The sequence below is a fragment of the Chitinophaga oryzae genome (assembly GCF_012516375.2).
Lineage (GTDB): Bacteria > Bacteroidota > Bacteroidia > Chitinophagales > Chitinophagaceae > Chitinophaga > Chitinophaga oryzae.
In genome coordinates this window covers 1,153,205-1,383,890 of record NZ_CP051204.2, presented here as the reverse complement: position 1 = coordinate 1,383,890, position 230,686 = coordinate 1,153,205, and the positions used below count along the sequence as shown (strand labels likewise).

The window sequence follows — 230,686 nt, the reverse complement described above, 5'->3', positions numbered from 1 at the left end:
CACCGTAGACAACAGTGCCGCCTGCGGGGGCGGAAAAGTCCTGTTTAAAAATACCAGTACGTCCGTTACCAACGATCTGCTCCATCTCCCGTATAGCAGTAAATGGATTTACAATGATGGCACTGCTTCCAACAGCCAGGATGGTACTTTTTCCTATCCCGGCCCCGGCACTTTTCAGGTGACACTGGAAACAACCAGCAACTATGGCTGTAAAGACAGTAAAACCCTGCCGGTATCGATTCCTGCGCAACCGCGGCCATCTATCTCGCCAATCCCGGAACTGTGCATTTCCGGCAAGGTGCAACTCCGTGGCGCCGACAACAGCAACCTGCCAGGTACCCGCTGGAAATGGCAACTGGGCAATGGACAGGAGTTCGACGTGCCCATGCCGCCGGACATAGATATCAATACTGCCGGCACCATCCCTGTAACACTAACGATCGCCAATGCTGACGGGTCCTGCCCCGCGGATGCTGGCGCCAATATTGTTGTACATCCGGCTCCCAACCTGCGCCCCACGCCCGCTGAAGCCACTATTTGCAAAGGCGCGTCCCTGCAACTGTCATCCAACACCGATGCAACGACGACCGTCAGCTGGACGCCGTACAATATTTCCGGCGCCACCAGCAAGACTCCCGTGGTAAAGCCAGACCAGGATACCATATACACGGTAAAAGCGGTGAGCGAATTCGGTTGTAAAAACGAGGCAGCGGTGCGGGTCCGGGTAATACCACCTTTTAAAGTATTTGCGCTGGATGCCGGCATTTGTTATGGGAAAAGCGTACAAATGCAGTCAGGCGGAGCTTTCCGATATCAATGGTCACCTTCGGAAGGACTGGACCACCCTGATATAGCCGAACCCGTTGCTGCTCCTTCCCGCACCATCACCTACCGGCTGGTAGGCTTCGATCAGGCCGGATGCTTCACAGATACAGCCTTTGCCAGGGTTGATGTACACCCGGTACCACAGGTAGATGCCGGACAGGACATCGTGGCTTCCACCGGTACACAGATACCCCTCGCTGTCAAAGGAAGCAGCGATATTACTGCTGTTACATGGCAGCCGTCTACCGGTCTGAGTTGCAATGACTGCCTGACACCTGTGGCGACGCTCAGGTCATCCGTCACCTATCGTGTCAGCGTGATGAACCGGTACGGTTGCATCGCCGGGGACGATGTTCATATAACGACCCTTTGCAATGGGGCCAACATCTTCATCCCCAACACATTTTCCCCCAACGGAGATGGAACGAACGATGTTTTCTATATCCGCGGACGCGGCTTGCAGCGTATACGCATTTTCCGGATCTACAACCGCTGGGGACAGGTGATGTTTGAACGTGCCGATCTCTCCACGGATGATGCTTCCACCGGATGGGACGGAAGCTATAAAGGCGTTTTGCTCAATCCCGATGTGTTCATATACTATGCAGAAGTTGTTTGCGATAACGGAGAGTCAACTACTTTGAAAGGAAATATTACACTGATCAGGTAAACGATCCGTCAGCCTCCGGGGCGGCTCCGCTGAAACGTTAGTCCAATGGCTGCCGGACGGGAAAATAAGTCAAAAAAGATTAAATTAATAAATTACATATATAATATTTTTAGTTAATTTGTGGTATGTATCCGTATCCTCTGAAATACCACCAGGTGAAATACCTAAGCATATGGCTGCTTTTGATATTCCTTATGCCGGGCAACCTTCTGTGGGCCCAGCAGGCCGATTTCTCTTACACTGCGGTACCTGCCTCCATGTGCAACCCTGTCACACTTACATTTAAAAATAACAGCACCGGCAATCCCACCGCCTACAGCTGGGACTTTGGTGATGGCAGGACCTCTCACGACGTCAACCCGCAGATCACCTACACGGCGCCCGGTCCCAAAAAGGTGACGCTGGTAGCCACTTTTGCTAACGGCACCAGCACCTACTACCGCACATTCGAAGTAGGCGCCACCCCGCAGGTGGCATTCAGCGCCGATGTGACCAGTAGCTGTAAGCTTTACACCGCTAACTTCACCGATGCCACGCCCAATGCCACGGCCCGTACCTGGGATTTCGGCGATGGCACTGCCCCGGTCACCACCGGCAACGCATTCGTTTCCCACGCCTATACGAAAGCCGGCCAATATGATGTGACCCTGACGGTTACCAACAGCAACGGCTGCCAGTCCATGCTGAAGAAAGCTGCCTACATCACTATCTCCCATCCGGAAATATCCATGGATGCGCCGGTCAGCGGTTGCGTGCCCTATACCGCCGCCCTCAACGCCACTTCCACCAATGATCTCAACGATCCGGTGGCAGAATGGAAATGGAACTTTGGCGATGGCGCCACAGCCAGCACCGCTACCGGCACTACCACACACGCCTATACGCAAACAGGCACCTACCCGGTGACGGTGACCGTCCGCACCAATGGCGGATGCGAGATCAGCAAAACGTTCGATAAACAGGTGCGCACCGGTAATCCGCCGTCAGATGTGAGTTTCACGGCTACCCCCGGCAGCGCCTGTGTAGGCGAGCCGGTACGCCTGCTCGCCAATGCCAGGTACGCTGACAGCTACAGCTGGGACTTCGGCGACGGCACCAAAGAAGAAGTATACGCCAACGACATACGGCATAACTTTGTGGCCAACGGCAGCATCACCATCCATATGAAAGCCGGCAGCAACGGGTGTTACACCCCGGCCGCTCCGGTAACGGTGAACATTACCGGGCCGGTGTCGCAGTTTACCATAGCGCGTGACTGCAATGACAAAAGCAAATTCATCTTCACCAATACCTCCAGCGGCACAACGCCCACTACCACCTACCAGTGGGACTTTGGCGATAATACACCGGTGGTCGGCAGCCAGCATGCCACGCACACATATACAACACCTGACAGGTACACCGTGCGGCTCACGATCAGCGACAACGGCAGCAGCTGCAACCACAGCAGCTTCCAGACCGTATACTATTTCAAAGCCGACTTCTCCGCAGGCGTAAGCTCCATCTGCCGCGGCAGCAAAGCCACCTATGAGGTGCTGAACGTACCGGTAAACCTGGTGGCAGACTACACCTGGCAATTTGGCGACGGCTCCTCCTACACCACCACCGATCAGCACTTCGTGAAAACATGGGCCACTGCCGGTATCTTCACCGACCAGCTGACCATCCGCTATAAAGACGCGGCCTATTGCGACGATATCGTTACCAAAACGGACAATATCAATATCCTGGCGCCCCAGGCGGATTTCAGCACCGCTACGGCCACCTGCGCAGGACAACCGGTGTCCTTCACCAACGCCTCCATGCCTTCGCCCAACATCCCGATTGCAGGCTGGCAGTGGGACTTTGGCAACGGCAAGGTGTCTTCCGCGCAAACACCGCCTGCTACCAGCTATTCCGCTTCCGGCGGATACCCGGTGAAACTGGTGGTCACCGACGCCCGCAACTGTCAGGACTCCGTAACGAAAGAGGTCAATGTCCATCCGACACCTTTCGTAAGGGCGTCTGCCACCCAGCCTAAAATATGCGAAGGCAATACCGTTGCCCTGCATGCCGTATCAGATGCCACCGTGCAGTGGCTCAACGGCGGCAGCCTTAGCTGCGTATATTGCCCGGACCCCGTAGCGTCGCCGGTGACAAACACCCGTTACCTTGTGGAGGCAGCTAACGTACACGGCTGCACGACCAAAGACTCCGTGGATATTGCCGTAGTGCCTAAAGTAAACCTCACCGTCAGCAAAGACACCTTTGCCTGCTATGGTTCTTCCGTGCAGCTTAAAGCCAGCGGCGCCGCTATCTACAACTGGACGCCGGTGACGGGGCTCACCAACAACACCATCGCCAACCCGGTCACTACACCGATCGAAGACATCACCTACCAGGTAACAGGCACCAACGATCCGCTGTGCCCCATGAGCGCCCCCCTGCCGGTAAAAGTGTCTGTGAAACAGGTCCCGAGCGTCAGCGCCGGCAACGACCAGACCGTGATGGCCGGAGATGTGGTACGCCTGATGGCCAACGGCAGCGCCGACATCGTGAAATGGCAATGGTCGCCCGCCGATTACCTCGATAATGCTGCATCACCTTTTACCAATGCCGCCGTCAGAAAATCCATTTCGTACGCAATTACAGGAACTAACCAGTACGGGTGTACGAAAAGTGACGTCATGCGGATCGACCTCGTCTGCAACACCGATCTGATATTTATTCCCAATACTTTCAGTCCCAACGGCGACGGGGTGAACGATCTCTTTTACCTGCGCGGTAAAGGCATCAGCCTGGTGAAATCGTTCCGTATCTTCAACCGCCTCGGACAGGAAGTGTTCCACCGGGAAAACATACAGGTAGAAGATATCAGCGCCGGCTGGAACGGTACGTTCAACGGGCAGCCGCAGGGAGCAGACGTTTACATCTATTTCGTGGAAGCATATTGCGACGCCAATGAATTTTTCCGCCTGAAAGGCAACGTAACATTACTCAGATAATTAAGTGGTTTATATGAAAACGGTATACAAAGTCTTATTGACAGTCATCTGCTTCAGCTGTGGGTTACAGCTCAAAGCGCAGGACATACACCTGTCACAGTTTTATGAAACGCCGATACTGCGCAATCCCGCGCTGATCGGCATTTTCAATGGAGATGTGCGCTTTCAGGCGGTATACCGAAACCAGTGGAACAGTGTGACCATACCTTATCAAACCGGAACTGTCAGCGGCGAAATCAAGTTTCCCGTCGGTAACGGCAACGACTATGTGACAACCGGGCTGCAGCTCACCTATGACCGGGCCGGCACCTCCAAACTACAGTCCACCCAGATCTTCCCGGCGGTCAACTATCACAAGTCGCTCAACGAAGACAAGACAAGTTTTTTGTCCCTCGGTGTCATGGGCGGTTTGGTGCAACGGCAGTTCGACCCCTCCAACATGACATTTAACAACCAGTATACCGGCGGCCGTTTCGATCCGGCTGCCCCTACCGGGGAAGAGGGCAAACTGGCCCTGAAAGGATATAGTTATCTTGATGCCGGCGTGGGCCTAAGCTATAATAGCGTAATCGGGGAAGATGTGGCTTATTTTATCGGCGCAGCGCTGTACCATTTCAACCGGGCCAAGATTTCCTTCTATAACGATAAAAACATTGAACTGGCGCCTAAACTGTCTTTCAATGCAGGTATCACTATTCCGCTCGAGGAGCGTGTAAAGCTGATTGCGCATTACAACCAGCTGCACCAGGGCGGGTATTCAGAGTACATCGGCGGGGCGCTGATTGGTTACGGGCTGATGAACGAGGGGCTGGAATCTACCCGTGCCATTTATGGCGGATTGTTTCTACGCTGGAATGATGCGGTGATCCCGACGGTGAAAATAGATATGGAAAAATTTGAGGTGGCCATGAGCTATGACGCCAATATTTCGCAGTTGAGGACTGCCAGCCAGAGCTTTGGCGGCTTCGAAGTGTCATTGGTTTTCAAGGGTTTTCTTAACAGCCGGAACAGTACCCTGGAGCGTTTAAATTGTCCAAGATTCTAAATCATTGATAAACAATGACTTATTTCACCAAATAAAAATCGTTAAATTTTATGTAAAAATGTAAAAAAACCAACAAAATGGCGTATAGTTTGTTATATTTAGGAGTGAGACATGGAGCTATGGGCGCCGTTATTAACAAACAAAAATTGGGAAATATTTGAATAAAACTTTATTTTTATAATATTATGTGGAAAACCTCTACCCTCATTTTTTTTACTTTCTTCAGCCTCTTATCCCTTGTGGGTAAAGCGCAAAGCGGGTCCCTGCCGAACAATCCGGAGGGGGGTAGGCAAATTGTGAAACTCTATCCCAACCCTGCCACCAATTTTATCAACTTTGAAATTCAACAGCATAATAACGACCGTATATACGATCTTATTGTGTACAATTTTCTCGGAAAGAAAATTGATCAGATAAAAGGCATCAGCAGCCGTACCACTGTCCACCTGGACAACTACTACAATGGTCTTTATATCTTTCAATTACGCGACCAGCGGGGCAACCTGGTGGAATCCGGAAAATTTAACGTAGTAAAATAGCTTTCAGCTATTGACTTTCCCTCGAGCGCACAATTACATTATCCTAAGAAAGCCTATACCGAAAGCTACACTACTTATCCTTACGCGATCTCTACGATCAAAAATTTCAGGTACGTTGTATTCTCTATATTCCTCAAGATGGGGTGGTCCTTTGCCTGTGTCTGAAAGGTAACCTGACGGAGACGTTTTTTGGCGTCCTTTGCTGCCGCATCGATGGTTTCCAGGAACAGTTCCGGGGATACGAGGTTGGTGCAGGAAGCCGTCACCAGGAAACCGCCCTGATTAAGCAGTTTCATGCCCCTGAGGTTAATTTCCTTATACCCTGTTACTGCTTTGCGGATATTTTCGCGGCTTTTGGTGAACGCCGGCGGATCGAGGATGACCACATCAAATTTGCGTTCTTCCCGGGTGTATTGTTTTAACTGGTCGAATGCGTTGACCGCCTGGAACTTGCAAATATCCTGGAGGTTGTTGAGCGCAGCGTTGCGGCGCGCAGTTTCCACGGCATGTTCAGAGATATCCAGTCCCAGCACGCTTTTAGCGCCATAATAGCCGGCATGGCAGGAGAAAGTGCCGGTGTAACAGAAAGCTTCCAGTACATTGGCGTCTTTCACTATCTGGCGGATTTCGCGGCGGTTATCCTGCTGATCGAGGAAATAACCGGTTTTCTGTCCGTTCACGATATCCACATGGAACTTCAGTCCGTTTTCGTTGATGATTACATTGGTATCGAAAGGAGTGCTGAGGAAGCCTTTCTGTTGTTCCATCCCTTCCAGTTCCCTTACCGGCACATCATTCCGTTCATAGATCCCTTTCGGGGAGAAGATACGGTTGAGGGCGTCCACGATGGCAGGTTTCCACTTTTCCATGCCCAACGCCAGAGTTTGCAGCACAAAATAGTCGTTGAACTTATCGATCACCAATGCGGGCAGGTCGTCCGCTTCGCCGAAGACGAGGCGGCAGTTTTCCACATAGCCCAGTTTCTGCCGGTATTCCCAGCATTTGAGCAGGCGGCGGTAGAAGAATTCGGGGTTTATTTCCTCGCTTTTGTCGCGGGTCAGCAGGCGCACCAGTATCTGCGACTGGGGGTTGATATAGCCTCTGCCGAGAAAAGAGCCCTGATGGGTATGTACATCCACGATATCACCCGGAACCACGTCCCCCTTGATTTCGCCCACTTCGTTGCCGAAGATCCAGGGGTGGCCCAGTAATACCCTGTTTTGTATCTGTTTCTTTAAAAAAACTTTGGTCATTGACATTATTTCGAACGGCAAAACTACGCTAAACAATTACGAATTACGAATTACGAATTACGAATTGGGGTAGCCAACCATTCATATTTTAATATTCTAATATAAATAGTTAGTGTAAAACAGCCCTGAATTCGTAATTCGTAATTCGTAATTGATTCTGTCTTTTTGGCGGCCAAACAGCGGTTGGCAAAATAATTGACTAAGCACAATTGCAGATAATCATTACAATTATGACAGAAAAAGACCAAGACATGCAGACAAACGGACAGGCAAACAATGCTGGAGAAAACGAAAAAGGCATGCCTGATTTCAATGCTGAAGAAAATATCAGTGAAACATCTCATATGACTAATGCATTAGAGGTAGAACCGGAAGAGGAACTGATCAAAAAGGACCAGCAACTGAACGAAATGCGGGATAAATACCTCCGTCTGCAGGCTGAGTTTGATAACTTCCGTAAACGCACCGCCAAGGAAAGACTGGAGCTGCTGCAAACCGCAGGTAAAGAAGTTATCATATCTTTGCTGGACGTACTGGATGATTCAGAGCGGGCTGCCAAACAGCTGAGCACTGCCAACGATATCACTTCTCTCAAAGACGGGGTAAACCTGGTATTCAACAAGCTGAAAACCACTATGCAGGCCAAAGGGCTGAAACCTATGGAAAGCCTGCACACCACCTTTGATCCGGACCTGCACGATGCCATTACCGAGATTCCGGCGCCTACGCCAGACCTTCAGGGTAAAGTGGTGGATGTATTACAGGAAGGCTATTACCTGAATGACAAACTGATCCGTCATGCCAAGGTGATAGTGGGTAAATAAGTGACGTGACGATGTGGCATGTACCGCAACGATCGCCTATGCTTGATGTAAAACAATATTTTTTACTGAAAAAAACCGGTGCCCTGCACCGGTTATAAGTGATTTTTATAATGTCTACCAAGAGAGATTATTACGAAATACTGGGTGTTTCCAAGTCCGCCTCCCAGGATGAAATCAAGAAAGCTTACCGGAAGGTGGCCATGCAGTTTCACCCTGACCGCAATCCCAACAATAAGGAGGCGGAAGAAAAGTTCAAAGAAGCAGCCGAAGCCTACGAGGTTTTAAGCGATGCCGACAAACGCGCGCAATATGACCGCTTCGGGCATGCTGGCATGAACGGCGGCCGCAGCGGCGGTTTTGGAGGTGGTGGCATGAACATGGAAGACATCTTCTCCAATTTCGGTGACATTTTCGGTAACGACGATATTTTCGGCAGCTTCTTCGGAGGCGGTGGCCGTGGTGGCGGCGGCGGCCGTCGTGGCCGGGGCACCCGCGGCTCCAACCTGCGTGTGAAAATCCGTCTGACCTACGAAGAAATCGCCAAAGGCGCCAACAAAAAAATCAAAGTAAAGAAATACGTTCCCTGTCAGCACTGTGGCGGCCTGGGCGCGAAAGACAAAAACGCGTTCCAGTCCTGTAACACCTGCGGCGGCTCCGGCCAGGTAAGAAAAGTTACCCAGACCTTCCTCGGCCAGATGCAGACCGTTACCACCTGCCCCACCTGCCACGGCGAAGGCCAGATCATCACCAGCAAATGCGGCCACTGTAAAGGCGAAGGCCGCATGTACGGTGAAGAAATGGTGAGCATCGACATCCCGGCAGGCGTACAGGAAGGCATGCAGCTGAGCATGAGCGGTAAAGGCAATGCCGGCGAAAGAGGCGGCGCACCCGGCGACCTGCTCATTCTCATCGAAGAGGAACCACACCCTGAACTGCAGCGCGATGGCCTCAACGTAGCCTACGACCTCCATATCTCCTTCCCCGATGCCGTATACGGCACCCAGGTGGAAGTACCTACCATCGACGGTAAAGCGAAAATCAAAATACCCGCAGGAACACAAAGCGGTAAAATCTTCCGCCTCAAAGGCAAAGGTTTCCCCTCCGTGAACTCCTATGAAAAAGGTGACCAGCTGATACATGTAAATGTTTGGACACCACAACACGTCAGCGCGGAAGAAAAAGCGATGCTCGACAAACTTCAGACCTCCGACAATTTCAAACCTAATCCGGAAAAATCGGAGAAAGGATTTTTCGAAAAAGTCAGAGACATTTTTAGTTGATTTTCGATTTTTTGATTTTCGAATTCAGATATTTAAAATGCAGCGAAGATCATAGCGAATGATTATAAAAACTCGCTATGGTCTTCGCTGCATTTTAAATATCCAAATCAAAAAATTCGAAAATCCGAAAATATTATGATATGGATTCCAAACTGCAGATGTTCGAGAACCGGCTCACCAAAGTATTCCGGCATATTTCCAAACTGGCAAAACGGCAAAACATCACCTGCTACCGGGTGTATGATGATGATATTCCGGAGTTCCCCTTCAGCATCGAGATGTATGAAGATCATGTGTACATTGCCGAATATCAACGCCGTCACGGGATGGAAGAAGCCGACCACGAAGCCTGGCTCGACACCTGCCTTGAACTGATCAGTAAAGTGCTGAACGTTCCGCCGGCCAATATCTGGGTGAAACAACGGCAACGGAAAGAAAACCGCCAGAGCCAATACGAAAAACTCAGCGGCGAAAGCCATGAAATGACCGTGCACGAAGGCGGCCTGAAGTTCAAGATCAACCTGTCCGATTATCTCGACACCGGCCTTTTCCTCGACCACCGCATCACCCGCAGCATGGTACGCAATGAAGCGAAAGACAAAAAAGTGCTGAACCTCTTCTGCTATACCGGCTCGTTCTCCGTGTACGCTGCCGCCGGCGGCGCCGCGGAAATAACATCTGTGGACCTCTCCAGGACTTACCTTGCCTGGGCCGAAGATAATATGCGGCTCAACGGCTTCGACACCAGCAAACATACTTTTGTGCACGCCGACGTGCTGCAATATCTCGATACCCTTAAACTCAATACCTTCGACCTGGTGATCATGGACCCGCCTACCTTCTCCAACAGCAAGCGGATGAAGGATTTCCTCGACATTCAAAGGGACCATGCTGAACTGCTTAATAAAGTGCTGCTGGCCACCAAAAAAGACGGCGTGGTGTATTTCAGCAATAACTACCGGCGTTTTATACTGGAGGAAGACAAGATCAATGCGGGCAGTATCAGGGATATCACCAATCAAACGCTCCCTTTCGACTTTCAGCAGAAAATGGTGCGTAAATGCTACCGGCTTACCAAATAAGCCCTAGCGTTTCATCTTACGGACCTGCTTCACCATCTTCAGGAACTCCTGCCGATACCCTTCTTTGTCTTTACCGAGGGCCCTTCGGGCGATGTCTGTGACCATATCGGCATCACCGCAGCCACGGTAAGCGGAGTTACGGAGTATCATGCCCAATAAGGCCACAGCAGCGGCAAACCGGCAATCGTCCGGCGCCTTCTCGAAAGCTGTGGCATCAGCTTTCACCCCGGCTTCCAGCGTACACAGGGCAGTGTCCTGCGGATGACGGTAAGCGATGCTGACATTGGCCAGCAGGCTGTCGCCCGCAGGTACGTTGTCACGCGGCACGATCTCATACATGGCCACCGCACAATGCCCGCTCCCTACTATGCCGCCGCCGTGTTTAGCCGGAGCAGCCGTATCTGCTTCATACACTTTGTTCTCATAACCAATAAGCCTATACGATTTTACAATAGCGGGGTTAAACGTTACCGTTGTCTGCACATCGCGCGCCACGGTGAAAAGCGTACTGCCGAATTCGCGCGCAAAGATCTTACTGGCCTCTTCCAGGTCGTCGATATAGGCGAAGTTGCCATTACCCTTGCTGGACAGGGACTGCAGCTTGGAGTCTTTATAATTTTTCATTCCGAAACCCAGGCACGTCAGCAATACCCCGCTTTCTTTTTTTTCCATGATCAGCTCCTCCATTTCGGCGTCGCTGGTAAGCCCTACGTTGAAGTCCCCGTCCGTAGCCAGGATCACGCGGTTGTTACCGTCCGGGATAAACTGCTCCACGGCGATCTGATAGGCCATTTTAATGGCCGCCTCGCCGGCAGTGGCACCGCCGGCCACCAGGTCATCGATGGCATTCAGGATTTTCTCTTTCTGGTCTCCGGCCGTAGCGGGCAGCTTGATACCGGGCGTACCGGCATAGGCCACGATGGCCACCTTGTCTACCGGCCGCAGGTTGTTGACCAGGATACGGAAAGCCGCCTGCATCAGGGGCAGCTTGTTGGGCACGCCCATGGAACCGGAAACATCGACCAGGAAGACAAGGTTGCTGGGCGGCAGGCTGTCTGTTTGCAAGGCTTTTGCCCGCAGCGCTATCTGCAGCAGCTGATGCGCCGGCTCCCAGGGGCAGGTGGTATAGTGGCTGTATATCGCCATGGTCTGGCCTTCCGGTGGCAGCGGATAATTGTAATGGAAGTAGTTCACCATCTCTTCAATCCGGACGGCATCTACCGGCACCGGTTCTTTCAGCCGCAGGAAACGCCGGATATTGCTATAGGCGGCCCTGTCCACATCTACTGCAAATACGGACACGGGCTGCACCTGCGTGCGGGCAAACTTGTTTTCATAAGTGGTCCCGTATGTTTCGTTGTAAAAAGCATGCACTCCCATGCCTACGTTGCCGTAGTTGGGGTTGCTGTTCTGCCGTGTGCGGGCACTGGCTTTTGCCAGGGCAATGGCATCAGGGCCTTTACGTATAGGCGACAATGTTATCAGCAGCCGGTCAGCGGCTTTCACCTTCAGCTGTAACGGGCGATAACCTTCCCGGGTAAACAGCAGTTGAGCGACAGCGGAGGGAATCCCAATTCTGAAAAGCCCGAAGGCGTTGGTCAGCACCCTGGTCGTATCTTCCGCAACGCTGACGCTAACGCCGGCCACAGGACGATGGGTAATACTGTCTTCTACTGCTCCCGACACCCAGATTGTTTGTGCATGTACGCTGCCAGCCCATAACAACAGGAGTAATAGGAATTTTCGCATATGTTAAGGTAAGCATTTTCACGCAAAGCCGTCTCGCAAAGCACGCAGAGGAGCAAAGAGCGCAAAGATTTTTTTTAAGTTAAAATAAGAAAACAAAGGAGCGGAGAACAAATTTGATCTCCGCTCCTTTGTTTTCTTAGCTCGCTTATAATAAAATCTTTGTTTTCTTTGCGGGCCTTTGCGTTTTTGCGAGAAACCCTACGCTTCTTCCACCAGCTGGTAGATTTCCGGCAGATTGCGGCCCAGACCATCGTAATCGAGGCCATAACCCAGCAGGAATTTATTCGGTACAGAAAAGCCCAGATAGTCGATTTTAATAGGATGTACCATCGCTTCCGGCTTGGTCAGCAGGGAAGCCACCAGCAGTTTTTTAGGTTGCTGATGTTCCAGTTGCGGCAGGAACTGGCTCAGTGTTTTACCGGTATCCACAATATCCTCGAGGATCACCACCGTACGGCCGAAGAGGTCTTCATCGAGACCGATGGCCTGCACCACGTTACCGGTAGATTTGGTCCCTTTGTAGGAGGCCAGTTTAATAAAGGATATCTCAGCCGGAATGTTGAGATATTTGAACACATCACCGGCAAACATAAAAGAACCGTTAAGGATCGCGATAAACAGCGGGCGCTCGTCTTTAAGGTCCCTGCTCATGTCTGCAGCCATCTGCTGAATGCGCTGCTGCAGCTCTGTTGCACCGATATAGGGCTGGAATTGCTTGTCATGCACCTGAATAACCGACATAATACTACTTCATTTCCATATTTAACAATGATAAGCAGAAAAGGATCACTGCTTATTTATTCACCAACAGGCGCTGCCCGATTTTGATATCGAACCCCTGCAAATTATTCCATTCCTGTAACTGGGTTACGGACTTATTGTACATTTTAGAGATACCGTACAGGGTTTCTTTGGGCTGTACGTCGTGGTATCTGGCGCCTGTACCGGCAGCTGCCGGGGCGGGTTTATATACCGGGGCCGGCGTAGCCGGGACCGGGGGCGGGGCGGGCCTGTATACCGGTGGCTGCGGAGCCGGAGCCGGTGTGGTCGTTTTAGCGGTGCCATTGGTACCCACTTCCCCTACTTTTTTCAGGTCTTCTACCATATCTACAGGAACGCCTCCCTGTTGCGGGCGGGCGGGCGCAGTTTCAGGCGCGGGAGCGGCGCCACCGGTATTTTTGGCCACTTCTTCCCCGAGCTTTGAAAAATCTTCCGGAGGTTCCTGGTCTTCTTCTTTCAGGATACGGGTGTTTTTCGACAGCGCAGGAGTGCGGGCGGCAAAACCTTCGAGGGAGAGGCGCTGACCGGCAGCAGGTTCTTCACCTTCATGCATTTTATTGCGGCGGCGCAACCATCTCAGGCGGATCCCTTCTGCCTGTGCGATGTCGTGCATGGTTTCGCCGTTGCCTACGCTGTGATATTCTTTATTGCCGCTTTTGGCTTTCTTCTGCAGGAAGATAAACATGTCTTTCCGGGGAGGATTGTCATTGTCGAGGTCATTGAAGCGAACCAGCTTGCTCAAGCGGATATTGTGTTTGCTGGCCAGCTGTATCAGGGAAGTACCGGCTTTCACAAATACCACGCGGCGGCCGTTGATTTCAAATACTCCTTTGGGGTAGTTGCCGGCGGCGGGCTTATTGCCTCCCTGCTGGGGCCGGGTGGCAGGTGTGCGGTTATCCGGACGGCTGTTGTTACCGGCATAAACAGGCGGTTTCTCTTCGTAAGATTCCTGTTCAGGGGCCGCTTTGCCCATGACGATCAGCGAATATTGCTGGAGGTTATAATCTTCAATGATCTTGATCAGCTGTTGCGGATAGGTTTTGTTCGTAGCGTAACCGGCCTGTTTCAGTCCGAAAGCCCAGGACTTATAATCTTCCTGGTCAAACTGGAAGAGGAACGAATAGCGGGGATTGCTGCGCAGGAAATCGGAGTGGTCGCGGTAAGAATCCCGGGCGTTATCGTATACGCGGAAACATTCCTGTGCGGCGTCGTCATCATAGCGGATGGTTTTGCCGGTCCAGGTGTTCTTACATTTGATACCAAAGTGGTTATTGGATTGCAGGCAGAGGGTCCCGTTGCCGGACTGCGTTTCCACAATACCCTGTGCGAGTTTGATGGCTGCGGGCACGCCGGTACGGCGCATTTCCTCCATAGCAATGCTCTTATAAGTGGCGATGTATTGCTGGGTGGTGATCTTCTGTGCCTTCAGCAGAGGCATGCAGCCAATAAGAAAACTGACTACCAACAAAAATTTTCTTACTTGCATGTATTGTCGAATTTAATGGGCATGGTGTGGTGCCGGTTTATTTCTTCCTGATCAGGAGGATACCGTCGCGAATGGTGAGTAATACCTGTTCTGCGCGGTCGTCGGCCAGCACTTTCTCGCAAAATCTGACCATGGCTTTTGCCTGGCTCCCCTGCTCGTTCTCCGGCTGCAGTACCTGTCCATGGTACAAGACATTATCAGCCAGGATAAATCCGCCGGGGCGCAGTTTTTCCCAAACCAGGTCGTAATAGTGCACATAACCGGCTTTGTCAGCATCAATAAACACTAAATCAAACACCTCATCCAGTGACATCATCACTTCGGCTGCCTTACCGATATGCATTTTTATTTTACCGGCATACCCGGATGCCTCAAAATATTGATGGCAAAGAGTTTCCAGTTCTTCGTTGATATCGACGGTATGCAATATCCCGTCATCCGGCAGGCCTGCGGCCAGGCAGATGGCGGAATATCCCGTATAGGTGCCCAGTTCCAGTATCCGGCGGGGCTGCAGCATGCGGCTCACCATCTCCAGGAACTTTCCCTGTACATGGCCACTCAGCATATGCGGCAATTCTACTTTCAGGTGTGTTTCCCGGTTCAATTTGTACAACAGCGGACTTTCTGCGCTGGTGTATTTCTCTGCAAATGCCTCAACTGCCGGTAGGAGCTCCATATATAAAATTTCTGCAAAGCTATGAAAAAACCGGTTGCGGCGACACCTATACACATAACGTTGCCCGGCCGGAATTTATTCTTCCGGCTAACGGGCAGGTATATCCGCGCCTGACGGGCGCGGCCGTCATTAAAAGTTAGGTCTGAGTTTATTCGTGGTATAAAATACACGGAAATACTCCACCACCTCGTCGGCAGTATCGAAAAGCTTCAGCAGGCCGAGGTCCTGCGGGTTAATGTTGCTTTCTTTTTCCATCATCACGGTACGGATCCATTCCAGCAGACCGCTCCAGTATTCGCGGCCTACGAGTACCATCGGGGTTTCTTCCATCTTCTTGGTCTGGATAAGGGTAGCCACTTCAAAAAATTCATCCATGGTGCCAAATCCGCCGGGCATCATCACAAAGCCCTGTGAATATTTGGTGAACATTACTTTGCGGACAAAGAAATAATCGAAATTGAGCCTTTTATCAGGGTCAATAAAGCCGTTGGGATTCTGTTCATGCGGCAAGGTGATATTCGCCCCAACCGATTTACCATTTGCGGCCTGTGCGCCTTTATTGGCCGCTTCCATCACACCGGGGCCGCCGCCGGTAATGATACCAAATCCCTCTTCTGCCAGCCTGCGCGCAATTTCCTGCGCCAGCTCATAATAGCGGTTGCCCTGCTTGGTGCGGGCAGATCCGAATATTGATATACAGGGTCCTATTTTAGCAAGCGATTCAAAGCCTTCCACGAATTCCGCCATGATCTTGAAGATCTGCCAGCTGGAATGCGCTCTTGTTTCTGTCCAGTCTCTTTCCTTGAGGTGTTTTAAACTACCATTCATGCCGTTGCTGTTTTTTTGTAAGAAAATGCTACCCCTGCCTACAGGGCAGGAACACCCTGTAATTTATAGAATTATTGGCTTTTTGGATATAAAGAAATAAAAGCAGGTAACTTAAAAGGAACCCGCTTTACATTTAACACGTTATGAACATGCAGCCATGTCGTTAAAACCTGGCTACAGAAACGTTGCTAAAGTTGGGTGATGCAATATGGTGAATATGTTACCAGCAAAATAAGGCCATCATTGTGGCAATTGTTTTCATAACGTTTGATCTGCATTTAATTTATTAATAATTCATGCAAAATCCTAATCATTTTGGGATTTTGTTATTTAGATATTTAGATATTTGGTTTAGGGTAGCTTAGATATATAAAAAGGGAGAACTATTTCGCCTATACGAAACCGTTGTTATTTGGGTATTTGGTTATTTAGTTATTGGGGATCGGAGGAGCGGTTATTTGAAAAGGGAAAGCGGCTTTGCCTGTGCAAAACCGCTTTCCCCACTCAATAAATATCAAAATATCCAAATGAACAAATAACCAACTGACTACCTGGTCAGTTCTTCTGCAAGGCCGAAAGACAGCGTCATACCGGCTCCGCTGAGAGCGTTCACAATGGTAACATCCTTTTCAGGAGACATTACCAGCTCGGTACCACCGTTGGTCAGTTTGGGATAAATGCCATGCCACTGTTCCTGGATAGTATACGCCGGTGCTTCGAGGAAAGTATGCATGTACTTCAGAATAAGGTCATTGATAAACGCTTTGTCAAATGGTTCGAAGTCCGGACCATATTCATGCGAATCACCAATGGTCAGTTCGCCGGCGCCGTTCTGGGAAATCAGCAGGTGGATGCCCCATTTTACATACTCCGGCATTTCCTGTTCAAAGCGTTGTTTGAGCGGTGTCAGCGCAGCGCAGTCACTGAAAGAAGCATAGTGCGCGAGGGTGAGTCCGGCGCAGAGCGCAGGTCCCAACTGCCAGTTGCCTGGCTGCGGAATGGTGCGCATCATCTGCAGCTTGCATTTGGTAAGAGGCGCCGTTGCATAGGCGGCAGGATATAATGTTTCAAAATCAGCGCCGCTGCAAACATATACCTGGTCTACTTTCCACTTTTCGTCTTTCGTTTCGACATACGGCATGCTGATACCGTTAACGGCTGTATTAAAACGAACGGTCACATTCATTTTCTCCCCGAGGTGGCGCGCAATGGCAGCGCTGGCCTGCCGCGGGTTGACGGTCATCTCCGTCGGGCTCCAGAGCGCCCCCTTCAAACCTTCGGTTTTGATGGCCTTCGTATACTGACCGATATTTTCCGGTGCTATCAGCTGACACTCAAATCCGTTGGCGGGCGCAGCAGCAGCAAATTCCTCCAGCACAGCCAGCTCGTCTTTTTCATACACCAGGTGCAGGGAACCGGTTTCCTGGCATTGCAGGCCGGTAGCCGCCGCCAGTTCTTTCCATACGCTGCGGCTGTGCATGGCACGCTGGTACATTTTACCGGCACGCTGACCGATAGGCCATACCAGTCCGAAGTTGCGGATGGAAGCGCTGATAGCCCTGCTGTTCCTTTCAAATAAAACGACTTTTTTTCCTTTGGACGCCAGTTTATAAGCCATGGCCAGTCCTACGATGCCGGCGCCTACTACCGCTACATCCGCTTGTTGTTGTTGCATGATCGCTGTTGAGCAAGAGTTTATAAAATAGATAACAGTTCATCGAGAGATGCCACCAGGTGGGTATGTGGCCCCTTCTCCAGTTCCTCCCGGCTATAGGCGCCTGTGGTAACGCCCACTACATAACGGCAACCGGCGTTGGTACCTTCTTCCAGGTCAGAAATGGTATCGCCGACCTTCATCACCTCTCCGATACTGCGTACTTCCAGCGTTTCCATGATACGATAGATCATATAGGGATACGGGCGGCCATAAGGCACTTCGTCGCTGGTAGCGACAGCGTCTACAAGCCCCTGCTGCTGCCAGCCGGTCCTCTGCAGGATCACGTTGGTAATGTCGCGGTCAAAGCCCGTGTCCAGCGCCACTTTGATGCCTTTCTGCCGCAGGGCCGCGAATACGGCCGACACCCCCTGTTTCTCCCTTACGGAACTGTCGTTCGCGTAATGCGCTTTCATATCTTCCACAAACCGGGTGTGCAGCTCACCGATAAATTGGTCATCCGCATGCCGCGCGTCGTTCTTCTGTTGCAGTAAATAACGGATCGCATATGGTTTGGCGTATCCCATTACTTCATTAACTTCCTCAAGGGATACATGCACCCCCGCCAGCCGGATGGCCTGTTGCAATACTTTCGCCACATTGGCCTCATCGTGCAGCGTAGTGCCGGCAATATCAAAAACAGCTAATTTAATCTCCATCTCTTTAAAAATTGATGGCACAAAGGTATAAAAGTTGTAAAAATAAGTTTAGCCTTTATAAACAAATTTAACAAGGAGGTAACATGGGGAAGGAATAAAAATACCCGTTCAGCGCTCGCCAAACGGGTATTCAAAGTATGTTCCCGGAGATCAGAACCCTAAACCGGCGCCTACACGGTAGACAAGGTTATTACGGTACGGAGAACGGTTATCCTGGATCACATCATACATGATGGAGATACCGATACCTACCCTGCCGCCTACGCTCTGGGTATAGCCTGCGCCTACCAGCAGGCTGGGTACGCTGTAACTGGTGCTGAAGTTACGTTTCGGGTCTGTATAGTAGATCGTTGACTTCTGTGTGATATAGTTGTACTCCGGCTGGATATGCACAAATACCATAGGAATAGGATATACGCGCCCCCATACGCCGCCGCCGAAGATGGTGTATTTATCCCGCTGTGCAGTATTGCCATAACCATCGTAAGTTTTATACTGGCCATACTGGGCATTCACATTGATGCCCGCAGCAATGTAATCGTTAAAACGGTAACCCACCAGCGGGGAAATATCCACATTCGTATAATCGCCAAAAACCATCCCCAGCGAGCCTCCCAGGATGAGCCGGGAACGATCGAAACCACGGGGTGCGCTGGTGTCTGTTTTGTAATACTGGGCATGCGCCAGCTGGGCGGTCATAAGAAAGCAGATACCTATTAATAAACGTTTCATACCTGGTGTATTATGTTTAAAGTGGTGATAGCATGTTCCCGGCAAAAATAACCATTTACTGTATCTCTTTAGAAAGACGGACAGATAGTAGACCTTTTTGCATTGTTAAATCCTCTGTTGGAATATAAGCCACTGTATACCAGGCCGATTTCATAGGCGCCTCTCCTGCTGTTGGACACTGCGAGGTTGGAGGTGGTCACATCGTAACTGAACTGAAGTTTAATATTACTCAACTGGTATCCTACCATAAACGCCGCAGCATCTTTGGCGCGGTAGTAGATACCGCCGGACACCTGTTTATCGCCATCGCCGGAGAGATTGTAGGCGGCATTCAGCCCTATGACAAACTCACTGACGCCGGCCTGCCGGGAGTAATAAGCGCTGGGGTTGACGATCAGCACATCACTGGTTTTGATGCTTGCATTCAGAAAACCGGTATAACGGCGGGGTACTTTGTTTTCGCCGTCGTAGAAAGTTTCCCGGGGGGTATTGACATGCTGTACAGCAACGCCGGTATTAATATACAGGTTTTCCGTAGGGAAAAAAGCGTAGTTCATCCCTACGTTCAGATCGAAATAATTCACACTGGACTGGGTAAACGGTTCCGCTGTAGGCAACTGCGAGTCGAAGAATTTTCCGTTCCACTGGTCTCCGAAAGTCAGTTTGGTTATATCCACGCGCTTATTGGCGGCGCCGGCCTGAAAGCCCAGCGACAGCAGGCTGCTTTCGCCCAGCAGCTGATGATAGGCGATCGAAGCATACCCTTTGGTGGAAGAAAGGTTTCCGCTGCCCGCCACGTCACGAAGAACAACACCGCCCACGCCCAGCCAACCGTAAATAAGCCGGTCGCTCAGCAGCTGGAAATCACCATATGCCGACATGGTCCGGTAAGGTACCGGAATACTCGTCCATTGGTCGCGGTAATTAGCCCCTACCCGGAAATTTCCGTCAGGGATAAAACCGGTATTGGCGGGGTTGGTGGTTAACGGTGAATTGAAATACTGCGAAAAGTGGAGGTCCTGTGCGGACGCACTGATCGTGAGCAACATTCCAATTACCCACCCCGCGGTGATGTTAACAATCAGCTTCTTCATGACTCATCATCTTAACAAGGTTACATTTCCTGTCTTATTGGCCTTCGTTCCGTCAGTAAACTCGAGGCTTACTACGTAAGCATATGCATCCATGGGCTGCACAGCTCCTTTAAACCGGCCATCCCAGCCTATCCTGGGGTCAGAACTTTCAAAAATCAACTGTCCCCAGCGATTAAATATCTTGAGGTTAAACTTCGTCACACCAAATGACTTCACGTAAAACACATCGTTCATGCCGTCATTATTGGGAGAGAATGCCGTGGGCACATCAAACAACGGTACAACGATAGCCGTTACCTGTTTGCAGACGGTATGCGTACATCCTTCCCTGTTAGCAGCAGTCAGACATACGTTGTAAGTACCGGTCTTCAGGTATTGGTGCTGCGGGTTACGAACAGATGTAGTGTCACCATCGCCGAAGTTCCACAGGTAATGCAGCGGTTCCTGTCCCTGTGTCAGGTTGGTAAAGGTCACCGGCGTATTTTCTGTAGCCTTGGTGGGCATAAAATCAAAGTCTGCCACCGGTGGTTCAGCTACCAACACCGTTTTGGTAATACTGTCTTTTTTGTTGCAGGTGTTTTCATCCAGCACCAGCAGTTTCACTTTCCATCTGCCTGGCACTGCGAATTTATGTATCGGGTAAGGCTCGGTGGATTGTTCGCCGTTATCTTCAAAAGTCCACAGGAAACTTTCCCCGCCCAGGGTGGTATTGTCCAGTTGCAACTCGGTACCTACGCAAACGGTATCCGGCATATTGAATTGCGCGGTAACGTTTACGGCCACACGCAATGGCTTGGTGATCGTTTGCGGTGCGTTACAGAAGTTGGTATCTACCAGGGTCAGACTTACATTATATACGCCCGGTGCAGCGAACTTGTGGTTGTAAGGGAATTTGGACGGCCCCACATACTCCGGTTTGGAACCATCGCCCAGATCGAAGATAAACGAGCTGTCACGGAAGGCCCCTGCCGGTGTGGCATTGCTGGTAAAAACATACGCCAGGGCTTCGCAGGGCGGCTGCCGCTGTGCGTCAAAGTCGAACTTAGCTTCATTATTTCCCAGCTTCACATCAATATAAGCAGTGTCTGTACCGTTACAGCTGGCACGGTCCACTTTTACGAGCATCACCCTGAAAGTGCCTATCTGGTTGAAAGTATGCTTAATGGTATCTTTTCCGTTCACCACGGTCCCATCCGGGAAATGCCACTCCCATCTTTCCGCCGGCAGGCGGGTGGTATCCACGAAAGTGATTTCGCTCGGCACACAGTAGTTTGTTCTGCGGCCAAGGGTTTTAATACCCGCTTTCACCCCGTCGAGATTGAACGCAATTTTTAAAGCGCCATAGTTACAGGCAGGGGGCGGCACACTGGAGTAGGCGCCCGGCGTGGTCGGGTAACGTGGTTTGCTGCCGTTCTGGCTTACGTTACACCATGCACAGAGCCCCTGGTAGATCACACCGTTGCGGTCAAAGCGGCTGGTGCCGCCATCTACGTGTTCATACAGGCCATTACCGCCAAACCAGCTGCCGAACAGCTGTGCGGCAGCATCACGCTGCAATACAAAGAAGTAGAAATCCATCCCGTCGGTAGAGCTCTGGACAGGATTTTTTGCCGGCAGGCCAAAGGTGCCGGAGTTGGGATAATGCAGTGAATTGTTGATACCACCGCCCCAGCCGGACACATATACATTCTCGCAACGGTCCACCAGGAAAGCGGTAGGCGAAATAGAAGGCGTGGAAGCCAGCTGACGCCGCTTGCCAAAAGTAGTGGAATACACAAACGCACTCAGGTCCGGTTGCATCTTCACGATATACTGCAGCGAGTTATCATTGTAGTCGCCGGGATTAAGCAGTTTGACAGGCCATGTGCCTTCGGTGGTTCCCATCGCATATACAAATCCGTTCTTGTCCAGTTGTATACCATACACCTGGTCGGCGGAGGGATCATTGGAACCCAGGAAAGTGCTTTGTAATATCCTGGAACCGTCGTTGGCGATATGGGTGATAAAGCCGTCACACACACCGCCGCGGTAAGTGGAATAAAGAGCGCCGGGGGTAACGGAAAAATTGCTGCTGGCAGTACCGCCGGCCACGTATAAAGTATTGAGTTTATTGAGGGCGATAACGTAAGCGGCATCTTCGGCGGAGCCACCGAGATAGCTGGACCATACCAGTCCCCTGCACATAGGATTGATCTTCATCACTACGCCATCCTGCGAGCCGCCGAAGGAGCCCTGGAAAACGCCCGGCGTTACCGGGAAATCACTGGAACGGGTACAGCTGGCCACATAGATATATCCGGCGTCGTCAATCACTACTTCACTGCGGGCATCGTCACCGTAGTTGCGTAACAGCACCCAGTCGCCGCCCGCGCGGTTTTCGCGCATATTCACGCCGTCATCGGCGCCGCCGGCCACAATGAGGGACCCGATCAGGCCGCTACCTGTAGCGTTCAGTTTGGTGACCACGATATCCCATCCGCCGCGGTTAGTGCCTTCTACTTTGTCGTATGGATAGTTGGCGGAAGTGGTCCTGCCGGAAATAACGAGATTACCCTGGGGGTCCACGAAAAGGCTGTGCGGTTGCTCCTGCCCGTCGCCCCCGAGGTAGGTGGCGTAAATCAGCCGGGTACCATTGGGATTGAATTTGGAGATGGCGATGTCAAAGGTACCGCCGTTGAACGCCGTTTTATAGGCGCCCGGCGTTGCAGGGTAACCTGGATTAAATACAATACCACCGCCATAGAAATTGCCCGCATCGTCATAGGTAGCGGTAAATCCCCAGTTGTCTGCCCGGGAACCGGACACCGTGGAAAACACATATACCGGGTCTATCACCAGCGGGTAAGCGGGGTCATAGTCACCGGAGATTTTAAAACCTACTTTATTACCATTCAGCTTGTAAGATACTTTTACCGACACGCGCTGGTTATTGACATACTGGTAAGCATAAGGCAGTTGTTCGATGACATCGCCCACGGTAGTGTGTATCAGCAGCTGTCCTTTTTTGATCTCCATGCCGGTGGCGCCGTCGTACGCTAACTGCACTTTATCCGGATTGGCGCCTGCTGCTATAATGAGATCATATTTCAGTTGGGAAGCATCGGAGTAAACATGTGCGTCGATACCAGGATACAACGACTTATACATCAGTCCCTGGTAGGATTTCACGTTGGACGCCCATTTGGACCTGTCGTTACCAATCAGGTAGTTATTGAGTGATTCCTGTGGTTTTTCCGGGATGATTTCCGGGTTTTCGTTGGCGCCGACAAAATTAACCTGGTACGCATGTCCTCTTACATCCGGAAATCTGCGCGGCCGTCCTGGTCCGTCATTTGTGGCTGTAGCGGCGGCTTTGGCGGCAGTGCTGTTTTTAGGGACGACCACTGCGCCGGAGTCGGCGGCTTCGCCATGCCCGTGCATGTATTCAAACAGGTCGTGCATATCTTCCTTGCTGTACAGCATGAAAGTGAAGCCTGTTTTTCTCAGCCATATATCGGCGGTACCCACGTCTGACTTATACAGGACCTGAGGGTCCCATTGACCTTTGTTTTCAATAAAGTTCAAGGGAGTGAAATTGGTTGACTGTTGCCCCCGGGCAGTATAACCGGTAAACAACAGGAGGATCATCATTCCAATAAGGCCGCTCGGGAGGGTAAATTTCAACGGGATAAGATTTATTTTAATGCCAAAAAAACCAATATACATCTATAAACGCAGAAGCCCATTAAATTGTTACGGGCGCAGGATATAATACCGCTGTCCGGACGATATGTTCAGGGATTATATCAACTATTCAGACGGTATAAATTAATAAACGTTAAAAACGTCAGGAAATTTTACTCCATTGAGATTTCCCGCGCTGAAGCGCTAAATATTCTTTTAAGCCTTGATTTTCAGGGAGGACGAGATCGGGATCTTCCGACAGTATTTTTTCTGCGCTGGCGCGGGCGGCTTCCAGTACGGCTCTGTCCTGTACGATGTCCGCCAGTTTGAAGTCCAGCACCCCGCTTTGGCGGGTGCCTTCGATATCTCCCGGGCCGCGGAGTTCCATGTCTTTTTCGGAGATGATAAAACCGTTGTTGGTTTGCACCATGACATTGATGCGTTCTTTGGATACCTGTCCCAGTTTGGTGCCTGTCATCAGGATGCAGAATGACTGCTCTGCGCCGCGGCCTACGCGGCCCCGGAGCTGGTGCAACTGTGAAAGGCCGAAGCGTTCCGTACTTTCAATCACCATCACGGAGGCGTTGGGCACGTTAACGCCTACTTCGATAACGGTGGTCGCCACCATGATGTGGGTATCGCCGCTCACGAAGCGTTGCATGTTGGTTTCCCGCATTTCCGCCGGCTGCCGGCCATGCACCATACTGATGTAAAACTGCGGTTCGGGGAAAAATGCTTTCACTTCCTCATAACCTTTCATGAGGTTTTCATAATCCAGCTTTTCACTGTCTTCGATGAGGGGGTATACGATATAAGCCTGCCGGCCTTTTTTGATTTCGTCTTTGATAAAGTTCATCACCTGCGGGCGCTGGAACTCTGTACGGTGAACGGTGGTAATGGGTTTTCTGCCGGGCGGCATTTCATCGATCACGGACACGTCCAGATCGCCGTAAACGGTCATCGCCAGCGTACGCGGTATAGGCGTTGCCGTCATGACAAGGATATGTGGCGGAATGTTGTTTTTTTCCCATAGCCGTGCCCGTTGGGCCACCCCGAAACGGTGCTGCTCGTCTACGATGGCCATGCCGAGGTTCTGAAACACCACTTCTTTTTCCAGCAGGGCGTGGGTGCCTACGAGGAAATGGATGCTGCCGTCGGCAATGCCGGCCAGTATTTGTTTACGGGCCTTGCCTTTGATGCTGCCTGTCAGCAGCGCTATTTTTACCGGCATATGCTGTAGCAATTCAGCCAGTCCCTTATAATGTTGCTGTGCCAAAATTTCCGTCGGCGCCATCAGGCAGGCCTGGAAACCGTTGTCTTTTGCCAGCAGCATGGTCAGCAGGGCTACCATGGTTTTACCGCTGCCTACATCGCCTTGTAACAGGCGGTTCATCTGCCGGCCGTGCACGGTATCCATACGGATTTCCTTCAGTACGCGTTTCTGCGCGCCGGTGAGGTCGAAAGGCAGATGGTTGTTGTAAAATTCATTAAAGGATTCGCCGACCGCGCCAAACACATAACCGTGCGACAGCTTTTGCCGTTTGATTTTGAGGCGGCATATCCTGATCTGCGCGATGAAAAGTTCTTCAAATTTCAGACGGCGCTGCGCCTGGTGCGCTTCCTCTTCGCTGCCAGGCAGGTGTATCTTGAAGTAAGCCATGGACCGGGGCATCAGCCGGTACTGCTGCAGCACTTCCACCGGGATGTTCTCTCGTACTTCCATCGGCGACATCTGTTCGAGCAGCGCTTTTGTCAGTTTTCCGATAGCCTTTGCCGTTAGTCCGCGCGCCTTCAGTTTTTCCGTGGTGGAATACACCGGTTCCAGGTGTTGTTTTCCTGTGGCGATTTCTTCCGTGAGCAGGTCCATTTCAGGATGTGCCAGCTGCGGAACGCCGTTGAATACGGAGATACGGCCAAACACCAGGTAGGACACGTTCTCGCGCAGGGATTTCTGCATCCACTGCCAGCCCTGAAACCATACCAGTTCTATGACGCCGGTTTCGTCTTTGAAGGTGGCTACGAGCCGTTTACCTCTGTTCTCTCCTACCACTTCCATGCGCAGGATACGCCCGCGTATCTGCACAAAATCCTCATAGCCGCTCAGGGAAGCGATCTTATCTATCTTGGTACGGTCTACATACCGGAAGGGAAAATACTGTAACAGATCGCCGAAAGTATGCACGCCGATCTCCTTACGCAGCAGTTCTCCTTTCTGCGGTCCTACGCCCTTGAGATATTCTATCGGGTTGGATAATATGGCAGTGAAAGTTGAAATAATGAACCGGTTTTAGTGAGCCACGAAGATAATTTAAAAAGATTAGCGAAGATAAAAGCTGCTACAGCTTTCATCTTCGCTAATTATATTTTTCAGTTGGTAGGCGGAATTATTCTGCGTCTGCAGTCACCTTTCCTTCAACAAACTGTTTCATCCATTCGGTTGTAACGGATTTAGGTCTTTCGAGGGAGAGACCCAAACCTCTGTCCCAGCAGAGGGAAGCCAGTACGCCCAGTGCGCGGGATACGCCGAACAGCACGGTGTAGAATTCATATTCCACCAGGCCGTAGTGTACCAGCAATGCGCCGGAGTGTGCATCTACGTTAGGCCATGGGTTTTTCACTTTGCCCAGTTCCTGTAAAATTGGCGGTACGGTTTCATATACGGTCCACACAATTTTCACCAGTTCATCGTTAGGCAGGTGCTTTTTAGCAAATTCCATCTGTGCGGTGAAGCGCGGATCTGTTTTACGCAGTACAGCGTGACCATAGCCCGGCACTACTTTACCTTCAGACAGGGTTTTGCGAACATACGCTTCGATCTGCTCTTTGGTAGGCATGCCACCACCAAGTTCTTCGCGCATGGCCAGTATCCACTTGATCACTTCCTGGTTGGCCAGGCCGTGCAGCGGGCCTGCCAGGCCGTTCATACCGGCGGCGAAAGACAGATAGGCGTCGCTGAGGGCGGAGCCTACCAGGTGTGTCGTGTGTGCGCTCACGTTACCACCTTCGTGGTCGGCGTGGATCACCATGTAGAGGCGCATCAGTTCTTTGAAGCCTTCATCGGAATAACCCAGCATATGGGCGAAGTTACCTGCCCAGTCCAGCATGCCGTTGGGCTGGATATGCTGGCCGCCCTTGTATTTGCGGCGATAGATGTAAGCAGCGATACGGGGAAGACGGGCGATGAGGTTCATCGTGTCTTCATACATGTAGCTCCAGTAGTCTTTTTTATTGATACCTTCAGCATAGGCCTTGGCAAATGCAGATTCTGTCTGCAGCGCCATGATACCTACGGTGAACATCGTCATCGGGTGGGTAGTGATAGGCAATGCCTCAATAGCATCAAATACGTGGTTAGGTACATGAGAACGGCGTCCCCACATGCTGGATAAAGTCTGTACATCCGCTTCACCCGGCAGCTCACCAATCAACATCAGGTAAAACAACCCTTCTGGCAACGGTTCAGCACCACCCGGCGCTTTTGGCAGGTGTTCTCTCAGCTCCGGAATGGAATATCCACGAAAACGAATGCCCTCGTTGGCATCCAGCAGGGAAGTCTCCGTTACAATGCCGGTAATACCGCGCATCCCCTGGTAAACCTGCGCCACTGTTACGTCTTCAATTTTTTTTGAGCCGTGGTTCTTTACCAGGTCCTTTACTTCAACGTTAAGTTCATCTGCTTTAACCTTGAATTTTTCTTTTATGTACCCCATTTTACTGCTATTGTTTATAAAATGAAACAAAATCGATCAATTGTCAAAAGTAATGATTTGTTAACGAAGTTACCACCATTTAGCAGTATTTAATGTCAATTTAATAAGCAAAATACCCGTAGCATACAGGGAGAATACCCCTGCATGAAACCATGTAATAATATTACAAATCAATCATTTATAGATAAAAAATAAACCACACGGAATCGACGTTAAAGAAATGTAAATTTTTTCAGAACGAATTGAAAATATTGAAAGCATGCCGCTTAAAATTTCATTTTTATTTATCAGATCGGACAATTTTTGTTTACCCGGCCAGAATGGGCGACCGTTATAAAAAGAGGTTGGAAATAAATGGGCTTTTTTTCACGCCTGATAAAAAAAGACGGCATTTTCAGCGGGATATACAGGGACAGAAAGGCACCCGGCCGGGATGGAAACCGGCGGCTTCCACCGGAAACACCCTTCCATTATGCATTACAAAAGGAAAAACATGAAAAACAACGCAGCCCGGGGCGTCAGCCACGCGAACCGGGCACGGAACGAACAGGGCATCATTTCGGCGCGCGGCGGTACAGGTAGAAGGCCAGTGCACCGAAAAGCACGTTGGGTATCCACACGGCCACGAGGGGGTTCAGGTCTGCCTTGGTGCTGAATACGGTGGTAAACTGCATGAGAATAATGTAGCTGGCGCTGATAACGATACCCACGGCGAGGTGCAGCCCACTGCCTCCTCTCACCTTTTTGGCGGCGATGATTCCCCCGATGAGGGTCAGGATCACCACTGCAGCAGCGGCGGAGGTCCTGCGGTAATACTCTACCCAGTAGGTATTGAGGCCTTCAGAGCCACGGATGGCCTCCCGCCGGATATACCTGCGCAGATCGGGCGTGGTCATAGCTTCCTGCAGGTTTTTCACCTCTATCAGGTCTTTGGGGTCCAGCGCTATTTTGAGGATGGAATCCTGGCGGCTGTACCATTTTTCGTGCAGCCCGTCCATATGCCTTACAGACACATAGTCCAGCCGCCATGCCTTTTTGGTGGAGTCCCAGGAGATGCGGTCAGCCCGCAGCTTGACGGACATCAGCTGCTTATCCACTTTTGACAGGGTGAAATTGCTGCCACTTTTATAGTTGGGATCGTAGGTCCCGAAGGATACGTAGGTAAAACTGTCGATGCGGCTGGAGCGGTCGTACTGCGACTGCTGGCTGTCCGGTGTGCGGATACGCGTATTTTCAAAAGTGGTGCGGATACGGTTGGCGTTGGGCACCACCCAATAGTTGGCCAGCCAGAGGATACCGCCAAAGAGGATCGCGCCTACCCAGTAAGGGCGCAGGAAACGGCGGAAGCTTACGCCGGCGCTCAGGATAGCGATAATCTCCGAGCGGTACGCCATTTTGGAGGTAAAGAAAATAACGGAGATGAATATAAACAGGGGGAACAGCAACGCAGCGATGTGCGGGATAAAACCGAAGTAATAATCCACAATCACATCATGCAGGGATATGTTGTACTTTATGAAATCATCTATTTTCTCTGTAATATCGATCACTACGGAAATGACCAGCAATATCATCAGGGAATAAATAAACGTTCCAATGAGCTTGCGTAAAATGTACCAGTCGATTTTAGTCATGAGCCCAAAGATATTAGTTTATTTTATAGTCTGAACTTTTACAGCCGCGTTTTCAGTTGCTGCACCATTCCCGTTTTCCAGGCAGCAAAAGTACCGGCCAGGATCTGGCGGCGGGCTTCTTTTACCAGCTCCAGGTAAAAAGCGAGGTTGTGAATGCTAGCCAATGTCATGCCTAAAATTTCGCCGGCTACAAACAGGTGGCGCAGGTAGGCCCGGGAGTAGTCACGGGTGGCGAAACATTCGCTGTTGGCGTCGATAGGATTGAAATCGGTCGCCCATTTCTTATTGCGGATGTTGATCACGCCGTTCCAGGTAAAGAGCATGCCGTTACGGCCGTTACGGGTAGGCATCACACAGTCGAACATATCCACGCCGAGAGCGATATTTTCCAGGATATTCCAGGGGGTGCCCACGCCCATGAGATAGCGGGGTTTGTCTTTGGGCAGGATTTCGGTCACCAGTCCGCACATCTCATACATCTCATTTTCCGGTTCCCCTACGCTCAGTCCGCCAATGGCGTTGCCTGCGGCGCCGCGGGAGGCGATATATTCCGCGGAGGCCTTCCGCAGGTCTTTATAGGTGCTGCCCTGCACAATGGGGAACAGCGTCTGTTCGTGGCCGTAAGCGGGCCGGGTATCTTTAAGTCTTTGTATACAGCGGTCCAGCCAGCGGTGCGTCAGGTCCATGGATTTACGGGCGTAACGGTATTCTGACGGGTATGGCGGGCATTCGTCGAACGCCATAATAATATCAGCGCCGATGGTCCGCTGGATGTCCATCACATTTTCCGGGGTAAACAGGTGTTTGGAGCCGTCGATATGGGACTGGAATACCACCCCTTCCTCCTTGATTTTGCGGTTGGCCGCAAGGGAGAACACCTGGTATCCGCCGCTGTCGGTCAGGATGGGGCGCTCCCATCCGTTGAATTTATGCAGGCCGCCGGCCAGTGACAATACTTCCAGTCCCGGGCGCAGGTAAAGATGATAGGTATTGCCCAGAATAATCTGTGCCTGTACATCATCGCGCACCTGTTCCTGGGTAACGGCTTTCACGCTGCCCACTGTGCCTACCGGCATAAAAATCGGCGTTTCTATGGTACCATGGGCGGTGGTAATTTTGCCCGCCCTGGCATTACTGCCACTATCTGTAGATATCAGTTCAAAATTCACGGCTCTTAATTTCAGCGTGCAAAGATCGGATTATTTGGGCATTTTGTTATCTGGTTATTTGACCGTATTGATTTTGGGATTTACGGATTTTGAGATTTACGGATTGGGGATGGGGATTTTGTTTATTGATTTAAAAATTGAAAATATGGTCTACTCCCAAAATCCGTAAATCCCTAAATCTCAAAATCCGTAAATTTTTTTATTATTTTACAGATAATAAAAATATTATATTTTTGCCAGCATTATGCTTGACAATCTGGGTGAAATTGCCTTATACTTTTTCGCTACCGTAGCAGGAATTCAGACGATCTATTACCTGTTTGTCTTTTCCCGGGTAGCTTTTTATCGTCGTAAGTTTGACCTGGACCAGGCGCCTGGCGGCCCTTTTTCCGTGATCATCTGCGCCAAGGATGAAGAACTTAACCTGCAGAAAAACCTGCCGGGCGTATTGCAGCAGCGTTATCATGTGCACCATAAACCGGAATATGAGGTAATAGTGGTCAACGATAACTCTGAAGACGATACCAAATATTATCTCCGCTCCATAGAGCCGGGTTATCCGCATTACCGGCATATTGAAATCAAACAGGCCGCTAAATTCATCCCCGGGAAAAAATATCCGCTGTCTATCGGCCTGAAAGGCGCCCAGTACGACAACGTACTGCTGACCGACGCCGACTGCAAACCGGGCAGTACCTACTGGCTGACACTGATGAGCCAGGGGTTTGAAAACGACAAGGAAATTGTGCTGGGTTACGGCGCCTATCATAAAAAACCGGGATTCCTGAATAAAGTGATCCGGTACGAGACCTTCTTCAGCGCCATGCAACATCTTTCTTTTGCCATGAGCGGCATGCCCTATATGGGGGTGGGCCGCAACCTGGCTTACAAAAGGGAACTGTTTTTCCGGCATAAGGGTTTCACCAGCCACCAGCACCTGGCCAGCGGTGACGATGACCTGTTCGTCAATTCCGCCGCCAACCGTAAAAACGTAGGGGTGGTGATCGACAAGCAGGCCTTTACCTATTCAGAGCCGAAGCTAAGCTGGAAAAGCTGGTTCAGGCAAAAGACCAGGCATATGTCTACCGGCAAACACTACCGGTTCGGACATAAGTTTGTACTGGGCCTGTTTTCCCTGACGCATTTCCTGTTTTATCCGGCCCTGGTCTTCGCGCTGTTTTTCCCGCCGCCTATCCTGTGGTATGTACTGGGTATCTTCGCGGCCAAAGTGCTCATACAGTCCGTTATCACCTACTCGGCCATGCGCCGGCTCGACGAGAGCGATCTTTTCAAGCTCAGCTGGCTGATGGATATTTTCATGGTGCTGTATTACATCATTTTCACACCGGCACTGATGTTCAGGTCTAAAAACAAATGGTAATACCATTTAGGGATTTTCTGATTTACGATTTTTTTGATTTTATTAACTGATAGAAACGGAGCCCGAAGCCTTACCCGCTTGGGGCTTTTTATTTTGAATTTTGTTGGTCTTCGCTTTTTTATCTCTGGAAATCAAAAAATCGTAAATCAGAAAATCCCTAAATGATTTTACTTTTGCGCCATGGAAATTGTTTTAAAGTACTTCAGCGATTTTACGCCTGCACAATTGCAACAGTTGGAAGCCCTGAAAGGATTATATGAGGAATGGAACGGGAAAATCAACGTTATTTCCCGGAAAGACATTGATTCCCTGTATGAGCGGCATGTGCTGCACTCCCTGAGCATAGCGGCCATCGCAGATTTCCAGCCGGGCACCCAGATACTGGACCTGGGTACGGGAGGTGGTTTCCCGGGTATCCCGCTGGCCATCTTTTTCCCGGAAGTACAGTTCCACCTGGTAGACTCCATCGGCAAAAAAATCAAGGTAGTACAGGGCATTTCCGAAGCGCTTGGCCTGAAAAACGTTACCAGCGCGCATACCCGCGCAGAAGAAATTAAAAACCGTAAATTCGATATCGTCGTATCAAGGGCGGTAGCCCCACTGGCCGACCTCTGGCGGTGGAGCAAACCCCTGCTGAAGAAATCGGCCGTGTCCGGCAAGCAGTTCGAAAAGGGGCTGATCTGCCTGAAAGGCGGCGACCTGGCGCAGGAAATCTCCGAAAGCGGCGTGAAACCGCGGCTGCTGGAGCTTTACGAGATTTTTCCGGAAGAAAGCTTCAGGGAAAAATACATCGTGATGGTGAAAAGCTGAGGATAACCGCCATGGATAACGGTTTTGTTGCCCCCTGATATTTTTTTTCCGAAAAATAAAATATCGATTTCCCTGTTTCGTCTCCCTTATTACGATGAAACAGTTGCTCCTCACAAACAGCATGATGGCCCAAGAGCAAAACGACCGCATACAGGCTACGGTAAAGCAGGAACGCAAGCGTTTACTGCACTTCATCCGGCAGCGTGTTAACAACGCGTCGGATGCGGAGGACATATTGCAGGACGTACTGTATCAATTTACCGAATACCTGCGCCTGGGCAGCCAGATAGACTCCATCACCGGATGGCTGTTTGCTGTGACGCGCAACCGTATCACCGACTGGTTCCGCAAGAAAAAAGAAACACCTTTCACCGACTTTACGCACGAAATTGAAGGAGAGGAAGTCCTTTTCCTGCCGGAAATCCTTGCTGATGAAAACTTACAGGCCGACACCCCGCTGACACGGAAAATCATATCGGAAGCTATTACACAAGCTATCGACGAGCTCCCGCCGGAACAGAAACAGGTTTTCCTGCAGCATGAACTGGAAGGGAAGTCCTTTAAAGAAATGAGCGAAGAAACAGGCGTCGGCGTGAATACGCTGCTGTCCAGGAAACGCTACGCAGTACTGTACCTGCGGGAACGGCTGATGGAACTTTACCAGGAACTATTTAATAACTAAATCAAATTATTCAAGATATGCGACCCATCAAAAAAATAGGATTGGCTTTGTTAGGCATCACCTTCTTTGCCCTCGTGATCCTGCTCACCCAAGTGTTGTGGAACAACCTGATACCTGAACTTTTCCACGGCCCCGTTATCTCTTACTGGCAAGCCCTCGGCCTGCTCGTACTGGGTAAGCTGCTGTTTGGCTGGCATGGCAAACCCGGATGGGCCGGCGGCGGCGGCAAATGGGGGCGCCAGCGCAAGGAATGGAAAGAAAAACTGGCGAACATGACACCCGAACAACGGGAGAAAATGCGGCAACGCTTCCGTAACTACTGCGATCCCCGCCGGTTTGACTGGCGCGAAGAAGAATTCACCCAACCGAAAGACAATCCCGGCGAAGGTAACCGGGACAACAAAGAAGTATAACCCACCTAAATCATTCCGCTATGATAGGCATCTTCAAAACCAATATTGGAAGTCACCAGGAAAAACAGGCCATGATACAGGCCATTACCACCAGCTTCGAGGTAGCCAGCTGCCATGTGGACCTCGACGACTGCGATAAGGTGCTCAGGATTGGTAACCTCCAGGTAGCAGAAAATATTATTATCGATTTTGTACAGAAACAAGGTTTTCAGTGTGAAATACTGGAATAATTAAACTTTTACAGGGAGAAATGATCAAATTATCGAGCCGGCTACCTGAAAAGATAATATTAATATTCTTTATATCTGTCATTTTATTGGATAGGTCACAAAACCGGCGTAACTTCAGGGAGAATGCAAATGGCCCGGGTTACAGTTTAGTTTGAAGCGTCCGGTTTTGTGTTTATGCACCCTCTAAATCATTTCCTATGTACCTGAACCAGCATGAGATCCATTCTCAGATAAATAGCAGTTTCGATCATTTTGTTGATTTCGTACAGACATTACCGGATCAACGCTTTACCGCCACGCCTTATGGCAAATGGTCCGCCGGACAACAACTTCAACATCTCATCAAATCGTCCCGGCCGGTAGCTACCGCCATGGGCTATCCGAAAATACTGCTGCGCTACTTCGGCGCCAGCCGGCAGCCCTCCCGCTCTTATTCAACACTGGTGGAAGACTACCGCCAGGTGCTGGCCCACGGCGCCAAGTCTACCCTTACTTATCTGCCCGGCGTTATCTATAGCGCCCAGCGCCCCGTACTCATACAGGCTTTTCTCAAACAAAAGGAAAGACTGCTGGAAAATCTCGGGAAATGGTCTGAAAGCGATCTTGATAAGTATCGCCTGCCACATCCCCTGCTCGGCAAAATCACCATGCGGGAAATGTTGTATTTCACCGCCTATCATACGGAACACCATCTCGAACAGCTGAAATTCCATGAATTACAGCGTCATAACTGGGAAAACCAGTTACAACAACTCATATTTTAACCACCCTGCCTGCCACTTATTTTGACACCCCATCAGGACCGCACCGCCGGCCTGACTTTTTTTTACCCGGATTTTGTAATTTGGGAGATGACCCCGATCGTCATTTCATAACTCCTTGCCCGCTTTTGCAGTACTAACCGAACATCATTCTTGAAAAATCTATCATGACGAAAACAGCATTAGTATTGGGAGGAGGCGGCGCCCGTTGCGCCTTTGCCATAGGAGTGGTCAGATATCTTCAGCAACATTACCCGGACAAGTCATTCGACATCATTTGCGGTACCAGCACCGGCTCACTGATCGCCCTGCTGACAGCTATCGACGACGCAGCACTGGCAGAAAAGATCTTTACCACCAATGTCACACAGGATTTCTTTTCCACCAACCACGCTATCCAGCGGCTGGCCAACAATCAGCTGTCACTGTACAACATTATTCCCCTGCTGCACAAGATCAACGCCATCGTTACGGAAGAACGCTACCGCCAGCTGATGGCCGCTCCCCGCGAACTGTATATCGCCACCAGGAGCCTGCAAACAGGAAGCAACATTTATTTCTCCAACCGGGAGTATAACGGCAACGGTTATACGACAAAAAGACTGAGCGATGTACACATGCTGCGCGACGCCATGGTAGCCTCTTTTATGCAACCGGCATTTATGCCGCCCATAGATATTACCGGGGAAGGCCAACCGCTGCAGCAACTTACAGACGGCGGCGGTCCTTTGTACGCTCCTGTAAAACTTGCCATAGACCGCGGCGCCACGGATATCTACGTTGTATTGCACACGCCGGTAGCACAGGAAGAATACCCTATGCAGTTCAAAAACCTGGTGGACGTACTGGAACGTACCATGGACTGGGGCACCATCAATATGTCCGAAGGAGACATTGCCGTTCCCGTGGTGTACAACCACTCGCTCCGCTACCTGGATGCGATTCAACGCAGACTGCAGGCCGCCGGTGTCCCCCCGGATACCATTCAACAGTGTTTTGATATACCGGAAGCGGCCCCTTTCAGGGGAAAGAAAATACTGAACCTGCACGTGATCAGGCCGGATGCGCCTGTAACGGCCGGGATGGGCGGGCTGGAATTCATTAACCGCGCCATCAGGAACATGATCGCCGACGGGGAAGCGAAAGCCAGAGAAACAATTACGAATTACGAATTACGAATTACAAATTGAGGGCTCCTTTATAGAGCGGGTATTTAGTAACCGTTCCAAAAGGGAGCCCTCAATTCGTAATTCGTAATTCGTAATTTATCCAGCTTTGTTATTGCTTCTGTCGATATCTGCCAAACGCTGACTGGGGTCTATTTCCAGCTCTTTGATGTCAGACAGCGGCAGGTCCAGTTCCACCTCGTAAGTCTCGTTGGTCCAGTACCAAACGGGGTCGACTACACGTTTTACAGCCGGCTGCTCGTTGGGCTTTTCGCCAAACATCAGCGACAGTGGAATATAGTGCATCACCTGGTTACCTTTCTTATCTGTCACCATAAAATCAACGGGCATGGGGAAGAGTCCCACGCGGCGCAGGCGCACCACGGTTTTGCTGCCTTTGCTGTACACGCTGTCAATACCATAGTCAATGTGTTTGGTAGAATTGACAAAGTATTGTTTGTACCAGTCCAGCTGAATACCGCTCTGTTTTTCCATCACACGGATAAAGTCGTTTGCATTCGGATGTTTGAAACGCCATTCGTTGTAATAGCGCAACAGGCCGGCATCGCGGTTGTCTTTACCGATCACGTAGCCCAACTGCTCCAGGAACACAGCGCCTTTGGAATAAGCCGTGAGGCTGTAGCCATAGTTACTGTTGAAGTGGTCTGCATGGGTGGAGGCCGGTTCTTCAAACGGGCTTCTGACGAGCGCGAAATAGCCGTCATAGGAGCCTTCATGCGGATTTTTTCCTTTCAGGGAATCGATGGTACTATGATAGGTAGCATCTTCCGCGAAGGTGGTGAAGCCTTCATCCATCCAGGGATAGAGACTTTCGTTGGTAGCCAGCATGCCCTGGTACCAGCTGTGCATCCATTCATGCAGCGCCAGGTTATAAAGCGCAGTAATGTTACGGTTGCCTTGTATCAGCGTTGCCATCGGGTATTCCATACCGCCGTCGCCGCCCTGGATGAAGGAGTACTGTTGGTAAGGATAAGCGCCGTAATGTTTTTTGATATAATCGTAGGCTACCGGGACCATCTTCGCCAGTTGCGGCCATGATTCGCGGGTAGCGTCGTTTTCTATGTAGAAGAAATGTGCCGTAAAGCCATCCACTTTCTGTGTAATGTGCTTGTAGTCCGGATCTGCGGCCCACACGAAATCGTGTACGTTAGGCGCCACAAAATGCCAGGTCAGATTGTTGCCGGCGGGGCGGTTCACCTTAGCGCCCGGTGTCTCATAGCCGTACCCGATCTGGTTGGGGTTCTGAAGGTAGCCGGTACCGCCCAGCACGTATCTTTTATCGATGGTGATTTTCACATCGTAGTCGCCCCATATGCCATAGAACTCACGCGCGATATAGGGAGTGGGATGCCAGCCTTCATAATCGTATTCGCACATTTTAGGATACCATTGCGACATGGAGAAGTCTACCCCTTCCGCATTATGGCGGCCGCTTCTGCGGATCTGCACGGGCACCTGCGCTTCAAACTCCATGTCGAACACAGCTTTTGAATGAGGCAGGATGGGTTTGTCCAGCGGCACTTCCAGGATCGTTTCCACCACTTTAAAGTCTTGTATTTTACCGTCTCTTTTCAGGGAGATGATTTTCTGGTAGCCGATTTCATCGGGTTTCAGTTTGGAGATGCGGTCCCGTACACGGCTGTCCCAGTCCTGGCGGGGGTTACCGTTTTTGTCTTTTCCCAGCACAATTTTGCCCAGTTCGCGGCTGCGCACGTCCATCATGCTTCCTGGCTGAAATGCGTTCCAGTACAGGTGATAAAAGACTTTCTTCAGCGTGTCCGGGGAGTTGTTGAAATACTCCAGGTGTTGTTTCCCGGTCAGTTTGTTGGCCGGAGCGTCCATCGCCACGTCCATTGTATACTTTACCTTTTGTTGCCAGCGATCTGACTGTGCATTTAGTTGTAACCAGCTGCCCGTCATCATGGTAAGGGCGAGGCAGCTTCCTAATACCCCGTGCTTCATTCAGTTTTAGTTTAGATTCCTGGGCTAAAATAAACAACATTTAGCCATTTGGCTATTTGGTTATTTAATTATTTGGTTGTCGGGCTTAAGAAGATGGGAAAATCGGGGGGGAACTATCAAAATAGCCAACTATCAAAATATCATCCGGCGCCCTGCACGACCACTACGATTTCGCCTTTCACTCCTTTTTCGAGGAAGTAGTCATGTACTTCCCGGAGGGTGCCGCGTTTGTTTTCTTCGAACATTTTGGTGAGTTCGCGGCTAACGCAGCATTGGCGGTCGGGTCCGAGGTACTGGATCAGATCGGCCAGGGTTTTTACCAGCCGCATGGGCGACTCATAAAAAACGAAGGTGCGTTCTTCCGTACTGAGTTGGGTGAAAAGGGTATGACGGCCTTTTTTGAGCGGCAGAAAGCCTTCAAAAATGAAGCGGTTCATGGGAATGCCGCTGTTGACAAGAGCGGGCACAAAAGCGGTGGCGCCGGGCAGGCATTCTACGGGCACACCGGCACGGATACACTCACGGACCAGCAGGAATCCGGGGTCGGAAACGCCGGGGGTGCCTGCGTCGGTGAGCAGGGCCATGGTTTTGCCGGCTTGCAGCTGTTGCAGCAGGTGCTGTACAATCTTGTGTTCGTTATGCTGGTGGTAGGGGGTGACCGGTTTGTTGATCTGGTAGTGTTTGAGGAGCACGCCGGAGGTGCGGGTATCCTCCGCCAGCACCAATTCCGCCTCCTCCAGCACTTTTACGGCCCGGTAGGTAATGTCGGCGAGATTGCCGATAGGAGATGGAATGAGGTATAATTTCATGTCAATTACGAATTACGAATTACGAATTACGAGTTAGGGACTACCGATTTAGCTTCGGGTAATTCGTAATTCGTAATTCGTAATTGGTAATTATTTTATTGTATCTGTACTTCGAAGTATTCCATTACCTGGTTAGCCAACAGTTTCTGGCAGGCACTTTCAGCGATCTGATGTGCTTCTTCCTTGCTGGCGGCTTCAATTTGCAGGGTAATGTGTTTTCCAATCCGTACATCTTGTACCTGGCCCATGCCAAGGTTTTTGAGACCACTCATCACCGCTTTACCTTGCGGGTCCAATAATTCTTTCAGTGGCATCACATTGATATGTGCAGTAAAAGTCATTGTGCTAAAATTTGGCGCAAACCTACTAAAAAAAATTACGAATTACGAATTACGGATTACGAATTAAGGGCTTCCTTACAGAAAGGGTACTAAATAACCGCTCTATAAAAGAATTCTCAATTCGTAATTCGTAAATCCGTAATTCGTAATTCTATGCCGGGGTTACCTTTGGCGGTACCGCCAGCGATAGTATCACATAACAGATAAATATAAACGGAACCGTTGCATAATTCAGGAAGGGCATGCTGACAAGTACCAATACTACCAGCAGGAGCCTTGTCCAGTTGGCTTTCAGGGATTTCTCCTTTACTTTGAGGCTCAGCATGGGGATTTCCGCCACCATCAGGTAACAGAGTACTGCAATGATGCCGTACAGCACCCATATATTCTGCAGCCAGTGGGCCAGGTTATAGGGATTGTAGAGGAGTATCATCGGGAAAGAGGCCACCAGTAAGCCTACGGCCGGCGTGGGCACACCGATGAAGTTTTCAGATTGCCGGGTGTCCAGGTTGAACTTAGCCAGCCGGTAAGCCGCAAAGCAGGGCACCAGCAAGGCCGGCGCTACGTTCACCATCGATACTTCAAAGGCGTCGGGCATCTGGTAATAGGCGCTGCGCAGCAGGCGATACAGCATCATACCGGGCACTACCCCGAAAGTGACAACATCCGCCAGGGAGTCCAGCTCTTTGCCCATGGGCGACTGCACCTTCAGCAGGCGGGCCACCAGTCCGTCAAAGAAATCGAAAATTGCCGCCAGCACCACCAGCGCGGAAGCCCAGTAGACCGGCTCAGGGTTGGTCACCGTATATTCATTGCCGTTAAACTCTACCCGGAATTCCGGTGCATGCAGCACACAAATAATAGCTAATGCGCCGCAAAAAAGGTTGCATAGGGTAATAATGTTAGGAAGTTGTCGCATTCAAATAGCTTTAAAACAATTACAAATTACGAATTACGAATTACGAATTAAGGGCTTCCTTATGGGAGGGTCACTAAATCACCGCTCTATAAAAGAATTCTCAATTCGTAATTCGTAATCCGTAATTCGTAATGTCTATTTCATCAGTGCTTCGATCTCCTCGGCAGTGACAGGAATATTTTTGAAAAGGTCCACATTGCCGCTGGCGGTAAGCCAGATGTTATTTTCAATGCGGATGCCCATTTTTTCTTCTTCGATATAGATGCCCGGTTCAACGGTCATTACAGCGCCTTCGGGAATCGGTTTGTGGAAAGACGGGCCGAGGTCATGCACGTCTACGCCCAGGTGGTGGGAGATGCCGTGGTACAGGTATTTGCGGTAAGCCGGCGCTTCCGGGTCCTGGTTTTTGATGTCCGCTTCCGTGAGCAGGCCCAGTCTCACAAACTCTTTACCGGCTTCCACTCCTACCATTTCGTGGTATTTTGCGATGGTGATACCCGGCCGGAGGATGCTTTTGGCGTAGTTGTGCAGGTGCAGGCAGGCGTTGTATACCTGACGCTGGCGGTCGGTGAATTTACCGTTTACCGGAACGGTACGGGTAAGATCGGCATTGTAGCCACCGTATTCCGCGCCGAAGTCCATCAGGATCAGCTCCCCATCTTTACATTCCTGGTTGTTGTACACATAGTGCAGGGTACGGGCGCGGTCGCCGGAGGCGATAATAGAGCCGTAAGCCTCGCCGGCGGAGCGGTTGCGCAGAAATTCATGTACAATTTCCGCCTGTATTTCGTGTTCCCACACGCCGGGTTTGATAAATTTCAGTACGCGGCGGAACGCTTTTTCCGTAATATCCACCGCTTCCTGCATCACTTTCACTTCTTCCGGCGTTTTCACCGCACGCAGTTCCTTGAAGATCACAGCTGCCCGGAGGTAGTTGTGCAACGGGTAGCGGAGCTTCATTTCCTGCGCATAGCGGTAGTCTCTTACCGCAATCAGGCTGGATTTGCGGTTATTTTCGTTGGAGTTCAGGTAGATATTGGAAGCATCGTTGACCCATTGCTGCAACAGGGCGTCGAGGCTGTCGAGCCATACCACGGTAGCGATACCGGAAACGGCGAAGGCTTCGTCTTTGCGCAGACGGTGACCGTCCCATTTTTCCTTCAGTTCGTTAGGACGCACCAGCACCAGTACTTCGCGGTATTTCGGGTCCGGGTTGTCAGGGAACAATACCAGCATGGTATCTTCCTGATCGATACCGGTAAGCCAGTACAGATCGGAGTTTTGTTTAAACTTATACAACGCATCACCGTTGGTCGGCAATTCATCATTAGAGTTGATAATAGCTATTGACTGTGGCTCCATTTTGGCCACAAAACGCGCGCGGTTCTTAACAAACAGCTGCGAGTCCAAGGGCAAATTCTTCATATCGTCTGTATTTCAAATGAGGCTCCAAACCTAGGGCAAAATTTTGTGATTTCATGAATCCGCAGTGCGATAAATTCAAATTCAGGCAAACTGGTCAAAAAGCGGAGAGCACTTGTTAAAAACTGATACTCTCTTGCAAATACTTAATGTTATATTCACACACCGGGCTTTTGAAATACTGCAAGGAAACGCAGCCAAATTAGAAATCTGTCAATAATACCTGCAAGTACCACTCATTTTTTCTAAATTTTAATGGTGTAACACCGATAAAATTTGACGATATCAAAAATTGCCTAGTTTTGCTTTTACACCAAAACAATCTTGCTTTTTATGCAAATGAGTAGCGTAAGGAACCCTGTTGCTGACTTACGGGAACTGGGCATAGAGAATGTGTCGAATGTATTCTACCAACTGTCCCCGGAAAAACTGGTGGAACAGACCTTAGCCAAAAAACAAGGCGTACTGGCCGACACAGGAGCACTCGCCGTCAACACCGGCCAATTCACCGGCCGATCACCCAAAGACAAGTTTATCGTAAAAGACGACCTCACAGCTGACACTGTTAACTGGAACGACTTTAACATCCCCGTTTCCGCGGAGGTATTTGACAATCTGTACAAAAAAATCACCGCCTACTTCACCGGGAAAGACGTGTGGGTGCGTGACTGCTACGCCTGTGCAGACCAGGATTACCGGGTTAACATCAAGGTGGTAACCGAACTGCCCTGGTCCAGCCTGTTTGCCTACAATATGTTCCTGCGTCCAACGGAAGAAGAACTGGACTATATGCATACCGACTGGACCGTGATCCAGGCGCCTGGTTTCCTCGCAGATCCCGCCGTTGACGGCACCCGTCAGGGTAACTTCAGCATGGTCAGCTTCTCCCGTAAAACCATCATCATCGGCGGCAGCGCCTATACCGGCGAAATCAAAAAGGGTATTTTCACTATCCTCAACTATGTACTGCCGCATGACAAGCAGGTATTGAGCATGCACTGCTCGGCCAACCAGGGAGATGACGGCGATACCGCCATTTTCTTCGGCCTGAGCGGCACCGGCAAAACCACCCTCAGCGCTGATCCTTCCCGTAAACTGATCGGTGACGACGAGCACGGCTGGACATCCACCGGCGTATTTAACTTCGAAGGCGGTTGTTATGCCAAATGCATCGACCTGTCTGAAGAAAAAGAGCCGCAGATTTTCCGCGCAGTACGCCCCGGCGCCCTGCTGGAGAACATTCAGTTCTTCCCCGGCACCAACACGGTCAACTATGCCGACTGCGCCATTACGGAGAATACCCGCGTATCTTACCCGCTGACTTACATTGAAAATGCATTGGAGCCTTCCATCGGAGGCATCCCTAAAAACATATTCTTCCTCACCTGCGACGCCTACGGCGTATTACCGCCTATTTCCCGGCTTACGCCAGGACAGGCCATGTACCAGTTCATTTCCGGTTACACCGCGAAAGTGGCTGGCACAGAAGCGGGCGTTACGGAGCCTAAATCCACCTTCAGCGCCTGTTTCGGTGCACCTTTCATCCCCCTGCACCCGGCACAGTACGCCCAGATGCTCGGTGAGAAAATGCGCCAGCACCAGGTAAACGTATGGCTGATCAATACCGGCTGGACCGGCGGCGCTTATGGCACCGGCAACCGTATCAAACTTGCCTATACCCGTGCGATGATCGCTGCGGCCCTGAAAGGCCTGCTGGACAACGCCACTTTCCATCATCACCCGGTATTCGGCGTGGCCATGCCCGACGCGTGCCCCGGTGTTCCGGCTGAAATCCTGGACCCGCGCAATACCTGGACCGATAAAGCCGCATACGACGAAAAAGCGAAAGACCTGGCTGGCCAGTTCATCCGCAATTTTGAAAAATATGCTGCCGCTGCAGACGCCGAAATACTCGCTGCCGCTCCAAAAATCTGATATTCCTTTTGTGATCAACATCTCCCTGCCACCCGCGGGTGGCAGGGAGATGTTGATGCATGTTTTGCCTTATAATTTCCACTATCGCGCATTCTGACGGGCGCAACGCCCGGGCAAAACAAGCGCTGCCCATGTCGCTTGTTTTGCCGGATGCCAGCGAAAGCCCTTTGTTTTAGCGGTTCATCCGTCTCTTTTAGCCTGTATTTACTCCTTCTTTCCCTCTCCCGTCTGTAAATGGAGAATTCGATATTCGTAATTCCTCATTTTCATTACCTTTGCACATGCAAATTTTAGACGGTAAACTAGTTTCTGAGGCTATTAAAGCCCAATTAGCCACCCAGGTGGCTGAATTAAAGGCTGCTGGTAAAAAAGTACCTCATCTCGCAGCTATACTGGTAGGCAACAATCCCGCCAGCGAAACCTACGTAGCTTCCAAGGTGAAATCATGCGCAGAATGCGGCTACAACTCCACCCTGCTGCGTTTTGACGAACAAATTTCCGAAAAACACCTGCTGGACCAGATCATCCTGCTCAACGAAAACGCAGACGTGGACGGTATCCTGGTACAACTGCCCTTACCTAAACACATCAACGAAGAACTGGTGATCAACACCATCGATCCCAGCAAAGACGTAGACGGTTTCCACCCGATGAACGTAGGTAAAATGGTCAGCGGTTTACCGGCTTTCATTCCCGCTACTCCTTATGGCATCATGCTGATGCTGGAACATTATAACATTCCCACCGCCGGCAAACACGCCGTGGTAATAGGCCGCAGCCATATCGTCGGCACGCCGGTAAGCATCCTGCTGAGCCGTAACACCAACCCGGGCAACTGCACTGTTACCCTCACCCACTCCCGCACACAAAATCTGGCCGAAATCTGCCGCCAGGCCGATATCATCATCGCCGCCATCGGCAAACCGGACTTTGTGACCGCAGACATGGTGAAAGAAGGCGCCGTAGTAGTGGACGTAGGGATCAACCGTGTGGAAGACGCGACCAAAAAGAGCGGTTTCCGCCTCAAAGGAGACGTAAAATTTGATGAAGTAGCGCCTAAATGCAGCTTTATCACACCTGTGCCGGGCGGCGTAGGTCCTATGACCATCGCAGCACTGCTGAAAAATACCTATCACGCCAACATCGGCCTGAAAGGAAGTATGAACTAAAAGTTCAGGTAAAACCCGAACTTTGTGCCGTAAGTCATGTCAGTTATTACCACAAATATTAAGACCAGCACCCTGCCCGTGATGGAAAGCTTCTACACCCTTCAGGGTGAGGGCTACTACCAGGGCAAGGCTGCCTATTTTATCAGGCTGGGCGGTTGCGACGTAGGTTGCCATTGGTGCGACGTAAAAGAGAGTTGGGACGCTGCCAAACACCCGCAACGGGAAATCGTTGACATCGTGGAAGAGGCCGCTTCCCACCCGGGACGCCTCGCCGTGATCACCGGCGGCGAACCCTTAATGCACAACCTCGACGCACTCACCAAAGCCCTGCACAAGAAAGGGTTCCGTACCCACATGGAGACATCCGGCTCCTCTCCGCTCAGCGGCAGCTGGGACTGGATCACCCTGTCACCCAAAAAGTTCAAGGCGCCGCTGCCGGAAGTATGTAAAGTGGCCAGCGAACTGAAGGTGGTCATCTTCAACAAATCCGACTTTGCCTGGGCAGAGAAATACGCCGCACTGGTCGGCAAACAGTGTAAGCTGTACCTGGCGCCGGAATGGGACCGCAGCGCCGAAATGACGCCGCTGATCATAGATTACATCAAAGATCACCCCGAATGGGGCCTGTCTTTACAGGTACACAAATACATCAACGTACCTTAACAGGATAGCGATAAAAACGAAGAAGCCGCTGCAATGAAAGCAGCGGCTTCTTCGTTTTATCTTCTATCTTCGTTACACAAGCCAGATACTCTTATGAAACGTGCGCTGTTATTATCCGCCTGTTTATGGTGCTGCTGCCTGCAGATACAGGCCCAGACAGTCACCTACGAAACAGCCCCTAAGAAAGCCAAAGCCCTTTTTGATCAGGCGGTAGACGCCGTCCGTATGTACAAAAGCAGGGAAGCCATCGCCCTGCTGCAAAATGCACTCAAAGCCGCTCCCGGTTTCACCGACGCCTACGGCCAGATGGGCCTCTGTTACATAGACCTGAAAGATTATGCCTCCGCCAAAGAAAGCTTTACCAAACTCAAACAGCTGGACAGCAGCGGCCTGAAACCTGTATTGGTGGCTTACTCCCGCGCCATGGCCGGCACCGGCGATTTCCAGGGCGCCCTGAACACGATCACCCAATATCTCGCCACTGCCAAATCACCCGGCGCCAACGCGGAGAAACTGAAAGCCAATTATACCTTCGCGGTCGCACAGCGCCAGCAGGTACCTTTTCACCCGGAAAACCTGGGAGACCAGATCAACAGCAAAGACCCGGAATACTTCCCCTCCCTCACCATCGACGCACAGACACTTATTTATACCCGCCGCGTCAACGGCCGTAATGAAGATTTCTTCATCTCCCGCCGTGACAGCAGCGGCTGGCAGCCCGCACAGAACATGGGTGAACCGGTGAACAGCTCGTTCAACGAAGGCGCGCAGAACATCTCGCAGGACGGTACCCTGCTCGTGTTCACCGGCTGCGAATTCCCCGAAGGCAAAGGCAGCTGCGACATCTACTATTCCGAAAAAACAGCCAATGGCTGGACGCCGCCCCGGAACATCGGCGCGCCCATCAATACGCGGGACTGGGAATCACAACCCTGCCTCTCCGCCGATAAACAAACGCTGTATTTTGCCCGCGAAACCACCGACGCCGGCGCTGACCTGTTCATGAGCCGCCGCCTTGAAAACGGCCGCTGGAGCGCTCCGGAGAGACTTGGTCCCAACATTAATACCCGCGGCCGGGAAACCACTCCCTTCATCCATGCCGACGGCCAGACGCTGTATTTCGCCTCTAACGGTCACCCCGGCTATGGCGGCCTCGATATCTTCTATTCCCGCCGTCAGCCTGACGGCAGCTGGGGACCCGCCACCAACCTCGGCTACCCTATCAACACCATCGATGAAGACGCCTCCCTGGTTGTGGAAGCCAACGGTAAAACCGCCTACTTTGCCTCCGACCGGTCCGATACCCGCGGTGCTCTGGATATCTACCGCTTTGAACTCTACCCCGAAGCACGCCCGCTGCAAACACTCTACGTAAAAGGATATGTGTACGATACCACCACACATAAAAGGCTTACCGCCAATATCGACGTGATAGACCTGCAGGGAGGTTACCCGATAGCCGCCGTGAAGACAAACGATAACGGCGACTTCCTGGCACCGTTGCCTGTAGGCAAGGACTACGCTTTCCACGTCAATAAAAAGGGATACCTCTTTTACTCCGATAACTTCTCCCTGAAAGATCATCACCCGGGAACACCTTTTGAGAAAAACATTCCCTTACAACCACTGGCCGTTAACGCCAGCATCATCCTGCACAATATCTTCTTCCAGAGCAACCAGTACAGCCTGGAACCCGCTTCAGTGACCGAGCTGGACAAACTCGTGAAACTGATGCAGGACAACCCTTCGCTTAAGATTGAAATTGCCGGTCATACCGATAATGTGGGCTCAGATAAAGATAACATCACGCTGTCCACCAACCGTGCAAAAGCGGTCGTGAAATACCTGACAGACAAAGGTATCAACATCAACCGCCTGACGTCCAGGGGTTACGGGGAAACACAACCCATTGCGGGCAACGATACAGAAGAAGGCCGCGCTGCCAACAGGAGAACGGTATTCCGTATCGTAGGCGTGGAGTAGTTTTCACGCAAAGCGCGCTAAGTTTTTGATTTTTTTTTGAGAAAATTTAAGAACGCAAAGGAGCGGAGATTGCATAAAATGATTACGTTCTTGTTTTTAACAGACAAATTCGATAAGCAAATATCTATCTGATAGCTGATCTCCGCTCCTTTGCGTTCTTAAATTTTCTCAAAAAAAAATCAAAAACTTAGCGCGCTTTGCGTGAAAGAATCCTAGTAATTCCGCAGCCGCGCTTTCATCACGCTGTCTTTCTGTTGCGGTGTGAGCCTATACTGATAATTATACAGCGCCCCTTCCCAGTCTCCGTACATCGGGTTGGGCAGCACGATAAACCGGCTGCCGAAGCTGGCAGCGGATTGCAGGGCGGCGGCATTTCTTTCTGCCACCGGTTTTTTATCGAAGATAGCGGAGAAATCGCTGAGGTTATCACCAAAAAGCATTACAATTTCATACTGCTGCAACACTTGCTGGCGGCGGGGTTCTTTGCCGGAGCCGGCTGTTTTCAGCAACAAATTTTGATCAACAGCATCCGGGAAGCCATAGTGCTGCAGGTTTTTCAGGGTAGCAGCCCTTTCCGCTTCCAGCCTGTTGGTGATGTAAAACACTTTTACGCCTTTGGAAGCCGCGTATTTAAAGAAAGCAGGAGCGCCCGGTACTGTATCGGCGATCGCTTTGGCGGTCCATTCCATCCAGCTTTTATCGTCATAACTTTTGCCGTTCAGTGCCTGGTGAACAGAATACGGGCTGTTGTCGAGCACCGTTTCGTCTATATCTGTTACCACAGCGAGGGGCAGATGATGGGGCTGCGCCAGGTACTGGTCCAGCCGCAAAGCTGCCAGCTGATAGGCTTGCAGGCAGAGGGCTTTGTATTCGCCTGCCTGTTGCTGCCATAAGGCGGCCCATGCAGGACCATAAGGCGTGAGCTGTGTGGCCGGCGCAGCGGATGTTTGCACAGCGACCGGAGTTGTTGTCTTACAGGCCAGCATTCCCAGCAGCAGTACGCCTGACCATAACCGTTTCATCATCATAAAAAATTACTGTTGTTGACTGCAAAAATAATCGGTTCCGGCAACATGCGTGCTGAAGGGAAAATCGTAATTTAAAAGGAAATTGTTTGTTATGCCCGAGGAGTTACTATACCAGGTAGCCTTAACCCGTATTCCATTAATCGGCGATGTCATTATCCGTAAGCTGCTGGAGACGTTTGGCAGCGCCGGCGATATTTTTCGTGCGCGGCGGCGCGAGCTGGAACGCATTGAAACAGTGGGCAGCATCAGGGCCAATGCCATCTGTGCTTTCCGCGATTTCAGTGAGGCGGAGAAAGAAATTCATTTTATGAAGAAGTATGGTATCCGGGCGTTGTTCTGTACGCAGCCGGATTATCCGCAGCGCCTGCACCACTGTTACGACAGTCCGTCGCTGTTATATTACAAAGGCACCGCTTCGCTGAATGTCCCCCGGATGGTCAGTGTGGTGGGTACGCGGAAACCCTCTGCCTATGGACGGCGTATGTGCCGTCAACTGACGGAAGAGCTGGCTGCCGCACAGGTGACGGTGGTGAGCGGACTGGCATATGGCATCGATATATTAGCCCACGAAACGGCTTTACAGGCCGGTACGCCTACGATTGGCGTGCTGGCGCATGGGCTGGACCGTATTTATCCTGCTGCGCACAAAAACACGGCGGTAGCCATGATGGCGCAGGGCGGGCTGTTGACCGACTTTATGAGTGGCCATTTGCCTGACAGGCAAAATTTCCCGAAGCGTAACCGTATTGTGGCCGGCATCTGTGACGCCACTATCGTTATAGAAAGCGGGCTTCAGGGCGGATCGCTGATCACCGCCGACCTGGCGGGCGGTTACCACCGCGATGTGTTCTGTATTCCGGGCAGAGCGGATGATCCGCAGGCGGCAGGCTGCAATCATCTTATAAAAAACAATAAAGCGATGTTAATCACCGGAGCGGCGGACGTTTTACAGATGATGGGCTGGGAAGAGCGTTCACGGCCGCCGGTTATACAGCGGGAATTGTTTTTACAATTGTCAGACAATGAACAAAAACTGATGCAACTACTGCGGGAGAAGTCGCCCCGGCACGTAGAAGAGTTGTATCTGCTGACCGGCCTTACCGGCAGCGAGGTAGCGGAAGCAGTGTTCAGCATGGAAATGCAAAGCATCCTCAAAAGCTTGCCCGGACAGCGTTACGAGCTGGTCATCTAAAGATATTGCGTGGGTTAATAACGTAATGTTAACAGTCGCTCCCCGGCGCGTTGGCGGTGAATATTTTATTTATTGGCAAAATAGAGCTACATTTGCGTGCAATTATTTTTTAACTGATTAATAATTGCATCATGCCTGCGGGAAAATCTAAACCCAAATTTGTAGCTGACGGCCTTACCTTTGACGACGTGCTCCTCGTGCCGGCCTACAGCGAAGTTCTGCCTAAAGAAGTAAACATCTCCACGCAACTCACCAAGAACCTGCGCCTGAACATACCAATGGTATCAGCGGCTATGGACACTGTGACAGAAGCCAACCTGGCTATCGCGCTGGCGAGAGAAGGGGGTATAGGTATTCTCCACAAAAACATGAGCATCGAAAGACAAGCGGAGATGGTAAGAAGGGTAAAACGTAGCGAAAGCGGTCTGATTATGGACCCCGTTACCCTGAAAGCCGACGCCACTATTGGCCAGGCGCTGAAGCTCATGAAAGAAAACGGCATTGGTGGTATTCCCATTATCGATGACAATAACAAACTGGTTGGTATTCTGACCAACAGGGATCTGCGTTTTGAAAGAAACAAAAAGCGCCTGGTGTCTGAAGTAATGACCAGTGAAAAACTCATCACAGCACCAGAAGGCACCGACCTGAAAAAGGCGGAAAAAATCCTTCAGCAATATAAAATAGAAAAGCTGCCGGTTGTTAACAAACAAGGTAAACTGGTTGGCCTGATCACTTATCGCGACATTCTCCAGCTGACCAGCTATCCCAATGCCGTAAAAGATGAATTCGGCCGCCTGCTGGTAGGTGCTGCTCTCGGTATTACCCCTGATGTACTGGACCGTGCCCAGGCCCTCATCAACGTAGGTGTTGACGTAGTGTGCCTGGACAGCTCCCATGGTCACTCCATCGCGGTGATCAACACGCTCAAAAAATTAAAGAAAGCCTTCCCTAAACTGCAGGTGATCGCCGGTAACGTGGCCACTGCAGAAGGTGCACTGGCGCTCGCTCAGGCAGGAGCCGACGCGGTGAAAGTAGGTGTGGGACCTGGTTCTATCTGTACCACCCGTATCGTCACCGGCGCTGGTTTCCCTCAGCTGTCTGCCATCCTGGAAGCATCTGAAGCACTGAAGAAAATGGGCATTCCGGTGATCGCCGATGGCGGTATCCGTTATACCGGCGATATGGTAAAAGCCATCGCTGCCGGCGCCTCCTGCATCATGGCAGGTTCCATCTTCGCCGGTGTGGAAGAAAGTCCCGGAGAAACCATTATCTACGAAGGCCGTAAATTTAAATCCTACCGCGGCATGGGCTCTATCGAAGCCATGCAGGAAGGCAGTAAAGACCGTTACTTCCAGGACGAAGACGATATCAAGAAACTCGTTCCGGAAGGCATCGTAGGCCGCGTACCTTACAAAGGCTACCTGTCCGAAGTGATCCAGCAATTCGTTGGCGGCCTGCGCGCCGGTATGGGCCTCACCGGTTCCAAAGACGTGAAAGCCTTACAGGGTGCACAGTTCGTAAAAATCACCGCTGCTACCGTGAAAGAAAACCACCCGCACGATGTGGTAATCACGAAAGAAGCGCCGAACTACAGCCGGTAATCAATTACGAATTACGAATTACGAATTCGTAAGCGAAGATAAAAGCGAAGACCTGAGCAAACATACATCGCTCAGGTCTTCGCTTTTTTAATTCGTAATTCGTAATTATTTCGCATCCCACCATACACGGTCAGCGGTAGTAACCTTATGATCAGGCTGCGGGTTGGCCAGGATCTCGTTGGAAGGATAAGGCCATCTTCTCGGGATGTAGTTCACGAAAGGATTTTCCGGCAGCTGCAGTTCGGGGTAACCGGTACGTCTCCAGTCGTTGTACGTTTCGATGGAGAGGAAGCCGGCCACGTATTTTTCGTAGATGATTTCTTTGATGCCATTGGCAGCGGTGAGTGCAGGGCGGCTGTTGATATACGCCTGCGCCGCAGCGCCGTCTACTTTCAGCATGTCCATGTGCGCTTTGATCGCTGCCTGGTAAACAGGCGTGGCGGCGGCGGCGCCGGATTTGATGAAAGTGGCTTCCGCCTTGATGAACAGCGCTTCGGCATAGGTAGCGAGGAACAGCGGCGCATCGGCTGCTGCGTAGAAGCTGTTTACCTGTGAAAGCACTGTCGGGTCGGGGATGGTAGTAGCGCCCGGTACGCGGCCGGTATATCCGCCGTCAACGTCTTTGGTGGCGATGATGGGCAGACGCGGGTCATTATTGTTTTTCAGGAAGTCGATGAACGTTTTGTTCATCACCACGCCGCCGGCGCCGGGTTCTGTATTTTTAAACCAGGGGCTTTCGGCCTGTGCGCCGCCGGTGTAAGACACCGTTGCGTTGTCGCTGTTGTCCGCGAAAGCGTTGGCCAGCGCAGCCAGTGCCAGATCAGCCTGAGCAGCAGCGGTATGGCCAGGCGCTTTGGTGAGGCGCAGGTAAAAACGGGCTTTCAGCATATAAGCCAGTTTTTTCCACTTTGCCATATTACCCTGGTAGATGTAATCGTCTGTACCGGGAGCGATAGCGCTTTTCGGTTGACCAGCGTAATAGATGGCGCTGTCCAGCAGTACCTGCAGTTGCTGATAAATCGATTCCTGGCTGTCATATTTCGGCCTGGAAACCTCCGGCAGCTTCATGGCCTCACTGGAAGGCACATTGCCCCACACGTCGGTGGCAATAGCGAGGTTAAAGGCATACAGCGTTTTACCGATCGCCATGTATTCATTATGACCGGCAGTCCTTGCCTGGTTCATCATCAGGCGCAGGTTATTAAGGATGTTCGGATAGATGTAATACGTCCAGGTGTTATCCACATCCACCGGAAAAATACGGAACGTTTCCTGGCCGGGAGACGGCTGGTTTTGAGACAGCTGTTGCATCCAGTAGGCATTATTTACGCCATTGTAGCCGCCTACCACCTGTGTGGACACGGTCACTTCCACGGGCGGAAGGATCAGTTTCTCCGATACGTCCATCGGGTTATTAGGGTCCTGGTTCACATCCAGGAATTTTTTACAGCCGCTACCCAACAGCACGGTACCTAAAAATATGGTGGCTATATATAGTCTTCTCATGATTGTTATGCTTTTAAATACTACTAAAAGGTTGCTTTTAAACCGATGATCACGGTGTGGTTGGACGGCGCCATGAAGTTGGCAAAACCTTGTCCGTTACCACTTCCGTTGAGGCTCACTTCCGGATCTGAACCGGTATAGTTTTTATGCAGGATAAAGTTGGTACCTGTAACGTTCAGCGCCAGTGATTTAAAAGGTGTTCCTTTCAGCATACCGCCGAAATTGTAACCCAGTGACACCTGCCTTAATTTCAGGTAAGAACCGTCTTCGATAGAGCTTTCATCTGCCGCAGAATAGATATCGGTATAATAGCCCTGTGTTAATGGCACTGACAGTGTATTCTGTTTTTGGGTGCTTTCAATGATACCTGGGAATACCACATTGGAACCGCGGTTCTCGGTTACTTTAGGCGTACCGTAGAACAGCAGGTAGTGGTTGTCCAGGTTGAGGATGTCGCCGCCATGTTTGTGGTCCAGTACGAAGGAGAAGGTCAGCGCTTTCCAGGTGAGGGTGCTGGTGATACCACCCAGCCATTTCGGCGTTACATAACCGATAGGGGCGATATCGTCTGCCACCTGCGGATAACCGTCATCGCTCAGCAGCATCTGCCCTGCATCGTTGCGTTTGAAGTGAGTACCCATGATCACGCCATAACCCTTGTCAGCAAAAGCGTAGATACCAGGGGTAGTGAAACCGGCGAGGAAGATGCTCTCCAAACCTGGCGCCAGCCTGGTCACAGTGTTCTTGATTTTTGTGTAGTTAACACCGATGTCCCATGTCAGGTTTTTGGTTTTCACCGGTGTAATATTCAATACTACTTCTACGCCTTTGTTGCGCATATCGCCGGAGTTCATTGTAGCGGTAGGGTAACCGGAAGCGCCGGAAAGCGGAGAAGTGGTGATCAGGTCTTCACTTTTCTTATCGAAATAGCTTATTTCCAGTCCGGCTCTGTTCCGGAAGAATTTGGTTTCCAGACCTACTTCGAATTCCTTCACGCTTTCGTTTTTAAGCGGGAAACCGTAAGTAGTGCTTTGCAGATAACCGTTCTGTCCCTGGAAGGGGAAATTAACGTTACCCACAGATGCCTTAATGTAAGGTGTTGTTAACGAGTAAGGACCTACGTTGTCGTTACCTACTGCGGAATAGGACACTCTCAGTTTACCGAAGTTCAGGATATTGTTGTCGGACATGCCCAGCGCTTCGGTGAAGATAAAGCCGCCGCTTACAGATCCGTAAGGGTAGAACTGTTTGTCTTTAGACAGTACGGAAGAACCGTCGTAACGGCCGGTGAGGGCCAGTGTCAGCATCTTTCTCCATTCCACGTTTGCCTGTGCGTAGAAACCTACTTTTCTGCTTTTGTACAGGTTGTAGGTAGAGCTCACGTTGCTGGTGTTAGCAACGGTATACAGACCGGGAACAGATAACGCCACACCTTCCACGTAGTTATTGTTGTTGTAGTTGGACAGGATGTTGTTACCGATGAGCAGGTCGGTGGTCCAGTCTTCACCGAAGTTTTTGCGCGCTTGTATCATCAGGTCGTGGTTGAACTGCTGGTACTGGATATCGCGTTTATATAATCTGCCGTCAACAGATTTAGAACCGATAACGCCCACATTTTCATGATAATCGGTATTGTTAACATACATATCGGCGCCGAATCTTTCGGTGATGGTCAGCCAGGAGAGCGGAGAATAAGACAGGTTGATCACCGGGATGATGCGGTTGGTTTTATCGCGCAGGCCGGTGTTATCCAGGAGCCAGTAAGGGTTGTTACGGGCAGCGCGGTACACCTGCTGGGAGCCGTCTGGTTTAGTAGTTGGCAGCGGATTCCAGGAGATAGGCGCGGCATAGACGGTCCACAGCGGGCTGGCGAGGCTGTTACCTTCCAGCAAACGGTGGTTATCGGAGTAGATGTAGTTGAACTGCGTGGTGAGGCGAAGGTTTTTAGCCAGTTCTACACCATATTTTACGAACAGCGCATGCCTGGAATAATCGGTGTTAGGCATGGTACCGTTAGTCTTCAGGAAAGAGTAAGATACCAGGTAATTGGACTTATCTCCGAAACCGCTTACGGACACGTTGTTATCCGTGGTGTGACCTGTGCGGAAGAAGTCTTTTACGTTATCTCTTTTAGGAACAGGTACTCCGCCTACCTTCAGGGTATCGATGAGTGGACCCCAGGAAGTGGAGCCTAACTGGCCTGCATTACCATTTACATATTTACCACCGGTTCCCTGTGCATATTTGCTCTGGAAGCTCGGCAGGATAGGATTTTCGAAAGAGTAGCTGGTGCCTACGGAGACGGTGGGTTTACCTGAGCCGGCGCCCATACCGTTTTTAGTAGTGATGATGATCGCGCCTTTGGCAGCAGCGGAACCATAGAGAGCAGTTGCTGCGGAGCCTTTCAGCACGTTGATGCTTTCGATGATGTTAGGATCAATATCGGCAGCGCGGTTGGAAGTACCGCCGCCACTGAGGGCGCCATCAGGGTTACCAGCCTCATTGTTGTCCATGGGGATACCATCGATCACGACAAGGGCCTGGTTGCCGCCGGTGAGGGAGCTGTTACCGCGGATCACGATCCTGGCGGAGCTTCCGGGCATACCGCTGGAGTTGGTGATCTGTACGCCAGCCACTTTACCGGAGAGGGCATTTACCAGGTTGTTTTGTTTCGCTTCCACGATGGAGGCGCCTTTCACTTCCTGTGTAGCGTAGGTGAGGGTGCGTTTGTCGCGTTTGATACCCAATGCTGTTACCACCAGTTCGTTGAGTGACTGGTTGCTGCCTTTGAGGGCCACTGTGAGCGCGTTGCCGCTGGCGTCTGTCACAATGGTCTGGTTGGCATATCCCACAAAGGAAAAGATGAGGGAGGCTCCTGCGGGCGCTTCCAGCTTGAATTGTCCGTCCGGCCCGGAAATAGTGCCTTTTGAAGTTCCTTTAACGAGCACGTTTACACCAGGCAAGGGAGTGCCGTCTTTAGCATCGGTTACTTTACCGGTAATGGTCCGTGTTTGCGCGTATGCCTGCAGCATACAGATGGTCACGAACAACCAAAGGAATAATCCTTTCTTCATGAGCAATTTAGATTTTGAAAGATGATTTCTGATACCTGATAGCAATGGCATGGCCATCTCTTAATTCGTATATCCATGTTAGTTATACGTACTAAAAGGTTTTAGTAGACAATAAAATCCTGATCCGGGATGTTGTACCGGTTGCGGTGACAGTAATGATCCTGGACAATGGTGTTCGTTTAAGCCCCTGGCTTAAGTGTTCAGATAATTGGTCGCTGTTTTAGATTTAGACGTTGTTTATTTGATTTAGATGATGCAAAAACCTTTTAAGCACAATATGTAATGCCAAGTCCGGGAGGACGGGCCCATATCGTTGCTTCACGAGTAAGGTCGAGTAACCTGCTGGATTATTCAGACGACCAGCTTTCGTCTTCCTCCGCTTACTAACAAGTGCCTCCTGTTCGGTTGACGGCTGCGTCCTGCAGCCCGTTTTTTCATCGTTCGCTCCTATGTCTCTTCAGTTGACTTTTTTATATTTTATAGCGCGATCCGGACACTCACCTACTTTCTATGTGATCAGTCCGCCATGTATCAATGAGTGGACTAAATTATGAAAAAAATGTTAAACTTTCCGAGCGTAAATATATATGATTTTTATTAATTCGTATTATCAACCTATCAAGCGCTTTTCTTTTATCAGTGTGACGCTCAATAATAAATGTCCGTTTTAATATTGAATTAAATCATTAAAATCTACTTAAAATAGCGTAGGCGCTTTCCTTATCTTCGCCCCTGTTTTGATGAATATCCGATCATGAAATTATCTTTCTTCCTCTGCAGTGTTATCAGCGGCTTGTTACTCTGGCTGGCCTGGCCCACTATGCCCTTTACTCCGCTGGTGTTCGTCGGTTTCATTCCCCTATTGTACCTGACTGAAAAAATACACCACCGGGGAAAATATTTCGGCTGGATATTTCTTTCATTGCTGATATGGAACGTGGCCACCACCTGGTGGGTGGGCAATACCACCGTACCGGCCAGCGGCGTATTCGCCAACAGCTTCAATGCGCTGCTGATGAGCATTCCCTGGCTGGCCTACAAAGGCAGTCGCCGCCGCCTCCCGGAAACGATGTCCTATTTCGCGCTGATCGTGTTCTGGCTCACCTTCGAGCTGATACATCAGACATGGGAACTGAGCTGGCCCTGGCTGGTACTGGGCAACGCCTTCGCCATGCGGCCGGGATGGATACAATGGTACCAGTTCACCGGCGCCTCCGGTGGCACCCTCTGGGTACTACTGGCCAACATTACCCTTTACCAGGCCTGGAAACGGGCACGGATATACGATCTGAGCGGGAGCCGGTTGCTGCGTAAAGAAATATGGAAGCCGGCGGCCGTTATCCTGCTGCCCCTGTTGTGTTCCGCTTTCATCCATCCCACGCCGGACGATCCGGCCAGGAAAATCGGGGTGGTAGTGGTACAGCCGAACATCGACCCCTATGATGAAAAATTTAGCGCCAGCTCCGCGACAGAGCAGCTGGAAAAGTTTATCCGCCTGTCGGAAGCAAAGGCAGACAGCAACACCCGGTATTTTGTATGGCCGGAAACAGCGTTGTTTCCCAACGGCGCCTGGGAGCACCAGTTGAACTACCAGCCGGAAGTACAGGCTATCCGCCGTATGCTGCTGCGGTACCCCAAAGCCAAAGTGATCACCGGCGCCGTTACCATGAAACAATACCGGGAAACGGAGGAGGCGCCCGTCACCGCCCGCCGCATGGAAGACGGTACCCCGTGGGAACCGTTTAACACCGCCCTGCAGATCGACACTTCGCAAAACATACAGGTATATCATAAGTATGAACTGGTGCCCGGCGTAGAGCTGACACCGTACGTACGGTACCTTTCCTTTATGCAGCAACTGGCCCTCGATTTTGGCGGTATTTCCGGCAGCTATGGCCGCACGCCTGCCGCCACCATGCTCACCAACCCGGCAGACAGCATCAGCATATTCCCCACCATCTGCTATGAGTCCGTTTTCAGCGACTATGTGGCCGCAGGCGTAAAACCCGGCGCCAACCTGCTGATGGTGATCACCAACGACGGCTGGTGGGGCCGCACCGAAGGTCACCGCCAGCATCTCCAGTACGCCCGCATCCGCGCCATCGAAACGCGGAAATGGGTGGTCAGAAGCGCCAATACCGGCATCTCCGCCGTGGTAGACCCGGCCGGCAATATTTATCAGCCCCAGCCCTACTGGGAAGAGGCTGTTTTTAACGCAACTGTAACACCCAGGCAGGAACAAACGTTCTACGTCAGAAATGGCGATCTTCTGTCCAAAGGAGCGGTAATATTTTGTATCTTGTTGGTGGTACATGCTTTTATTTCACGATTTATTCCCGGCTTAAGACATGCGGAAAACAATGCATAACGGAACCAGCCAATACGATGATCAGGGCAAAGGCCCGGTGGTGGTACTTCTCCACGGCTTCGCCGAAAACGCCGGTCTGTGGGATATCCAGCAGGCTTATCTCAAAGACCGCTTCCGCGTGATTACCCCGGACCTGCCGGGCGCCGGCGGCGTACCGGTGACAACGCCGCTGACCATCGAATCCATGGCTGACTACGTATATGCCATCCTGTTAGCCGAAAACGTGGAAAAAGCAACCATCATCGGCCACTCTATGGGCGGTTACGTAGCCCTGGCGTTCGTCGAAAAATACCCGCAGCTGGTGCAGGGACTGGGATTGTTCCACTCCACCGCCACCGCTGATACCGAAGAGAAAAAAGAGGCCCGCCGGAAATCCATCCGGATGATACAACAATATGGCGCTGAAACCTTTGCCAGACAAACGCTGCCAAATATGTTCAGCCCTGCCTTTAAAACCGCGCAGCCTGACCGGACAGACGCCTATGTTCAAATGGGTATGCAGTGTTCCGAAGCAGCCATGATAGCCTACTATGAAGCTATGATGCAGCGTCCCGACCGCACCGCCATACTCAAAAACACAACGACACCCGTGCTGTTCATCATCGGGAAAGATGATGCAGCCGTACCGACAGACATCATATTGCCGCAGATTACTTTACCCAGGATAAGCAGCATTCATATTTTTGATCAGGTAGGACATATGGGAATGTGGGAAATATATGAAACTGCCAACGTGGTACTGCAGCAGTTCGTGGAGTTCTGTCAGCTTTGACATAACTTTTATCACCACAACCAAAATCGCCTGTTTTGAAGAAAATAACCCTTCTCCTGATAGGTTTTGCATACATCCTCCCCATGTATGCCAGCCATATTATCGGCGGCCAGATTTTCTATAAGCTGGTGCAATCCGGTCCCGGCGCCAATACCTACCAGGTCACGATGAAGTTATACCGCATCTGTGAGAGCGGCGACCGGATCGCCGAGATGCCCGCAACCATCATCCTCGCTTCCTTCGATAAAAAAGACAACAGCTTTGTCAGCCAATACCGGATCGACCGGAACAATTTTGAAACAAAACAGGCCACCCAGATAGATCCCTGCATTATCAACCCACCCCGGGTCTGCTTCCAGGTGGGTACCTACCAGACGACCATCACCCTGCCCAATAACGCCGACGGGTACACTATCGCCTTTCAGAGCTGCTGCCGCGACCCGTTCATGATGAACATCGTAGCGGAACGCATCCCCGGCACCAACGACCGCGGCACCGGCGCCACCTATTTCGCGGAAATACCCGGCACCAACAGCGGCGCCGTAGACGCCACCGGCGCGCTAAAAAACTCCGGCCCCGCTTTCACCAAAGAAGAAGCCATCCTCGTATGCGCTGATAAAAAATTCACCTACGATTTCTCCGCCACCGACGCCGACGGTGACCAGCTGGAATACGAATTCTGCGACGCCTACACCGGCGGCCAGCTGACCGACCAATCCGGCATCCCTCCCGCAGCGACCAACCCGCCCTATCGTTTTGTGCAGTATATCAGCCCCTTCAGCGGGCAATCGCCCCTCGGCCCAAAAGTGACCATCGACCGGAAAACAGGTATCATCAGCGGCACCGCGCCGGCTGCCGGCAAATATGTGGTGACCGTATGTGTCAACGAATACCGTAACGGAAAAAAAATAGGCACTCTCCGCAAAGACTTTCACATCACCGTCACCACCTGCGTAAAACAGGTGACGGCCGCCATGCCGGACAAATACGCCGATTGCAGCAGCCTGACCATCACCTTCCTCAATAACAGCACCCTCGGCAAGCCCTACACCTGGGACTTCGGCGATGGTACCCCGCAGGTAACCACCACTTCCGCCAATCCCCTTCCACATACCTACGCCAAAGAAGGGACCTACTACGTAAAACTGTATGTGGATAAAAACAGTAATTGCGGCGACAGTGCCCTGGCTACCGTATACGCCTATCCGAAATTTGATCCCGACTTCCGGGTAGCCGGACTGTGCACGGAAAAGCCCTCGGTGTTTACCCCGGACGTAACCCGGGTAGACCGTGGCATTGTGTCTTATTACAAATGGGACTTCGGCACCGGCGTCGCCGGCGATACTTCCAATATCCCATCACCCCGGTTCCAGTATAAACAACCCGGCACCTACAACGTACAGCTGTTTCTCCGTTCTACCGTAGGTTGCGAGAAAACTGTCACCCATCCGCTCACCGTATATGACCGGCCTCCCTTCCGGGCTACCGCAGACACACTGCTATGTTACCGCGACAGCCTCCGTATGTGGGCTGCCAGCGACCTGCCCGGCACCTACCAGTGGACGCCGGACAACTATAAAATACTGAATCCCAAAACGCCCAACCCCATTGTGTTTCCGAGGATCGATACCGCTTACACCGTTAGGTTCACCGACCAACAGGGATGCACCAACGATAAAAGAATACTGGTAGACGTAAGGGATTCGCTGTTGATACATACGCAGCCGGACAGTACCGTCTGTACCGGCGACGAAATCCATCTGACCGTACAGGCAGATGGCGCCTATGCATACCAGTGGACCAACCTCGGCAACAACCAGGTAGTCAGCAACCTGATCGATGCTTTCGTGACGCCTGCGCCGCCACAGCAGACCTATGAAGTAGTAGCTTCCCTGGGAAAATGTCATACTGCCGACACCGTTAGTCTCAAAGTCGTAGATCCTCCCAAACCCGTCGCCTATCCGGATACGACGATCTGCTTCGGCACCCCTGTGCTGCTGCGGGCAGAAGGCGGCGCCTACTACCGGTGGTCGCCCTCCTATTATGTCAAAGATCCCACGCACGCCATGACGCTGGCCTACCCTGAAGACACCACCCGCTTCACGGTAACGGTGACGGACACACTGGGATGCCCCAAAAAAGTGACTGCCAGCGCGCTGGTACGGGTAGTACCGAAGGTGCGTGCCTTTGCCGGCAATGATACCATCGTGATGCTCAATGTGCCCTTCCGGTTACAGGCTTCCGGCGGCGTACGCTATACCTGGGCGCCCGTCACCGGTCTGAACGATCCGAAAGTCCCCAACCCGGTGACGATGATCAACCGTGATATTACCTACACCGTCACCGCCTATTCACAGGAGGGCTGCAGCGGTACTGACGATATCTTCGTCCGTTTCATCGCAGGACCGGAAATCTATATCCCTAACGCATTTTCGCCGAATGGCGACGGGCAGAACGACGTGTTCCGTCCCATACCCGTAGGCATGGTTAAAATAGACTTCTTCCGGGTGTTTGACCGCTGGGGAAAACTGATGTACGACAATACCGCCTATATGAAAGGATGGGATGGCAGGGTCAATGGCCAGCCTGCCGCTGTAGGCACCTACGTATGGGTGGTACAGGGACGGGACGTGGACGACAAAACCGTACTCCGGAAAGGCACTGTCACCCTTGTCAGATAAAGCTGCTGACAGGTAATCCATTAGGTATTCCGATATTTAATTGCATGTAATCAACTCACCTCAAATCCACTGTAGTAAAGGGAAATAATACTTTGCCGGATTGAACCGGGGCTGCTTTTTTTTTGTTAAATTCAGATAGTAGTACCCCGAAACATGAAGAGCACCTTGTTATTGGTTCTCGGCTGTTGTTTAATGTATCTCCATACAGCTGCTTACCACATCATCGGTGGCGAAATTTATTACAAGACAGTAGGTATAAGTGGTGATAATTCCCGCTACCGTTATCTCATCACCCTTAAACTATACCGCGACGCAGACTTTACCTGCGGCGACCGGCAAGGTTGTATAGACCGGTTTGAAAATCCGGTGGTAGCCAATGTGTACACCGCCAACGGAGAGCGGGTGATGTCTTCCGTGTATCTTTATATCAGTAAGGTAATTCCCCTGACAGACACGCTGAAAAACCCCTGTCTCGCCCCGCAGGCGCAGCACCTGGAAGTAGCGTTTTATACAGCCTCCATAGAACTGGCGCCTATACCGGGCGGTTATTACGTGGCATCACAGCGCTGCTGCCGCGGTGAGAAACTGGCCAACATATATGACTCAGAACATGAAGGCTCTACCTACTATACGGTCATCCCCGGGACGGAATCCAGGCCCAACAACAACAGCGCCTACTTCGATAAAGACTCCGCTATCGTGATCTGCAATAAGCTGCCTTTTAAGATCAACTACGCCGCCTATGACGAAGACGGCGACAGCCTTACTTATCAGCTTTGCAACGCATTGACAGACGGCACTGTTAATAATGAAACCAATTCCACCACGCCGCCCCCTTATAACTCCACCGTACGGTATATTCCGCCCTATTCCGGCGCCAACCCCATGGGCGGCAGTCCGGCTATTTCGATAGACAATCGCGGTATGATCACCTGCACGCCCGACAGGGCCGGCAAGTTCGTCATCACAGTCTGCGTAAACGAATACGACCGGGTAACGAAAAGGTTGCTGGGCACGCACAGTAAGGACATCCTGCTGACCGTGTTTGACTGTACCACCAAAATTGTGGCCGGCTTTCCTGCTGTACTCAGCAACTGCGCAGAATCGCCTGAGCTGCAGGTGGCCTTTCCCAACTACAGCGAAGCCGGTTACACTTCCACGTACCACTGGACTTTCGGGGATGGCACCGATACGGTCACTGACACCAAAACCATCTTTTTTCACCAGTACCCCGATACAGGGGTATACCAGGTAAAACTGGTCGTTAACCCGGCGCTTACCTGCCGCGACAGCACTACCGGTGAAGTCCGCAACTATCCGGGGCTACGTGCCGGCTTCACCACCGCGGGGGTCTGCAAGGAAGATCCTATCAGTTTCAACGACACTTCTTCTTACCGGTACGGTCACATTACCAGCCGCACCTGGGAGTTCGGGATAGCGGACAGCGTGCTGGTGACCGGCGATGAGCGGAGCATACAGCACCGCTTCCATAAAGGGAACGTCTATACGGTTTCCCTGACGCTGCATACGGACAAACAATGCGAAAAAACCGTTACCCAAAACGTACGCATATACGAAGTAATACCTTTTGCCGGCAACGATACCATCCTCGCCAAAGGGCAAACGCTGGTAATGCAGGGCAGCGGCGGCGATATCTATTCCTGGCAGCCTTCCGATGGATTGAGTGATCCCGGCACCGCCCATCCGCTGCTGAACTACAACAAAGACATCACTTATGTGCTGAGGGTGTCCAGCCTGCAGGGCTGCACTGGCTATGACACCATCAGCGTAAAATACTATACCGGGCCGGAGATGTATATCCCCAATGCGTTTACCCCCAACGGCGATGGTATCAACGACCGTTTCCGGTTTATCCCGGTCGGCATCGTTCATTATAAGTTCTTCCGGATATTCAACCGGTGGGGACAGGAAATTTATTCTTCCACTGACTTCAGAAGCGGATGGGATGGTACGTACAAAGGAATGCCGGCATCCGTGGACACCTATCTGTGGATACTACAGGGCACAGATTTCAACGGGCGGGAGATACTCAAAAAAGGAACTGTCACGCTCATCCGATGACCTGCGGAAAAAGTATCGTTTTTAGGCAATATCACGCTAATTTTACAGTATTGTTTCAACAGGCGTCACCACAGGTGACAGCCATTAATCCGATATTATGGGAATCGTTCTTATCACAGGTGCTACCGCTGGTTTTGGCCAGGCATGCGCAGAAACATTTGCCGCAAAAGGTTATGACGTGATCATCACAGGCCGGCGCAAAGAAAGGCTCGACGCTTTACACACACAGCTATCACAGGAATACGGCGCCAATGTGCTGGCGTTGAATTTCGATGTACGGGATGAGAAGGCCGTAGTGGAGACATTAAGCAATATCCCAGAAGAATGGAAAGCCGTGGATATCCTGGTCAACAACGCAGGGCTTGCTGCTGGTCTCAGCACCATCGATGAAGGCGACCCGGACGATTGGAACAATATGATCGACACCAACGTAAAAGGCCTGCTGTACGTGTCCCGGGTAGTAATTCCCTGGATGCGTTCCCGTACCAGCGGCCATATCATCAATATCGGTTCTACCGCCGCTAAACACGTTTATGCCAAAGGCAATGTGTATTGCGCCACCAAAGCTGCCGTAGATGCTATTTCACAAGGCATGCGGATAGACCTGCTGCCTTACCGGATCAAGGTGACCGCTATTCATCCCGGCGCCGCTGAAACGGAGTTCTCGCTCGTGCGCTTTAAAGGCGATGAAGACAAGGCCAAAGAGGTATATAAAGGCTTTATCCCGCTGAGTGCCCAGGATGTGGCCGATGTAGTGTATTACTGCACTTCCCTTCCGCCGCATGTTTGTATCAATGACCTGGTGCTGACGCCGCTCCAGCAGGCAAACGCCTATTATATTGATAAAAATTAACACGTTTATGTGAGTACATGGTTAAGTCTGTTTTTCTATATTTGAAATCATTTATATATTTTTTACATTACCTATGTGTAAAGGATTTATATACCAATGCCATCAGACTAAATCCAAGACGAGATAAGACTATCCTTTAATGTGAAAACCATATCCCTATGCTTACGTTCTTAACTATGTACGTATTGCGCCTGTATTATCCGAGATGGAAAGAACAGTGGCGCCTTTATTTCGGCAAAACCCGCCGGGGCACATATGGCCGGTGGGCGTCCCGCAAAGACTGGAGTGAGGGTTATAGCTGGAGCTATAGCTGAGTAAGAAATTATCGAATGAACAGGGCCGGACAAATGTCCGGCCCTGTTTTGTTTTTAAGCATTGGGGTCTTCAAAATCAGATGGAAACCCGTTCATAAACAATTTCGCCCTTACGGGTATAAGCCACCAGCACGGTTTTGTCGTCCAGCGCACCAGCTACCGGATAAGCAGCGTACACACTGTCGGCCGTTAATGTCCTGCTGGAAATGGTTTGCCCTTCGGGCGATTTTACCGCTATCCCTACCCTGCTCCGGAAATCTCCCTGCCATTTCACCGGCTCGTCCCACACAATCACCACCCGGTCGTCCGGGATGGTCACTATCTGCGGGTGCTTGGCCATTGGCGCTTTGCTCAGTGATTCCTTCTGCGTATAGGTTTTACCGTTATCTGCCGATCCGGCGTAAAAAACACCCTGGCCGCCGCCCATGGTAAACCAGGCGAAATGCAGCCCGTGCTTATTGGCTGTCAGCGCCGGCCCGGTATGCGGACAGCCGTTCACCACCCAGTTATCAGCGCTGATACGTACCGGCTCACTAAAAGACCGGCCACCATCCACCGACACCTGGTGCACCATGTCCCGGATAGAATCGTTGATAATATCCCGATAGGCCACATGCACATCCCCGTTACCCGCTACATACAAACGGGTACGGCAGCACTGGCAGACCGTTTGCGCAATGGGCTTTGCCGCCTGGAATCCCTTACCGCCGGCAGTCACCGCCCAGTACAACGCAGAGCCTTCTGCTTTGGTGTCCTTACGATTGTCCAGCCAGATAGCCGCCGCCTCGCCATCGGGCAACAAAGCCATATCAAAATAACGCTGATCATAACCGGCGGTATCCGTTACCAGTGGCCGGGGCGCGCCCCAGGTACGGCCGGTGTCGGCCGACACTGCATACATCACCTTGCCGGCATACTTGTTACGCGGATCATGCTGCTCTACGCCAAACAAGGCAATAACGCCGCCATCCGGCCGGAACAACAGCTTGGGCAGGTTTTCCGCATGCGGGTACACGCCGGCAGTCGCCTCAATTTTCACCGGAGCAGAAAACGTATAACCATTATCGTTAGATATTGCATAACACATCATGCCGGTGTCTGCAGTACTGTCTTTTTCCACCCAGCTGATCACGGTGCGTCCTTTCGCGTCTTTGGTAATATACGGGCACGAGGCATCCTTCCCTGCATGCGACAGTACCACCGGCCCCGCAGGTGCCCTCTCTTTCAAGCTGCAGGCGGCAAAACCCATCCACAGCAAAACAAACAACCATATATTTCTTTTCATCCTTATCTATTTAAAAAAACGCCTTTAAATCTTTTGTACTTTACTCCTTTGCTCCCTCTGCTTCTTTGCGAGCTCACTTCTTCCCGACAAACGTATAGGCCACGCCAAAATTGAACGTCTGCCTCGGCCCGATACGATAGCTCTTGCCATAAGCTGATTTTTCCGCTGTAGTGGCATACAACTGGTCACCCACGTTCATACAGTTCAGCCAACACTCAAACCCTTTCCACTGATACCCGGTACGGATGTTGAACAAATCATACCCCTTGTACCACGCTGTGTTGGCAGCATCCATATAATAACCGCTGATGTGCTGCCATTCACCGCCAATACGAAATCCCTTCAGAAACGCCGGCTTCCAGGTGATCTCCGTATTGGTGATCCATTTCGGTGCGCCATTCATCTCGTTATTATTATAGGTTTTTCCGTTCTCCGTATAGGCGTCGAAAATATGACGCGCATAAGTGCCGCTGGTCCGTAAAAACAAAGCGTTCAGCGGCGTGTAACGCACATTCCATTCTACTCCGCGGTGAGTGGTAGCACCGGCGTTCTGATTGGTATAAGAACCGTCGGCGTCCCGTACGCTGATAATTTCGTTGGTGCCTTTCATCTGGTATACGCTCACATCCACATAACCTTTTTGCCGGGCAAAAGCAAACCAGCCGCCTGCTTCATAGTTATCGTAAGTCGCGGATTTCAGCACCGGCACTTTCACGCCCCTGTACAGCTCTGAAATATTAGGCGGTGCAAAACCCCTGCTGTAATTGGCGTACAGGCCGCGGTTGCGTTGCAGATTATACGTCAGGCCCAGCTTGGGCGTCAGCGCATTAAAATTATTTCTTTCGCTGGGAGCACCGGTAAATGCAGATGGCGGCAGGTGATTATTAAAATCATAATCCATACGGTCATACCGCAAGGCTGCGACTACCCGCATATTTTCCACCGGCGCAAAAGCAAACTGGGTGTATACGGCAGTATTCAGCAAGCCAACGCGGTAGCTGGTCAGCACGGAGTCGGTCGCTTTATAACCGGCGTAATAACCGGCGGCATCTTTGGTAATATCGATATAATTGGCGTGATAGGTAGCCGGGCTGTAGTCTGCGCTGACACCGGCTATCAGCGACGCCTGTTTCCAGTTGAAATCTTTTTTATGCTGGGCAATCACCCCATAGCTGTAAAAAGCGTCGCTGTTGATTTCTCCTCTTGCCTTGAGGGTATTGCGGATATCCCTGATGGCATAAAAAGGATTTTGCCCAATGGTGCTGTGCCGGAAGAAAGCGGTAACACTGGTATGATTGCTGCTATTCCAGGCATGGTCCAGGGTGCTGCGGATACGCAATGCCTTTACTTCGCGGTAACTGAATGTCTGGAAATTGCGGTAGTCTTTGGCAAAGAAATGGGCGCTGTCGAGGCCGCCGGTCTGATCTGTCTTATAGTTGATCAGCGAGGCGGTGGTGGTCCATTTATTACGTTCATTCAGTTGCACATCGGTACGGGCGGTCACCGCCAGCTTATGGAAATCGCTGTGGTCCATATAACCGTTCCGTTGGTCGGCATAATAACCACCGACAAAGAAACCTGCTTTTCTTTTGGTATCAGATACGCTGAAATCTGTTCGTTTATATCCCCAGTTGCTGGCTTCCAGCTGCACTTTAGCGGTGGGCACCAGTGTAGGCGCTGCCGTGATAAAATTCACCGCGCCGCCAACGGCTTCGCTGCCATACAGGGAAGAGGCGGGGCCCCGGATCACTTCGATGTTACGCAGGGCCGCCATATTGACTTCTATCAGCGCATTGTGATTAAAATCGCCTACTGTGCGAATGGGAATGCCGTCTTCGAGATACAGGAAAAGGCTTTTATAACCGATAGGCTGCCGGATGGCCATGGTATGCTGTTCATTGCCCAGGTCCACCATATACACGCCGCTCACTTTGTTGAGGACTTTATCCAGCGTGGTGGCCTTGGTTTCCTGCAGCGCCTGCGGGGAAATGGTGCTGATAGCTACGGGCGCTTCCGTGCGCCGCTGCTTTTCCCGGGAGGAGGATACAATTACTTCGTTCAGGTTGGTGGAACTGGCTTCCAGGTAGATCACCGGCATTTCCGCCACTGCTGATGCGGGTATTTTCCGGGTGATATAACCCACATAAGATATCTTCAGGGTGTCAGGGCCTGCCGCCACCGGCAGCTGGTATTGTCCCTGAGCATTACTCATGCAGCCTTTTCCGGCTGCAACAAGGTTTACGCTTACACCCGGCAGGGCTTCCCGTGTCCTTGCATCTGCCACGCGCCCGGCCAGTTCCTGGGCATGGCTCATCCGCATCGCCAAACAGGCAATGAGCAGTAAATAAATTGGTTTCATCAGGTCGTCAGTTGGATGCATGTCTTTACAGACATACATCATGGTTTGTCAGGAAATACATTTACGCATAAAGGCAGAGCGCCGGCTGGCGCTTTACCGGTACCGTAACCCGGAACTTTAACTCCCGGGAAGGATGGAACATGCCTGCAGACGGCCCCTACGGGCATCCGATCGTCAGGTTGTCTAACTACATCTAACTAAAAAGGCATTCCGGAAAATGGTCAAACCAGGGATTGCGGCGGGTGGAAAATAGTGTGGACCGGGGTTTCAAGGAAGGGTTCCGCGTAAAATACAATGTGTACCACAGGCGCTGCAGACGGCGCTGTGAGCCGTTCCGGCAGGGCATTCACAAACATTACTTCATAACGCTCTTTGTTACTGCTGTTGTTTTTGTCCTGACTGGCATCGCGGTCCAGCTCCTTTTTCAGATAACATTTACCGTTACAATGCATTTCGGGCTTATTACGGTTTTCGCAAAGCACCTGTGCAATATAGGACTGTTGCGTCCTGAACTGCAGCACTATAAGGCTTTTGCTGAAAGTCTGCAGCAAGAGGCCCAACGAAATGCATATGATGAGGAAATATTTCACGACACAAACTTATAAAAGAAATGTTAAAGAGATCATGATTTTTATCAGCGTGTTTGTTAAGCGTTATCATCCTTTTGGTTAAACATCGCCCGAAGGGCAAAAAAAATCCCCGGGTGAAAGCCCCGGGGATAAAAGGTTAGGCTGACTTACGGTTAGCCTTATCTGTAAGTTTAACTATTGCGACAATACGAACCGGAAGGTGATGCCACCCCTGGTATTGGTAATCGGATATGCGGTGGAAATAACAGGGATGGTTTGCCTGCGGTCATAGAAGAAACGCAGGTTCAACCGGTTATTCACGACGTAATCGATGGACGGTGCAATACCCACTACCTTCTGGCCGCTGGTTGGAATTACCAGGTCGGCGTCCAGACGGTTATTGGCGGTCTTATCATCCCGGAAGCTCAGGTCCAGTCGGAAGTTAAGATCGTTCTGGAGGCGTTTGCCGCCATTTTTACCCACGGCAAAAGGCAGTTGCAACCCTCTCACCCGGTAGCCGGCGCCAACCACAATTTCGCTGGAGCGCAGCTCGGTCAACTGGTAATCGATCAAACTGAGGCTGAGAGAACGGCTCTTCCGGTATTCCAGCCGCGCATTGAGACTGTTGGTAAAGGTAAGGTCCACACCCAGCAACGGCGAAAACTGCTCTGTCAGCGTCAGGTTAGGCACCAGGAAATACGGGTAGTAGTTACCGGATACCGTATCCCTGAACGCCGGGTAACCCGCCAGCCTGGGATCTTCGTAATACATGGAGGTATTGTAGGAGTTCATGGACAAGGTGCCGATATAACCATGCGTCAGCGTAAAATTGGTCAGGAAACTGCGGAAAGGCTCCAGTTTGGTCAGCCCGTTATAGGTGATACGCCAGTTCGGTTTCGGCATATAATTCTTAAACGGATTGCTTTTTACGGAATTACCCGGTCCGTTCAACAAACCTATGTTCTCGGGCGATTTGCCGGTGTACGCTGCCAGGAAGGCAGGGATCAGTACGTCCTGGGCATACCGCGTATAGCCGTAAGCGTAAGTAGGGTCTTTAGGATCGCCTGACGGGACACCCGGGTCTTTGTTGTACGGGTTGGCCGCGCCCAGTCGCTGGGAAATGATATTCCGGTAAGCTTCAAAATTGCGGAACGTTTCCGACACGCCGTTGGCCGTATTGATCCTGCCAAACATCGTTTTAATGGCGATGTAGGAGATTTCGAAACCACCGGCGTCGTAGGGGCTCAGGTGCTGGAAGCCCAGGTCAGCGCCGGTAGAATCCTGCATGCTCTTGAACAGTTCCGTATGGGTTTTGGTAAACGACTTGGTCATGCTCAGATCGATGCGCAGATCGTTGAACGGTTCCAGTTGTGCCTGCAAATCCCAACGTTGGGTGTACTGCTGCTGGAATTGTATGTTCAGCGACGGGTCTTTCGTGATCAGTCCGCGATTCGCAAAATCATCCAGCCATTTTTTATCGGGTTGTTTGCCCAGCACGAAACCGAGGCCCGGCGCCATCGACTGCCAGTTCATCCCCACCAGCTTGGCGCTGTCCAGGTAACCAGGCAAACGGGTACCGGCATTTTCATTATAGTTGAAGCCTACCCGCTTCAGGGCCATCAGCGGTTTCAACACCGCTTTTATCCATGGTGAAATTTCTTCGCCGGACGACTGGTTATTGTTCTGCTGATTATTCTGCTGGTTGTTGTTATTGTTATTGTTTTTGTTCTGGTTGTTGTTATTGGACACCGGTTTGCGGGCATTTACCTGGCGGAGGAATTTGGACTTGTTATACAACTCCACAAACTTAAACTCTGCCGTCAGTGTTTTCTGCATACTGTTTTCGATGGCGTTACCCAGGTAGAGCGCCAGCCTGGAAGCGCCGGTCCAGCGATATTCCGTGCTGTAGCCGAAAGCCACGTTGGTCCAGCTCAGGGCCGGGAACTTGGCGGTAGGCAGCGTATAGGTAAAGTTGGCGTTATGCATGTAGTTCACCGAACGGCCGCCTTTGAAGAAGTTGCGCCAGATGGTGTCTTTCTTCGCGCCGGTGTTGATTCTTCCCGCAGGCTCGTCTACGCGGGAGTTGTTCACCGCATTGAATTCTATATTGATGCTGCGGGTGATGTCCCACTTCAGGGTATAATACCGGTCGAACGTGAAGTACTTGTCATATGTTTCGGGCAACTGGTATTTCACATCACCGCCTACGTTACGGATACGCGATGCCCCGAACTGCCGGATAATGTCTGCCCGGAAGCTGATGATAGACGGCACATAATTGACGTTGAAATCCCGTATGAGGTCCAGCCAGTGTGTTTTGGTTTTGATTAGTTTTTTGAACGGCTCCAGGTATTTCGGCTGACCGGAATAGTTATAACCGATACCGCCGCGATGCTTCGTCAGCAGGTCGCTCTGGATAAGCGGGTTATGCCGGTTGATCTGTGAAAAAGAGTAGCTGATATCGAAGTTCTCGATATCCCACAGGTGCCGTTTACCCTGCCGTGTATTGAGTTTCCGGACGTTGGTAAAGTTGAGGCTGGTGATAGAGGTAAAGTCCTGCGCATTCTTACGCATGGAATCCCTTTCCCACCGGGACCTTGCCAGCGCCAGTTTGTCCTTCAGTTTGATATCAAGATCGTAAGGATCATATTCCGGGTTGCTGACAGCCTGTGAATAGCCGGCGTATACCGGGATAGACATGCCTGCGCTCTTCGGCAGCAGTTTACCCAGGTCCAGGTTGGCGGCGGCATCGTATTGCAGGAAGTTATCGCGGAAGCGTTCATTTACGCGCTGGTCGATGTTACCGAAGCCGGCGGTGTGCATGTTTCCGGACACGGAGATGGTACCCAGGTCAGCCAGCTGCACGTCTACCCTTGCCAGTGCTGCGTAGCCGCCTTTTTCGTCGAAGTCTGACAGCCGCAGTTCGTCGAACCATACCTCGGCGCAGCGCGGCAGGCCGTCGTCTTTCGGGTTCAGGACACCGATCATCATGGTGCGGGCGTCGCCCAGGCTGGGGTTACCTACTACCGACATGAAGTTGCCGAATTCGTCGGCCACCGGTGTCATGGGATATGCCTGCAGCGGAGAGCAGGAATCGCACATGTTACGTTTTTGTTTCAGCTGGCTCAGGCGCTCCATGATGAGTTGCATGTTGTTGCCGTCGGGCCAGATCTCAATCGGCGCTTTTGAGTTCCATGCTGTTACTTTCAGCGGGATGCGGTATTCGTAGTAGTTGCTCACGAAGTCGCTACCGATGCGGATCACGGCTTGTACCTGGCCGTCTTTCAGCGCGGTGGCGGAGCCCACGGCTTCTGCGTGCATGTACATTTCCATTTTCTTGTACTGGCGCAGGTCCATGTTGAGTGTTTTATACAGGGCACGTACTTCGCCGTCCTGCAGGTTACATACCTGAACGGACAGGGACTGTTCATTCAGCTGCAGGGTGGTGTTGTTGGTGCTGATGGTATTCTGTCTTACCACTCCCGGCGGCAGCACATAAGGAATGGGGCTGCGGGAGGAGTTCTCTTCAATATTTACAGCAGAGGAGTTAAAAGTAGTGGTCTGGTCCAGGGGCACAGGGTCGCCTGGTCTCAGTTCATACATATAACGGCGCCATTGGCTGCGCACCAGTTCCAGTTTGGCGAAACGTACCACTACCGGATCGGCGAAGTCGGTGAGGAACATACGCATGAAGCGGATGGACTTGAAGTCGGGGATGTTGCCCACTTTCGCATTGAACTGGTTCAGCGGAATTTTGAACTGGTACCATGTTTCGTTCGTTTTCTGGCCGTTGGGCAGGTCTACCGGCGCTTCTATCTTATCCACGATAAAGTTGGAACCCACTGCCATGCCCGGCTTGAGGTCTACCCGGTACTGGAAGTATTCTTCCGTTTCGTTCATGGTATTATCCCTGTTCAGATCTTCCGATTCGGGGATGTTGGTGGCCGCAGTAGAGAAGGTGGATTTCGGATCGGACACCGGGGAGTTGCCTTCCGGGTTGCTGTAGTTTTTATAACGTTCCAGGATACCGGCGCGGGCAGCGTCGTAATCGGAGTTGCGATAGTGTTTGTAGTCGTCGTTGGACGGGTCTCTCTGCGCCTGCTGGAATACCGGTGAGCCCCCAAAGTTTTGGGCCAGCGTGTCCATATAACTTCTGTAGAATGCCGCTTCGTCCGTAGATTTCAGACCGTCATATCCCACGTCCTGGTAGGCCCGGATGTTGGGGTCGTTGTCGAAGGCCTGGGTAATCTGCTGCTGGAACTTAGGCTGGCGTCCCCACTTGGAGGAATCGATTTTATTCGGCTCCTGCCGCGGGTCGGGCATACCGTTTTCGAAGAATTTCTTTGAGTCTTTGAGGATGTCTTCAGAAACGTTACCCAGGTTGAAGTAAAGGGAACCGCCATTGCTGCCGGGCGTTTTGATGAAGGGGTCCTGTATCCAGAACTCGATATATTCGATATTGGCTGTTTCGAAGTCGCTGTTGTCGATGGCGCGCATGATACCACCCCATCTTGTTCTGGGGCGGGCCAGTTTACCGTTACGGTCCATGGCCAGCGGGTTGTTGGTGAAGTTATACGGGCCTCTTTCGGTAGGATAATAGGCAAGGTCGAGGGTACTGAGCTGGCTTTGGCCGAAGTCGGTGGACCTGTTACGGAACACTTCTTTCTGGTATACAAGCCTTACACGGGGATCAGACTGGTCATCCAGGGAGATGCCTGCCGGCAGGTTGGGCGATTTGGGCAGCTGGAGCGTAGGCTCCAGGATATACCAGGCCAGTTTAGCCCTGTTCTTACCATATTCAAAGACGTTGCTTTCTTCCGCTTCCGGGAAGAGCACCGTACCGGACGAGTTAGTGGCTCCTTTCGGCGTGGAAGCCAGCGCCCAGCTGGTAGCCGGAAATTTGAGGTCATAACCGCTTTTCACCCCTTCGAAGTCATCGATAAAAGCAGTACCCTGTTTGCTGCCGGCCTGGTTGATCAGTTTACTGTGGCCGGGGAACAGGCGGGCCACCTCACCGGTGAACAGGATGCTGGAAGGTGCGGTGGTGCTGTAGTTGGGCAGTTTATCGAGGAAGCGCGTGAGGCCTTTCCATTCAGAAGCGTAGTTCACGTCGAGGCCTACCATGGTGTTCTTGATAGGGTCTTCGCCGTAGTTCACTTTCTGGTAGTAGGGCCGTTCGCTCATGCGGACGATGGTACCGCCGATGCTGAGTTTATCATTTACCAGGTAATCGAGGCGGGTACCGAAGTAGTTACGGACCTGCTGCCCGAACAAGGCGTTATTTTCAAACTGTACGTTGATCGGCACGCCGGAGTTGAGTACCCCGCCGTTGATAATTTTAAGCCTGCCGAGGTTATAGTCGATGATGTAGTCCACGTTTTCGCGCAGCAACTGGCCGCCGGCGGTAACGGTCACGGAACCGGGCGGGATAGTGATCCCCCCGCCAAGGTTAATTTCCGACGAGTTGGCCGACTTATAGGAACCGCGGATCACATAGCGGTTCAGCTGTGGGAACTGCTGCGCCACCACTTTGATGGAGTCGTAGAGCACCCGGTACAGGTATTGTTTTTCGAGGGCAGCGTCTCCGCCGAATGCTTTTTTCAGACCGTCGGCAAACGGTTCCAGCATGGGGAACATGATTTTGCCGGTCAGGGAATTGATCGTGTAACCTTCCACGTAGTCAAACACGCCGTCGGGCTGGGGATCCAGCTGGTTGTTGAGACGGTCCAGGTTTAACACGGTAATGATCGGGGCGCCGGCATATTCATTTTTGCCGTCCGGCAGGTAACGTTTATCGCTGGGAGGCCTGTTTTCCGCACCGGGGTCTTTATAGAACACGTCCATTTTAAAGTCTTCCTTGTTCACCTGGAAGGCGCCGGTGGCGTAGATGTTTTTCATCATCAGCTGCCAGATAGGCAATACCGGACGGGCGGACGTGGCTTTGAGCAATTTCAGGAACAGCACCGGGGAGTTGGCGCTGTTGTTCTGGTCCGGCGGTACATCCTGTGAGAATTCACCCACCTGGTAGGTACGGCCGTTATAGGTATACTGGTAAGCCACCGCCAGTACTTCGTCCGGCTGCAGCTGTTGGTTAAGGGAGATGAAGCCCAGTTGTTTGTTGATGGTATACTCGGTGGAGTCCAGTTTACGGGCGAATGTCTTTTCAAATTCCGAAACGGGTTTAAGGCCCAAAGCCAGCAACCGGCTTACGACGATGCTGGTGTTACGGCTGGCCGCATCGCGGATCAGGTTCTGATACAGGTCGTTCGTAGCCCTGTCCGGCAGATGGGAGGTAGTGTTTACCCTGATATTAGGGTTATACGGTTTGTATTCCCCGAGGTCCATCAGGCCTACGATGTCGCGGGTTTGGGTGGTAGCCCCGGTTTTATTCGTCACCCATACCTCGATCCGCGTGATGTTGGACAGGGAGCGGATGATGGGGAGGTTGGACATGGCGTAGTTGAAGGTATCGCGGAAGAACTGCGCCAGCAGGAAGTGGCGGTTGTCTTCATACTCGTCGGCCCGGATGTTATAGTCCTGCACCATGGTGCCGCCTTTGAGCATGAGGTTTTGTTTCTGCGACTTCTGGTTAGACAGCACGCTGGTAACGGTGAGTCGGCCGAACTGCAGTTGTGTTTTCACCCCGAAGAGGGACTGGATACCCGATATCAGGGAGCTGCGGAGCGGAAAGCTGACGTTACCGGCTTCTATCTTCTTGATAATCTCGTCGTTATAACCGGTGTATTCCAGTTTCACCTGGTTTTCGAAATCGAAGGTGGACTGGGTGTTATAGTTGGTGATGAGTTTCAGTTTATCCCCTATCCTGCCGGTGACGTTCATGTTGATGCCCATGTCGAAGTTGAACCCGCCGTTTTTACGGGCTTGTTCCACCAGTACGGGGTTTTTGATATTCTGGCCCTGGTAGCCAAAGGTAAGGTCCAGGCTACCCTGGGGGCGGATATCTACTTTACTGCCGCCGAAGATGCGGTCAAACAGGTTGTTACCGTTATACAGCAGCGGCCCGTTGCCCCGTTGGTTGAGGTTACCCAGGGCGCTGGCCCTTTTCTGCCAGTAGTTTTTTTCGCTTTGTGCCGACTGGAGCTTATAGAACTCGTCGAAGTTCATATAAGTAGGGTTACGGTAATTCTGGTTGCCGATTTTTTCGGTAACAGTGTATTGTTTGGTAACGGGATCGTATTCTACTGTTTTGTTGATATTGGCCGGGTCGTTCAGGTCGATAGCGTTCCTGGACGCCGGATCAGATATACTGGGGCCGCGCCTGTCCTTTAGGGGATATTTCAAGGTATCTTTCCTTCCGGTAGTATCGATTTTGGTATTACCAGTAATTGTGGTGTCCGACTTCCAGCTCGTTCTGCTCAAAAAATGAAAATTCCCGGATCGATCCCTTGCGGCGGTGTCAACAATGATAAAAGATACAATTCCTATTACTGCAAAAGCGCCATAATAAGTCCTTCTTGCCAAGAAAAATAGGTTTTTATAGAGGTCTTGATATAATTATAAACTCTTCAGGGCCTTTTTGATCAGCTCTTCCAAGTTTTGCAATAGTGGTTCGTTCTTCATAACTCTCTGGATAGCCGCATCCGCCATATTTCGGGCTATGCCAAGGGTTACCAGAGCATTTAACGCATCTTCATGAATTGTATTGTTTACAGAGGCAGATAATTGTATTCCGACTGTATCCTTTTGTTTCTTAACCTTATCTTTTAGCTCCAGAATAATTCTTTTGGCTGTTTTGGCCCCTATGCCTTTTACACTCTCCAGCATTTTCTCGTTTTCCATCATGATGGCCCGCTGGACGTCTTCCGGTTGAAGAGAAGACAACATCATTCTCGCCGTACTGGCGCCTACTCCCGATACGCTGATCAGCAATAAAAAGAGGTTTTTTTCTGCTTCCTCGAAAAAACCATACAGCGTATGTGCATCCTCTTTGATCTGCAGGAAGGTTAACAATTTGCAGCTGTCCAGGCCCTGTATCCTCGAATAGGTGTTCAGACTGATCTGAACTTCATACCCTACTCCGTGCACATCCATATGAACCAAAGCCGGTGACTTATAAGCCAATTTTCCATCCAAATAAGCGATCATAGAAGGTAAAGGTTCGATAATTTACTTAAACTTACGAAAAAAGAGGAATAATTTATCCCTGTGATAATAACGGCAAAGATGCTAACTTTTAACGGATTGACAAGCCTTTAACGGGTTCATATGGGACTTTTTTAGGAAATATTCGTTTATATCGTATTTTTACGCCTCGATTTAAACACATATTTAGTTTATATGAATAAAATTACGGCCGCTATTACAGCGGTGGGTGGATATGTTCCTGACTACGTGCTGACCAATCAGGAACTGGAAAAACTGGTAGACACAACAGACGAGTGGATTTTAACCAGAACAGGCATCTCAGAAAGAAGAATTCTCAAAGGAGAAGGAAAAGGTACCTCCGACTTATGTGTGCCCATCGCCCTTGAAATCTGCCGAAAGAGAGGCATCACCCCAGAAGACATCGACCTGCTGATCGTTGCCACCGTAACCCCCGACATGACCTTCCCCGCCACAGCCAATGTTGTAACAGATAAAATCGGTGCAAAAAATGCATTTGGTTTCGACATCAGCGCTGCCTGCTCCGGCTTCCTGTACGCACTGGACACCGGCGCCCGGTTCATTGAAAGTGGCCGCTATCAGAAAGTAATGGTGATTGGCGCCGACAAAATGAGCGCTATCATGGACTATACAGACAGAACTACCTGCATCATCTTCGGCGACGGCGGCGGCGGCGTACTGCTGGAGCCCAACCACGAAGGATACGGTGTACTGGACAGCATCCTGAAAAGCGATGGCCACGGCCGCGAATACCTGCACATGAAAGCCGGCGGCTCTGTAAAACCTGCCACCATCGAGACAGTGCAGAACCGTGAACACTTCGTGTACCAGGAAGGCAAAATGGTATTCAAATACGCTGTTTCCAATATGTCCGAAGCGGCCAACGGCATCCTCGAGCGCAATAACCTCACTGCGGAAAACATCGCCTGGCTCGTTCCGCACCAGGCCAACAAACGTATCATCGCAGCCACTGCGCAATACATCAACCTGCCGGAAGAAAAGGTAATGATGAACATCCACCGCTATGGCAACACCACCGCGGGCACCATTCCTTTATGCCTGTGGGACTACGAAAAACAACTGAAAAAAGGCGATAACCTTATCATGGCCGCATTTGGCGGGGGCTTCACCTGGGGCGCCAGCTATATCAAGTGGGCTTACGACGGCGAGAAATACGGTAAGTAATTTTTCACGGTAAAATATACCCGAAGGCCAGGTACGAATGTTCCTGGCCTTCTGCTATAATATAGCCCTTCATCATCTTCATCAGGTCCCGGCTGATCACCAACCCCAACGCCCACCCATTGTCCTGCCAGTTTTCCAGTCCGGCCAGCACAAAACGGACATCTTCCCCTGTCTTTGCTTTTATATGCACTTCCGTTTGCCCCATCGTCTGGTCAACGGTTATTTCCAGCATACTGCCTGTCACGGCTACGGCCACCGCTATTTGCAACAGCTGTATGTTCACCAGTTTCAGCATCTCCTCGTCTGCCAGCGCTGATACGTTGTCCGGAATATAGTTCTTTACCACCAGCCGCTTCTTCTCCAGCTCGGCTTCCAGCGGTCCCAGGGCGCTCTGCATCAGCGGCAGCAGCCGGCAGCGCACCGGCTCATAACGATAACCGGACAGCTGCAGCCGCAGCCATTTGAGAATATTGTCAAAAACTTCCAGTACCTGTCCGGAAGTGGCGCTGATGTGCCTGAGCCAGCTGGCCATTTCCGCTTTTGACAGTTTACCCGACCTGAACCGTGCCGCTACCTCGGTCAGATGTACCAATGGTCCCCGGAAGTCCCGCGCCAGTATACTTATCAGCTTATTTTTAAAAGCGTCCGTTTCCGTCAGCGCCGCGTTGACTGCCGCCATATCCCGGTAGCTCCGCAGCAGCGCTTCATCCTGTTGTTTTAGCCGCTGGTAATGCCAATACCGCTCAAAGGCCACTACCAGGAATAACACCAGCACGATCAGCACGCCCACTGCCAGCAACCGGTTGTTGTCCGATGCCGCCAGTTCAGCAGCCAGCACCTGCTGCTGATGCCTGTTCTTCTGCGCCAGGTCGGATACGGCTTTCTCCTTCAGGAAAATTCCGATGTAATCAAAGGAATGTGCGTTAGGCTGGTAACGCTTCTCTGCCGCCAGTTGCATAATCTCCCGGCCATACTGCACCATGCGGGCGTTATCCTGCTTCTGCTGGTAATAGTCGTATAGTCGCGCCAGCCAGTAGAGATTCAACCCGATACTACCGGTTTGCACTCCTAACCGATATGCTTTTTCCTGGTACCTGACGGTATCGGGATGGTAACCCATACGGGGAAAATCGTCCAGCCGTCCATACATGTCCATAGCCACATAAGGCATCCCGGCACGCAATGCGTTATCTGCCAGCCGGTAGATGGCTTCTTCCGCCTGCCTTCCCTGTCCCCGTTGTACCAGGTCGTTCAGCGAATAGGCATCTATATAAAAACCGATTTTTGAGCGCGGGTATTTATCCACTACCTGCCGCGCCCGTTTTAATGCCCAGTGTACCGAATCTGCATGGGTGCTGTCTTTATAAAAACGCATGACGTAATTAATCAACAGGATCCCATACACGGAATCATTGTCCGGAGGCAGCCGGCTGGCCATCTTAAATGCCCGGTAGAAATAGTTGTTGGCGTCTTCCTTCCGGCCGGTATTTCGATAGTACAGGTAAATATTGCTGAGCGTTTTGGCTACCCGGGCGGAATCTCCCAGTTGTTCATGTATTTTGAGGGCCCTGTAGGCATAGATGCCCGCCACGCCGAAATCTGTTTTCAGGGCGTAATACCAGCTCATCAGGTCGTTCGCGTCGGCCTGCCCCCTGGCGTCGTGCAGCCGTGCGGCCATGTCGCGCACTTTTAGGGCGTACTGAAAGCTGCTGTCCACGTTGATTACGGCGTATAACGCACTTATCCGGCCCAGGACCGCAAGGTAGCCCGCGCTGTCACGCTGGCGCGACAGCTCCTGCCGCAGTTCCGGCAGCTGTGGTGTCTGCGGCATCACGCGCCAGCCCAACAGGGACAGTAAAGCAGTGAAATAACACTTACGCATATACGTTGAATGGAACACTGTGGTCTTAAATCGTGTACTCCATCATGAGAAACCCTTCCGCTTCTTCTTCCACGACGAGGCCTCCTTTCATCTTTTGCATAAAGTCCCGGCTGATAATAATCCCTAACGCGAAAATATTGTGTTCTTTGTCTTTCAGTTCTTCGAGCAACTTACGGGTGGAGGCGCCACCATCGGCCATGAACCGTACGGTTACTTTTCCCTTTTCCCCGTAAGAGGAGATGAGGAGCAGGGTGCCGGGCCGGGCGGTGGTGACTGCCACCTGCAACAACTGCACATTCACCAGCTGCAGTATCTCCCTGTCTGCAATCACCGTGAGCCGTGGTCCTACCCTGTTCACAATGGTCAGCTGCTTATCCCTGATTTCCGTCTGCAGCGGCTCCAGCGCTTCCGCGATCACCGGCAGTAACTCCGTGGTGGCCGGCTTGTAAACGAAGCCTGACAACTGTAGCTTCAGCCATTTCAGGATGTTGTTAAAGGCGTCCAGCGTTTTCCGGGATGCATTACCGATCTGTTTTAACAGGCTTACCACCTCCGGTTGCGTGAGCGTACCGGTCTTCAGCTGGTCGGCCACCGCAATGATATGGTGCAGCGGCGTTCTGAAGTCGGTAGCCAGCATACTGATCAGCCTGGTCTTAAAGAGATCGTTCTCCGTCAGGGCAGTATTGTTTTTAGCCAGCTGCACATAACTGAAGGCCAGCGCGTTTTCCTGTTGTTTCCAGCGGCGGTAATGCAGATACCTGCTGGTCAGCAGTGCCAGCAACAGGAATATGATGATCAGCAGCCCCGCCACAATGAGGGAGCGGTTCTTTTTCTCCGCCAGTTCTTTTTCCAGCTCCTGCTGTTGCATCCGGGTGGAGAGGGACAGCGCCTCCAGTTTTTTTTCCTTCAGGAAAAAATCGATGTAGGCCGCCTGAGGCTGATTGTTGTGATAGCGGTCTTTTGCCGCCAGCCGCATAATTTCATTACCATAATACACTACCCGTTCCGGCTGCCGATGATGGCGGTAATAATCGTACAACCGTCCCAGCCAGTAGAGGTTCAGTTCCATGCTGGCGGATTGCCGCGCCACTTCGTACGCCTGCTCCTGGTAACGGGTGGAATCGGCAAAGTAACCCAGGCGCTGAAAGTCGTACAGCCGGCCATACATGTCCATGGCTACGTAAGGCATTCCTTTTTTCCGGGCCAGGTCAGCAAGGGCGTAGATGCGCTCTTCTGCCGCTTTCCCTTTACCCGCCTGCACCATGAGGTCGGCCTCAAATGCGGCGACATAAAAAGCAGCCCTGCTGTCGGGATATTTCTTCAGGATGGCGCCGGCCCTGCGCAACACCAGGCGGACAGAGTCTGTTTTAGTGCTGTCGCCGAAAAAACGCCATGCGTAGTTGACCAGCATGGTGGCTGCCATAGAGTCTTTATCCGGCGGGAGGCGGTTGGCCATATGAAAAGCACGGTAGAAATAATTATTGGCTTCCTCAGGGTGGCCCGAGTTTTTGTAACAGCCGTAAATAATGTTCAGCGAACGGACCATCTGCGCGGAATCCCCCAGCTGCGCATTGAGCAGCAGCGCCTTATACGCATACTGGATACCTACGTTATAGTCTGTTTTAGCGGTATAATACCATCCCAGCATATTATTGGCGTCTGCCATGCCTTTAAGGTCCCGGCGGCGGCTGGCGATTTCCAGCACCTGGCGGGCATAGTAGAAGGAGCTGTCGAGGTGGACGCTGGCATACAACGCGCCGATCTTGCCTAATACCGATACATAACCGGCGCTGTCATGCTGTTGCGCCAGGTCACGCTGCAAACGGGGCAATATAGCTGCCTGACCGCTGCTTTCCGGCAGCGGCAACAATAAACAGCATAATATCACGCCTGCTGCTATATAACCTTTACGCATCAACGTTTTTATCATCCTGACGGTATCTTTTTAAACGTCTATTTCCGGCACCCGGTAAAAGAAGGTGCTTCCGCCTTCTTCATTATTCTGTGCGCCCGCATTTCCATTCATTTTATCTATGAAGTCACGACAGATGATCAATGCCAGGCCTGCTCCCTTGCCGGCCCCCTTCCGCGCATAGCTTTCACTGTTGTAGGTAAACAATCCCGGCAGTACCTCCGGGTCAATGCCCGGCCCCTGGTCCCGGAAAAAAACTTCAACATAACCATCTTTACGTATAGCCGTTATCGTTATAACTCCATTCTCCGGGGAAAACTTGATAGCGTTATGCAGGAAATTACGGTGGATAAACTGCAGCATCTCAAAGTCGCCCTGCACCGTCAACCCTTCGGGCACCTGTTGCTCCAGCCGGATATTTTTTTCGCGCATCAGATGCTGCACATTGCGGGCGGACATCTCCAGCATATCGGCCAGCACAAAGGAATGCGGCCGGTATACAAATCCCGACAGCTGCGTCCGCATCCAGCTGAGTATTTCTTCAAAAACAGACAGGGTGGCGGTGGCGGTTTGCTCCACTTCCATCACCATGCCGGTAGCATCTTCAGGGGTGAGGATATCTTCATTGACAAATCCGGTAATATCGATAATGTTATACAGCGGCGTCCTGAAGTCATGTGCAATCAACGAGATCAGTTTATTTTTGAAGTCATCGTTTTTTTTCAGCACTTCATTGGCCGCGGCTATCTCTGTTTTCACGCGGGCAAGGCGCTGGGAGCGGAGGCGGGAAGAGCGGTAGGAGCGCACCAGGAACCATGTGAGCACGATCAGCAGCAGGATAATGGCCACCACGAAAATAAACAGGTATTGCGAGTAGCGCTGCGCCAGCCTCGTCTTTTGCAGCGCTGCCTGCTGCAGGTCCGACTGCATTTTCAGGGAATCCAGTGTCTGGTCCTGCAGCGAGTAGGCGATATAATCCATTTCTCCCTGTTGCATATCGTCCTGTTGCTGTTGCATGATATTCAGTGCAATGCGGCTGTAGCGGGCGGCCTGCAGCGTGTCTTTCTGTTGCTGGAAATAATGGTACAGTTGTGTTACCTGCGGCAGCAGCAGCCCGATATATCCGCCCGCGACGGCATGTGATACAGCATCCTGAAGATGTGCCAGCGAGTCCGGCTCCCCGAGCCGGCTTTTGTACTCCGACAGTTCCATCGAGGCGCGCATGGCATAATACGCAAACCCTTCCCTGATGGCCGTGTCCAGCACCTGCCGCACTCTTTTCTTTGCAGCTTCAAAACGTTCGGCCACGTAGTCTTCATTGGCCAGCAGCAACCGGATATAGAGCAGTTCACGGGTATCGTGGTAACGTTCTGCCAGCGTGGTGGCTTCGGACAATGCGGTAGCGGCTGCAGCCCGGGTACTGCTGTCGGTATAGTTGATGGCGTAATAGTTGCCCAGCCCGAGGGCGTGCAGCGAGTCTTCCTTCAGGTGCCGTGTCAGCTTCAGCGATTGTGCCACGTAATCGTTGGCCGAAGCCAGTTTACCTGTAAAATAGTGATAGATGCCAATGTTCATCATCACCTGTGATACATTGACCGAATCGCCGGCTTTACGGCTTTCTTCCAGGGCGTCGTTATAAAAGAGATAAGAGAGGTAACGATGAGGACGGAGGGCATAGTAGTTTCCCAGGTTGCGCAGTGCCCGGGCCTTGCCGGAGGGGTAACCGATACGGACGGCCATATCCCTCGCCATGGACGCATAACGACCGCAGCTGTCCAGCTGGCAGGCCTGATATACCGCCGCCAGTCTGTTAAGGGCGTCTACATAAGTCACGCTGTCGCCAATGTGCGGCAGTTGTGATTTAATCCTGCCGATCTCTTTATGCTGCCCATGCAGCAATGTCGGGAAAACAAACAACAACCAGCACATATGCAACAGCATATATCGTCTGAGGATCATCATAATTCAACCGGAAAAGTAAAAATAATACAGCGAACCCTTCACCGCCGGCGGTCGTTCATTTTGTTCATTTTCACCCGGCGCCGGCTATATCTCGAACACCAGTCCCTTCCGCATCAGTACCTCATACCGTGCGGGATCAAAACGATACAGGTGTGCGCCTTTTTTGGAGGAGGTCTTGTCCTTTTCCTCCAGCTTCTCCATCACGTCCAGTGACAGTATTTTCTTTCTAAAGTTACGCTTATCAAGTGTCTTTTGGTATATTTCCTCGTAGAGGCTTCTGAGTTGCGACAGCGTAAATTTCTCCGGCAGCAGTTCAAACCCGATAGGATGGAAATGCGCGTTATTACGCAGTTGCACCAGCGCGTCGTTGATCATTCTGTTGTGGTCGAATATGAGCGTGGGGATTTCATGCAGCTCCAGCCAGTGAGCGCCATGTTCCTGGGCCAGCGGGCGGTCATGGTCTTTGATGCGGATCAGTGCATAGTAGGCCACGGATATTACGCGTGCGCCCGTATCACGGTTTACCTCTCCGTAACAATGCAGCTGGTCCATATAAATGTCTTCCAGGCCGGTGGTCAGTTTGAGGACCCTCGCCGCAGCATCGTCAGTACTCTCCTCCGCCTGCACAAAGCCGCCTACCAGCGACCATTCGCCGGCCATGGGAGCCAGCTTCCGCTTCATCACCAACAACTTCAGCTTGCCTTCATCGAAACCAAAGATGATACAATCTACCGCTACCAGGTGTTTCGGGGCCTGCCCATAAAAAGAAGCTGCATTCATAAAAGGGAGTTTTTCCTGCGTATATGAGGTAAAAATAATATAAATCGCCTACTTTTTAGGCTTAAAACGGTGGTAGTCGGTAGCAGGTACCCGTTTCACCCCCAGCTGTTGCAACATACGCACCAGTTGCCCGCGATAAAAGGTACTGTGGTTGCAGGAATCCATGACAGCATCCCGTACCGGCAGCTTCACCTGTTCTCCTTTGCGGGGCGCAAAGGCGATGGTGTGGTTCAACCTCGCTTCGGTAGCCTGCTTCACCCACTCCTGCAGCCGGAGCGACTGCCGCAGCCATGCCTCGCAGGCTTCTGTAAAGCTTCCGCTAAACGATGCTGTGGGGTCTACCGGCTGTTCCGTCAGCTGCAACCGCTGATACCAGATACTCTCTCCCTGCCATAGATGACATACCGTTTTAAACAGGGAAGGGAAAGTGTCTCCAGGGTCCTGCATGACCTGCTCCGCATTCAGCTTCAACATGACCGCCACCAGCTGTTGGTTAGCCCAGTGGTTATAAGATGCGAACCGCACCAGGATTTCTTTCATGGACAAAAGGTTAATTAATCAAATCCTAATGATTCTCCAACAAATTACAATATTGTTTGTCAATTTGCCTGCGGCGCCGGAAAAAATGATGTCCGCAGCTTTCCGGAAGGCAGCGGCCTGGTATGGCCAGCCACCTTCCCGGCAATCATCAACCCGTTGCTGCTCCTTTGGTGCGGACACCAAACAGATCCCCGTAATTTTGATTATTTTGCAACAGGTGAAACTGCGGCGGTTCAGAAACAAGCAGCCGGTCCACCTGCATAAACAAACACAACATGGCAGATATAACGTTAAGGATTGCACGAAAAGAAGATTGCCCCCGGCTGATGGAACTGATCCGGGAGCTGGCCGAATATGAAAACGCGCCGCAGGAAGTAACCGTAAGCCTTGCCCACTTTGAAGATGCCGGCTTCGGCGTAAGCCCGGTATGGAAAGCTTTTGTGGCCACCACTTCCGGCGCGGACGGCCAGGAGCTGATAGTGGGTTTTGCCCTGTTTTATGTCCGCTACTCTACCTGGAAAGGTTGCCGTTTGTACCTGGAAGACCTCATCGTGACAGAACAATGGCGCGGTAAAGGCATTGGCAAACTGCTGCTGGACCGCATCATTGAAGAAGCGAAGGAAAGGCAGTACAGCGGCGTTCTCTGGCAGGTGCTCGAGTGGAACGAACCAGCCATCAATTTCTACAAAAAGTACGCAGCGAAGTTTGACGCAGAATGGGTAAATGTCAGCGTAGAGTTATCCTAAACTTCCCGCTTATAATATTCTCATCCGGTATGTCATCAATCATTGTTAATATTGATGACATACATTTTTATCATGATTTTTCTTCACGATTTCAGAGACCTCCGGGGAGAATCGACCGAAACCCTCAGCCATACGTTCAATAACGCATTCAGCGATTATATCGTACCGATGCACCTCACTCCTTCCATCCTTGAACAGAAGATGAAAGCTGAAAACCTACGGCGTGAATGGTCTGTCGGCGCTTTCAACGGCAACGATCTCGGCGCCTTTATCCTGCATGGCGCCAACCATGACACCCACCCTACGGTACTGTATAATGGCGGCACCGGTGTAACGCCCGCCTATCGCGGACAACACCTGATACAAAAAATGTATCACCAATTCATCCCTCGTTATCAGCAGGCCGGCATCCGGAAAATACTGCTGGAAGTGATCACCTCCAATCTCCCCGCCATTAAAGCCTATACGAACAGTGGCTTTCACAAGCTGCGCACGTTCCACTGCTACAAAGGCACCGTCGCCGTTACTGCCACCAATCCCGATGTCACTATCCGGGAAGCGGCGCGGCCGGACTGGAACCTTCTTTCTACTTTCATGGACATGGAACCCGCCTGGAGCAACAATGCAGCCAGTATAGAAAGGGAGTACCCGGTGACCACCACCTGGGAAGCGCAGCTGGACGGGCAGACCGTCGGTTATATCACCGTGCACAAAGACAGCCGGCGTATCCGCAATATCGGCGTACATCCGGGCTTCCGCCGCCGGGGCATCGCCAGCACGCTGCTGCAGCACGTATCCGCCGCACTGGATGGGCCCATGAGCATTATCAACATTGATGAAAAAAATCCGGAGATCAGTGCTTTCCTGGAGAAATCGGGGCTCGGGCACTATCTGTCACAATACGAAATGGGAATAGAGATATAGAGATTTTTTGATTTACGGATTTTGGAATATGAAAAATGCAGCGGAGATCACATCATAGAGTGAGCTCTCCGCTGCATTTCAAATTTCTAAATATCAAAATCAGGAAATCCGCAAATCAGTTAGCTGATTCCATTAACAGATACCTCTTTCGCTATTTTCTGCACCAGTCCCTGTAACACTTTACCCGGACCTACTTCGGTGAATGCAGTTGCGCCGTCGGCTACCATGGCCAGTACGGACTGGCTCCATTTTACCGGGCCGGTGAGCTGGTCGATCAGGTTTTGTTTGATCTGTGCCGGTTCTGTCACTGCGGCGGCTACCACGTTTTGGTATACCGGGCAGGCAGGTGTGTTGAAGACTGCTTTTTCGATAGCTGCTTTCAGTTCTTCACGGGCAGATTCCATCAGCGGAGAATGGAAGGCGCCGCCTACCGGCAGTACCATCGCTCTTTTAGCGCCGGCAGCTTTTAATTCCGCACAGGCAGTCTCCACCGCCTTCACGGTGCCGGAGATCACCAGTTGCCCCGGGCTGTTATAGTTGGCCGGTACCACCACTTCATTGGTTTCAGCGGCTACTTTGGCACAGATTTCTTCTACTTTGGCATCTTCCATACCCAGGATCACGGCCATGGTAGAGGGTTGCTGTTCGCATGCTTTCTGCATGGCATTCGCCCTGATGGCTACCAGGCGCAACGCTTCTTCGAAAGACAGTACCCCGTTGGCAACGAGGGCGGAAAATTCTCCCAGGGAGTGGCCAGCTACCATGTCTGGTTGGGAATGTTCTGTAGTCATAAAAGCGATCACAGCATGCAAAAATACGGCAGGCTGCGTTACTTTGGTTTGTTTCAGGTCTTCCTCAGTGCCGGTAAACATGACATCAGAGATGCGAAATCCCAGGATTTCGTTGGCTTTCTCAAACAGTTCCTTTGCTTTCTCATTGGTGTCATACAGGTTCTTACCCATACCCGGAAATTGCGATGCCTGCCCGGGAAATACATATGCATGCTTCATGGTTGCTTATATTGTAGTGTTTATATCAGATATAAAAATAATTCAAATATACAATCAATTAGAATTTAATAAAGAATTATTACAGGTGCTGCAAAGCTGCGTCAAAAAAGCATTAAAACAAAAAATGGTTTAACCAGTTGCTGGCTAAACCATTTTTTTTAATGTCCGGGGGGACTTAATTTTTAATCAGTTTCATGAACTCGCTCCTGGTGGTACCATCCTGGAACTGGCCGCTGAAAGCGGAAGTGGTGGTAACGGAGTTTTGTTTGGACACGCCGCGCATCATCATACAGAGGTGCTGTGCTTCGATCACCACCGCTACCCCCTGTGGCTGCAGCGTTTCCTGGATAGCGTCCAGTATCTGGTGGGTCATGCGTTCCTGTACCTGGAGCCGGCGGGCATATACGTCCACCACGCGGGCCAGTTTGCTCAGGCCGGTAATATAGCCGTTGGGGATATAAGCCACATGCGCTTTACCGAAGAAAGGCAGCATATGATGCTCGCACATGGAATACAGCTCTATATCTTTTACGATCACCATTTCACTGTAGGCTTCCGTAAATTTGGCGCCATTCAGGATTTCCCGTGCATCGAGCTGGTATCCCTGCGTCAGGAATTGCATGGCTTTCGCCATCCTTTCAGGTGTTTTCAGCAATCCTTCCCTTTCAGCATCTTCTCCCAGCAGCTCGAGGCATTCTTTATAGTTCTTTACAAGACCGGACGTGATCTTTTCATCGTAACTTTCAACCTTATTATACGCCATTCTTATATGATTTTATTCAAATTCCAAATGCTTATCCCGCACCTGCCAATACTGCACAAAGTCATACCGTTAGGCGTGGGCAATATTATTTGCCGCCGTAATATTCTACATATATACGGGGAGTTTCATACAGCTTGATGCAATGCAGCTGTACCTCGGCAGGTAAATGCGGGGTCAACTGGTCCCAGATAGCGATCGCCAGATTTTCGGCCGAGGTAAATTTGCCCGCCATAAAATCCACGTCCAGATTGAGGTTCCGATGGTCTATCTTCTCAATAACAGCATCCCGGATAATCACACCCAAAGTCTTGGCATTAAACACAAAGCCGGTTTCCGGATCAGGGTTACCTTTTATGGTTACATGCAATTCGTAGTTATGACCATGCCAGTTGTCATTGGCACATTTTCCGAATACTTCCTCGTTCTTTTCTTTGCTCCATGCCGGGTTAGACAACTTATGCGCTGCATTAAAGTTCTCTACTCGCGTTAAATAAATCATTATTGCAAAAAATTTTCGCAAAAATACCACTATTCTCTGAGTAGTCCCAAGTTTATCCTTATTCCTGTCAATTGTTTTACACTGCCAGCGATCATTTTTGCCGTACTTTTACCGCATGAAATTATTGGTTACCGCTGCGACCATACTGGAAGTCCAGCCTTTTTTGCAATTCCTTGACCGTGAAAGCCAAAAAGTATCTGCCCACCAATACCGCCTGGCCAACTGCGACATTCAGCTGCTGATTGCCGGCATCGGCATGATGCATTACGCCTATAGCCTTGGCCGTTACCTCGCCGCTCACCGCCCTGATGTGGCCCTGCAGGCCGGTATCGCCGGCTCTTTCCGCCATGAATGGCCCCTGGGCTCCCTCGTGATGGTAGAACGCGAATACCTCGCCGATCTCGGCGCGGAAGATCAGGATCAGTTTAAAGATTTATTTGATATACAGCTCTGGCAAGCCTCCCAGCCGCCTTTCACCGGCAACGCCCTGGTCAATACTTTCGCCGGCCTGCCTTACCTGCCCCACCTGCCCAAAGCCACCGGCGTCAGCGTGAATATGGTCAGCGGCAGCATCCCCACCATCACCCGGCTGGAAAGCAAATACATGCCCGATGTGGAAAGCATGGAAGGCGCCGCCTTCCACTACGCCTGCCTCTCGGAAAATATTCCCTTCCTCCAGCTCCGCAGTATCTCCAACTATGTGGAAATACGGGATAAGAGCAAATGGAATATCCCGCTGGCCGTCAAACAACTGAACGATGAACTGGTATCGGTTGTCAAGTCACTGGCCGGCTTATGTTAACAAATAAAATTTTCTAAGTATATGCACTTATTATTAGGTTTCTCACCCTGCCCGAACGATACTTTTATCTTCGATGCCATGGTTAATAACAAGATCGATACGCAAGGACTGACATTTGATACACAACTGGAAGATGTGGAAACGCTCAACCGCTGGGCCCTCGAAGGGAAACTGCCTGTCACCAAGCTGAGTTTTGCCGTATACCTGAAAGTAAGGGACAAATATGACCTGCTCAACAGCGGCAGCGCCCTGGGCCGTGGCTGCGGTCCCCTGCTCATCGCGAAGAAAGATATCCCGCGGGAAGAAATAAAAAATCTGACCATAGCCATCCCGGGCGAAAATACCACCGCTAACCTCCTCTTTTCCATCGCTTTCCCGGAAGCGACCAACAAAAAAGTGATGGTGTTTTCAGACATCGAAAATGCAGTGCTCAACGGCGACGTGGACGCAGGCGTCATCATCCATGAAAATCGCTTCACCTATCAGCTCAAAGGCCTCGTGAAACTTATGGACATGGGCGAATACTGGGAATCCACCACCGGCAACCCTATCCCTCTCGGCGGTATCTTCATCCGTAAAGATATCCCCGCCGAAACACGCGCCCAGGTAGATGCACTGATCCATCAGAGCCTGCAGCATGCCTATAGCGAATACCCGCAGCTGTCCGACTACATCAAGTCGCACGCACAGGAAATGGACGAACAGGTGATGCGCCAGCATATAGATCTGTATGTCAACGACTTCAGCCTCGATCTTGGCCAGGAAGGGCACGCAGCAGTGGATGCGCTGATGACAGCCGCGGAAAAGGTCATTGCAAGGTGAGTTTTTTCTCGCAAAGCGCGCAGAGAACATGGTTTGTTTTAAGCTCGCCAAGGGCGGAGATTTATCAATGTTGCTCACATTAACCACCTGCCTGCTAAGTCATGACTTTGATATTATGAAAAAAGCAAAGGAAAAAGAGAGAAAAAAAGAAACAAGAGAGAGAAAAAATAAAAAACGAGCAGGAGCTGCTGATCTTCGCTTCTTGGCGAGCTTAAAACAAACCATGTTCTCTGCGCGCTTTGCGAGAAAAAAATCCTCAGCGTGAAACCGCCTTTCCATACACTTCCAGCGCCCGCTTCCTCGCCATATCATGTTCTACCATAGGCGACGGATAAGAAAACTCATCCAGCTCCGGCACCCAACGGCGGACGTATTGCAACGCTTTATCAAACTTCTGTGTCTGCAAGGATGGGTTAAACACCCGGAAATAAGGCGCGGCATCACAACCGCAGCCTGCCGCCCATTGCCAGTTGCCGTTGTTGGAGGCCAGATCGTAATCCAACAATTTGGCAGCAAAATAAGCTTCTCCCCAGCGCCAGTCGATCAACAGATGTTTGGTCAGAAAACTGGCGGTGATCATCCGCACCCGGTTATGCATAAAGCCGGTGGCATTCAGTTCCCGCATCCCCGCATCCACGATGGGATAACCTGTCTGTCCCTGGCACCAGCGCTCAAAATCCTTTTCATTATTCCGCCATACGATGCGGTCATATTCTTTCTTAAACGAGCTATGTGTTACCTCCGGAAAATGCCATAGGACCATCTGGAAAAACTCCCGCCAGATCAACTCTTTCAGGAATGTTTCATTATCCTTCAGCGCCGCCTTTACCAGCTCACGGATACTGAGCGTGCCAAACCGCAGATGTATCCCCAAACGGGAAGTGCCCTGTATGGCAGGAATATCGCGGGATTCGTCATAATGCCGGATAATTTTCCCCGGGATGTCTGCCGGAGGAAAAGCCGTTTGTTCAGCGGTGAACCCCATCGTTTTCAGCGAAGGTATTTTCAGCGCCGCCTGCCGGTGCCAGTTGCCTGTGTACTTCTCCACCGGGTAAGGCTTGTAATAAAAGGGCGTTAGCGTGGCCAGCCATCTTTTACTATAGGGTGTAAATATCGTATATGGGTCACCGTTATCCTTCACGACTTCTTTCTTTTCAAAGATTACCTGGTCTTTATAACTATGAAAAGAAATACCGTGTGATTTCAGCCATTTAGCGATGGCCGTATCACGGTCGCGGGCATACGGTTCGTAATCATTGTTCGTAAATACTTTCCGGACGTCATACCTGGAAGTCCAGTGCTGAAAGGCAGCTTCGGGTGTTCCGTAAAAAACATCCAGCGTGGCCCCTGCAGCAGCCAGCTGCAGCTGCATCGTTTCCAGTGTCTGATGAATGAATTGTACGCGGCGGTCTGTCTTATTTTCCAGGTCGCTGAGTATGGCTGTATCAAACACAAACACGGGCACGACAGGGTGTTCGTCTTTTAAAGCATGATATAAAGCAGCCTGGTCGTGCAGCCGCAGATCGCGGCGGAACCAGCAAAGGTTAACAACAGGTTTCATACTAGACTTTGCCATCGAATAATAGTTCGTGTAAAATGGCGGCCGTGGCATTGCCATAGCTGCTGTCCCGGAAGAGACCGACCCAGCGTATGCCCTGTATGGCGTTCGTCAGGAATATCTCATCTGCGTTTTCCAGATCTTCTGCAGTAAGTGGTTTCTCTTCAATTTTAAAGGGTAGTTCTGACCTCAGCAGGTGTTTGCGCATCACGCCGCATACGCCGCCTTCCGTCAGCGGTGGTGTGTAAATGGTTTTATGATGTACCATAAAAACATTGGCGATGGTACTGTCTGCCACACGGCCGTACTGATTGAGCAGCAGCACTTCATTGAAGCCATGTTGCTTGCCGTACATGGCGCCCATTACATAAGGGAGGCAGTTGTTGGATTTTATGGAAGAGAATTTATCACTGGTTTTCCTGGCGTCGGGGAAGATGTCCAGCACCAGGCCGTTTTCGTTCAGTTCCAGTACTGTGCTGCTCAGTTCCCATGCCTGTATGAGATACGAAGGCAGGTTATTGACCGGTTCGTACAATCCGCCATCGGCACGGAATACAGTGAACCTTACCCGTGCCATGTCCATCAGGTCATTTTTAAGGCACAGGTCCGCTATCTGCCGGAGAAAAAAGGTTTTGGTGAAATGCGCCGGAACGTCAAAATGGAGGAGATGAAGGCTGGCCAGCAGGCGTTCAAAATGCAAATCGCCCAATACCACTTCACCCTGCGCTACCCGCATTGTCTCGAAGCAGCCGTCTCCATAACGGAAGGAACGGTTGTCCGCCGTAAAAATCGGGTCACCGGAAGGAAAAAATTTACCATTATAACAGAGAAAACCAACTTGCACCTCGATCTGTATTTAGCAAGTTGTAAGTTACCCAATTATTTTGTCATTTCAGCGACCTCTTTTCAGGGAGTAACCGCAACCATAGCGGCGTACCACTGTTATTACCACAAAAAGAAAACGTTAAAAAACAACAGCTTCCGGTAAAAAACGTTTGCAAACCCCTGTAATAACGTAGCATGAAAAAGCCCCGCCTGTTTGTTGTCAGGCGGGGCTTTTTGTAGTCCGTTATTTAAACTGCCACAACGGGTATATCACCTTCAACGATCAATCTGCCGGCAGTTTTAGCTTTGATTTCTTCCACGCTAACATCCGGAGCGCGTTCCAGCAGGCGGAACCCGTCGGGCGTGACTTCCATCACGGCAAGATCGGTCACGATCTTTTTCACACAATGGACGCCGGTGAGGGGCAACGTACAGGCAGAGAGCAGTTTGCTTTCACCTTTCGGGTTGGTGTGCATCATGGCCACGATAATGTTCTGCGCGGAGGCGACGAGGTCCATAGCGCCACCCATGCCTTTTACCATTTTGCCAGGTATTTTCCAGTTGGCGATATCGCCGTTGTCGGCCACTTCCATGGCGCCCAGTACGGTGAGGTCTACCTTACCGGCACGGATCATACCGAAACTTTCGGCAGAATCGAAAAAGCTGCCGCCGGGCAGAAGGGTAACCGTTTCTTTACCGGCATTGATAAGGTCCGGATCTATATCATCAGCAGACGGGTACGGTCCCATACCGAGCATACCGTTTTCAGACTGCAGCATGATGGAAATACCGGCGGGGATGTAGTTGGCTACCAGCGTAGGGATACCGATACCCAGGTTGACATACATACCGTCTTTTAACTCCTTTGCTATTCTTTTGGCGATACCAAATTTATCGAGAGGCATAACATACTGATTTTGGAAAGTGGAATAATGACGTGTAGGCGTGAGCGTTACATCTGTACCGTCCTGCGTTCTATCCGTTTTTCATAACCGGCGCCCGCAAAGATGCGATGCACATAAATACCCGGCACATGGATATGGTCAGGGTCCAGCTCACCGGGCTGTACCAGCTCTTCCACTTCAGCGATGGTGATATTACCGGCTTTGGCCATGGAAGTGCTGAAATTGCGGGTTGTTTTGCGGAATACCAGGTTGCCCATGGTATCGCCCTTCCAGGCTTTCACGATAGAGAAGTCGGCATGCAGTGCCATCTCCATGAGATAATGTTTGCCGTTGAATTCACGGGTTTCTTTACCGGTGGCCACTTCGGTGCCGTAACCGGCGGGGGTGAAAAAGGCGGGAATGCCCATACCGGCCATCTGTATGCGGGTGGCGAGAGTGCCCTGCGGGATCAGGTCTACTTCCAGCTCGCCGGCCAGCAGCTGTCTTTCAAATTCTGCGTTTTCGCCGACATAGGAAGACATCATTTTGCGGATCTGGCGGGTTTTCAGCAACAGGCCCAGTCCGAAGTCATCAACCCCGGCGTTGTTGGAAATACAGGTCAGTTCTTTTACGCCCTTTCTGACCAGCGCTGCGATACAATTCTCGGGAATACCACACAAACCAAATCCCCCCAGCATTACCACCGCGCCATCCCGGATGTCCTGTATGGCTTCGTCTGCATTTGCTACTACTTTGTTCATGTTTTGGTGTTTTATGTTGATCTTATGGCTGTCGCTTGATAAAGGGGCGTACCGTGTCGGAAGCGGGTAACAGGAAAGCTTTCTCGGCATTGGGGAAAAAGCTTTTCATACGGAATTTCACGGGCGCATTTTCTTCCACAGGGTTGCCCAGTATATTTTTTCTTGCGGCGATATCCGCCTGCACTTTTTCGAACACGTCTTTCATACGGTCCGGGTGACTTTCATACCAGTTATAGCTGGCCATGAAGTCTTTCACGGACACCTGGTGCAGGTCCAGTATCTGTTTGTAGTATATCTTTACTTTTTCCTGTCTGACGGAGTCTGTCACGGCTCCTGCTGTCAGCGCGCTTACTTCGTTGCCATAGGCGTCTGCCAGGGTCATGTCCACCAGGATTTTGCTCATCTTATCCTTCTGGATATACTCCTTGGGGACATTGCCCGGATCACCACAAGCTGCCATTAAAAATACAAGTCCTGTTACGAGCGCTTTAAAACGGTTATTCATTCTTTTCTAAAAAATTGTGTTGCCGGAGCTGTTCACCGGCTGTTATTTCATCTGCTGATATTTCTGTGCGTTGGGCACATCCATCTGGGCCAGCAATTCGGCCGCCCTCATTTTCTCCTGCGGCATAGCTTTGGAAAATATCTTCTGCAGTTCGTCGGCTTTGGCGGAGTAAAATGTCTGCATCAACATGGAGTTGGGTATGTCCTGGTGAATGGCATACAGCAGGTTGAGGCAGTTCATAATCGACGCGCGGCCCCTGTTCACATCCTCATACATAACGTCCAGCCCGTTGCGGTGGTACTGGTACATGACATCGTGGAAGTTGAGGAACTTGGCATTCAGGAGGTTATCCTGCAGCCAGTAACGGTTACGGTTACCCTCATAAGCTTTCCATCCGGAGATGTCTTTTCCGTCCGGTGCGTTATTAACGATATTCAGGGCTTTTTTGAAGTAGGCATCGCCGCCGCGGGGAGAGAAGGAATCATAATCCAGTCCGAGGATGATGTTCACATAATAGGCCATGATGGCGGTGAGATTGGACGCCATCGGGTCGTTGCCCACCACGCGGGTATCGCTGAACTCCAGCTGCTGGAATTCGACGTAACGGAAAGCCACGTTGTTGTCCTGCGTATTCAGCAGGCTGGTCACATAGCTGCTGTTAAACACCGGGCGGGTGGCCTGTATGGTGAGGGACGCCTTGTACATATTTTCACCGGTGACACCGGTGATATTGAGCAGGAAGTTACACTCGATCCTTTCGGCCGGCGTAAACGCATCGTCTGTCCAGTGGCGGTTGTTCAGGAATTCCCTGAGGGCAGTCTGCAGCGTGGTAAACACTTTCCGGTCAACCCCCTGGACCTGGTTGGCTACGACGGTCACATTAGCCCTGATCTCCTGCGCCTGCAGGCAGTCGGCCATGAAAACGAATATACCTGCCAGCAGCAGGGTGAAGCGGAAACAGTTACGCATGTTGCAGTTCAATTATGGCGGAAACAATATCCCGGGCAACTTCCTGTTTGGATTTGAGGGGGATGTCACGTTCTTTTCCCTTGTTATCGAACAGGGTCACCTTATTGGTATCGTAGTTGAACCCTGCTCCCGGATCGGCGAGGGAGTTCATAACGATCATATCCAGATTTTTGTCACGCAGTTTTTTCAGTGCATACTCCCTTTCGTTGTTGGTTTCCAGGGAGAAGCCCACCAGCAGTTGCTGCGGACCTTTGTTATTGCCCAGTGTGCGGAGGATGTCGTGTGTTTTTTCGAGGGCGATGCTGAACTTGTCCTCTCCTTTTTTGATTTTTTTATCCGCCACCTGGGTGGGACGGTAGTCTGCCACGGCGGCGGCGGCCACTACGATGTCGGACAGCGGGTATACGGCGATCACGCTGCGGAACATGTCTTCGGCAGACTGTACCGGGATGACCTGGATACCGCTGTGGTGAGTGGTCTGGTTGGTGGGCCCCAGCACCAGTTTCACCTGGGCGCCCGCGTCGGCGAGGGCTTCGGCGATGGCGATGCCCATTTTACCGCTGGAGTGGTTGCTGATGTACCTGACAGGGTCTATGTGTTCGATGGTGGGACCGGCGGTCACGACGGCTATTTTGCCGTTGAGCGGTTTACGGGCGCCGGCGGCCACGCTGAAGTGGCGGCGCAGCAGGGCGACAATATTCTCCGGTTCCGCCATGCGTCCTTCACCGACGAGGCCGCTTGCCAGTTCTCCGGCTGCGACCGGTATCTGGGTATGCCCGTATTCGCGGAGGCGGGCCACATTGGCGCGGGTGGCAGGGTGTTTCCACATGTCTTCGTCCATGGCCGGTGCGTAGAGGACCGGGCAGGTAGCGGAGAGGTAGGTGGCCATCAGGAGGTTATCGCACAGGCCGTTGGCCATTTTGGCGATGGTATTGGCGGAGGCTGGTGCAATCAGCATGACGTCGGCCCAGCGGCCCAGCATGACGTGGTTGTTCCAGCTGTTATGATCGCTGATATGAAGAGGTACTTCGTGTTTGGAGAGAGTAGCGAGTGTCAGCGGCGTGATAAAATCGGCCGCAGCGGGCGTCATGACCACCTTTACGGACGCGCCTTCCTTCACGAGCAGACGGGTGAGGGTAGCGGCTTTATAGGCGGCGATGCTGCCGGAGACGCCTAACAGGATTTTCTTTCCTTGTAATATTTTGATATCGTCCATAGATATAAAAAAAGCGGCAGAATTGAATCTGCCGCCATGAAATTAATGTTTTTATTTTTCGCAATCACGCACCTCACAAAATAATGTGTGGCGGTTTAGCTGAACAGGTCGTCGTCGTTCTTGCGGAAATAAATTTTATTGTCCAGGAATTCCTGCGTGGCCTGGATAGCAGGATTTGCCAGCCTTTCATAAAAGCGGGAAATCTCGATCTGCTCCTTGTTTTCGTGTACTTCTTCGAGGTTGTCAGTATGGCTGGCAAACTCTTCCAGCTTGGAATGGAGCTCCTCTTTCACGGAAATATTGATCTGATTGGCGCGTTTGGCTATCACGGCAATAGACTCATATAAATTACCGGTCCTGTTCTTAATATCGGTAGTATTTTTGGTTTCTACCCAGGGATTAAGACTACTGGTTAGACTTCTCTTTATTTTGCTCATTTTCCAGTGATTTAATGTTGTTTTGCGCTAAGGTATAAAATTTTTCGGCATCCGCCTTCAATTTGCTGTTGGGATAGTGGTCTGCGAAGTCCATGTATTCGGTGACAACTGTCTCGTAGCGTTCTTTTTGTTTCTCTTCTATGCTGTTTTTAGCATAATTGTAGTAGGCGCGGATGGCCATTATCTTGTAGCTGTCGCTTTTGTCAGAGTCGGGGTAGTTGCGCATCAGGTTTTTGAAGGCGATACCGGCCGCTTTGTAAAAGCCCAGGTTGTAGTACAGTTCGGCGCTGTTGAACTCTTTGAGTTCCAGCTTTCTGCGGCAGAGTTCGATTACCAGGTTGGCTTCCGGCACCTTGTCTGCCTGCGGGTAGTTGTTAATGAAGGTCTGCATCTGTGCGATGGCCTTCATGGTATTGGTCTGGTCCAGTGAAACCTTGGGAGATTGTTTGTAATAGCAGTAGGCCTGCATATAGTCAATTTCCACCGCTCTGGGACTGTTGGGGAATACGTCGAGGTAGTTTTTGAAGTGGAAAGCTGCCTGAACATAATCCTTCACGTAGTAGGAACAGTATGCGTAGTTGTAATACAGGCCTTCGAACTTTTCAGTGCCTTTGTACACCTGTAAAAGGTCCTGGTAAAGTGTCTGCGCCGTATTGTATTTTTTCTTCTGGTACAATTTGTCAGCATACGCCAGCTTCTTTTCGAAGTTGTTGCTTTTTTCGATTCTTCTCAGTTCGTTATTACAGGAAGAAGCGACCACGATCAGCGCAAGGACACTGGTATACAATAAAAATTTCCGCATAAAAGAGTGGCAAAATTAAGAATTAAATGTAAATGTAAGGCGAAGAGATTTTCATTGCTGTTAAAATTTTGCAAAAGAGGCCGTCAAATCGCTGAACCCGGGCATTTTACCGAAGAAATGATTCCTTTTGCCGCTTACCTGCCGAAAATAAAAAACCGGCTGATAATGTCAAAAAAAATCCGGGCAAAAGTGTCGGATTACAAATAAATACCATTCGTAAAAGCAGTTTCATCCCGCAAACTGAAAAAAAGCCGCAGTTATTTTATTCGCTTCAATGTCAATGCTGGTGCGTTTTTCACAGGTTATAAACACAATATTAACACTCATTCACATCTTATCCACACAATCCCGCATCCCGGGCGTAAAAAAGGGGGATAAAGACATGCCAAAGCCTTTCTGTCGTGGTCTGTGCTCCTGTGGAAAAAATTTATAAAGTATTTTTTCGTTAAAAAGTGGGAAAAAGTGTTATTTTGTGTTAGAAAATGGTTTTTCAAATACTTTGCCCCATGGTATGACAGGTTTTCTAGGCGAATATGAGGCTACGCTGGACGCAAAAGGACGTTTTCTGTTACCTGCCGGATTCAAAAAGCAGTTGTCAGAGACCGCCGGGGGGCAGTTTGTCATCAACAGAGGCTTTGAAAAATGCTTGTCATTGTATCCCATGAATGAGTGGCAGCCCATTTTCGAACGTATCAGCAAGCTGAACGATTTTGACCCGAAAGTACGGGAATTTAGGCGCTACTTCCTCAACGGGGCCACCATTCTGGAACTGGATAGCGCAGGAAGACTGCTGGTACCGAAAAACCTGCTGTCGTACGCAAATATGGAAAAAGACATTGTGCTGGCAGCAGCATCCAATAAAATCGAGATCTGGGATAAAGGTAAATACCAGGAGTTCTTTGAAAATTTCTCACCAGGGGCCTTCAGTGATCTGGCTCAACAGGTAATGGGAGGAGGAGACAACAACATATCAATTTAAACTGGAGCAACATGGGCGAACAACAATATCACCTACCCGTTCTGCTGCAGGAGACAACGGAGCTGTTACACATTAACCCCGAAGGGACATATGTGGACGCCACGTTCGGAGGCGGAGGACATTCCCGGGCCATACTGGAGAAACTGGGCGAAAAAGGACGACTGATCGTATTTGATCAGGATGAGGATGCATACCGTAACAGAATCATCGATGACCGCGTAACATTTGTACAACAAAATTTCCGGCACCTGCAACGCTTTCTGAAATTACACAAAGCGGAACAGGCAGACGGCATACTGGCAGACCTGGGCGTGTCTTCACACCAGTTCGATACCGCCGACAGAGGATTCAGCATCCGGTTTAACGGCGACATGGACATGCGGATGGACACCCGGACAACCCTCACTGCGGCCCAGATTCTGGCCACCTGGGGCGAATCCCGGTTACAACTCCTCTTCCAGGAATACGGAGAAGTGACCAACGCCAAAACCCTGGCACAAACCATTGTACGGCAAAGAAAAACACACCCCATGCGCACCATCGCGGAATTTAAATCCGTGATCCAGCCCATCGTCAAAGGCAACCCGCAGAAATACCTCGCACAGGTGTTTCAGGCACTCCGGATAGCCGTCAACGATGAACTGGGCGCCCTAAAAGATTTGCTTACCCAATCCGCCAATGCGCTGAAACCGGGAGGCAGGCTAGCCATCATCACCTTCCACTCGCTGGAAGACAGACTGGTAAAGAATTTTATGAAGACAGGCAGTTTCGAGGAAGCACCGGAAGATCCGTTTGGAAAGGAAACACCCCCTAAATTGTTCAGATTAATCACAAAAAAACCGGTGACCGCCAGCGATGCAGAATTAAAGCTCAACAGCAGATCGAGAAGCGCAAAACTGCGGGTGGCCGAAAAAAAAGCATGATACTGCCGTACACCGTATCATCCAGCTCCTATCCTATCCTATACACATCTGTTGTGATTTGCTTTCAGTTTTATATTGTCAATTATTAAAAAGGCATAGCGCGTGTTGCAGGAAGAAGTTATAGAAACAAACCAGGAAGAAGAACCTGCCGGTACAGAAAGTACTCCGGCAAAAGAACCGAAAAGGGAATGGCGGCTGCGTATCAACTACAGAGCGTTGGTACAAAACCTGCCCTATATCGGTTTCCTCGCCGTACTGGCACTGGTCTATATCGCTAACAGCCACCTCGCCGAAAAAAAAATACGCCGCATTAATCAGCTTGGCAAAGAAATAAAAGAGCTTAAGTGGGAATATCTCAATGTGAAGAGTGAGCTCATGTTTCGCAGTAAAATGAGCGAAGTCAGCAAATCCGTGGAACAACTGGGCCTCAAACAACTCAGTTCCCCTCCGCAGAAAATAGTGCTGAAAAAGGAAAACGAAAAATGACATGAATACTGGTACCTGATGCTGCCCGCCTGAAACTATTACAGGACGGGGATGCTGGTAAAATAAAATGGCAAGCATCACCTATAAATCGCAGCCAGTGTCAGGTATCTTTTTATAGCTCTTGGCCCATAGCTTTTAGCCTTAGTCGCTTTCCCGGCAACTAAAATCCTGGAAGTTATCCGCTAAAAGCATAAAGCTAAACAGCTGGAACGTGGACGTAAAAAAAGACATATTGTGGCGTGTGTATCTGTGCCTGATCGGCATGGCGCTCTTCGGCGTCGCCATCCTGGTCAAGGTCTTTTACATCCAGAATGTAAAAGGCAACTACTGGCGCAATATGGCCGACAGTCTGCATACCGGCTACGTAGCCCTCGACGCGGAAAGAGGCACCATCTATTCGGAGGAAGGCAGAATGCTGTCTACCTCTATCCCGTATTTTGACATACGGATAGACTTCGCCGCCGACGGCCTGCGGGATAAAAAAGGGAAAGTGTTCCGGGAAAATCTCGATTCCCTCTCCCTCTGCCTCTCCCAGATGTTCGGCGACCGCAGCAAAGCAGGATACGCACAAATGCTGCAGGAAGGTTACAAAACAAAGGACCGCTACTTTCTCCTGAAAAGAAACGTGCCCTTTAACCAGTACCAGCAAATGCGCACCTTCCCCATGTTCCGGCTCGGCAAAAACAAAGGCGGCATGATCGCGGAAAGCAAAAGCAAACGCATCAACCCCTTTAAACTCCTGGCCAACAGGACCATCGGGCTGCCCCGCGAAAATTCACAAAGCGTAGGCCTGGAAAGGACCTATAACGACTACCTGAAAGGGGTGACCGGCAAAAGGCTCATGCGCCGCATCGCCGGCGGAACATACGTTCCCGTGGAAGGATATGACATCGAACCGGAAAACGGCCGCGATATCGTTACTACCCTCGACGTAAACATGCAGGACATCGTGGAAACCGCCCTCATGAACATGATGGTGCAAAACGAAGCCACCCACGGCACCTGTATCCTGATGGAAGTGAAGACAGGTAAAATCAAAGCAATCGCCAACCTGGGCAGACAACCCGATGGCAGCTACTGGGAAGACATGAACTACGCACTGCAGGTAGGTGAACCAGGTTCCACTTTTAAACTGGCCACCGTCATCTCTGTGCTGGAAGATAAATTCGCCACCATGAACACCATGGTCAACATGGACGGCGGACGCTGGCAGGTAGGACGCAGAACGGTATTCGACTCCGAACCGCATCCCGGCCCCCAGAACGTGACCATCAAACACGCATTTGAGCTCAGCTCCAATGTGGCAATGGCTAAACTGGCCGTCCAACACTATGGCAGACAGCCCAACAAGTTCGTGGCCCACCTGAAAAGACTCAGAATGGACCAGAACACGGGCATCGACCTGGTGGGGGAAGGCCATCCGGTGATTAAAACCACCAGCTCCAAAACATGGAGCAACACTTCCCTACCCTGGATGGCATTCGGGTATGAAGTGCTGATAAGCCCGCTGCAAACCTGTATGCTATACAACGCAGTGGCCAACAACGGTAAAATGATGAAACCCTACCTCGTCAATTCCGTACAGGAATATGGCCAGGTAGTTAAACAGTTTGAGCCTACCGTACTGCTGGACAGCATCTGCTCCAACAGTACCCTGAAACAGGTACAGGCCATGCTCGAAGGAGTGGCAATAGACGGCACCGCCAGGAAACTGCGCAACCCCTATTACAGCTTCGCAGCTAAAACCGGTACCGCCCTGGTGGCCAACGGCAGCCGCGGTTATGCCGACAAGATCTACCAATCCTCATTTGCCGGGTACTTCCCCGCCAATGACCCGCAGTACACCTGCGTAGTGGTGATCAAAAACAAACCGCATGCCCTGCGCTTTTACGGCGCAAACGTGGCAGGACCTGTGTTCCGCGAAGTGGCTGATAAACTCTATGCCATCGCTGTGGAAAAACAGAAACCCATGCAGGCAAACGTACAACTGGACACCCTCCTGGCCCTGAAAAACGGAAAAGGCGGCGAATGGAAACAGATACTCAATACCCTGCAGATGCCCATGAACGGCACCATCGCCAATAACAGCTGGGTAAGTCCCAGCGTGAGCAACAGGAAAGTCAGCTTCCAGCCGCTCACGCACGCAAAAGGCGCCGTGCCCGACGTAACAGGCATGGGACTCAAAGATGCGCTGTACCTGCTCGAAAACGCAGGACTGCGCGTTGTCATAAAAGGCGCCGGCAAAGTGAAAACACAATCACTGCCCGGCGGCGCTAAAATTGGAAACGAACAAACGATCGTAATAGAACTGAGCTAGATGAAGACGCTGCGCGACATATTATACAATGTAGGCATCAGGGCCGTACACGGAAATACCGACATCCCCGTGAACGCACCCGCCATTGATTCCAGGTCCGTCGGGCCCGGCGACGCCTTCATTGCCGTGAGAGGAGTACACACCGATGGCCATCAGTATATCGATAAAGCCATCGCTCAAGGCGCCGCTGCCATCATCTGCGAAACCCTGCCGGAAGTGCTGCTCGACACGGTGACCTACGTACAGGCAGACAACAGCGCCACGGCAAGCGGTATCATGGCAGGCAACTTCTATGATAACCCTTCCCACAAACTGCAGCTGGTAGGCGTTACCGGCACCAACGGTAAAACCACCATCGCTACCATCCTGTTCCGTTTGTTCTCCCGGCTGGGCTACCACTGCGGACTGCTGTCCACTGTGCAAAACCAGATCGGCGATACCGTCATACCTTCTACCCATACCACCCCGGACCCCATCAGCCTCAACGCGCTGCTGGCACGGATGGTGGAAGAAGGATGCCTGTACGCCTTCATGGAAGTAAGCTCCCACGCCATCCACCAGCAACGGATCGCAGGACTGAAATTCGCCGGAGGCATCTTCAGCAATATCACCCATGATCACCTGGATTATCACAAAACATTTGATGAATACATCCGGGTCAAAAAATCGTTCTTTGACAGCCTGCCCGCTTCGGCTTTCGCCCTTACCAATCTCGACGATAAAAGAGGTATGGTAATGCTGCAAAACACCAAAGCCCGCAAGGCCACCTATAGCCTGCGTACACTGGCCGATTTCAAAGGAAAAATCCTGGAAAACAACCTCACCGGGCTGATCATGCAGGTAGGCGACACAGAAGTGCACTTCCGCCTGATCGGTGAGTTCAACGCCTACAACCTGCTGGCGGTATACGGCGCTGCTGTGTTGCTCGGACAGGACAAAGCCGCGGTGCTGCGCACCCTCAGCAATACGCAGGGTGCGGAAGGCCGCTTCGAATATATCGTGTCCGCACACGACCAGATCATCGCTATCGTGGACTACGCCCACACCCCCGATGCCCTGAAAAACGTGCTCGCTACCATCAAAAACCTGCGCAAAGGACATGAACAGGTCATCACAGTGGTAGGCTGCGGCGGCGACCGCGACACAGCGAAAAGACCGGTCATGGCGGCAGTAGCGGCCGACAGCAGCGACCGCGTGATCCTCACTTCCGATAATCCCCGCTCCGAAGATCCGGACGCGATTATCCGCGAAATGGAAGCCGGCGTGCCCGTGCACCAGAAAAAAAGAGTGATCTCCATTACCGACCGCAGGGAAGCGATTAAAACCGCCGTTACCCTCGCCGGAAAAGAAGACATCATCCTCGTGGCCGGAAAAGGACACGAGAAATACCAGGAAATCAAAGGGGTGAAACATCCCTTCGACGATAAACAAGTGCTGGATGAAGTAATGAGGCTGCTCGATAAATAACTAAAACGGAACGAAACTAAATACTTAATAACTCAATGACTTAACAGCCCCCCTCCGAATGAGGCGGACGGGGAGGCTCCGACTAAAACATATGTTATATTATTTTTTAAATTACCTGAAAACAGAATTCAAGATCAGCATCATCGGTGGTGGTATGTTCCAGTTTATCACCTTCCGCGTGACGATGGCCCTGTTGCTGTCGCTGGTCATCTCCCTGTTGTTGGGTAAACGTATTATCAAATTCCTGCAGCGCAAACAAATCGGTGAAACGATCCGTGAGCTGGGCCTTCAGGGTGAAAACACCAAGAAGGGCACCCCCACCATGGGCGGCCTCATCATCCTCGCTGCCATCCTCATTCCCACCCTCCTGTTTGCACAGGTGGCCAATGTGTATATCTGGCTGGTACTGCTTTGTACCATCTGGCTGGGCCTCATCGGATTTCTGGACGATTACATCAAAGTATTCAAAAAGAACAAGGAAGGGCTGGCCGGCCGCTTTAAAATACTCGGACAGATAGGACTGGGCCTCATTGTAGGCACCACCCTGTATTTCAATAACGATGTGGTGGTATCACGCGAGCTGATGAACAGCGGCAAGCTGGCGCCCTACGAAAGACGCCTTACGAATCACCCGGAAAGAGTGACCCGAGACGGACAACGGTTTGTGGACGTGAAAACACCCATCACCACCATCCCGTTCGTCAAGAACCACGAATTCAACTACGCCAAGCTGATTTCCTGGATTCCCGGCGCAGAAAAATACACGTTCATCGTCTATATCCTGATCGTCATCTTTATCATCACCGCCGTGTCCAACGGCGCAAACATAACGGACGGACTGGACGGGCTGGCCACAGGGGTGTCGGGTATCATAGGAATATGTCTCGGCATTTTTGCTTATGTGTCCGGTAACATTCAGTTTGCGGAGTACCTCAATATCATGTACATCCCCAACCTGGGCGAACTGTCCATCTTCATTGCCGCCTTTGTGGGCGCCTGTGTGGGCTTCCTCTGGTACAACGCTTATCCGGCGCAGGTTTTCATGGGAGATACCGGCAGCCTGGCGCTGGGAGGTATCATCGCAGCGCTGGCGTTTATTGTGCGCAAAGAACTGCTGATACCCATCTTCTGCGGTGTGTTCCTGGTCGAAAACCTGTCAGTCATGCTGCAGGTGTCCTATTTCAAATACACCAAAAAGAAATACGGAGAAGGCCGGCGTTTACTGAAAATGTCACCGCTGCACCACCACTATCAGAAACTCGGATATCATGAAAGCAAAATATCCGTTCGCTTCTGGATCGTGACCATCATGTGTGTGGCATTTGCGATCGCGACACTGAAAATGAGATAATCAAAAAACCAAAGAACTAACAAAGAAGTATATACGAAAATGGCGCATAAACTCATCATATTAGGAGCAGGAGAAAGCGGGATAGGGGCAGCCTTGCTGGGCAAACAGCAGGGGTATGATGTTTTTGTGTCCGAAGGCGGCACTATCAAAGACAACTATAAACAGGAACTGGCGGTAAACCATATTCCTTTCGAAGAAGGCCATCACTCCTGGGATGTCATACTGGGCGCAGACGAAATCGTCAAAAGTCCGGGTATCCCTGAAAAAACAGAGCTGATGAAAAAAGTACGCGAAAAAGGCGTGGCTGTCATCTCCGAAATCGAACTGGCCTACCGTTTTTCAAAAGGTAAAAAGATTATTGCCATCACCGGCAGCAACGGCAAAAGCACCACCACCGCCCTCACCTACCATATTTTCAAAACGGCAGGACTGGACGTGGCCATGGTCGGCAACATTGGCGTTAGTTATGCCAGGCAGGTGGCAACCGCACCAGCGGAGTATTATGTGATTGAAATCAGCAGCTTTCAGCTGGATGACATCGTGGAATTCAAACCCAACGTAGCCATCCTGCTCAACATTACGCCTGATCACCTGGACCGGTACGACTACAAAATGGAAAATTATGTAGCCTCCAAGTTCAGGATTGCGATGAACCAGACAAAAGAAGACTATTTCGTCTACTGTATGGATGATCCCGAGATCATGCAGCATTTGGCGCAGCAACCCATTTATTCAACATTAATACCTTTTACCATCATGAAACCACTGAAAGAAGGCGGTTCTATCGCCAACGAGCAGTTGCAAATACTGGTTGACGGAGAGCCGGTCATCATGTCGATGTATGACCTGGCGCTAAAAGGGAAACACAATCTGTATAATTCGATGGCAGCAGCAATTGCAGGCAGAACCATGGATATTAGAAAGGAAAAAATCCGCGAAAGCCTGGCTTCCTTCAAAAGCCTCGAACACCGGATGGAATATGTGACAACCGTGAAAGGCGTGGATTTTATCAATGACAGCAAAGCTACCAATGTGAATTCCGTATGGTTTGCCCTCGAAAGCATCGAAAAGCCCATTGTACTGATCATGGGCGGTGTGGACAAAGGCAACGACTACTCCGCTATCCGCGACCTGGTGAAGGAAAAAGTAAAAGCCATTATTTGTATGGGGGTGGACAACACACCGATCATTGATGCGTTATCAAAAGATACGCCTGTCATGATCAGCACGTCCGGCATGATGGACGCGGTACGCGAAGCGTTCGCCCAGGCCACCAAAGGGGACGTGGTAATGCTCTCCCCCGCCTGCGCCAGCTTCGACCTGTTTAAAAATTACGAAGACAGGGGCCGGAAATTCAAAGAAGCGGTGAAAGCATTGTAAATACCGGGGTTGCAGGTAAAAGGGTTGAATAACGGGAACGAAAAAACGAAATTATTAACAATATGAACGGATTGCTCTATAGAACAAAAGGCGATAAGGTCATCTGGACGATAGTGATATTTCTATCGCTGGTGAGCCTGCTGGCCGTGTATAGCGCAACCGGCTCGCTCGCCTACCGCGAACGGGGCGGCCATACGGAGTACTATCTCCTGAAGCAGCTCATTGTACTCGGTATGGGCCTGGTGATCATCTACTTCGCACACCGGGTGAACTATACCATTTACTCGCGGGTGGCGCAGGTAGGCTTCCTGGTGTCGATACCGCTGCTCATTTATACGCTGGCTTTCGGTTCGCATATCAACGACGCCAGCAGATGGATAAGGCTGCCGATCATCAACCTGACCTTCCAGACATCGGACGTCGCCAAACTGGCCATCTTCATGTATGTCAGCCGGCAGTTGTCCAGAAGGCAGCATGTGATCAACGATTTCAAGAAAGGGTTTCTGCCCATCATCATACCAGTAGGCATTATCTGCGTACTCATTATGCCGGCCAATATGAGCACGGCTTTGCTGTTAATGGCCAGCTGCATGCTGCTCTGTTTCATTGGCAGGGTACCGGTGAGGTTCCTCGCCGGCATGGTGGCGGCAGGAGCGCTGGCGATCGTACTGATGTTTGCCATCGCCAAAATATCCGGTATGGAGATGCGTACCAAAACCTGGGAAAAGCGGCTGGACAGCTTCATGAATGACGATCATACAGAAGTGCCCTACCAGGTGCAACAGGCCAACATCGCCATCGCAGGCGGCGGTATTCTCGGGAAAGGCCCCGGCAACAGTACACAACGTAACTTTCTGCCACACGCCTACTCCGATTACATCTACGCCACCATCATCGAAGAATACGGACTGGTAGGCGCTTTCCTGATACTGGCGGCATATATGCTGTTGCTGCTGCGCTGCATCCGGATCTACAAAAAATGTCCGTATGCCTTCGGCGCCTTCCTGGCGCTGGGACTCAGCGTAACGCTGGTGATACAGGCGCTGACCAATATGGCGGTAAACGTACAGCTGTTCCCCGTTACAGGGTTGCCGCTGCCGCTGGTCAGCATGGGTGGTTCTTCCGTCCTTTTCACCAGCATGGCCATCGGGATTATCCTGAGCGTGGCCCGCAATGTGGAGGAAATGGAAGGTAAACAGGCAGAAAAAGAAAGACTGGAACGCGTCATGGCCGCCAATGCAGAAAACGCTGCGGTAGCTTAATGCGTATCTATATAAAAGGAACAGACAATCAATCGTAACTGAAGAACATGCAACGCAAAGTGATTATAGCAGGTGGTGGCACGGGAGGACATATCTTCCCGGCGATAGCGATTGCCAATGCGTTGAAGAAAATCCAGCCGGATATTGACATCCTCTTTGTAGGCGCCACCGGTAAAATGGAAATGGAAAAAGTACCGCAGGCGGGCTATCCCATCAAAGGACTGGAAATAGCCGGTTTTAACCGCAGCAATATTTTTAAAAACATACTGCTGCCTTTCAAAATCTGGAAAAGTCTCCGGCAGGCCAAAAACATCCTCGCCGAATTCAATCCGGACGCAGTCGTAGGCGTTGGCGGTTATGCCAGCTTCCCTATGCTGAGAAGGGCGCAGAAAAATGGTATCCCGACGCTCATACAGGAACAGAATTCCTTTGCAGGCAAAACCAACAAAATACTGGGAAAAAAAGCAAAGAAAATCTGCGTGGCTTATGATGGCATGGATAAATTTTTCCCGGCAGACAAGATTGTTTTCACCGGCAATCCTGTCAGGAACAACATCACGCAATCCGCCGTCACTAAAGAAGACGCCCTGCAACACTTTGGACTGAGCAGTCAGAAACAAACCATCTTCGCCGTAGGCGGCAGCCTGGGCGCCAAATCGATCAACGAAGCGTTGCAGCCGTTGCTGCCCACGCTGGTGCAGAAAGACCTGCAGCTGATCTGGCAAACCGGCAAACCGTACTATGAAACCGCGAAAGCCGCAGCGGCGCCCTACAGCAGCCATATCAAAGTGCACGAGTTCATCAACGTGATGGACTTTGCCTACAAAGCTGCAGACGTAGTGCTCTCCCGTGCAGGCGCACTGGCCATCGCAGAGCTATGCGTGGTGAAAAAGCCGGTCATTTTTGTACCGTATCCTTTTGCAGCGGAAGACCATCAGACTTCCAACGCCATGAACCTGGTGAATAAAAAGGCGGGCCTGATGATCAAAAACGACGAAGTGGGCGCACAACTCTCCAACGTACTGTTCAGCCTTCTGCAAAACAGGGCGCTGATGGAGCAACTGGAGAAAAATATCGGCGAACTGGGCAATCCCAACGCGGATATGGTGATTGCCAAAGAAGTGATCAGCATTTTTTGATTTTGATATTTAGATATTAAGGGATTTAGGATTTATATGGATTTGAACAACATACAACGGGTTTATTTCATCGGCATCGGCGGCATCGGCATGAGTGCCATCGCCCGCTTCTTCAATGAGAAAGGAGTGGCAGTCAGCGGTTATGACCGTACTTCCACCCCGCTCACAAAGCAGCTGGAAGCCGAAGGTATGCAGATCCATTATACAGACGATATTAACGCATTAGACAGGGAAACTAACCTCGTTGTATACACGCCGGCCATTCCCGCCACCCATGAAGAACTGAAATGGTACCGGGACAATGGCTTTGAAGTGGTAAAACGCAGCGATGTGCTGCAGGAAATCACCCGTTCACTGTTCGCCATTACCGTTGCAGGCACCCATGGTAAAACGACCGTTTCCACCATGATCGCGCATCTGCTCACAGACAGCGGCTATGGTTGCAACGCTTTCCTCGGCGGCATCAGCGTGAACTACGACCGTAATTTCTGGAGCAGCAACAAGGCGGTGGCGGTGATTGAGGCAGATGAGTATGACCGCTCTTTTCTGAAATTAAGTCCGGATATCGCCGTCCTGACTGCCATGGATGCAGACCACCTGGACATTTACGGCACACCGGAAGCCATGGAGGAAGCATTTATCACGTATACGCACAATATCAAGCCCAATGGCACGCTGATTGCTAAGTTCGGCCTGCATCGCGGAAACGAGCTGAAAGCAGACAACAAACTGCTGTACAGTTTACAAAACGATGCCGCCAATGCATACGCTGCCAACATACGGATGATCAACGGCGGATATGAATTTGACGTGATGCAGCAGGACTGGATGATCGATAACATCCGGTTGCACATCGGCGGTATGCACAACGTGGAAAACGCGGTGGCAGCTATTACCGTAGCACATCTGCTGGGCATCGACGCAGCGAAGATCAGAGCGGCGGTAGAAAGTTTCAAAGGCATCAAAAGGCGCTTTGAATACGTGATCAAAAACGATCACCAGGTGTATATCGACGATTACGCCCACCACCCGGAAGAGCTGCGCGCACTGATCACCAGTGCGAAGGCATTGTTCCCCGGCAGGCGCTGCACCGTGATATTCCAGCCGCACCTGTTCACCCGCACCCGCGACCTGGCGGAGGGCTTTGCAGAAAGCCTCTCCCTGGCGGACGAAGTGATACTGCTGCCTATCTACCCGGCGAGGGAACTGCCTATCGAAGGGGTGACCAGCGGAATCCTGGCAGAGAAGATCACCGTACCCGTGCAGATCATGCAAAAAGAAGAAGTACTGGACTGGCTGAAGAAAACACCCGTCCCGTTATTAATAACAGCCGGAGCAGGCGACATTGACCAGTTAAAAGAACCGATCAGTCAGCTGCTTCACTAAAAACAAAAACTTTGGCTAAAACCACGACGATACTAAAGAGACTGGGCGCGCTGATCCTCTGGGTGACAGCGGTGACGGGCTTTATTATCCTCCTCGTGGCAGCCAATAACGACAAGGAATCAGGTGTCTGTAAAGGTATTCAGGTGAAGTTTGAAGGGAAGGATGATAACTTCTTCATTGAAGCCAAGGATATCCGGTCATTGTTGACCAAAGACAAGGCGCTGAACCCGGTAGGCAAACCGATCCGGGACATCAACATCCGTACACTGGAAGCAGTGGTAGACCAGGACCCCTGGGTGAAAAATGCAGAGATCTATTTCAACGGCAAACAGGAGCTGCATATCAAAGTAACACAGCGGGAACCGGTAGCAAGGGTGTTTACCTTTTCGGGCAACAGCTTTTACCTCGACGAAGCAGCGGAGCGTATACCGGTATCATCCCGGTACGCCGCCAGGGTGCCGGTATTTACCGGTTTTCCCACCGATGCGGACAAGCTGCAACGGACAGACAGCCTGCTGGCGGCACAGATAGTGGACATGGGCCGTTTCATCGGCAAAGACGCTTTCTGGATGGCACAGGTAGAACAGCTGATGATCACCACCGACCGCAAGTTTGAGTTCATTCCCAAACTGGGCGACCAGGTGATCGTGTTCGGAGAAGGCGCCGATATTGAAAAAAAATTCACCAAACTGCTGGCTTTTTACAAGGAAGGACTGAATAAGGTAGGTTGGAATAATTATTCGCGCATCAACATCGCTTTTGAGAATGAAGTCGTATGTACGCGTAAGGATGGTGTACCGCCGTTACAACCGGCGATACCCAAAGATACGGTCAGACAGCTGGTAGCAGACGAGCCACCCATTGCAGAGAGTGAAGACAGCGCGGAGAAAACAACGGCAGTCAAACCACCGGAACATCCAACGGTGGCCGCCAAACCAGCCGAAAAACCGGCAGCCAGGACAGCGGTAAAACCTGCGGCTGCCCACAAAGACAAAGCAACGGCAAAAGCGCCCGCGAAAAAAACGAAAACGGAAAAAGCGACGCCGCCGAAGCAACAACCTAAAGCAGTGTATAAGCCAGGGAATAAATCTGTTAACACATCAAAAAAACAAACAACGCCATGAATCAGGAAGCTCCCATCATTGTAGGTCTCGATATCGGAACTACGAAGATTGCTGCCATAGCAGGACGGAAGAATGAATACGGGAAACTGGAAATCCTGGGATTCGGTAAAGCTACATCGTTTGGTGTGCAGCACGGTATGGTGCTGAACATTGACCAGACGATCAAAGCCATCAGGCAAGCCCTGGAAAACTGTTATGCTTCCAGCCCCCACCTGGAAATCAATGAAGTATATGTCGGCATCGCCGGTCATCATATCAAAAGTTTGCAAACCCGTGGTGATATTGTCCGCAATGATGTTGACGCGGAAATATCCCAGAAAGATATTGACCAGCTGATCAACGATCAATATAAAACCGTTATCCCCGCGAGCGATCAGATCATCGATGTGATCCCGCAGCAATATATTGTGGACAGTCTGCAGAACATCACCTATCCCATCGGTATGTCCGGTGTGAAGGTGGGCGCAAACTTCCATATCATCACCGGCGACAAGAACGCCATCCGAAACATTAACCGCAGCGTGGAGAAATCCGGCCTTAAAATCCGCGATCTCGTGCTGCAGCCGCTGGCATCTGCCGCAGCGGTAATGTGCGATATGGACTTCGAAGCAGGAGTAGCCATTGTAGACATTGGTGGTGGTACCACCGACCTGGCGGTGTTCTACGAAGGCATCCTGAAACACACAGCCGTTATTCCCTATGGTGGCGAAAACATTACCAACGATATCAAAAATGGCCTCGGTGTATTGAAAACACAGGCCGAACAGATGAAGGTACAATTCGGTTATGCACTGGCCGATGAAGCGAAAAGCAACGCCTATATCACTATTCCCGGTTTACGCGGACAGAGCCCCAAAGAAATCTCCGTGAAAAACCTGGCGCATATTATCCAGGCCCGTATGAGTGAAATACTCGATTTCGTAGTATATCACCTCAAACAAATCGGCATGGACAACAAAATGCTGAATGGTGGTATTATCCTGACCGGTGGCGGTTCCCAGCTGAAACACCTGATCCAGCTCACGGAATACACTACCGGCGCCAGCGCCCGCATCGGTTTCCCCAACGAACACCTGGCCAGCGGCCTGTTCGATGAAGAACTGACCAAGCCCATGTACGCCACCTGCGTAGGATTGATCCTCAAAGGCTACAACGATTTTGAAAATGACCGTAAAACACTGGAAGAAAATTACATAAAAATTAATACCAGTTACCTCGCGAAAGAACAAGCCGCCCAGTCGGTAGCCCAACAGGAAGAAGAATGGGTAGAAGAAGCGCCCAGCACCCAGGAAATACAGGACAGAAAAGCCAAAGAAAGGAACGCTTCCCTGAAGAACTTCCTGGATAAAATGAAAACGAAGATCATTGACATGTTTACAGAAGAAGAAGACGCAAAACTGTAAATGTGAAATGGCGCAATTGTTGTGAACTGCAAACGTTTATTATATAAGAACAAAGAACGATAATTAATAATGACAGGACAAATGAACCATATTAACGGCAAAGAATACACGCTTATAACACCGAACACGTTCATTATTAATTATCCGTACTAACCCATAAAAGTATAGAGTCATGATACATTTTGATCTTCCTAAGGAAAAATCTTCTATCATCAAGGTCATCGGCATAGGTGGCGGTGGAAGTAATGCGGTGAATCATATGTATAGCCAGCGCATTGAAGGGGTGAATTTTATTATCTGCAATACCGATGCTCAGGCTATTGCCAACAGTCCTGTGCCCAACAAAATCCAGTTGGGACCGCACCTCACACAGGGCCTTGGTGCCGGCGCCAATCCCGAAATTGGTAAGCAGGCAACAGAAGAATCCTTTGAAGAAATCAAAAAAATACTGGAGGTGAATACCAAAATGGCCTTCATCACTGCCGGTATGGGCGGTGGCACCGGTACCGGTGGCGCTCCCATCATCGCGCGGATATGCAAGGAACTGGGTATCCTGACCGTTGGTATTGTTACCACCCCGTTTTCTTACGAAGGAAAAAAGAGAATGCTGCAGGCCGATGAAGGCGTACAACGCCTGAAAGAGTATGTAGATACCCTGCTGATCATCTCCAATGATAAATTAAGACAGAAGTTCGGTGACCTGAAGTTCAAGGCCGCTTTCGAAAAAGCGGACAACGTACTGGCCACCGCTGCCAAATGTATCACGGACGTTATCAACTCCACCGGTCAGATCAACGTGGATTTTGCCGATGTGTGCACCGTTATGCGTAACGGTGGCGTGGCTATCCTCGGCGCTTCTATCGCGGAAGGTGAAAACCGTGCACAACGTGCCATCGAAGATGCACTGACTTCTCCGTTGCTGAACGACAACGATATCCGCGGCGCCAAATGGATCCTGATCAATATCTCTTCTTCTGAAGGTGAATTCGAACACACCCTCGATGAAATGGATATCATCCAGGCCTATGTTCAGAGCCAGGCCGGCGAGGATTGCGACGTGATCCTCGGTGTGGGCTATGACCAGACACTGGACCGCAAACTGGGTGTTACCATCATCGCTACCGGTTTTGAACAGAAACCTATCCAGCAGATGAAAATGACCCCTTCCACCCCGGAACGCACCGAACCTAAAATCGTGATGCAGCTGGGTAAAGACGGCGACGAGAAAAAAATGAACCTGCAGCAGTCACAGGGCGTCCTGTTCCAGGAACCTCAGGACCTGATGGCCCCCCGCCTGATGGAACCTGTAGTGTCCCACCCTGAACCTGTTACCGGATACACCCCTCCGCAGCCACAGCAACAGGCGCCGATCGCGCCTGCACGGCAGAACTATGTACTGAACATACAACAGGTGCCTGCCCAGCAACCGCAGCCGGCTCCTGAACCACAACCGGTACAACAGCCAGTGCAGCAACACGTGCAGCAGCCGCAGCAACAACAACAACATATGCCGCCACAACAGCAGCATGTGCAGCAGCATATGCCGCCGCAACAGCCACATATGCAACAACCTGCACAGCCTAATGTGAATATCATACAGCCACAGGGCGGCAGCGCTGCAGGCGGTTACCTGAACCGTCCCACCAATATCTACGTGGAACCAGGTACGCCCGCCACACCGGAAATGAAAATGGTATACCGGGAAGAAGAACCCGGTAATCCGCTGCCTCCGGAAGTGCCCATGCAACAGACTTCCTACGAAGAACTGGAAGAACAAAAACGTAAACAGGCTGAAAGAGTCGCTAAACTGCGCAGCATCAGCTTCAACGTGAAAAACATGGACAACAACGCGGAAATAGAGAACGTTCCGGCTTACCTGCGCCGCAATGTAACCCTGGACAATGGTGCCGGCTCCGCCGAACACTTTTACTCCAACTACACGGTGAGCGATCCGGGCCAGAACAATCACACTGAAATAAATACTATCAATACATTTTTAGATGGGAAGAAGCCCGATTGATGAACACAGAGATATTCCATTCGGACATTTGATTGTTTTTTAGTTGTGTTAAAAAGAAAATCCTCCGGTTCCCCGGAGGATTTTTCTTTTATAAGGTATTCAGCGTTTCCTGCGCTTGCCTCACCAGGTTGCCCGCAGGCGTGGCTTTCGGCGCGTTGATATCAAACGGAGACAATAGCTGCTTCAGCTTGTCCAGTCCTTCACGGTTATTGTTTTTGGTAAACTCCTCGCGCAGGATGCGGACCTTCTCATAATCCTGTACACCTTCTACCAGTCGTTCAAACCGGATAGACGACCGCGGTCCGGGGTATACGAAATAGGTATCGCCTGCTGCCCATGCACGGAAACGGCTATCCTGCAGCGGCGCTTTCACCCAGCAGTTAAATGCCCAGCGCAGATACCCCGTATATCCTTTATAGGCGGCGTGCCAGCCCATAAAGGCAGATTCTCCCGGAGGCGAAAAAGTGAAGGTGTTAGGGAAACCTTCCGTGCAGCAGGTATAGAAGGTGGTAGGCCAGCCTTTCTTCAGTCTTGCCTGCAACACTTCATCGGGGAACGGCTCTTTGGAAGCCACGCAGAAATCATAAATATCCTTGTCCAGCGGCGCGTGATAGCTGCCTGCCAGCGACAGTTTGAAGTCCTTGTCCGCCTTGCGGATCAGCGCCAGCGCCTGTTGCATGTCCGCCATCGGGCGTTCGTCCATCGCGATGGTGGTAATATTGAACCAGCCTTTGGCTTTCAGGTGTTTGACGAAATCATTGAGCATAGGCTGCCAATGCGCCGCATACTCCGGAGATCCCGGTTTGGCGATCAGCAGGGTGTCTTTGCCTTTCGCTTCATCATAATAAAAGAACTTCAGGTTCCAGGGAATCATGCTGTAGCAGTTGATTTCCTTTTTGATGCCCAGGCCCATCATGAATTCCACCCATTTATCGAAGATAGTATAGTCGTAAGACCAGGTACCGTTTTTCTTTTTGGTCCATTTGATCATGGTGCTGTATACATCTTCCGTCTGGCTGTTCCACGGGTCGTAAATAAGCGTAGCGGTGATGCATTTCTGACCGGCGTTCGCCAGCATCTGCATATATGGCTTCATCGCCTTGAAATGCGCGTCGCTCCATGGCTTTACGTTGTACATACGGGCCACGGCGTCGGGACTCTGCCAGAGGTCCAGGTGGAATTTCCAGTCCTTCGGCGCAGGCAAGGTGCGGTCCAGCACTTCTATCTCGTAGGGAAGGCTGCTCACGGCGCCGCCGGCGTTGATTTTCACGGTGCCTTTGTACACGCCGGGAGTGGTGCCGGCAGGTACCTGTATGCTCAGCCACACCGGCTGCGTCTGGTGGGCGGCGATGTCTTTGGTACGTTGAATATCAATACCATCTGCCACCAGGGAGGAGTCAAAATTTTCGGGTTTGCGGTAGCCGCAGCCGCTGCCGTCTTTATTCAGCTCATCGGTCATCACATATCTCACAAAACCGGTGGTAATGGCGCTGGTGGGGATGGTAGCGCCTTTACTGCCCTGCAATGCGCCGGTGGCGACGCTCACGCCATTAAGCGTCCGGGTGGTCCAGATCAGGAACTGGGTATGTACCCGCTCACCTCTCCAGGCTTTGGCATTCCAGGAGGTTGCCAGGCTTTGCTGATCGGGCGCATTTCTTTTTTCATAACGGATGTCTGTGGAACCGAAAGCGACATGGAGCTCGTCGCCTTTTACTGCTTCCCAGGAAGCTTTGTTGACCGGTCTGGGATCGGGTTTCTCCTGATAGTCGCCGGCCGGACCGCTTTGGGCCCATACGTTTTGTTGCAGTGCCAGTAATACCAGCACGCCAAAAAATTTGTTCACCATACTAAATTTAGAAATTTTGATATTTTGATATTTGGCTATTTTGCTGTCAGCACAAACCCATTACAAAATCCATGACTCCCAAGATCTTAAAAAAAACCGGGATTTACCAGTCACAAATATCTAAATATCAAAATCTCTAAATCGTAAATGATTAGTGGTGAATTATACGTTTTAACTGCAGGTTGGTAACCGGAGCCACTACCAGCGGGTATTTCTCGATGGTTACGTAACTGGAATCCAGTCCGAAGCCCCGCTCTTCCGACAGGCTGATTTTTTTCAGGAAGAAATACATCTTCATGACCATTCTTTCATATAACGGCAGGTCATTATCATGTGAAAGGAATTTCTCCATGACGATAAACTGGAAGTCGCCCACCACGTTGTTTTTACTCAGTGATTCGTAACGGCTGGTGATGTTCACTTCTTTATTTCTCACCATATCTTCCACCACCATTCTGAACATCAGGTTGATCCTTTGTTCTACTTTAAAGCCCAGTCTGAATTCTACCCGGATGACTTCGTTAGGAATAATAGTTTGGACCGAGTATTCGCTGAGGTAGGGTTCATCTACCACATCGACGTGTACGAACCAGTATATATCGGCTCTTTTCGGCTTTTTATTGAGAATGGAGTAGATGATTTTGTGTTCTATCTCTTTAGGATTGTCGGCACTGCTCATATATACCAGGTGCGTGGCATATTTGGGAATAGAGGTGTCATTGCTGAGCTCCTGGATAATGGGCAGATAATCTTCCAGCCGCACAAATTCCACGTAGCGGTTCTTGATTTTGCGGGATTTGAACCAAACGATCATGACGAGGAAGAGGGCTCCTGCCACGACCACGGTAACATAGCCGCCGTGCATAAACTTCACGAGGTTGGCAAAGAGGAACGAGAATTCGATCGAGAGGTATACGACGAGATAGAGTAGTATCCAGCCTGTCCAGACCCTTCGGGTATAGAGGTAGAAGGCGAACAGACAGGATGTCATCAGCATACAGATGGTGATGGACAGGCCGTAGGCCGCTTCCATATGGGACGATTCCTGGAAGAGGATCACGATAGCCGCGCAGCCCACGAACAGCATGGTGTTGATACCGGGGATATAGAGCTGTCCGCGCATTTCTGTGGGATAGTTCACCCGCATTTTAGGCCAGAGGTTGAGCCGCATGGCTTCAGCGATGAGGGTAAAAGATCCGGATATCAGGGCCTGGCTGGCGATGATAGAGGCCATGGTGGCGATCAGTACGCCGAAGATGATAAACCATTCCGGCATGATCATAAAGAAGGGGTTCTGATCTTTTGGCAGGATTTGTCCTTTCTGGCTCAGGAGCCATGCGCCCTGGCCGAGGTAGTTCAGTATCAGGCAGGATTTCACAAAGATCCAGGATACGCGGATATTTCCGCGGCCGCAGTGCCCTAGGTCGGAGTAAAGCGCCTCTGCTCCCGTTGTACAGAGGAATACTGCGCCGAGGATCAGGAATCCTTTCGGGTAAGTGGTCAGCAGTTCGATGGCATAGTGCGGACTGAAGGCCCGGAAGATGCTCAGATCGTCTGTGATATGGGAGATGCCGAGGATGCCCAGCATAGAGAACCATAATACCATGATGGGGCCGAACATGCGGCCGATAGACACGGTCCCGAACTGTTGCATGATAAACAGGCCGGTGATGATGGTCAATACGATTTTAACAATGGTGAGTTGACTCAGGTCCTTAAACACTTCGAGGGTACGCAAACCCTCGATGGCGGAGGTAACGGTGATGGGCGGGGTGATGATCCCGTCTGCCAGGAGGGCAGCGCCGCCGATCATGCCAAAAATAACCGTCCATTTGGCATGCCGCCTGACAAGTGCATAGAGGGAGAAGATACCACCTTCTCCTTTATTATCTGCCCGAAGGGTAAGGATAACGTATTTAACGGTGGTTTGTAAGGTCAGCGTCCAGATAATACAGGAAATACCGCCGATAACGAGTAGGTCGCTGATGGGGTTACCGCCAACAATGGCTTTAAAAACATAGAGCGGAGAAGTTCCGATGTCGCCGTAGATGATACCCAGCGCTACTACTAAACCTGCCAGGGAGACCCTGTTAATGTTTATGCCCACGTAAATAAAATTTTTAAAAAAGCCTCCAAAATTAGGAGTAAATATTGAGATCAGCAATAAAAAGGTGACAGAGGAAGAGGCTGTTTGGGGGGTGCTTGACAGTAAAAAAGCCTCTCCCGGAGTAATGGGAGAGGCTTTTTCAATTATTCATCTTAGTGAGATGGGACTGATTAGTTAGCAGGAGCTAAGTCAACAGTACCGGATTCACCAGGAGTGTTTTGTTTGATGAAACGACCGCGGTCGATGCCTTGTTTGTCAGCCAGGTAGTCAATCACAGAGTCAACACGACGGCTGCTCAGGTCAACACCACCTTTTTTACCTTTTGCACCAGCGTGGCCAGTAACCAGCACGTTGCAGGAAGGGTTAGCTTTCAGGGTAGAGGCAACAGAAGCCAGGATAGCTTCCTGATCGCGACCAACTTTGGTAGAAGAACCTTTGAAGGAAACGCTGGGCAGAACCAGAGAAGCGCAAGAAGTTTCTACTCTGTTTTTGCAGCACTCAGGATCCGGGCATTTACCAACACCGTCAGCGTCAACTGGCTGGCAGTAAGTCGGAGTGATCAGTTGTTTGTCTTTGTAATCAGGAACGCCGTCACCGTCTGTATCTTTAGCTACACCATGAGAATCAACAGGTGCACCTGCAGGAGTGTTAGGTTCGCGGTCGAACTGATCAGTTACGCCATCACCGTCAGCATCAGGCAGAACCGGAGTAGGCAGTTTCATGTGACGAGGGTTGCTCAGCTCGCTGTAAGCGTATTCCAGCGGGTTGATCCACCAGAGCGGCTGTACGCGTTTGGAAGCGTTGCCCAGGTTGAAGTTCAGACGCAGGCTGGTGTAAGAGTAGAAGTCTTTTGTAGAACCGCCAGGACCAGGATAACCATCCAGGTAAGCGTCAAAAGGCATGGTAATTTTCTCTTCGATACCGATGTTAAAGCGTTTGGAAACTTTAAACGCTACGCCAGTACCCAGGTCCAGTGCGTGACGGATCAGCTGGTTGTCGTCGTTACGACCGATAGAGATCCTGTTACCCTGAGAAGGAGCATTTTGCTCGTATTTCTTGTCTCTCAGGTTGTTCAGTTGTTTTCTGATGTCGCTGCGTTTAGCACCGAAGTTGATGGAGCTGTAATCGTAACCGTTACCGTTAGCATCAGTTGCGTCTACGTCAACGTCAGCAGCTACGATAGAGTAACCAGCCAGTACGTACCAGTTAACTTTAGGTTCTGCTCTGTAGAACAGGATGTTGCTCAGAGAAGCGATCACGTCCAAAGACAGCTGGTGGTTCTGAGAACGGTAGTTAGGAACGATCATACCACCATTTCTTGCAGCGGTAGCAGCCCATGGGTTACCTGCAGAAGCAAAGGTTGGACGCAGTTTGTAGTCCTGGCCTTTGTCAATGGAACCGATGTACTCAGCTCTCAGTGAGAATGTATGACCCAGTGCTTTTCTCAGGGAGATACCACCACCGAAACCAGGCTGAGGAGGAACGGTTCCGCTGATCAGGTGCAAACCACCATGAAGACCCAGTTCCCACATATCCCTTGGTTTAGCAGGGAAGTTAGATTGATGGTTCAGGAAGTTATTTTGTTGTACCAACCGCTTGCCTGACACTTTGGAAGAATCCAATGCATCATAGCCGGTTGGTTGAACCTGTGCAAAACCGGTAGATGCTGATAGTAAACCCACAGCGCCTGCCAGTAATAAGTACTTTTTGCTTGCCATAATTGTGTTTTATTTAAAAACTGTTAAAAATTTACTAATAACCCGTTTTTTACCTAGCAAAGGTAAATATCATAAATGAATATACAAATTTTTCTTGCAATATTATTTTCATTGATAAGTGCTTCAATATTAGAGCTTAACTGAAAGTATTTATATACCTTATTTCTACGTTAAGTTAAAGTATTGTTTAGCCCTTGTTAAAGGATTCCTTCACCTGTGTTAAAGGAATGTTATACTTCATATACAAATTCAAGGCCAAAATGTTAAAATTTCCCATTTAAAACCTAGCTTAGCAATCCTTTTATTTTTATACATGGACGATATCAAGCAACTGATAGGTAAGGAATTACAGGATTTTGAAGACAAATTTGCGGATTCGGTAAAAAGTCACGTACCGCTGCTGGACCGCATCATGCACTACATTGTAAAACGGAAAGGGAAACAGATCCGGCCGATGTTTGTGCTGTTGTCAGCCCGGCTTTTCAGTACGGAAATCGGGGAAAGCACCTACCGGGCCGCCGCCCTGGTGGAACTGCTGCATACTGCCACCCTGGTGCACGATGACGTAGTGGATGATGCCAATCAGCGCAGGGGACTGTTTTCCATCAACGCATTATGGAAAAATAAAATAGCTGTCCTCGTGGGCGACTACTTATTATCCAAAGGATTGCTGCTGTCATTAAATAATAATGACTTCCGGTCCTTAAAGATCCTCTCTGAAGCCGTGAAAGAAATGAGTGAAGGGGAACTGCTGCAGATCGAAAAAACCCGGAAACTGAACATCAAGGAAGATATCTACTTCGAAATCATCCGGCGGAAAACAGCCTCCCTCCTCGCCTCTGCCTGCGCTGCCGGCGCATGGAGCTCCAGCAACGACGATCATGCCACGGAACAGATGCGGCTGTTCGGCGAAAAAGTAGGCATCGCCTTCCAGATCAAGGACGACCTGTTTGACTATGGGTCTGCCAAAATCGGCAAGCCTACCGGCATCGATATCCGCGAAAAGAAAATGACGCTGCCACTGATCTACACCCTCGAACACGCAACACCAGACACCCGGCGCAGGATCATCAACATCGTTAAAAACCATAATACGGAAAAAGACCGGGTGGAAGAAGTCATCCAGCTGGTCAAAGCTTCCGGCGGTATCGACTACACCAAACAAAAAATGCTGCAGTACCGCGACGAGGCGCTCGCCATCCTGCATAAACTCCCCCAGAGCGATATCCGGGACGGTCTGGAATCGCTGGTAAGATTTACGACCGACCGAACATTTTAGAAGAAAAAATTAAAAATGTAAAATAATAAATGTAAACTGTAGCTGTAATAGGTCGCACGAAAGCCAACAGCCGCTACCACTTACATTATTATTTTACATTTTTCACTTTTAAAACGGTTCCTCTTACCTGAAAACATAATGCAAAAACGCTGGACAGTCAAAGCATATCAACCAAACCAGGAAAAAGCGCTTCAATCCTCACTCCGCATACATCCTTTGCTGTGCCGGCTGCTCGTACAACGGCATGTACACACTTATGAGGCTGCCCGTCAGTTTTTTCGCCCTACGCTCGACGATCTCCACGATCCATGGCTGATGAAGGACATGGACAAAGCCATCTCCCGTATTGAACTGGCATTTTTTCGCCATGAAAAAATATTAATATATGGAGATTATGATGTGGACGGCTGTACGGCTGTAGCTACTGTGTACGCTTTTCTACACAAACTCTACAATAATATCGAGTTTTATATCCCGCACCGTTACCGGGAAGGATACGGCATTTCCGCGGAAGGTATCGCCTACGCGCGCGACAACGATTTCAGCCTCGTTATAGCGCTGGACTGCGGCATTAAATCCGTGGAACTGATCTCAATGGCCAAAGAGATGGGGATTGACTTCATCATCTGCGACCACCACCTGCCGGATGCCGTTGTTCCCCCGGCGGTAGCCATCCTCAACCCGAAACAATACGACTGTCCTTATCCATATAAAGAACTGAGCGGCTGCGGCATCGGCTACAAACTGATCTGCGCCTTCGCTCAGAAAAGAGGCATCCCGATGGAGGAAGCCAACCAGTACCTCGATCTGGTAGCCACCAGCATCGCGGCCGATATTGTGCCCATGACAGGAGAAAACAGGGTGCTGGCGTTTCACGGGCTGAAAAAGGTGAACAGCAGCCCCCTGCCCGGCATCCAGGCGCTGATCACCCTCAGCGAACTGAAAGAACAGCTCACCATTTCCAACCTCGTGTTCGTAATTGCCCCCCGCGTAAATGCAGCCGGCAGGATGGACGACGCCCGCAAGGCGGTGAACCTGTTCATCGAAAACGACGTGGAAAAGGCGGCAGCCATAGCGGCCGTACTGCACGCCGACAACTTCGACCGGAAGGAAATAGACAATACCATCACTCAGGAAGCGGTGTCCCTGCTGCAAAATGATGAATCCGTCGGCCACAGAAAATCCACCGTCTTGTACCAGGCGCACTGGCACAAGGGTGTGGTAGGCATCGTAGCCTCCCGGCTGATTGACAAATACTACTACCGTCCCACCATCATCCTCACTCAATCCAATGATGTGGTGGCAGGATCGGCCCGGTCTGTGAACGGGTTTAACGTGTATGAGGCCATCCATCAGTGTAAAGACCTGCTGGTGAACTATGGCGGCCATTTTTATGCGGCCGGCATGACACTGAAACCGGAGAATGTAGCGGCCTTCCAGCAACGCTTCGAAGAAGTGGTGGCCAACAGTATCCGGCCCGACCAGCTTGTCCCTGAAATAGTTATCGACACGGAGATTTACTTCACGGACATCACACCGGCGTTTTACAATATCCTTAAACAGTTTGAGCCTCTGGGGCCCGACAACCTTCGCCCTGTTTTCCTGGCCCGGAATATTACCGATACCGGCTATTCCAAACTGGTGAAAGAAGAGCATATCAAATTTTCTGTGAGACAAGGCCGTAGCGGCCCTACCCTTTCCGGCATCGGGTTTTATATGGCTGACAAGTTTCCCATCGTCAACAGCAAGAAGCCGTTCGATATCGTATTTAATATTGATGAAAACGAATGGAACGGTCAGACCAGCCTGCAACTGAAAGTTATTGACATCAGGGCTTCCAATTAGAACAAGGTATAACACCTTATAAAAAGAAACCCCGGGCGTAAACCCGGGGTTTCTTTTTATAAGGAGGTTTCTTATTTTTTTGCACCCGCCATCAGTTCCACGCTTCTGTTGACGAAGGCAGTCAGGTCGGCGCCGGTCAGCAGATTCTGGGACAACAACGCCAGGTCCGCCAGGTTTTTCACCTGTTTTTCCTGCAATGCATTGTCTTTTTCGTCGAGGATGTTCAGGTATACCGGGTGATTGGCATTGACGGTCATATTGATTTCGTCGGGCATGGCTGCGTACCAGCTCATACCGCCGCCGCCCATGCTGGCCATATCTTTCATACGGCGCATGAATTCGGGACGGGTGACGATCACCGGTTGTGCTTCAGCGCTCAGGCCTTTCAGTTCCACTTTGATATTCGGCTGCGTTACCTGTGCAGTGAAGATTTCCTTCAGTTTACCTTCCTGATCTTCTGTCAGTACAGTGTTATTGTTTTCGTCTTTATCGATCAGGTTATCGGCAATATCGGCATCCACACGGGTGAACTGCACGTTCTCCCATTTCGCTTCAATGTTGCTGATGAAAGCGGCATCCACCAGGGTTTCCATTTTCACTACGACAAACCCTTTGTTTTTAGCGGCTTGCACATAGCTGTCCTGTTGCACCGGGTTGGTAGCGTACAGGATGACCAGTTTGCCTTCTTTATTGGTTTGCAGTGCTTCCGCAGCGGTTTTATATTCTTCACGGGTGTAGAAAGTGCCACCATCCACGTTTTCAAGTACGAGGAATTTGTTGGCTTTGTCCATGAATTTATCATCGGTCATCATGCCGTATTTCACGAACAGGCCGATGGATTCCCATTTCTCTTCAAAACCTTTGCGGTCGTTACGGAACATTTCGTCCAGTTTGTCCGCTACTTTTTTGGTGATGTGGGCGTTGATTTTTTTCACGTTGGGATCGCCCTGGAGGTAGCTGCGGCTTACGTTCAGCGGGATATCCGGGCTGTCGATCACACCATGCAGCAGCATCAGGAATTCCGGTACGATGTCTTTTACTTCATCGGTCACGTATACCTGGTTGGAATACAGGTTGATTTTATCTTTCTGTATTTCGTAGCTCTTGGTGATTTTCGGGAAGTAGAGGATACCGGTGAGGTTGAACGGATAATCCACGTTCAGGTGGATCCAGAACAGCGGCGGTTCTGCAAAGGGATATAATTCCTTGTAGAAATTCTGATAATCTTCCGTTGTCAGTTCGCTGGGCTTTTTAGTCCACGCAGGGTTGGTATTGTTGATCTGCTGGTCTTCGAATTTAACCGGTACCGGCAGGAATTTACAGAACTTGGTGAGGATAGAGCGGATGCGGCCTTCATCGAGGAATTCTTCACTTTCTTCGTTGATATGCATCACGATTTCGGTGCCTCTGTCTTCTTTGGCCACTTCTTCCAGTTCATATTCCGGGCTGCCGTCGCACTCCCAGCGTACTGCCGCGGCGCCGTCTTTCCATGATTTACTGAAGATTTCCACCTTGCTGCTCACCATGAAGGAGGAGTAAAAACCGAGACCGAAGTGACCGATGATGTTGGTGCCGCTCTCCTGGCCTTTGTATTTTTTCAGAAACTCTTCCGCGCCGGAAAAAGCTACCTGGTTGATGTATTTATCTACTTCTTCAGCAGTCATACCAATGCCATGATCGGCAATGGTGATCGTCTTTTTTTCCTTGTCCAGTCTTACTTCAATGTCAATATTGCCCAGTTCGCCTTTGTATTCACCGACACTGGCCAGGGTTCTCAGTTTCTGCGTGGCATCTACCGCGTTGCTTACCAGTTCGCGGATAAAGATTTCGTGGTCTGAGTAGAGGAATTTTTTGATGATGGGGAAAATGTTCTCTGTTTGAACACGTATTGCTCCTTTTTGCATTGATTATCTGATTTTTTCAGCTCACTTTTTTCAAACGATATGCCAGTCGGATGGCGGCTGACAAGATGTCAATCATCGTATAAAATTTTACCCGATATACAACCATAGTCATCACAACAACAATAACATTGCATAAAAATATAATATTATCAATCTCCGTTAATTAACGTATAAATCATATAAAAACATTTTCAGGCGGCGGCAATTTAGTAGATTTAACCTGCCAAAATACTGAATCTGATACCCCTTTTTAACCTTAAATCTCATCTATGAGTAAACCTTTACGCTATCTTTTTCTTTTACTGGGCTTTATTTACAGTGGCGGTGCAACAGCGCAGACGCAGCCACAGCCGCGGCCACTACCCTACCAGGAGAATTTCGACGCGCTGTCGGCCGCTGCCACCGTATATCCTGACGGATGGCAGGGCTGGACGCTGAGCGGCGCTCCCGGCAGCAATTTCAACACAGCGGCGCCGTCTGCCGATAAAGCGCTGACACCCAACGGCAGCGCCTCCGGAACGGCCAACGGCGTATACAATTACAGCGGTAAACTGGGGTTCCTGAACAGCGGTTCCGTGGACAACTCACTGGTACTGGCGGTGAATACCAGCGGGCAGGTGAATGTTACCGTCAGCTACGACGCCATGACCATCAGGAATCCATACGATGGTAACAGCAATACCCGTATCAACGAAATGGGGCTGCAATATCGTATAGGCGCCACCGGTAGTTTCGTCAATGTCGGCGGCACTGCCTATCAGAACAATACCGTTACCCAGACAGGGTCCGGTATTACGCAGCCGCAGCAACTGTTAGCCGTCAGTATCGTCCTGCCCGCCGAATGCAACAACCAGCCGCTGGTGCAGCTGCGCTGGGTAAACCGGCAGATCAGCGGCGCCGGCTCCCGGCCGTCCTTTGCGGTAGACAACATCGTTGTGGCAGGCGCCGGCGGAGACATAACGCCGCCTGTTGCCAACAGCCTCGTACCCGCGAACCAGTCGGCCGACGTATCTCCTGCCCCCCCCTGCAAATCATCTTCAGCGAAAATGTGGCAGCGAACCAGGGCCGTCTTTACCTGCACAACAGCAGTAACGGTCAAACCGACACATTTGCCATTGGCCATCCTGCCCTTGCCATCAGCAACAACCAGCTCACGCTGAATAAAATACTGCAGCCTTACAGCAGTTACTATGTCACTATTGACAGTGCGTTTGTGAAAGACCTCTCCGGTAACGACTTTGTCGGTATTCCCGACAGTGCGCAATGGCATTTCAGCACCGGCGCACAGCAGCTGAATTTCGACTTCAACAACTGCACGCCCGCCGGGAACACGGCGCTGAGCGGCGGTTTCAGCCAATACAGCGTCACCGGCGCACAGACATGGGCCTGCACCACTTTCGGACAAAATAACAGTAATGGCGTGCAGATCAACGGTTTTAGCGGAGGCGCCCAGCAAAATGAAGACTGGCTGATATCCCCGGCTTTCGATCTGACCGGCTTCCAGGTGCCGCTGCTTCATTTCAGCAGTCGCGCCGCTTTCAGCGGTCCGGCCCTTGTGCTGAAAGTATCCACCGATTACAGTGGCAGCGGCGATCCCCGCACCGCCACCTGGCATACGCTGAACGGCCGCTTTCCGGCCACCGGCAGCGACGTATGGACCAGCAGCAACGGTATTAACCTTTCCGGTTACAAAGCAGCCAATGTTTACATTGCCTTTGTATACACGTCATCCCCTGCCCTGCAGGCAGCCCGCTGGACCATCGACGACTTGGGGCTGAAGGATACCACGGCGGCGCCCGCGCCCACGCTCACGAGCAGTTCGGCGGCCGTAGACTTCGACTATGTAAAATCCGGTCAGGAGTCTGTGCCGCAACCTGTCAGCTATTGGGCCAACGACTTCACCGGCGACCTGCAAATCAGTGCGCCGGCAGGCTTCCGGTTGTCTGCCGACAGCAGCACTTACAGCACGCAGCTCACCATCCCGCTGTCCACGCTCAACGCCGGCCCGCAGCAGCTGTGGATAAAATTCGTTCCCTCCGCCGCCAACACAGCGTACAACGGCACGCTGTCCTTCAGCGCGCCCGGCTTCAGCGACAATCATATCCGGTTGAGCGGTACTTCCCTCCGCTCCCTGAAAGTGGTGAACTGGAACATTGAGTGGTTTGGCAGTCCGGCGCAGAACCCGGCCAATGACAGTCTGCAGCAGGCCAACGTGACCCGCATTATGCAATATCTCGACGCCGACATTTTCGCGCTGGCGGAAGTGGTGGATACCGCCCGTTTCCGGGCTGTCGTAAGCCAGTTGCCCGGCTACAGCTATGTAATATCTGATTTCAGTTCTTATGCCGATAGTCTCACCGATGCGGATTATGCGCTGGCGCAAAAGCTGGCCTTTGTCTACAAGACATCTGTTATCCGTAAGATCCGCACCTATGGTGTATTGCGGCAGGGCGGCAGCAGCACGGCCTATTACAACTGGTCATCCGGCCGCTTCCCTTACCTGATGGAGGCGACCGCCAAACTGGAGAATGATTCCGCCAGGATCAACTTTATATTACTGCACGCCAAGGCCAATACCGGTACCAAACCCGAGAAACTGGTTTCCTGGGACCGCCGTAAGAACGGGGCCAAAGAGCTGAAAGACACGCTGGATGCGCAGTATCCGTACAGTAACCTGATCGTGCTGGGGGATTTCAATGACGACCTGGCCCGGACCATTACCACCGAAAGAGCGCCGGACACTACGACCTCCTATATTGATTTTATGAATGACACCCTGCATTACAAGCCGTTGACCTTACCGCTGAGCCTTGCAGGCGAACGTTCCACCGCCAGTTTCTCTTCCGTGATCGACAACGTGATCGGGTCTGACGAAGCCGGCGTGGCCTATCTGCCTGGCTCTGCGAGGGTGATGCAGCAGGTACAGCAGCTGGTCAGCAGCTACAGTTCCACTACCACTGACCATTATCCGGTATTAAGCCGTTACGATCTGCGGATACTGGGCAATCCGTTGCCGCTGAACAGTTTTGATGCCAAAGCCGATGGCGGCAAGGTGCAGCTGACCTGGAACACGCCTTATGAAATCAACAGCGGCACATTCGTGATAGAGCGTTCCCGTAACCTGGTACATTTTACGCCGGCAGACACGATGGCCGCCTATGGCACTACCGGGGAAGCGCATTCCTACCTGTGGTATGATGAAACCCCATGGCCGGGCATCGCCCAATACCGGTTAAAATACACCGGGCTGGACGGTACTGTTAAATACAGCCCGGTGAAAACCGTATGGCTGACAGGCAAGGACCTGTGGTGGCGGTTCTGGTGGTGTATTTTGGGCCATCAGCTGCAATACTGGATCGAATGGAGCAAGAACGGGCCGGCAGCGATACAGCTGATCGATATGCAAGGCAGAGTGCGCCATCAGGAGCAGACCACGCTGATCAAGGGTAAAAACACCCGGTCGCTGGATGTGAGCCGGTTGCCGGCAGGAGTTTATTTCCTGCGGGTACAGTCCGGACTGGACGTACAAGTGACGAAGGTGATGGTGAACCCATAATATTTCGCCGCAAACTTGTGGAAAACAGCCGTTCCGGTGATATCGGGGTGGCTGTTTTCATATTGATTTACAATAATTTATACATTAAACAGGAGAAAAGGCAAGATATTTAGGGATTAAAAGTCAACAGAACGCGGAAATTATCAATAGTTCTGTATCTTTGCACTCCAATTTTTTTTATTTAAAACCATTTAAACAGGGAATTATGAACTACGAATTGATGGTGATCTTTACCCCTGTGCTTTCTGAAGACGAATACAAAGCGGCTCAGAAAAAATTCGCTGACATCGTTAAAGATAACGGCGGAAATGTAACGCACGAAAATCCCTGGGGATTAAGATCACTGGCGTATCCTATCCGGAAAAAGACTACAGGCATGTACCTGGTTCTGGAATACAGTGCGCCATCCGACCTCAATGAGAAGCTGAAAATCCAGCTTAACCGTGATGAAAATGTATTACGCCACATGATCACTGCGCTCGACAAACACGCTGTTGAGTACAACAACCGCAAAAGACATGGTGTAAATGCAGAATCTAAAACCACTGAAGCTTAATTATTATGGCAGTTAAACCGAAAAAACAAGAAATTAAGTACTTAACAGCCGTAAAAACCGAGAAACGTCAGAAGAAATACTGCCGTTTCAAGAAAATGGGCATCAGGTACGTAGATTACAAAGACGGTGAGTTTTTGAAGAAATTTTTGAACGACCAGGGTAAAATGTTGCCCCGCCGTATCACAGGTAACTCCCTGAAATTTCAGCGTAAAGTAGCCCAGGCTATTAAGAAAGCTCGTCAAATGGCTTTATTGCCTTATGTTACTGACCTTTTAAAGTAAGAAGTTATGCAAATTATCTTAATACAAGACGTAGATAACCTGGGTCAGAAGAATGAACTGGTTAACGTAAAGAATGGTTACGCCAGGAACTTCCTGATTCCGCAGAAATTCGCGGTAGAAGCAAGTCCTTCCAACATGAAGCAACTTCAGGAACGCCTGAAAGTGCAGAAAGTGAAAGAAGAGAAACTGCTGGCTGAAATCGCGAAAGTGGTGGAAGTTCTGAAAGCTTCTCCTGTTAAAATCGGCGCTAAAACCGGTACTTCCGGTAAAATCTTCGGTAGCGTTACCGGTGTTCAGATTGCCCGTGCGATCAAAGAACAGAAAGGTTACGAAATTGACCGTCGCCGCATCCACATCCTGGATGATGTAAAAGAATTAGGTACTTACAAAGCACGCCTGGATTTCGGTAAAGGCAACGAAACCGAAATGGAGTTTGAAGTAGTGGCTGAGTAGTCTTTTTCCGGACAACCGGAATAAAATATTTCCCGGACTGGTGACAGTCCGGGATTTTTTTTGTTATTTTCATACATCATCTATTTCCATCAATTGTATGAAAAAGTACCTTTACTGTTTGCTGATACCCATTCTCTTTACCGCCTGCAGTACCCACCGGGCCAAAAAAACGCCGGTGCGGCTGACAGCCATCACCATACAAGGTGACAGTATTCCTCAGTACACTTTTCAATACGACCCGGCCGGGCATCTTCTCAAGCTGGTGAAACATTACAGCCGCCAGGACACGAACGTCACCACCTTTTTCTACGACAGTTCCCACCGCCTTACGGGTATGGAATCGGCCTTCGAAAGCCATCAACAGAAAACATTGCTGCAAAAGGCGACCGTTAAAGCGTGGGACGCACTGGGCAATATCACGGAAGTACAGTATTACGCGGCAGACAGCACACCGCTGCGCACCGCCCGCCTCGCCTGGAAAAAGGGAATGCCGTCGGCCCTGAAATACATCGACTCCTCACAGGCGATGAGCTGGAGCTATACCAATGGCAACCCCGACTGGAAAAGCATCTGTACCGATACATTTGCCGGCCGGCACCAGGATACCGGTTTTTATGTGCGCTCCGCCCGGTATGAATGGGACGATACCATCAACCCGCTGCGGCCGCTGGCCAACCAGCTGGTATTGGGCCCGGGGATAGCGCCGGTACTGGAGCCCACGCCAATGCCAAACCTGGCCACCTTCCTGCTGCCGGTGAGTATCAACAATCCCACACTGATCAAAATGGATGAACAACAAACGGCTGTTTACAAAAATACCTCCCAGCAATATCATCGTAACACCACCGTGCAGTTCTTCTACGCCTATAAAGACGGCTACCCGCAGAGAGCCCGCGTACACCTGCATTGTGAAGGATACACCAAACTGGGGTCAGACACCCAGGTGAACCTCGACTATATCTATCAATAAACCCATTCGGGAATTATCCGTACCTTTTAACGGATGTATAAACGCTCCGGATCCAGACAAATGCCCGTCACCCTGTTAGTGATAGCCGCCAATATACTGGTGTATGCGCTGACGGTTATGGCCGGTATGAATCTCTGGTGGGGCAATGGGGAACAGTTGCTGCACTGGGGCGCCAACTACTGGCCGCTCACCATTGGCCATGGTGAATACTGGCGGCTGCTGACCAGCATGTTTCTGCACGCCGGCTGGTGGCATTTGCTGACCAACATGCTGGGACTTTTTATTGCAGGCGTTTTCCTGGAGCCGGTCATCCGGCCGCTTCGCTTCATCATCGCGTACCTGGTAACCGGGCTGATAGCCGATTATGCCAGCGTATTGTTTCATCGCAATATGGTGGGCGTAGGCGCATCCGGCGCCATCTTCGGTATCTATGGCGTATTTTTCGCGCTGCTCACCACCCGCCTTTTCCCTCCCATAGCCCGCCATAATTTTCTCGGTTATATCAGCCTGTTTATCCTGCTGAACCTCCTCGTAGCCGGTTTCTCCCAGGACATTGACAATGCCGCCCATCTGACAGGGTTTCTCAGCGGTATGCTGATGGGCTATGTTCTCTATTTTACCCTTACTCCCGCCGACGGTTTACGTCTGCCGCACAGGTGATTTTGCCTTTGATAAATACCTACATTTGTATTCCTAAATTCCGTACTATGATAAAAAAGATCCTATTCCTGTTGGCGATTGTTCACTTGATGTACGCGTGTAACAACAACGGTAAACCATCAGGCGCAGACAGCACGCAGGCAGCCGCTGACACGACAGCGCCCGAAACCGCCGTCAGCGTTACCCCTGCGTACATCGACACGCTGGAAGCAGGCGACAAAAAGTTCCTCGTCTACTTTATTGACAAAGCGACCTATGAGCAATATCCTGCCTATGAGCCTTCCGGAGATACATCAGAAACCAACGCCCTGTCTAAAGTGACGAACGTAAAGCGGAATGGCCCTCAGCTGGTTTTTAATCTCGCCAACGGCGGACAGAAAATACGTACCGACAACCCGGAAGATGATGGCGAGGATTATGCCCGTTACCGCTACGCCGGCTACTACCCTGAATTGCAAAGACACGGCCTGTTCATTACCTATTATGAAGCCGACGGCTTTGAACTGCTGAATCCCGATAATGGCGATACGTTATATACCTGGACAGCCCCCGTTCCGTCTCCCGACAAAAAGTATTTTATCTGTCCCAGCATGGATATAGAAGCCGGTTTCAATCCCAACGGCTTCCAACTGTTCGAAATCAACAACAAGAATATCAAACTGGTAGGCGAAGCCGGTATTGAAAAATATGGACTGAGTGATATGCAGTGGATAGACAATAAAACGCTGATCGCAATCTACCAGACGCATGATGATATTGCGAGCGACCGTCACCGTTACGTGAAACTGGTGATGCAGTAACGGAGCGTTTGTTACGGCCTATTTAGTATATTTAGTAACCGTAACCCAAATCGATCCGATGCGTATGAAAAAATTAGTCCTCCTCCTGATGTTGGCAGCTGTTGTTTGCAGCAACGTAAACGCCGCTGCCAACTTAATACTGCCACAGGCGCCCACCATGAACGTAGAGGGGACCGCCAGCTCAATCGTTTCCAAACTCGATAAATCCCTCCGGCTGACAGACAAACAAAAACCAAGGCTGCTCACCATCGTCGCCGCTTACCTGCAACAGAAAGTAAACATTCAGCCGCTACAGCAAACCAACTCAAAAGCCTATGCCACAAAGCTCAACAGCATGCAGAACGGCCTGCACAACAAGCTGAAAGCGTTACTCACCCCTTCACAGTACACTGAATTTACGGGACTGAAACCCAAAACATTTGATGAGACAAATGTTTTGTCACAATTGTATTACTAAGCGTACTTCCCCCTCTATAAAGCCAGTGAACTTTGTTATGTTTGTACGAAAAGTAACTAATTGGAGGATTGGTCAGATAAAGCGCTGGTGTCTGCATTGCAGCAGGATCGGGAAGATGCCTTCCGTATCCTGTACGACCGGCATTGGGATTTGCTTTACAGCCGGGCCTTCAAAAAGATACAAGCCACCGCAGATATCTCTGATATACTCCAGGAGATTTTTGCCTATCTCTGGAAAAACCGTCAAACGCTTGTCCTGAAGTCCACTTTGGTAAATTACCTGTTGACAGCGCTGGACTACAAAATTATAGACTATTACCGCGCCCGTGCTGTGCGGATCAACTACTACCAGCAATACCTGGAAGCACCGGATGAACCGCATCATCCGGTGACAGATACCGTTCAGTTCCGTGAGCTGGAATCTCTTATACAACAGGAAGTACAGGCCATGCCTTCGAAAATGCAGGAAGTTTTTCTGCTGAGCCGTGACAAAGGTATGAGCGCCGCACAAATTGCCAGTCAGCTCGCTATCTCCGAGCAAACCGTCAGAAACCAGATCAGTAACGCGCTTGCCCGCCTGCGTAACAAGCTGGCCAATACCTATCTTTTTCCCGGAAGCGAAAAATAATTTTTTTTCATCTGGTATATCCTTCCCTTTCAACCGACCCTTTAAGTACGAGTTATGGAAAACAATGCGCTCAACAACAAACAGCTGCTGTTGTTGCTGGAAAAACACAGCAGAAACCAGTGCACAGAAGCAGAATTAGCACAGATCAGGGAATGGTATGAGCAACTGGATGTATCCGGAGAGAAATCCGATACCCTGCCGGGAAGCCCGGAAGCGGCCGTACTGAAAGCGGCCGGCTGGCAGGCCATTGCTCCCGCGCCACCGGTACGCAAACCCTTTTACCTGCGGCCCTGGTCCAAAGCTGCCGCCGCAGTGGCGCTCATAGCAGGCAGCGCATGGGGCACCATCTATCACTATCAGCACCGGTCCACCTCCCTCAGCGCCGACGCCAGCGTTGTACAACACCGCCTGCCGGACGGCACCGCCGTATGGCTGAATAAAAAAAGTAAACTGACCTGCTATCCCGGAGATGACAGGACCGTATCACTGGAAGGAGAAGCGTTTTTTGACGTAGCGAAAAATCCGGGGCATCCTTTCGTCATTCATACCGCACGTATGGACATCACTGTATTGGGGACTTCATTCAACGTAAAAGCATATAAAAACGACGTATCAGACGAAACATTGCTGGTAAGCGGCGCGGTAGAAATCACCCTGCGGGAACAACAATCCTCTAAAATACGCTTGCGGCCCAACGAAAAAATTATACTGCACACATCATCATCCAAACAACACCCGGCATCATATGAGCTGAAAAACAGTGTAGCCAACCATGACAGCACGCTCAATGAAACTTTATGGAGAGAAAACAAGCTGGTATTTAGTCACGAAACATTTGAACAAATCGCTGTAAAGATGGAACGCTGGTATGGTGTAAACATCCATATACAGGACCCGTCACTGAAAAAGCTGCTATTCACCGCCATCTTTGAAAATGAAACAGTGGACCAAACGCTGACAGCACTGCAGCTGTCCGCTCCTTTCCATTACCAGATAAACCAGCAAGACATTTTTATCACCAAGTAAACACCACTTATGACCTGATTACCACAGTGAACAAACTAAAAGGGGAAATGCGGACACATTTCCCCCACATCTGATCAACAGTTGCAGGGCTCCTCTCTTGGCGGACAGGGACCTGTTGCTTTTTTATTGACCAAAAGTTTTCTAAATGTATGAAAAAATCAAGGAGTTTTTTTCATGAGGGGACCTCTTATCCCTTCCTGATCCTTAAAACGATCATTCTAATGAAATTATCGTTCTTTATAACACTCATCACCTGTTTACAGGTATCTGCCGCCGCCTACTCACAGCGCTCCAAGGTTACGCTGAACGTATCTGATGTAAGACTCATGAAGCTGTTGAAGCTGGTAGAGAAAAAAACCAACTGTCGCTTTGTATACAATGATGACGCCATCTCACCCGACCTTATCGTGTCTGTTAACGTAAATGACGAACCGGTGGAAACTGTTTTATCCACCGTTCTGAGCAATACCGGCCTTACATTCCGTTTGTTGAACAATGACCTCATCGTAATAGCGCCTGTAAATACCATTATACAAGAGTTGACCGTACAGGGAAAGGTAACCGATAAGAATGGTACCCCATTAATCGGTGTAAGCATAAAAGTGGACAAAACCGGGAAAGGCACCATCAGCAATGAAAAGGGCGAATTCAAACTGGAAGCGCCCGGTACCGCCCATCTCGTTTTCACGTATATCGGTTATCAGCAGCTCATACTGCCGGTAAACAACCGCACAACTGTTGATGCTATCCTGGCAGAAGATACCAAAGGACTCAGTGAAGTGATCGTAGTAGGTTACGGCGTACAGAAAAAAGCCAGCCTTACCGGTTCTGTAGCCACCGTTAGCGGTAAAGACATCCGCTCCATGCCCGCCGCCAATCTCTCCAACACGCTGGCCGGACGCGCCCCCGGCATCATTGCGCGGCAGAACAGCGGAGAACCCGGCAACGACGGCGCCTCCCTCAGCATCAGAGGTAAAAGCACCTTCGGCTACAACAGCATGCTCGTGATCGTAGACGGTATACAACGCAGCTTCAGTGAACTGAACCCTGCAGATATCGAAACTATCAGCATCCTGAAAGACGCCTCTTCCGCCGCGATCTACGGTTCCAGGGCTGCTAACGGCGTTATGCTCATCACCACCAAACGTGGTACAAGCGGCGTCCCCACCATTTCTTACAACGGGTATGTAGGGTATCAGCAACCCGGCGTCCGGATGAAGCAACTGAATGGGGTACAATATGCAGAGATGTACAACGCAGGACTGGCGGCCAACGGCCAGCCCGCCCGCTATTCCGAAGAAGATATCAATACCATCCGCAACAATCCCGATCCCCTGAAAGGCCTTGCCAATACCGACTGGTGGAAAAGCACCATGAACAACGCCGCCCTGCAAACACAACACGACCTGAGTGTAAGAGGCGGCAACGACAAAGCCAAATATTATGTCTCCATCGGTTACCTGGACCAGAACTCCCTGTATAAGTCCACCAACTACAAACGGTATAACATCCGCTCCAATGTGGACGCCAATATCGGCAAACACCTGGTAGCATCCGTAGACCTCGCAGGGCGTCTGGAACGCAGAACAGGACCAGGCGTGGATGCCGGCACCATCTTCAATTCCATCATACGCGCTTCCCCACTGGATCCGGACTACTATCCCAACGGCCTCCCCGGCGGTACCACCGGCGGACGCAGTCCTATGATGGACGCCACGGCAAGCGGTCACCGGCAGCAGGACTGGAACACCTTCCAGAGTAACTTCGCCCTGAAATATACCATCCCCGGTGTGGAAGGTCTCTCCATAAAAGGCGTGGCAGCTTTTGACAAAAGAATGTTATACGAGAAACAGTTCTCCACACCATATTCCTACTATAAATACAACGCATCCACAAAAGACTACGATAAAATCACCCGCGCGGGCAACATCAACCTGACACAAAACTCCGAACAACAGGCGGGCATTACTACACAGGCGATCGTGAACTACATCCGCTCTTTCGGTAAACACGATGTGGACGGTACGCTCCTGTACGAAACCTACAACTACCGCATGGATAGAATGCAGGCTTACCGCGAACAGTTCGACAGCCCGTTGCTGGATGAATTATTCGCCGGGTCCAAAAGCGGTTTAAACAACGACGGTACGGCAGACGTGTATTCCCGCGCCGGTATAGCTGGCCGCTTTAACTATGCCTATGCCCACAAATACCTGCTCACCGCCACTTTCCGGTACGACGGCTCCCTGAGCTTCGCCAGCGACAAACGCTGGGGCTTCTTCCCGGGCGTATCTGCCGGCTGGGTAGTGTCAGAAGAAAACTTCTTTAAAAACAATGTACGCACCATCGACTATCTGAAAATAAAAGCCTCTTACGGTCAACTGGGTAACGACAGCGTGCGCGCCTTCCAATACCTGCCCTCCTACTATGCAGGTTCCGGCGGCGGCATTAATTCGGTGTACATCATCGATGGCAAACCTTACAACGGCATCTTCTCCGCAGGTTATCCCAATCAGAACATCGGCTGGGAAATAGCCACTACCACCGATATCGGTTTTGAAACGTCTCTGTGGAACCGCCTTTTAACGCTGGATGCAGGCTACTTCTACAAACGTACCAGCAATATCCTGCGCCCCAGGACAGCCTCTGTGCCCGGCACTTTCGGAGAACAACTTCCGTATCAGAATGTCGGCATCGTGGACAACCAGGGGTTTGAAGTGGAAATAGGCCATGAAAACCGTATCGGTAAAGTAAACTACAATGCGCGTGGTACCTTTACCTTCGCCCGCAACAAGGTCATCTTCATGGATGAAGCGGCCAATATACAGGCGTCGTTACGCCAAACAGGACGGCCCTTTGATCAGTATACCGGCCTGGTGGCCATGGGACTTTTCCAGAGCGAAGAAGAGATCAAAAACGCCCCCAAACAATATAACTTCCAACCCAAACCCGGCGACATCCGCTATGCCGATATTAACGGCGACGGCGTCATCAATGATCTGGACCGCACGATCATCGGCCGCAGCAAAGTGCCGGAAGTAGTGTACGGGCTTAACCTCGGCGCCTCCTGGAATGGCTTCGACATCAGCATGCTGTGGCAGGGCGCTGCCAACTTCAACACCTACATCGGTGCGGAACTGGCTTATCCCTTTTTCAATATCTCCAACCCGATGACTTACATGCTGGACTACTGGACGCCCGATAACCGCGGCGCCGAGTTCCCCCGGCCAGTTATCAACGGTAACGCCAACAACCTGAAAGGTTCTTCCTTCTGGCTGCGCGACGCCAGCTATCTCAAACTGCGCAGCCTCAACATCGGATACACCCTTCCTGCCGGATGGCTGAAACAGGCGCGCATACAACAGGCACGCTTATACGTAGCAGGCGCCAACCTGCTGACCATCTCCAGGCTGAAAGGACTCGATCCCGAAGTACCTTCCGAAACGCGCGGATATTACCCGCAGCAGCGCAGCATAAATATTGGCGTAAACCTGACATTATAATTTATCGGTTCACCGAAAACAAGGAAAGAGACATGAAAAAAATATATATCCACCTGGTACTTTGGACATTCGTGACAGGACTATTCTCCTGCACAAAAATGGACCAGTCGCCGGTAAACAGCCTGTCAGACGAAATCATCTGGAAGGACCCCAAACTGGTACAACTTTACATCGCAGACATCTATCAAAACCTGCCCATCGGTTTTGATGTTTCGCCGGACGGCACCGCCACCCTCGCCTGTATCACAGACGAAGCAAGGGGAAGCTACGGCTGGCTGGAAGCCAACCTGCTGCAGATCAACGGTAAGTATACTTCCATCAATGCGCCACTGAACATCTGGAGCGGCGCCTACAAAAGCATCCGTAAAACAAACGTCTTCTTTCAACAGATAGGGAGCGTCCCCAACCTGTCAGAAAGCGACAGAAATAATCTTATCGGGCAGGTTAAATTCCTGCGTGCTTTCTATTACTTCGAACTGGTGAAACGATATGGCGGCGTGCCGCTGATCACACAGCCGCAAACGCTGACGGAAGACCTGATGGTGAAACGCACAGACACCACCGTGATATATAATTTCATTGCAACAGAGCTGGATGACGCCGCCGCTAAATTGCCCGCCAGCGCCAAAGCAGGCTTAGCTTCGCGATGGACCGCACTCGCACTGAAAAGCCGCGCTATGCTGTACGCCCGCAGATGGGACGCTTCCGCCAAAGCATCCAAAGAGATCATCGACAAGGGTGGCTTTAGCCTGGTACCAAACTATGCTTCGCTGTTCAATACCAAACAGCAGGCGTCATCAGAAAGCATTTTTGAGATACAGTATCTGGACCCCAGCCGTGTGCATAATTATGACGCGATGAACGTGCCTTATTTTGACAATCCCGGTGACTATACCAGTCTTACCCAGCCCACGCAGGAAATGGTAGACGACTATGAAATGCAGGCAACCGGCAAAGCTATCACCGATCCTGCTTCCGGCTATGATGCACAGCAACCGTATAAAGGGCGTGATCCACGGTTTTATGCCACCATCCTGTATGAAGGCGCTTCCTGGAAAGGCCGCGTGATCCAGACGCGCGTAGGCGGCACCGATGAAATCGTAGGCCGCAATACCACCAACGACAATACAAAAACCGGGTACTACATTCGTAAATACCTCGATGAAACATTGCCGCTGGATAAAATCTGGAGCAGCACCCAAAGCTGGGTGGAATTCCGGTTGGGGGAGATCTTCCTGAACTATGCAGAAGCCATGAACAACCTGAACGATCCGGCTACCGCCAAAACGTATGTAGACCTCGTCCGTGCGCGCGCCCAAATGCCGGCAGTCCCGGCAGGACAGGGACAGGCACAGATGAGCAACATCATCATGCATGAAAGAAAAATCGAACTGGCTTACGAGAACCACCGTTACTGGGACCTCCGCCGCTGGCGTACTGCCGTCAGCGTATTGAATGGCAAAACATTCCATGGCATGCGTATCACCTTCAACAACGGTGTATACCAGTATGAAGTCATAGAAGCCGACCTGGGCGCCTCCTCCCCCAGAGTATTTACGGATGCTTATTATTTGCTTCCGATTCCGAAAACGGAACTGGAAAAAAACAAGGAGCTGACCCAAAACGAACCCTGGTAAACATCCTCCGGATTTATTAACTTCACGCTATCAAAAAGCCCTTTGCCCTGCGCAAAGGGCTTTATAAATAACAGGAACAATGAAATATCAATGCCTCGCCGTATTGTCGGGTCTCCTGTGGCAGGCAGCCACGGCCCAGCACATCGCGGATTCCGCTACTTTTGCCCTGGCAGCAGCCTCGGTAAAAACAATTCCCGCCATCCACAGCACTACGCGGCAGCTCCCCCTGCCCACGGCGCCTGCCGGCTATTCATTACAACTGAAAGGTACCGACCGGCTACCGGTGATAGACCGGCAGGGACGTATTACCACGCCGCTGGTGAATGTGCCGGTCAGCCTTTACTTTGTACTGCTGCGCCACCGGGACAGCGCTACCATGGACGTGCCCAATATCACCGTGACGGTGCCCGGAAAATATGCCGCAAACGCCGGTAACCCACCCCCTTTTGTCATCCCCGCGCTGCGCGAATGGTATGGCGGGAAAGGAAATTACACCCTGCCCAACAACCCGGCACTGGTGATAGACACACGGGACACCGCAGCCCTGCTGCCCGGCGTAACCGTCTTTAAAGCAGATCTGCAGCAGTTGACCGGGAGCCGGCAGATCAGTATCCGGACAGGGCAGCCGCGTAAAGGCGACATCTATTTCAGTTTACATTCACCAGACCGGTCACTGGAAAAAGAAGGTTACCAGCTGGAAATCGCCGGAGATATCCGTATTCAGGCAACGCATGCCCAGGGCGCTTTCTGGGCTACCCGCACTTTGTTGCAGATACTGGAGCAGGACCGGCAGCATCGTCATATCCCGCAAGGTATCACACGTGATTATCCAAAATATGCAGTTCGTGGTTTCGTACTCGATGTAGGCCGTAAGTTCTTCTCTATGGAATTCCTCCGGCATTATGTCAAATTCATGGCCTACTACAAGATGAATGACTTCCATGTTCATCTCAATGATAACGCCTTTAAACAGTTTTTCGGCGACAACTGGGACAGCACCTATGCTGCGTTCAGACTGGAAAACAATACTTTCCCCGGCCTTACGGCAAAAGACGGCAGCTACTCCAAAAAAGCCTTCATCGCTTTGCAGGACCTGGCTGACAGCTGCGCCGTAAAAATTATTCCAGAGATTGACGTACCGGCACACTCGCTGGCTTTTACGAAAGCCGTTCCGCAGACCGCCAGCCTTTTATATGGAAAGGACCACCTCAATCTTGACAGCGCTTCCTATGATATGATCGATAAAGTGTTCCGGGAATACCTGCAAGGGCCGGAACCGGTGTTTAAAGGCGATGAAGTGCATATCGGCACCGATGAGTATTCCAAAAAAGAAGCAGAGAAATTCAGGGCGTTTACGGACCATTATATCCGTTATGTGGAAAGCTTTGGTAAAAAAGTGCGGATGTGGGGCTCCCTCACCCATGCACAGGGCACCACGCCTGTAAAATCGGCTGGTGTGACCATGAACGCATGGTACAACGGCTACGCCGATCCGGCAGACATGATGCGCCAGGGATATGATCTCATCAGCACGCCCGACGGATGGCTATATATCGTTCCGGCAGCAGGGTATTACTACGACTATCTCGACGTCGCAAAAATTTATCAGCAATGGGAACCTAATATGATCGGAGAAGCTGTATTCCCGATGGGCCATCCACAGATAAAAGGCGGCGCTTTCGCAGTATGGAACGATCATTCGGGCAACGGTATCACCGAACAGGACGTGCATGACCGCGTATTCCCCTCCATGCAGGTACTGGCGGAAAAAATGTGGAACGGCCATACTCCGCAGAGCGACTATCAACAATTTTCCACCCGTAGCCGGTTGATCGGAGAAGGCCCCGGGCTCAATATGCGCGCTAAAATTACCAGCCGCGATTCGGTTGCCCTGCAATATGATTTCTCCGCCAACAACATCATTGATATCAGCGGCAACAACAGAACAGCGGGTCAACAACACCAGGTAAGCATCTCTCCGCAGAAAACACTGGTATTGCATGGTGGCAACAGTTATTTAAACACGCCGCTAACCGAAGTGGGTTATCCCTACAGCATTGAATTCGATCTTAAACCAGCTGCAGATAACCAGCCGGGAGCTGTGCTTTTTTCTTCTCCACACGCCGTGGTAAAGTATGATGGTGGCAAGTTAGGGTTCTCCCGCGAAGGTTATCATTACCACTTCAATTACAGTTTCTCCGCCAGTAAGGTGGCACATGTAAAAATCGCCGGTGACAACAAAGGGACATCTCTTTTTATAAACGGGCAGCTGGTCGAAAAACTGGAAGGCGCCATGCGGTCGTTTCCCAACACCAAAGGCAAAAATGCGATCATCCAGACGCTGGTATTTCCTTTACAGACAATCGGCGACAGTGTAAATGCGTTCAAAGGTGAAATCGATAATCTGAAAGTAATACAACATCCGTGATATTGTTGTAACAATAAAAAAAGTCCGTCAATAGCTAATTGACGGACTTTTTTATTGTCTTTCATAATGTTAATGTGCAATCATCCTGTCCCTGGCGATCACTTTCCACGTGCCTGTACACGCATGGTCTTCCACCACATAGGCACGTTCATATAGCGCCACCGTAGGGCAAATATGTAACGGCACGCCGTAGAACTCCGTGCCCACGGGATAAGCGGCCGTATCTGCCACTTTCAGCACCAGGTGTTCTTCGCTCTGGGATACCGGCTGCGCCTCCGGCGCATTGATAAAATGCACCCGTGGCTGCGGGTTTTCGGCTGCCACCGATTTATGTCCCAGGTCAAGGCACAACAGCTGTCCGTCAATAACTGAAACAACCCTTGACAATACCAGCGCCGCCCATTGAAAGGGCTGCTCCGGCAGATTTTTACCATAGCCCCAGTCCCAGAAAACGAAAGTCCCCGGACTGCATTCTATCACCGGCCTGGCAGCATGTATGGGAAAGGTAGGAGAACCACCGGCTACGATCACCGGCTCCGGCAGCCCGCAGGCTACAATAGCATGCTGTAATACCGGCACGGGTCCATATGCTTCGTCACAACGTTTTTTTCGTGTAGCCATGTCCGTATCATGCAGATGTCCGTCATAAACGTGTATGCCTACCGGCTGTATACCCGGCAGCATATGCAGGTGCTGATACAAATCCAGCGCTCCTTCGGGCTTAATGCCGGTACGGTTCATGCCTACGTTCAGATCGAGATATACCCGCAGTTGTTTTCCCGCCGCGGCAAACAGGCTGCTGATCGCTTCGGCGGCAGCCTTGTTATCCAACAGGCAGGCGAAATCCGTATCGGGATATTGTTGCACCAGCTCCAGCAGGCGTACCGCTTTGGGTCCTACCGGCTGATAAGCCAGCAATACGTCCCGGGCTTTTACCATGCCCAGCATTTCTGCTTCCGCGATGGTGGCGCATTTATATTTCTGTATACCGGCCGACTGCATCATCTGTACCACTTCTGCTATCTTACTTGTTTTTACGTGTGGGCGTAACCGTTGTACATCATCGATCATCGTTTTTAGCAGGCTGATGTTTTCCCTGATCCTCTCTTTATACACCAGCAGCGCCGGAGAGTCCACCTGTTCCGGTGTTTTAAGTTGATACCATTCCATAGGTTATATCATTAATGCAATTCGAACAATGCTTCTATTTCTACCGGGATATTGTCCGGCAGCGAACCGAAACCAACGGCGCTGCGCACGCCTACGCCGTTCTCCTGTCCCCATACCGCTGCAAACAATTCGCTGCAGCCGTTGATGATGTATGGGTGCCGTTCAAACTCCGGTACGCAGTTGACCATTCCCAGTACTTTGATGACTCTCTTGATCTTGTCCAGGCTACCCAGGTTCGTTACCAGGGTAGACAGGATGGCCAGTCCCACCTGCCGTGCGGCCAGTTTGCCTTCTTCGGGTGTCAGGTCTCTGCCGATGCGGCCTATGATGAGGCTGCCGTCGTCCTGCACGGTACCATGCCCCGAAACGTACACATGTTTTCCGTCTGTCAGCAGTGGCTTGTACACGCCCAGCGGCGCAGGCGCCGGTGGCAGCGTGAGGCCCAGTGCCGTGAAATTCTCCGTTGGTGTCATTTTCGTTTAATGGTTTACGTTAGACAATCATGCTCAGCAACAAACTACCGATAAGTCCTGTTACCGAAACGATGGTTTCCATTACTGACCATGTTTTGATAGTATCTTTCACTGACAAGTTAAAGTATTCTTTGAACATCCAGAACCCGGCGTCGTTGACATGCGAGAACATCAGGCTGCCGGCGCCGGTAGCCAGCACCATCAGGTTGGGGTTTACGCCCGAACTGGCGATCAGCGGCGCTACGATGCCTGCAGTTGTTAGTCCCGCTACCGTGGCCGAACCGATACAGACGCGGATAATGGCAGCAATGCCCCACGCCAGTAATAGCGGATGCATATGCATGTTCCGCAGCGTCTCAGCGATATAATCGCTCACCTTGCTGTCATGCAACAGCTGTGTGAGCGCGCCGGAGCCGCCGATAATGAGGATGATCACGGCTACATCTTTCACGGCATCATCCATCAGGCCCAGCAGTTTTTTGGACGGCATGCCACGGCGGGTACCCAGCAGGTACATCCCGTTTAATACCGCCAGCAACATCACGATCAGCGGGTCTCCCAGCCAGGTGATGATCTTATATGGCAATTCCCCTGCAGGCAGCCACAACTTCAGCAACGCCGTCACTGCCAGCAACAGCACCGGCAGCATGGCGGCCAGCAGGCTCGCGAACATGCCCGGCAGCTCCGCTTCCGGCAGGGGCGGCGCCACAAACATCTTCCCCGGTTCGCTGGTATACCGCTTCAGGTACCGGGAAAATACCGGTCCGGCCAGAACAATAGCCGGTACAGCCAGCAAAATACCATAGAGCAGCGTAAGGCCCATGCTGGCATGATATTGCTGCACCAGCGCAGTAGGCGATGGATGCGGCGGCAGGTAACCATGGGTAACTGACAGCGCTGCCAGCATAGGGATGCCCAGGTACACCGTTGGTAAACGGGTTTGCGCAGCGACTGTAAAGATCAGCGGTACCATCAGTACAAACCCGATGTTGTAAAACAGCGGTATGCCCACAATAAAGCCGGTCAGCATCAGCGACCACTGGATGTAACGCGGGCCCAGCAAACGCATCAGTCCACCTGCGATCCGTTGCGCAGCGCCGCTTTCGGCCACCAGCTTACCCAGCATGGCGCCGAAAACAATGACCACGATCAGCGAACCCAGGGTTTTGCCGATACCGGTCTGTATAGATTGGGTAATGGCTCCTATGTCCATGCGCAGGGCGAGGCCCATGAGCAGGGAAACAATGAGAAAAGACAGGAAGGTATTTATCTTACACCAGGTAACCAGTACCACCAATAGGAGAATAGCAACAATAACGATCAATAAAGGCATATGCTCTTTCTTTTGGAAAGAACAAGATAACAAATTGATTCCGGGAATTCTACTCGTAACGCAAAGCGATGATAGGGTCCAGTTTAGAGGCCTTGTAGGCAGGATATATACCGGAAACCAGTCCTACAGCAGCACAGAGGCCAACGCCGGTTAAAATCCACGCCCAGGGTACCACAAAAGAAGATTTCAGTAATATAGACACGATGTTGCCGAGCAACATGCCCGCCAGGGCGCCGAAGAGCCCTCCCATGGTGCTGATGATGATGGCTTCGTAAAGGAATTGTTTGCGGATAGTTTTGCTGGTCGCGCCCAAAGCCTTGGTAACGCCTATTTCACGGGTCCTTTCAGCCACAGACACCAGCATGATGTTCATCAGCCCGATAGCGGAACCGAAAAGGGTGATAGCGGCAATAGCCACGGCGAACAGGTTCACCGTGCCCAAACTCTGGAACAACATCTCTGCGATACTGTCGCTCTTGCTGAGCGTAAAGTTATCTTCATCGTTCAGCGCCAGCTGCCGTACTACCCGGAAGGTGCCAATGGCCTCTCCCTGTGCGGCTTCCATCTGCTTAATATCTTTTACCGACACGCCTATCTGATAGGAAGCATTGGGCCGGTTGAAAATTCTTCGTGTGTTGTTGACCGTAGTAATCACCACATTGTCCGCACTCATCAGGTTACTGCTGCCTTTGCTTTCCAGCACGCCTATCACGCGGTAACGCACATCTCCCACACGGATGGTATTGTTCACCACATTCTTCATTTTGCGGCCAAACAGCTTCTCCGCCACGTCCTTACCCAGGATAGCCACGTTACGCCCGGACGACACGTCCAGTGCGTTAAAATTGCGGCCGTCGCGAATGGTATAGCTGGAGATATCGAGATAGTTCTCGTCACCGCCGATAACCGTCACGTTGGGGTTGGTCTTCTTGTCGTCTTTATATACGGTAGCGATGCCACTGGCCCTGAAATTAATGCTCACCGTGGCAGGGAAATGGTACCGGTCTTTAAACTGTACCGCTTCCTGGTAAGAGATGGGTTTATTGCTGATGGACTTCCTGACCTTTTTGATGTTTTTATTTCCCTTGGAGGCCTTATCACCGTCATTCCCGATATGCACCTGCATATCGCGGTTTCTCAGGGAAAAGCTGTTGGCCCCCATACTGGCGAAGCTGGAGTAAATACTGTTTTTCATGCTGTCGATGGCGGTCAGGATGCCCACCAGTACCGTGATACCCACAGCAATAATAGAAACAGTAAGACCGGTGCGCAGCCTGTTGCCGCTCACGGAACGATAAGCAAGGGAAAATATATCTAAAAACCGCATGTAATAAAGTTAATGGAAGTTCAGACAGGCACAAAATAAAAAGTGAAGGAACGTGCACTATGCCGTTTGAGCGGTCGTGGGGCTAAAAATAACAAAGGAAACGGTTGCCCGTTTCCTTTGTTTATACAGGAATTTGTCTTGTAACGATTTTTACAGGCAACCAATCAGCAGGTTGGGGAACAGGCCCAGTGCCAGCACCAGGATGATGGTGAGCACCAGCGCCACTTTGAAACCGCCGGAAACCGGTTCTACTTCCGGATCGCCCTGTTTGAAATACATCGCCATGATCACGCGGAAATAGTAGTATACGCTGATCGCGGCACACAGTACGCCCACAATCACCAGCCAGAGGAGATGACCATGCTGGATAGCGGCAGACAGTACGAAGTATTTGGCAAAGAAACCCGCTGTTACCGGGATACCGGCCAGGGAGAACAGGAAGATGGTCGTTGCCAGCGCCAGCAGCGGCTGTTTACGGGTAAGGCCGTTAAATCCTTCAAAAGTATAGTCCTTCAGTTTCAGCAGTACGGCAAACACACCGATGGTAGCAAGGCTGTAGGCAGCGGCATACAGGATAATGCCCTGCGTGGCAAACTGGTTGATCGCAATCACTGCAAACAGCATAAAGCCTGCCTGTGCAATACTTGAGTAAGCCAGCATCCGTTTTACGCTCTGCTGGAACACCGCGCTGAAGTTACCCAGGATAAGGGTGGCAGCGGTGATAATGGACAGGATCAGCGTCCAGTGATGGCTGATAGCGCCACCGGCGAAAGCCACATGGAACATACGCAGAAAAGCGACAAAACCGCCGGCTTTCACCACGGTGGCCATGAAAGAAGTGAATACGGTAGGGGAACCGTCGTATACGTCGGGCGTCCAGAAATGGAACGGTACCGCAGACACTTTGAAAGCGAGGGCAAAAGCCATCAGGATAATACCGCACAGCGCCAGCGGATGTACAGGATCTGCACCCAGTCCCAGCTCGGTAATGTTGAAGGTACCGGCGGCACCGTAAATCAGGGCGATGCCCATCAGCAGGATACCGGTAGAGAAAGAACCCATCAGGAAGTACTTCAGCGACGCCTCGTTGCTTTTCAGGCTTTTACGGTCGGCCCCTGCCAGCACATACTGCGGAATAGACATGATCTCGATCGCCAGGAACAACATCAGCAGGTTGCTGAAGGAGGAGGCCAGCGTGACACCTGCCAGTATAAAGAAGATCAGGGCAAAGTAATCTCCCACATGCTCACCTACTTTTTCAAACTCACTCCCCGATAACAGGAAATATATCAGGGTTGCACCTAAAGCCACTGCATTAAACAACACACTGAACTTTGATACTTCAATCATACCAAACTGGATATAGCCGCCCAGCTGCACTGTAGGATACAGTGCCAGGTTGGCGATAAATGATATGATGATGGCCGCGATGGCGAAAAATTTAATATGCTGCTTATTGCGTACAAATAAACCGACAAACATCAGAAAAACGCCCGATAAAGCAGTAGAAATTAGTGCATTCATATTGTTTCGTTACAAAACCCGTTTAAAATTTTCTCATTTGGATATTTTGATATTTAGTCATTTCAAATGGCTAAATATCAGAATAACTAAATATTAAAATGCCTTGCTTACCAGATCCAGCATCGGCTGCGGATAAACACCCAATACGAAGATCATGATCACTACCAGGCTCAGTGCCACCGTTTCACCGGGTTGCAGGTCTGTAGTGGTGTCTGTCAGGGTATTGCCTTCACCGAAAATCACTTTCTGAATCATATTCAACGTATATACTGCAGCGAGAATGATACCCAGTCCGGCGAACGCCATGAACCAGTGGTTATACTGGAACAGGCCGCTGAACATCAGGAATTCACCGATAAATCCGTTGGTAAGCGGTAAACCGATGTTCGCCAGGCTGATGATCACGAGGAAGATAGCCATCCGGGGCGCCTTGCGGGCGATGCCGCCCATCTGGTCCATATTCTTGACTCCCAGGCGGTTCTGTATCACTTCCACGATAATCCACAAACCGATAATGTTGATACCGTGGTTGAACATCTGGAGCAACACACCCTGGGTGCCTTGTTCATTGTGTGCAAAAATAGCGGCGCTCATCAGGCCGATATGCGCAATGGAAGAGTAGGCGATCAGTCGTTTCAGGTCGCTCTGTACCATGGCAATGCAGGAAGCATAGATGATACCGATGACAGACAGCACGATGGCCACGTCTGTCCACATGGAAGCGCCTTCCGGCAGCACGGGTACCAGCCAGCGCAGTACGCCGAACAGGCCCATTTTCACCATCACACCGGAGAGGATCATCGTCACCGGTGTAGGCGATTGTTCGTAAGTGTCCGGCTGCCAGGTATGGAACGGGAACACCGGCATCTTGATGGCGAATGCCACGAAGAACAGCCAGAACAGCCATTTCTGGTCACCCATGCTCAGCTGCAGGCTGGTGAAGGATGTCCAGCTAAAGGAATGGTCCGGCGTCTGGAAATACAGGTAGATAATACCTACCAGCATTAACAGGGAACCAAGGAAAGTATAAACGAAGAACTTAAACGTAACGGGTATACGTTTTTCGCCGCCCCACATGGAGCAGAGAAAATATACCGGTATCAGCGCCAGTTCCCAGAACACATAAAACTGCAGGGCGTCGAAGGCGGTGAAAACACCTACCAGGCCGGCCTGTGAGAGCAACATCAGCCCGTAAAAGCTGTTAGGCCGCTCGATGTCGCGGTTATAGATGGTGATAAAAACCAGGAGGAAAGCGATCGCTGTCAATAAACACAGCATCGTGCCCATACCGTCCAGGCCTACCCTGAACTGGCTGCCCAGCTGAGGTATCCAATTGGTAACAAAAGAAAGTTTCTTCGGATCGGCCTGCAGGGTGCAGACGGTTCCGATGGCTGTGGCTACCGACGCCAGGGACGCAATCATGCCCAGCACCTTTGGCCCGGACCCCTTCAGGCCGAATGCGATCAGGCCCGCTATGAAAGGAATCAGTATTAATAAAACTGTCAACATAATTTATCTGCGCTTGTAACTTCCGCTATTGGTTTATAATAAGAATCCGATCACAAATAATACGATCATACCGATCACCATGGCAAAGATGTAGAAGCCTACCTGCCCGCTCTGGATAAGGCGGATCTGCTGGCTGCTCCACTGAACGCTGCGGCCAACACCATTTACCAGTTTATCGATACCTGCTTTTTCAACAGTGTCACGGAAGAAACGGGAAAGCTCCTGCAACGGTTTTACGATGATGGCATCATACAGCTCATCGATATACCATTTGTTTTCCAGCACTTTCGCCAGACCTGCATTCTCTTTGCCGGTATCTTCATATGCCGCGAATTTCTGACGGGCAATCAGGATGAAGACAATCACCAGCACGCTGCTCAGTCCCATCAGCATCCATTCTGTGCTGTGAGACAGATGATGTTCTGTCACAAAAGGCGCAGATGGTGCAAACACCGGTGACAGGTATTCTGCCAGCAGGTTTTTACCAAATACCTCCGGCAGGCCCACATAACCGCCGAACACGGACAATACCGCCAGGATCATCAGCGGGATAGTGATCGCGGAAGGGCTTTCGTGCAGGTGGTGTTCCTGTTCGTGGGTACCACGGAACTTTCCGGAGAAAGTGATGTAGTACAGGCGGAACATATAGAAAGCGGTCATCAGCGCTCCAAGCAGTCCCAGTGCATACAGTACGGGGTTGTGGGCATAAGCGCTGGCCAGGATTTCATCTTTGGAGAAGAAACCGGATAAACCCGGGATACCGGCAATGGCCAGGCATCCTACGAGGAATGTCCAGTTGGTGGTAGGCATGTATTTTTTCAGCCCGCCCATTTTACGGATATCCTGCTCACCGCCCATCGCATGGATCACGGAGCCGGAACCGAGGAACAGCAGCGCTTTGAAGAAAGCGTGCGTCATCACGTGGAAAACGGCGGCAGAATAAGCGCCTACGCCCAGTGCGAGGAACATATATCCCAGCTGGCTCACGGTGGAGTAAGCCAGTACTTTTTTAATATCGTTTTGTTTCAGTGCAATAGAAGCGGCAAACAGGGCGGTAGCCACACCAATCACCGCAACCACCATCTGGATGGAGGGAGACAATGTATAGATTACGTTGCTGCGGGCAATCATGTAGATACCGGCAGTCACCATCGTCGCCGCGTGGATCAGGGCAGACACCGGGGTTGGACCGGCCATCGCGTCGGGCAGCCAGGTATACAGGGGTATCTGAGCGGATTTACCCATAGCGCCTACAAACAGCAGCATGGCAATAGCCGCCAGCGTGGGGTTGTTCATGCCCAGCGGCGCCGCTTTGGCAAATACGTCGGGGAAAGTAACCGTACCAAACTGCATGATCATGAAGAAGATACCGAGCAGGAAACCGAGGTCGCCGATGCGGTTCATCACGAATGCTTTCTTGGCGGCATTATTATAACTGGTGTTTTTAAACCAGAACCCGATCAGCAGGTAGGAACAGAGACCAACGCCTTCCCACCCGATGAACATCATCACATAGTTAGCGCCGAGCACCAGTATCAGCATGGAAAACACGAAGAGGTTGAGATAAGCGAAATATCTCGCAAAGCTCTCGTCGCTTTCGTCATGCATGTAAGAAGTGGAGTAAATGTGGATGAGGGTACCTACACCGGTGATGATCAGAAGGAACAATGCACTCAGTTGATCTACCTGGAATGCGAAAGGAATATGAAGGCTGCCAACGGAAATGAAGTTAAACAGGTGTACCACCTGCGCCTGAAATCCCGGGGCTTTTACTTCAAAAAATGCTAATAAGCTCACCACAAAGGAAGCCAGTACAGTACCGCTTCCGATAAATCCTACCAGGGACTTGGATAAAAATCTGCGCCCCAAACCATTCACCAGGAACCCTAATAATGGTAAAAATGGTACCAGCCAAACTAGTTTAATCATTTATCAATTCTATTTACGACGTCGAAACAATTAATAATTAAAGAGGATGAATTATTAATTTTTCAGCCTGTTAAGAATGTTTATATCTACCGAGTGTGTATTTCTGTAGACCATTGTAATGATAGCCAGGCCCACCGCTACTTCCGCAGCAGCCACCACCATAATAAAGAATACAAACAATTGCGCTGATCCCGCATCCACTTTTCCGGCATCCGCCCACATTTTGGAAAATGCTACCAGCAGCAGGTTGACGGCGTTCAGCATCAGCTCTATGCACATAAAAATGATGATGGCGTTACGGCGCATCAGCACCCCCATCACACCAATGCAGAACAGGGCGATACTCAGGAATATGTAATATTGAACAGGCATAAAAATGAATTACGAATTACGAATTACGAATTACGAAGGAAGTCCCGTATCCGCTTAATTAGTCTTTTTTACCGATAACAACGGCACCTACCATTGCGCTGAGGAACAGGATGCTGCTCACTTCAAACGGTACCACATATTGTGTGAATAACATCTGCCCCAGGTTTTTGATCAACCCGATCTCATTGGCTTCCGCACCTACCGTCGGCATGCTGGCGTCGCGCAGGGCGGCCACCAGTACCACCAGTAGAGCGCCGCCGCTGATAGCGCCGGCATATTTCAGCCAGTTGCGCTTCTGAGGCTCCAGCTCCGCGTTCAGGTTCATCAGCATCATCACATAAAGGAACAATACCATGATAGCGCCGGCATATACGATGATATGCACGACAGCCAGGAACTGGGCGTTCAGCATAATGTAATGGCCTGCAATGGTAAAGAAGGTTACGATCAGACACAATACGCTCGTCACGGGATTCTTACTCAATACCACCCCCAGCGCCGACACCAGGGCGATGACGGAAAGCACCATGAAAATTATTTGTTGTATACTCATTCCCATCTCTGCTATGTTTGACTATGTATTTTTAGCTAATGCGTACTGTGAATAATTATTTGGACGATTGTTTCGGATCAGGGATCAGCAGGTCCGGTTTGCCATAGATAAAGCCTTTACGCTGATAGTTGGACGGCGCAAAGGTTTCAGACAGGTAGATCGCATCTTTGGGACAAGCCTCTTCGCAGAATCCACAGAAAATACAACGCAGCATGTTGATTTCATAACGGGCCGCATATTTCTCTTCACGGTACAGGTGTTCCTCTCCCGGTTTCCTTTCTGCCGCCTCCATGGTGATGGCTTCTGCAGGGCAGGCCACTGCACACAGGCCACAGGCGGTGCATCTTTCACGGCCTTCTTCGTCCCGGTTCAGGATGTGCAATCCACGGAACACAGGGCTGAACTGACGGCGCTGTTCGGGGAAGCTAACGGTAGCTTTCCGTTTGAAGATATGTTTGAAGGTGATGCCCATGCCTTTGGCAATGGCAGGAACATACATCTTTTCCAGGAAGGTTAATGGACTGCGGTCCACCGGTTTTGACCTGTTTGTTAATGCTTGCATAAATGCTTTATTTAGTCCACACCTGCGGTGTGTATAAATTAACGGATAAAAATTAGTGTTGACGGAACAGTACAATAGCACCGGTGATCAGCATGTTCACCAGCGCCAGCGGAATCATTACTTTCCAGCCCAGGCGCATCAGCTGATCATAGCGGAACCTTGGTACCGTCCACCGTACCCACATAAAGAAGAATATAAACACCAGTATTTTAATGAACAGCGCAAGGAAGCCCAGGATGGTGAGCAGGTTGGGACTAACGCCCAGACTGTCCATACCCGGGAAAGCGTATCCGCCGAAGTACATGGTGGCCATCAGCGCTGAGCTGACGAACATGTTGATATATTCTGCAAAGAGGTAAAAGCCCAGTTTCATGGAAGAGTATTCCAGGTGGTAACCGCCATTCAGCTCGTTCTCTGCTTCCGGCAGGTCAAAAGGAGCGCGGTTACATTCTGCAAAAGCGCACACCAGGAAGATAAAGAAGCCCAGCGGCTGGTATACTACGTTCCAGAGGTCATGGCGTTGTTGCTCCACGATCTCTTTCAGGCTCAGCGTACCGGTGAGCATCAGCAGCGCGATCAGTGCGAGCCCCATCGGCAGCTCGTAGGAGATGATCTGGGAGGCAGCCCTTACGGACGCCAGCAGGGAGTATTTGTTGTTCGAAGCCCAGCCACCGATCATGATACCGTATACGCCCACGCTCAATACCCCGAAAATGAACAGGATACCGATGTTGACATCGGCCACCTGCAGGGATATGGTACGGCCGGCGATGGTCAGCGTATCGCCCCAGGGAATTACGGCGCTGGTCATACAGGCCACCAACATGGCAATAGACGGGCCGAGGATAAAGAGGAACCGGTTGGAGTTGGTAGGGATGATCTCTTCCTTGAAGAAGAGTTTACCACCATCGGCCAGCGGTTGCAGCAGTCCCATCGGACCGGCGCGGTTCGGGCCAAGACGGTCCTGGATCCAGGCAGCCACCTTTCTTTCGCCCCAGGTAGAGTACATGGCCACTACAAGTGACAGCACCAACACTGCGGATATCAGCAGTATTTTCTCAAGAATAAAAAACCAGTCTATGCTTAATAACGTCATTTTCCAATTACGAATTACGAATTACGAATACGATGCTTACTTATTAAAATCGTCCGAATGGGCAGGACCGTCGATCTTAGAGAGATCTATTTCCGGCCGGTTTACCTCACTTGTAGAGTGGATATCGAACAGCAGTTTGGGCTGCCTTCCGTCCAGTACTTCCACCAGCGGATCTTTCGGTTTAACGGTATTCACGTAATGGCCCTGGGAAATAACACTGTGACGGTCTATTTTGCGGGGGCCTTCGATGATCCAGTCTGATTTTTCTTTTTTATCGAAACGGCAGGTATCGCAGATAAAGTTTTCCACTTCGCCGTATTTGTCTTTACGGGCGGTTACGCGGAACACTTCATCGCCACGCATCCACAGAACAGTTTTACCGCAACATTTCGGGTCTTCGCAGTCACGGTGGGCGTCTACCGGTTTCAGGAACCATACGCGGTTTTTGAAACGGAAAGTTTTATCGGTGAGGGCGCCTACCGGGCAAACGTCGATCACGTTGCCGATGAAGTTATTGTCGAGTGACTGATGAATATAGGTGCTGATCTCAGAAGCGTCGCCACGGCCGAGTACGCCGTGTTCGCGTTTTTCCGTGAGCTGATCGGCAGTGAATACGCAGCGGTAGCAGAGGATGCAACGGGTCATGTGCAGCTGGATCTTGTCGCCGATATCGATTTTTTCGAAAGTTCTGCGTTTGAATTCGTAGCGGGTAGCTTCAGCGCCGTGTTCATAGCTCAGGTTCTGCAGGTCGCATTCACCGGCCTGGTCGCAAACGGGGCAATCCAGCGGGTGATTGAGCAGCAGGAATTCCACCACGCCTTTACGGGCTTCCTGTACTTCCGGAGAAGTGATGTTAGCCACTTCCATACCGTCCATCACGGTGGTACGGCAGCTGGCCACCAGTTTAGGCATCGGGCGCGGGTCGGCCTCGGAGCCTTTGGTTACTTTTACCAGGCAGGTACGGCATTTACCACCGCTGCCCTGCAGCTTGGAGTAGTAGCACATAGCCGGCGGTACCACATCCCCTCCTATCGTCCGGGCCGCATTCAGTATCGTAGTACCAGGTTCGACCTCTACGGAGATGTTATCGATCTTAACCTTGAATAATTTTTTTTCCTCCGCCATCTTGATATATTTTTTGCTCGCAAAGCCGCTAAGCAGCAAAGGAGCAAAGGTTATATTTTATAATTTGTTTACTATTCTATGAATGCCATTTTTTATCAGAGCAACGTTAAAATTAACCAGTAATCCGAGTTTCACATTTGCAAGCTTCATGTATGTAAAAAGCTGCTTGTAATGCATGTCCTTCAACTCTTCTACAGATTTTATTTCAACAATTAGTTTGTTTTCAACAATCAAATCCGCCCTGAATGCTTTTTTAAGAACTATATCGTCATGAACCAAATTCACCCCAACCTGCCTTGCAATCTTCAGATTTCTCTTTATCAGTTCATAACTCAGTAATTCTTCATAAACCGACTCAAACAATCCTGGTCCATACTTAGTGTGTATTACAAAGCATGCGTCGACAACCTCCTTAGAGATTTCATTTTCTGTCATGGATGAAAATATTTTGGGTTAACAATTCCAGAAAATAATCTTTGCGCCTTGGCTGCTTTGCTACTTTGCGTGAGCTAGACAGCGGCTGGTGCCGGTGCAGGCAGCGGATCGGCGTAGTGCGCCAGGCCGAAGTTGCGTGTCAGCGCTTCGTCCGGGTGTGTCACGTGCCATTCGAACTCGTCGCGGAAGTGACGGATGGCAGCAGCCACAGGCCATGCGGCGGCGTCGCCGAGCGGGCAGATGGTATTGCCCTCGATTTTGCGCTGGATGTCCCACAACAGGTCGATATCACTCATTTTACCTTTTCCGTATTCGATGTTGTGCAGCACTTTTTTCATCCAGCCGGTACCTTCGCGGCACGGGCTGCACTGGCCGCAGCTCTCGTGGTGGTAGAAACGGGCGAAGGTAAGGGTATTGCGCACAATACACTGGTCTTCGTCCATCACGATAAAGCCACCGGAGCCCAACATGGAGCCGGTAGCGAAACCGCCGTCGTTGAGGCTTTCGTAGGTCATCATCCGGGTTTCGCCTTTGGCTGTTTTCAGCAGCAGGTTGGCCGGCAGCACCGGTACGGAAGAACCGCCCGGGATACAGGCTTTCAGGCGTTTACCACCTTTGATGCCTCCGCAGTATTCGTCAGAGTAAATAAATTCTTCTACAGAGATGTTCATTTCGATCTCATAAACGCCGGGTTTGTTGATATTACCGCAGGCGGAGATCAGTTTGGTACCGGTGGATTTGCCGATACCGAATTTGATGTATTCATCGCCGCCGATGTTAACGATGGGCACTACCGCAGCAATGGTTTCCACGTTGTTTACCACCGTAGGGCATCCCCACAGGCCTTTTACGGCCGGGAATGGTGGTTTGATGCGGGGGTTGCCGCGTTTGCCTTCCAGTGATTCCAGCAGGGCTGTTTCTTCACCGCAGATATAGGCGCCGGCGCCGCGTTGTACAAATATTTCGAGATCGTAACCGGTACCGAGGATGTTTTTTCCCAGCCAGCCTTTGTTTTTGGCTTCGGCGATGGCTTGTTCCAGGATGTCCGGTATCCAGGCGTATTCGCCGCGGATATAGATATAGGCTCTGTTAGCGCCCAGGGCGAAGCTGGAGATCAGCAGGCCTTCCACCAGCAGGTGAGGGATGAACTCCATCAGGTAACGGTCTTTGAATGTGCCCGGTTCTGATTCGTCCGCATTGCAGACGAGGTAACGCGGAACACCTTCCGGTTTGGCGATGAAGCTCCATTTCAGGCCGGTAGGGAAACCTGCGCCACCACGGCCTCTCAGGCCACTCTTCTTGACTTCTTCCACTACAGCATCGGGGCCCATGGATTTCAGGGCTTTCTCCGCCGCAGCATAACCGCCGTTAGCCCGGTAAGTGTCGTAATACCGGATACCTTCTATGTGTGCTTTGTCTAACAGTAATTTGCGTCCCATTGTCTTCCTTATGGTTTAATGGTGATAGGTAAACCAGCACCATCAACAGATTTGTATGATATATCTTTTATGCCTTGCGTATCCGGTGCTGCGCTACCCGCTCTGCCAGCCGGAAAAACAGGTACCCGGAGGCCACGCCGCAGATAAAGGAGAGGAACCAGTTGTTCACCCGCCACAGTCCTGCCAGTGCTGCTATCAACAATCCCGCTTCGATGATGGTCTGCCGGTGCTGATAGATGAATAACCCAATACGCATGACTATATTCTTTTGCTGATGCATCAATTAGCTTTAGCCCTGCATTCCGCGATGATTTCATCCACTTTGGCAGGGGTCAGGTGTTCGCGGAAATGTTTACCCAGTTGCATCATGGGCGCATAACCACAGGCACCGAGGCATTCTACCGTTTTAAGGGTGAACATGCCGTCAGGCGTAGTTTCACCCACGCCGATACCCAGTTTGTTCTTAATATAGTCAATGATCTGATCCGAACCACTTACCATGCAGGGACCTGTCTGGCATACTTCAAACAGGTATTTGCCCACCGGTTTCAGGTTGAACATGCTGTAGAAGGTGGCCACTTCGTATACCTCGATGGACGTTATCTGCAGTAAGCCTGCCACGTAGTCCATGGTTTCTGCACTCAGCCAACCGCCAAATTCCTCCTGCGCCAGATGCAGCACAGGTATCAGCGCACTCTTCTGCTTCCCTTCCGGGTAGCGTGCGATGATCTCTTTTACTTTATTCAGTTTCTCTTCAGAAAATTGAACCACAGCCATTAAAAAATTATGTTTAAGTAAGCTTTTTTATTCTTTAGACGCTCTCATAAAAACAAATAGTACCCGCAGGGGCAGGTACTACTATGCATCCAGTTCACCGGCAATCAGGTTAAGACTACTCATACACACGATCGCGTCGCTCAGCATGGCGCCTTTGATTAGTTCAGGGTAAGCCTGGTAGTAGATAAAGCAGGGACGGCGGAAATGCAACCGGTAGGGGCTGCGGCCACCATCGCTGATCAGGTAGAAGCCCAGTTCACCGTTGGCCCCTTCTACGGAGTGGTACACCTCGCCGGGCAGTATCTCTGTTTCACCCATCACGATCTTAAAGTGATAGATGAGCGCTTCCATTTTTGTGTAAACGTCTTTTTTCTCAGGCAGGTAATAAGCCGGAACGTCTGCATGGTATACGTCGTCCGGCAAGCCTTTCAGCTTCTCCATCGCCTGACGGATGATGCTGATGCTTTCCCACATTTCCGCGTTGCGTACCAGGTAACGGTCGTAGCAATCGCCGGTAGTGCCCACGGGTACTGAGAAGTCGAAATCCTGGTAAGAGGAATACGGACTGGCCACGCGCACGTCGTAATCCACGCCCGCGGCACGCAGGTTAGGACCGGTAAAGCCGTAGCTCATGGCTCTTTCCGCGCTGATGGCGCCTACGCCCTGCGTACGTTCCATAAAGATTCGGTTGCGGGTCAGCAGGGTTTCAAATTCTTTCAGTGCTTCCGGGTATTCTTTCAGGAAACGTTCTATTTTTTCGAAGGCCGCAGGGGTGAAGTTTCTTTCGAAACCGCCGATACGGCCGATGTTGGTCGTCAGACGGGAACCGCAGATCTCTTCGTAAATTTCGTATATCAGTTCACGGTAGGTCATGAGGTACACGAAACCGGTCAGTGCGCCGGTATCTACTCCCATTACCGCATTACAGATCAGGTGGTCTGCAACACGGGCCAGCTCCATGATGATCACCCGCAGGTAGTCAACACGCTTGGGAATTTCCAGTCCCAGCAGTTTTTCCACCGTCATGATCCAGCCCATGTTGTTGATGGGGGCAGAGCAGTAGTTCAGCCTGTCTGTGAGCGGAGTGATCTGGTAATAGGGACGGCGTTCTGCGATCTTTTCAAAGGCGCGGTGGATGTATCCTACAGTGGATACGGCGCTCACTACTCTTTCGCCGTCTATTTCCAGGATATTCTGGAATACGCCGTGTGTAGCCGGGTGGGTAGGACCCAGGTTCAGCGTGGTCGTATTTTTTTCTATGGAGCCTTCCGGCAGTTTTATATGTTGTTTCTGGTCTAACATAGCCTAATTGATTAAAAGTGACCGCCCCTGCCGAACATTTCGTCGTCTTTGTCTGTACGCATGGGATCTTCCAGCGGGAATTCCTTGCGCATGGGGAAATAGGTCATTTCATCCACGTTGAGAATACGGATCAGGTTAGGATGCCCTACGAAATCCACCCCGAAAAAATCATAGGTTTCACGCTCCATCCAGTTGGCAGATTCATACAGGCTGGTAGCGGTAAATACTTTCGGTGAAGCCACCGGCGTATATACTTTCAGGCGCAGCCTTACATTGTCCACGAAGTTGTGCAGATGGTATACCACGCACAGCTCCTCCCCTTTCCGTTCGGGATAATGCACGGCGGTGATGTCTGTCAGAAAACGAAAACGCAATTCCTCATCATCGAACAGGAATTGCATTACTTTCAGGTTATAATCTTTCTGTGCGGTGAAGGTGAGCATTCCAAACGGCTCTTCAAAACCGGTCAGTACATCCCCGAACTTCTCCGTCAGGCGTTGTTGTATGCGTTCGTTTGTTAAAGACATTAACAATAAGTGATTTACGAGTTACAAGTTACCATTCACACCCTATTTGATACCGTAAGACTCCATCAGTTCCTTATAACGGTCGGAGTTACGGCGACGCAGGCTTTCATTGCCCACCAGCTGTTGTATTTTCATGAATCCGTCGATAATGCCTTCCGGCCTGGGAGGGCATCCCGGAACATACACATCTACCGGAATCACCTGGTCAATTCCTTGTAAAACAGAATAAGTATCAAATATACCACCGCTGCAGGCACAGGCGCCTACTGCCATTACCCAGCGGGGCTCCGCCATCTGCAGGTACACCTGGCGCACGATAGGGCCCATTTTCTTGGAAATAGTGCCCATTACCATCAGCAGGTCGCACTGACGGGGGGTAAATGCCATACGTTCCGCGCCGAAACGTGCCAGATCGTAAGTGGCGGCCATCGTAGCCATAAATTCGATACCACAGCAGGAGGTAGCGAATGGTAAAGGCCAGATGGAGTTTTTACGCGCCAAACCGATGGCCTTATCAAATGAGGTGGCATAAAACCCTTCACCGGAATATCCCTCAGGGACTTCCACCATCTTCACATTGGTATTATATTGAACCGGACGAGCCATTGGATTAAGATTTAAAGGTTTAAGATTAGTCTTCCCACTTCAGGGCTCCCTTCTTCACGATGTAGATAAACCCGCACAGGAAGAAGCCCACAAACATCAGCACAGCAGCGAACCCTTCCCAACCCAGTGACCTGAAATTAACAGCGTACGGGTAGAAAAAGATCACTTCCACATCAAATAACACGAAGAGAATAGCCGTCAGAAAGTACTTGATCGCTACCGGCTGCCTCGCATTCCCGCGCTGCTCAATGCCGCTCTCGAAGTTAATAAGCTTATCACTTGTTTTACGTTTGGGCCCCAGAAAGTGGGTGGCTAGCATGGTGATCCCAACAAAACCTAAAGCAGCAAGTAATTGCAGTACTATAGGGAAATAGCTAAAAGGAGTAGTCGTTGCTGACAAAAATACAGTATCTGTATACATAAGCTTCCCGATAAAACATTGTCCGAATTCGCAAAAATACTGTAACTAAACCAAATATCAAATCTATTTGAAGGTTAAAATATTATCTTTTTTTGCCAACCGGAAACCAGGGAAACCATTCCCGCGATCCCCGGTTCACTCACCGCAAATCGAGCATGTAAAGCCTTTTTGTGTTTTTTACACAATGAATCCCGGGAGAGAATCCTGACCAATCGTTAAATATAAATAATAAATAAAATATAAATACATTTTTTACATCGCAGTCAACCGGCCATTTTGTCAAGATTGTACCGGCAACTGATCCCCCGGGCCGATAATAAGCAGGACTGCTCCCCTGCACCGTTGGCGGCGGACCCGCAACACCCTGCTGCTCCCGGTTCGGCCGCCGGTTCCGCCGCCGGCCCTTCCCCACCGCCTCGTTGGCTGCCTGATAAAAACAACTTACCGGAAAGATCAAAGTGTCAATCTGACAGCAAACCCGGAAGATTTATTTCCGGCACAGGGGGTGCACCATATAAAAAACCCCGGACCAAGATGGCCCGGGGCTTTTTATATGACAAGCAGTTATATTATTTTTTGTTAGCCGCTGGCTTAGCAGGTTTTTCACGGCTGGCCATGTTTTCCTTGATCTGTTTAACAGTGATGTTATTCGGATCAATAGCGGTCAGCTTATCGGCATACACCTGCACATTCGCCTTATCTTCCTTGAAGTAGTAGTACAACAGCTCATAAGTATAAGCGTAAGTCAGTGTGTTTTTGTTTTTGTCAGCACCATTAGGCTCGGTGATTTCTATGTATTTATCATAGAAAGGTTTAGCTACACCGGTCTGAGCCTGCTGGTCTTTGGCAAAGTTAGCCTGGCCTCTCCAGTAATAACCGGTACCCAGTTCTGGTTTCGCCTCAATTACTTTCTGGAATGCAGCGTCTGCTTTGTTGATCAGCGCCGTATCTACCGGTTTAGCACCGATACCTGCATAGTAGTAGTTAAGACCTACGTTGAAGTAGTCGATAGCGCCCAGTGTTTCTTTATTGGCCAGACGCAGTTCATTGGCTTTTTCATACCAGTCACCGGCCTGCTCATATTTCCTGGCGGATTTCAGCGCTTCAGCGATCTGGATGTAAGTTTCCGGATCTTTAGCGGTGGTGGAAGAAGCGAACTTCTCCAGGTAGCCCAGCGCCTTGTCAGTGTATTGGCTCTGTGTAGCGGAGTCGGAAGATTTCAGACGGAGGTAGATAGTGCTCAGCAGTTTGAAGTCGCTGGAGTCCAGTTTAGCTTCGCCTACAGCTTGTGCATAATCATCCATTACCTTTTTCGCATTCAGGGAGTCCCCTTTCTGCAGGTAAGCATCACCTATCAGCAGGCTGAATTTGTTTTTGTACATTTCGTTGGCACCGGCCATTGCAGCCTGGCCTTTAGCGATAGCGCCGTCATAGTCTTTTTTGAAGAAAGCTACGGAAGCGGCCAGGTATTCGTTTTTGGTTTTATCCGCAGGGTCGGCGATCGCCATGTATTTTTCGAGGTATTCAGCTGCTTTCTCCCAGGACAGCTGATCTTTTTTCGGTGTGGTGTAGAACAGGAACAGCTCATTGAAAGCAGGAGCATAGTTCGGGTCCATATTGGTCGCTTTGGTCCAGTCGGCCACTGCTTCGGCTTTCAGTCTCGCGTTGTAGTTTACGAGACCTTGTTTCATCACCGCTTCAGCGCTGTTGGCGTCCAGCTCCAGTGCCTTTTCGTAGGCAGCGATGGCTTTACCGCCGTTTTCGCCACCGAGGTAACGATAGGCGTCACCTTGTTCGATATAGTCAGCCGGAGTAGCTGTGTACATTTCTTTTTTCTTGCGGCCTTCGTTGTTCAGCAGCTTGTCCATTACGGTGAGGGCATAAGCGCGGTCACCACCTTTCACTTCTGTGTTAGCGTCGGCAATGGCACGGGCAACGTCGCCATCACGACCCTGGGTAGCAGCGCTGGCAGCTTCAAACTTAGCTTTGGCAGCAGCAGCATCGCCTTTGAGCAGATCGATACGGCCCATGCCCGCCTGCAGTAAAGCAGAAGTCGGAACGGCCTGCAAACCCTTCTGGAAGGTGGCAGTAGCGCCGGCTACGTCTTCCATGGCGAGTTGTGCTATACCCATGTAGTAATAAGCTTTGTCTTCAGTTGGTTTCGCAGCAATTACTTTTTCAAAAGTCTGTTTGGCGGACAGGTTTTTACCATAATACAGGTCTTTCAATCCATCCTGCACAGATTGAGCCATCACACTGCCGGAGGCGGCGCACAGCAATGCTACGAGTAAACTTTTCCGTCTGTTCATTTGCAATCTGGTTTTAGTTTTAGTTGTGTTTTTTTGACTATTTAAGGTTGGCTTCCCTGAATACTACATTCAATCTCGCCGGGAATAAGCGGAACTGCTTGATCACAAGCTGTCCTTCATAACTACCAAGGAAGGTAGCAAATCCCGAGCCTAAACCATGGTAAGGCTCTTTCAGACAAAAGTAGAAGCCACGTTTTAATGGATAGGATCCGATACCAATGTAAGCCTGATATGGCAATACAAATTCCGAACCATTATCCGCTCTCAGCTTTACAACGGACACTTTGTTGGTGAATGCGAGGGCCAGTGAATCGCTGGGATCAGAGATCCAGCTCACGCCTATCACGCCGATTGCGTCCTTGTTTTTGGCGACGTAATCTATCACTTCCGGGTTAGTCTTGGCTGCCATGGTATTGGCTGGCAAAGGTTTACCTTTATTAATGGAATCCTGGATATAACGTACGGTGCTCGAGTTGGCATTATCAAACACCAGTTGCCATTTTCTTTCTTTATTGGTGCCATCCATGATACCGCGCACCTGGTCCATCGTCAGGATGGAATCAGGATTGTCGTGGTTCACCACCAGCGCCAGCGCATCCCACGCCAGCATCAGGCTTTGCGGTGTAATTTTTATCTTCTTAAAATAATCACGTTCGGCTGCATTGAAATCGCGGGTCACGATGACCATGCGTGCACTATCATTTAAAAGATCTCTGAAACACTCCGCTTCCGGCTTGTAAGAGGGCACGATGTGCGCCTTCGGATACAGCGATTCAAAAACCTTGATCTCCGAATCCAGCAACGGTTTATACGTTTCATCCACGCTGATACGTATCTCCCCTTCTGTGGCGGTATCCAGTTTTTTCGCATTCTGGTTGTTGCCGCAGGCCGCCAGTAATGTCAAGGCTGTTAAATATACAGCATACTTTTTAGTAATCCTGAAAAACATATCTTCCCTTCCTTTAGTTCCTGTTAAAAAATAACTTGCGGATACCATTATATACCCTGAAAATACCATAAAGCATCAATACAATGCCTAATACCAGCATCCATTGCGGGGATATGCGGAATTCACCCAGTCCAAGCTTCTGCGCAAAAATTGCGAAAAGCCCGAAAAGGATAAAGAAGATACCTCTTATCAGTTCACCCATAGGCCTGTACCGGTTTTCCCGTAGCCCGTTTGTTTGTTCGTCTTGCATTTCCATCTTGCGAATTACAATTATACAAAAAAATATTTTTTAAACTTGAATTGGGAATTTTAGAGGAATGTTAAAAAAAAGCTGCAAAACCCTTACCGGATGCCCGCTGAAGCGCAATTTGAGGCATTTTTTCAACATGTTGTTATTTTTTGATTTAAAATTTAATCATTTCCCGGTGTTTATAGTTGACATAAGCATATCCTGTATCGAAGCAAAAACAGCCGCTCCGACTGCTTTTGTTGACTAAAAGATGCAAATAGATGAACATTTCCATAATAACTTGTAGGTTTGCGGCCTGATACGCAATTCTCTGAAACGATGAAAATACTGATGGTATGCCTCGGTAATATCTGCCGCTCACCCCTTGCGGAAGGTATTATGCGGCATCTTGCTAAAGAAAAGGGGCTGGACTGGCAAATAGACTCGGCAGGTACGGGCAACTGGCATATCGGCCACTCACCGGACCACCGCGCCATCCGGGAAGCCCGCCGTCAGGGCGTGGATATCTCCGGCCTCGCCGCCCGGCAGTTTGAAACCGCCGATTTCGACCGGTTTGACCGCATCTACGTGATGGACCGTAACAACCATCGCGATGTGCTGAAAAAAGCCCGTAACGAAGCGGATAAGGCCAAAGTACGACATCTGCTGGATGATGATCAGGACGTGCCCGACCCCTGGTTCGACGACGCCCTCTTCGCCCCCGTATATCAACTGATCTACGATGCCTGCAAAAACATCACCGATCAGGAATAATCACCACCACTTTAATTATAATATTTTTTCAAGATGATAAAACCCGGTATTCCCAACGGAACCCGCGACTTCGGCCCTGTTGTAGTCAGAAAACGCAACTATATTTTCCGGACCATCCGCGAAACATTTGAAGTATTCGGCTTCCAGCCGCTCGAAACACCCGCCATGGAGAATCTCTCCACCCTCACCGGCAAATACGGCGAGGAAGGCGATAAACTCATGTTTAAAATACTCAACAACGGAGAAATATTCCCCAAAGCGCAAGCTGCCACCGACAACAAGTCACTGGTAGCCGCCATAACAGAAAAAGCCCTCCGCTATGACCTCACCATCCCCTTCGCCCGGTACGTGGTGATGAACCAGAACGACCTCGCCCTGCCCTTCAAACGCTACCAGATGCAGCCGGTATGGCGCGCCGATAAACCACAACGCGGCCGCTACCGCGAATTCTACCAGTGCGACGCCGACGTGGTGGGCAGCAACTCCCTCCTCAATGAAGTGGAACTGCTCCTCATCTACGATACCGTACTTACCAAACTGGGACTGCAAGGCTATGAACTGCGCATCAACAACCGCAAGATCCTCAGCGGCCTCGCGGAAGTAATCGGCAAACCCGAACTGCTCACAGATATCACCATCTCCATCGATAAACTGGATAAAATCGGCGCGGAAGGCGTACGCAAAGAACTGGCCGCCAGAGGCCTCACCGATGCGGACATCGCCACCATCGAAAACTTCCTGGCCATCAGCGGCACCAGCGAGGAAAAACTGACGCAGCTCAAAACCCTGCTCCAGTCTTCCCCCACCGCCCTCAAAGGCATCGAAGAACTCTCTTACGTGCTCAACTCCGGCTTCGGCACCTTCAATACCACACCGGAAATAGACGTTACCCTGGCCCGCGGCCTCAACTACTACACCGGCATGATCGTGGAAGTGAAAGCTCCTCCCACCGTGAAAATGGGCAGCATCGGCGGCGGCGGACGGTACGACGACCTTACCAGCCTCTTTGGCCTCAAAGGCATCTCCGGCGTAGGTATCTCCTTCGGCGTGGACCGCATCTACGACGTACTGGAAGAACTGCAGCTGTTCCCCCAGGAAGCACAACAGTCTACCAAAGTGCTGTTCCTGAACCTTGGCGACGAAAGCGCCCGTACCTGCTTCAACTACATGATGCAGCTCCGCACCAAAGGCATCGCGGCAGAACTGTTCCACGAAAACGCCAAGATGGACAAACAGCTCAAATACGCCAATAAAAGAGGCATTCCCTACGTAGTGATCCTGGGCGAAGCAGAACTGCAGGAAGGCCTGGTCAGCGTGAAAAACTTCAGCACCGGCCAGCAGGAGAAGATCAAGCTCGAAGCACTGCCGGAATATTTTGGGATTTCCTGATGTACGAATTTTGTGATTTTGCGAATAAAAAAGAGAAAACCGAAGCAATTCATACTCGCTTCGGTTTTCTCTTTTTTTATCAATCTACGAAATCAGAACATCCGTAAATCAAAAAATCCCTGAATATTATTTCTTTCTTTTGGCAAATTCCGCTTTCGCATTTTCCAGGTACTGGATAAAGGCGTTGGCATCTTCTTTTGGATCATATCCATAGCCCTTGTTCACCAGGGCATTACCTTCCAGGTCTACCGGAATGTAATACGGCTGGGAGTTACGCTTGAAGTGGGTAGCCTCAAGGTCCAGGTTTTTCTGGCCCACGTTTTTGATTTTCGTGCCGTCGAATTTGGAAACATATTGTTCCGCTTCCGGCAGGGACGTTTTCTCGTCGGTATACAAAGACGCTACGATAAAATCATTACGCAGGATCTTCATCACCGCCGGATTGGACAGCACTGATTTTTCGAACTTACGGCAGTTCACACAAGTGTGGCCGGTAAAGTCGAGCATCAGCGGTTTGTTGGCCGCTTTGGCTGCTGCCAGCGCTTCGTCGTAATCAAAGAACACGTTTTCCACACCCGGAATTTCAGAATGCAGGATGTCCACCAGCTTTTGCGGTTTGATGGTATTGGTATGGCCACCGGTGTTTCCACCGCCGCCACCGCCGCTTTCCAGCGATACCTGTATGTCTGTCAATGATTTGCTCAGGTTGAAGTCCTGTGAGCCTTCATGCGGCAGGAAGCCACTGATGCCTTTGAGCGGAGCGCCCCACATGCCCGGGACCATGTAGATCACAAAGGTGAAGGTAGCGATCGCAAAGCAGAGGCGGGTCACGGAGAGGAACGGCACATCGCTGTCGTGGCTGAATTTCAGCTTACCGATCAGGTACAGTGTCAGCAGTGCGAAGATCGCGATCCAGAGGGCGAGGAATATCTCACGGTCCAGCAGGTTCCAGTGGTAAGCCATGTCTACGTTGGACAGGAACTTGAGGGCCAGCGCCAGTTCCACGAAGCCAAGGGTCACTTTCACCGCGTTGAGCCATCCGCCGGATTTACCGATTTTATTCAGCAGGCTGGGGAACAGCGCAAAGAGGGAGAAAGGAATGGCCAGTGCCAGCGAGAAACCGAACATACCCACCAGCGGGCCGGAATTACCGCCTTTCGCCGCCAGTACCAACAGGTTGCCCAGGATGGGACCGGTGCAGGAGAAAGATACGATAGCCAGCGTGAGGGCCATGAAGAAGATACCCAGGAAGCTGCCCATGCCTGCCCTGGAGTCAGACACGTTGGCCCAGGAGCTGGGCAGTGAGATCTCGAACGCTCCGAGGAACGAGAAGGCAAACAACAGGAAGATCACAAAGAAAATCATGTTGGCGATACCGTTGCTCGCAAGCGAGTTGAGCGCACTGGCGCCGAATATCTTGGTGATCAGGAAGCCCAGCAGGGTATAAATCACGATAATAGACAGGGAATAGAGGAAGGCGTTTTTGATGCCCTGCGCTCTAGTTCCGCTACGCTTGGTGAAGAAGCTCACCGTGATGGGGATCATGGAGAACACGCACGGGGTGATCAGCGCAATGAAGCCGCCACCGAAGCTGGCCAGGAAGATCCACATCAGCGACTTGTTGGAAGCATCGTCTTCGGCTACGTCGTTGGCGGTGGTGGCGCCATCAGCAGCCGGCGCTACCGTGCTGCCGTTGGCGGCGGCAGGCGCTGCTTTCAGGTCAAAAGCAGCCTCTTCCGGGAGGACTTCTTCTCCTTTCAGCACCATGTAGGTGATGTTACCTTTGATTTTGCCGTTAGCGGGCGAGCCTTTCAGCTCGGCCGTCAGCTCCACTTCATTTTCAAAGTATTTGATCTCCAGGTTGTCGAACAGCGGTTCTTTGCGCTGTTGGAGCTGACCTTTTTCGGTAATGTTGCCCAGCGTAAGTTTGGTGCTGCTATCGGGAACGATGCGGGTATTCGGGTCGTCGTTGCCCATGGTGGTGGAAAACAACAGCGCTCCTTTCTCTATCGTTGCCCTGGCATGGAGTACGTATTCCTGATCGTTTTTCTTTTCGGTGGAGAACTCCCATTTAACAGGCTTAGGGCTCTGGTCTTGTGCGCCGGCACGGAAGGCGAACAGCAGGAAGACCGGTATCAGCAATGAAAGCAAATGCTTCATATAGTCAATAGGCTTTAAAGAATATACAGTAGGTTAAACGACAACGAGTCCCCCTGGAGGAACTCGTTCATCGTATAGACATATTTTTGGTGATGGTGCGCAATTATTTTCCTCCCACGCTTACCGCAAATTCCACTTCTTTCGGAGGCAGACACTGGTGGTCGTCGCATACCATGAACTCTACAGTACCTTTCACTTTGGTAGCTGCTTTACCTTTAACGGTTACTGTCTGTACGAAGTTGACAGTGTTTTCGTAGTATTTCAGCTCAGAGTTGAAGTTTTTATCGAAAGACTTATGCAGTTTACCATTTTCTTTCACTTTACCGTCGGCGGCTACCAGCGGGTTTTTAGCGAATTTGAAGCTGGTAGGTACCGGGCCTTCACCTGCTTCCTGTGCGTATAAGTGCCAGCCGCTTTCGATAGTAGCGGTAGCGTGCACTTCGTAAGTCGTGGCATTTACCTTTTTGGAGGTAAAGCTCCATTTAACCGGATTCTCAATCTGTGCGCTTGCCAGGATGGGCAGAGCGAACAGCGCCAGTGCTGTGAGTAATTTTTTCATGCTTTTTCTTTTTAATTGGTTGGTTGGTTGATTGATTAATTGTTGTTGATCAGGCTTTGGAATATCAGCTGCCCGTCGGTGTTACCCAGCGCCGTGCTGGTAGCTCTTTCCGGGTGAGGCATCATCCCAAATACGTTTCTTTCTTTATTGCAGATGCCAGCGATGTTACGGATGGCACCGTTATGGTTAGCTGATTCAATAATGTTGCCAAACTCATCGCAGTAACGGAAGAGGATCTGTTTGTTTCTTTCCAGCTCGTCCAGGGTAGCGTCGTCCGCATAATAACGGCCTTCACCGTGGGCGATCGGAATCATCAGCGGGCGGCCGGTCACATCTTTTGTGAGGGAAGCCACGTTGTTTTCACTTTTCAGGAAGATGTTTTTGCAGATGAACTGCTGGTTCTGGTTACGCAGCAGCACGCCTGGCAGCAGTCCTGCTTCGCACAGCACCTGGAAACCGTTACATACACCGATCACACGACCGCCTTTGTTGGCAAATTCGATCACGCTCTGCATCATAGGGCTGAACCTGGCGATAGCGCCGCAACGCAGGTAGTCACCATAGGAAAAACCACCCGGTAATACAATACAATCTGTTGTGCTGAATGCGCTCAGGTCTTTATCCTTGTGCCACAGCTCTATTACTTCCTGCCCAAGGTCATTGCGCAGAGAATCAATCATATCATGATCACAGTTAGAGCCCGGAAAGGTGACAACGCCAAATTTCATCTGAAAATGTTTTGTGTTTATATGTAAATAATATTTTATAAATCGATTTTTCCGGCCATTCGCATGATATTAAACCGTTATATCAAGGGGAGCAGGAAAGGACAAAATTACTTCTACATTCGCAATTTTCCATTGCCGCTCATCCTGATTTAACAAAATACTGGCGGTCAATTACTTAAAAAGCGGTTTAGCTGAAATACTGCATAACAATCATATACCCCAGCACAATGAAGTGAATAACGTTGGCGAAGGTTTCGTTGGTGACAGACCAGAACACGTTACCGGCAAACATGGCCACCGGCAGCACGGCCAGCACCCAATAAGCGGGAGAGAAATGCACATTGAAGAAAGGCACCAGCATGGCTACCAATACATATACAATCAGCACCGCCCATATTTTACGGCCCTGGATCAGCATTTTCATCAGCGGACGCTGCAATAGCAGCCAGCCCAGCACAAAGAACAACAGGCACGCGATCATCGCGCCCCATACTTTATAATCGGTGATCAGCGGCAGCGACAATCCTATATTGGGAATCTGCCGCAGCAGCGTCATCTGGTTGGTCAGAAACAGGTAAGTGCCCATCAGGTAGATAGGACAGATCAATCCCAGGATGGCAATGATCCACTCCGCCAGCCGGAACGCCCGCATGATCAGCATGCTTACCAGCAGCAACAGGCAGAAAATAATGGCCGGAAAATAAATCAGTCCGCACATGCCCAGGGCAAAACCGATGTTAAACACCACGTCACGCGCGGAGGTCCGTGTGTACAGCTCCGTTATACTGGAAAACACCCACAGCATGATCACATTCACCAGCAGCGCGGGGGAAAAAACGTTCCAGCTCTGTAGCAGGGAGGTGAACAGCAGGTAACACATCGCCGGCAGGTAGGTAGACTTTGGAAACAGCCGGTGATGGTTGATGATCTTGGTCAGCAGCAACGACTGCAGCAGCATCAGCATTACCGCCAGTGCGGTAAACACGAAAGGGCTGCCGCCGGTCAGCACCTTCAGCCATTTGACCAGCAGGCTGTACAAAAGGCCTTCAGACCCATCCGCCATGTATGGGGAAGGGTGTATGAGATAATAAAACTTAACCAGTAATGTGTATATCAGCAACAGCAATACCGTAAGCGGATTGCCTGAACGGAAAAATCGTATCACAGTGCAAAGGTGTGATTAAAAGTCAATTTTAGCAAAGCAAATATAGTTTCTATATACACACGGCACCAACACTGTCCGGGCGCTGATCTGTTTTCCGTACCGGGGCATCCAGGTAAAACCCTTGTCCAGGTTGCGCAGCGTAGGCATACGGGTTACTTTTCCGCCCGGCGCCAGGCTGACGTCTGTCAGCAGGTAATTGCGCCTGTCCAGCTCATTGTACAGGAAACGCAGCTCACTGCCGATGTTTACCATCAGGTAAGACAGATACAGGTCTGCATTGTCGTCGTACTGGCTTTTGCGGACAAAGTTGTTCCACTGCATATTGCCTTCTTCATCGAAAGACAGGACCGCCACGTTATCGTAATGATAGCGCACACCCTGGGAATTGTTCCAGTACCAGGGGTTATAGTACAGCGGGGAATAAGGGGAATAGTAGTAAGGGGAATAATACATACCGCCATAAGGGGCGCCGTACATATAGTTCCAGCGGTTCCACGGCTGGTAGCGGGAAGAGGTATAAAATGACTCCGCGGTCAGCAGGAAGCCGCCGTTGGCAGTATTGATGATCCTGCGGATGAAATAGTCGTTAAACGCGCTGGCGGTATTGGACTCCCCGCGGGCATTCATCTTCAGGTCGTTGGGAAACACGACTGATTTCTCATAGAGCGGCTTGTTGTTCTGATAGTCGAACTTATACAGGTACATGCCCTCCACATTGCCCCGCTTCTGTTTGTAGTAAAAGGCGGTGATCAGGGCGGTATGCCGGCTGTTGTCCAGCTTCATCTTTACTTCATCGAGCAGCTGGCCTTTGAACGACAGCGGTGATACCTCAAAGCTGTCCACCAGTGCGCGTTTCATCACCAGGTTACCACTCACCACATAATCGCGGTTGGAGGTACGTTCCAGTTTACTTAACACCAGGTCGCCGTCGTTGGTGAGGTTAAAATTGCTGAGAAACTGCTTCCTGCCGGCCATGGGCAGCGACAGGCGGCTGTTATTGACCAGCGTCATGGCGCTGTCGTACAGGAAGGTATAGAACACGTTGTTGTCTTCCTTGTCCTGGTTGATTTTATAGACGAGGATGCGGCGCTTGTCTTCAGACACCTCCATGGAATACACTTTGTTTTCCTTGGAGTACATGCCGATGCGGGTAGAGTCGATCAGCACGGGGGCGTCGCTGAAGCGCGCTTCGGGCGACATGGTGGCGCAGAAACTGAATACGGCATCTTTCCGCTGGAACTGGTAAATCATCAGCACCTTGTCGGAATAAGCCACAAAGTCCATGCTGATAACTTTCCGGGGGAGGAAGTCCAGTTTCACCCGCTCTTTCAGTTGCATATCAGCATCATAAACAGACACGGAGTAGTCGCCCCTGTCGGTTTTATAGACGAGTATATTGCCGCCCACCTTACCTATGATTTCAAATTCGGTACTTTTGTAATCATCTTTTTCTGGTTCGGAATAGGAAATTTTCTGCGCTACTGCTGCGCTGCCGGCGAAGAGCAGCATCAGTAACAGTTGGATGCGGTATAGCGTATGCATACTCTGATGTGGTTTCAATAATGCTGATAATGAAATGGTAGATGACGTGAACAGCCGCGTCATTTCCAAACTTACATTAAAAATCAGAAATTAATACAGCAATTTACATGATGTAAACCGCGTCTTTACTTAAATACCAAAAGGCGGGATTTATTGTGTATTTTTAATAAAATATTTTTAAAGCAAGATATACCTGATGGAGACCGTTATGATAACCGGTGGCACGGGACTGGTAGGAACGGCACTAACCCGGCTGCTGCTGGAGCGCGGCTATAAAGTGATCATCCTTACCAGAAAGCCGGAGAAGGGCACTAATACAGCGGTCCGTTATGCCGCCTGGGACGTGGACAATCAAACGCTGGATGTAAACGCCCTGCAGGAGGCCGATTATATTGTCCATCTGGCAGGCGCCAACGTAGGCGACAAACGGTGGACAGCGGCCCGGAAACAGGAGATCCTTGAGAGCCGCACCAAAAGCAGTGAACTGATTGTAAAATCCCTGCAAACCCATCCCAATAAAATCAGAAAAGTGATCAGCGCTTCCGCTACCGGTTATTACGGGGAAACGAAAGATCATGCCTTTACAGAAACAGACCCGGCTGCCACCGATTTCCTGGGCAGCACTACCCTTGCCTGGGAGCAGAGCATCGCGCCGGTAAAGGCACTAGACAAGAAGCTGGTGATTTTCCGTACCGGGATAGCGCTGAGCCGGGAAGGCGGCGCCCTCAAAGAATTTTACAAGCCCCTGAAATTTGGTTTTGCCACGGTGCTCGGTTCAGGTGATCAGTACATCAGCTGGATTCATATACAGGACCTTGTACGGCTGTATTTCAACGCTATCGTCAACGACCACCTGGAAGGCACCTATAACGCCGTGGCGCCGCAACCGGTACGGCATAAAGAGCTGATGCTCGCGATGGCCCATGCCGCCAAAGGCAACAGTTTCATTACCAGCTATGTGCCGGCTTTCGCCCTGAAACTGGCGCTGGGTGAAATGAGCATTGAAGTATTAAAAAGTGTGAACGTGTCGTCGCAAAAGATCCAGAACACGGGTTTTCAGTTCTCTTATCCTACTATCGGGGAAGCGATGGCACAGCTATTCAAATAACCGCACCATAGCCGCTGCTTTCAGCAGGCATTCTTCCCATTCCAGTTCCGGATCGCTGTAGAAGGTGACCGCGGAGCCGGTCTGGAAGGACAGGTATTGCCGGGTGGCGTTATAGATAATGCTGCGGATCACTACATTGAAATCGAAGTCCCCTTCCGGCGTGATGTATCCTACGGCGCCGGAGTAAAGCCCGCGGCGGCTTTGCTCGTATTCTTCTATCAGCTGCATCACGCGGATTTTGGGCGCTCCGGTCATGGACCCCATGGGAAAGGTATGTTTCAGGATGTCTGTCAACCGCGTGCCGGGGGCTGTTTCCGCCGCCACGGTAGAGATCATCTGATGCACCTGCGCAAAAGAATAGATGCCGCACAGTTCCTTTACGTGTACGCTGCCCCGTAAGGCGGTATGTGACAGGTCGTTGCGTACCAGGTCTACCACCATAATGTTTTCGGCCCTTTCCTTGGGATTGTTGCGCAGCGCTTCCTGCAGCGCCTGGTCCTGTACCGGGTCAGCGTCTTTTTTGCTGGTGCCTTTGATGGGCTGGGAGATGACCGTGCTGCCTGTTTTCTGAAGATATCTTTCCGGGCTGGAGCTGATCAGGTAACGGTCCTGCAAACGGTAGTAGGCTGCAAACGGCGCGGGTGACAGCGTATTCAGTTGTGAAAACAACGCCGGCGGATACACGCGGGCGTCTTCCATAAAGTTTTCGCGGCAGAAGTTGACCTCGTAACAATCGCCGCGGAGAATATGCGCCTGCAGGCTTTTTACGGCGCTGATATAACGGGTGTGATCGAGGCGTGCCTGCAGGGTGGTGAGCCGCGGCGCGGAAGGCGCAATAACGGCAACGGGCATACGAAGACATTCCTGGTATACCCGCATAGCATCTTCGTGTGAGAAATGGAGGCCGCCGATATGTGCGGTGTTGTTTTTCAGGAAGATAACGATCCGGGGCTGAAAGAAGTGCAGGTCCGGGAAGCCGGTGCTGTCGGGGTTATCGGAGCGCAGGCCGGGAGCTGTTTCATTTTTCAGGTCGTAGGCGAGGTGCCCGAAGAGCCAGTCGCGGTGGGTGGCATAGAACTGTTCCAGCGCGGGAAAGGCATTACCGGCGGGGGCTTCCAGCGTTTGCAACGCATCTGCGGCCAGCAGTGCTTCAAAACGATGATAAGCAGAGGGATAGTTATTATTATCCAATAAACAACAAATGTTGAACTGGTTAGCCCAATTCAACATTTGTTGTTTAAATACTTTCTGATCGTTGACCGGAAAAGTGTGAAATATTCTGATACTAATCGCTTTTAATCCTTAAAAATCGTCGTCGTCGTCGTCAAAGCGGTCATTGAACAGGTCCATGTCCTTGAAGTCGTCGTCCAGGCCCAGGTCGTCGTCGTCATCGGATTTCTTGCTGCCACCAGCAGGGCGGCCGCGTTTACCTTTTGACTTAGGCATGTCAAACTCTTCAAAGTCCGGATCATAGTCATCGTCCTCGCCCTTTTCCCACGCGTCATCCATATCATCCATATCATCATCATCTTCGTCATCTTCTTCATCGTCATCGCTTTTGCGTTTGGATTTGGAAGCTGACTTATCTGATTTCTTTGAGGGTTTCTTGGATGTAGTTTCCTCTTCATCCTCGTCGTCCTCATCATCTTCATCCACCTCTTTCTTAGGCTTGGCCGCAGCTTTAGGAGCGTCTTTTGCAGTCTTAGGAGAAGTAGTTTTTTTCGTCTCTTTCTCTTTATCAGATTTTGATTTCATAATAGGTTCACTTATTTCTTTGCCGTAAAGTTTTAACAGTTTTTTTGATTAGCCAAATTTTTTTTGCCGTTTTTTTTCCTTAATTTTTGTGGTTTAGCGCTCCAGTATCTGGTCCCGTCCCGGCCCGTTGGAAACGTATTTCACGGGAACGCCCAGATAATTATCTACTGCTTCCACAAAAGTTTTCATCTCTGAAGGTAACTCGTTGAACTGCTTGCAGGTAGCAGTCTTGTCGCTCCATCCTTTGAAGGTTTCCCATACCGGTTTCACCTCGAGTCCGTTGAGTTGGAAAGGCAGTTGTCTGGTCTGTTGACCGTTGATGTCGTAGGCAGTGCAGGCGAGTATTTCGTCAAATTCGTCGAGTACGTCGCTTTTGGTCATTACCAACTGGGTAACGCCACTCAGCATACAGGTATAGTTGAGGGCTACCAGGTCGATCCAGCCACAGCGGCGGGGACGGCCGGTTACGGCGCCAAATTCATGACCGGCGGCACGCAACTGTTCACCGGTGGCGTCATGCAGTTCTGTCGGGAAAGGACCGCTGCCCACACGGGTGCAATAAGCTTTGGTAACGCCAATCACTTCCTTGATCCATTGCGGAGCAATGCCCAGTCCGGTGCATACGCCGGCAGAAATAGTATTGGAGGAAGTCACAAACGGATAGGTCCCGAAGTCCACGTCCAGCATGCTTCCCTGTGCGCCTTCCGCCAGTACTTTTTTACCGGCTTTCAGTTTCTCGTTCAGGAAGTATTCACCGCTGACGATGTTCATCTTCTGCAGGAAAGGTACCGCCTCGAAGAATTCTTTTTCCCAGGCTTCGATATCCGCTTCCAGTCCTTCCACATTGTATTGGGACAGCATCTGCAGGTGTTTCTGCTTCAGCTTTTCGTACAGCGCTTTAAAATCAGCAGAGATCACATCTCCCACACGCAGGCCGTTTCTGCCGGTTTTGTCCATATAAGCGGGACCGATACCTTTCAGGGTAGAGCCGATTTTGTCGTGACCTTTGGAGATCTCGGAAGCTTTATCCAGCGCACGGTGCGTAGGAACAATAATATGCGTTTTTTCCGCGATAAACAGGTTTTTTGTCAGGTCGATGCCCAGGGCAGCGATATCTTCGCTTTCTTTCTTGAAAGCCACAGGGTCCAACACTACACCATTACCGATCAGGTTAATGGTTTTGTCATGGAACACACCGGAAGGAATGGTGCGCAAAACTACTTTCTGACCGTTTACATACAGGGTATGGCCAGCATTTGGTCCACCCTGGAAACGGGCAATCACGTCGTACCTGCCGGCAAAATAGTCCACAATTTTACCTTTGCCTTCGTCGCCCCATTGCAGGCCTAACAAAACGTCTACCATAATGATTTAATTAATTATCGGAGGTTGCTTTTAAAAGAAGTGGCAAAATTACGCTGAAATACCACAAAATCAAATTTTCTCGCAAAGAGCGCGGAGTTAGACGGGGATTGTAAGCCCGCAAAGGCCGGCGTTATTATATTACCCCTAAAGGCAACGCTGCTGGCACGCCAAGCCGTCACGCAAAGGCGCTAAGCAGCAAAGGCGCAAAGAAATACAAAGGGTACAAAGAGAGCAAAGAATACGAAGAATACAAAGAACACAAAGAATACAAAGGGCAGAAAGAGCGAAGGAGCAAAGAAAATATTAAAAATTACTATATTATTTTCTTTGCTCCTTTGCTGCTTGGCGCCTTTGCGTGACGCCTTTGCGTGCCTATAACTGTGATTCTTCGAGCCGTTGCACGGACTGGATGCCTTCCAGCTTTTTCAGCCGGTCTACCAGCTCATCCAGCTCTTCCTTATCATGTACGTATACTTTGATGAGGCCTTCGAACAGCCCTTCCTTGGATTCGATGCTGAGCGCGGAGATATTGACTTTCAGCTCACCGGAGATGATATTGGTGATTTTGTGGATAACGCCCACATCGTCCATACCAATGATCCGTAACCCGGTGAGGAAGGAGATTTCCCTGTTCTTCACCCACTTGGTTTTCACCACACGGTGGCCATAGTTGGCCAGCAACTGGGCGGCATTGGGGCAGTTGGTGCGGTGTATTTTCAGGCCTTCGCTGGCGGTGATAAAGCCAAACACGTCGTCACCCGGAATGGGGCGGCAGCAGTTGGCCAGTTTATAGGCAATCTTGTCGGAGCTTTCGCCGAAAATGATCAGTTCCGCGTCTTTTTTGCTCGGGATCTGGTGTTTGACATGTTCTTCCGGTACATGCTCCGGCTGTTTGACCGGCTTCGGCTGTTCCAGCTTGTCTCCCAGCAGGGTGAACTGTTTCAGCTCTTTCAGGTCGATATTTTTGACCGCAATCTGGTAATACAGATCGAGCGGCGACGGTTGTTTATAGAACTGTACCAGCTCGTTGATATTGTGCTGGCTGGCGGTGATCTTCATATGGTCCAGCTTGCGCTCCAGCGCGGCTTTCCCATCCATGGCCACCTTCCTTTTTTCTTCTTTCAGGGCGTCTTTGATCTTGGACTTGGCTTTGGCCGTCAGCACAAAGTTGAGCCAGTCTTCCGAAGGCTTCTGTTTGTTGGAGGTAATGATCTCCACCTGGTCTCCGCTGCGCAGTTTATGGCTGAGCGGCACCAGTTTATAGTTGACCTTGGCGCCGATACACTTGTTGCCCACGGCGCTGTGGATGGCGTAAGCGAAATCCAGCGCGGTAGAGTTGACAGGCAGTATTTTCAGGTCGCCTTTAGGCGTATAGACGTAGATCTCTTCGGTAAAGAGGTTGCTTTTAAAATCGGCGAGGAAGTCGAGCGTATTGGAATCCGGGTTGCTGAGGATCTCCCGTATCTGGGTGAACCACTGATCGAATTTGGATTCCTGCTGCGGGTTCTGGGCGCCTTCCTTATAGCGCCAGTGAGCGGCCACCCCTTTTTCGGCGTAGTCGTTCATGCGTTTGGAGCGGATCTGTACTTCCACCCATTTACCCTGGGGGCCCATCACTGTTACGTGCAGGGCTTCATACCCGTTGGATTTGGGGTTGCTGAGCCAGTCGCGCGTACGTTCCGGGCTGGGGTGGTAAAAGTCGGTGATAATGGAATATACTTTCCAGCAGTCGGCTTTTTCCTTGTCTATCGGGGAGTCGAGGATGATACGGATGGCAAACAGGTCGTACACCTCTTCAAAGGCTACGCCTTTTGTTTTGATTTTGTTGTGGATGGAGTGGATAGATTTCGGGCGGCCGAAGATATCGAAGTTAAATCCTTCCTCCTGCAACACTTCCTTGATAGGCTTGATGAATTCGTTGATATACCGGGTACGTTCACGTTTGGTTTCCTTGAGGCGCCGGGCGATTTCACGGTAGGTTTGCTGCTCCGTGTATTTCATGGCCAGGTCTTCCATCTCGGACTTGATATTGTACAATCCGAGGCGGTGTGCCAGGGGGGCATAGATAAACACCGTCTCAGAGGCTATTTTCAGCTGTTTTTCCCGGCTCATGCTGTCGAGGGTGCGCATGTTATGCAACCTGTCGGCCAGTTTGATCAGGATCACCCTTGGGTCGTCTGCCAGGGTGAGGAGTATTTTCTTGAAGTTTTCCGCCTGTGCCGTGCTGGTATTGGAATCGATGACAGTGGATATTTTGGTCAGGCCGTCCACGATGTGGGCGATTTCGTTACCGAATTCGCGGGCCACGTCTTCGAGGGTTACTTCCGTATCTTCCACGGTATCGTGCAACAAGGCGCAGATGGCCGAACGTACGCCCAGGCCGATTTCTTCCACGCATATCTGTGCCACGGCGAGGGGATGCAGGATATAGGGTTCGCCCGATTTACGGCGCATTTCCTTATGGGCATCCGCTGCCATTTCAAAAGCAGTGCGTACCAGCTCCCTGTCGCCTTTTTTCAGACGGGGTTTGAGCGCCCTCAGCAAGGCGCGGTAATGCCGGACGATTTCTTTTTTTTCCTGCTCTTCGTCTAGATTATATTTTTGAACTGCCGCTGTTTCCATTGGGCCTAAAGTTACGATTTAATATAATCTGAAAGAAACAGGGCGCCAAAAGGCCGCAGCTATTGTTTTGCCTGGCTATTGATGGGGATGGTGATCTTTTGCAGAAGGAGGTCTTTAGGGACATTCAGGCGCATGCCTACGTTAAAGATCGTTTCCAGGTTGAGCCGGGGTTCCCGCTTCATCTGCCGGCGGATCTTGCCGATAAATACGTCCATACTGCGGCTGGAGGTGACGTCGTCGCGTCCCCAGAGCTTCATCAGCAGTTCGTCTTTTTTAATGATGACGTTGGGGCGGTTGAAGAAGTAGCGGAGCAGTTTGGCTTCTGTTGGGGAAAACGTGGCTACATAGGCTTTTTCACTGTCTTTGGGGTACACTTTCATTTTGCGGTAGTTGAACGTGTGTTCGCCCACCACATGGCCGATCAGCAGTTCCGTTTTGGGGGGCCGGGTCCATTTGAGGAAAGCCTTTACCCTTCTTTGCAGCTCCAGGAGGCTGAAAGGCTTTACGATGTAACCGTCGGCGCCCAGCTTGAAACCGTCCAGCCTGTCGGCGTCCATGGTTTTTTCGGCAGACAGGAAGAAGATAGGCACCAGCGTGTTTTTGCTGCGTACCTCCCGCGCCAGCTGGAAACCGTTTTTCCGGGGCATGACAATGTCCAGCAGCAGCATATCGTACCGTCTGCGCTGGAATTCTTCCCAGGCGTCCTCACCGTCCATACAGTGCTCCACCTGATAACCGATGCTCTCCAGGTTTTTTTTGACGATTTCTCCCAGTACCTTATCATCCTCAGCCAGCAAAATCCGGGGGTTCTTATTCACTTGGGTTTGCATGTTCATAGTCAACCTTTTTGGACATATCTACCTATAAAACAAAAAACAGGCTGCCTTGGGTTATCGGCGGCCTGTTTTTATTATTCACTACAAATTAACACTAATTCACATCATTTTCACACTTTTTCCACAGCCTCTATACGGATCGCTACGGCATAATTCCAGACCTGCTGCCGGAGCTTTTCAGGGATATGTACGGCAACGGTGTCCCCTTCGGTTTTCCACATCAGTTTACCGGAAGCGCCCAGCAGCTGCAGAGAAGCTCCCTTAGCCGGCTTCAGGCCTTTAAAAACGATAGTGGACGGTAGCCGCTCCTGCTCGTCCAGCAGGTAGATGGCATACACACTGCCGTCTTTTTTCCGGGTGAAACACACTTTACCATCTTTATAAGGCGCTACAGCCCGGGTACCGTAAATCGCAGCACTGTTCACTTTCATCCAGTCACCGATCCCTTTCATGGTGGTATAAGCCGCCTCGTGCAGCTCCCCGTCGGGACCAGGGCCCACATTCAGCAGGTAGTTGCCACCCTTCGCCACGATGTCCACCAGGTTGTGGATAAGTTTACCAACGGGTTTGTATTTGTCATCCGGCACATAAGACCAGGAATTGGCCATGGTCATACACGTCTCCCAGGGATAAGCCAGTGGCTTTTCCGGGATCTGCTGCTCCGGCGTGCGGTAGTTCTCATACGGACCATGCACGCTGCGGTCTACCACGATCAGGCCCGGCTGGTGACTGCGGGCCATTTTAGCGATACGTCCCATATCAATGTCCTGGTCCTGCGGCAGGGTCTTGCTCCATGACAAAGACTCTTTGGTCTGCTGCTTCAAAGGCCTTACCCAGCCGCCATCCAGCCAGAGGATCTCCAGCTTGCCGTAACCGGTCATCAGCTCTTCAATCTGGTTGTAGGTGTACTGCTTGAACTGGTTCCACCTTTCCGGGTATTTTTTTACATCATAGTTCACATTACGGTCACGCGGCGGGAAATAGTTCCACCAGTACGCATCGGAATGCCAGTCGGGCTTGGAGAAATAAGCCCCGGCATGAATACCTTCCTTACGGAACGCTTCAAACACTTCCTTCGCGATATTGGCGCGCGGATTTTTACTGAAAGCCACATCCGGCGCGGTGACCCGGTAGTCTGTCTGTTTGGTATCGAACATACAGTAGCCGTCGTGGTGCTTCGTGGTGAACACCAGGTATTTCATACCGGCTTCCCTGGCGGCTTTCGCCCACTTCTCCGGTGCAAAAGCGGTAGGATTAAAGGTCTTACCCAACGCCTGGTATTTTTGCAGGTATTCGAAATAAGACATTTTGGGATATTTGCGCCCAATCCATTCTTCATCTTCCGGGCAAATACTCCAGGACTCCACTACGCCCCACTGGGAATAAGGCCCCCAGTGAATGATCATCCCGAACTTCCAGTCCTGCCACTCTTCCAGTTTCTGCACCACCACCGGGTCTGTTTCCGGTACATACGGCGGTTCTTCCGTTTGCGCGCTGGCCGCATTTACCGCGAGCCATGCACAACCCAATGCCATCCATAATTTTCTCATAGTCAATTTTTATAAGTATCTACCAAAGAGGTAATTGTCAGCGCTGCTTTGACCTCTACCGGATTACGCCTGGTGTATATCCTGACCGTGCGGGTTTCACCGGGCAACAGATCGATGTAATTTTCTTCAAAACGCTCATCCGGGGCCGCATTGTTCAACTGTAAATAAACATTCCTCGCAAACTTGTCCGTACGGACAGTCATCAGCACGCTTCCGTCCTGTGCGGCCTGCTTTCCGAAAGTGACGGCTATTGCCGGTTTCTCCAGCGGCATCTCCTTCGCCGGGACAAAATAAATGATATTACGTTTGATAATCTTATCGTCTATTCGCAGTTCTGCATAGCATATTACCTCAGCAGGATTCCTCCCTTTCAGGATAGCAGCGGTATCTGCACTAAAAATTTTCCGGCTGGTATTGGCTGCGATGTCAACACCGGACAGTGTTTTTTTCCAGACAGGATTTCCCGCAAGATCAATCACCGTCAGTTCCACATCGGCTTTCCGGTGGCGGGCCTCGTCGGATATGGCCCACAGGCCCAGCTGTTTGTCTTCAATAACACCAGAGAGCAGCAAGGGGGCAAAGGCGTCTTTTACATAGTACTGCAGCGCTTTCCAGCGTCCGTAGTAATCACGCCCCGACCAGGACGGGCCCGGCCAGCAGTCGTTCAGCTGCCAGTACAACGTGCCCATGCAATACGGCATAGCCCTGCGATGGGCTTCTATGGCCGTTTTCATCCCTTCTGCCTGTAACACCTGGCTTAGGTACACAAAAGACGGAAAATCTTTCGGCGCCTGGTAATAGTGCAGCATGTAGGTACGGATGGCGGTATTGCCTTTGGCAGGGCTCTTCTGATGCGACTGCATCACATTGGAGTAGATGTCATAATCCGCTTTGGTGGCGAAGCTATCGATGGTGGCCATTTCAGGGAAGGACTGAAAACCGTATTCACTCATGAACCGCGGAATGTGCGTGTTATACGCTTCAAACCATTCCATACCGTGCCACACGCCCCAGTAGTGGTTATCTCCTTTGGTAAAATCTTCTTTCTTACCCCAGTTGCTGATGGGAGAAGAATGAAAATAAAAACGGCCGGGGTCATTTTCCTTTACCGCTGCCGGCAATAAGGTTTTGAACAGCTGATCGTATCCTTGCTGCAGCTGGTCCCACTGTGCGTCTGTATAGGCATAACCACTCTGCCAGCCCCAGTTTTTGATAGCCACCGCCACTTCATTGTTGCCGCACCACAGCGCCAGCGACGGATGATGACGCAGTCTCCTGATATTATAATCCGCTTCTGCTTTCACATTGGCCAGGAAGGCGGTGTCCGACGGGTATAAGGTACAGGCAAACATAAAGTCCTGCCATACGAGGATGCCGCTGGCGTCTGCCAGATCATAAAAAAGATCGTCTTCATAAATACCACCGCCCCATACACGGACCATGTTAAAATGACTGGTACGCATATCGCTAAACAACTGTTGGTACTTAGACACTGACACCCTTGGCAGGAAATTGTCCTGCGGGATGTAGTTGGCGCCTTTCATGAAAACCGGCCGACCATTGACTTTCACATAAAAACTCTCCCCAAGGCTGTCCGGCTGGTTCACCACTTCAATTGTTCGCAGTCCTATCAATTGTTCGTTTTTATCGATCGTCACTGCCTTATCCAACAACTCCGCCGTCATGGCATAGCGGGTTTGTTCACCCTGTCCTGCGGGCCACCACAGCTGCGGCTGCCGTATCTGTACCGGCACCTGTACAGTATTGCTGCCCTGTTTCAGGGTTACTTTGGCAGTGGTCAGTTTAGGGGTATTGCCCTGCTGTGCAGCCAGCCGGAGGTTGTAAGTACCGGGTGTCACCGCTTCTACGGTCACCACCGCGTTGAGCGTGGCGCTGGCTGCCGTCAGTTGCTGCTGTTGCCACCATACCTCGCGGATCACGGCCTTATTCCATTTTTTCAGCAGCACCGGTTTCCAGATACCAGAGGTGACGAGGCGCGGGCCCCAGTCCCAGCCGTAGTGATAGGGCGCTTTCCGGGCATAGATGCTCAGGGGGATGTCGCTGGCGTCGTTACCGGCAGGATAGATCACCTGGTCTTTCAGGAACTGCGGCATATCGTGTTTGACGGGGCTGTCGAAATGCACGCGGACTTCATTGTCGCCTTCGCGCAGCCAGCGTTTTACGTTGACTACCTGTTCTATGAACATATTGGCCGATTGCAGCACCAGCTGGCCGTTCACATATACGGACGCATAGGTGTCCAGTCCTTTGAAATCCAGCTCCACCACATCATATTGCAGATCGGCGGCAGACAGTTTCCATTTTTTGCGGTATTCCCAGTCCTTCTTATCCACCCATTGCACTGCTTTTTCGTTGGTACCTGCGAACGGGTCGGGTATCAGGCCCAGCGCCAGCAGGTCGGTGTGTACAGTGCCGGGCACGGTGGCCGGACGCCATACGCCTTCATCTGCACGGGAGAACTCCCATCCGGTAATCAGCGTGTCTGTCACAGTTCCCGCCGCGTAAATCGATTTAGTAAAACAGGTTAAAAAAAAGATCGATACCAGCCATCGACCCCATCTTGTGTATTTCATATCTTGATTTTTCAGCCAGCTTCAAAAATAACATTGATTTACGATCTTTGGTAAATGAAACGTTTCTGGCAACAAATATTAAGATACTTCTATATTGGCAAGGGAGATCCCAACGCGCCTAAAACACGTTATGTAGCGATGATGCACGGCATGAACCGCATCTCCATCATCGTTTTTCTGATTGCACTGATTATACTGATTGTCAGGCTGATAAGAAAGCACTAAATCATTTACGATTTAGTTATTTTGATATTTGGTCATTTATTTTGAGCATAGTCGACAATGATTTCCGCCGCTCTTCTGCTGGCGTCCCTTTCACCGAGTTTATGCCATAGTTCAGCATAGTCGGCTTTCAGTTGCCGGCGGGCTTTATCGTCTTTCAGCAGGCAGGTCAGTTCCTTCAGCAGATTTTCTTCTGTCAGGTCGTGCTGGATCAGCTCTTTTACCACCAGCCGGTCCATGATCAGGTTGACCAGCGAGATGTATTTTACCTTGATCAGTCTTTTAGCGAAGAAATAAGAGATAGGGTTGCCTTTGTAGCATACTACTTCCGGTACGCCGAAGAGGGCTGTTTCCAGGGTGGCGGTGCCTGAGGTTACGAGGGCTGCTTCGGCCTGGCGCAGCAGCTTATAGGTTTTGCCTTTTACCATAGACACATTGGGGTGTTGCCCGGTGAGGCTTTCCAGGAAGTGATCATCGAGACTGGGCGCCTGCGCCACCACAAACTGGTATTCGGGGAAATGTTTGGCCATGGTGAGCATGATCGGCAGTTTCACGCTGACTTCCTGTTTGCGGCTGCCGGGCAGCACCGCGATAATAGGCTTGTCAGCCAGCGGAGCATCGGCCGGTTCTTCTTTGGCCTTCTTGACCACCTCCACCAGCGGGTGGCCTACATATTCCGTTTCGTAATTCCATTTACGGTAAAAGTCCTGCTCAAAAGGCAGTATGCACAACATTTTGTCCACGTCGCGTTTGAGCTTCTTTACGCGATTCTCTTTCCAGGCCCATACCTGGGGAGAGATATAATACACGATTTTAATTCCCTGCTGTCTGGCCCATTCGGCAATACGCATGTTAAAGCCGGGATAGTCTACCAGTACCAGCACATCGGGTTTAAATGCAGCGATGTCTTTTTTACAGGTCTCCATATTACGCAGGATCGTGCGGAGGTTCATAACCACTTCCACGAAGCCCATAAAAGCCAGCTCCCGGTAGTGTTTTACCACATTCACGCCGGCGGCTTCCATCATATCGCCTCCCCATCCCCGTATATCCGCTGCCGTGTCCAGCTGCTTCATCTGCTTCACCAGGTTACTGCCATGCAGATCACCGGATGCCTCTCCTGCTATAATGTAATATTTCAATCTGGTGTTTATTAAAAATTATCTGATCAGTTTAAGTAACAGGATGACAATGGCATACAGCATTGTCACCAGGAAGATGCCCTTGGCGGTGATATCTTTCCGGGTCCTGGTATACAGAAAAAAGACGAGTCCGTTCAGCAACAGGCAGATACTCACTATTTTGGGAAGCATTTGCCGGTTGTCTTTCAGGATACTGAAAAACTGTCCCAGCCCTATATTATTATGGGGTCTGATAAGGAAAAAATAATAAAGGAAAAATGCTACCAGCGGAGTTATCAGCCCCAGTACAATTCCTAACGAAAGATTGTCTTTTTTCAACATAAGGTTATAATAGTGGCAATAGTGCCTTGGTTCTTAGAGATCCTTCCAGGATTCCTCCAGCTGCTTCTTCAGCTTGTAGTTGGTCAGGTCAAACTGTACCGGTACTACAGAGGCATAGTTGTTTTCCAGCGCCCATACGTCCGTATCTTCTCCCACGTCCCTGTTTTTGAACTCGCCGGTGAGCCAGTAATATTTTTTACCGTGCGGGTCACGGCGTTCGTCGAATTCTTCCACCCATTTGGCATCTGCCTGGCGGCAAAGGCGCAGTCCTTTGAAATCCTTTTTATCTACTATCGGTATATTCACATTGAAGAGGCTACCGGCGGGCAGATCGGAGCGCAGCATCCTTTCCGTCACTTCTCGGGCTACGCTGGCCGGCAGCGAAAAGTCAGCATCGTAGCTGTATTCCAGGAAAGAAAAACCAGCCGAAGGGATACCTTCGATGGCCGCTTCCATAGCTGCAGACATGGTGCCTGAATATATTACGTTGATAGAATGATTGGCGCCGTGGTTGATACCGCTTACACAGATATCCGGTTTGCGGTGCAGTATTTTATCTCTCGCCAGTTTCACACAGTCCACCGGGGTACCGGAACATTGCCATGCTTCTATATCTTCAAAAATATCTACCTGGTTCAATCGCAAAGGTACGCCAATAGTGATCGCATGCCCCATGCCTGACTGCGGACTGTCCGGCGCCACTACCACCACCTTGCCCAACGGCCGCACTGCCTCAATCAAAGCCCGTATGCCCGGCGCTGTTATACCATCGTCATTCGTCACTAATATGATGCGCTCCTGTTTTTCCATATTTCACGTTTTTTGCTTAGCTCAACAAATTTACGCTCTCTCGCAAACATTTCGCTTTAAAAGAATGTGAAATATATATCTTTTTTTACAAATCCGACTTTAATACTTTCCTGAAAACCAGGTAGATGATCAGCGCGATATACCCCAGCAGAAAGGTCAGGTAAACGCTGTCGTCGTAACGGTCTGACATATTATTCACCATTTTTCCCACCAGGGGGAAAGGCAGCAGTTCGTCGCCTGTTTGCAGGGGCAGCAGCCCTCCGACGGGGCCGGCGTATTTCTTCAGCAGCAATACCAGCGTTTGTTCCAGCATCATGATGTATCCCAGGAAAATAGCCATGGCGAAGCCGGCCCTTTTCACCAATACAGCCGCCAGTAAGGCCAGGCAGAGTTCCAGCACTACCTGCAGCCAGTAATACCACATGTAACTGAAACCTTCCAGGCTGAAGCTTTTGCTGCCGTACACCAGGCCGCATACGAAGGCGGTGAGCACGGCCGTCAGCAGCGCTGCCAGCGACAACAACACCACCCATATCAGTTTGGCGTACACAAACTGCCGGCGTTCCCACCCGTCGATGATGTTTTGCCGGTTGGTACGGAAAGTATATTCATTCGTCACCAGGATGATGAGCATCAGTCCCAGCAAGGCAGTCATGTAACTGCTGATATTGGCGACCGTTTGCCAGACGACCGGGAACCCGAAAGGGGATTGGCCCAGCATTTTAGCCGCCTGTTCCAGGTCGTTGCTGGACATGACCTGTGCCGGCACGTAATTGCCCGCCGGTATCACAATGACCGCCACGAGCAGCATTATCCAGAAAGTGCGGTAGTTCTTTACTTTCAGCCATTCGGTATAGAGTAGTTGTTTCATGCGGGATCGTTGGTTATTTCCAGGAATGCTTTTTCGAGGCTCTTTTTGCGGAGTTGCAGGTGTTGCAGCCAGATGCCCTGCTGTGCCAGATAGCTGTTGACCTGCGCCGGTTCCGGCGGCGTGTCAAATACCGCCGTTACCACGCTGCCGTTGAGCTGTACGCTGGTACAGCCCGGATAGGCCAGCAGTGCTGTTTTAAGCGTTTCATTATCCGCAGCGGCCAGCTCCAGGTAGTCATGGCGGGCGATCACGACGTCTACGCTGCCGGAGCGCAGCAGCCTGCCATTGCGCAGGATGGCCACGTGGGTGCATACTTTCTCTACTTCATCGAGGAGATGGCTGGCGAGGATAATGGTTTTACCGGCGCTGGCCAGGCCCCGCACCAGTTCCCTTACTTCCGCAATGCCGGCGGGGTCCAGCCCGTTGGTAGGCTCATCCAGTATCAGCACTTCCGGATCGCCCAACAGCACTGCTGCGATGGCCAACCGTTGTTTCATCCCGAGGGAATAGGTTTTAAAAGCCGCATGCTGCCGGGTGGCAAGGCCGCATATTTCCAGCACCCGCCCGATGTCCTGTTTGTCCCGTTGTTTAATGGCCGCGGCTATCTCCAGGTTGCGGTATCCGCTGAGATAGTGGTAAAAATTGGGCGTTTCCAGCAAAGTCCCTATCTGCCGGCGCTGACGGGCAGCGGCAGGTTGATCGAACAGGGTGAAGCTGCCCGTGTCGGCTTTCAGGACATCGGTCACGATGCCCAACAGGGTGGTTTTACCACTCCCGTTCGGGCCGAGGATACCGTAAACAGCGCCCTGCGGCACGTCGAACGACACGCCGGACAAAGCCTGCACAGCGCCGAATTTCTTTGAAATATTTTGTAAGGACAGGATAGACACAGCTGGCTTTGGTGTTTTAACATGATGAAAAAAGAAAAGGGAAACACAGTGAAAGATCTTATGGCGAAATCTCCCCTGTATTTCCCTTTATGTTGATAAGACGGGAATTATCAGTTACGTACCGGCTTGCCTGTTTTGATCACGCTTTGCAGGCGTTCCAGTGTTTTGCGTTCACCGCAGAGGCTCAGGAAGGCTTCTCTTTCCAGGTCCAGCAGGTATTGTTCACTCACGAAAGACGGTTCCGTGAGGTCGCCGCCACACATCACATATGCCAGTTTGTTGGCCACTTTCTGATCGTGGTCGGAGATGTAGTTACCAAACCGCATGGCATATACGCCGGCGAGCAGGGCTCCCAGTGCGCTGCGGCCCATTACCTTGATGTCTGTCCGTTCCACTGGTTGGGTATAGCCTTCGTCTGCCAGCGCTATCACGCTGCGTTTGGCGTCGGCAATCAGGCGGGAGGCGTTCATGGTCACCTCGTCATGTCCTTTACGGAGCACGCCCATATCGAAGCCTTCAAAACCGGAGGTGGCCACTTTAGCGGTGGCAACGGTCATGAAGTAGTCTTTCAGCGGTTCTTCCTCGATGCGGCCTTCCTTGAATTCGAGGCTGGCGCGGAGGGCCATTTCTTTGGTGCCGCCGCCGCCGGGGATCAGGCCTACGCCCAGTTCCACGAGGCCGATGTAGGTTTCTGCGGCAGCCTGTACTTTATCGGCGTGCAGCGCCATTTCGCAGCCGCCGCCGAGGGTCAGCGCATGCGGGGCCACTACCACGGGGATGGAAGAATAGCGCAGGCGCATGGTAGAACGCTGGAAGAGGCGTACCGCCATGTCCAGCTCATCGTATTCCTGTTCGGCAGCCAGCATGAAGATCATGCCTACATTGGCGCCGGCGGAGAAGTTGGTGCCTTCGTTGCCTACCACGAGGCCGCGGAAGTCTTTCTCGGCGCGGTCTACCGCCTTGTTCAGTCCTTCCAGTACTTCACCGCCGATGGTGTTCATCTTGGTTTTCCAGTCGAAGCACACCACGCCGTCGCCGATGTCTATCAGGTTGCAGGCGCTGTTTTTCCAGACGATGTTATTGGAGAAGTTTTCCAGTATAATGAATTCGCCTTCACCCGGTACGGTTTTATATGCCTGGGTAGCGATATCGTAGTAGAATTTCTTGCCGTTTTCTGCTTTGTAGAAGCTTTTGATGCCTTTACCCAGCATGTCTTTCACCCATTGTGCTACGGTGAGGCCTTTTTCTTCCACCAGTTTCACGGATGCTTCCACTCCCAGCAGGTCCCAGCTTTCGAAGGGGCCTATCTCCCAGCCGAAGCCGGCTTTCATGGCGTCGTCAACTTTGTAGATATCGTCAGCTATTTCCGGGATGCGGTGGGACACGTAAGCGAAGAGGCGGGCATGGAACTGTTGGTAGAACTGTCCCGCTTTATCTGTGGCGGCTGCCAGCATGCGGAGCCGTTGTTTCAGGTCTTCCACCGGTTTGGCGGCATCGATGCTGGCGAATTTGGGCTTCTGTTTGGGCCCGTATTCCATCGTTTGCAGGTTGAGCGTAAGAATTTCCTTGCCGCCCTCTCCTTTCGTTTTTTTGTAAAAGCCTTGTCCTGTTTTATCACCCAACCAGTTGTTATCCACCACTTTCTGAAGGAAGGGAGGGATATCGAAGATAGCGGCTTCTTCATCGTTGGGACAGTTTTCTTTCACGCCTTTGGCCACTTTGACGAGGGTATCGATCCCTACCACATCTGCCGTGCGGAAGGTGGCTGACTTGGGGCGGCCTATCACCGGGCCTGTCAGCGCATCCACTTCGTCGATGCCCAGGCCCATTTCCTGCATGATATGGAAGATGGCCATGATGGAATATACCCCTACCCTGTTGGCAATGAATGCCGGCGTGTCTTTACAGAGCACGGTGGTTTTGCCGAGGTACAGGTCACCGTAGTGCATCAGGAAATCGATCACAGCGGGGTCTGTATGCGGGGTGGGTATAATTTCGAGCAGGCGCAGGTAGCGCGGCGGGTTAAAGAAGTGGGTACCGCAGAAATGTTTCTGAAAATCTTCACTGCGGCCGTCCGTCATCAGGTGGATGGGGATACCGGAGGTATTGGAAGTGATGAGGGTGCCGGGTTTACGGAATTTCTCCACCTGTTCGAACACGGATTTTTTGATGTTCAGGTTTTCCACGACCACTTCGATGATCCAGTCCACATCCGCTATCCGTTTCATGTCGTCGGTGAAGTTGCCGGTTTTAATGCGTTTGATCACATCTTTGGTGTATACCGGCGAGGGGTTTGATTTTATGGCAGCTTGCAACGCATCGTTCACAATCCGGTTCTTCACAGCAGGGCTCTCCAGCGAGAGGTTCTTTTTCTTTTCAGTATCATTCAGCTCTTTCGGCGCTATATCCAGCAGTAAAACCTGTACGCCGATACCTGCAAAGTGGCAGGCAATTCTTGATCCCATTACTCCCGAGCCGAGGACGGCTACTTTGTTGATGTGTCTTTGCATAGCTTTAGCCTTTTATGATCCTTGAATTTAGGATTTTTTTTCACGCAAAGACACCGGCGGCTCGCAAAGACGCAAAGTTTTTTGCTGATAGTTTAAGAACGCAAAGGAGCGAAGACCACCTTTCAGATCGTATTTGTCTGAGTATGACGGAGATCGTACATACATCACAGGATCTGAAAGGTGGTCTTCGCTCCTTTGCGTTCTTTGCTTACTTATAATCCTTTGCGTGATCAGCTAACACCGCTGCCGGGAGCAACCGTTTCTGCCGGGTTCACAAATACCAGTTTACCGTTGTCTTCCGCCATGAGTATCATACCCTGGCTTTCGATACCGCGCATTTTACGGGGGGCCAGGTTGGCGACCAGGGTCACCTGCTTGCCGATGATGTCGGCAGGATTGAAGTGCATGGCTATACCGGAAACGACTGTACGCTGTTCTGTACCGATGTCTACCAGCAGTTTGAGCAGTTTATCCGCTTTTTCCACTTTCTCCGCCTGTATGATGGTGCCTACGCGCAGGTCCAGTTTGGCGAAATCGTCGTACTGTATCTCTGCTTTGGCCGGTGCTGCGGGCTGCGCTGCGACGGGTGCTGCTTCTGCAGCCGGCTTCACGAGGCCTGCATGCAGTTTCTCCACCTGTGCCGCGATGGTATCATCTTCAATTTTCTTAAACAGCAGTTCCGGTTCACGCAGGGAGTAGCCTACGCTCACCAGTTTGGCGCTGCCTGCGTTTTCCCATTCCAGCATACGGTCTACCACTTTCAGGAGATGACAGATTTTCCGGGAAGTGAAGGGCAGGAATGGATTGCTGAGGATCGCCAGATTAGCCATCAGCTGCAGGCATATATGCAGGCAATTGTCTATTTTAGCCTGTAATGCAGGGATGTCTGCCTCTGTGTAATCGCCCGCAGGTTTGCCTGCTTTGATATTTTCGATGGCCTTGGCCAGGATCCATGGCTCTTTTTTCTGCATATATTTATTGCCCTGATCGGCAAGGTCCATCATGCCGGCTTGCGCTTCGCGGAAACGGTAAGCTTCCAGGCTGGCTTCCACGCTTTCTTTCGTTGCCTGGAAAGCCGCCAGCATTTCTTTATCGGTATCATCTGCCACCTCTTCATGCAGGCGGGGCACTTTACCACCGCACAACTTATGAGTGAGCACCATGGTACGGTTCACGAAGTTGCCCAGGTTGGCCACCAGTTCGCTGTTATTGCGGGTCTGGAAGTCTTTCCAGGTGAAGTCGTTGTCTTTTGTTTCCGGGGCGGTGGCGCACAGTACGTACCGGAGTACATCCTGCTGGTCAGGGAAATCCTTGATATAATCGTGTATCCATACGGCCCAGTTGCGGGAAGTGGATACTTTTTCGCCTTCGATGTTCAGGAACTCGTTGGCCGGTACGTTTTCCGGCAGCACGAATCCGCCGTGGGCCTTCAGCATGGCCGGGAAGATGATACAGTGGAACACGATATTGTCTTTCCCGATGAAGTGCACCAGCTTGGTGTCATCCTTGCACCAGTAGTCGGCCCAGTCGGGTGTCAGTTCTTTGGTGGCGGAGATGTAGCCGATGGGCGCGTCAAACCATACGTACAGCACTTTGCCTTCAGCGTCGGGCAGTGGCACTTTGATTCCCCAGTTGCTGTCACGCGTCATGGCGCGGCTTTGCAGGCCGGCGTCCAGCCAGCTTTTGCACTGGCCGTACACGTTATTCTTCCAGTCTTTATGACCTTCCAGCAGCCATTCCTTCAGCCATGGTTCATAGTTCTGAAGGGGCATGTACCAGTGTTTGGTCGCTTTTTTTACCGGCACAGCGTTGCTGAGGGCTGAGTGCGGGTTGATCAGTTCATCCGGGCTCAGGGAAGTGCCGCAGCGTTCGCACTGGTCGCCATAGGCTTTATCGTTGCCGCATTTGGGGCAGGTGCCGATAATATAGCGGTCGGCCAGGAAAACCTGTTTTTCCGGGTCGAAGTACTGTTCCGATTCTTTTTCTTCAAAAAGGCCGTCATTGTACATCTTCAGGAAAAAGTCGGACGCAGTGGTATGGTGTATGGGAGCGCTGGTGCGTGCGAAAATATCGAAAGAGATGCCCATGGCGGCGAAGCTGTCGCCGATGATTTTGTGGTAACGGTCTACGACGTCCTGCGGGGTTACATTCTCTTTCATCGCCTTGATGGTGATAGGTACCCCGTGTTCGTCAGAACCGCAAATAAATTTTACATCTGCCTTTTTAGCGCGCAGATAACGCACGTAAATATCTGCGGGCAGGTAGCAGCCAGCCAGGTGTCCAATGTGGACAGGGCCATTGGCATAAGGTAGCGCCGCAGTTATTAGATATCTGTTAAAATTTCCCATACTATCTTAAAGAATGCTTAAATAAATTTCTTTTCTCGTTTTTGTTTTTGGAATCACCAAACAATTTATCACCTTAGTCAGCGAATAGTAAAAGTATTCACTAATCTGCAAAGGTAAACAAAAGAACAATGGTAAAAATTCCGCCATATCTGAAAAAAGGCGATCTGATAGGAGTAATGTGCCCCAGCAGTAAAATGGAGTTGCAGGCGGCCGAATATGCTGCCGGCGTAATTTCATCCTGGGGCTACCGGGTGCATCTGGGCATCACGGTGGGTACCAGTTTTCATAATTTCTCTGCGCCGGACGAACTTCGGCTCGAAGAGCTTCAGGACATGCTGGATGATCCCGAAATAAAGGCGATCGTGTTCGGACGCGGCGGCTACGGCATGGTATGTATACTTGACAAGCTCGATTTTACCCGTTTCCGCAAGCATCCCAAATGGCTCTGTGGCTACAGCGATGTGACCACCCTGCACGCCCATATCCATCAGCGTTACGGCATCCCTACCATTCACTCGCTGATGTGTAGCGGCATCACGCCGGAAACTGCTGAGGATGAATATGTGAACAGCCTGGCAGCCGTGCTGAAAGGCAAGTCCTACCGCTATACAACGGCTTCGCATACACTGAACCGCGAAGGCAGCGCCTCCGGCCTGCTGGTAGGCGGCAACCTCTCCCTGCTGGCCAATGCTTCCGGCAGCAAATCGCAGATCGATACCAAAGATAAAATCCTCCTGCTCGAAGATATCGGGGAGTACCGCTATAATATCGACAGGATGATGTATAACCTCAAACGCGCCGGCTGGCTCGACAAACTTGCCGGCCTGGTGGTAGGCGCTTTCACTGATGGCAGGGAAACCACTACCCCCTTCGGTCAAACGGAATACGAGATCATCCACAATATGGTAAAGGAATACGACTACCCCGTGTGTTTCGGCTTCCCTTCCGGGCATCAGCCGGAGAACTATTCCCTGAAACTGGGTATGAAACACGAGCTGAAAGTGGGTGAACTACGCAGCACCCTGAAGCTGTGATGAACCATCACAGTTTAGTCTTCTACGTCCGGTACGATCTCCAGCCCGTATTCATCTGCCGTAAGAATACCGGCGGTGCGGGTATTTTCCAGCACTTCGGCATTGACGGTGAGTTCGTGAACGGTGGTGAGGTTATGAAGATAGTCGACGCCGTATAATTTACCGGCGAGGCCGCCGGGCACGTCCATCAGGTATTTGATCACTTCAAGCACGATATGCATGCCGGTGGCACCATGGGTGGCGCCCAGCGCGCCGGCGTCGAAGTTGCGGTATTCTTCCGTGAGCGGCAGGGCGCAGCGATAGGTGGCGGACCTGCTGCCATCGGGCATCAGTATGTTAAAACCACCGTACCATGCCTGCCAGTTGTGTACTTCGCCGATCACCAGCGGGAGGTCGTGTTTCACGCAGGCGTCGTTGAGCAGAAGGTGCGTAGGCTGGTGCTGGGTGCAATCGATCACCAGGTCGAAGCCGGGCAGCAACAGGGCGATATTCTCCGGTTTGGCCTGCACCAGCATCGGGTAGTGTTTGGTGTACGGGTTGACCGCCCACAGCCTGCTGGCAGCCATTTTCGCTTTATGTTTGCGGATATCCTGCATTTGATACACCGGCTGACGGTGCATGTCTTCATCATTGATCACGCCATAGTCGGCGATGCCGATGACGCCAACGCCGCTGGCGCTGAGGTATTGCATCACGGGGCTGCCGAGGCCACCGGCGCCTACTACCAGTACGCGGGCGTTTTTCAGTTTATCCTGCATGTCTATGCCTACGCCCGGCACAGCGATAGGATACTTAAAATGCTGCAGTTCTTTTTCACTTAATGTCATACGCTGGATCTTTTATCTATTCCTGAGGAAACTCGAGGGTGAACTTACTGCCTTTCCCTACGGTGCTTTCCACTTTTATTTTTCCCTTGTGGGCGTCTACGATGGCCTTTACATAGGTGAGGCCGAGGCCGAAACCTTTTACGTTGTGCACGTTTCCGGTGTGGGCGCGGTAGAATTTTTCAAAGATACGGGAAATTGTATCCCGGGTCATACCGATACCATTGTCGGAGATGATGATAAACAGGCTTTTGCGTGTATTATAGGTTTGTATTTTGACTTCCAGGTTTTCGTTGGAGTATTTGATGGCGTTGTCCAGCAGGTTGAACACCACATTAGAGAAATGCACATCGTCTGCCATGATCACCGGGTTGATAGCATCCAGCTGAAGGTCCACCACGCCGTTTTTGGATTCCAGCTGCAGCTGCAGGTTGTCGGTGGTGTTACGGATGACGTCATGTACGTCCATCGCCTGCAGTTTCAGGCCTATCTCGTCTTTTTCCAGGAGGGCCGATTGCAGGATGCTCTCCACCTGTTTGTTCATCCTTTTGTTTTCTTCTTTGATGATACCGGAGAAGTAGCGGATTTTTTCGGTGTTGTTCATCACTTTTTCATTCCCGATGGCGTCGATGGCCAGCGAGATGGTAGCCAGGGGCGTTTTTAGTTCGTGGGTCATGTTGTTGATGAAATCCGATTTTATTTCCGACAGTTTTTTCTGGTTCAGCAGAGTGCGAACGGTCAGGGCAAATGCGGTAATGATGATGATGGTGAACAGGATACTGCCGGTGATCATGATCCCCAGTTGCCGGGCGATGGAATCGTCTACCGCCGGCATGATGATCATGAGGGTTTCGGTCTGTGGACCGAGGTTATTCAGTTCGTCCAGCATGATGTAGGTAATATGGTACCGTTTCCTTTCACTGGCGCTGTCTTCCACGTTTTCGCGGTAGGCGGCTTCAAAATTGGCCGAATGCACCCTGGGTTGGGAGCCGATACCCTGGATCGGGGTGAGGATGGCGAATTCAAAACGCGCCGAATCGAGGTGATTACTCCTCATTTTATCCTGGATGAGTTTCCTTAATTTCTGCGGATTGGTGTATACCTCACTCATGGGCGGCAGGTACACTTCCGCTTTGGTGACATCGAGACCGAAGCCTTTGACGGTTGACGGTTCTCTTTTGTCGAAACGAAACATGGCGTACGTTTGCCGGGCCGCCAGCATCTCGTTCTGTACTTCGCTGATCATTTTGGTGGACTGTTCCACCCGTTGTTCTTTTTTGATGGCGATGGCACTTTTGATCCAGCTTACCTGGATGTAGATAATGCCCAGCAGGGACAACGTGATCAGGACGACGATTACAGGAAAAATTTTCTTTAGTGGTATCATGAAATTCTGCTCAGGCCTTAAATATACTTAACCTGACATATTAAACATTGTTAAAAAAGATATTTGCTATAGCAACTATGATACAAAATTAAATAGTTACAAAGGCAGCGAGGCGTCTTAACATCAATACAATATTACTTTAACGTAATTTTAACGGGGGATGTCTGATTTTATTAATGCGACTTTCCTTACCTTTGCTTTACAGAATTGGTACTAAATTTGATTAGTAACAATTATAACAAAGTAATTAAACTTTCTACATACATCGACGTGGATTCGTTCCATAAGCGATTTAGATTTTGGTTGATAAAATGGTAAGGAGGTTATCTAGCCTCCTTTTTTTATTTCCTTCTTTTTCAATGAGTTTTGTTATCCTTCCTAACTGGTCTCTTTTTCCTTTTATTTCTTTCCTGCTTTGTAATCAATTAATTAAATTTGGTTAGAGATCAAAACGTATGCATATGGTTAGTCTGGCGCCCGGTATTTTGCTTATAGCCGATCCGTTTCTGAAAGATCCCAATTTTGCCCGTACGGTGATTTTTGTGTGTGAGAACGATGAGAAGGGCAGTTTTGGCTTCGTTATCAACAGGTTATTTGACCAGACCCTGGACAGTTTGATCCCTGACGTTATTTATCCGGGCATCCCGGTTTATTACGGGGGGCCGGTACAGGTAGACACGATCCATTTTCTGCATCAGTTGCCCGATCAGATCCAGGGAGGGGTGCAGGTGGTGCCGGGCGTGTACTGGGGCGGCCGGTTCGACGATGTGGTGGAGTTGTTGAACCAGGGGGCGCTGGATTTGCAGAAGATCAAATTTTTCATTGGTTATTCCGGCTGGACCACCGGCCAGCTGGAGGAAGAGCTGCGGGAGAAATCGTGGATACCTTCCGAGAGCACGCCGGCGCTGGTATTTGAATCGCGGGAGCAGCAAATATGGCAGCAGGCATTGAGAAATCTTGGCAGTAATTTCGCCATGATGGCAAATTTCCCCATCGATCCTTCATTAAATTAAATTTTCTAATATTCTGAAAGCGAAGCAGATGTGTTTCAGGAGAGGCTATTTGTGCAAAAATGAACAAAAAGGAATGACTTTTTTTGCAACAAATTAAATATCTTGCTAAAGTAACAACACAAAATAACCCGTTATAGTCCAGGTAAGGAACAACCGATAGAATACACCTATGAAGGCTACCTATGAAAAACATTGCACCTTCACAGAAAGACGCCCGAATTTACCTGAGACAACGATAGGAAGAATTATATCAACAGTAATAAGCGCATTATTCATTAGGTAATATACACAGCCTGTGAAAGGGCTGCTCATGGATGTACGTACCTAACCGCGGTCCGGCAGCAATGCGGGGCCTGCGGGGATGTATTGTACAGAAGTGAGAATTAGCGGAAATCCCGGAGGGTACTCTTACCTTATTCGACGGGTCTTCTAAGATTGGAATAGTTAGGACAAAACGAAGGCCGGGTAATCTTACCCGGCCTGTCCGTTAAATGATATATAACTACTGGAGTATATGTTATTTTCCTATTGCCACTGCACCTTCTACGAGCACAGTAGCCTTGTTGCGCAGCACTTCCACGAAGCCGCCGGTGATAGTAAAGAATTCGCTGTGGTTTTTATCTTTCAGCACTTTCATTTTACCATTTCCGAGCGCTGCGATTAAGGGCGCATGTTTATCCAGTATTTCAAAAGAACCATCAATGCCGGGCAGTTGTACGCCGTACACTTCGCCTGCATATAATTTTCTTTCTGGTGTTAATACTTCTAATAGCATGTTATGATCGTGAATGGTGATTGGTAAATGGTCCCGGAGGACCATTCGGATTAGTTATTAGCTGCTTCCAGTAATTTCTTACCTTTTTCAATAGCCTGATCGATAGAACCTACGAGGTTGAAGGCTGCTTCAGGATATTCGTCCACTTCACCGTCCATGATCATGTTGAAGCCACGGATGGTTTCTTCGATCGGTACCAGTACACCTTTCAGACCGGTAAACTGTTCTGCCACGTGGAAAGGCTGTGACAGGAAACGTTGTACGCGGCGGGCGCGGGAAACCGTCAGTTTATCTTCGTCGCTCAGCTCGTCCAGGCCGAGGATGGCGATGATGTCCTGTAATTCTTTATAGCGCTGCAGGATTTGTTTCACACGTTGTGCACAGTTGTAGTGTGCTTCACCCACGATAGCCGGGGTGAGGATACGGGAAGTAGAATCCAGCGGGCTCACCGCAGGGTAGATACCAAGGTCGGAGATTTTACGATCCAGTACGGTGGTAGCATCCAGGTGGGAGAAGGTAGTTGCCGGAGCAGGGTCGGTCAAGTCATCCGCAGGTACGTATACCGCCTGTACGGAGGTAATGGAACCGTTTTTGGTGGAAGTGATACGTTCCTGCATCAGGCCCATCTCAGTAGCCAGGGTTGGCTGGTAACCCACCGCAGAAGGCATACGGCCTAACAGCGCGGATACTTCGGAACCTGCCTGGGTGAAACGGAAGATGTTGTCCACGAAGAACAGGATATCACGGCCGCCACCTGCAGAGCCGTCACCATCACGGAAGTATTCCGCCAGGGTCAGACCGGACAGGGCCACGCGTGCACGGGCTCCGGGAGGCTCGTTCATCTGACCGAACACGAAGGTAGCCTGTGACTGTTTCAGTAATTCTTTATCTACAGCGGCTACGTCCCAGTTACCATGTTCCATGGATTCCTTGAACTTATCGCCATATTTTACGATGTTGGCTTCGATCATTTCACGCATCAGGTCATTACCTTCACGGGTACGCTCACCCACGCCGGCAAATACGGACAGACCTTCGTAACCTTTTGCGATGTTGTTGATCAGCTCCTGGATCAATACGGTTTTGCCTACACCCGCACCACCGAACAGACCGATTTTACCACCTTTTGCATAAGGCTCGATCAGGTCGATTACTTTAATACCGGTGAACAGTACTTCGGTATCGGTAGCCAGATCCTCAAATTTAGGCGGCTGGCGGTGAATGGGATAACCGTTGTCAGTAGCGATATCACCCAGACCGTCGATAGCCTCACCTACCACATTGAACAAACGTCCTTTCACCTGGTCGCCAATTGGCATTTTGATCGGTGCACCTTTGTCCACTACGGCCATTCCGCGAACCATACCATCAGTGGAGTCCATTGCCACGCAACGTACACTGTCTTCACCCAGGTGCTGTTGTACTTCCAATACTACTTTCTGACCATTTTCGCGGGTAATTTCCAATGCGTTGTAGATTTCGGGCAATTTGTCATCAAAGTGCACGTCCACCACGGGACCGATAATTTGTTTGATCTTACCTGTGTTAGGCATATTTTTAAAGAGGTTTATAAAATACTAAAAAGTTATTTCCTCAAAAACGATTACCAGGAATCGTTTCTAAAATTTGGCGCAAAGGTAATAGTAAATGGGGGAAAATCAAAAAGCTATTGAGGAAAAAAAACCTTTTTAGGCCTCAATTTACAGGTTGTTTTCAGTTATCAACAGCCAGATTCGCAGCCAGACAACGCGGAATGTATCAAATATAGATTTTTCAATATTTATAACTTCCCTTCCCTTTTCCATTCCGCTCCCTCCTCCGTTCATATAAAAATAATGTGCTTTTCTTTTATTGCTAACTATTTTTAGCGATTCCTCACATATATCTGACTATAATATGAAAAAAATGAACAATGAACTGTCCCGCCGCAGCTTCCTGGGCAACCTGTCCAAAGCGGGACTGCTGGGCGTGACCGGCCTGGCGCCCCTCGCTGCCGGCGCCGCCCGTAAAACAGACACCACTACCGCCCTTACGGATGAACCCGCCCATGCCTTCCTTTGCAAACCTTACCTCCAAATGCCCGCACCAGACGCTATCACGGTCATGTGGCTCACCTCCCGCCCCTGCTACAGCTGGGTGGAATACGGCACCCACGGCCAGCTCAATCAGAAAGCCCACAGCGTAACAAAAGGCCTGGTAGACGCCAATAACAAACTCCATCGCATAGAACTGCCGCACCTCGAACCCGGCAAACAATACAGCTACCGCGTGCTTTCCAAAGAAATCACCGACTTCCAGCCCTATAAACTTACTTACGGCAACACCCTCGCCAGCGACACCTACACTTTCACTGCGCCCGACTCGCAGGCGAAAGAAGTATCCTGGCTCATGCTCAACGATATTCATGACCGTCCCAAGTCCATCCCCCACCTGATGGGCCTCAACGGCAACGACCACTATGATTTTGTGTTCTTCAACGGCGATATGTTCGACTATCAGTCCGGCGAACAACAGATCATTGACCACCTGCTCTTCCCCTGCGGCGACTCTTTTTCCACACAGAAGCCTTTTATGTATGTAAGAGGTAACCACGAAACCCGCGGCAAATACGCCCGCGAATGGCATCAGTACTTCGACAACCCGGGCCATGGCAGCTATTTCTCCTTTACCTGGGGACCTGTACACGCCATCGTGCTGGACACCGGGGAAGACAAGGAAGACAGCGCGCCAGTATACGCAGGCATCGCCGACTTCGACAACTACCGCGAAGAACAGGCGCGCTGGCTGGAAAAACAACTGCAAAGCCCGGCATATAAAAAGGCGAAGCATAAAGTGGTGCTGATGCACATCCCGCACTATCATGGCGGCGACTGGCATGGCGCTTCCCACTGCCGCCAGCTCTTCGGCCCGCTGTTCAACAAATACAAAATAGACCTGCTCGTATGCGGCCATACCCACACCTATGGCGTGCATGCCCCGGTCGCCGGTCAGCATAACTACCCGCTGATCATCGGCGGAGGCCCCCAGGAAGGCAAACGCACCCTGATCAAAATAAAAGCCGATCAACAACAGCTGACCCTCACTATGCTGCGCGATGACGGAACTAAAGTCGGCGAGTACACCGTTTAGGGATTTTGGGATTTACGGATTTTTTGATTTACGGATTTTGAGATCGATAAAAGCGAAGACCGGAGCGGATTTTAATCCCTCCGGTCTTCGCTTTTATCAATGCAGCAATTCCAAAATCCGTAAATCCCAAAATCCGTAAATGATCACGTTTTTATCATGGTCAGTACTTTCAGCAACAGCCAGGCGCCCAGCGATGCCAGGCACAGACCGGCCATCAGCATTACATAATATTTCACGGTCCACTCGAGTGCTGTTTTCAACCGTGAGTAGAAGGGAATGCCCTGCAACGCCGCGCCTTCATACATACTGAACTGTATGGTGCAAAACTCATTTTCTTCATCGAAGTTGCCCAGTTCCACGCCCAGCTCCTGCAGCTGCCGTTCCACTTCTGCAATTCTTTCGTGCAGCAGTATACGTTCGTCAATCTTACCGGGCTGAGAAGTGAGGCTGTTCAGCGACGCCAGGTTTTTCTCCATAGATACCTTGCTGGCATTGAGCTTCCGGTATTCGTTTGTCTTATCCACTTTGGTGATGCTGGTAGATCTGATGGTCCCGATTTTCTGGACCGCATAATAGCAGGAATCGAATTTCTCCGGCGATACGCCGATCAGCAGCCGCAGATCACGGTTGCCTTTATTGCCCGATTCCTGTTGATACTGAATAATCGCACCAAAGCGGCGGATGGTGCCGTGCAATTGCTTTTCATCTTCCGTAAAGCTGGCGGAACGGGACTTCACATACGCCACTTTTTCATATTTCTGACTGGAAGCTGTGGGGATCGGGGCTGCGTCTGGTTTCATCTGTACTTTTCTCTCAGAGGCATAGTTCTTTTGCTGTATCTGCGAGAGGAAACTCTCGCTCTGACTGACATTTTCATCCCTTGGAGAATACTTATAGCCGTATAACAGACGGAACAGGAACATGACCACGAATACAAGGACCAGCCAGGTGAAAATTCGTTTATACTTCAACGTTGGCAAAACAGACATGGAATTATAGGTTTTTGGGTAAAAAAAAGCATTCAAAAATATGACAAGGGGGCATTGACAGTTAAACAAAATCTTACATTAGGAAAATCATTCACACAGCAATAATACGCAATTCCTAAAACATTGTACCAGTATGACTTAGATTTAGGTAAATAAATTGGAATCATTTTTGCCTGATAGCGGTTATAACGCTCTATCTGCAGCGAAAAGGCGTTATAAAAATTTTAACAATTTTGTTTAACATTTCGCCTTAATGACTAACTGCATTTAGACCGCGTTTGAAACACCACACGACACTGGTAGCAGATCATTGAAGTATAAACCGGAACACGTAAAAACAAGCCATAGAATCTCCGCAAAGTCTAATAACAGCGAAACCAATCAGGACTAAAAAACAGGAGTATGAACAGATTAATTAAAAACACAGGATTATCTCTTTTACTTATATCCTTCTTCCTGGGCAGCTGCGCCAGCACCTATTCGGCCTACAGCCCGGGGCCACAGGTACAGGTGGGGGCTTCTATTTCCTTCTATGATGAATTGAGTCCCTACGGCCGCTGGGTGAATTACCCCGGCTACAGCCAGGTTTGGATACCTAACGCGGGACCGGACTTTCGTCCTTATTACACCGGCGGGCACTGGGTTTACACCGATTACGGATGGACCTGGATGTCTGACTATTCCTGGGGATGGGCAGCTTTCCACTACGGCCGCTGGATGTTTGACGGCATGTATGGATGGATGTGGATACCCGGCAACGAGTGGGGTCCGGCATGGGTAGACTGGAGAAGTGGAGGAGATTATTACGGATGGGCGCCGATGGGCCCCTCATCCTACAATATGCCGACTTCCTACTGGGCCTTCGTTCCCAGGAGATATATCGGCAGCCGGCAGATCAACAATTACTATATTAACAACAGCCGGAACACCACCATCATCAATAACACTACCATTATCAACAATAACTATGGTAATGGCAGAATATCCAGAGGACCTAACGTACGGGAAGTGGAGCGTTATACCGGCAGCAGCGTAAGACCTGTGAGAGTAGCCAATAGCGACAGACCCGGCGCAGGCAGGATACAAAACAACCAGTTGCAGATTTTCCGTCCCGATGCTTCCTCTCTCAACAGAGGCGACGCCGGAAGGCCCAGCCGCGTAGTAAACGGTAATAATGGCAACAACGGAAATTTCAACAACGGAAATAACAATAACAACAACAGCGGCCGTGTTTCCCGTGAGCCGAACTATAACAACGGCAATAGCAATAATAACAACACCAATAACCGCGGCGGTGTTCAGCCCGGATACGATCGTCCGTCCAGAGTACCGAACAACAATCAGCAACAGATACAACAGCAACAGATACAACAACAGCAGCAACAACAAAGGATACAACGGGACCAGCAGATGCAGCGCGATCAGCAGATCAGGCAACAGCAGCAGATGGAACAACAGCAAAGGGCACAGCGTGACCAGCAACAGCAACAGATCCGCCAGCAGCAGCAGGAACAACAGCAACAACAGCAACAACAGCAACAACAGCAGAGGATACAACGTGAACAGCAGATGCAGCGCGATCAGCAGATGAGGCAACAGCAAATGGAACAACAGCAAAGGGCACAACAGCAAAGGGCACAGCGTGAACAGCAACAGCAGCAGATGCGCCAGCAGCAGCAACAGCAACAACAGATGGAGAGGGCACAACGCCAGCAACAGGAGCAAATGCAAAGGCAACAACAGCAACAACAACAGCAGCAACAGTCCCGTCCTTCCCGCGGCGGAGAATCCGGTGGCGGTAACGGCGGCGGCAGTGGCAACGGAGAAAGGGTCAGAAGAGGTTAACTGATGTTGTAAACAAAACGATAAATCTGATTTCTTATTTTCAGAAAGGTTTCACCGTCATGGGTGGAACCTTTCTGCATTAAGCGCAGTTCCAGCGGCTGGAGTCCTTCGTGGTAAGGAGGCTGGTAATAGGGTTGATCAAAAGCCTGATAGCCCAGTCTTTCATAAAAAACGATGCGGCGTTTCGCCTGCTCCGTAAGCGGCGGTTCTACTTCCAGCACCAGCGGGGCAAAACGTTTTTCCAGTTCTCCCATGATATGTGTACCGATGCCACCGCCCCGGGCAGATGCATGGATGGCCAGGTATTCTACAAAAGTGTAGTCCGGTAAAGGCCAGTAACAGACAAATCCGGCGAAAGCCCCTGCTTTTTCCAGCCGCAGCATTTTCAGTTTACCGCTGTCCAGCAGCGACAGTACCACCGGCCAGTCCCTTCTTTCTTCATAGGGGAAAGCTTCTTCATACAGTTCTTTTATGGCTTCACCGGGGATGGCTACCTGTTGTAATGTGATCATGCGCCAAAGTTAAGGATTCTTCGGCGGGGAGGGCACGCATTCAAACGGGTCGGGGTTACCGGCCGGCGCGGGTTTGCCGGCGGCCCAGCAGAAATTCATGGCCTGACTGGTAATGCTCACCAGTTTCACATTTACCTTGCTGCCCTTGCGGCTGTTGGAGGCAGCCACGCTGCGCTCACTTTTCTCGGGGATATTATTGATAGTGTATTGTTCCGTTTTGAACACCTCTCCGTTATTGCGCATATACTGCACCGTTACCACTGCATTGTCTACCGGATATTCTGTTTGATTACGGACGGTGATGCTAAGGTTTTTGATGCCCCCCAGGAAGCCGGTGCGATAATCGCTGGTGGTAACGGTGATAAACTGCTGCCAGTTGCGGCGGTAATAGGCCCGTCTTTCCACAAACTGCCCCGCCACCCGCTGTTGAACGGCCTGGCGGTCATCGATCTGACGGCTTATGTTATTACTTTGTTCCAGGCTTTTGCGCAGGTCGCGGTTTTCGTTCCACAGCCGTTGGTTTTCCGTCAGTACTCTTCTTACTTCCGTTTGCTGCCGGCAATAGCCCAATGCGAGGATAATGGTGAATATACACAGGATTAGCGGGAAGATATAGTTTCGCTTCATAAGATATCAGCAGAAAAAATAATGCCAACGGCTGTTTTTCTTATTTTTGCGCAAATTTGCACAAATAGTATCCATGGAATTGATTTTAGTTGACAATGCCCGAAAAGCGGCGGAGTTTCTAGCAGTACACATCAGGTTAAACAAGGACGTACCCGGATGGATCAGACCACTGGACAAGGACATTGAAGCTGTTTTTGACCCTGAGAAGAACAAAGCGTTCCGTTTTGGGGAGTGTGCACGGTGGATCATGAAAGACCAGCAGGGCAACCTGATCGGCAGAGTGGCCGCATTTGTCAACAGGAAGTATACCAATAAAGGCGATAAAGTGAAAGTGGGCGGTATGGGCTTCTTTGACTGTATAGACAACCAGGAGGCGGCCAACCTCTTATTCAACACGGCCAAACAATGGTTACAGGAGAGAGGGATGGGCGCCATGGATGGCCCCATCAACTTCGGCGAGCGTAACAACTGGTGGGGGCTGCTGACAGAAGGTTACCATGAACCCTTATACAGCATGAACTTCAACCCGCCCTATTATATCCGGTTGTTCGAGACCTATGGCTTCCGGCTGTTCTTTAACCAGATTTGTTATGGCATGGGTTCCCGGGGTGCGCTGGCGGACAAGTTCTACTCCCGTCATGCTGCCATTAGCCAGGACCCGGATTTTACCGCGCGGCATATTAAAAAGAACCAGCTGGAGAAGTTCGCCCAGGATTTCAGCATTGTCTACAATAAGGCCTGGGCCCAGCATGCAGGCGGAAAGGAAATGAACAAAGGACAGGTACTGAATCTTTTCAACCAAATGAAACCATTGATGGATGAGAAGATCGCCTGGTTTGCCTATTACAAGGACGAGCCGATAGCTATATGGCTTAACCTGCCGGACCTGAACCAGTACATCAAACACATGAACGGGAAAATGAACTGGTGGGGCAAGCTGATTTTTCTCTGGATGAAGCTGACCAGGCAGTGTCATAAGATGGTGGGCATCATTTTCGGCGTTGTTCCGGAATTCCAGAGCAAAGGTGTGGATGCTTATCTTATCGTGGAGGGCGCCAAGGTGATACAACCCAGGAGCATGCCTTACGAATCATATGAAATGCAGTGGATCGGCGATTTCAATCCCCGTATGCTGAATGTGGCAGCCAGCCTGGGCGCTACCCCTTCCAGGAAACTGACCACCTACCGTTATATGTTTGATCCTAATATGCCGGTAGAAAGGCATCCGATATTGGAATAATGTGCTAAACGATATAGCCCGGCAGCCAAAAAAGCGCCGGGCTTTTTTAGCCCCCGCATGACAACTTTACATTTCTCTTTCGCCTCCTTCCCCGCCACAGCACCCCTTCCGGAAACATCATATCAATATCCGGCACCGCCGCCACCGGCAATAAATCCCTGAATATTGGTTATATTTAAATCCCTTTTGCAGCGACTATCGTATTTAACCTGATGTTTTGTTATGACCAACTTATATCCTGCAAGTCCAGGGATTAAAGATCCCGCGGTCTTTCAACCCACGGCAGCGTTTAGGCTACAGATAGTAAAAGTGATTGGATTTATATTGCTCTTTTTTCTGTTGTACGCATTGGTATTGTTGACAGCCGTAGCGCTGGGCGCAGCTTTTGTTACAGCCGGTATAGCCCTTACCGGATATTATCCCGGTATCTTTACGTTTATTGCCGGCCCTGTATTGATCATACTGGGCGGCCTGATACTGTTTTTGCTGGTCCGGTTTCTCTTTTACCGGCGCCCGCCGGTAAATCCTTATCGTGCCCCTATCGATGCTGACGATCATCCCCGGTTATTTGATTTTATCTCGAAGCTGGTACAGGAAACCCGTATCCGTTTTCCGGAGAAAGTGTTTGTGGTGCCCGAGGTAAATGTTTCTGTTTTTTACAACGCCAGCTTTTTTAATTTGCTATGGCCCGCACGGATGAACCTGGAAATCGGGCTGGGGCTGGTGAACAGTGTCAATATCAGCGAGTTTAAAATGGTGCTGGCGCAGGAGTTTGCACATTTCTCCAGGCGGAGCATGAAATTCGGCAGCTATGCTTATATGTGGAATAAAATCCTGTATAATATGCTGTATGAGAACGACAGCTGGAACGATCTCGCCATGCGATGGAGCAGTAATGGCGGCCTGGCAGGATTTCTCGCTCATGTGACCACCATGGTGGTCAACAGCATCCTGTTTTTGCTTCGTAAAGTTTACCGGCTTATCAACCGGCAATATCTTGAGCTGAGCCGGGAAATGGAATTTCAGGCAGATGCGCTGGCGGTATCGCTGGCAGGCACCGAAGCCGCTGTGAGTGGCGGTCGCCGGGTGGAGATGGGCACTTATTGCCTGGACCACTGTATGCATAAGCTGTCTGACCTGGAAACCGGCGGGCAGCGCTTCAGGAATATCTTCCATGTTCACCGTGCCGTCATCGATTATTATGCCCGGCAGAACCTCCTGGAGACCGACACGGCGGGGCTGCCCCTGATACCCGACAGTTATTTCCACACTTTTCTGAAAAGCAGGGTACAGCTGCGGGAACAATGGACCACACATCCTACGCGGGAAGACCGGGAGCAGCGTTATCTCGCTGCCGGTATCCGTTGCGCGCAGGTTACCGCCAGCGCATGGCAATTGTTCAACAACCCTGAGCTGTTACAGGAACAAAGCACCCGGCAGGTATACGATGTGTTGTCGCCGGGATGCAGCGGCGACATGATCAGTCCTGCCGAGTTTGTGGCGGCGATCACCCGCCGGCACCGCCTGTACGAATATCCTGCCGCGTTCCATGATTATTATGATAACCGCGCGTTTACTGCTGTTACTACGGAAGGTGAGCGGGCCCTGTCTGTCACCGGCGTTACCGGTATGGCGCAGCTGTATCATCCGGACGTGGTATGGCGGATCAGGAGTTATTACCGCGACAAGCAGGACGTAGAAACATTGCAGGCCATTGCCACGGGGCAGTTTCAGACCCGTGTCTTTGAGTTTGACGGGCAGCCGCAGAAAGCTTCCGACGCCCGGGAGCTGGCCCGGAAACTGGCCGGACAGGTAGCGGAAGAACAGCGCTGGCTGCAGCAACACGACCAGCTGGCGTATTCCTATCACTACCAGCGGGCGCAGGAAAAGGGGCCGGAGGCAGTGCGCCTGCTGATCACCCGGTACCAGCAGATACTGATACACCAGGAGTTTGCCAACCGGTTGAACGACCAGGTGATCAGGGTTATCCATGCTATCAGCCAGGTTTTCAATACCGGGCATGACGCCATTGCCATGCTGGAGCCGTGGATGGAAGAGCTGCGGGCCGAGTGCTGGAAATTCCGGCGGTTGCTGCATGAGGTCACCACCTCACCCGGGTATACCAGTTGCCTTTCCCCGGAAGTGTATGATAAAGTACAACGGTTTGCCGCGCAGGACTGTATTTTTATGCAGGACCAGGTACCGGATTATGTGGCCTTGCAGGAGTTGCACGAGATCATTTCCACAGTGATGGAGCAGTACAATAACAGCAATATCCTGCTGCGCAAATCCTTCCTGGAGTTTTTGCTGACCATGGAGCCCGAAGGCTGAGTCAAAAGCCGCACTGGTGGCTTCTATTTTTCTCTTACTGAATTTGTGCGTATTTTCGACGCTCGCGAAAGCGTTGCAGTCATATGGAGAATTTTATCGTTTCAGCCCGTAAATACCGTCCACAGAACTTTTCAACAGTTGTAGGACAAGCACATATCACCACCACGCTCAAGAATGCCATCCGCAATAATCAGCTGGCGCACGCTTTCCTGTTCTGCGGGCCACGCGGAGTAGGGAAAACCACCTGTGCCCGTATTCTGGCTAAAACCATTAACTGTGAGAACCTCCAGCCGGACGGGGAAGCCTGTAATGAATGTCATTCCTGTAAATCCTTCAACGAGGGCAGTTCCTTCAACATCCATGAGCTGGATGCCGCTTCCAACAACTCGGTAGACGATATCCGGACGTTGGTGGAGCAGGTCCGTTTTTCGCCACAGGCCGGCAAATACAAGATCTATATCATAGATGAGGTGCACATGCTGAGTTCATCTGCCTTCAATGCGTTCCTGAAAACGCTGGAGGAGCCGCCTTCCTATGCGATCTTTATCCTGGCCACCACGGAGAAGCACAAGATATTACCGACGATTCTCAGCCGGTGCCAGATATTTGACTTTAAACGTATTACCATACAGGATACGGTAGACCACCTGAAAGAGATCTGTGAGAAAGAGCATATCCAGGCAGATGCCGACGCCCTTCACCTGGTAGCCCAGAAGACGGACGGCTGCATGCGCGATTCGCTGAGCACGCTGGACAAAATCGTGAGTTTTACCAGCGGGCACCTTACCTATCAGAATACGCTGGAGCACCTGAACATCCTGGATTACGATTATTTCTTCCGGATCATGGACACCGTGTTACAGCAGGACGTGTCTACCGCGCTGTTAATATTTGATGAAATTTTACAGAAAGGGTTTGAGGGGGACAACTTCCTGAACGGCTGGGCCGAATTCCTGCGCAACCTGTTGCTCAGTAAGGAGGAGAAAGCTTTTCACCTGGTAGAAGTGTCCGGCAACCTGAAAGACCGGTATAAACAATTATCCGGTAAAATCAGCCCGGCTTACCTGATTACCGCCCTTCACCTGCTCAATGAGACGGAGATCAACTACCGGTTGGCCCGCAACAAACGCCTGCATGTGGAGATGGCGCTGATCAAGCTTTGTTACCTGCAGCAGGCTGTCAGCCTTGTGAGTGACGATAACAACGGAGAGGTATTAAAAAAAAAGCTGGTAGCTGACGGTACGCCACCACAGCGGTTAAGAGCCCCGGGCCCGCAGCCCGTGGCCGCCAAACCGGCTACCACTGCCAGTATAGCGGCCCAATCGCCCGAAACGGCGCGGCTGACTGTAGACAGCACTCCTGCAGCTGCTGTTCAGGCCCAGGCGCCAGCGCCGGCCGCGGGCAATCCCGGCCAGGCAGCCAACACCGCCGCTGCCGGGATGAATACCGGAGCGCCTGCCGGGCATCCGGCCAACGGCGCATCTGCCAGCAGTACTCCTATTTCTGATAACACGGCCGCACCTGCCCGTCCTGCTCCGGCAGCCGCTGGCGCTGCGCCCGTGGCCACGCCAAACACACAGGCGACGGCATATGCCACCGGCAGTCAGGCTGGCGCCGCCACAGCCGCCAAACCAGCCGCGCCGGCCAGCAAGCTGACCGGGCTGGCAGCGATGAAAGAAGCGCTGGCCGCCAAACAGCAGACGAATGCGCAGGTACAGAGCATTCCGCTGACAGCAGGCGCCCTGGAAGTTTACTGGGAGGAGTTCATTGACCGGTTCCGCCAGGCCAACAAAATGACCGTGGTGAGCAACCTGGCGCTGGCAGTGTTGAAATTGCTGGGTGCGACCGAGATAGGTATTGTGAGCCGCAACATTGTGCAGCACCGGTTTATGGAAGAGGAGAAAATGGCGATTTCCGAGTTTTTCAAGCAGAAATTCAATAATCCGACCCTTGTGCTGACCCTTCAGCTGGACGAGAGCCAGCAGGTACAGGACCTGGGACCGGCACCGCTCTCCAGCAGGGAACAATTCCAGCATATGTCGGAGAAATATCCGCTGGTAAAAGAGTTAAAAGACCGGCTTAATATGGAGCTGGATTTTTAATTGCGTTTTACTTATTATATCTTAACGATCATTAGACATTTTTAAACCGATTAGCATTCCTTCTTTGCGTTTTTGCGCAAAAACATGTAGGTTTGAGCAAAATTTTTAATAAACACTATGGCAGAAGTTATCAGAATGCCCCTCCTGAGTGATACGATGACGGAAGGGGTGATTGCGGAATGGCATAAAAAGGTGGGCGATCAAGTAAAGGCAGACGATGTTATTGCTGAAGTGGAGACGGACAAGGCGACGATGGAAGTAATAGGCTACGTAGAGGGCACGTTACTGTACATTGGTGTGGAAAAAGGCAAAGCAGCCAAAGTGAATGGTATTATTGCCATTGTTGGTAAACCAGGCGAAGATTATAAGCCTTTGCTGGAAGGAAATTCCGGCGATACAGCTGCGGCACCTGCCCAGCAAGCCGCTGCACCGGCACCACAAGCTGCACCGGCCGCCGCCGCGCCTGCTGCTGATGATGCTGCATTAAAAGAAGCACTGAAAAACGCGTCTGTTATCCGTATGCCGCTGCTGAGCGATACGATGACAGAAGGAAAGATAGTTGCCTGGAATAAAAAAGTAGGCGACGTAGTAAAAAGTGACGACGTACTGGCAGAAGTAGAAACCGACAAGGCTACCATGGAAGTGGTGGGTTATGCGGATGGTACACTGCTGTATGTTGGCGTAAAAGAAGGAGAAGCCGCCAAGGTAAACGGCATTATCGCTATCGTGGGTAAACCGGGCACTAATGTGGACGCAATCCTGGCGGGCGAGAACGCTGCTCCTGCCAAAGCAGCTCCGGCTGAAGCCGCTGCTCCCGCTGCCACCAGCGCCGCTGCACCTGCCGAAGCGCCCGCTGCCGCCGCTTCTTCCGATGGCCGCGTGAAAGCATCTCCGCTGGCACGTAAGCTGGCTGCCGAAAAAGGTATCGATATCAACCAGGTTGCCGGTTCCGGCGACAACGGCCGTATCGTGAAAAAAGATGTGGACAACTTCGTACCGGCTGCAGCCCCCGCCGCCAAAACCGGCGCTGCTGCCCCATCAGCACCTGCTTTCGTACCTGCCGGCCAGGAAGGTTACACCGATACGCCGCTCACACAGATGCGTAAAGTGATCGCCAAACGCCTGAGCGAAAGCAAATTCACTGCGCCTCACTTCTACCTGAAAATAGATGTGAATATGGATAAAGCCATGGATGCCCGTAAAGCAATTAACGAGGTGTCTCCGGTGAAAATCTCCTTCAACGACATGGTGATCAAGGCCTGCGCCCTGGCACTGCGTCAGCATCCGGATGTCAACAGCAGCTGGATGGGCGACTTTATCCGTCACAACCAGCACGTACATATCGGTTCCGCCGTAGCGATCGAAGACGGCCTGATTGTACCGGTTATCCGTTTTGCAGACCAGAAAACACTGAGCCAGATCGCCGGTGAAGCCAAAGGCCTGTACGACAAAGCCAAAAACAAAAAACTGCAGCCACAGGACTTTACCGGTAACACTTTCACCGTTTCCAACCTGGGTATGCTGGGCATCGACGAGTTCACTGCCATCATCAACCCGCCGGATTCTGCTATCCTCGCTGTAGGCGGCATTAAAGAAACCGCTATCGTGGAAAAAGGCCAGGTGAAAATCGCCAATATCATGAAACTGACCCTCAGCTGCGACCACAGAAGCGTGGACGGAGCCGTAGGCGCCCGTTTCCTCGCTACCCTGAAGACTTACCTGGAAAATCCGGTAACCATGCTGGTGTAGTTCCCGACAGCATTTGTTTATTATGAATATAAATGAAGACCGAAGCAATGCTTCGGTCTTTGTTTTTTGGGGCCAGGAGGGCCTGGTTTCTTCCTGGTTCCCCTCTGGGTTCTTCCCTGGGTTCCCCCTGGATTCCCTGATCCCCCCTGGATTCCCTCTGGATTCCCTCTGGTCCCCCTGATCCCCCTCCCCGGGCTCACGCCCGGGGCAACGATGTTATTCAGGCTGTTTTTCCGCAAATGGTAAAATGGTCAGCATTCAATTTTCTTGTGGTCAGCCACCCGCTTTCCTGATTAACAATCAGGTTACCTGTAACCAACCACCTGCTTTCAGATCAAAAAACAATTTCCTGTAACCAACAACATGCTTTCCAGATTAATAACCGTTTCCCGGTAGCTAACAACCTATTTCCCTAACCTAAAAGCTGCATTCAGACCTGCAACCTGTCTCCAGGCCAACAACCAGTTTCCTGTAACCAACAACCTGCTTTCAGATCAAAGAACAATTTCCTGTAACCAACAACATGCCTTCCAGATTAATAAGCCGTTTCCCGGTAGCCAACAACCCGATTGCACAGTGTATCACGTCATGATCAGCACTTCCCTAACCTGTAAGCTACTTCCAGACCGACAAACTGCCTCCGGACCCAGCAACGAAAAACCGGGACGCCACCCGTTTCACATATTTTGTTTCATAAACTTTTGAAAGTTCAAAAACTTGGTGTATTTTTGACGCACAACAAAATCAGAACCTACATGAATTTAGCGGATGCAAAAGCGCAGTTTATTCAAACCTGGGGATCACTGGGAGCACAATGGGGTATCAACCGCACTATGGCCCAGATCCATGCGTTATTGCTGGTGATGCCTGACCCGTTGAGCGCCGATGATATTATGGCGGAGTTGAATATTTCCCGTGGTAATACCAATATGAACGTGCGGGAACTGATCAACTGGGGGCTGGTGGAACGTGTACTGATCCCTGGAGAGCGCAAGGAGTTTTTTGTGGCGGAAAAAGATATCTGGAAAGTAGCCACTTATATTGCCCGCGAAAGGAAAAAACGGGAGCTGGACCCTATTATGAAAGTATTGTTGCAACTGCAACAGGCGGAGGGTGATCCCAAAGACAGAGAGCTGAAAGCTTTCAAGGATTCCATTTCCAATATCAACAAGTTTGCCCAGCAAACCGATAAAACCATCAGCGCTTTCATTAAATCGGAAGAGAACTGGTTTTACAGCAGCCTGCTTAAGCTTATCAAGTAGGCTTATTTTTTTGCTATTATATTTCAATATTTACTGAAAGTTCTGAACTATAAAATAATAAAAAATGAAAAACAAGCGCATCATCATCGCCGGCGGCACAGGTTTCATCGGGCAGGGCCTTGTGGAATATTTCGGGGAAGACAACGATATTGTGATACTGACCCGCCGGCCGCTGCCGGCCAGCGGCCGGGTACAGTATATGACGTGGGACGGCCGCACCCGTGGGGACTGGGCCGTTGCGTTGGAAGGTGCAGATCTGCTGATCAACCTGACCGGCAAGAGCGTCAACTGCCGCTATAATGACGCCAACCGGCAGGCCATCTTTAACAGCCGCACAGACGCTACCCTTATCCTGGGCGAAGTGGTGCAAACGCTGGAAAAGCCACCGCGGCTGTGGGTCAACGCGGCCAGCGCCACCATTTACCGGCATGCGGAAGACCGCCCGATGGACGAATTTACCGGAGAAATAGCCAACGACTTTTCCGTGCAGGTATGCAAGCGCTGGGAGGCGGCTTTTAACGGGATAACGCTGCAGCATACACGGAAAGCTATTCTGCGTATAGGCGTTACCCTGGGATGGCAGCCCGGCGGTGTGATGCATCCCTACCTGAATCTTGTAAAATTCGGGCTGGGCGGCCATCAGGGCAGCGGCCGGCAGATGTTTACCTGGGTACATATCAACGATGTATGCCGCATGATCAACTGGTTGTACGACAATGACAATGCCAGCGGCGTATATAACTGCACTTCCCCGCACCCTGTGCCTAACCGCACCTTTATGCGGTTGCTCCGTAAGACTGCCGGCCATCTGTTCGGACTGCCGGCACCGGCACCCCTGCTGAGCATCGGCGCTGCGCTCATCGGCACCGAAACAGAGCTGCTGCTGAAAAGCAGGTGGGTACTGCCCACCCGTGCCCTGCAGGAAGGCTTTGTTTTTCAGTACCCTGTCCTGGAAACAGCCTTCCCCGACATCCTGGCCCATATGCCCCGAAGCGCTTACCACTTGTTTTGAAATTCGTACCTTAGGTACATGGAAACCACCAACGATAAGAAACTGACAGTTGTGCTGGGCGCATCGCCCAATCCGGAACGATACAGCTACCTGGCGGTGAACCGGCTGACCGCTCACGGCCACCCGGTGGTCGCTATCGGTAAAAGAGCCGCCGCCATCGGAGAAGTGCCCATCATTACAGCACATCCCCCCCTGGAAAATGTAGACACCGTGACTTTATATATGAACCCGCTCCTGCAGAAAGAGTATTATGACTATATCCTGCAGCTGCGGCCCCGGCGCATTATATTTAATCCCGGAACCGAAAACGATGAACTGGAGGAACTGGCGCGGCAGCACAATATCAAGCCGCAGGAAGCCTGCACCCTCGTGCTGTTGAGCACCGGACAGTATTAATCCGCAGGTACACATCTCCCGAAAAAAAATATAATGGAAAGCTGTTGGCAAATAACCGGCAGCTTTTCGTATATTCGATAAATATATGTTTGCCGTTTAACCCCCAATGGACTGATTCCATCTTGTTGACCCAAATAGCTTGGCATTACTTCATCTGGCTGGCAATATCCTATCCGACACAATTGCATGTTCACCCTTTAATATATATTTTATGCAATGGAGAAGATTTAATGGAGAGGTTATCCACCTTCCGGTCAAGGAAGAAGTGCGGCAGGCCATCATCCGGGAAACCGCCCGGGGTTATCGCCTGAAGGTTTGCATAGGCACGGATTCCCAGGTAAAAGGACTGGATACCGAATTCGCTACGGTGATCGTCTTCCTTCGGGAAGGTCATGGCGGATTTATGTTTATCCACAATGAGAAAACCAAGGATTGTTATTCCATCAAGGAGCGTATGCTGGTGGAAGTGGCCAAAAGTATTGAAATTGCGTACGAACTGTGCGACCTGTTTACCGAATATGACGTAGACATGGAAGTACACGCCGATATCAATACCAATCCGCAGTTCAAAAGCAACCTGGCCCTCCGGGAAGCGATGGGCTATATCCTTGGTATGGGCTTCGCCTTCAAAGCAAAGCCGGAGGCCTTCGCCAGCAGCAGCTGCGCCAATAAAATTGTAAATTAAGCAAGGTCTCCCACCTGAAAGTAAATTGTATCTGCCTCAAATTTTGACGTGTCCCGCACGCCATGTGGTTGTCTCCCCCTAACCCAACCGATTTACCACCTGTTTTCCGGCCCCTTTGACCATAAAAAAAGCCTAACGTTATTGTATAAACGTCAGGCCCGGCATATTTTACAATGCAGCTGATCAGGCGATAGCCCGGAATTGTGCATTCAATTCTTCGATGTAGCCCAGGATCGCATCGCGACCGGATTTTTTAACCGTGGAAGTAACGAAGTGAGGCGGCAGGAACTCCCAGGTCTCCCGCATTTTATTCAGGAACGATTTCACGTTACGGCTGACTTCCGCCTGCGTGCTTTTATCCGCTTTGGTGAACACGAGGCTGAAAGGGATGTTCCATTCCCCAACTGGTTAATAAAATCAATGTCGATTTTCTGCGGGCTGTGACGGCTGTCGATCAGCACGAAGATGGTGACAAGGTTGGTCCTTTTACGCAGGTAGTTTTCGATCATCTGCTCCCACTGTCTGCGCTGCGACATGCTCCTTTTAGCGAAGCCGTATCCGGGCAGGTCCACCAGGTACCATTCTTTGTTGACGATAAAATGGTTGATCATCACCGTTTTTCCGGGCGTACCGGATGTTTTGGCCAGTTTTTCATTGTTGGCCAAAACATTGATCAGGGAAGACTTCCCCACATTGGACCGGCCTATGAAAGCATATTCCGGCATGTTCGGCGCGGGGCATTTTTCCCAGTCGGGGCTGCTGATCAGATATTCTGCAGATTTAATAACCATGATATTGTTTTGTTCCATTAAAAATCCCGCATCTTCCTGTTTGCATTCCTTCAGATGACTTAACTTTGCGGCCATGTCAGCGAATACACACGTCCAGAAGATCGTACCCTTTGAAGGGTCAAAATTAAGCAAGAAGGAGCAGATAGCCTCCATGTTTGATGATATTGCTTACCGGTATGATTTCCTCAACCATTTTATGTCGCTGGGGATTGACGTGATCTGGCGCCGTAAGGCCCTGAAATACCTGAAAAGCCTGCAGCCTAAAAAAATGCTGGACGTGGCCACTGGTACCGGTGATTTTGCTGTAATGGCCAACAAAAAGCTGCATCCCGAGCATATTACCGGCATCGACATTTCCGAGGGTATGCTGTCCCACGGACGGGAAAAAATCAAAAAACTGGGGCTGGAACATAAAATCACCCTGCAGTTGGGCGATAGTGAGACAATAAGTTTCGCGGACGAGACGTTTGATGCCATAACAGTGGCCTTTGGCGTCCGCAATTTCGAAAACCTCGAAAAAGGGTTGGCCGAAATGCGCCGGGTACTGAAACCAGGCGGAAAACTGGTGATTCTCGAGTTTTCGAACCCAACAGTTTTTCCCATTAAACAATTATATAATTCGTATTTTCGCCTTATCGTACCGCTGATCGGGAAATTTGTAGCCAAAAGCAAAGCGGCCTACAGTTATCTGCCAGAATCCGTGAAAGTGTTCCCGCAGGGCGAAGAAATGCGAACCATATTACTTAACACAGGATTCCCGGCCGTTACATGCAAAACGCTCACTTTCGGCATATGTTCTATCTACTGCGCTACGCGCTGATATCCCTGTTGATCCTGTTTGTGCTGCCGGCAACAGCACAGACCAACCTGAATATGATAGACCACGATGCAAAACCCTATTATTTCGGCATTACACTGGCCGCCAACCAGTCTTTTTTCAAGCTTCAGCACTCCACCGCATTCCTGGCCGATGATTCGACTATGATCGCGGAACCGCTGAAAACAATGGGGTTTAACCTCGGATTGCTGGCCAATGCCCGTCTGTCGGAGCATTTTGACCTCCGTTTCAATCCGCAGCTGCTTTTTGCCTCTAAAAACCTCTATTACCGCGATACCTATCCCAAACCGGAGAACACCGAAAAAAAGATAGAATCCATCCTGCTGAGCTTTCCCCTACAGCTGAAATTCAAATCAGACCGTATCGGTAATATGCGGGTATATGTGATCGGCGGCCTGAAATACGATTACGACCTGGCTTCCAACGCACGGGCCCGCCGGGCGGAGAACCTGATCAAAATACAGAAGAGCGATTATGGCTATGAAGCAGGCGCCGGGTTCGAGTTTTACTTCGAAAGCTTCATTTTCGCCCCCGAATTCAAGATCAGCAACGGTTTCGGCAACGTGCTGGTAAAAGACCCCAACCTCCGTTACGCCAATGTGATCGACAAACTGCAATCCCGGATGATCGTATTTTCCATTCACCTCGAAGGATAAGCATTTTACTTCTTTTCATAAGCACGGTGTGAATTATCTTTGTAACCATGCAACAATATCTCATCAGGAATATCGCCGTGGTCAACGAAGGAAAGACCACCGTACAGGACGTATGGATTAAAGACAGCCGCATCGCCAAAATGGGACCCAGCCTCACTGTGAGCGGCAATTACGAAGAAATCAACGGTGAAGGCAAATACCTCCTGCCCGGTGTGATCGATGACCAGGTGCACTTCCGGGAACCGGGGCTCACCGAAAAAGCCACCATTTACACCGAAGCCCGCGCTGCCGTAGCCGGCGGCACCACCAGCTTCATGGAAATGCCCAATACCAAACCCGCCGCCCTTACCCAGGAGCTGCTGGAAGATAAATACGATATTGCACAACAGCACTCCCTGGCCAACTACTCTTTCTTCATGGGCGTATCCAACGACAATGCGGAAGAAGTACTGAAAACCAACGCCAAAAAAGACCGTGTATGCGGTATTAAAATATTCATGGGCTCGTCCACCGGTAATATGCTGGTAGATAATTTCCTGACACTGGAGAAAATATTCTCCGAAACGGAAATGCTCATCGCCACCCACTGCGAAGATGAAAAAATCATCCGCGCCAATATGGAAGCGTTCAAACAGGAAAAAGGCGATCATCTCACCGCTGCCGACCACCCGCTGATCCGCAGTGTGGAAGCCTGCTTTGAATCGTCCTGGACAGCCGTGCAGTTTGCCAAAAAACACGACTCCCGCCTGCATATCCTCCATATCTCCACCGCCAAAGAGCTGCAACTGTTCACCAACATGATGCCGCTGGCGCAGAAACGTATCACGGCCGAAGTATGTGTGCATCACCTGCACTTCACCTCCGACGACTATAAACTGTACAGCAACCTGATAAAATGCAACCCCGCCATTAAAGCACCGGAAAACAAAACCGCACTGTGGCAGGGCCTTCTCGACGACCGGCTGGACATCATCGCCACCGACCACGCACCACATACCTGGACAGAGAAACAACAGCCCTATCAGCAAGCGCCGTCAGGCGTACCCCTGGTACAACACAGCCTGTTGCTGATGCTGGAATACGTGAAAAAAGGCGCGCTCAGCATTGAGAAAGTAGCAGAAAAAATGAGCCATGCACCGGCCATCTGCTTCCGCATCAAAGAAAGAGGCTTCCTGCGGGAGGGCTACTTTGCCGACTGCGTGATCGTGGACATGCAGGACAAAACACCGGTAGCCAAAGAAAATATTTACTATAAGTGCGGCTGGAGCCCGTTTGAAGGCCATACGTTCCCGGCTGCCATCACACATACCTTCGTCAGCGGTCACCTCGCTTATGCCAACGGTCAGTTCAATGAGACCACCAAAGGCCACCGCTTACATTTTGAAATTTAGCTATCTGGTTATTTAGATATGATCCTAAGTATGCCTGGCTTATCTTTTGAGGCCTTGCAACCTTAGGATCATATCCAAATAACCAAATATCAAAATTTTAAAATATCAAAATGGAGTGTGGAAAATTCTGATGATTGCATCTTCCCCTATATATTAACCAAAATAGTATTGCATGCAGCTGGACAAAACATCCTATTACGACCTTTCCATTTTCAACCGCGATGAGGAGTTTTCTTTGTTTCACCGGTTGGACTTCACCACCACTGCAGGCGGAAGAGACTATCTGCGCCAGCTTTTCAGCTCCCCTTTACAGGACATCCCCGCTATCGAACAACGGCAGAAAGCCCTCCGGTACATCCTTGAGCTGGAAGGCAGCTGGCCCTCCATCATCTCCAATGGTACCATTGTAGTGGTGGAAAACTATATGGAAGCCCAGATAGAGCCTATTTCCAACACAGAGGGGCTGGCATTGCGGCTTCAGGCTGTCATCAACAAAACACTGTATGCGCCGGACTTCGGCTTCATCAAATTTTCGTTTACCCAGCTGGTCAACCTGCTCCGGGGTTTCCGCACTTTTGTTGACGTATTCAATTCCGATCAGACCCCCAAAGTTCTGAAAGTATTACTGGACAGGGCCCAGCACCTGTTGCATAAAAAAGAATTCAACGAGATACTGGAACTGGATGCCGCCGGGAAGATGAATTTTGTGGAAATACTTCGTTATGACAACTATATCCGGAAAAAACACAGAAAAGTAGTGGAAGAGCTGGTGACCCTCTATCAGCAACTGGATGCCTATTATGCCATGGCAAAGGCCATAAAACACTACCAGCTGCAATTTCCCGTATTTATCAACAGTGCGCGGCCGGTTGTGAAAGCCCAACAGCTGTATCATATCATCTTACAGGACCCTGTGGCGTATGATGTGACGCTGGATGAAAACAATCACTTCATGTTTCTGACCGGCGCCAATATGGCCGGTAAAACTACTTTTATCAGGGCCGTGGGCATCGCCGTTTTCATGGCGCATATCGGCATGGGCGTGCCCGCACAGCAAATGGAACTCAATTTCTTCCACGGTATCGTCAGCAATATCCAGGTGCAGGACAATATCTTCAAAGGAGAAAGTTATTTCTACAGCGAAGTACAACGCATTAAAAATACCATCCTTCAAATCAACAATGGTAAAAACTGGCTGGTGCTGATCGACGAAATGTTTAAAGGCACCAATGTGGAAGACGCCAAAAACTGTTCACTGGCGGTTATCCGGGGACTGTTGCGCAGTTCCAACTGTCTTTTTATCCTTTCCACCCACCTCTATGAAGTAGTGGAAGAACTACGGGATGAATCCAGGATATTGTTTAAATACTTCGAGTCTGAAGTGATCGATGACGATCTCCATTTTACTTATTTACTGAAAGATGGTATCGCCAAAGAGAAAATCGGTTACCTGATCCTCAGGCGGGAAAAAGTGCTGGACCTGTTGGACCAGATCCGTTGACCGGGGGATAAGGCCGGAGCATGGTGGCAATCGGGTAATAACAGCCTGGGGAAGCCGGTAATTTGTTATATTAGCAGCTGTTAACCCACAGCCATATGATTGTTAAAACCTTCGGCAGCGCCATTCACGGCGTAGATGCCATTACCATCACTATAGAAGTAAATGTTTCACAGCAGGGGAACCGTTTTTACATGGTCGGGCTGCCGGACAGCGCTGTCAAGGAGAGTGAGCGCCGGATTGAGTCGGCCATCAGTCATCTCGGTTTCCGGATGCCGCGTACCAGAACGGTCGTCAATATGGCGCCTGCAGCCATCCGCAAGGCTGGTGCGGCTTACGACCTGCCTATTGCCATCGGGATATTGGGTGCATCGGGGAAGATACCTGCTGATGCGTTTGAGCGTTACCTGCTGATGGGGGAGTTATCGCTGGACGGCAGCGTACTGCCTGTACGCGGCGCTTTATCCATGGCCATACAGGCGCAGCAGGAAGGTTTCAGCGGCCTGGTACTGCCAGCGGTCAATGCGCGGGAGGCGGCCATGGTGGGGCAGCTGGAAGTATACGGCGTATCTCACCTGTCGGAAGTGATGCAGTTTTTCAGTCACCCGCAAAGCCTGAAACCGGTGCCTTCAGCGCCGCCGGAGCGGGCACAGGCGGCTTTTGATCTTGATTTCAGCGATGTAAAAGGACAACACAACATTAAACGGGCGCTGGAGATAGCCGCTGCCGGCGGGCATAATGCCATTCTGATCGGGCCTCCCGGGGCAGGAAAGACCATGCTGGCCCAGCGCCTGCCGACCATCCTGCCGCCACTTACGCTGCAGGAAGCACTGGAGACCACCAAGATCCATTCCGTAGCGGGCAAGTTGCCGCAGCATGCGTCGCTGGTAGTGAAGCGGCCTTTCCGTTCACCTCATCATACCATCAGCGATACTGCGCTGGTAGGTGGCGGCAGCCAGCCACAACCGGGGGAGATTTCGCTGGCGCATCATGGTGTTTTATTCCTCGATGAACTGCCAGAGTTCAAGCGGCAGGTGCTGGAAGTGATGCGACAGCCGCTGGAAGAGCGGCGGGTAACTATTTCACGGGCCCGCTCCGCCGTTGATTTCCCCGCGGGCTTTATGTTGCTGGCCTCTATGAACCCCTGCCCCTGCGGTTATTTTAACCATCCTGAGAAAGCCTGTACCTGTTCCCCGGGCATGGTACAAAAATACCTCAACAGGGTATCCGGGCCTTTGCTGGACCGTATTGACCTGCATGTGGAAGTAACGCCGGTATCTTTCAGTGATCTGACCGGGCACCGGGAAGAAGAGAAAAGTGCGTTTATACGTGACCGTGTGATTGCCGCAAGGGAAGTGCAGGCCGCGCGGTATGCCGGGATAGCGGGTATTTACTGTAATGCGCAGGTAAACAGTCAGCAGCTGAGGGAATATTGCACCCTTCCGGGTAATTGTCACCAGTTGCTGAAAAATGCTATTCAGCAACTGAAGCTGTCGGCCCGGGCGTACGACCGGATACTGAAGGTAAGCCGCACCATTGCCGATCTGGCGGGAAGTGACAGTATAGGGACCGCACACATGGCGGAAGCCATACAATACAGGAGCCTTGACAGGGAAGGCTGGAGGTGAAATCAATTACGAATTACGAATTACGAAATTGGACGTTCACACTACTTCTTCTTTCAGGTATTCATCGCTGAGTTTCTTCTGGATTTCCGGGGGCACGGGCGCATATTCGGCAAATGCCGAATGGATCTTTGCCTTGCCCTGTGTGACGTTGCGCAATGCGGCGAACAGTTTGTCCAGTTCCGCCTGCGGCGTGCGGGCTTTGATCACCTGGTACCCGTTCAGTGTATCCATCCCCGTTATAACGCTGCGGCGGCTTTGCAATTCGCTCATGATGTCACCCATCATGGTATCGGGCGCGGTAGCTTCCACATCGAACACCGGCTCGAGGAGTTGCGGGGCCGCCTGGTGGAAAGCTTCGCGGAAAGCCATCATACCTGCTATTTTAAAGGAGATATCGTTGCTGTCGACCGGGTGCATTTTACCATCGTATACGCTTACCCGTATGTCGCGGACATAGGAGCCGGTGAGCGGTCCTTCCTGCATTTTTTCCATGACTCCTTTCAGGATGGATGGCAGGAAGCGGCTGTCGATAGCGCCGCCAACGATGCAATTATTGAACACCAGTTTACCGCCCCACTGCAGCGGTACTTCTTCCGTTTCCCGCACGGGATATTCTTTCAGGGGAGGCATGCCTTCAAACCAGGGTTCTATTTTCATATATACTTCCCCGAACTGGCCGGCGCCGCCGGATTGTTTTTTATGCCGGTAGGAAGCCAGGGCGGGTTTACGGATGGTTTCGCGGTACGGTATTTTAGCCGGCAGGTAGGCTACCTGCATTTTGTAGATATTCTCCAGGCGCCATTTGGTCACCAGCAGGTGCAGGTCGCCCTGGCCGTGGAGGATCACCTGTTTCAGTTCCCTGTTGAACTCCACCAGCAGGGTGGGATCTTCCATGTGTAATTCCGCCAGCACTTCACTGAGTTTTTCGTCGTCTGCTTTGTTTTTAGCCTCTATGGCTACACGGACTTTAGGGGTGGGGAACTGGATGGGATCTATCTGTATGGCTTTGTTTTTATCGGAGAGGGTCTGGTTGGTGAAGGTATTTTTCAGTTTGAGGGTACAACCAATGTCGCCGGCTTTGAGGGTTTCGATGTTGTTGCGGTTTTTGCCGTCGGCGATGAATATCTGGCTGATGCGTTCGGTGTTGTTGGTTTCCTCGTTGAACAGCTCTATGCCTGGTTTTATTTCGCCGGACATCACTTTAAAGAAAGAGAGGCGTCCGACATGTGGCTCCTGCAGTGTTTTAAAGATGAAGAGGCAGGGGGGGCCGGCGGGGTCGCAGGGAACTTCCCTGCCGTCGCTCGTCATTTCCGCGGGCATTTCTGCGGCGGCGGGAGCTACATTATCGATGAAGCCCATGAGGCGGCCGCTGCCCATATCATTTTTGGCCGAAAGGCAGAAAACGGGGAAGACCTGGTGTTTGAGCATACCGATTTTGATGCCCTGGCGCAGTTCATCTTCATCGAGGCTGCCTTTTTCGAAATATTGTTCCATGAGGGTGTCATCGTTTTCCGCTGCTTTTTCCACCAGTGCGTTGTGGAGTGCTTCCGCTCTTTCCTTTTCGCTGTCGGGGATGGGGAGTTTTTCCGGTTTGCCGCCTTTTTCCGGGAAGCGGTAGAGGGTCATTTTGAGCAGGTCGATGATGGCGTTGAAGCCGGGGCCCTGGTTGACCGGGTACTGCATGACAGTAACAGCGTTGCCCAGGATACGGGTGGCGTCTTCCACGGTTTTGTTGAAGTTGGCCTGTTCCGTGTCCAGCTGGTTGACTGCCAGGATGGTGGGTTTCCGGTATTTATCCACGTAATCCCAGATCAGTTCAGTCCCCACTTCCACGCCGTACTGGGCGTTGAAGAGGAGTACTGCGGTGTCGCATACACGGATGGAGGCGATTACTTCGCCGATAAAGTCTTCCAGGCCGGGGGTGTCTATGATATTGATTTTGTAGTCTTTCCATTCGGAGTGCATTGTGGTGGCATAGACAGAGTTACCGCGTTCGTGTTCAATTTCATGGTAATCCGAGATAGTATTGTTCTCTTCTACTGTTCCGCGTTTGCTGATGATACCGGCTTCAAACAGCATTGTTTCGGAGAGGGTGGTTTTGCCGCTTTTGGGAGCGCCCAACAGTACGATGTTTTTGATATGTTTTTCATCATACGTTTTCATATGTGGAGATTTAATCAGGTAATCGATTATCACCGTTGCCAAACAAAGAGCTATTACTATTAAGTTACTGATTTTTGGTCAAAAAATGACCTTTTGATTACCTGTAATATGTTGCAACATGCAGTAACTTTGTGCACCTGTAAAGAACATATTATGAAACTGTTGCTACATTATCTGAAGAAATATAAATGGCTCGTAGTATTGGCTATGGCGCTGGCAAGTATCAACCAGCTTTTTTCGTTATTGGACCCGATGATATTCGGGTGGATCATTGACCGGTTCGCCTCCCATCCGCACACCACTATAAAGGGAGGGGGTATTCCGCGGCCGGAGGGGCAGTATTTATCCGGTGTGCTGTGGCTGATTGCCGCTGCTATCGGCGTAGCCATGGTATCGCGGATCGCGAAGGCGTTCCAGGACTATTTTGTGAATGTGATCGTACAGAAATTCGGCGCCCAGGTGTATACCGACGGTCTGAAACACTCGCTGCGGCTGCCTTATCAGCAGTTTGAAGACCAGCGCAGCGGCGAAACGCTGGCTATCCTGCAAAAGGTGCGGACAGACTGTGAGAAGTTCATTACTTCGTTTGTGAACGTATTGTTTGTATCGATGATCGGTGTGGTGTTTGTGATGGTTTATGCCACCATGGTACACTGGACCCTGCCGTTTGTGTATCTGATCGGCTGTGTGTTGCTCGCCATCCTGATGAGTGTGCTGAGCCGTAAGATCAAGGTGATCCAGAAAACGATCGTGAAGGAGACTACCGCTTTGGCTGGTTCTACTACCGAATCGTTGCGCAACATTGAGCTGGTGAAGAGCCTGGGGCTTACCCACCAGGAGATCCGCCGGCTGAACAGCACCACCATCAAGATATTGATGCTGGAGCTGAAGAAAGTACGCAGCATCCGCAGTATCAGCTTTGTACAGGGTACTTTTGTGAACCTGATGCGGCAAAGCATCCTGTTTTTGCTGTTGTTTTACATCTATCGTGATTATGTGTCCATCGGGCAGCTGATGACGCTTCAGCTGTATTCCTTCTTTATTTTCGGACCATTGCAGGAGCTGGGCAATATTATCCTTAACTACAGGGAGGCGCAGGTATCGCTGCTGAACTTCCAGGGTATTCTGAATACGCCTGTGGAAGAGACGCCGGCGCACCCTGTGAAGATCAATCACATTGACGATCTTACTTTCCGGCAGGTGGGCTTCAAGCATCTGACAGCCGCCACCAAGGCGCTGGACCAGGTGAGCTTTTCCGCGCAGCTGGGGGAGACCATCGCTTTCGTAGGCCCTTCCGGTTCCGGTAAAACCACGCTGGTAAAGCTGCTGGTAGGGCTGTACAAACCCAATGAAGGGCATATCCTGTACAATGGCGTAGATGCCAATGAAGCCGACATGGACGATCTGCGGCACCAGGTAGGCTTTGTAACGCAGGACACGCAGTTGTTTGCCGGCACTATCCGGGAGAACCTGTTGTTCGTGAACCCGGGCGCATCAGACGCAGAGATTATGGACGCCCTGAGCAAGGCAGCCTGTTATTCGCTGCTGGCGCGGGCTGACAAAGGGCTGGAGACGGTGATCGGCGAAGGGGGCATTAAGATCTCCGGAGGGGAAAAGCAGCGGTTGTCCATTGCCCGGGCGTTATTACGTAAGCCTCGTTTACTGGTATTTGACGAAGCTACGTCCGCGCTGGATTCCATTACCGAAGAGGAGATCACCAAAACGGTGCGCCAGGTGACCGCCAGCAAGCAGCATATCACGGTGATGATCGCCCACCGGTTGAGCACGATCATGCACGCAGACCGTATTTACGTGCTTGAAAAAGGGCATATCGTAGAAACGGGCAGGCACGAAGAACTGCTGGAAGAGAAGGGGTTATATTATGCCATGTGGCGTCAGCAGATAGGCGAGCGCAAGCTGGAGACCGTCTAGTGAATTAAAAAACTTATTTTTGCACTGAATCAGTGTAAAAAATATGGAACACAAACGCCCGAACTATTTCGTCAGCCTGTTAACGATGAAATGTCCCAAATGCCGGAGAGGAGATATGTACAAAGACAAGAATCCGTTTCACCTTAGTTTCTCCGGGATTTTCAACATGTACGACAATTGCCCTGTATGTGGCCAGAAGTTTGAGCTGGAGACGGGTTTCTGGTTTGGGACAGGTTATGTGAGTTACGCGCTTTCGGTGGCGTTCAGTGTGTTCAATCTTATCTGGTATGCCTTGTTTTTCGGTATTACGTGGAGAGACAACAGTATTTTCATCTGGCTGGCCGTCAACGGCGTTTTGCTGGTATTGATACAGCCCTGGCTGATGCGTATTTCGAGGGTTATCTACCTGTATTTTTTTGTGTATTATGACGAAAGTACAGCGGGGATAAAGGCGCCGGAGCGGCAACATCATCATTAAGAAATGATTATCATTGAAAAAATATGGGGCTGTGAAAACAGCCCCTTTCTTTTTCAACCAAAATCTGAACCAATGGTGGTCAGAAAATCTTTACCAGCAAAAACCAATAATAAAATAACCAGAGGGAAAACTGCTTAGCCTCCAGGGCGGGAAGATCAATCTCACATCTTACAAAGCAAGGCGAAGCTACAAAATCCCCCAACACAAATGCTATAATTTTATATAAATGGTAAATCTTCTGCGATGAACAGAAAAAAAACGTCGCTGAAAATGTTCTGTAAACAGAATATTTGTAACTTCAGTATAAACAGGGACGATCTGTTTTTCCGGATCAAAACTGTTCGCGCAGCTGCCCCATTTCCTTAGGAAACTCCTATCAAACCCGCTACCAGTCTTCATCTTATATACTTGTTGTTTATTCATCAATAAATCAGCAATTATATGTCTTTTAAAGCGACCCTGTTGTTGGAAGGAGCTACCATGAATGTGCTGGAATGTCATTTTACCTTTTCACAGGAAACGGACGAAACCGGCAAGCCTTCCCACCGGCCCCGAGGGGGCACTATCCGTATTGTTATCGAGTCAGACGGCAGCAGCCGGCTTTTCGACTGGATGATTTCCAATACCGGCACTAAGAGCGGTACTATTACTTTCTGGCGGCGGGATGTGATGTCGCGCATGAAAGAGCTGCGGTTTTCCGATGCGTATTGTGTCCGGTACGGAGAACATTTTGACGCCGGCGGGCCGAGCCCTATGCAGGTACGGTTAAAATTGTCCGCCCGGGAGCTGGCGTTGAACCAGAGTGTTTATCATAATCCCTGGCCCCGTTCATAATTCGTATATACATAACAGTTAACCCGAAAAACCGATTGTTTATGCCCTTAAATACGTGCACCAGAATAACCATAGACGGAAAAACCTTTCCTCATTTCCGGGAGTTGCTGATACAGCAGCGGATAGACGGACATCATACTTTTGAGATACATATTGACCAGGGGTGGCTGACCAGCCTGTGGCCGGAGATTTCAGGCAACGGGCAGGACCTGTTGGGGAAGGAGATATGGGTGGAAGTATCTGCCGCCGGCGTATTGCAGACAGGGACCCTTCATTTTAAGGGATTGATCACCGCCATTCATACCGGGAAGAAAGGCGATGCCACGCAGGGTTTTTGCGTGCTGAAAGGTACCGATCCGGGTATTGTGCTGGACGGGGCCCCACAGTTACGGGTATATGAAGCGCAGACGCTGGCGCATATTGCGCGTCACTGCCTGAAGGCGGCAGCGGCGCATATCGATTTGCAGATAGCACCGGGCAATCTTTCCCATCACGCTTACCTGGTCCAATACAGGGAAAGCAACTTTGCTTTCCTGCAGCGGCTGGCCGCCCGCTTCGGAGAATGGTATTTCTACAACGGCCAGCAGATGATCTTCGGGGCTTATGCGCCCGCTAAAATCGTCCTGTCCCATCCGGGAGAGCTGGTACATTTTGATATAGGGCTGCAACTGACATCCGGGGACCGGCGCTTTACCACTTATGACTATGAGACAGGGACAGCTGTCAGCAGCGCTTCGCCGCTGGCAGGCACTTCCGGCACAGGGCCGCTCACCGCCCGTGCGAGGCAGG

Annotated in this window: 188 protein-coding genes (2 of these 188 cut by a window edge); 87 read left to right on the top strand and 101 right to left on the bottom strand. The window is 50.8% G+C overall.

Annotated features, from left to right (window positions below; all coding sequences use genetic code 11):
- From HF324_RS05805 to HF324_RS05790, 4 genes are all read left to right on the top strand, one after another.
- Positions 1-1,495: the 3' portion of a PKD domain-containing protein gene (locus tag HF324_RS05805; protein ID WP_168862092.1), read on the top strand. 3,332 nt of this gene lie to the left of the window's left edge; only the last 1,495 of its 4,827 coding nucleotides appear in the window; its start codon lies off the left edge, out of view; its stop codon occupies positions 1,493-1,495.
- Positions 1,496-1,620: 125 nt separating this feature from the next.
- Complete coding sequence (locus HF324_RS05800) at positions 1,621-4,479, top strand: PKD domain-containing protein (protein WP_168862091.1); 2,859 nt, start codon at positions 1,621-1,623, stop codon at positions 4,477-4,479.
- A 13-nt stretch (positions 4,480-4,492) separates the two neighbouring features.
- Positions 4,493-5,524, top strand: a complete 1,032-nt coding sequence (locus HF324_RS05795) for a PorP/SprF family type IX secretion system membrane protein (protein ID WP_168810356.1) — start codon at positions 4,493-4,495, stop codon at positions 5,522-5,524.
- Positions 5,525-5,820: 296 nt separating this feature from the next.
- Positions 5,821-6,063 carry a T9SS type A sorting domain-containing protein gene (locus HF324_RS05790; protein ID WP_168810354.1) on the top strand — a complete coding sequence of 81 codons (243 nt, stop codon included), beginning with the start codon at positions 5,821-5,823 and terminating at the stop codon, positions 6,061-6,063.
- Positions 6,064-6,143: 80 nt separating this feature from the next.
- Here the strand turns inward: HF324_RS05790 and HF324_RS05785 are convergent, their stop codons facing one another.
- On the bottom strand, positions 6,144-7,316 hold the full coding sequence (locus tag HF324_RS05785; protein WP_168810352.1) for a class I SAM-dependent rRNA methyltransferase: 1,173 nt from the start codon (positions 7,314-7,316) through the stop codon (positions 6,144-6,146).
- A 230-nt stretch (positions 7,317-7,546) separates the two neighbouring features.
- Here HF324_RS05785 and HF324_RS05780 point away from each other — a divergent pair, with 230 nt between their 5' ends.
- The 3 genes from HF324_RS05780 to HF324_RS05770 all read left to right on the top strand — a co-directional run bounded on the left by HF324_RS05780 (position 7,547) and on the right by HF324_RS05770 (position 10,502).
- On the top strand, positions 7,547-8,140 hold the full coding sequence (locus HF324_RS05780) for a nucleotide exchange factor GrpE (protein WP_246269432.1): 594 nt from the start codon (positions 7,547-7,549) through the stop codon (positions 8,138-8,140).
- 110 nt (positions 8,141-8,250) lie between these two features.
- Positions 8,251-9,420, top strand: a complete 1,170-nt coding sequence (gene dnaJ, locus HF324_RS05775) for a molecular chaperone DnaJ (protein WP_168810350.1) — start codon at positions 8,251-8,253, stop codon at positions 9,418-9,420.
- A 140-nt stretch (positions 9,421-9,560) separates the two neighbouring features.
- Positions 9,561-10,502: a class I SAM-dependent methyltransferase gene (locus tag HF324_RS05770; RefSeq protein WP_246269430.1), complete on the top strand. Its 942-nt coding sequence runs from the start codon at positions 9,561-9,563 to the stop codon at positions 10,500-10,502.
- Between the two features lie 3 nt (positions 10,503-10,505).
- Here the strand turns inward: HF324_RS05770 and HF324_RS05765 are convergent, their stop codons facing one another.
- The 14 genes from HF324_RS05765 to tgt all read right to left on the bottom strand — a co-directional run bounded on the left by HF324_RS05765 (position 10,506) and on the right by tgt (position 30,396).
- On the bottom strand, positions 10,506-12,251 hold the full coding sequence (locus tag HF324_RS05765; RefSeq protein ID WP_168862090.1) for a YfbK domain-containing protein: 1,746 nt from the start codon (positions 12,249-12,251) through the stop codon (positions 10,506-10,508).
- 198 nt (positions 12,252-12,449) lie between these two features.
- Positions 12,450-12,992, bottom strand: a complete 543-nt coding sequence (gene hpt, locus HF324_RS05760; RefSeq protein ID WP_168810346.1) for a hypoxanthine phosphoribosyltransferase — start codon at positions 12,990-12,992, stop codon at positions 12,450-12,452.
- Between the two features lie 52 nt (positions 12,993-13,044).
- Positions 13,045-14,517 carry a glucosaminidase domain-containing protein gene (locus tag HF324_RS05755; protein ID WP_168810344.1) on the bottom strand — a complete coding sequence of 491 codons (1,473 nt, stop codon included), beginning with the start codon at positions 14,515-14,517 and terminating at the stop codon, positions 13,045-13,047.
- Positions 14,518-14,554: 37 nt separating this feature from the next.
- Positions 14,555-15,193: an O-methyltransferase gene (locus HF324_RS05750; RefSeq protein ID WP_168862089.1), complete on the bottom strand. Its 639-nt coding sequence runs from the start codon at positions 15,191-15,193 to the stop codon at positions 14,555-14,557.
- A gap of 129 nt (positions 15,194-15,322) precedes the next feature.
- Positions 15,323-16,021 (bottom strand): LOG family protein, encoded by a 699-nt coding sequence (locus HF324_RS05745; RefSeq protein ID WP_078668787.1) that lies wholly within the window; start codon positions 16,019-16,021, stop codon positions 15,323-15,325.
- Between the two features lie 547 nt (positions 16,022-16,568).
- Complete coding sequence (locus HF324_RS05740; RefSeq protein WP_220101276.1) at positions 16,569-17,696, bottom strand: TIGR03364 family FAD-dependent oxidoreductase; 1,128 nt, start codon at positions 17,694-17,696, stop codon at positions 16,569-16,571.
- Between the two features lie 20 nt (positions 17,697-17,716).
- Positions 17,717-18,394: a phosphonatase-like hydrolase gene (locus HF324_RS05735; RefSeq protein ID WP_168810340.1), complete on the bottom strand. Its 678-nt coding sequence runs from the start codon at positions 18,392-18,394 to the stop codon at positions 17,717-17,719.
- A gap of 150 nt (positions 18,395-18,544) precedes the next feature.
- On the bottom strand, positions 18,545-19,126 hold the full coding sequence (locus tag HF324_RS05730) for a porin family protein (protein WP_168810338.1): 582 nt from the start codon (positions 19,124-19,126) through the stop codon (positions 18,545-18,547).
- Between the two features lie 68 nt (positions 19,127-19,194).
- Entirely contained in the window at positions 19,195-20,220 is a 1,026-nt protein-coding gene (locus tag HF324_RS05725) for a PorP/SprF family type IX secretion system membrane protein (protein ID WP_168810336.1), read from the bottom strand.
- Between the two features lie 6 nt (positions 20,221-20,226).
- Entirely contained in the window at positions 20,227-23,883 is a 3,657-nt protein-coding gene (locus HF324_RS05720) for a DUF7948 domain-containing protein (RefSeq protein ID WP_168810334.1), read from the bottom strand.
- Between the two features lie 163 nt (positions 23,884-24,046).
- The gene (gene recG, locus HF324_RS05715; protein WP_258539548.1) at positions 24,047-26,083 is read right to left on the bottom strand and encodes an ATP-dependent DNA helicase RecG; all 2,037 of its coding nucleotides are present in this window, start codon (positions 26,081-26,083) and stop codon (positions 24,047-24,049) included.
- A 184-nt stretch (positions 26,084-26,267) separates the two neighbouring features.
- Entirely contained in the window at positions 26,268-27,593 is a 1,326-nt protein-coding gene (locus HF324_RS05710; protein ID WP_168810332.1) for a citrate (Si)-synthase, eukaryotic, read from the bottom strand.
- A gap of 554 nt (positions 27,594-28,147) precedes the next feature.
- Positions 28,148-29,227, bottom strand: a complete 1,080-nt coding sequence (locus HF324_RS05705; protein WP_168810330.1) for an LptF/LptG family permease — start codon at positions 29,225-29,227, stop codon at positions 28,148-28,150.
- Between the two features lie 38 nt (positions 29,228-29,265).
- A complete protein-coding gene (gene tgt / locus HF324_RS05700) occupies positions 29,266-30,396 on the bottom strand; it encodes a tRNA guanosine(34) transglycosylase Tgt (RefSeq protein WP_168810328.1) in 1,131 nt (376 codons plus the stop codon).
- On the opposite strand from tgt, the gene HF324_RS33345 reads away from it, so the two are divergent.
- From HF324_RS33345 to HF324_RS05665, 8 genes are all read left to right on the top strand, one after another.
- Positions 30,320-30,565: a hypothetical protein gene (locus tag HF324_RS33345; RefSeq protein ID WP_168859587.1), complete on the top strand. Its 246-nt coding sequence runs from the start codon at positions 30,320-30,322 to the stop codon at positions 30,563-30,565. The two genes, tgt and HF324_RS33345, sit on opposite strands and share 77 nt — an antisense overlap.
- 75 nt (positions 30,566-30,640) lie before the next feature.
- Positions 30,641-31,777, top strand: a complete 1,137-nt coding sequence (locus HF324_RS05695) for a glycosyltransferase (RefSeq protein ID WP_168810325.1) — start codon at positions 30,641-30,643, stop codon at positions 31,775-31,777.
- 180 nt (positions 31,778-31,957) lie between these two features.
- Entirely contained in the window at positions 31,958-32,587 is a 630-nt protein-coding gene (gene rsmG, locus HF324_RS05690) for a 16S rRNA (guanine(527)-N(7))-methyltransferase RsmG (protein WP_168862088.1), read from the top strand.
- A gap of 94 nt (positions 32,588-32,681) precedes the next feature.
- Positions 32,682-33,269 carry an RNA polymerase sigma factor gene (locus tag HF324_RS05685; RefSeq protein WP_258539440.1) on the top strand — a complete coding sequence of 196 codons (588 nt, stop codon included), beginning with the start codon at positions 32,682-32,684 and terminating at the stop codon, positions 33,267-33,269.
- 17 nt (positions 33,270-33,286) lie between these two features.
- The gene (locus tag HF324_RS05680; RefSeq protein WP_168810322.1) at positions 33,287-33,682 is read left to right on the top strand and encodes a hypothetical protein; all 396 of its coding nucleotides are present in this window, start codon (positions 33,287-33,289) and stop codon (positions 33,680-33,682) included.
- Positions 33,683-33,702: 20 nt separating this feature from the next.
- Positions 33,703-33,912, top strand: a complete 210-nt coding sequence (locus tag HF324_RS05675) for a hypothetical protein (protein WP_168810320.1) — start codon at positions 33,703-33,705, stop codon at positions 33,910-33,912.
- A gap of 197 nt (positions 33,913-34,109) precedes the next feature.
- Positions 34,110-34,676, top strand: coding sequence for a DinB family protein (locus tag HF324_RS05670; RefSeq protein WP_168810318.1), 567 nt, complete (start codon positions 34,110-34,112; stop codon positions 34,674-34,676).
- A 164-nt stretch (positions 34,677-34,840) separates the two neighbouring features.
- Entirely contained in the window at positions 34,841-35,863 is a 1,023-nt protein-coding gene (locus tag HF324_RS05665; protein ID WP_168810316.1) for a patatin-like phospholipase family protein, read from the top strand.
- A 75-nt stretch (positions 35,864-35,938) separates the two neighbouring features.
- Here HF324_RS05665 and HF324_RS05660 read toward each other — a convergent pair whose 3' ends face one another.
- The 5 genes from HF324_RS05660 to HF324_RS05640 form a co-directional block, all read right to left on the bottom strand.
- Positions 35,939-37,822 (bottom strand): M1 family metallopeptidase, encoded by a 1,884-nt coding sequence (locus HF324_RS05660; RefSeq protein ID WP_168862087.1) that lies wholly within the window; start codon positions 37,820-37,822, stop codon positions 35,939-35,941.
- Between the two features lie 140 nt (positions 37,823-37,962).
- On the bottom strand, positions 37,963-38,631 hold the full coding sequence (rsmI, locus tag HF324_RS05655) for a 16S rRNA (cytidine(1402)-2'-O)-methyltransferase (protein ID WP_168810312.1): 669 nt from the start codon (positions 38,629-38,631) through the stop codon (positions 37,963-37,965).
- 95 nt (positions 38,632-38,726) lie between these two features.
- Positions 38,727-38,972: a phosphoribosylformylglycinamidine synthase subunit PurS gene (gene purS, locus HF324_RS05650; RefSeq protein ID WP_078668804.1), complete on the bottom strand. Its 246-nt coding sequence runs from the start codon at positions 38,970-38,972 to the stop codon at positions 38,727-38,729.
- 151 nt (positions 38,973-39,123) lie between these two features.
- On the bottom strand, positions 39,124-39,891 hold the full coding sequence (pssA, locus tag HF324_RS05645) for a CDP-diacylglycerol--serine O-phosphatidyltransferase (protein WP_168810310.1): 768 nt from the start codon (positions 39,889-39,891) through the stop codon (positions 39,124-39,126).
- Between the two features lie 135 nt (positions 39,892-40,026).
- Positions 40,027-41,316, bottom strand: coding sequence for an aminopeptidase P N-terminal domain-containing protein (locus HF324_RS05640; RefSeq protein ID WP_168862086.1), 1,290 nt, complete (start codon positions 41,314-41,316; stop codon positions 40,027-40,029).
- 330 nt (positions 41,317-41,646) lie between these two features.
- Here HF324_RS05640 and pckA point away from each other — a divergent pair, with 330 nt between their 5' ends.
- The 4 genes from pckA (at position 41,647) to HF324_RS05620 (ending at position 47,063) form a co-directional block, all read left to right on the top strand.
- Complete coding sequence (pckA, locus tag HF324_RS05635; RefSeq protein WP_168862085.1) at positions 41,647-43,248, top strand: phosphoenolpyruvate carboxykinase (ATP); 1,602 nt, start codon at positions 41,647-41,649, stop codon at positions 43,246-43,248.
- A 341-nt stretch (positions 43,249-43,589) separates the two neighbouring features.
- The gene (locus HF324_RS05630; protein ID WP_309475655.1) at positions 43,590-44,417 is read left to right on the top strand and encodes a bifunctional 5,10-methylenetetrahydrofolate dehydrogenase/5,10-methenyltetrahydrofolate cyclohydrolase; all 828 of its coding nucleotides are present in this window, start codon (positions 43,590-43,592) and stop codon (positions 44,415-44,417) included.
- Between the two features lie 36 nt (positions 44,418-44,453).
- A complete protein-coding gene (locus HF324_RS05625) occupies positions 44,454-45,080 on the top strand; it encodes a 7-carboxy-7-deazaguanine synthase QueE (RefSeq protein ID WP_168810302.1) in 627 nt (208 codons plus the stop codon).
- A 93-nt stretch (positions 45,081-45,173) separates the two neighbouring features.
- Complete coding sequence (locus HF324_RS05620) at positions 45,174-47,063, top strand: OmpA family protein (RefSeq protein WP_168810300.1); 1,890 nt, start codon at positions 45,174-45,176, stop codon at positions 47,061-47,063.
- 212 nt (positions 47,064-47,275) lie between these two features.
- On the opposite strand, the gene HF324_RS05615 is transcribed toward HF324_RS05620, so the two are convergent.
- Positions 47,276-48,091: a 5'-nucleotidase, lipoprotein e(P4) family gene (locus HF324_RS05615; protein ID WP_168810298.1), complete on the bottom strand. Its 816-nt coding sequence runs from the start codon at positions 48,089-48,091 to the stop codon at positions 47,276-47,278.
- A 91-nt stretch (positions 48,092-48,182) separates the two neighbouring features.
- Here HF324_RS05615 and dprA point away from each other — a divergent pair, with 91 nt between their 5' ends.
- Entirely contained in the window at positions 48,183-49,283 is a 1,101-nt protein-coding gene (gene dprA, locus HF324_RS05610) for a DNA-processing protein DprA (protein WP_168810296.1), read from the top strand.
- A 131-nt stretch (positions 49,284-49,414) separates the two neighbouring features.
- Positions 49,415-50,887, top strand: coding sequence for an IMP dehydrogenase (guaB, locus tag HF324_RS05605; RefSeq protein WP_168862084.1), 1,473 nt, complete (start codon positions 49,415-49,417; stop codon positions 50,885-50,887).
- A 105-nt stretch (positions 50,888-50,992) separates the two neighbouring features.
- On the opposite strand, the gene HF324_RS05600 is transcribed toward guaB, so the two are convergent.
- Entirely contained in the window at positions 50,993-52,393 is a 1,401-nt protein-coding gene (locus tag HF324_RS05600; RefSeq protein WP_168810292.1) for a SusD/RagB family nutrient-binding outer membrane lipoprotein, read from the bottom strand.
- Between the two features lie 23 nt (positions 52,394-52,416).
- Positions 52,417-55,467 (bottom strand): SusC/RagA family TonB-linked outer membrane protein, encoded by a 3,051-nt coding sequence (locus HF324_RS05595; protein WP_168810290.1) that lies wholly within the window; start codon positions 55,465-55,467, stop codon positions 52,417-52,419.
- Between the two features lie 754 nt (positions 55,468-56,221).
- Here HF324_RS05595 and lnt point away from each other — a divergent pair.
- From lnt to HF324_RS05565, 6 genes are all read left to right on the top strand, one after another.
- Positions 56,222-57,835, top strand: a complete 1,614-nt coding sequence (gene lnt / locus HF324_RS05590; protein WP_168862083.1) for an apolipoprotein N-acyltransferase — start codon at positions 56,222-56,224, stop codon at positions 57,833-57,835.
- Complete coding sequence (locus HF324_RS05585; protein WP_168862082.1) at positions 57,828-58,607, top strand: alpha/beta fold hydrolase; 780 nt, start codon at positions 57,828-57,830, stop codon at positions 58,605-58,607. The genes lnt and HF324_RS05585 overlap by 8 nt, the downstream gene beginning before the upstream one ends.
- A 35-nt stretch (positions 58,608-58,642) precedes the next feature.
- Positions 58,643-61,288 carry a PKD domain-containing protein gene (locus HF324_RS05580; protein ID WP_168862081.1) on the top strand — a complete coding sequence of 882 codons (2,646 nt, stop codon included), beginning with the start codon at positions 58,643-58,645 and terminating at the stop codon, positions 61,286-61,288.
- 192 nt (positions 61,289-61,480) lie between these two features.
- Entirely contained in the window at positions 61,481-63,370 is a 1,890-nt protein-coding gene (locus HF324_RS05575) for a T9SS type B sorting domain-containing protein (protein ID WP_168810283.1), read from the top strand.
- 97 nt (positions 63,371-63,467) lie between these two features.
- Positions 63,468-64,223: an SDR family NAD(P)-dependent oxidoreductase gene (locus HF324_RS05570; RefSeq protein ID WP_168810281.1), complete on the top strand. Its 756-nt coding sequence runs from the start codon at positions 63,468-63,470 to the stop codon at positions 64,221-64,223.
- Positions 64,224-64,381: 158 nt separating this feature from the next.
- Positions 64,382-64,537, top strand: coding sequence for a hypothetical protein (locus HF324_RS05565; RefSeq protein WP_159455984.1), 156 nt, complete (start codon positions 64,382-64,384; stop codon positions 64,535-64,537).
- Between the two features lie 76 nt (positions 64,538-64,613).
- Here the strand turns inward: HF324_RS05565 and HF324_RS05560 are convergent, their stop codons facing one another.
- The 5 genes from HF324_RS05560 to ruvA form a co-directional block, all read right to left on the bottom strand.
- The gene (locus HF324_RS05560; RefSeq protein ID WP_168810279.1) at positions 64,614-65,822 is read right to left on the bottom strand and encodes a sialidase family protein; all 1,209 of its coding nucleotides are present in this window, start codon (positions 65,820-65,822) and stop codon (positions 64,614-64,616) included.
- 73 nt (positions 65,823-65,895) lie between these two features.
- Complete coding sequence (locus HF324_RS05555; RefSeq protein WP_168862080.1) at positions 65,896-68,181, bottom strand: TonB-dependent receptor; 2,286 nt, start codon at positions 68,179-68,181, stop codon at positions 65,896-65,898.
- Between the two features lie 221 nt (positions 68,182-68,402).
- Entirely contained in the window at positions 68,403-68,771 is a 369-nt protein-coding gene (locus HF324_RS05550) for a hypothetical protein (protein ID WP_168810274.1), read from the bottom strand.
- A gap of 174 nt (positions 68,772-68,945) precedes the next feature.
- Positions 68,946-76,130 (bottom strand): T9SS outer membrane translocon Sov/SprA, encoded by a 7,185-nt coding sequence (gene sov / locus HF324_RS05545; protein WP_246269426.1) that lies wholly within the window; start codon positions 76,128-76,130, stop codon positions 68,946-68,948.
- 135 nt (positions 76,131-76,265) lie between these two features.
- Positions 76,266-76,856, bottom strand: coding sequence for a Holliday junction branch migration protein RuvA (gene ruvA, locus HF324_RS05540; RefSeq protein WP_168810270.1), 591 nt, complete (start codon positions 76,854-76,856; stop codon positions 76,266-76,268).
- A 192-nt stretch (positions 76,857-77,048) separates the two neighbouring features.
- Between ruvA and HF324_RS05535 the strand changes: the two genes are divergently transcribed.
- The gene (locus tag HF324_RS05535; protein ID WP_168810268.1) at positions 77,049-78,059 is read left to right on the top strand and encodes a beta-ketoacyl-ACP synthase III; all 1,011 of its coding nucleotides are present in this window, start codon (positions 77,049-77,051) and stop codon (positions 78,057-78,059) included.
- Between the two features lie 4 nt (positions 78,060-78,063).
- On the opposite strand, the gene HF324_RS05530 is transcribed toward HF324_RS05535, so the two are convergent.
- The 5 genes from HF324_RS05530 to HF324_RS05510 form a co-directional block, all read right to left on the bottom strand.
- Positions 78,064-79,941: a sensor histidine kinase gene (locus tag HF324_RS05530; RefSeq protein ID WP_168862079.1), complete on the bottom strand. Its 1,878-nt coding sequence runs from the start codon at positions 79,939-79,941 to the stop codon at positions 78,064-78,066.
- Between the two features lie 25 nt (positions 79,942-79,966).
- Positions 79,967-81,871 (bottom strand): sensor histidine kinase, encoded by a 1,905-nt coding sequence (locus HF324_RS05525; protein ID WP_168810264.1) that lies wholly within the window; start codon positions 81,869-81,871, stop codon positions 79,967-79,969.
- Between the two features lie 15 nt (positions 81,872-81,886).
- Entirely contained in the window at positions 81,887-83,815 is a 1,929-nt protein-coding gene (locus tag HF324_RS05520) for a sensor histidine kinase (RefSeq protein WP_168810262.1), read from the bottom strand.
- Positions 83,816-83,899: 84 nt separating this feature from the next.
- Positions 83,900-84,595, bottom strand: a complete 696-nt coding sequence (locus HF324_RS05515) for an NUDIX hydrolase (protein ID WP_168810260.1) — start codon at positions 84,593-84,595, stop codon at positions 83,900-83,902.
- A 48-nt stretch (positions 84,596-84,643) separates the two neighbouring features.
- Entirely contained in the window at positions 84,644-85,135 is a 492-nt protein-coding gene (locus HF324_RS05510; protein WP_168862078.1) for a DinB family protein, read from the bottom strand.
- Positions 85,136-85,410: 275 nt separating this feature from the next.
- Between HF324_RS05510 and HF324_RS05505 the strand changes: the two genes are divergently transcribed.
- On the top strand, positions 85,411-85,881 hold the full coding sequence (locus tag HF324_RS05505) for a GNAT family N-acetyltransferase (RefSeq protein WP_168810256.1): 471 nt from the start codon (positions 85,411-85,413) through the stop codon (positions 85,879-85,881).
- A gap of 72 nt (positions 85,882-85,953) precedes the next feature.
- Positions 85,954-86,805 carry a GNAT family N-acetyltransferase gene (locus tag HF324_RS05500; protein ID WP_168862077.1) on the top strand — a complete coding sequence of 284 codons (852 nt, stop codon included), beginning with the start codon at positions 85,954-85,956 and terminating at the stop codon, positions 86,803-86,805.
- Between the two features lie 119 nt (positions 86,806-86,924).
- On the opposite strand, the gene fabD is transcribed toward HF324_RS05500, so the two are convergent.
- The 3 genes from fabD to HF324_RS05485 form a co-directional block, all read right to left on the bottom strand.
- On the bottom strand, positions 86,925-87,815 hold the full coding sequence (gene fabD, locus HF324_RS05495; protein ID WP_168810252.1) for an ACP S-malonyltransferase: 891 nt from the start codon (positions 87,813-87,815) through the stop codon (positions 86,925-86,927).
- A 175-nt stretch (positions 87,816-87,990) separates the two neighbouring features.
- The gene (gene folE / locus HF324_RS05490) at positions 87,991-88,578 is read right to left on the bottom strand and encodes a GTP cyclohydrolase I FolE (protein WP_168862076.1); all 588 of its coding nucleotides are present in this window, start codon (positions 88,576-88,578) and stop codon (positions 87,991-87,993) included.
- A gap of 85 nt (positions 88,579-88,663) precedes the next feature.
- Positions 88,664-89,077: a 6-pyruvoyl trahydropterin synthase family protein gene (locus HF324_RS05485; RefSeq protein ID WP_078668833.1), complete on the bottom strand. Its 414-nt coding sequence runs from the start codon at positions 89,075-89,077 to the stop codon at positions 88,664-88,666.
- A gap of 115 nt (positions 89,078-89,192) precedes the next feature.
- On the opposite strand from HF324_RS05485, the gene mqnB reads away from it, so the two are divergent.
- From mqnB to HF324_RS05470, 3 genes are read left to right on the top strand one after another with little or no spacing between them, the layout of a single operon-like run.
- On the top strand, positions 89,193-89,879 hold the full coding sequence (gene mqnB / locus HF324_RS05480) for a futalosine hydrolase (protein ID WP_168862075.1): 687 nt from the start codon (positions 89,193-89,195) through the stop codon (positions 89,877-89,879).
- Between the two features lie 21 nt (positions 89,880-89,900).
- Positions 89,901-90,701, top strand: a complete 801-nt coding sequence (locus HF324_RS05475; protein WP_168862074.1) for a 1,4-dihydroxy-6-naphtoate synthase — start codon at positions 89,901-89,903, stop codon at positions 90,699-90,701.
- 28 nt (positions 90,702-90,729) lie between these two features.
- Positions 90,730-90,966 carry a hypothetical protein gene (locus HF324_RS05470; RefSeq protein WP_168862073.1) on the top strand — a complete coding sequence of 79 codons (237 nt, stop codon included), beginning with the start codon at positions 90,730-90,732 and terminating at the stop codon, positions 90,964-90,966.
- Here HF324_RS05470 and HF324_RS05465 read toward each other — a convergent pair.
- From HF324_RS05465 to HF324_RS05425, 9 genes are all read right to left on the bottom strand, one after another.
- Positions 90,958-92,262 carry a cryptochrome/photolyase family protein gene (locus tag HF324_RS05465; RefSeq protein ID WP_168862072.1) on the bottom strand — a complete coding sequence of 435 codons (1,305 nt, stop codon included), beginning with the start codon at positions 92,260-92,262 and terminating at the stop codon, positions 90,958-90,960. The two genes, HF324_RS05470 and HF324_RS05465, sit on opposite strands and share 9 nt — an antisense overlap.
- Before the next feature lies 1 nt (position 92,263).
- On the bottom strand, positions 92,264-93,103 hold the full coding sequence (locus tag HF324_RS05460) for an aminotransferase class IV (RefSeq protein ID WP_168810240.1): 840 nt from the start codon (positions 93,101-93,103) through the stop codon (positions 92,264-92,266).
- A 229-nt stretch (positions 93,104-93,332) separates the two neighbouring features.
- A complete protein-coding gene (locus HF324_RS05455) occupies positions 93,333-93,989 on the bottom strand; it encodes a 3-oxoacid CoA-transferase subunit B (RefSeq protein WP_168810238.1) in 657 nt (218 codons plus the stop codon).
- A gap of 47 nt (positions 93,990-94,036) precedes the next feature.
- Entirely contained in the window at positions 94,037-94,729 is a 693-nt protein-coding gene (locus tag HF324_RS05450) for a CoA transferase subunit A (RefSeq protein ID WP_168810236.1), read from the bottom strand.
- A gap of 22 nt (positions 94,730-94,751) precedes the next feature.
- Entirely contained in the window at positions 94,752-95,189 is a 438-nt protein-coding gene (locus HF324_RS05445; protein ID WP_193114984.1) for a DUF4296 domain-containing protein, read from the bottom strand.
- A gap of 87 nt (positions 95,190-95,276) precedes the next feature.
- Positions 95,277-96,203: a type IX secretion system protein PorD gene (porD, locus tag HF324_RS05440; RefSeq protein ID WP_168810232.1), complete on the bottom strand. Its 927-nt coding sequence runs from the start codon at positions 96,201-96,203 to the stop codon at positions 95,277-95,279.
- Entirely contained in the window at positions 96,196-97,419 is a 1,224-nt protein-coding gene (coaBC, locus tag HF324_RS05435) for a bifunctional phosphopantothenoylcysteine decarboxylase/phosphopantothenate--cysteine ligase CoaBC (RefSeq protein ID WP_246269424.1), read from the bottom strand. The genes porD and coaBC overlap by 8 nt, the downstream gene beginning before the upstream one ends.
- 95 nt (positions 97,420-97,514) lie before the next feature.
- Positions 97,515-97,856 carry a DNA-directed RNA polymerase subunit omega gene (locus tag HF324_RS05430; protein WP_078668842.1) on the bottom strand — a complete coding sequence of 114 codons (342 nt, stop codon included), beginning with the start codon at positions 97,854-97,856 and terminating at the stop codon, positions 97,515-97,517.
- Positions 97,825-98,658: an outer membrane protein assembly factor BamD gene (locus HF324_RS05425; protein WP_168810230.1), complete on the bottom strand. Its 834-nt coding sequence runs from the start codon at positions 98,656-98,658 to the stop codon at positions 97,825-97,827. The genes HF324_RS05430 and HF324_RS05425 overlap by 32 nt, the downstream gene beginning before the upstream one ends.
- A gap of 511 nt (positions 98,659-99,169) precedes the next feature.
- Here HF324_RS05425 and mraZ point away from each other — a divergent pair.
- The 13 genes from mraZ (at position 99,170) to ftsZ (ending at position 115,895) form a co-directional block, all read left to right on the top strand.
- Entirely contained in the window at positions 99,170-99,637 is a 468-nt protein-coding gene (mraZ, locus tag HF324_RS05420; RefSeq protein WP_078668844.1) for a division/cell wall cluster transcriptional repressor MraZ, read from the top strand.
- Between the two features lie 11 nt (positions 99,638-99,648).
- Entirely contained in the window at positions 99,649-100,560 is a 912-nt protein-coding gene (rsmH, locus tag HF324_RS05415; RefSeq protein WP_168862070.1) for a 16S rRNA (cytosine(1402)-N(4))-methyltransferase RsmH, read from the top strand.
- Positions 100,561-100,662: 102 nt separating this feature from the next.
- The gene (locus HF324_RS05410; RefSeq protein ID WP_246269422.1) at positions 100,663-101,046 is read left to right on the top strand and encodes an FtsL-like putative cell division protein; all 384 of its coding nucleotides are present in this window, start codon (positions 100,663-100,665) and stop codon (positions 101,044-101,046) included.
- A 211-nt stretch (positions 101,047-101,257) separates the two neighbouring features.
- Positions 101,258-103,363 carry a PASTA domain-containing penicillin-binding protein gene (locus HF324_RS05405; protein ID WP_168862069.1) on the top strand — a complete coding sequence of 702 codons (2,106 nt, stop codon included), beginning with the start codon at positions 101,258-101,260 and terminating at the stop codon, positions 103,361-103,363.
- Positions 103,364-104,830 carry a UDP-N-acetylmuramoyl-L-alanyl-D-glutamate--2,6-diaminopimelate ligase gene (locus tag HF324_RS05400; protein ID WP_168862068.1) on the top strand — a complete coding sequence of 489 codons (1,467 nt, stop codon included), beginning with the start codon at positions 103,364-103,366 and terminating at the stop codon, positions 104,828-104,830.
- Between the two features lie 91 nt (positions 104,831-104,921).
- Positions 104,922-106,181 (top strand): phospho-N-acetylmuramoyl-pentapeptide-transferase, encoded by a 1,260-nt coding sequence (gene mraY / locus HF324_RS05395; RefSeq protein WP_168810222.1) that lies wholly within the window; start codon positions 104,922-104,924, stop codon positions 106,179-106,181.
- Positions 106,182-106,220: 39 nt separating this feature from the next.
- Positions 106,221-107,561, top strand: a complete 1,341-nt coding sequence (murD, locus tag HF324_RS05390; protein WP_168810220.1) for a UDP-N-acetylmuramoyl-L-alanine--D-glutamate ligase — start codon at positions 106,221-106,223, stop codon at positions 107,559-107,561.
- Positions 107,562-107,623: 62 nt separating this feature from the next.
- Positions 107,624-108,823 (top strand): FtsW/RodA/SpoVE family cell cycle protein, encoded by a 1,200-nt coding sequence (locus HF324_RS05385; RefSeq protein WP_168810218.1) that lies wholly within the window; start codon positions 107,624-107,626, stop codon positions 108,821-108,823.
- Positions 108,824-108,870: 47 nt separating this feature from the next.
- Complete coding sequence (gene murG / locus HF324_RS05380) at positions 108,871-109,962, top strand: undecaprenyldiphospho-muramoylpentapeptide beta-N-acetylglucosaminyltransferase (protein ID WP_168810215.1); 1,092 nt, start codon at positions 108,871-108,873, stop codon at positions 109,960-109,962.
- Between the two features lie 36 nt (positions 109,963-109,998).
- Positions 109,999-111,348: a UDP-N-acetylmuramate--L-alanine ligase gene (gene murC, locus HF324_RS05375; protein WP_168810212.1), complete on the top strand. Its 1,350-nt coding sequence runs from the start codon at positions 109,999-110,001 to the stop codon at positions 111,346-111,348.
- 11 nt (positions 111,349-111,359) lie between these two features.
- Positions 111,360-112,472 (top strand): cell division protein FtsQ/DivIB, encoded by a 1,113-nt coding sequence (locus tag HF324_RS05370; RefSeq protein WP_168810210.1) that lies wholly within the window; start codon positions 111,360-111,362, stop codon positions 112,470-112,472.
- A complete protein-coding gene (ftsA, locus tag HF324_RS05365) occupies positions 112,469-113,875 on the top strand; it encodes a cell division protein FtsA (protein ID WP_168810208.1) in 1,407 nt (468 codons plus the stop codon). Before HF324_RS05370 ends, ftsA begins: the two co-directional genes overlap by 4 nt.
- 172 nt (positions 113,876-114,047) lie before the next feature.
- Complete coding sequence (gene ftsZ, locus HF324_RS05360; RefSeq protein ID WP_168862067.1) at positions 114,048-115,895, top strand: cell division protein FtsZ; 1,848 nt, start codon at positions 114,048-114,050, stop codon at positions 115,893-115,895.
- Between the two features lie 88 nt (positions 115,896-115,983).
- Here the strand turns inward: ftsZ and HF324_RS05355 are convergent, their stop codons facing one another.
- From HF324_RS05355 to HF324_RS05345, 3 genes are all read right to left on the bottom strand, one after another.
- Entirely contained in the window at positions 115,984-117,741 is a 1,758-nt protein-coding gene (locus HF324_RS05355; RefSeq protein ID WP_168810204.1) for a DUF4091 domain-containing protein, read from the bottom strand.
- A gap of 151 nt (positions 117,742-117,892) precedes the next feature.
- Positions 117,893-119,848: a KUP/HAK/KT family potassium transporter gene (locus tag HF324_RS05350; protein WP_168810202.1), complete on the bottom strand. Its 1,956-nt coding sequence runs from the start codon at positions 119,846-119,848 to the stop codon at positions 117,893-117,895.
- A 170-nt stretch (positions 119,849-120,018) separates the two neighbouring features.
- Positions 120,019-121,566 (bottom strand): OmpA family protein, encoded by a 1,548-nt coding sequence (locus HF324_RS05345; protein WP_168810200.1) that lies wholly within the window; start codon positions 121,564-121,566, stop codon positions 120,019-120,021.
- Between the two features lie 313 nt (positions 121,567-121,879).
- On the opposite strand from HF324_RS05345, the gene HF324_RS05340 reads away from it, so the two are divergent.
- Entirely contained in the window at positions 121,880-122,845 is a 966-nt protein-coding gene (locus HF324_RS05340; protein WP_168862066.1) for a polyprenyl synthetase family protein, read from the top strand.
- A 138-nt stretch (positions 122,846-122,983) separates the two neighbouring features.
- Complete coding sequence (gene recJ / locus HF324_RS05335) at positions 122,984-124,690, top strand: single-stranded-DNA-specific exonuclease RecJ (RefSeq protein WP_168862065.1); 1,707 nt, start codon at positions 122,984-122,986, stop codon at positions 124,688-124,690.
- Between the two features lie 71 nt (positions 124,691-124,761).
- On the opposite strand, the gene htpG is transcribed toward recJ, so the two are convergent.
- Positions 124,762-126,594, bottom strand: a complete 1,833-nt coding sequence (gene htpG / locus HF324_RS05330; protein WP_168810193.1) for a molecular chaperone HtpG — start codon at positions 126,592-126,594, stop codon at positions 124,762-124,764.
- Between the two features lie 269 nt (positions 126,595-126,863).
- On the opposite strand from htpG, the gene HF324_RS05325 reads away from it, so the two are divergent.
- The 14 genes from HF324_RS05325 to HF324_RS05260 all read left to right on the top strand — a co-directional run bounded on the left by HF324_RS05325 (position 126,864) and on the right by HF324_RS05260 (position 143,548).
- Positions 126,864-127,754, top strand: coding sequence for a hypothetical protein (locus tag HF324_RS05325; protein WP_168862064.1), 891 nt, complete (start codon positions 126,864-126,866; stop codon positions 127,752-127,754).
- A complete protein-coding gene (locus tag HF324_RS05320; protein WP_168862063.1) occupies positions 127,643-130,150 on the top strand; it encodes a T9SS-dependent choice-of-anchor J family protein in 2,508 nt (835 codons plus the stop codon). The genes HF324_RS05325 and HF324_RS05320 overlap by 112 nt, the downstream gene beginning before the upstream one ends.
- Positions 130,151-130,355: 205 nt before the next feature.
- On the top strand, positions 130,356-130,706 hold the full coding sequence (rpsF, locus tag HF324_RS05315; protein ID WP_246269420.1) for a 30S ribosomal protein S6: 351 nt from the start codon (positions 130,356-130,358) through the stop codon (positions 130,704-130,706).
- Between the two features lie 5 nt (positions 130,707-130,711).
- A complete protein-coding gene (gene rpsR, locus HF324_RS05310; protein ID WP_078668863.1) occupies positions 130,712-130,987 on the top strand; it encodes a 30S ribosomal protein S18 in 276 nt (91 codons plus the stop codon).
- Positions 130,988-130,993: 6 nt separating this feature from the next.
- Positions 130,994-131,440: a 50S ribosomal protein L9 gene (rplI, locus tag HF324_RS05305; protein WP_078668864.1), complete on the top strand. Its 447-nt coding sequence runs from the start codon at positions 130,994-130,996 to the stop codon at positions 131,438-131,440.
- Between the two features lie 97 nt (positions 131,441-131,537).
- Positions 131,538-132,410 (top strand): hypothetical protein, encoded by an 873-nt coding sequence (locus HF324_RS05300; protein ID WP_168862062.1) that lies wholly within the window; start codon positions 131,538-131,540, stop codon positions 132,408-132,410.
- Between the two features lie 33 nt (positions 132,411-132,443).
- Positions 132,444-133,070 carry a rhomboid family intramembrane serine protease gene (locus tag HF324_RS05295; RefSeq protein ID WP_168810187.1) on the top strand — a complete coding sequence of 209 codons (627 nt, stop codon included), beginning with the start codon at positions 132,444-132,446 and terminating at the stop codon, positions 133,068-133,070.
- Positions 133,071-133,117: 47 nt separating this feature from the next.
- Positions 133,118-133,870 (top strand): hypothetical protein, encoded by a 753-nt coding sequence (locus HF324_RS05290; protein ID WP_168810185.1) that lies wholly within the window; start codon positions 133,118-133,120, stop codon positions 133,868-133,870.
- Between the two features lie 64 nt (positions 133,871-133,934).
- Positions 133,935-134,327, top strand: coding sequence for a hypothetical protein (locus HF324_RS05285; RefSeq protein WP_168810183.1), 393 nt, complete (start codon positions 133,935-133,937; stop codon positions 134,325-134,327).
- 60 nt (positions 134,328-134,387) lie between these two features.
- A complete protein-coding gene (locus HF324_RS05280) occupies positions 134,388-134,954 on the top strand; it encodes an RNA polymerase sigma factor (protein ID WP_168810181.1) in 567 nt (188 codons plus the stop codon).
- Between the two features lie 54 nt (positions 134,955-135,008).
- Entirely contained in the window at positions 135,009-135,980 is a 972-nt protein-coding gene (locus HF324_RS05275; RefSeq protein ID WP_168862061.1) for a FecR family protein, read from the top strand.
- Positions 135,981-136,201: 221 nt separating this feature from the next.
- Positions 136,202-139,483, top strand: coding sequence for a TonB-dependent receptor (locus HF324_RS05270; RefSeq protein ID WP_168862060.1), 3,282 nt, complete (start codon positions 136,202-136,204; stop codon positions 139,481-139,483).
- A 32-nt stretch (positions 139,484-139,515) separates the two neighbouring features.
- A complete protein-coding gene (locus HF324_RS05265; RefSeq protein WP_168810175.1) occupies positions 139,516-141,120 on the top strand; it encodes a RagB/SusD family nutrient uptake outer membrane protein in 1,605 nt (534 codons plus the stop codon).
- 79 nt (positions 141,121-141,199) lie between these two features.
- On the top strand, positions 141,200-143,548 hold the full coding sequence (locus HF324_RS05260) for a family 20 glycosylhydrolase (protein ID WP_220101275.1): 2,349 nt from the start codon (positions 141,200-141,202) through the stop codon (positions 143,546-143,548).
- A gap of 69 nt (positions 143,549-143,617) precedes the next feature.
- On the opposite strand, the gene HF324_RS05255 is transcribed toward HF324_RS05260, so the two are convergent.
- From HF324_RS05255 to HF324_RS05145, 23 genes are all read right to left on the bottom strand, one after another.
- Positions 143,618-144,718 carry a D-TA family PLP-dependent enzyme gene (locus tag HF324_RS05255; protein WP_168862059.1) on the bottom strand — a complete coding sequence of 367 codons (1,101 nt, stop codon included), beginning with the start codon at positions 144,716-144,718 and terminating at the stop codon, positions 143,618-143,620.
- Between the two features lie 11 nt (positions 144,719-144,729).
- Positions 144,730-145,191: a RidA family protein gene (locus tag HF324_RS05250; RefSeq protein WP_168862058.1), complete on the bottom strand. Its 462-nt coding sequence runs from the start codon at positions 145,189-145,191 to the stop codon at positions 144,730-144,732.
- A gap of 19 nt (positions 145,192-145,210) precedes the next feature.
- The gene (locus HF324_RS05245; protein ID WP_168810169.1) at positions 145,211-146,524 is read right to left on the bottom strand and encodes a gluconate:H+ symporter; all 1,314 of its coding nucleotides are present in this window, start codon (positions 146,522-146,524) and stop codon (positions 145,211-145,213) included.
- A 49-nt stretch (positions 146,525-146,573) separates the two neighbouring features.
- Positions 146,574-147,851: an ABC transporter permease gene (locus HF324_RS05240; protein WP_168810167.1), complete on the bottom strand. Its 1,278-nt coding sequence runs from the start codon at positions 147,849-147,851 to the stop codon at positions 146,574-146,576.
- Positions 147,852-148,001: 150 nt separating this feature from the next.
- Positions 148,002-149,375, bottom strand: coding sequence for an NADH-quinone oxidoreductase subunit N (locus tag HF324_RS05235; protein WP_168862057.1), 1,374 nt, complete (start codon positions 149,373-149,375; stop codon positions 148,002-148,004).
- A gap of 93 nt (positions 149,376-149,468) precedes the next feature.
- On the bottom strand, positions 149,469-150,884 hold the full coding sequence (locus tag HF324_RS05230) for a complex I subunit 4 family protein (protein ID WP_168810163.1): 1,416 nt from the start codon (positions 150,882-150,884) through the stop codon (positions 149,469-149,471).
- Positions 150,885-150,917: 33 nt separating this feature from the next.
- Positions 150,918-152,813, bottom strand: coding sequence for an NADH-quinone oxidoreductase subunit L (gene nuoL, locus HF324_RS05225; protein ID WP_168810161.1), 1,896 nt, complete (start codon positions 152,811-152,813; stop codon positions 150,918-150,920).
- A gap of 54 nt (positions 152,814-152,867) precedes the next feature.
- Positions 152,868-153,185, bottom strand: a complete 318-nt coding sequence (gene nuoK / locus HF324_RS05220) for an NADH-quinone oxidoreductase subunit NuoK (protein ID WP_073077731.1) — start codon at positions 153,183-153,185, stop codon at positions 152,868-152,870.
- Between the two features lie 58 nt (positions 153,186-153,243).
- Positions 153,244-153,738 carry an NADH-quinone oxidoreductase subunit J family protein gene (locus HF324_RS05215; RefSeq protein WP_168810160.1) on the bottom strand — a complete coding sequence of 165 codons (495 nt, stop codon included), beginning with the start codon at positions 153,736-153,738 and terminating at the stop codon, positions 153,244-153,246.
- A 55-nt stretch (positions 153,739-153,793) separates the two neighbouring features.
- Entirely contained in the window at positions 153,794-154,300 is a 507-nt protein-coding gene (nuoI, locus tag HF324_RS05210; RefSeq protein ID WP_168810158.1) for an NADH-quinone oxidoreductase subunit NuoI, read from the bottom strand.
- Between the two features lie 52 nt (positions 154,301-154,352).
- Positions 154,353-155,396 (bottom strand): NADH-quinone oxidoreductase subunit NuoH, encoded by a 1,044-nt coding sequence (gene nuoH, locus HF324_RS05205; protein WP_192023235.1) that lies wholly within the window; start codon positions 155,394-155,396, stop codon positions 154,353-154,355.
- A 36-nt stretch (positions 155,397-155,432) separates the two neighbouring features.
- Complete coding sequence (locus tag HF324_RS05200; protein WP_168810156.1) at positions 155,433-156,521, bottom strand: NADH-quinone oxidoreductase subunit G; 1,089 nt, start codon at positions 156,519-156,521, stop codon at positions 155,433-155,435.
- Positions 156,522-156,578: 57 nt separating this feature from the next.
- Positions 156,579-156,956 carry a GxxExxY protein gene (locus tag HF324_RS05195; protein WP_168810154.1) on the bottom strand — a complete coding sequence of 126 codons (378 nt, stop codon included), beginning with the start codon at positions 156,954-156,956 and terminating at the stop codon, positions 156,579-156,581.
- A 74-nt stretch (positions 156,957-157,030) separates the two neighbouring features.
- A complete protein-coding gene (gene nuoF, locus HF324_RS05190; protein WP_168810152.1) occupies positions 157,031-158,395 on the bottom strand; it encodes an NADH-quinone oxidoreductase subunit NuoF in 1,365 nt (454 codons plus the stop codon).
- Positions 158,396-158,462: 67 nt separating this feature from the next.
- Complete coding sequence (locus HF324_RS05185) at positions 158,463-158,651, bottom strand: hypothetical protein (protein ID WP_078668885.1); 189 nt, start codon at positions 158,649-158,651, stop codon at positions 158,463-158,465.
- A gap of 23 nt (positions 158,652-158,674) precedes the next feature.
- On the bottom strand, positions 158,675-159,172 hold the full coding sequence (locus tag HF324_RS05180) for an NADH-quinone oxidoreductase subunit NuoE family protein (RefSeq protein WP_078668886.1): 498 nt from the start codon (positions 159,170-159,172) through the stop codon (positions 158,675-158,677).
- 81 nt (positions 159,173-159,253) lie between these two features.
- On the bottom strand, positions 159,254-160,474 hold the full coding sequence (locus HF324_RS05175; protein WP_168810150.1) for an NADH-quinone oxidoreductase subunit D: 1,221 nt from the start codon (positions 160,472-160,474) through the stop codon (positions 159,254-159,256).
- Between the two features lie 11 nt (positions 160,475-160,485).
- The gene (locus HF324_RS05170) at positions 160,486-161,001 is read right to left on the bottom strand and encodes an NADH-quinone oxidoreductase subunit C (RefSeq protein ID WP_078668888.1); all 516 of its coding nucleotides are present in this window, start codon (positions 160,999-161,001) and stop codon (positions 160,486-160,488) included.
- Between the two features lie 42 nt (positions 161,002-161,043).
- Complete coding sequence (locus tag HF324_RS05165; protein ID WP_168810148.1) at positions 161,044-161,607, bottom strand: NADH-quinone oxidoreductase subunit B; 564 nt, start codon at positions 161,605-161,607, stop codon at positions 161,044-161,046.
- A gap of 25 nt (positions 161,608-161,632) precedes the next feature.
- Positions 161,633-161,926 carry an NADH-quinone oxidoreductase subunit A gene (locus HF324_RS05160; protein WP_246269418.1) on the bottom strand — a complete coding sequence of 98 codons (294 nt, stop codon included), beginning with the start codon at positions 161,924-161,926 and terminating at the stop codon, positions 161,633-161,635.
- Positions 161,927-162,597: 671 nt separating this feature from the next.
- Positions 162,598-164,337, bottom strand: a complete 1,740-nt coding sequence (locus HF324_RS05155; RefSeq protein ID WP_168810144.1) for a tetratricopeptide repeat protein — start codon at positions 164,335-164,337, stop codon at positions 162,598-162,600.
- A gap of 37 nt (positions 164,338-164,374) precedes the next feature.
- Positions 164,375-165,241, bottom strand: a complete 867-nt coding sequence (locus tag HF324_RS05150) for a substrate-binding domain-containing protein (protein WP_168810142.1) — start codon at positions 165,239-165,241, stop codon at positions 164,375-164,377.
- Positions 165,242-165,299: 58 nt separating this feature from the next.
- Complete coding sequence (locus tag HF324_RS05145) at positions 165,300-165,542, bottom strand: hypothetical protein (RefSeq protein ID WP_168810140.1); 243 nt, start codon at positions 165,540-165,542, stop codon at positions 165,300-165,302.
- 312 nt (positions 165,543-165,854) lie between these two features.
- Between HF324_RS05145 and HF324_RS05140 the strand changes: the two genes are divergently transcribed.
- The gene (locus tag HF324_RS05140) at positions 165,855-166,289 is read left to right on the top strand and encodes a low molecular weight protein-tyrosine-phosphatase (RefSeq protein WP_168810137.1); all 435 of its coding nucleotides are present in this window, start codon (positions 165,855-165,857) and stop codon (positions 166,287-166,289) included.
- 33 nt (positions 166,290-166,322) lie between these two features.
- Positions 166,323-167,678: a histidine--tRNA ligase gene (gene hisS / locus HF324_RS05135; RefSeq protein ID WP_168810135.1), complete on the top strand. Its 1,356-nt coding sequence runs from the start codon at positions 166,323-166,325 to the stop codon at positions 167,676-167,678.
- Between the two features lie 126 nt (positions 167,679-167,804).
- On the opposite strand, the gene HF324_RS05130 is transcribed toward hisS, so the two are convergent.
- From HF324_RS05130 to HF324_RS05110, 5 genes are all read right to left on the bottom strand, one after another.
- Complete coding sequence (locus HF324_RS05130) at positions 167,805-169,838, bottom strand: protein-disulfide reductase DsbD family protein (protein ID WP_168862056.1); 2,034 nt, start codon at positions 169,836-169,838, stop codon at positions 167,805-167,807.
- 103 nt (positions 169,839-169,941) lie between these two features.
- Entirely contained in the window at positions 169,942-170,397 is a 456-nt protein-coding gene (locus HF324_RS05125; protein WP_168810131.1) for a protein-disulfide reductase DsbD domain-containing protein, read from the bottom strand.
- 35 nt (positions 170,398-170,432) lie between these two features.
- On the bottom strand, positions 170,433-171,125 hold the full coding sequence (gene purQ, locus HF324_RS05120; protein ID WP_168810129.1) for a phosphoribosylformylglycinamidine synthase subunit PurQ: 693 nt from the start codon (positions 171,123-171,125) through the stop codon (positions 170,433-170,435).
- 187 nt (positions 171,126-171,312) lie between these two features.
- On the bottom strand, positions 171,313-172,188 hold the full coding sequence (locus HF324_RS05115; RefSeq protein ID WP_220101274.1) for a hypothetical protein: 876 nt from the start codon (positions 172,186-172,188) through the stop codon (positions 171,313-171,315).
- 117 nt (positions 172,189-172,305) lie between these two features.
- A complete protein-coding gene (locus HF324_RS05110; RefSeq protein WP_168862055.1) occupies positions 172,306-173,832 on the bottom strand; it encodes a hypothetical protein in 1,527 nt (508 codons plus the stop codon).
- 196 nt (positions 173,833-174,028) lie between these two features.
- Here HF324_RS05110 and HF324_RS05105 point away from each other — a divergent pair, with 196 nt between their 5' ends.
- Positions 174,029-174,940: a TIGR01777 family oxidoreductase gene (locus HF324_RS05105; protein WP_168810122.1), complete on the top strand. Its 912-nt coding sequence runs from the start codon at positions 174,029-174,031 to the stop codon at positions 174,938-174,940.
- Here the strand turns inward: HF324_RS05105 and HF324_RS05100 are convergent.
- From HF324_RS05100 to HF324_RS05070, 7 genes are all read right to left on the bottom strand, one after another.
- Positions 174,929-176,170 carry an anthranilate synthase component I family protein gene (locus HF324_RS05100; RefSeq protein ID WP_168862054.1) on the bottom strand — a complete coding sequence of 414 codons (1,242 nt, stop codon included), beginning with the start codon at positions 176,168-176,170 and terminating at the stop codon, positions 174,929-174,931. The two genes, HF324_RS05105 and HF324_RS05100, sit on opposite strands and share 12 nt — an antisense overlap.
- Before the next feature lie 72 nt (positions 176,171-176,242).
- Positions 176,243-176,695, bottom strand: coding sequence for a hypothetical protein (locus HF324_RS05095; protein ID WP_168810119.1), 453 nt, complete (start codon positions 176,693-176,695; stop codon positions 176,243-176,245).
- A gap of 93 nt (positions 176,696-176,788) precedes the next feature.
- Positions 176,789-178,060, bottom strand: a complete 1,272-nt coding sequence (locus HF324_RS05090; protein WP_168810117.1) for an adenylosuccinate synthase — start codon at positions 178,058-178,060, stop codon at positions 176,789-176,791.
- 372 nt (positions 178,061-178,432) lie between these two features.
- Positions 178,433-180,682: a RelA/SpoT family protein gene (locus HF324_RS05085; protein ID WP_168810115.1), complete on the bottom strand. Its 2,250-nt coding sequence runs from the start codon at positions 180,680-180,682 to the stop codon at positions 178,433-178,435.
- A gap of 59 nt (positions 180,683-180,741) precedes the next feature.
- Complete coding sequence (locus HF324_RS05080) at positions 180,742-181,518, bottom strand: response regulator transcription factor (protein ID WP_168810113.1); 777 nt, start codon at positions 181,516-181,518, stop codon at positions 180,742-180,744.
- A gap of 110 nt (positions 181,519-181,628) precedes the next feature.
- A complete protein-coding gene (locus HF324_RS05075; protein ID WP_168862053.1) occupies positions 181,629-183,068 on the bottom strand; it encodes an alpha-L-fucosidase in 1,440 nt (479 codons plus the stop codon).
- A gap of 2 nt (positions 183,069-183,070) precedes the next feature.
- Positions 183,071-185,578, bottom strand: a complete 2,508-nt coding sequence (locus tag HF324_RS05070; RefSeq protein WP_258539433.1) for a beta-mannosidase — start codon at positions 185,576-185,578, stop codon at positions 183,071-183,073.
- 138 nt (positions 185,579-185,716) lie between these two features.
- Here HF324_RS05070 and HF324_RS05065 point away from each other — a divergent pair, with 138 nt between their 5' ends.
- Complete coding sequence (locus tag HF324_RS05065) at positions 185,717-185,887, top strand: DUF6728 family protein (RefSeq protein ID WP_168810107.1); 171 nt, start codon at positions 185,717-185,719, stop codon at positions 185,885-185,887.
- Between the two features lie 32 nt (positions 185,888-185,919).
- Here the strand turns inward: HF324_RS05065 and lpxB are convergent, their stop codons facing one another.
- The 7 genes from lpxB to metG form a co-directional block, all read right to left on the bottom strand.
- Entirely contained in the window at positions 185,920-187,026 is a 1,107-nt protein-coding gene (gene lpxB, locus HF324_RS05060; RefSeq protein WP_168810105.1) for a lipid-A-disaccharide synthase, read from the bottom strand.
- 18 nt (positions 187,027-187,044) lie between these two features.
- The gene (locus HF324_RS05055; protein ID WP_168810103.1) at positions 187,045-187,347 is read right to left on the bottom strand and encodes a hypothetical protein; all 303 of its coding nucleotides are present in this window, start codon (positions 187,345-187,347) and stop codon (positions 187,045-187,047) included.
- Positions 187,348-187,380: 33 nt separating this feature from the next.
- The gene (gene surE / locus HF324_RS05050; protein WP_168810100.1) at positions 187,381-188,157 is read right to left on the bottom strand and encodes a 5'/3'-nucleotidase SurE; all 777 of its coding nucleotides are present in this window, start codon (positions 188,155-188,157) and stop codon (positions 187,381-187,383) included.
- An 85-nt stretch (positions 188,158-188,242) separates the two neighbouring features.
- Entirely contained in the window at positions 188,243-189,028 is a 786-nt protein-coding gene (locus HF324_RS05045; RefSeq protein ID WP_168810098.1) for an ABC transporter permease, read from the bottom strand.
- Entirely contained in the window at positions 189,025-189,918 is an 894-nt protein-coding gene (locus HF324_RS05040; protein ID WP_168862051.1) for an ABC transporter ATP-binding protein, read from the bottom strand. The genes HF324_RS05045 and HF324_RS05040 overlap by 4 nt, the downstream gene beginning before the upstream one ends.
- Before the next feature lie 110 nt (positions 189,919-190,028).
- Positions 190,029-192,428 (bottom strand): 3-hydroxyacyl-CoA dehydrogenase/enoyl-CoA hydratase family protein, encoded by a 2,400-nt coding sequence (locus HF324_RS05035; protein ID WP_168810095.1) that lies wholly within the window; start codon positions 192,426-192,428, stop codon positions 190,029-190,031.
- Positions 192,429-192,658: 230 nt separating this feature from the next.
- Positions 192,659-194,776: a methionine--tRNA ligase gene (gene metG, locus HF324_RS05030; RefSeq protein WP_168862050.1), complete on the bottom strand. Its 2,118-nt coding sequence runs from the start codon at positions 194,774-194,776 to the stop codon at positions 192,659-192,661.
- Positions 194,777-194,904: 128 nt separating this feature from the next.
- Here metG and HF324_RS05025 point away from each other — a divergent pair, with 128 nt between their 5' ends.
- Positions 194,905-195,810 carry a S66 peptidase family protein gene (locus HF324_RS05025; protein WP_168810082.1) on the top strand — a complete coding sequence of 302 codons (906 nt, stop codon included), beginning with the start codon at positions 194,905-194,907 and terminating at the stop codon, positions 195,808-195,810.
- Positions 195,811-195,824: 14 nt separating this feature from the next.
- Here HF324_RS05025 and HF324_RS05020 read toward each other — a convergent pair whose 3' ends face one another.
- Positions 195,825-196,637: a HesA/MoeB/ThiF family protein gene (locus HF324_RS05020; RefSeq protein WP_168810080.1), complete on the bottom strand. Its 813-nt coding sequence runs from the start codon at positions 196,635-196,637 to the stop codon at positions 195,825-195,827.
- A gap of 16 nt (positions 196,638-196,653) precedes the next feature.
- The gene (locus tag HF324_RS05015; protein ID WP_168810078.1) at positions 196,654-198,021 is read right to left on the bottom strand and encodes a sensor histidine kinase; all 1,368 of its coding nucleotides are present in this window, start codon (positions 198,019-198,021) and stop codon (positions 196,654-196,656) included.
- Between the two features lie 455 nt (positions 198,022-198,476).
- On the opposite strand from HF324_RS05015, the gene HF324_RS05010 reads away from it, so the two are divergent.
- The gene (locus HF324_RS05010; RefSeq protein ID WP_258539431.1) at positions 198,477-199,034 is read left to right on the top strand and encodes a YqgE/AlgH family protein; all 558 of its coding nucleotides are present in this window, start codon (positions 198,477-198,479) and stop codon (positions 199,032-199,034) included.
- 517 nt (positions 199,035-199,551) lie between these two features.
- Here HF324_RS05010 and atpC read toward each other — a convergent pair.
- Positions 199,552-199,809 carry an ATP synthase F1 subunit epsilon gene (gene atpC, locus HF324_RS05005; protein WP_168810074.1) on the bottom strand — a complete coding sequence of 86 codons (258 nt, stop codon included), beginning with the start codon at positions 199,807-199,809 and terminating at the stop codon, positions 199,552-199,554.
- Between the two features lie 50 nt (positions 199,810-199,859).
- Positions 199,860-201,362: a F0F1 ATP synthase subunit beta gene (gene atpD, locus HF324_RS05000; RefSeq protein WP_168810072.1), complete on the bottom strand. Its 1,503-nt coding sequence runs from the start codon at positions 201,360-201,362 to the stop codon at positions 199,860-199,862.
- A gap of 343 nt (positions 201,363-201,705) precedes the next feature.
- Here atpD and HF324_RS04995 point away from each other — a divergent pair, with 343 nt between their 5' ends.
- The gene (locus HF324_RS04995) at positions 201,706-202,938 is read left to right on the top strand and encodes a purple acid phosphatase family protein (protein WP_220101273.1); all 1,233 of its coding nucleotides are present in this window, start codon (positions 201,706-201,708) and stop codon (positions 202,936-202,938) included.
- Positions 202,939-203,081: 143 nt separating this feature from the next.
- Here HF324_RS04995 and HF324_RS04990 read toward each other — a convergent pair whose 3' ends face one another.
- Entirely contained in the window at positions 203,082-203,927 is an 846-nt protein-coding gene (locus HF324_RS04990) for a DUF4349 domain-containing protein (protein WP_168810070.1), read from the bottom strand.
- Positions 203,928-204,329: 402 nt separating this feature from the next.
- Here HF324_RS04990 and HF324_RS04985 point away from each other — a divergent pair, with 402 nt between their 5' ends.
- Positions 204,330-205,772 carry a DUF6600 domain-containing protein gene (locus tag HF324_RS04985; RefSeq protein WP_168862049.1) on the top strand — a complete coding sequence of 481 codons (1,443 nt, stop codon included), beginning with the start codon at positions 204,330-204,332 and terminating at the stop codon, positions 205,770-205,772.
- Here HF324_RS04985 and HF324_RS04980 read toward each other — a convergent pair.
- Together HF324_RS04980 and HF324_RS04975 are read right to left on the bottom strand one after the other, a co-directional pair.
- Entirely contained in the window at positions 205,769-206,284 is a 516-nt protein-coding gene (locus HF324_RS04980; protein ID WP_168862048.1) for a GNAT family N-acetyltransferase, read from the bottom strand. The two genes, HF324_RS04985 and HF324_RS04980, sit on opposite strands and share 4 nt — an antisense overlap.
- A 9-nt stretch (positions 206,285-206,293) precedes the next feature.
- A complete protein-coding gene (locus tag HF324_RS04975; protein WP_168810065.1) occupies positions 206,294-206,911 on the bottom strand; it encodes a hypothetical protein in 618 nt (205 codons plus the stop codon).
- Between the two features lie 73 nt (positions 206,912-206,984).
- On the opposite strand from HF324_RS04975, the gene HF324_RS04970 reads away from it, so the two are divergent.
- From HF324_RS04970 to HF324_RS04935, 8 genes are all read left to right on the top strand, one after another.
- Positions 206,985-208,151 carry a hypothetical protein gene (locus HF324_RS04970; RefSeq protein ID WP_168810063.1) on the top strand — a complete coding sequence of 389 codons (1,167 nt, stop codon included), beginning with the start codon at positions 206,985-206,987 and terminating at the stop codon, positions 208,149-208,151.
- A 222-nt stretch (positions 208,152-208,373) separates the two neighbouring features.
- A complete protein-coding gene (locus HF324_RS04965; protein WP_168810061.1) occupies positions 208,374-210,482 on the top strand; it encodes a M48 family metallopeptidase in 2,109 nt (702 codons plus the stop codon).
- A gap of 83 nt (positions 210,483-210,565) precedes the next feature.
- On the top strand, positions 210,566-212,584 hold the full coding sequence (locus HF324_RS04960) for a DNA polymerase III subunit gamma/tau (RefSeq protein WP_168862047.1): 2,019 nt from the start codon (positions 210,566-210,568) through the stop codon (positions 212,582-212,584).
- Positions 212,585-212,701: 117 nt separating this feature from the next.
- The gene (locus HF324_RS04955; RefSeq protein WP_168862046.1) at positions 212,702-214,333 is read left to right on the top strand and encodes a pyruvate dehydrogenase complex dihydrolipoamide acetyltransferase; all 1,632 of its coding nucleotides are present in this window, start codon (positions 212,702-212,704) and stop codon (positions 214,331-214,333) included.
- 755 nt (positions 214,334-215,088) lie between these two features.
- Complete coding sequence (locus HF324_RS04950) at positions 215,089-215,595, top strand: GbsR/MarR family transcriptional regulator (RefSeq protein ID WP_168810055.1); 507 nt, start codon at positions 215,089-215,091, stop codon at positions 215,593-215,595.
- A gap of 64 nt (positions 215,596-215,659) precedes the next feature.
- Positions 215,660-216,607 (top strand): TIGR01777 family oxidoreductase, encoded by a 948-nt coding sequence (locus tag HF324_RS04945; protein WP_168862045.1) that lies wholly within the window; start codon positions 215,660-215,662, stop codon positions 216,605-216,607.
- Positions 216,608-216,625: 18 nt separating this feature from the next.
- Complete coding sequence (locus HF324_RS04940) at positions 216,626-217,003, top strand: CoA-binding protein (RefSeq protein ID WP_168810050.1); 378 nt, start codon at positions 216,626-216,628, stop codon at positions 217,001-217,003.
- Between the two features lie 211 nt (positions 217,004-217,214).
- Positions 217,215-217,688: a ribonuclease H-like YkuK family protein gene (locus HF324_RS04935; RefSeq protein ID WP_078668930.1), complete on the top strand. Its 474-nt coding sequence runs from the start codon at positions 217,215-217,217 to the stop codon at positions 217,686-217,688.
- Positions 217,689-217,871: 183 nt separating this feature from the next.
- Here the strand turns inward: HF324_RS04935 and HF324_RS33550 are convergent, their stop codons facing one another.
- Together HF324_RS33550 and yihA are read right to left on the bottom strand one after the other, a co-directional pair.
- Positions 217,872-218,015 carry a hypothetical protein gene (locus HF324_RS33550; RefSeq protein ID WP_258539427.1) on the bottom strand — a complete coding sequence of 48 codons (144 nt, stop codon included), beginning with the start codon at positions 218,013-218,015 and terminating at the stop codon, positions 217,872-217,874.
- Positions 218,012-218,479: a ribosome biogenesis GTP-binding protein YihA/YsxC gene (gene yihA, locus HF324_RS04930; RefSeq protein ID WP_258539426.1), complete on the bottom strand. Its 468-nt coding sequence runs from the start codon at positions 218,477-218,479 to the stop codon at positions 218,012-218,014. Before yihA ends, HF324_RS33550 begins: the two co-directional genes overlap by 4 nt.
- 73 nt (positions 218,480-218,552) lie before the next feature.
- On the opposite strand from yihA, the gene ubiE reads away from it, so the two are divergent.
- From ubiE to HF324_RS04905, 5 genes are all read left to right on the top strand, one after another.
- Positions 218,553-219,299 carry a bifunctional demethylmenaquinone methyltransferase/2-methoxy-6-polyprenyl-1,4-benzoquinol methylase UbiE gene (gene ubiE, locus HF324_RS04925; RefSeq protein WP_168810048.1) on the top strand — a complete coding sequence of 249 codons (747 nt, stop codon included), beginning with the start codon at positions 218,553-218,555 and terminating at the stop codon, positions 219,297-219,299.
- On the top strand, positions 219,272-219,973 hold the full coding sequence (porT, locus tag HF324_RS04920) for a type IX secretion/gliding motility protein PorT/SprT (protein ID WP_168810046.1): 702 nt from the start codon (positions 219,272-219,274) through the stop codon (positions 219,971-219,973). Before ubiE ends, porT begins: the two co-directional genes overlap by 28 nt.
- A gap of 47 nt (positions 219,974-220,020) precedes the next feature.
- Complete coding sequence (locus HF324_RS04915; RefSeq protein ID WP_168810044.1) at positions 220,021-221,364, top strand: dihydroorotase; 1,344 nt, start codon at positions 220,021-220,023, stop codon at positions 221,362-221,364.
- A 172-nt stretch (positions 221,365-221,536) separates the two neighbouring features.
- A complete protein-coding gene (locus HF324_RS04910; protein WP_168862044.1) occupies positions 221,537-222,865 on the top strand; it encodes a MutS-related protein in 1,329 nt (442 codons plus the stop codon).
- A 95-nt stretch (positions 222,866-222,960) separates the two neighbouring features.
- Positions 222,961-224,490 carry a YifB family Mg chelatase-like AAA ATPase gene (locus HF324_RS04905; protein WP_168810040.1) on the top strand — a complete coding sequence of 510 codons (1,530 nt, stop codon included), beginning with the start codon at positions 222,961-222,963 and terminating at the stop codon, positions 224,488-224,490.
- Between the two features lie 36 nt (positions 224,491-224,526).
- Here HF324_RS04905 and fusA2 read toward each other — a convergent pair whose 3' ends face one another.
- The gene (fusA2, locus tag HF324_RS04900) at positions 224,527-226,653 is read right to left on the bottom strand and encodes an elongation factor G2 (RefSeq protein ID WP_168810038.1); all 2,127 of its coding nucleotides are present in this window, start codon (positions 226,651-226,653) and stop codon (positions 224,527-224,529) included.
- Between the two features lie 153 nt (positions 226,654-226,806).
- Between fusA2 and HF324_RS04895 the strand changes: the two genes are divergently transcribed.
- From HF324_RS04895 to HF324_RS04880, 4 genes are all read left to right on the top strand, one after another.
- Positions 226,807-228,585: an ABC transporter ATP-binding protein gene (locus tag HF324_RS04895; protein WP_168862043.1), complete on the top strand. Its 1,779-nt coding sequence runs from the start codon at positions 226,807-226,809 to the stop codon at positions 228,583-228,585.
- 43 nt (positions 228,586-228,628) lie between these two features.
- The gene (locus HF324_RS04890; RefSeq protein ID WP_168810034.1) at positions 228,629-229,063 is read left to right on the top strand and encodes a DUF983 domain-containing protein; all 435 of its coding nucleotides are present in this window, start codon (positions 228,629-228,631) and stop codon (positions 229,061-229,063) included.
- A 441-nt stretch (positions 229,064-229,504) separates the two neighbouring features.
- Positions 229,505-229,897 (top strand): type VI secretion system tube protein TssD, encoded by a 393-nt coding sequence (gene tssD / locus HF324_RS04885; RefSeq protein WP_168810032.1) that lies wholly within the window; start codon positions 229,505-229,507, stop codon positions 229,895-229,897.
- Between the two features lie 41 nt (positions 229,898-229,938).
- Positions 229,939-230,686, top strand: partial view of a type VI secretion system Vgr family protein gene (locus HF324_RS04880; RefSeq protein ID WP_168862042.1) — the 5' portion only. The gene runs 1,037 nt beyond the window's last position; only the first 748 of its 1,785 coding nucleotides appear in the window; it begins with the start codon at positions 229,939-229,941; the stop codon falls past the right edge of the window.

Bases quoted from the DNA above. Each gene is read 5' to 3' on its own strand.
- HF324_RS05800 (WP_168862091.1), top strand. From the start codon at position 1,621: ATGTATCCGTATCCTCTGAAATACCACCAGGTGAAATACCTAAGCATA.
- HF324_RS05795 (WP_168810356.1), top strand. From the start codon at position 4,493: ATGAAAACGGTATACAAAGTCTTATTGACAGTCATCTGCTTCAGCTGT.
- HF324_RS05785 (WP_168810352.1), bottom strand. From the start codon at position 7,316: ATGACCAAAGTTTTTTTAAAGAAACAGATACAAAACAGGGTATTACTG.
- HF324_RS05780 (WP_246269432.1), top strand. From the start codon at position 7,547: ATGACAGAAAAAGACCAAGACATGCAGACAAACGGACAGGCAAACAAT.
- dnaJ (WP_168810350.1), top strand. From the start codon at position 8,251: ATGTCTACCAAGAGAGATTATTACGAAATACTGGGTGTTTCCAAGTCC.
- HF324_RS05770 (WP_246269430.1), top strand. From the start codon at position 9,561: ATGGATTCCAAACTGCAGATGTTCGAGAACCGGCTCACCAAAGTATTC.
- HF324_RS05765 (WP_168862090.1), bottom strand. From the start codon at position 12,251: ATGCGAAAATTCCTATTACTCCTGTTGTTATGGGCTGGCAGCGTACAT.
- hpt (WP_168810346.1), bottom strand. From the start codon at position 12,992: ATGTCGGTTATTCAGGTGCATGACAAGCAATTCCAGCCCTATATCGGT.
- HF324_RS05755 (WP_168810344.1), bottom strand. From the start codon at position 14,517: ATGCAAGTAAGAAAATTTTTGTTGGTAGTCAGTTTTCTTATTGGCTGC.
- HF324_RS05750 (WP_168862089.1), bottom strand. From the start codon at position 15,193: ATGGAGCTCCTACCGGCAGTTGAGGCATTTGCAGAGAAATACACCAGC.
- HF324_RS05745 (WP_078668787.1), bottom strand. From the start codon at position 16,021: ATGAATGGTAGTTTAAAACACCTCAAGGAAAGAGACTGGACAGAAACA.
- HF324_RS05740 (WP_220101276.1), bottom strand. From the start codon at position 17,696: ATGCAACAACAACAAGCGGATGTAGCGGTAGTAGGCGCCGGCATCGTA.
- HF324_RS05735 (WP_168810340.1), bottom strand. From the start codon at position 18,394: ATGGAGATTAAATTAGCTGTTTTTGATATTGCCGGCACTACGCTGCAC.
- HF324_RS05730 (WP_168810338.1), bottom strand. From the start codon at position 19,126: ATGAAACGTTTATTAATAGGTATCTGCTTTCTTATGACCGCCCAGCTG.
- HF324_RS05725 (WP_168810336.1), bottom strand. From the start codon at position 20,220: ATGAAGAAGCTGATTGTTAACATCACCGCGGGGTGGGTAATTGGAATG.
- HF324_RS05710 (WP_168810332.1), bottom strand. From the start codon at position 27,593: ATGGGGTACATAAAAGAAAAATTCAAGGTTAAAGCAGATGAACTTAAC.
- HF324_RS05705 (WP_168810330.1), bottom strand. From the start codon at position 29,227: ATGACTAAAATCGACTGGTACATTTTACGCAAGCTCATTGGAACGTTT.
- HF324_RS33345 (WP_168859587.1), top strand. From the start codon at position 30,320: ATGGTACCATGGGCGGTGGTAATTTTGCCCGCCCTGGCATTACTGCCA.
- HF324_RS05695 (WP_168810325.1), top strand. From the start codon at position 30,641: ATGCTTGACAATCTGGGTGAAATTGCCTTATACTTTTTCGCTACCGTA.
- rsmG (WP_168862088.1), top strand. From the start codon at position 31,958: ATGGAAATTGTTTTAAAGTACTTCAGCGATTTTACGCCTGCACAATTG.
- HF324_RS05685 (WP_258539440.1), top strand. From the start codon at position 32,682: ATGAAACAGTTGCTCCTCACAAACAGCATGATGGCCCAAGAGCAAAAC.
- HF324_RS05680 (WP_168810322.1), top strand. From the start codon at position 33,287: ATGCGACCCATCAAAAAAATAGGATTGGCTTTGTTAGGCATCACCTTC.
- HF324_RS05675 (WP_168810320.1), top strand. From the start codon at position 33,703: ATGATAGGCATCTTCAAAACCAATATTGGAAGTCACCAGGAAAAACAG.
- HF324_RS05670 (WP_168810318.1), top strand. From the start codon at position 34,110: ATGTACCTGAACCAGCATGAGATCCATTCTCAGATAAATAGCAGTTTC.
- HF324_RS05665 (WP_168810316.1), top strand. From the start codon at position 34,841: ATGACGAAAACAGCATTAGTATTGGGAGGAGGCGGCGCCCGTTGCGCC.
- HF324_RS05660 (WP_168862087.1), bottom strand. From the start codon at position 37,822: ATGAAGCACGGGGTATTAGGAAGCTGCCTCGCCCTTACCATGATGACG.
- rsmI (WP_168810312.1), bottom strand. From the start codon at position 38,631: ATGAAATTATACCTCATTCCATCTCCTATCGGCAATCTCGCCGACATT.
- purS (WP_078668804.1), bottom strand. From the start codon at position 38,972: ATGACTTTTACTGCACATATCAATGTGATGCCACTGAAAGAATTATTG.
- pssA (WP_168810310.1), bottom strand. From the start codon at position 39,891: ATGCGACAACTTCCTAACATTATTACCCTATGCAACCTTTTTTGCGGC.
- HF324_RS05640 (WP_168862086.1), bottom strand. From the start codon at position 41,316: ATGAAGAATTTGCCCTTGGACTCGCAGCTGTTTGTTAAGAACCGCGCG.
- pckA (WP_168862085.1), top strand. From the start codon at position 41,647: ATGCAAATGAGTAGCGTAAGGAACCCTGTTGCTGACTTACGGGAACTG.
- HF324_RS05625 (WP_168810302.1), top strand. From the start codon at position 44,454: ATGTCAGTTATTACCACAAATATTAAGACCAGCACCCTGCCCGTGATG.
- HF324_RS05620 (WP_168810300.1), top strand. From the start codon at position 45,174: ATGAAACGTGCGCTGTTATTATCCGCCTGTTTATGGTGCTGCTGCCTG.
- HF324_RS05615 (WP_168810298.1), bottom strand. From the start codon at position 48,091: ATGATGATGAAACGGTTATGGTCAGGCGTACTGCTGCTGGGAATGCTG.
- dprA (WP_168810296.1), top strand. From the start codon at position 48,183: ATGCCCGAGGAGTTACTATACCAGGTAGCCTTAACCCGTATTCCATTA.
- guaB (WP_168862084.1), top strand. From the start codon at position 49,415: ATGCCTGCGGGAAAATCTAAACCCAAATTTGTAGCTGACGGCCTTACC.
- HF324_RS05600 (WP_168810292.1), bottom strand. From the start codon at position 52,393: ATGAGAAGACTATATATAGCCACCATATTTTTAGGTACCGTGCTGTTG.
- HF324_RS05595 (WP_168810290.1), bottom strand. From the start codon at position 55,467: ATGAAGAAAGGATTATTCCTTTGGTTGTTCGTGACCATCTGTATGCTG.
- lnt (WP_168862083.1), top strand. From the start codon at position 56,222: ATGAAATTATCTTTCTTCCTCTGCAGTGTTATCAGCGGCTTGTTACTC.
- HF324_RS05585 (WP_168862082.1), top strand. From the start codon at position 57,828: ATGCATAACGGAACCAGCCAATACGATGATCAGGGCAAAGGCCCGGTG.
- HF324_RS05575 (WP_168810283.1), top strand. From the start codon at position 61,481: ATGTATCTCCATACAGCTGCTTACCACATCATCGGTGGCGAAATTTAT.
- HF324_RS05570 (WP_168810281.1), top strand. From the start codon at position 63,468: ATGGGAATCGTTCTTATCACAGGTGCTACCGCTGGTTTTGGCCAGGCA.
- HF324_RS05565 (WP_159455984.1), top strand. From the start codon at position 64,382: ATGCTTACGTTCTTAACTATGTACGTATTGCGCCTGTATTATCCGAGA.
- HF324_RS05560 (WP_168810279.1), bottom strand. From the start codon at position 65,822: ATGAAAAGAAATATATGGTTGTTTGTTTTGCTGTGGATGGGTTTTGCC.
- HF324_RS05555 (WP_168862080.1), bottom strand. From the start codon at position 68,181: ATGAAACCAATTTATTTACTGCTCATTGCCTGTTTGGCGATGCGGATG.
- ruvA (WP_168810270.1), bottom strand. From the start codon at position 76,856: ATGATCGCTTATTTGGATGGAAAATTGGCTTATAAGTCACCGGCTTTG.
- HF324_RS05535 (WP_168810268.1), top strand. From the start codon at position 77,049: ATGAATAAAATTACGGCCGCTATTACAGCGGTGGGTGGATATGTTCCT.
- HF324_RS05530 (WP_168862079.1), bottom strand. From the start codon at position 79,941: ATGCGTAAGTGTTATTTCACTGCTTTACTGTCCCTGTTGGGCTGGCGC.
- HF324_RS05525 (WP_168810264.1), bottom strand. From the start codon at position 81,871: ATGATAAAAACGTTGATGCGTAAAGGTTATATAGCAGCAGGCGTGATA.
- HF324_RS05520 (WP_168810262.1), bottom strand. From the start codon at position 83,815: ATGATGATCCTCAGACGATATATGCTGTTGCATATGTGCTGGTTGTTG.
- HF324_RS05515 (WP_168810260.1), bottom strand. From the start codon at position 84,595: ATGAATGCAGCTTCTTTTTATGGGCAGGCCCCGAAACACCTGGTAGCG.
- HF324_RS05510 (WP_168862078.1), bottom strand. From the start codon at position 85,135: ATGAAAGAAATCCTGGTGCGGTTCGCATCTTATAACCACTGGGCTAAC.
- HF324_RS05505 (WP_168810256.1), top strand. From the start codon at position 85,411: ATGGCAGATATAACGTTAAGGATTGCACGAAAAGAAGATTGCCCCCGG.
- HF324_RS05500 (WP_168862077.1), top strand. From the start codon at position 85,954: ATGATTTTTCTTCACGATTTCAGAGACCTCCGGGGAGAATCGACCGAA.
- fabD (WP_168810252.1), bottom strand. From the start codon at position 87,815: ATGAAGCATGCATATGTATTTCCCGGGCAGGCATCGCAATTTCCGGGT.
- folE (WP_168862076.1), bottom strand. From the start codon at position 88,578: ATGGCGTATAATAAGGTTGAAAGTTACGATGAAAAGATCACGTCCGGT.
- HF324_RS05485 (WP_078668833.1), bottom strand. From the start codon at position 89,077: ATGATTTATTTAACGCGAGTAGAGAACTTTAATGCAGCGCATAAGTTG.
- mqnB (WP_168862075.1), top strand. From the start codon at position 89,193: ATGAAATTATTGGTTACCGCTGCGACCATACTGGAAGTCCAGCCTTTT.
- HF324_RS05475 (WP_168862074.1), top strand. From the start codon at position 89,901: ATGCACTTATTATTAGGTTTCTCACCCTGCCCGAACGATACTTTTATC.
- HF324_RS05470 (WP_168862073.1), top strand. From the start codon at position 90,730: ATGGTTTGTTTTAAGCTCGCCAAGGGCGGAGATTTATCAATGTTGCTC.
- HF324_RS05465 (WP_168862072.1), bottom strand. From the start codon at position 92,262: ATGAAACCTGTTGTTAACCTTTGCTGGTTCCGCCGCGATCTGCGGCTG.
- HF324_RS05455 (WP_168810238.1), bottom strand. From the start codon at position 93,989: ATGCCTCTCGATAAATTTGGTATCGCCAAAAGAATAGCAAAGGAGTTA.
- HF324_RS05450 (WP_168810236.1), bottom strand. From the start codon at position 94,729: ATGAACAAAGTAGTAGCAAATGCAGACGAAGCCATACAGGACATCCGG.
- HF324_RS05445 (WP_193114984.1), bottom strand. From the start codon at position 95,189: ATGGCAGCTTGTGGTGATCCGGGCAATGTCCCCAAGGAGTATATCCAG.
- porD (WP_168810232.1), bottom strand. From the start codon at position 96,203: ATGCGTAACTGTTTCCGCTTCACCCTGCTGCTGGCAGGTATATTCGTT.
- coaBC (WP_246269424.1), bottom strand. From the start codon at position 97,419: ATGGACGATATCAAAATATTACAAGGAAAGAAAATCCTGTTAGGCGTC.
- HF324_RS05430 (WP_078668842.1), bottom strand. From the start codon at position 97,856: ATGAGCAAAATAAAGAGAAGTCTAACCAGTAGTCTTAATCCCTGGGTA.
- HF324_RS05425 (WP_168810230.1), bottom strand. From the start codon at position 98,658: ATGCGGAAATTTTTATTGTATACCAGTGTCCTTGCGCTGATCGTGGTC.
- mraZ (WP_078668844.1), top strand. From the start codon at position 99,170: ATGACAGGTTTTCTAGGCGAATATGAGGCTACGCTGGACGCAAAAGGA.
- rsmH (WP_168862070.1), top strand. From the start codon at position 99,649: ATGGGCGAACAACAATATCACCTACCCGTTCTGCTGCAGGAGACAACG.
- HF324_RS05400 (WP_168862068.1), top strand. From the start codon at position 103,364: ATGAAGACGCTGCGCGACATATTATACAATGTAGGCATCAGGGCCGTA.
- mraY (WP_168810222.1), top strand. From the start codon at position 104,922: ATGTTATATTATTTTTTAAATTACCTGAAAACAGAATTCAAGATCAGC.
- murD (WP_168810220.1), top strand. From the start codon at position 106,221: ATGGCGCATAAACTCATCATATTAGGAGCAGGAGAAAGCGGGATAGGG.
- HF324_RS05385 (WP_168810218.1), top strand. From the start codon at position 107,624: ATGAACGGATTGCTCTATAGAACAAAAGGCGATAAGGTCATCTGGACG.
- murG (WP_168810215.1), top strand. From the start codon at position 108,871: ATGCAACGCAAAGTGATTATAGCAGGTGGTGGCACGGGAGGACATATC.
- murC (WP_168810212.1), top strand. From the start codon at position 109,999: ATGGATTTGAACAACATACAACGGGTTTATTTCATCGGCATCGGCGGC.
- ftsA (WP_168810208.1), top strand. From the start codon at position 112,469: ATGAATCAGGAAGCTCCCATCATTGTAGGTCTCGATATCGGAACTACG.
- ftsZ (WP_168862067.1), top strand. From the start codon at position 114,048: ATGATACATTTTGATCTTCCTAAGGAAAAATCTTCTATCATCAAGGTC.
- HF324_RS05355 (WP_168810204.1), bottom strand. From the start codon at position 117,741: ATGGTGAACAAATTTTTTGGCGTGCTGGTATTACTGGCACTGCAACAA.
- HF324_RS05345 (WP_168810200.1), bottom strand. From the start codon at position 121,566: ATGGCAAGCAAAAAGTACTTATTACTGGCAGGCGCTGTGGGTTTACTA.
- HF324_RS05340 (WP_168862066.1), top strand. From the start codon at position 121,880: ATGGACGATATCAAGCAACTGATAGGTAAGGAATTACAGGATTTTGAA.
- recJ (WP_168862065.1), top strand. From the start codon at position 122,984: ATGCAAAAACGCTGGACAGTCAAAGCATATCAACCAAACCAGGAAAAA.
- htpG (WP_168810193.1), bottom strand. From the start codon at position 126,594: ATGCAAAAAGGAGCAATACGTGTTCAAACAGAGAACATTTTCCCCATC.
- HF324_RS05325 (WP_168862064.1), top strand. From the start codon at position 126,864: ATGAGTAAACCTTTACGCTATCTTTTTCTTTTACTGGGCTTTATTTAC.
- rpsF (WP_246269420.1), top strand. From the start codon at position 130,356: ATGAACTACGAATTGATGGTGATCTTTACCCCTGTGCTTTCTGAAGAC.
- rpsR (WP_078668863.1), top strand. From the start codon at position 130,712: ATGGCAGTTAAACCGAAAAAACAAGAAATTAAGTACTTAACAGCCGTA.
- rplI (WP_078668864.1), top strand. From the start codon at position 130,994: ATGCAAATTATCTTAATACAAGACGTAGATAACCTGGGTCAGAAGAAT.
- HF324_RS05300 (WP_168862062.1), top strand. From the start codon at position 131,538: ATGAAAAAGTACCTTTACTGTTTGCTGATACCCATTCTCTTTACCGCC.
- HF324_RS05295 (WP_168810187.1), top strand. From the start codon at position 132,444: ATGTATAAACGCTCCGGATCCAGACAAATGCCCGTCACCCTGTTAGTG.
- HF324_RS05290 (WP_168810185.1), top strand. From the start codon at position 133,118: ATGATAAAAAAGATCCTATTCCTGTTGGCGATTGTTCACTTGATGTAC.
- HF324_RS05285 (WP_168810183.1), top strand. From the start codon at position 133,935: ATGAAAAAATTAGTCCTCCTCCTGATGTTGGCAGCTGTTGTTTGCAGC.
- HF324_RS05275 (WP_168862061.1), top strand. From the start codon at position 135,009: ATGGAAAACAATGCGCTCAACAACAAACAGCTGCTGTTGTTGCTGGAA.
- HF324_RS05270 (WP_168862060.1), top strand. From the start codon at position 136,202: ATGAAATTATCGTTCTTTATAACACTCATCACCTGTTTACAGGTATCT.
- HF324_RS05265 (WP_168810175.1), top strand. From the start codon at position 139,516: ATGAAAAAAATATATATCCACCTGGTACTTTGGACATTCGTGACAGGA.
- HF324_RS05260 (WP_220101275.1), top strand. From the start codon at position 141,200: ATGAAATATCAATGCCTCGCCGTATTGTCGGGTCTCCTGTGGCAGGCA.
- HF324_RS05255 (WP_168862059.1), bottom strand. From the start codon at position 144,718: ATGGAATGGTATCAACTTAAAACACCGGAACAGGTGGACTCTCCGGCG.
- HF324_RS05250 (WP_168862058.1), bottom strand. From the start codon at position 145,191: ATGACACCAACGGAGAATTTCACGGCACTGGGCCTCACGCTGCCACCG.
- HF324_RS05245 (WP_168810169.1), bottom strand. From the start codon at position 146,524: ATGCCTTTATTGATCGTTATTGTTGCTATTCTCCTATTGGTGGTACTG.
- HF324_RS05240 (WP_168810167.1), bottom strand. From the start codon at position 147,851: ATGCGGTTTTTAGATATATTTTCCCTTGCTTATCGTTCCGTGAGCGGC.
- HF324_RS05235 (WP_168862057.1), bottom strand. From the start codon at position 149,375: ATGAATGCACTAATTTCTACTGCTTTATCGGGCGTTTTTCTGATGTTT.
- HF324_RS05230 (WP_168810163.1), bottom strand. From the start codon at position 150,884: ATGTTGACAGTTTTATTAATACTGATTCCTTTCATAGCGGGCCTGATC.
- nuoL (WP_168810161.1), bottom strand. From the start codon at position 152,813: ATGATTAAACTAGTTTGGCTGGTACCATTTTTACCATTATTAGGGTTC.
- nuoK (WP_073077731.1), bottom strand. From the start codon at position 153,185: ATGCCTGTTCAATATTACATATTCCTGAGTATCGCCCTGTTCTGCATT.
- HF324_RS05215 (WP_168810160.1), bottom strand. From the start codon at position 153,738: ATGAGTATACAACAAATAATTTTCATGGTGCTTTCCGTCATCGCCCTG.
- nuoI (WP_168810158.1), bottom strand. From the start codon at position 154,300: ATGCAAGCATTAACAAACAGGTCAAAACCGGTGGACCGCAGTCCATTA.
- nuoH (WP_192023235.1), bottom strand. From the start codon at position 155,396: ATGACGTTATTAAGCATAGACTGGTTTTTTATTCTTGAGAAAATACTG.
- HF324_RS05200 (WP_168810156.1), bottom strand. From the start codon at position 156,521: ATGGCGGAGGAAAAAAAATTATTCAAGGTTAAGATCGATAACATCTCC.
- HF324_RS05195 (WP_168810154.1), bottom strand. From the start codon at position 156,956: ATGACAGAAAATGAAATCTCTAAGGAGGTTGTCGACGCATGCTTTGTA.
- nuoF (WP_168810152.1), bottom strand. From the start codon at position 158,395: ATGGGACGCAAATTACTGTTAGACAAAGCACACATAGAAGGTATCCGG.
- HF324_RS05185 (WP_078668885.1), bottom strand. From the start codon at position 158,651: ATGCGTATTGGGTTATTCATCTATCAGCACCGGCAGACCATCATCGAA.
- HF324_RS05180 (WP_078668886.1), bottom strand. From the start codon at position 159,172: ATGGCTGTGGTTCAATTTTCTGAAGAGAAACTGAATAAAGTAAAAGAG.
- HF324_RS05175 (WP_168810150.1), bottom strand. From the start codon at position 160,474: ATGTTAGACCAGAAACAACATATAAAACTGCCGGAAGGCTCCATAGAA.
- HF324_RS05170 (WP_078668888.1), bottom strand. From the start codon at position 161,001: ATGTCTTTAACAAACGAACGCATACAACAACGCCTGACGGAGAAGTTC.
- HF324_RS05165 (WP_168810148.1), bottom strand. From the start codon at position 161,607: ATGGCTCGTCCGGTTCAATATAATACCAATGTGAAGATGGTGGAAGTC.
- HF324_RS05160 (WP_246269418.1), bottom strand. From the start codon at position 161,926: ATGCTAGCCACCCACTTTCTGGGGCCCAAACGTAAAACAAGTGATAAG.
- HF324_RS05155 (WP_168810144.1), bottom strand. From the start codon at position 164,337: ATGAACAGACGGAAAAGTTTACTCGTAGCATTGCTGTGCGCCGCCTCC.
- HF324_RS05145 (WP_168810140.1), bottom strand. From the start codon at position 165,542: ATGGAAATGCAAGACGAACAAACAAACGGGCTACGGGAAAACCGGTAC.
- HF324_RS05140 (WP_168810137.1), top strand. From the start codon at position 165,855: ATGAAAATACTGATGGTATGCCTCGGTAATATCTGCCGCTCACCCCTT.
- hisS (WP_168810135.1), top strand. From the start codon at position 166,323: ATGATAAAACCCGGTATTCCCAACGGAACCCGCGACTTCGGCCCTGTT.
- HF324_RS05130 (WP_168862056.1), bottom strand. From the start codon at position 169,838: ATGAAGCATTTGCTTTCATTGCTGATACCGGTCTTCCTGCTGTTCGCC.
- HF324_RS05125 (WP_168810131.1), bottom strand. From the start codon at position 170,397: ATGAAAAAATTACTCACAGCACTGGCGCTGTTCGCTCTGCCCATCCTG.
- purQ (WP_168810129.1), bottom strand. From the start codon at position 171,125: ATGAAATTTGGCGTTGTCACCTTTCCGGGCTCTAACTGTGATCATGAT.
- HF324_RS05115 (WP_220101274.1), bottom strand. From the start codon at position 172,188: ATGGCGGATGGGTCTGAAGGCCTTTTGTACAGCCTGCTGGTCAAATGG.
- HF324_RS05110 (WP_168862055.1), bottom strand. From the start codon at position 173,832: ATGCATACGCTATACCGCATCCAACTGTTACTGATGCTGCTCTTCGCC.
- HF324_RS05105 (WP_168810122.1), top strand. From the start codon at position 174,029: ATGGAGACCGTTATGATAACCGGTGGCACGGGACTGGTAGGAACGGCA.
- HF324_RS05100 (WP_168862054.1), bottom strand. From the start codon at position 176,170: ATGTTGAATTGGGCTAACCAGTTCAACATTTGTTGTTTATTGGATAAT.
- HF324_RS05095 (WP_168810119.1), bottom strand. From the start codon at position 176,695: ATGAAATCAAAATCTGATAAAGAGAAAGAGACGAAAAAAACTACTTCT.
- HF324_RS05090 (WP_168810117.1), bottom strand. From the start codon at position 178,060: ATGGTAGACGTTTTGTTAGGCCTGCAATGGGGCGACGAAGGCAAAGGT.
- HF324_RS05085 (WP_168810115.1), bottom strand. From the start codon at position 180,682: ATGGAAACAGCGGCAGTTCAAAAATATAATCTAGACGAAGAGCAGGAA.
- HF324_RS05080 (WP_168810113.1), bottom strand. From the start codon at position 181,518: ATGAACATGCAAACCCAAGTGAATAAGAACCCCCGGATTTTGCTGGCT.
- HF324_RS05075 (WP_168862053.1), bottom strand. From the start codon at position 183,068: ATGAGAAAATTATGGATGGCATTGGGTTGTGCATGGCTCGCGGTAAAT.
- HF324_RS05065 (WP_168810107.1), top strand. From the start codon at position 185,717: ATGAAACGTTTCTGGCAACAAATATTAAGATACTTCTATATTGGCAAG.
- HF324_RS05055 (WP_168810103.1), bottom strand. From the start codon at position 187,347: ATGTTGAAAAAAGACAATCTTTCGTTAGGAATTGTACTGGGGCTGATA.
- surE (WP_168810100.1), bottom strand. From the start codon at position 188,157: ATGGAAAAACAGGAGCGCATCATATTAGTGACGAATGACGATGGTATA.
- HF324_RS05045 (WP_168810098.1), bottom strand. From the start codon at position 189,028: ATGAAACAACTACTCTATACCGAATGGCTGAAAGTAAAGAACTACCGC.
- HF324_RS05035 (WP_168810095.1), bottom strand. From the start codon at position 192,428: ATGCAAAGACACATCAACAAAGTAGCCGTCCTCGGCTCGGGAGTAATG.
- metG (WP_168862050.1), bottom strand. From the start codon at position 194,776: ATGGGAAATTTTAACAGATATCTAATAACTGCGGCGCTACCTTATGCC.
- HF324_RS05025 (WP_168810082.1), top strand. From the start codon at position 194,905: ATGGTAAAAATTCCGCCATATCTGAAAAAAGGCGATCTGATAGGAGTA.
- HF324_RS05020 (WP_168810080.1), bottom strand. From the start codon at position 196,637: ATGACATTAAGTGAAAAAGAACTGCAGCATTTTAAGTATCCTATCGCT.
- HF324_RS05015 (WP_168810078.1), bottom strand. From the start codon at position 198,021: ATGATACCACTAAAGAAAATTTTTCCTGTAATCGTCGTCCTGATCACG.
- HF324_RS05010 (WP_258539431.1), top strand. From the start codon at position 198,477: ATGCATATGGTTAGTCTGGCGCCCGGTATTTTGCTTATAGCCGATCCG.
- atpC (WP_168810074.1), bottom strand. From the start codon at position 199,809: ATGCTATTAGAAGTATTAACACCAGAAAGAAAATTATATGCAGGCGAA.
- atpD (WP_168810072.1), bottom strand. From the start codon at position 201,362: ATGCCTAACACAGGTAAGATCAAACAAATTATCGGTCCCGTGGTGGAC.
- HF324_RS04995 (WP_220101273.1), top strand. From the start codon at position 201,706: ATGAAAAAAATGAACAATGAACTGTCCCGCCGCAGCTTCCTGGGCAAC.
- HF324_RS04990 (WP_168810070.1), bottom strand. From the start codon at position 203,927: ATGTCTGTTTTGCCAACGTTGAAGTATAAACGAATTTTCACCTGGCTG.
- HF324_RS04985 (WP_168862049.1), top strand. From the start codon at position 204,330: ATGAACAGATTAATTAAAAACACAGGATTATCTCTTTTACTTATATCC.
- HF324_RS04980 (WP_168862048.1), bottom strand. From the start codon at position 206,284: ATGATCACATTACAACAGGTAGCCATCCCCGGTGAAGCCATAAAAGAA.
- HF324_RS04975 (WP_168810065.1), bottom strand. From the start codon at position 206,911: ATGAAGCGAAACTATATCTTCCCGCTAATCCTGTGTATATTCACCATT.
- HF324_RS04970 (WP_168810063.1), top strand. From the start codon at position 206,985: ATGGAATTGATTTTAGTTGACAATGCCCGAAAAGCGGCGGAGTTTCTA.
- HF324_RS04965 (WP_168810061.1), top strand. From the start codon at position 208,374: ATGACCAACTTATATCCTGCAAGTCCAGGGATTAAAGATCCCGCGGTC.
- HF324_RS04960 (WP_168862047.1), top strand. From the start codon at position 210,566: ATGGAGAATTTTATCGTTTCAGCCCGTAAATACCGTCCACAGAACTTT.
- HF324_RS04955 (WP_168862046.1), top strand. From the start codon at position 212,702: ATGGCAGAAGTTATCAGAATGCCCCTCCTGAGTGATACGATGACGGAA.
- HF324_RS04950 (WP_168810055.1), top strand. From the start codon at position 215,089: ATGAATTTAGCGGATGCAAAAGCGCAGTTTATTCAAACCTGGGGATCA.
- HF324_RS04945 (WP_168862045.1), top strand. From the start codon at position 215,660: ATGAAAAACAAGCGCATCATCATCGCCGGCGGCACAGGTTTCATCGGG.
- HF324_RS04940 (WP_168810050.1), top strand. From the start codon at position 216,626: ATGGAAACCACCAACGATAAGAAACTGACAGTTGTGCTGGGCGCATCG.
- HF324_RS04935 (WP_078668930.1), top strand. From the start codon at position 217,215: ATGCAATGGAGAAGATTTAATGGAGAGGTTATCCACCTTCCGGTCAAG.
- yihA (WP_258539426.1), bottom strand. From the start codon at position 218,479: ATGGTTATTAAATCTGCAGAATATCTGATCAGCAGCCCCGACTGGGAA.
- ubiE (WP_168810048.1), top strand. From the start codon at position 218,553: ATGTCAGCGAATACACACGTCCAGAAGATCGTACCCTTTGAAGGGTCA.
- porT (WP_168810046.1), top strand. From the start codon at position 219,272: ATGTTCTATCTACTGCGCTACGCGCTGATATCCCTGTTGATCCTGTTT.
- HF324_RS04915 (WP_168810044.1), top strand. From the start codon at position 220,021: ATGCAACAATATCTCATCAGGAATATCGCCGTGGTCAACGAAGGAAAG.
- HF324_RS04910 (WP_168862044.1), top strand. From the start codon at position 221,537: ATGCAGCTGGACAAAACATCCTATTACGACCTTTCCATTTTCAACCGC.
- HF324_RS04905 (WP_168810040.1), top strand. From the start codon at position 222,961: ATGATTGTTAAAACCTTCGGCAGCGCCATTCACGGCGTAGATGCCATT.
- fusA2 (WP_168810038.1), bottom strand. From the start codon at position 226,653: ATGAAAACGTATGATGAAAAACATATCAAAAACATCGTACTGTTGGGC.
- HF324_RS04895 (WP_168862043.1), top strand. From the start codon at position 226,807: ATGAAACTGTTGCTACATTATCTGAAGAAATATAAATGGCTCGTAGTA.
- HF324_RS04890 (WP_168810034.1), top strand. From the start codon at position 228,629: ATGGAACACAAACGCCCGAACTATTTCGTCAGCCTGTTAACGATGAAA.
- tssD (WP_168810032.1), top strand. From the start codon at position 229,505: ATGTCTTTTAAAGCGACCCTGTTGTTGGAAGGAGCTACCATGAATGTG.